This window comes from Candidatus Endolissoclinum faulkneri L2 (genome assembly GCF_000319385.1).
Classification (GTDB): Bacteria; Pseudomonadota; Alphaproteobacteria; order Thalassobaculales; family Thalassobaculaceae; genus Thalassobaculum; species Thalassobaculum faulkneri.
In genome coordinates this window covers 576713-807398 of record NC_019566.1, presented here as the reverse complement: position 1 = coordinate 807398, position 230686 = coordinate 576713, and the positions used below count along the sequence as shown (strand labels likewise).

The 230686-nt window shown below is 34.5% G+C and carries 139 protein-coding genes, 2 tRNA genes, 2 other RNA genes and 1 pseudogene (2 of these 144 cut by a window edge); 62 read left to right on the top strand and 82 right to left on the bottom strand.

The genetic code is table 11. The annotated features are described in order from the left end of the window. The 4 genes from A1OE_RS02465 to rfbB all read right to left on the bottom strand — a co-directional run. Positions 1-649 carry the 5' portion of an AAA family ATPase gene (locus A1OE_RS02465; RefSeq protein WP_015088549.1) on the bottom strand. Its footprint begins 356 nt before the window's first position, so the window shows 649 of its 1005 coding nt (coding positions 1-649); its start codon is at positions 647-649; the stop codon falls past the left edge of the window. A 733-nt stretch (positions 650-1382) separates the two neighbouring features. Continuing rightward, the gene (rfbA, locus tag A1OE_RS02460; RefSeq protein WP_015088545.1) at positions 1383-2261 is read right to left on the bottom strand and encodes a glucose-1-phosphate thymidylyltransferase RfbA; all 879 of its coding nucleotides are present in this window, start codon (positions 2259-2261) and stop codon (positions 1383-1385) included. Continuing rightward, a complete protein-coding gene (gene rfbD / locus A1OE_RS02455; protein ID WP_015088544.1) occupies positions 2262-3164 on the bottom strand; it encodes a dTDP-4-dehydrorhamnose reductase in 903 nt (300 codons plus the stop codon). A 54-nt stretch (positions 3165-3218) separates the two neighbouring features. Next, positions 3219-4274, bottom strand: coding sequence for a dTDP-glucose 4,6-dehydratase (gene rfbB / locus A1OE_RS02450; RefSeq protein WP_015088543.1), 1056 nt, complete (start codon positions 4272-4274; stop codon positions 3219-3221). 1483 nt (positions 4275-5757) lie between these two features. Here rfbB and A1OE_RS02445 point away from each other — a divergent pair. Next, on the top strand, positions 5758-7665 hold the full coding sequence (locus A1OE_RS02445) for a peptidyl-prolyl cis-trans isomerase (protein WP_420885809.1): 1908 nt from the start codon (positions 5758-5760) through the stop codon (positions 7663-7665). 1367 nt (positions 7666-9032) lie between these two features. On the opposite strand, the gene A1OE_RS02440 is transcribed toward A1OE_RS02445, so the two are convergent. From A1OE_RS02440 to plsX, 4 genes are all read right to left on the bottom strand, one after another. Next, positions 9033-9106: transfer RNA gene (locus A1OE_RS02440), tRNA-Pro, on the bottom strand. 486 nt (positions 9107-9592) lie between these two features. Continuing rightward, on the bottom strand, positions 9593-9907 hold the full coding sequence (locus A1OE_RS02435) for an integration host factor subunit alpha (protein ID WP_015088539.1): 315 nt from the start codon (positions 9905-9907) through the stop codon (positions 9593-9595). Positions 9908-10010: 103 nt separating this feature from the next. Then, positions 10011-11015 (bottom strand): beta-ketoacyl-ACP synthase III, encoded by a 1005-nt coding sequence (locus A1OE_RS02430; protein ID WP_015088538.1) that lies wholly within the window; start codon positions 11013-11015, stop codon positions 10011-10013. After that, positions 11012-12073, bottom strand: a complete 1062-nt coding sequence (gene plsX / locus A1OE_RS02425; RefSeq protein ID WP_044283252.1) for a phosphate acyltransferase PlsX — start codon at positions 12071-12073, stop codon at positions 11012-11014. The genes A1OE_RS02430 and plsX overlap by 4 nt, the downstream gene beginning before the upstream one ends. A 49-nt stretch (positions 12074-12122) precedes the next feature. Between plsX and A1OE_RS02420 the strand changes: the two genes are divergently transcribed. After that, complete coding sequence (locus tag A1OE_RS02420; RefSeq protein ID WP_044283251.1) at positions 12123-12449, top strand: hypothetical protein; 327 nt, start codon at positions 12123-12125, stop codon at positions 12447-12449. Between the two features lie 24 nt (positions 12450-12473). On the opposite strand, the gene A1OE_RS04485 is transcribed toward A1OE_RS02420, so the two are convergent. After that, positions 12474-12632 carry a hypothetical protein gene (locus tag A1OE_RS04485; RefSeq protein WP_015088536.1) on the bottom strand — a complete coding sequence of 53 codons (159 nt, stop codon included), beginning with the start codon at positions 12630-12632 and terminating at the stop codon, positions 12474-12476. Between the two features lie 801 nt (positions 12633-13433). On the opposite strand from A1OE_RS04485, the gene A1OE_RS02415 reads away from it, so the two are divergent. Continuing rightward, the gene (locus A1OE_RS02415; RefSeq protein WP_158512540.1) at positions 13434-13964 is read left to right on the top strand and encodes an outer membrane protein assembly factor BamE; all 531 of its coding nucleotides are present in this window, start codon (positions 13434-13436) and stop codon (positions 13962-13964) included. Positions 13965-15304: 1340 nt separating this feature from the next. Here A1OE_RS02415 and A1OE_RS02410 read toward each other — a convergent pair. The 9 genes from A1OE_RS02410 to rpiB form a co-directional block, all read right to left on the bottom strand. Continuing rightward, a complete protein-coding gene (locus tag A1OE_RS02410; protein WP_044283250.1) occupies positions 15305-16486 on the bottom strand; it encodes an MFS transporter in 1182 nt (393 codons plus the stop codon). A gap of 590 nt (positions 16487-17076) precedes the next feature. Further along, positions 17077-18069 (bottom strand): thiamine-phosphate kinase, encoded by a 993-nt coding sequence (gene thiL, locus A1OE_RS02405; RefSeq protein WP_015088530.1) that lies wholly within the window; start codon positions 18067-18069, stop codon positions 17077-17079. Between the two features lie 39 nt (positions 18070-18108). Beyond that, entirely contained in the window at positions 18109-18603 is a 495-nt protein-coding gene (gene nusB / locus A1OE_RS02400) for a transcription antitermination factor NusB (RefSeq protein ID WP_044283248.1), read from the bottom strand. Then, positions 18600-19046 (bottom strand): 6,7-dimethyl-8-ribityllumazine synthase, encoded by a 447-nt coding sequence (ribH, locus tag A1OE_RS02395; RefSeq protein WP_015088528.1) that lies wholly within the window; start codon positions 19044-19046, stop codon positions 18600-18602. Before ribH ends, nusB begins: the two co-directional genes overlap by 4 nt. 14 nt (positions 19047-19060) lie before the next feature. Continuing rightward, positions 19061-20215, bottom strand: coding sequence for a 3,4-dihydroxy-2-butanone-4-phosphate synthase (ribB, locus tag A1OE_RS02390; protein WP_015088527.1), 1155 nt, complete (start codon positions 20213-20215; stop codon positions 19061-19063). Then, positions 20215-20844, bottom strand: coding sequence for a riboflavin synthase (locus tag A1OE_RS02385; protein WP_015088526.1), 630 nt, complete (start codon positions 20842-20844; stop codon positions 20215-20217). The genes ribB and A1OE_RS02385 overlap by 1 nt, the downstream gene beginning before the upstream one ends. Before the next feature lie 9 nt (positions 20845-20853). Next, positions 20854-22065, bottom strand: coding sequence for a bifunctional diaminohydroxyphosphoribosylaminopyrimidine deaminase/5-amino-6-(5-phosphoribosylamino)uracil reductase RibD (gene ribD / locus A1OE_RS02380; protein WP_015088525.1), 1212 nt, complete (start codon positions 22063-22065; stop codon positions 20854-20856). A 379-nt stretch (positions 22066-22444) separates the two neighbouring features. Then, a complete protein-coding gene (gene glyA / locus A1OE_RS02375; protein WP_015088524.1) occupies positions 22445-23743 on the bottom strand; it encodes a serine hydroxymethyltransferase in 1299 nt (432 codons plus the stop codon). A 47-nt stretch (positions 23744-23790) separates the two neighbouring features. Next, positions 23791-24285 carry a ribose 5-phosphate isomerase B gene (gene rpiB, locus A1OE_RS02370; protein ID WP_015088523.1) on the bottom strand — a complete coding sequence of 165 codons (495 nt, stop codon included), beginning with the start codon at positions 24283-24285 and terminating at the stop codon, positions 23791-23793. Positions 24286-24715: 430 nt separating this feature from the next. On the opposite strand from rpiB, the gene A1OE_RS02365 reads away from it, so the two are divergent. The 3 genes from A1OE_RS02365 (at position 24716) to A1OE_RS02355 (ending at position 30257) form a co-directional block, all read left to right on the top strand. Further along, positions 24716-25165 (top strand): Ros/MucR family transcriptional regulator, encoded by a 450-nt coding sequence (locus tag A1OE_RS02365; protein ID WP_015088520.1) that lies wholly within the window; start codon positions 24716-24718, stop codon positions 25163-25165. Positions 25166-26092: 927 nt separating this feature from the next. Next, positions 26093-27202, top strand: coding sequence for an efflux RND transporter periplasmic adaptor subunit (locus A1OE_RS02360; protein ID WP_015088518.1), 1110 nt, complete (start codon positions 26093-26095; stop codon positions 27200-27202). After that, on the top strand, positions 27171-30257 hold the full coding sequence (locus tag A1OE_RS02355; RefSeq protein WP_015088517.1) for an efflux RND transporter permease subunit: 3087 nt from the start codon (positions 27171-27173) through the stop codon (positions 30255-30257). Before A1OE_RS02360 ends, A1OE_RS02355 begins: the two co-directional genes overlap by 32 nt. Positions 30258-32595: 2338 nt before the next feature. On the opposite strand, the gene A1OE_RS02350 is transcribed toward A1OE_RS02355, so the two are convergent. From A1OE_RS02350 to rpsB, 16 genes are all read right to left on the bottom strand, one after another. Then, positions 32596-33903 (bottom strand): citrate synthase, encoded by a 1308-nt coding sequence (locus tag A1OE_RS02350; RefSeq protein ID WP_015088513.1) that lies wholly within the window; start codon positions 33901-33903, stop codon positions 32596-32598. Positions 33904-33973: 70 nt separating this feature from the next. Then, a complete protein-coding gene (gene gltX, locus A1OE_RS02345; protein WP_015088512.1) occupies positions 33974-35407 on the bottom strand; it encodes a glutamate--tRNA ligase in 1434 nt (477 codons plus the stop codon). 1390 nt (positions 35408-36797) lie between these two features. Then, complete coding sequence (gene lpxB / locus A1OE_RS02340) at positions 36798-38006, bottom strand: lipid-A-disaccharide synthase (protein ID WP_202802542.1); 1209 nt, start codon at positions 38004-38006, stop codon at positions 36798-36800. Continuing rightward, complete coding sequence (locus A1OE_RS02335; protein ID WP_015088508.1) at positions 37984-38847, bottom strand: LpxI family protein; 864 nt, start codon at positions 38845-38847, stop codon at positions 37984-37986. The genes lpxB and A1OE_RS02335 overlap by 23 nt, the downstream gene beginning before the upstream one ends. A 7-nt stretch (positions 38848-38854) precedes the next feature. Further along, the gene (gene lpxA, locus A1OE_RS02330; protein ID WP_148276839.1) at positions 38855-39658 is read right to left on the bottom strand and encodes an acyl-ACP--UDP-N-acetylglucosamine O-acyltransferase; all 804 of its coding nucleotides are present in this window, start codon (positions 39656-39658) and stop codon (positions 38855-38857) included. Positions 39659-39668: 10 nt separating this feature from the next. Next, positions 39669-40142 (bottom strand): 3-hydroxyacyl-ACP dehydratase FabZ, encoded by a 474-nt coding sequence (gene fabZ, locus A1OE_RS02325; protein ID WP_015088506.1) that lies wholly within the window; start codon positions 40140-40142, stop codon positions 39669-39671. Positions 40143-40171: 29 nt separating this feature from the next. Continuing rightward, positions 40172-41197: a UDP-3-O-(3-hydroxymyristoyl)glucosamine N-acyltransferase gene (gene lpxD, locus A1OE_RS02320; RefSeq protein WP_015088505.1), complete on the bottom strand. Its 1026-nt coding sequence runs from the start codon at positions 41195-41197 to the stop codon at positions 40172-40174. Between the two features lie 661 nt (positions 41198-41858). Further along, on the bottom strand, positions 41859-44150 hold the full coding sequence (gene bamA / locus A1OE_RS02315) for an outer membrane protein assembly factor BamA (RefSeq protein WP_015088502.1): 2292 nt from the start codon (positions 44148-44150) through the stop codon (positions 41859-41861). A 146-nt stretch (positions 44151-44296) separates the two neighbouring features. Then, entirely contained in the window at positions 44297-45409 is a 1113-nt protein-coding gene (gene rseP / locus A1OE_RS02310) for an RIP metalloprotease RseP (protein WP_015088501.1), read from the bottom strand. 84 nt (positions 45410-45493) lie between these two features. Beyond that, complete coding sequence (dxr, locus tag A1OE_RS02305) at positions 45494-46678, bottom strand: 1-deoxy-D-xylulose-5-phosphate reductoisomerase (RefSeq protein ID WP_044283245.1); 1185 nt, start codon at positions 46676-46678, stop codon at positions 45494-45496. After that, positions 46672-47529 (bottom strand): phosphatidate cytidylyltransferase, encoded by an 858-nt coding sequence (locus A1OE_RS02300; protein WP_015088499.1) that lies wholly within the window; start codon positions 47527-47529, stop codon positions 46672-46674. The genes dxr and A1OE_RS02300 overlap by 7 nt, the downstream gene beginning before the upstream one ends. Before the next feature lie 12 nt (positions 47530-47541). Further along, a complete protein-coding gene (locus A1OE_RS02295; RefSeq protein ID WP_015088498.1) occupies positions 47542-48282 on the bottom strand; it encodes an isoprenyl transferase in 741 nt (246 codons plus the stop codon). Between the two features lies 1 nt (position 48283). Continuing rightward, on the bottom strand, positions 48284-48841 hold the full coding sequence (gene frr, locus A1OE_RS02290; RefSeq protein WP_015088497.1) for a ribosome recycling factor: 558 nt from the start codon (positions 48839-48841) through the stop codon (positions 48284-48286). 7 nt (positions 48842-48848) lie between these two features. Continuing rightward, a complete protein-coding gene (gene pyrH, locus A1OE_RS02285) occupies positions 48849-49610 on the bottom strand; it encodes a UMP kinase (protein WP_015088496.1) in 762 nt (253 codons plus the stop codon). Positions 49611-49655: 45 nt separating this feature from the next. Then, positions 49656-50582, bottom strand: coding sequence for a translation elongation factor Ts (gene tsf, locus A1OE_RS02280; protein ID WP_148276838.1), 927 nt, complete (start codon positions 50580-50582; stop codon positions 49656-49658). Positions 50583-50680: 98 nt separating this feature from the next. Then, entirely contained in the window at positions 50681-51451 is a 771-nt protein-coding gene (rpsB, locus tag A1OE_RS02275; protein ID WP_015088494.1) for a 30S ribosomal protein S2, read from the bottom strand. Positions 51452-52373: 922 nt separating this feature from the next. Here rpsB and A1OE_RS02270 point away from each other — a divergent pair. The 3 genes from A1OE_RS02270 to A1OE_RS02260 all read left to right on the top strand — a co-directional run bounded on the left by A1OE_RS02270 (position 52374) and on the right by A1OE_RS02260 (position 55916). Further along, complete coding sequence (locus A1OE_RS02270) at positions 52374-53396, top strand: glycosyltransferase (protein ID WP_015088491.1); 1023 nt, start codon at positions 52374-52376, stop codon at positions 53394-53396. Between the two features lie 67 nt (positions 53397-53463). Further along, complete coding sequence (locus A1OE_RS02265) at positions 53464-54228, top strand: glycosyltransferase (protein WP_148276837.1); 765 nt, start codon at positions 53464-53466, stop codon at positions 54226-54228. A 38-nt stretch (positions 54229-54266) separates the two neighbouring features. Further along, the gene (locus A1OE_RS02260) at positions 54267-55916 is read left to right on the top strand and encodes an ArnT family glycosyltransferase (protein ID WP_015088489.1); all 1650 of its coding nucleotides are present in this window, start codon (positions 54267-54269) and stop codon (positions 55914-55916) included. 1590 nt (positions 55917-57506) lie between these two features. On the opposite strand, the gene A1OE_RS02255 is transcribed toward A1OE_RS02260, so the two are convergent. Beyond that, positions 57507-59765 carry a heavy metal translocating P-type ATPase gene (locus A1OE_RS02255; RefSeq protein WP_015088488.1) on the bottom strand — a complete coding sequence of 753 codons (2259 nt, stop codon included), beginning with the start codon at positions 59763-59765 and terminating at the stop codon, positions 57507-57509. Between the two features lie 999 nt (positions 59766-60764). Beyond that, complete coding sequence (locus tag A1OE_RS02250) at positions 60765-60962, bottom strand: cbb3-type cytochrome c oxidase subunit 3 (RefSeq protein WP_015088485.1); 198 nt, start codon at positions 60960-60962, stop codon at positions 60765-60767. A 1502-nt stretch (positions 60963-62464) separates the two neighbouring features. Between A1OE_RS02250 and A1OE_RS02245 the strand changes: the two genes are divergently transcribed. From A1OE_RS02245 to apaG, 5 genes are all read left to right on the top strand, one after another. After that, positions 62465-63247, top strand: a complete 783-nt coding sequence (locus tag A1OE_RS02245) for an ABC transporter ATP-binding protein (RefSeq protein WP_015088482.1) — start codon at positions 62465-62467, stop codon at positions 63245-63247. Next, positions 63244-63948: an ABC transporter ATP-binding protein gene (locus tag A1OE_RS02240; protein WP_015088481.1), complete on the top strand. Its 705-nt coding sequence runs from the start codon at positions 63244-63246 to the stop codon at positions 63946-63948. The genes A1OE_RS02245 and A1OE_RS02240 overlap by 4 nt, the downstream gene beginning before the upstream one ends. A gap of 1 nt (position 63949) precedes the next feature. Further along, positions 63950-64960, top strand: a complete 1011-nt coding sequence (locus A1OE_RS02235) for a branched-chain amino acid ABC transporter permease (protein ID WP_015088480.1) — start codon at positions 63950-63952, stop codon at positions 64958-64960. After that, positions 64957-66261 carry a branched-chain amino acid ABC transporter permease gene (locus A1OE_RS02230; RefSeq protein ID WP_015088479.1) on the top strand — a complete coding sequence of 435 codons (1305 nt, stop codon included), beginning with the start codon at positions 64957-64959 and terminating at the stop codon, positions 66259-66261. The genes A1OE_RS02235 and A1OE_RS02230 overlap by 4 nt, the downstream gene beginning before the upstream one ends. Positions 66262-68668: 2407 nt before the next feature. Next, positions 68669-69061 carry a Co2+/Mg2+ efflux protein ApaG gene (apaG, locus tag A1OE_RS02225; protein ID WP_044283240.1) on the top strand — a complete coding sequence of 131 codons (393 nt, stop codon included), beginning with the start codon at positions 68669-68671 and terminating at the stop codon, positions 69059-69061. A gap of 314 nt (positions 69062-69375) precedes the next feature. Here the strand turns inward: apaG and A1OE_RS02220 are convergent, their stop codons facing one another. The 6 genes from A1OE_RS02220 to dnaN all read right to left on the bottom strand — a co-directional run bounded on the left by A1OE_RS02220 (position 69376) and on the right by dnaN (position 83216). After that, on the bottom strand, positions 69376-70050 hold the full coding sequence (locus A1OE_RS02220; protein ID WP_052312389.1) for a lysophospholipid acyltransferase family protein: 675 nt from the start codon (positions 70048-70050) through the stop codon (positions 69376-69378). Between the two features lie 1467 nt (positions 70051-71517). Further along, positions 71518-73500, bottom strand: coding sequence for a DNA topoisomerase IV subunit B (gene parE, locus A1OE_RS02215; RefSeq protein WP_015088472.1), 1983 nt, complete (start codon positions 73498-73500; stop codon positions 71518-71520). Between the two features lie 677 nt (positions 73501-74177). Beyond that, positions 74178-75590 (bottom strand): type I glutamate--ammonia ligase, encoded by a 1413-nt coding sequence (glnA, locus tag A1OE_RS02210; RefSeq protein ID WP_015088471.1) that lies wholly within the window; start codon positions 75588-75590, stop codon positions 74178-74180. A 567-nt stretch (positions 75591-76157) separates the two neighbouring features. Further along, positions 76158-77216, bottom strand: a complete 1059-nt coding sequence (gene tsaD / locus A1OE_RS02205) for a tRNA (adenosine(37)-N6)-threonylcarbamoyltransferase complex transferase subunit TsaD (protein WP_015088469.1) — start codon at positions 77214-77216, stop codon at positions 76158-76160. A 1311-nt stretch (positions 77217-78527) separates the two neighbouring features. Continuing rightward, complete coding sequence (gyrB, locus tag A1OE_RS02200; protein WP_044283238.1) at positions 78528-80984, bottom strand: DNA topoisomerase (ATP-hydrolyzing) subunit B; 2457 nt, start codon at positions 80982-80984, stop codon at positions 78528-78530. Between the two features lie 1110 nt (positions 80985-82094). Then, the gene (gene dnaN / locus A1OE_RS02195; protein WP_015088464.1) at positions 82095-83216 is read right to left on the bottom strand and encodes a DNA polymerase III subunit beta; all 1122 of its coding nucleotides are present in this window, start codon (positions 83214-83216) and stop codon (positions 82095-82097) included. Between the two features lie 215 nt (positions 83217-83431). Between dnaN and A1OE_RS04480 the strand changes: the two genes are divergently transcribed. Continuing rightward, positions 83432-83632, top strand: a complete 201-nt coding sequence (locus A1OE_RS04480; RefSeq protein WP_158512539.1) for a hypothetical protein — start codon at positions 83432-83434, stop codon at positions 83630-83632. 325 nt (positions 83633-83957) lie between these two features. Here A1OE_RS04480 and A1OE_RS04210 read toward each other — a convergent pair whose 3' ends face one another. Together A1OE_RS04210 and A1OE_RS04570 are read right to left on the bottom strand one after the other, a co-directional pair. After that, complete coding sequence (locus A1OE_RS04210) at positions 83958-84116, bottom strand: DnaA ATPase domain-containing protein (RefSeq protein WP_272942675.1); 159 nt, start codon at positions 84114-84116, stop codon at positions 83958-83960. Between the two features lie 134 nt (positions 84117-84250). Then, the gene (locus A1OE_RS04570; protein ID WP_081581168.1) at positions 84251-84376 is read right to left on the bottom strand and encodes a DnaA ATPase domain-containing protein; all 126 of its coding nucleotides are present in this window, start codon (positions 84374-84376) and stop codon (positions 84251-84253) included. Between the two features lie 327 nt (positions 84377-84703). On the opposite strand from A1OE_RS04570, the gene A1OE_RS04540 reads away from it, so the two are divergent. After that, positions 84704-84826: a hypothetical protein gene (locus tag A1OE_RS04540; protein WP_272942672.1), complete on the top strand. Its 123-nt coding sequence runs from the start codon at positions 84704-84706 to the stop codon at positions 84824-84826. 1418 nt (positions 84827-86244) lie between these two features. Here the strand turns inward: A1OE_RS04540 and rpsT are convergent. Both rpsT and mutM read right to left on the bottom strand, forming a co-directional pair. Next, positions 86245-86511: a 30S ribosomal protein S20 gene (gene rpsT / locus A1OE_RS02190; RefSeq protein ID WP_015088461.1), complete on the bottom strand. Its 267-nt coding sequence runs from the start codon at positions 86509-86511 to the stop codon at positions 86245-86247. Between the two features lie 875 nt (positions 86512-87386). Beyond that, positions 87387-88295, bottom strand: coding sequence for a bifunctional DNA-formamidopyrimidine glycosylase/DNA-(apurinic or apyrimidinic site) lyase (gene mutM, locus A1OE_RS02185; RefSeq protein WP_015088459.1), 909 nt, complete (start codon positions 88293-88295; stop codon positions 87387-87389). A gap of 45 nt (positions 88296-88340) precedes the next feature. Here mutM and ubiE point away from each other — a divergent pair, with 45 nt between their 5' ends. From ubiE to A1OE_RS02170, 3 genes are all read left to right on the top strand, one after another. Further along, positions 88341-89165: a bifunctional demethylmenaquinone methyltransferase/2-methoxy-6-polyprenyl-1,4-benzoquinol methylase UbiE gene (gene ubiE, locus A1OE_RS02180; protein ID WP_015088458.1), complete on the top strand. Its 825-nt coding sequence runs from the start codon at positions 88341-88343 to the stop codon at positions 89163-89165. An 18-nt stretch (positions 89166-89183) separates the two neighbouring features. Continuing rightward, on the top strand, positions 89184-90743 hold the full coding sequence (gene ubiB, locus A1OE_RS02175; RefSeq protein ID WP_015088457.1) for a 2-polyprenylphenol 6-hydroxylase: 1560 nt from the start codon (positions 89184-89186) through the stop codon (positions 90741-90743). Between the two features lie 683 nt (positions 90744-91426). After that, positions 91427-92092, top strand: a complete 666-nt coding sequence (locus A1OE_RS02170) for an alpha/beta hydrolase (RefSeq protein ID WP_015088456.1) — start codon at positions 91427-91429, stop codon at positions 92090-92092. Positions 92093-93282: 1190 nt separating this feature from the next. On the opposite strand, the gene cysQ is transcribed toward A1OE_RS02170, so the two are convergent. From cysQ to hflK, 3 genes are all read right to left on the bottom strand, one after another. Next, the gene (gene cysQ, locus A1OE_RS02165) at positions 93283-94071 is read right to left on the bottom strand and encodes a 3'(2'),5'-bisphosphate nucleotidase CysQ (RefSeq protein ID WP_015088454.1); all 789 of its coding nucleotides are present in this window, start codon (positions 94069-94071) and stop codon (positions 93283-93285) included. Between the two features lie 1965 nt (positions 94072-96036). Then, on the bottom strand, positions 96037-96924 hold the full coding sequence (gene hflC / locus A1OE_RS02155; RefSeq protein ID WP_015088451.1) for a protease modulator HflC: 888 nt from the start codon (positions 96922-96924) through the stop codon (positions 96037-96039). After that, positions 96925-98103: an FtsH protease activity modulator HflK gene (gene hflK / locus A1OE_RS02150; protein ID WP_015088450.1), complete on the bottom strand. Its 1179-nt coding sequence runs from the start codon at positions 98101-98103 to the stop codon at positions 96925-96927. It abuts the gene before it with no gap. Positions 98104-98265: 162 nt separating this feature from the next. On the opposite strand from hflK, the gene A1OE_RS02145 reads away from it, so the two are divergent. Next, the gene (locus A1OE_RS02145) at positions 98266-99324 is read left to right on the top strand and encodes an Mrp/NBP35 family ATP-binding protein (protein ID WP_015088449.1); all 1059 of its coding nucleotides are present in this window, start codon (positions 98266-98268) and stop codon (positions 99322-99324) included. 193 nt (positions 99325-99517) lie between these two features. Here A1OE_RS02145 and A1OE_RS02140 read toward each other — a convergent pair whose 3' ends face one another. Beyond that, a complete protein-coding gene (locus A1OE_RS02140) occupies positions 99518-99988 on the bottom strand; it encodes a dihydrofolate reductase (RefSeq protein ID WP_272942674.1) in 471 nt (156 codons plus the stop codon). A 946-nt stretch (positions 99989-100934) separates the two neighbouring features. On the opposite strand from A1OE_RS02140, the gene ssrA reads away from it, so the two are divergent. Together ssrA and A1OE_RS02135 are read left to right on the top strand one after the other, a co-directional pair. Then, positions 100935-101310: a transfer-messenger RNA gene (gene ssrA / locus A1OE_RS04200) on the top strand. 104 nt (positions 101311-101414) lie between these two features. Then, complete coding sequence (locus A1OE_RS02135; protein WP_015088446.1) at positions 101415-101873, top strand: SspB family protein; 459 nt, start codon at positions 101415-101417, stop codon at positions 101871-101873. Positions 101874-103212: 1339 nt separating this feature from the next. Here the strand turns inward: A1OE_RS02135 and A1OE_RS02130 are convergent. The 3 genes from A1OE_RS02130 to A1OE_RS02120 all read right to left on the bottom strand — a co-directional run bounded on the left by A1OE_RS02130 (position 103213) and on the right by A1OE_RS02120 (position 107441). Beyond that, positions 103213-103641 (bottom strand): universal stress protein, encoded by a 429-nt coding sequence (locus A1OE_RS02130; protein ID WP_015088442.1) that lies wholly within the window; start codon positions 103639-103641, stop codon positions 103213-103215. Between the two features lie 13 nt (positions 103642-103654). Next, the gene (locus tag A1OE_RS02125) at positions 103655-106291 is read right to left on the bottom strand and encodes a TRAP transporter permease (protein WP_015088441.1); all 2637 of its coding nucleotides are present in this window, start codon (positions 106289-106291) and stop codon (positions 103655-103657) included. A gap of 166 nt (positions 106292-106457) precedes the next feature. Beyond that, positions 106458-107441, bottom strand: a complete 984-nt coding sequence (locus tag A1OE_RS02120) for a TAXI family TRAP transporter solute-binding subunit (RefSeq protein WP_044283379.1) — start codon at positions 107439-107441, stop codon at positions 106458-106460. Positions 107442-108100: 659 nt separating this feature from the next. Here A1OE_RS02120 and A1OE_RS02115 point away from each other — a divergent pair. The 6 genes from A1OE_RS02115 to argC all read left to right on the top strand — a co-directional run bounded on the left by A1OE_RS02115 (position 108101) and on the right by argC (position 117930). Continuing rightward, a complete protein-coding gene (locus A1OE_RS02115; RefSeq protein WP_015088439.1) occupies positions 108101-109177 on the top strand; it encodes an extracellular solute-binding protein in 1077 nt (358 codons plus the stop codon). A 738-nt stretch (positions 109178-109915) separates the two neighbouring features. Then, the gene (gene ykgO / locus A1OE_RS04195) at positions 109916-110041 is read left to right on the top strand and encodes a type B 50S ribosomal protein L36 (protein ID WP_081581159.1); all 126 of its coding nucleotides are present in this window, start codon (positions 109916-109918) and stop codon (positions 110039-110041) included. Between the two features lie 1985 nt (positions 110042-112026). Beyond that, a complete protein-coding gene (locus A1OE_RS02110; protein ID WP_015088434.1) occupies positions 112027-112785 on the top strand; it encodes an MlaA family lipoprotein in 759 nt (252 codons plus the stop codon). A gap of 188 nt (positions 112786-112973) precedes the next feature. Beyond that, the gene (locus tag A1OE_RS02105; protein ID WP_015088433.1) at positions 112974-113567 is read left to right on the top strand and encodes an MlaC/ttg2D family ABC transporter substrate-binding protein; all 594 of its coding nucleotides are present in this window, start codon (positions 112974-112976) and stop codon (positions 113565-113567) included. A gap of 1707 nt (positions 113568-115274) precedes the next feature. Continuing rightward, the gene (locus tag A1OE_RS02100; protein ID WP_015088429.1) at positions 115275-116039 is read left to right on the top strand and encodes an SDR family NAD(P)-dependent oxidoreductase; all 765 of its coding nucleotides are present in this window, start codon (positions 115275-115277) and stop codon (positions 116037-116039) included. A 934-nt stretch (positions 116040-116973) separates the two neighbouring features. Continuing rightward, positions 116974-117930 carry an N-acetyl-gamma-glutamyl-phosphate reductase gene (gene argC / locus A1OE_RS02095; protein WP_015088427.1) on the top strand — a complete coding sequence of 319 codons (957 nt, stop codon included), beginning with the start codon at positions 116974-116976 and terminating at the stop codon, positions 117928-117930. A 1105-nt stretch (positions 117931-119035) separates the two neighbouring features. Here argC and A1OE_RS02090 read toward each other — a convergent pair. Continuing rightward, positions 119036-120052 carry a pyridoxal phosphate-dependent aminotransferase gene (locus tag A1OE_RS02090; RefSeq protein ID WP_272942673.1) on the bottom strand — a complete coding sequence of 339 codons (1017 nt, stop codon included), beginning with the start codon at positions 120050-120052 and terminating at the stop codon, positions 119036-119038. Positions 120053-121397: 1345 nt separating this feature from the next. On the opposite strand from A1OE_RS02090, the gene sdhC reads away from it, so the two are divergent. The 8 genes from sdhC to A1OE_RS02055 all read left to right on the top strand — a co-directional run bounded on the left by sdhC (position 121398) and on the right by A1OE_RS02055 (position 137290). Next, positions 121398-121781 (top strand): succinate dehydrogenase, cytochrome b556 subunit, encoded by a 384-nt coding sequence (gene sdhC, locus A1OE_RS02085; protein ID WP_015088423.1) that lies wholly within the window; start codon positions 121398-121400, stop codon positions 121779-121781. An 89-nt stretch (positions 121782-121870) separates the two neighbouring features. Then, a complete protein-coding gene (gene sdhD, locus A1OE_RS02080; RefSeq protein ID WP_015088422.1) occupies positions 121871-122215 on the top strand; it encodes a succinate dehydrogenase, hydrophobic membrane anchor protein in 345 nt (114 codons plus the stop codon). A 5-nt stretch (positions 122216-122220) separates the two neighbouring features. Then, on the top strand, positions 122221-124011 hold the full coding sequence (gene sdhA, locus A1OE_RS02075; RefSeq protein WP_015088421.1) for a succinate dehydrogenase flavoprotein subunit: 1791 nt from the start codon (positions 122221-122223) through the stop codon (positions 124009-124011). 48 nt (positions 124012-124059) lie between these two features. Beyond that, a complete protein-coding gene (locus A1OE_RS02070; RefSeq protein WP_015088420.1) occupies positions 124060-124839 on the top strand; it encodes a succinate dehydrogenase iron-sulfur subunit in 780 nt (259 codons plus the stop codon). Positions 124840-125725: 886 nt separating this feature from the next. Then, positions 125726-125823: signal recognition particle sRNA small type (gene ffs, locus A1OE_RS04190), an RNA gene on the top strand. Positions 125824-125898: 75 nt separating this feature from the next. After that, positions 125899-127752, top strand: a complete 1854-nt coding sequence (locus tag A1OE_RS02065; RefSeq protein ID WP_015088418.1) for a DNA polymerase III subunit gamma/tau — start codon at positions 125899-125901, stop codon at positions 127750-127752. A 2346-nt stretch (positions 127753-130098) separates the two neighbouring features. Continuing rightward, positions 130099-135021 carry an NAD-glutamate dehydrogenase gene (locus A1OE_RS02060; protein ID WP_015088415.1) on the top strand — a complete coding sequence of 1641 codons (4923 nt, stop codon included), beginning with the start codon at positions 130099-130101 and terminating at the stop codon, positions 135019-135021. Between the two features lie 1663 nt (positions 135022-136684). After that, positions 136685-137290 (top strand): BON domain-containing protein, encoded by a 606-nt coding sequence (locus A1OE_RS02055; protein ID WP_015088414.1) that lies wholly within the window; start codon positions 136685-136687, stop codon positions 137288-137290. Positions 137291-138450: 1160 nt separating this feature from the next. Here A1OE_RS02055 and A1OE_RS04150 read toward each other — a convergent pair. The 8 genes and pseudogenes from A1OE_RS04150 to pdhA all read right to left on the bottom strand — a co-directional run bounded on the left by A1OE_RS04150 (position 138451) and on the right by pdhA (position 147647). After that, a complete protein-coding gene (locus A1OE_RS04150) occupies positions 138451-139197 on the bottom strand; it encodes a biotin--[acetyl-CoA-carboxylase] ligase (protein ID WP_015088411.1) in 747 nt (248 codons plus the stop codon). An 874-nt stretch (positions 139198-140071) separates the two neighbouring features. Beyond that, positions 140072-140159: transfer RNA gene (locus A1OE_RS02045), tRNA-Ser, on the bottom strand. Positions 140160-140914: 755 nt separating this feature from the next. After that, positions 140915-141361, bottom strand: a complete 447-nt coding sequence (locus A1OE_RS02040) for a type II toxin-antitoxin system RatA family toxin (RefSeq protein WP_015088410.1) — start codon at positions 141359-141361, stop codon at positions 140915-140917. Between the two features lie 56 nt (positions 141362-141417). Further along, positions 141418-142395 (bottom strand): lipoyl synthase, encoded by a 978-nt coding sequence (gene lipA / locus A1OE_RS02035; protein WP_044283375.1) that lies wholly within the window; start codon positions 142393-142395, stop codon positions 141418-141420. Between the two features lie 46 nt (positions 142396-142441). Then, positions 142442-143854, bottom strand: coding sequence for a dihydrolipoyl dehydrogenase (lpdA, locus tag A1OE_RS02030; RefSeq protein WP_015088408.1), 1413 nt, complete (start codon positions 143852-143854; stop codon positions 142442-142444). 12 nt (positions 143855-143866) lie between these two features. After that, positions 143867-145129, bottom strand: coding sequence for a pyruvate dehydrogenase complex dihydrolipoamide acetyltransferase (locus A1OE_RS02025; RefSeq protein ID WP_044283233.1), 1263 nt, complete (start codon positions 145127-145129; stop codon positions 143867-143869). A gap of 16 nt (positions 145130-145145) precedes the next feature. Further along, positions 145146-146132, bottom strand: a pseudogene (locus A1OE_RS02020) (pyruvate dehydrogenase complex E1 component subunit beta); the annotation flags it as partial. 558 nt (positions 146133-146690) lie between these two features. Then, on the bottom strand, positions 146691-147647 hold the full coding sequence (gene pdhA / locus A1OE_RS02015) for a pyruvate dehydrogenase (acetyl-transferring) E1 component subunit alpha (protein WP_044283232.1): 957 nt from the start codon (positions 147645-147647) through the stop codon (positions 146691-146693). A gap of 875 nt (positions 147648-148522) precedes the next feature. Between pdhA and A1OE_RS02010 the strand changes: the two genes are divergently transcribed. From A1OE_RS02010 to A1OE_RS02000, 3 genes are all read left to right on the top strand, one after another. Further along, entirely contained in the window at positions 148523-149386 is an 864-nt protein-coding gene (locus tag A1OE_RS02010) for a D-amino-acid transaminase (protein ID WP_044283373.1), read from the top strand. A 2195-nt stretch (positions 149387-151581) separates the two neighbouring features. Beyond that, positions 151582-152421, top strand: coding sequence for an inositol monophosphatase family protein (locus A1OE_RS02005; RefSeq protein WP_015088401.1), 840 nt, complete (start codon positions 151582-151584; stop codon positions 152419-152421). 2205 nt (positions 152422-154626) lie between these two features. Further along, positions 154627-156162, top strand: a complete 1536-nt coding sequence (locus A1OE_RS02000; RefSeq protein WP_015088397.1) for a replicative DNA helicase — start codon at positions 154627-154629, stop codon at positions 156160-156162. A 1963-nt stretch (positions 156163-158125) separates the two neighbouring features. On the opposite strand, the gene gpmI is transcribed toward A1OE_RS02000, so the two are convergent. Then, on the bottom strand, positions 158126-159676 hold the full coding sequence (gene gpmI, locus A1OE_RS01995; RefSeq protein WP_015088394.1) for a 2,3-bisphosphoglycerate-independent phosphoglycerate mutase: 1551 nt from the start codon (positions 159674-159676) through the stop codon (positions 158126-158128). Positions 159677-160618: 942 nt separating this feature from the next. On the opposite strand from gpmI, the gene rsfS reads away from it, so the two are divergent. From rsfS to A1OE_RS01965, 6 genes are all read left to right on the top strand, one after another. Beyond that, on the top strand, positions 160619-160972 hold the full coding sequence (rsfS, locus tag A1OE_RS01990; protein ID WP_015088392.1) for a ribosome silencing factor: 354 nt from the start codon (positions 160619-160621) through the stop codon (positions 160970-160972). Positions 160973-162300: 1328 nt separating this feature from the next. Beyond that, entirely contained in the window at positions 162301-163440 is a 1140-nt protein-coding gene (gene ispG, locus A1OE_RS01985; protein WP_015088388.1) for a flavodoxin-dependent (E)-4-hydroxy-3-methylbut-2-enyl-diphosphate synthase, read from the top strand. Between the two features lie 1253 nt (positions 163441-164693). Next, positions 164694-165764, top strand: coding sequence for a peptide chain release factor 1 (gene prfA, locus A1OE_RS01980; protein ID WP_015088387.1), 1071 nt, complete (start codon positions 164694-164696; stop codon positions 165762-165764). Positions 165765-165778: 14 nt separating this feature from the next. Further along, the gene (gene prmC / locus A1OE_RS01975) at positions 165779-166612 is read left to right on the top strand and encodes a peptide chain release factor N(5)-glutamine methyltransferase (protein ID WP_015088386.1); all 834 of its coding nucleotides are present in this window, start codon (positions 165779-165781) and stop codon (positions 166610-166612) included. 1086 nt (positions 166613-167698) lie between these two features. Further along, positions 167699-170269 (top strand): ATP-dependent chaperone ClpB, encoded by a 2571-nt coding sequence (gene clpB, locus A1OE_RS01970; RefSeq protein ID WP_015088385.1) that lies wholly within the window; start codon positions 167699-167701, stop codon positions 170267-170269. Positions 170270-171674: 1405 nt separating this feature from the next. Next, positions 171675-171854: a zinc-finger domain-containing protein gene (locus tag A1OE_RS01965; protein ID WP_015088383.1), complete on the top strand. Its 180-nt coding sequence runs from the start codon at positions 171675-171677 to the stop codon at positions 171852-171854. A gap of 1025 nt (positions 171855-172879) precedes the next feature. On the opposite strand, the gene gmk is transcribed toward A1OE_RS01965, so the two are convergent. From gmk to fabG, 5 genes are all read right to left on the bottom strand, one after another. After that, the gene (gene gmk / locus A1OE_RS01960) at positions 172880-173524 is read right to left on the bottom strand and encodes a guanylate kinase (protein WP_015088380.1); all 645 of its coding nucleotides are present in this window, start codon (positions 173522-173524) and stop codon (positions 172880-172882) included. Positions 173525-174296: 772 nt separating this feature from the next. After that, entirely contained in the window at positions 174297-175289 is a 993-nt protein-coding gene (gene mltG / locus A1OE_RS01955; protein WP_015088376.1) for an endolytic transglycosylase MltG, read from the bottom strand. Further along, entirely contained in the window at positions 175286-176551 is a 1266-nt protein-coding gene (fabF, locus tag A1OE_RS01950; RefSeq protein ID WP_015088375.1) for a beta-ketoacyl-ACP synthase II, read from the bottom strand. The genes mltG and fabF overlap by 4 nt, the downstream gene beginning before the upstream one ends. A 65-nt stretch (positions 176552-176616) precedes the next feature. Continuing rightward, on the bottom strand, positions 176617-176853 hold the full coding sequence (locus A1OE_RS01945) for an acyl carrier protein (RefSeq protein ID WP_015088374.1): 237 nt from the start codon (positions 176851-176853) through the stop codon (positions 176617-176619). Positions 176854-177021: 168 nt separating this feature from the next. Continuing rightward, positions 177022-177762, bottom strand: a complete 741-nt coding sequence (gene fabG, locus A1OE_RS01940; RefSeq protein WP_015088373.1) for a 3-oxoacyl-[acyl-carrier-protein] reductase — start codon at positions 177760-177762, stop codon at positions 177022-177024. A 4124-nt stretch (positions 177763-181886) separates the two neighbouring features. Here fabG and A1OE_RS01935 point away from each other — a divergent pair. Beyond that, entirely contained in the window at positions 181887-182369 is a 483-nt protein-coding gene (locus A1OE_RS01935; RefSeq protein ID WP_015088366.1) for an RNA pyrophosphohydrolase, read from the top strand. Between the two features lie 1700 nt (positions 182370-184069). Here A1OE_RS01935 and atpC read toward each other — a convergent pair. The 6 genes from atpC to A1OE_RS01905 form a co-directional block, all read right to left on the bottom strand. Then, positions 184070-184360, bottom strand: coding sequence for an ATP synthase F1 subunit epsilon (gene atpC / locus A1OE_RS01930; RefSeq protein ID WP_015088363.1), 291 nt, complete (start codon positions 184358-184360; stop codon positions 184070-184072). Between the two features lie 69 nt (positions 184361-184429). Next, positions 184430-185845: a F0F1 ATP synthase subunit beta gene (gene atpD / locus A1OE_RS01925; protein ID WP_015088362.1), complete on the bottom strand. Its 1416-nt coding sequence runs from the start codon at positions 185843-185845 to the stop codon at positions 184430-184432. A gap of 47 nt (positions 185846-185892) precedes the next feature. Continuing rightward, positions 185893-186777, bottom strand: coding sequence for a F0F1 ATP synthase subunit gamma (locus tag A1OE_RS01920; protein WP_015088361.1), 885 nt, complete (start codon positions 186775-186777; stop codon positions 185893-185895). A 49-nt stretch (positions 186778-186826) separates the two neighbouring features. Continuing rightward, entirely contained in the window at positions 186827-188362 is a 1536-nt protein-coding gene (gene atpA / locus A1OE_RS01915; protein WP_015088360.1) for a F0F1 ATP synthase subunit alpha, read from the bottom strand. Continuing rightward, positions 188362-188913 (bottom strand): F0F1 ATP synthase subunit delta, encoded by a 552-nt coding sequence (locus A1OE_RS01910; RefSeq protein WP_015088359.1) that lies wholly within the window; start codon positions 188911-188913, stop codon positions 188362-188364. Before A1OE_RS01910 ends, atpA begins: the two co-directional genes overlap by 1 nt. A 917-nt stretch (positions 188914-189830) precedes the next feature. Then, positions 189831-191051, bottom strand: a complete 1221-nt coding sequence (locus A1OE_RS01905) for an argininosuccinate synthase (RefSeq protein WP_044283231.1) — start codon at positions 191049-191051, stop codon at positions 189831-189833. Between the two features lie 623 nt (positions 191052-191674). On the opposite strand from A1OE_RS01905, the gene rnpA reads away from it, so the two are divergent. The 5 genes from rnpA (at position 191675) to A1OE_RS01880 (ending at position 197526) form a co-directional block, all read left to right on the top strand. Continuing rightward, complete coding sequence (gene rnpA, locus A1OE_RS01900; protein WP_237737664.1) at positions 191675-192004, top strand: ribonuclease P protein component; 330 nt, start codon at positions 191675-191677, stop codon at positions 192002-192004. 194 nt (positions 192005-192198) lie between these two features. After that, entirely contained in the window at positions 192199-193908 is a 1710-nt protein-coding gene (gene yidC / locus A1OE_RS01895; RefSeq protein WP_015088353.1) for a membrane protein insertase YidC, read from the top strand. Between the two features lie 1025 nt (positions 193909-194933). Further along, complete coding sequence (petA, locus tag A1OE_RS01890; RefSeq protein ID WP_015088350.1) at positions 194934-195464, top strand: ubiquinol-cytochrome c reductase iron-sulfur subunit; 531 nt, start codon at positions 194934-194936, stop codon at positions 195462-195464. Positions 195465-195485: 21 nt separating this feature from the next. Beyond that, positions 195486-196760: a cytochrome b gene (locus A1OE_RS01885; protein ID WP_015088349.1), complete on the top strand. Its 1275-nt coding sequence runs from the start codon at positions 195486-195488 to the stop codon at positions 196758-196760. Further along, positions 196717-197526 (top strand): cytochrome c1, encoded by an 810-nt coding sequence (locus A1OE_RS01880; RefSeq protein ID WP_015088348.1) that lies wholly within the window; start codon positions 196717-196719, stop codon positions 197524-197526. The genes A1OE_RS01885 and A1OE_RS01880 overlap by 44 nt, the downstream gene beginning before the upstream one ends. Positions 197527-198208: 682 nt before the next feature. Here the strand turns inward: A1OE_RS01880 and A1OE_RS01875 are convergent. Both A1OE_RS01875 and A1OE_RS01870 read right to left on the bottom strand, forming a co-directional pair. Next, positions 198209-198853 (bottom strand): DNA-3-methyladenine glycosylase I, encoded by a 645-nt coding sequence (locus tag A1OE_RS01875; RefSeq protein WP_015088347.1) that lies wholly within the window; start codon positions 198851-198853, stop codon positions 198209-198211. Positions 198854-199651: 798 nt separating this feature from the next. Then, entirely contained in the window at positions 199652-200218 is a 567-nt protein-coding gene (locus tag A1OE_RS01870) for a DUF1013 domain-containing protein (RefSeq protein WP_015088345.1), read from the bottom strand. A gap of 2343 nt (positions 200219-202561) precedes the next feature. On the opposite strand from A1OE_RS01870, the gene A1OE_RS01865 reads away from it, so the two are divergent. The 10 genes from A1OE_RS01865 (at position 202562) to rpsI (ending at position 216425) form a co-directional block, all read left to right on the top strand. Beyond that, positions 202562-203548: an acyltransferase domain-containing protein gene (locus A1OE_RS01865; protein WP_015088343.1), complete on the top strand. Its 987-nt coding sequence runs from the start codon at positions 202562-202564 to the stop codon at positions 203546-203548. Beyond that, positions 203545-204420, top strand: coding sequence for an ACP S-malonyltransferase (gene fabD, locus A1OE_RS01860; RefSeq protein WP_015088342.1), 876 nt, complete (start codon positions 203545-203547; stop codon positions 204418-204420). Before A1OE_RS01865 ends, fabD begins: the two co-directional genes overlap by 4 nt. A gap of 1544 nt (positions 204421-205964) precedes the next feature. Further along, positions 205965-206912, top strand: coding sequence for a calcium/sodium antiporter (locus tag A1OE_RS01855; RefSeq protein WP_015088338.1), 948 nt, complete (start codon positions 205965-205967; stop codon positions 206910-206912). Between the two features lie 30 nt (positions 206913-206942). Beyond that, positions 206943-207695, top strand: a complete 753-nt coding sequence (locus A1OE_RS01850; protein ID WP_015088337.1) for an SDR family oxidoreductase — start codon at positions 206943-206945, stop codon at positions 207693-207695. A gap of 235 nt (positions 207696-207930) precedes the next feature. Further along, positions 207931-209898, top strand: coding sequence for an excinuclease ABC subunit UvrC (gene uvrC / locus A1OE_RS01845; protein WP_015088336.1), 1968 nt, complete (start codon positions 207931-207933; stop codon positions 209896-209898). Positions 209899-211187: 1289 nt separating this feature from the next. Next, positions 211188-212327 (top strand): Re/Si-specific NAD(P)(+) transhydrogenase subunit alpha, encoded by a 1140-nt coding sequence (locus A1OE_RS01840; RefSeq protein WP_015088335.1) that lies wholly within the window; start codon positions 211188-211190, stop codon positions 212325-212327. Between the two features lie 78 nt (positions 212328-212405). Further along, on the top strand, positions 212406-212852 hold the full coding sequence (locus A1OE_RS01835; RefSeq protein WP_015088334.1) for an NAD(P) transhydrogenase subunit alpha part 2: 447 nt from the start codon (positions 212406-212408) through the stop codon (positions 212850-212852). Positions 212853-212868: 16 nt separating this feature from the next. Further along, positions 212869-214266: an NAD(P)(+) transhydrogenase (Re/Si-specific) subunit beta gene (locus A1OE_RS01830; RefSeq protein WP_015088333.1), complete on the top strand. Its 1398-nt coding sequence runs from the start codon at positions 212869-212871 to the stop codon at positions 214264-214266. A gap of 1174 nt (positions 214267-215440) precedes the next feature. After that, a complete protein-coding gene (gene rplM / locus A1OE_RS01825; protein WP_044283230.1) occupies positions 215441-215914 on the top strand; it encodes a 50S ribosomal protein L13 in 474 nt (157 codons plus the stop codon). A gap of 13 nt (positions 215915-215927) precedes the next feature. After that, a complete protein-coding gene (gene rpsI, locus A1OE_RS01820) occupies positions 215928-216425 on the top strand; it encodes a 30S ribosomal protein S9 (protein WP_420885808.1) in 498 nt (165 codons plus the stop codon). Positions 216426-218053: 1628 nt separating this feature from the next. On the opposite strand, the gene fdxA is transcribed toward rpsI, so the two are convergent. The 6 genes from fdxA to secG all read right to left on the bottom strand — a co-directional run bounded on the left by fdxA (position 218054) and on the right by secG (position 229345). Further along, the gene (gene fdxA / locus A1OE_RS01815) at positions 218054-218392 is read right to left on the bottom strand and encodes a ferredoxin FdxA (protein WP_015088328.1); all 339 of its coding nucleotides are present in this window, start codon (positions 218390-218392) and stop codon (positions 218054-218056) included. A gap of 3213 nt (positions 218393-221605) precedes the next feature. Further along, positions 221606-223021: an argininosuccinate lyase gene (argH, locus tag A1OE_RS01810; protein ID WP_015088322.1), complete on the bottom strand. Its 1416-nt coding sequence runs from the start codon at positions 223019-223021 to the stop codon at positions 221606-221608. A gap of 1104 nt (positions 223022-224125) precedes the next feature. After that, on the bottom strand, positions 224126-225412 hold the full coding sequence (gene eno, locus A1OE_RS01805) for a phosphopyruvate hydratase (protein WP_015088320.1): 1287 nt from the start codon (positions 225410-225412) through the stop codon (positions 224126-224128). Between the two features lie 1033 nt (positions 225413-226445). Next, positions 226446-227294, bottom strand: a complete 849-nt coding sequence (gene kdsA / locus A1OE_RS01800) for a 3-deoxy-8-phosphooctulonate synthase (RefSeq protein ID WP_015088318.1) — start codon at positions 227292-227294, stop codon at positions 226446-226448. A 30-nt stretch (positions 227295-227324) separates the two neighbouring features. Continuing rightward, positions 227325-228959, bottom strand: coding sequence for a CTP synthase (locus A1OE_RS01795; protein WP_015088317.1), 1635 nt, complete (start codon positions 228957-228959; stop codon positions 227325-227327). 74 nt (positions 228960-229033) lie between these two features. Further along, on the bottom strand, positions 229034-229345 hold the full coding sequence (gene secG, locus A1OE_RS01790; RefSeq protein WP_015088316.1) for a preprotein translocase subunit SecG: 312 nt from the start codon (positions 229343-229345) through the stop codon (positions 229034-229036). Between the two features lie 1237 nt (positions 229346-230582). Here secG and tpiA point away from each other — a divergent pair. Continuing rightward, positions 230583-230686 carry the 5' portion of a triose-phosphate isomerase gene (tpiA, locus tag A1OE_RS01785; RefSeq protein WP_015088313.1) on the top strand. Its footprint extends 640 nt past the window's final position, so 104 of the gene's 744 nt are visible here — the first part of the coding sequence; the start codon lies at positions 230583-230585; its stop codon lies beyond the right edge, outside the window.

Below are 230686 nucleotides of genomic sequence, written 5' to 3'. Positions count from 1 at the left end.
AACGATCCATTTGACCCTGATTAATTTGCTGCGTACCATGATATAATCCAGTATTATCACCAAATCCGACAGTATTAGTAGTTGAAAATAAACGAAAATAGGGATTAGGAATAATTACCTCATTGGTATCAAGTAGAGTCATACAACCATTAATTTCTAGTATGCGTTGAATAACAAACATAACGTCGGCACGGCCGGCATCATATTCGTCAAACACTAAGGCTAACGGATTATTTAAAGCCCACGGAAGAATGCCATCTTGAAATTCTGTTACTTGCTTGCCGTCACGCAGAACTATCGCGTATTTACCAATTAAATCTATACGACTAACATGACTATCTAAGTTAATTCGCATACATGGCCAGTTAAGACGCGATGCCACTTGTTCAATATGCGTTGATTTACCTGTACCGTGATAGCCTTGGATCATGACTCGTCGATTACGCGCGAAACCAGCTAGAATTGCTAAGGTAGTATCATAGTTAAACAGATAAGATTCGTTTTTAACTGGTACATATTCGCTCGGTTTACTAAATGCTGGCAATTCTAAGTCTATATCGAGCTTAAAAAGATCTCTTGCTTGGACTTTTATGTCAGGAACGAGAAGTGGATGGGCAAGCTTATGCTTAATAACGTTATCATTGCTCATGCACGAACTCCTGTCTATCAGTAGATCTGATTTTATTAGTTTACAAAGAGAAATAGAGTAACTTTATTACAAGTTGATTAAAAATCAATCTAGAAACGTAGGATATAGCGATAAGATTAATTAATTTTTCTTGATTGCTTATTTGTACTATTCTTATATGAGTAGTTTTTCTAATGAACTGCTTATTACTTGGATTTTAGTTATTACATTATTAATTTATTTTAGATTAACTCTAAGAGAGTAGCTGGTATATGTTCTAAATTACAATCAAGAAAACGATCAGCTAGATGAATTTCTTATTGTTATTGCGTACTCTTGTAAAGTCAAATAAATCATAATATTGAAGATAAATATTTTGCATTTTTATTACTTTATAGGATGATAAAGAGTTTCTTATTGAAGAATAGTAGAAATTATATTTTATTAAAAATTTTCTTGGCATATCCTTACTCTTTGTAAAATATTTTTTTGTTAATTAATGTAATTGAGAAATTACTTTACCTGATGAATATATCAATAAAAAGTAATTGATTATTTTTATATTTATTCAGCAAACTACTGAGTGGATGTCTGCTGAATAAAAAATACATTAAGTATTTAGCTAGAATGATAATATATTTTAGGTTTATACAAAGGGATAGTTATTATCTAAATAACTATAAACAGTACAATGAATTGTTGACTCAATTACTAAGAATATATATTGATGGTAGTGCTCAATTTAGCTAGTTGATTATTTTGAGCAAACTATTTGTTGCAAGTATTTGCCATACCCTGATTGCGCCAGAGGCGCAGCTAGTCTTAAAACCTGCTCGATATCGATATAACCCATGCGATAGGCTATCTCTTCAATGCAGGCGATTTTAAGTCCTTGGCGTTCTTCTATTGTACGTACAAACTCTGAAGCCTGTAACAGGCTACTATGGGTACCTGTATCAAACCAAGCATACCCACGTCCCATTTGTTTAACTCTGAGTGTACCATTATTTAGATAAATTTTATTTAAGTCGGTAATTTCTAATTCGCCACGGGGTGAAGGCTTGATGATGCCTGCTATATCAAGTACTTTATTGTCATAGAAATATAATCCAGTTACAACCCAGTTAGACATTGGGTTCGCTGGTTTCTCAACAAGAGATTTGGCTTGACCATTATTGTCAAAATCAACAACGCCGTAGTGTTTTGGGTCGCTGACATAATAGGCGAATATTGTTGCTCCTGGGTTTGTTACTGCTTCTTCTCGTGAATGTTGCAGGATGGCAGTTAATCTATGGCCATAGAATATGTTATCTCCGAGCACTAGTGCGACCGGATCATTAGAGACAAATTCACGTCCAATAATAAATGCTTCGACTAAGCCTTTCTGCTGTGATTGAATTGCGTAGGTAATTTCGATTCCCCACTTATTGCCATCGCCAATCAGGCGTTGAAATGCTTCCTGGTTTTGTAGTGTGCTAATCAGCATAATTTCGCGTATACCAGCTAACATTAGAGTGGTTAATGGATAATAGATCATTGGTTTATCATAAACTGGCAAAATCTGCTTGCTAGTTACCAAAGTTAAAGGATAAAGCCTAGTGCCTGATCCTCCAGCTAAAATAATCCCTTTCATTTAAACGTCTCCTTTGTAAGTCATGCGTTCAGCAAAAACTTCATCCAAGCCTAACTGCCAGCTCCTATGAGGCACGTTTGGCAACGCATCTATTTGTGACGAAGTTTTAAGGACTGAATAAAGCGGACGTTTTGCTGGTTTGGGATAATCAAATGTACTAATTGCCTGAATCTTTGGTCGTTGCCAGCAACATTTTTCCGCTCGATCAAAAATTGCTTGAGCAAAGCCGTACCATGTGGTTTTACCTTCGTTTGTGTAATGATAGGTTCCAGGTACTAAATGAATAGCATTCATTTGAGCCCGAATTATAGCCATGATGGTAAAAGCTACATCAATTGCTGTCGTTGGAGTACCATATTGATCTGCTACTACACGCGCTTCTGTTCTTTCTTTGCTAATACGTAACATGGTATTCATAAAATTATCGCTATAGGCGTCATAGACCCATGCAGTACGTAGGATTATGTGGTTAACCAATATGTTGCGAACCGCATTCTCACCAGCCTCCTTGGAAGCACCGTATACATTTAGTGGTGATACGGCATTGCTTGGAAGATAAGGTTGTGTTGCTTTACCGCTAAACACGTAATTAGTGGAGATATGAATTAGCTGAATACATCGCTGATCACATGCAGCTGCTAAATAAGCAGGTCCTTGCCTGTTGACTAGGAAAGCTTGCTCTGGCGCTTGTTCAGCGGCATCTACCGATGTATAGGCAGCGGCATTGACTATTAAGTCAGGGCGGATCAAATCCAACGCATGATCAATCATTTCGATTCGAGTAATGTCAAGTCTATTCTTGTTAAGACCAATAATTTTAATTCCTTCAGAAACTTTCTTGTTATCTAAACGAAGGAGCGCTCCGCCAACCTGGCCGGCTGCCCCAGTAATTAGAATGCGCATGATTAAACCTTTTTAGGGCTAATAGATTTATCAGCATTAGGGGGAATTTATAATCTAGTTTGGTATTAGCATTTTGCGATCCAACAATGGCCGCCACCATGCTTCATTATCTATATACCATCTTACAGTTTTTTCAATTCCGCTAGAAAAAGTTTCCTCTGGCCTCCACCCCAGATCGTGTTTAATTTTGGCTGCATTAAGTGCATAGCGGAAATCGTGGCCTAAACGGTCGGTAACAAATGTAATCAGTTCACGTCTAGATTTGCAACAAGCAAGTGGCGGTGCATATAAATCCAACAGGTCGCAGATCTTTTCAACTACCTCTAGATTAGAAATTTCATTATAACCGCTAATGTTATAGCTATTACCCACTGCGCCTTTGGATAAAACTTTCCAAAGAGCCTTAGCATGATCTTCTACAAAGAGCCAATCACGAATATTGCTACCGTCGCCATAAATTGGCATTGATTCTCCACGAATTCCTTTGATTATCATTAACGGTATAAGCTTCTCGGGAAAATGAAACTGCCCGTAATTATTAGAGCAGCTTGATACCACTATAGGTAAACCATAAGTTGTACCCCAAGCTCTTACTAGATGGTCAGACGATGCCTTGGACGCAGAATAGGGTGATCTTGGATTGTAACAGCTCTCCTCAGAGGACATGCCATTCATTCCAAGTGATCCAAATACCTCATCAGTAGAGATATGATGAAATCGAAAATTATCTTTTCTGTCTTCTTTTAAAATTGCAAAGTGCTGGTACGCTGCTTGCAACAAACGAAATGTTCCAATTACATTGGTTTGAATAAATGATTCAGGCATGCTAATAGAGCGATCTACATGAGATTCTGCTGCTAAATGCATTACTGCATCTGGATCGTAACTATTAAACACTTGCTTTAAGGATGCAAGGTCTGTAATATCAACCTGTTCAAAATTGTAACGATCACTGTTTTCTACCCCGCGTAGAGCAGTTCCACTAGCTGCGTAGGTTAGCTTATCTAAATTAACCACCCTAACATCCGTTTCTGCGATCAGCAGTCTAATAACCGCAGAACCAATGAATCCATCCCCCCCAGTGACAACAATCGTTTGCGGTTTTATCATGATTTTCTCTAGCGGTATGCTTAAATTTAAAGAATATTTTCCTAATGGAGAAGTTATTAATAGATTTTTAGATGTTTGTATTTGAAAACGCTAGTTAGTTCATCTTCCAGTGCCAGATTTGATATGGAATTTCATGTCATCTCTAGAAGAGATCGTCATAGAGATAAGGTAATACTGCTATGTAAGCTAAATCGCAATATACAATATTGTTTTTATCTGTTATAAATTTACTTTGCTATAAAGCAAATGAGAGATTTTTGTCAATTCATTAAGCAATTAAATGTTTTGATAATTTAATCCGGAATAAGATTTTTTTTGCTAATGGTAAATCTTAAAATATATGAAAATAGCTATTGTAAATAGAGATGTGCTTTTTTAATAAACTTTAAATTTAGCTATTCGTTTATTCATTAACTATGGCTGCTTTATGTTCTTGAAAAGAAATCGCTAGCAACTTTACTCCAAGTAAGCATTAAACATTAATTTACAGTATTACCCATAAGATCTTACTTTCTGTGCACCGTATGCTGTCTTTCTTTGCAATAATATTAAGAGTAATTTATCGTATAAAAATACGTTACTAATATATTTGGTAATCTAAAAATTAATAGTTTAAGCACGCTATTTCATGATAGCGAAAATTAAATTATTTTGGCATTAATCTAGTTTTTGTATTTAATAGCAATCATGTAATGGTTGAAAAAATATTTGATTTGGCCAGTAATTGATTGTGCTATTTTACTAGAACAATAAAGAGCAATTAGTTTGCCTCTTTTAGAGTATCTGCATTAAAAGAAAAAAAAGATCGTTGTATTTTTACTCAAAACCTCTTGTAACTAATAATTTGATTATGTTTTGCCATAAAAATTAATAATCTTTTAAGACAAGATAACAATCAGAATTTTTGCTAGTAAAATTTTGTTTAAGTGTTAGAGTGTGTAGATAACTTGCTATTTTAAATCGCAAGTTATCAGTAATGTAATTAAAATTAGGAGTAATTTATCTATTAGGGTTTAATGCAGAATTGCGGAAAGAATAATTTAACTTTTAACTAATATACTAATTTTTGCGCTTAACTTATGGGCAAAAATCACTAAGACTTTTATGCCGTTAAGGAGCAACGTACGAAAATTATTTTTATACTTGACTTTTCGTATTCTCATCGGAATCTCAATTAAATTAAGAATTAGGACATTTATAATTTTTGATTGATAGTATTGTAAAGATTTATAAAGTATTTATCGCTGTAGTTATAATTATTTTTTTTTGCATAACTCACAATCCAGTTGAGAAAAATATATTATAGTTTGCACTTCCTCGAATAATATATTTTCGTCATTTAATTCGATATTTTTCCCTTAAAATATGCTATTGACAGCAGTTATTTTTGCTGCGTATCAGTTTATAAGTTAAACTATATCTAGGGAAATTTATTGGAGATCTCATATATGACCTTATACACCATATCCTTAACACACTATAAATATCCTTAACGAACTATTATCTTCAGCGTATCTTCGCTATGGTTAGATCATTATTCCTTAAGATCTTGTTTGTACTTCTGATTATTAGTTTTCTGATTTGGAGTACGGGTGATGTCATTTTCAGTAGCTTTAATAATCACGACGATGCTATTAGTGTTAATGGCGAAGTACTAGTTACTGCGGTCGATGTAAAAAAAGAATTTGAGCGCATACGTCAACAATTTGGCGTTCCAATTACAGCAGAGCAAGCAATGAAAATCGGTCTGCTAAAGCAAACTATGCGCAAACTCAGCGAGCAAAGTCTCATTTTAACAACTGCCAATCGTTTAGGTATATCGATCAGTAATAGAGAAATTGTACGTATGATTCATAAGCAATTCTGCGATAGCTTAGGTCAGTTTGATCGTGTGGCTTATAAAAGCTTTTTGTCCAACAATGGCTGGGAAGAAGTAAATTTTATACGAAGTATACGACAAGACATGCTTCGCGATCAACTACTTACAGCTATAATCAATGACGATTCAAGTATTGTCCCAGAAGTCTTTGTAAAAGCCTTGAATGAATATCGAAAAGAACGCCGGATTGCAGACGCTGTGCGCATTAACGCTGCTCGCTTACCTTGCCCTAAGTTACCCAACGACTCGGTAATTTTAGCTTATTACGATAAACATAAAAATAAATACAAGACTCCAGAATACCGTAAGATAAGTTGGATCGCTTTATCGGTAGATAATATAGCACAAAACATTAAAATATCTGATGATGAACTTATTGATATTTTTGAAGAACGCAAAAATTTATTCAATACAAAAGATTCTCGCAGGATTAATCAGGCAATTTTTCAGACTAAAGAAAATGCTCGTATTGCTTATAATCGAATTCAGGCCGGTGAATCTTTTTCTGCTGTAGTTAAGGAAATGACAGGCCGGAACGCTGATAATCTTAATGTTAGCAAAGTCACTCGTAATAAAATTATTGATGATCTTGTTGCTAATGCTGTGTTTAATATCAGCAAACCAGGCACTGTGAGTAAGCCGATAAAGACTGAATTTGGTTGGACATTATTGAGTATAAGTGATCTCGAAGTTGGGGCTTCGGTCAATTTTGAAGACGTACGAGATGATTTAAAGCACGATGTTTTATCAGAGCGAGCCTATGAACAATTGTTAAAATGCTCTTCTTCCATGGAAGACGCACTGGCCAGTGGTTTGACCATTGAAGAGGTTTCGCAATTAATGAAGATTCCTTTGCATCAGATTTCATTTTTATCGCGTGTTGGTAGCCTAGTGGAAAGTATGCAGGTTAACAAGTTACCTGACGATCCGTTTTTAGATATTGCCTTAAAAACTGAAAACGGTGCTTATAGTGGGGTAACTAAAACTAATGACGGCAATACATTCTTTATTTTGCAGGTGAATGGTGTTACTCCTTCTCAAATTCCACAGCTAAAGGATATACGAGAGAAAGTAGTTTTAGATTGGATGAGAGAGGAACGTTTAGAGAAAAGCAAGAAGATTGCGAATGCTATTATTCATGACGTGACTAATGGTACGTCGTTATTGCATTCAGCGACTAAGCACGGACTACAAATCGAGAGACTGTCAGCAATTACCCGAAAGGGTGATTTCCTTCCTTCTGGTTGGCCTATCGCAACAGTGGAAGCCTTGTTTGAGCAAAAAGTTGGTGACGCTAAAGCACTTAGCAGTAAAGAGGGAAGCGCGATAATTTCTTTGAAAAAAATCATCAAAAACATACCTAATACTGCTTCCGTAGAGAAGCAGCTCAATCGTGAGTTTGCTAGCGGTAGGGCTAAAGATTTGTTTGATCTGTTAGTAGCTGATCTTAAATCAAAGAACAAAGTTGTTGTAAATTCTAGCAATGTCTATCAATTATTAGCACTTAACTAAAGCTAAGTCACTAAAATAGTCATATTTTGGCTTTTGACTAATTTCGACCATTTATATGGTAGGCTTAAATTTATGAAACGACAGTGATGCAGAGATAGATACTTTATCCTTAATTACTATAGGGAAGTTTTTGATTTTATATTTAACTTTAAGTAATGGACTTATTTTTCTCTCTGAAATTTTATAGTCAATAATTAATATATAATTGCATGATATTATAATTAATCTGTTGATTTATTTAGCAAATTTACTATAGTTGATAAATGATATTTGCTAATTATACTTCTTTACGCGTCAAAATTTATAGCAATTAATACTAAGTCTATTTTTTTTATTACTAAGATAATTTTAATTGCTAAATATTTAGATATATTATGCAGGTCATTCCTAATAATTTCAGTGTATGATTAGTTCAATACTTAGACTAATAAACTGCTAGACGATTTACAATTAATTAAGAATACTGTAAAAGAAAGTAGACGTAGTTCATTAAACTTAATTCAGGTAATTATATTACTTAAGCTTATTTTCATAAATCAATGACGAATAATTTAGTTTATATTCTACGCATAAAAATTAGCTTATACTATACCCTATAGTATTAAAATAATTTAACTATTTATAAATAACAAGTTTTACCAAATATTTTAGCAAAAATAATATTCTATCTTGTTAATTAACGATAAAATAAAATTTATTTTTAATAAAAAACATTATATAATATTTTAATTAAACTAAATGTTAGCGTTATTCATTATGTAATGTTTGTTAACATCACTCCAATAACTTAAAGAAATCAACTTAATTTTTTTATATTTCTTGCTAATTACGTAGCTACTTAGATTATAAAAATAACAGCGAATGTTGGCAATTGCCGGGAATATCCTAAATAACAGATAGACTTTTGATCTACTAACTGCTATCTGTAATTATAGAAAAAAAATTATACGTAATAATAATTTATTGTGTTTAAGAAAAAAATTTTCTCTTGTTTGATTCAATAAAAATCTAATCATACTTAATATTTAATCTGTAGATTAAATATTAAGTATGATTAGATTTGACATACCTTTTACTAATTTTCTAACTAACACTTATTGTGGATTTAAGTTAGATTAATTTTGACTTATTAATCAACGATAAAATCATAGTGGGAATATATAAAGTAGGATTTGCTGCAATATAACGGCATTAAATCAATAAATAATTAAAGCACTTGATAAAATCAATTTAATTATTAGAGCTTAAAAATTTTAATTCTGAATATTCTGAGCTAGTAAACATATAATAACATAGAATTAAATTATTACAGTATTATTTATAATAATAAATTGAATAAAACTATAATCAAATCAAAATTAAAATAATCGGAGCGGTGGGATTCGAACCCACGACCACCACACCCCCAGCGTGGTGCGCTACCGAGCTGCGCTACGCTCCGAACTACTGCAATATAGGTAATCTGAATTGGCTAAAACACTAATAATTATTTTTTAATTTTACTGCTACCTGAAGTAATTATTATTAAGCATATTTTAGCGCCAAGAATTACTTCTAGCTTGATATCGCTCTAATGCTCTTTCTTCAGAGAAGTGTGTTTTATTTTTGTAAATATTTACTAATCACCTCAATACTTGCTTATATCAGCTAAGAGTACTCAATATTGAGTACTCTTAGCTTCTTTTAATAGTACGCAATATAATCTCAATTCATAATTAGGCTTGCTATAGTAGCCTACACAATACAACAGCAACCTACTAATTTTTACTTAGTAAACAAGGTTAATATTTGACTTTAAAAATTAATAGCATAAATGGGATAAGCTCCACATACTACTGCTCAATCAGCTTGATTGTAAACAATACAAAATTTATCTGTTATCTATGGCTTTGTAGATAAATCCTTATGCTTGAGGTATTGTTTTATATTAATTTGAATTTTTTTCTTCTAAATCTTGGTTAATTCTATTTCTTAAGACATGAGATGGACGAAATACTAGAACTCGGCGAGGAAGTATTGTAACTTCCTCGCCTGTTTTCGGATTTCTGCCTATTCTTTTTCTTTTTTGGCGAACTGAGAAACTGCCAAAAGAAGATATTTTAACTATTTCTCCACGAAGCAAAGCTTCAATAATTTCCTCAAGAACTGATTCGACGAGATCTGCCGATTCATTACGGGAAAGGTCCACTTCTTGATAAATGGCCTCGCTCAGATGAGCTCTAGTGAGAGTTTCGCCTGTCATTTATATCCTCATTTTTAGTAAAAAATATTACCGCAAAGAAAATCAAGCGTCAATTAATTCGGTGATTTCAAGAGAGTGATAGCAAGTTAGCTGTTTGCTTGTCCTATTTCCTATAGTACCAAGAATGTACTGGAAGACCAAAACGAACAACTCCTGCACCCCAGGCAAGTCCTCCGCCGATAGCACTTAGGAGTAGCAAATGTCCAGCGCAAACCCGACCATCACGTACAGCTTCATCTAGCGCTAATGGGACCGAGGCTGCTGAGGTATTAGCGTGACGTTCAATGGAAACCAGTACTTTCTCAGTTGGTATTTTCATGCGGTTGATTATGGAATCAATGATGCGTCGATTAGCTTGGTGGGGTATCAGCCAATCAACATCGTTAGGAGATAAACCGTTATCTTCCAACGATTCATCTATTACGCTAGATAGCTTAGATACTGCATGGCGAAAAACTTCTTTTCCGTTCATGCGTACATGACCAACGGTCTTGGTCGCTGAAGGACCACCATCGACATAAAGAATATCTCGTTCAGATCCATCAGTATGCAGATGGGTAGAAAGCACTCCCCAGTTTTCGTTGTTATTAGCATCTATGACGCGTAAAAGTACCGCTCCTGCCCCGTCGCCAAACAGTACACAGGTAGTTCGATCTTTCCAGTCAAGTAGGCGTGAAAAAGTTTCTGCACCGATTACTAAGGCTGTGCTGGCCTGGCCTGACTTCAAGAAGTTGTCTGCTACCGCAATAGCATAAATAAATCCTGCACATACTGCTTGTATGTCAAAAGCAGCACCATTAAAAGCGCCAAGTTCTTTTTGTACCTTGGTTGCTGTCGCTGGAAAAGTATCATCTGGAGTTGTTGTAGCCACAACTATTAAATCGATAACCTCAGCATCAAGTTTAGCCATCTCAAGAGCATGGCGGGCTGCTTTAATGGCGAGGTGACTAGTAAGTTCTGTGTGATCAGCAAAATGGCGTTGTCGAATGCCAGTACGTTGACGAATCCATTTATCGGATGTATCCACCCATGCGGAGATTTCCTCATTACTGACCACGCGCTCTGGAAGATAAGATCCGGTCGCGATCATTATGGACCGTTTTATCATGCTGTTGCCACCACTTTTGATTGCTCTGCCGGGAGATCAAGACCGTTATTAGTTAATTCTTCACGAACTTTCTCAAGAAATCTATAACGTTTCATATCAGCTGCTACACCGATAGCATTAGCAAATCCAAGAGCATCAGTGCTACCATGACTTTTTACAGCAATGCCGTTAAGGCCTAATACCATTGCTCCGTTATATCTTCTTGGATCTATACGTTGACGTAGTTGGCCAACAGCGCTGCGTGCCAAGAGGTAGCCAATTTTTGACAATAAAGAATTATGAAATGCGTCGCGCAGAAACTGACTAATTAGTTCTGAGGTGCCTTCTGCTGTCTTTAAAGCAATATTACCGGAAAATCCATCAGTGACAACCACATCCACCGTGCCAGCTGGTATGTCATCTCCTTCCACGAATCCATAGAATTCGAATGGCATGTTAGTCATTCTTTGTAATGTAGCTGCTGCCTCACGAACGCAAGTGTTGCCCTTTTGACCCTCAATACCTACATTTAGAATGCCCACGACTGGTCGTTTAAGTCCTAAAACTGTTCGTACAAATATTTGCCCCATAATAGAAAATTGTACTAGATTCTTCGCATCACAGGCAATATTGGCTCCGAGATCTAACATTACACTCTCACCGCGTTTAGTGGGAAAAAATCCTGCGATCGCGGGTCGATCGATTCCAGGCATTAGCCGTAGCACTTTCTTGGAAAGTGCCATCAAAGCGCCGGTGTTTCCAGCTGATACAACGCAATCTGCCTTATCATTTCCCACCAAGTCAATCGCTAGACGCATGCTAGAACCTTGTCCTTGACGCAGAGCTACTGATGGTTTGTCTTCATCGGCAATAGCTTTTTTTGTGTGTATAATCTCTGGCAAATGTTTTTTGAGACGTTTGGTTGTTTTTAACAAAGACAATATCAGTGCTTTATCTCCTACTAAAATGATTTTAAGATCTGGGCTTCGTTCCAGCGCTATATCAACACCCTGAATAATCATTTCAGGTGCTTGGTCACCGCCCATAGCGTCCAATGCAATTCTTAGGTCTTTTGACACTAGTCAATCCTCATTGTCAATTTTTAAAAGGTACTAGCATTACAAACCTATGAACATCGATCGAAGAAACTTTGGCGTTTTTATCAATGCTGCGCATCGATTTTTATTGGCAAAACGCCTATCCTACCTACCGATTGGCGCCCAGGCGGGTTTTACGTCACATGGAATTAGTCAGTTGACAAGTAAGCTATGCTATTTTGATATCGCAGTTTTTAACAAAGCTCGCGCTGCGAAGAGCGAGTCTACGCAAATATCTATCTTTTATTTCCTTATTTGTACACTGCTATTCTCAACGTTAATCTTCCATGCACTAACAATTGTGCGAGTATATGGATTAATCAAAATGCATAAAATTGCGGCTATAATTTTGCCCTAACGTCGGAAATTTTCCTTTCAGAGCTTAGAGATCTTTAACGATTAGGTCAAGTTTAACTTCTAACTTATAGATTTGTTGATTGTGATTAAACAACTCATCTATCTCATCTGTTACTTCATTGGCGATTGATTTTAAGATAATCGTACACTGCAGCACAAAGCTGGCAGCTAACGTGCTATTCATTATCGATCCAATCTGTATACTTGCGCTGGTGTATTGTCGACATCGTCCTGAGTGATAAAAGATTTAGTAATCCGAAACGCTCCGATAGCACAACAAGCTACGATTGATTTGCTTCGAAAGTGATATTTTATACGTTGAGTTATACTAATAAATGAAATAAGCGGCAATAACAGTGTGTTGACAGAGTATATAATTAGATTTTTTTATTTTATACTATATACATACATGGTTCAAGTGTACTAAGCATACCGAAAGAGCATATATATCATTTTAGCAAGCATCTATGATTCCGAATACCTATTATTTAGTGGCTAGCTTTTTAATATAATTTTTGTAAATGTCGTTCTTTGTACTGGTTGGAATAATAGTTAGATGACTATACTAACTAAAAAAACATAACATCGTAACTAAGCTAATTTTATAATTCTAAGGTTACATTTCTTCTTTACTTAAAGACTACATAATCACAATTATTACTAATTGATATGTGAAGTAATTGGAATATAAATAGGCTACTTTCTGTAAACTTTCCGCTTAATGCCCTTGCATTAGGGACTCTGTAAGTAGTCAGATAGAGTGAGATTGAATGTACAAAGTTTGAGCAAATTGCAATAGTTGTTTGAGAAAATTGCTGAGCTAGATTGCATCAAACAAACTTGATACTATTTGGCAGCTTTTCAAGCTTTTGCTTGATTACTTGACTTGTTTCTCAAGAAAGAAATTACGAGCATAATGACCAGAATTTTTGATATTAATAGCACTTATAACGATTCTTCTTTTAAAAAAATTAACGGTTTTTTCATGCGACACTCGATTTGTAGTTTATTAATTTCTATCGAAACTATACAAGTAATATTTACGAAGTTAAACAACTCAATCAATTTATCTATTATGCACATGCATCGCATCGTTGCTCTTTTTATTGGTGTTTTAGTTGTTATCGTTGCTGCTTGTAGCCCGCAAATTAAAGATCACGGTAACACAGTAGACATGAAAAGTCTAGCTAACATTAAGTTAGGTCGTACGGAACAATCGGAAGTCCTTGACTTATTAGGCTCACCTTCCAGCTATGCTAATTTTGGTGAAGATCAATGGTATTATATTAGCCAACGCATTAAAAGTCAGGCTTTTTATAAACCGAAGACAATCGAGCGACGAATAGTTTGCATTAATTTTGAATCTAGTGGTTTAGTTAAGTCTGTTAAGGTACTAAACCTGAATGATGGTAAAAAAATTACTCCTCTCAGAGACGAAACTCCAACTGCTGGTCAAAACATTACTTTGCTTAAGCAGCTTATCGGCAATATAGGACGCTTTAGCCCTGATGAATAAAGTCAATTTAACTTTTATAAGATATAATTTAATCTAGTTAATATCTATCTTTATACTTTTAGTGAGTTTTTGCTCAAACGCCCAAAAACTTATGAGACGCTAATTTCAATTCAAAATAATAAATTTCATTAAACTAATAAAGAAAATTTCAGCAATTCTAGGGAATACAAAACTTAAAAAAATTCTTTGTTAGAAGATATAATTCGACCTTATCTATTATATTAAAAGTAATTTTTGTTATTAAATATAGATTCCAGAGTTAATTGCAAGATAAACAAAATGAAATCTTCTTCAAGATACGAATGAAGCCAATATGCACACAATAATTAACAAATTGTCAGTAATTAGATTATTTGTTGCTCAATTAACGATACTAATATGATCTAGGTTTACAAACATTTACAGGGAATTACCATCTATGCGTTTGGAAATGTATTGCCATTTGAGGCAAAAAGCTAAATGCAAAGTATAATCGTGATAATAAATTGACGAAGATATTAAATTTTATGCGCAACAATCCTACCTCTTACACTTTTTTTCTTCAACATGACATAATACTTGTTGTATTGTTTTTTAACAAGCTTTTAACACTATGAGGTTTAGGACTTCCACCTAAAAAATCAATAATTACTAACACAATATCATTATATATAAGCGACTAAAATTTATTTTCTAATCTATTATTATGAATTACTAATTGTATATTGTAGAATGTCGTTTATTCAGAAGATGGCAATAAAAATATCTAGGGTAAATTAGTTTATTTTCACTTTATTTGATCTTACCAGCCAAACAAATATGCGGTAGAAAATCATTGATTTTTGTTTCGCTCATCGTTAATTCATTGATCTCTATTAAATATCCTGGCCATATACCGATGTCAAAACACAGCTATATTAACTCGTTAGATAGTACTAATGCAAAGATATTATTTAACATTAACAATAATTATATGCAATAAAAAGTCTCTTTGAGACTATGAAGGGAAAATAAGATTATGAATTGCTTGTTAATCAAACAAACAAAAATCAAAAATATTTCTTTTGCTATTAGCCATATTTTTTAAATAGCACTAATCAAAGATTTTTATAAAAAATATTTTACATAACATAACAAATTTTACTACACGAATATAACCCAACGGATGGGATAATTTATCATTACAAAATATTTTAATACCTTCTTATGCAAATGCTTAAGTTAGTATTAAAGCAGCTTGTTAATTTTAATTAAACTATCAATTAATAAAATTGAATGACAACAAATATAATTATTATTTAAACATACATAGTTAAATATGATGAAAATATTATTCACCAGTAGCAGATATATCTATCTTATTAATTTGATGACACAGATTTATTATACCATAGAATAATTATTCCTGCAAAAACTACAAATGGCAGAATGCAAATATTAACTGCCTGCCACCCAAAAGTATGGCTAATATAACCTGAGAATAATGTAGCAAATGTAGAAGCTGAAAATACCAAAAAATCACCAAAACCTTGAATCTTCTCACGTTCATTGATGCTACATGACTCTGTAAGAAGAGTACTACCACCTATAAATAAGAAGTTCCAAGCGATACCTAACAAGATCATTGAGGAAAAAAATTGAAGTAATTCAACTCCTGAAAAATTAATAGCAATACAAATAAGGTAGGTAATTACTCCGGCCAGCATTATGCGAATTACCCCTAACGTATTTATTAGTGATCCAGTAAACAATGATGGCAAGAACATACCAATTGAGTGCCATTGGATTACAGATGTTGATTGACGAAAGGAAAATCCACATTTTTCCATCACTAATGGTGTCGCAGTCATAATAAAAGTCATACTACTATATCCTACCATAGCACTAATAACAGCTACAAAAAATTTAGGTTGACGGGCAATCTCCAGTAAAGGACGGCAATACTGAGAATTAATTATGACATTAGGCCGTGGTATGCGTAAAAAGGCAAGAAAGACAAGAGTTATTGCTTGCAAAGCTGCGATAGCTAAAAAGTTTCCAGCAAACATAATCGGAGCAAACCAGTCGTATGAAGCTTTCGCAATTTCTGGACCTATTATGGCAGCTAACACTCCTCCAGTCAAAACTAATGAAATTGCCTGTGATCGAAAATTATTGGGACTAGTATCAGCAGCAGCGTATCGGTACAGCACGGCAAAGCCGTGAAATGACCCAATTAGAGTAGAAGCTATGCAGAATAATAAAAAATTTATTGAAAATATAGCCGAAATCCCGATAAATGCTCCAGTCATACCAATAAAAACGCCAGTAATAAAACCCAAACGTCGGCCAACATAACGCATATATAAAGCTGCTGGCATAGTTGTCAGCATTGTTGCAGCAGACTGAAAGGTGAGTGGAAGTGTAGCATATGATGGGTCAGGGGCTATGTTTTTCCCAGATAGCCCTGTAACTGCAATGCTTATAGTCATTGCAGACATCGACAACGCTTGGGAAATTGCTAACAATGCTATATTTTTAGTAAATGGATTACTGAATAACATTAAGTATTTTATGCGCAACCAAGATTTTCTTCAAGTATTAAAGAATTGTAATAATAAGATAAATTTTTTGCCAATTAAAATTACCTTCATGCATCATAATTTAGTGTTGTGACGATAGTCAGATTGTAATTATGATATAAAATATATTATCATAGATATTGACCTTTTTAGATCATCCTAGGATGGTATATTTATACGAAGTAGATTAGTTATTGACTAATGATTAAGTTTAATTTTCAAAAGTTTGAATGATTTAAAAATTATTTGTCAAAAAAATAATCTGCTATATAGAAGAATATTATATTCTTGTTTAGATTTAGCTGGAATATTAATTCGATAAGAATTACTAATTTTATTAGCTATAAATTAATTGTAGTATTGTTATTCAGAAAGAGATTTTTGATCAAAAAAGCTAGCAATATAACTATACAAGTATTTTGTTTATAAAAATGTGTATTATGCTTGTACTCACTAAAAAATTTATACTTTTTATACAATAAACGTTACCTTTTTAAGGTCGAAAACGACATTCTGACAATAAACTAACATCTTTTTAGGATAAGTAAAATTTTCTAGACGTTAAATCTCAATTAAAAATGACTCCATCCTGATTCTGCCAACAAATTAAGTTTAGTACCGTTATAATCTAAAACATCAACACCCTTACCTGAATCTACCCAACCTATACGAGTGATGGGTATTTCTAATTCGTAGCTTGCCTGCTGAATTTGTGTGATAGCATCAGGTGCCGCGGTGAATAACAATTCGTAATCATCACCACCCGTTAGAATTAACTTAAGCATTTCTGAACGATCTGCGATTATGCAAGAAACTGATTCGGAAATTGGTAAAGCACTCCCATCAATGACTAATCGGCAGTTGGACTGATTCGCTATATGTTGAGCATCTCGAATCAAACCGTCTGAAACGTCAATAACAGCAGCTGCAATTCCTGACAACCGACAACCAAGCGATATACGCGGTTGAGGTAAGCGATAACGATCTACAAGTTCCAAGTATTGTTTAGATAGCATTCCCTTTGCTACTTTTAGGCCAAATGCACCATCACCAATCGTGCCACTGATCCAAAGATCTTGACCTGGCATAGCCGCAGAGCGACGTAGCAACTTACCTTTATGGACGATTCCAAAAGCAGTGATTGCCAAAGTCATAGGCCCATTCGTAGATACAGTATCTCCACCAATAAGATGTATACCGAATTCTGCTTGATCAATTGTTAGTCCATTGGATACTTTTTTTAGCAAACACTGCGAATCCGGCAAATTTTTGCGCAGTGCTATGGTAAGTGTATAGCCGTATGGCGTAGCTCCCATAGCGGCCAAATCTGATAAATTTACTCGTAACGCTTTACGAGCGATCAATTCAATTGGATCATTCGGCAAAAAATGTACGTTGCAAATTATGGCATCAACTGTAACCACCCATTCTTGTTGCGGGCTAATCGGAGGTAGTACAGCAGCGTCCTCTAGTAATCCGAATGTGCCTGACGCATTCTTGGTAAGAGGCGTAAAGAATTTAGCGATTATATTAAACTCATCTATTAGATCATTTTCTTTACTCACAATAACCCATTCAGACCTCCTACTTTATTATGGTTAGTTTTATATTTCACTTTTGCGCAGTAATCGTGCAATTTGGTCTAGTACAGCATTCACTAGCGCTGGTTCGCGAGCTAAGAAAAAATCACGGCTTATTTCTACATATTCGGTGATAATAACCTTTGCTGGAACCTCGCTAAATGACAGCAGTTCACAACTACCTAGTCGAAGAATAGAGCGTAACAATACTTCCAAACGATGAAGAGTAAAATCAGGTTCTAATGCTGCTATTAGCATAGAATCGAGGTTTGGCGTGTCATGAACCGTATTGATCACTAAATTTTTAAAAAATAAAGCATCAACTTGAGATGAAGTAGCATAATCACTAATGCTACTAAAGTCGAATGAAAAAAAAGCTTGCACTACTTCATGCGGAGATGCCTGAGATATTTCTATTTCATACAGGGCTTGAGTAGCAGCTAGACGCGATAATCTACGAGCCAAAGTTTTATTACTATCACTACGTTTATGATTTAAACATTGGATACTGGTGTTCATGTTAGGGAAAACTGATAGCGCAAGGATATCATTGTTATACAAGCTTCTGCAAATTCCTTGCCTTTATTTTTGCCATTTTCTATTTTGGCACGTTCCCAGGCCTGCTGAATGTTTTCCACAGTCAATATGCCGTAAGTAATCGCTAAGTTGTTGCGTAAAGAAAGATGCATAATGCCACGCGCACTCTCTTTACAAACATAGTCGTAATGATTTGTTTCACCACGGATGACACAACCCAAGGCTAAATAACCATCATATGATATTCCTCCTTTTAAAGAGCTTTGAAAGGCCATAGAAATCGCACCTGGGATTTCAAAAGCGCCAGGTACGGTTATTTGATTATATTTAACGCTGACCATTTGCAGATGCTGAACTGCGCCACGTAATAGCTCATCAACTATTTCTTCATAAAATTTAGCTTTAACTATTAATATCTTATACATACTTTATATTCTTTTTACTTATCTATAGTTATCGAACGTTGTTCGACAACTTTAAGGCCGTAGCCATCTAAACCAATAATTGTTCGTTTAGTATTGGACAATAGAATCATATAATTTATGTCTAAATCTAGAAGTATTTGCGCACCAACACCATAATCACGAAGTTCTTCGTTAGCTGTACGGCCTTCTGCTTCTGCACGCAGTTTGTCATGTACTAGGTCTGACAATGAGGTAGCACTTGGTTCGCGAATCAATACGACAACACCACGCCCAACATCACCAATTATTGTCATTGCAGACCCCAATATACCGCCGCGATTACCAGAATCATGGCCTAATACGTCTTCCAGGACGTTAAGTGCATGCATACGTACCAACACAGGGGCTTTAGTAGTTATGTCACCCTTAACAAGAACAACATGCTCAGCATAACTAACCTTGTTAGTGTAAACTATCATACGCCAATCACCTCCAAACTTGCTGTGCAATGAGGTTTCTACTGCACGATCAACAATACTTTCAGTTCGCCGGCGATAAGCAATAAGATCAGCAATCGTAGCAATCTTCATGTTGTGAAATTGGGCAAATCTCATAAGATCTGGTAGCCTAGCCATAGTGCCATCATCATTCATAATTTCACAAATAACACCTGAAGGATTTAGTCCAGCCATACGGGCAATATCCACTACAGCTTCAGTATGCCCGGCGCGTACCAAAGTACCTCCTTCACGAGCCATAAGCGGTAAAACGTGACCTGGAGTGACTATGTCTTCACGTCCTAACTTTACATCGATGGCAACTCTGATAGTATGAGCACGATCATGGGCTGAAATACCTGTAGTAACTCCGTTTCTTGCTTCAATTGAGACTGTGAAAGCAGTTTCATGCCTTGTTTCATTACGTGAGGACATTAGAGGCAAACCAAGCTTATCGATCCGCTCTCGTGTTAAAGAGAGGCAAATTAGCCCGCGTGCATACTTTGCCATAAAGTTGATAGTTTCTGGAGTAGCCATTTCGGCCATTATGCAGAGGTCACCTTCATTTTCTCGATTTTCGTCATCTACTAGTATAAACATTCGCCCGGAGCGAGCCTCTTCTACTACTTCATCTATAGTGGACAACACGCCTGGATAAACTTTTAATGGGTATAATATTCGCTGATTGGACATCACGATTCAATTGTTGGGCCGATTAGAGGAGATGTTAGCAGTGTTCCTGATTCACCTAAGCGAGCAACGTATCGCGCAATCAAATCCACTTCCATGTTCAAATCATCACCTACTGATCTCTCGCAAAAAGTTGTATTGTTCCAAGTATAATTGACCAAGTTTAGTGAGAATTTTCTTCCATGAATTGAATTTACTGTTAGAGACACGCCATCGAGACATACTGAACCATTCGCAGCGATAAAACTATTCAAGTATTCCGGCGCTTCGATAGAGAGTCGATAGCTATTATCTTTTCGCTCGATTGAGAGAATTTTGGCTAATCCATCTACATGGCCAGTAACCAAATGCCCGCCTAGTTTAGAATTTAAAGTTATAGAGCGTTCTAAATTAATCGGCATGCCTTGAATCCAAGTCCCGATCGTAGTTTTAGATAAAGTTTCGGCAGATACATCGACAGTAAAACTGTCTTGACTATTTGCAATTATTGTAAGACAGACTCCACTACAGGCAACTGAATCGCCAATAGTCATACAATCCATGTTATCCTTGGTATCTATCACCAAGCGTATACCTCCGTGTTTTTCAAGTGAACTTAAACGGCCGACATTAGTAATTATTCCTGTAAACATAAAATCAGATTAGAGGCTCGGTCGACGCAGAGTTTCTAAAGTATCTGTGCCAAGCTTTTCTATCCCTTCTGAAATAAAGCGTGGCCCCTCTTGTAAATTCATAACAGAAAGACCTCTTAAAGATGCTTTTCCGTCACCTATGGCTATAGGTGATCGAAATAATGCTATGATATCAATTATTTTATGCCGAATAAATGCACCAGCAACAGTAGCCCCACCCTCCACAAGGAGATTATTGATGCCGCGTTGTGCCAATATCGACATAACCACATCAATTGCTGGCCAACCATTTGTATCAGTCACATCAGGTAGTACAGTCACTCCATAAGCTTCCAGCCTCTCGCGTTTTTTAGGATTCGTTTTCGTACCGCAAATCACCCAAGTTGGAACTTGTTCAGCAGTAGTGACAAGCTTAGCACAATGAGAAATAGTTAAATTGCTATCAAGCACTACACGGACGGGCGATTGTGCTTCAAGCCCAGGCAAACGACAAGTGAGTTCCGGATCATCAGCTGCAGCAGTTCCTGAACCGATAAGAATAGCATCATGCTTGGCACGAAGCAAATGTCCTCTTGCACGCGCTTTTGGGCCACTAATCCAGCGGCATGAACCTGTAGATGTGGCAATACAACCATCCAAGCTGGTAGCAAGTTTTAAGGTTACAAGAGGTCGGCCGATTTTTTTACGATAAGTATATCCACTGATAACATTTTCGGCCTCCACCGAGCAGACCCCAGTTGTCACTTCAATTCCAGCTGATCGAAGCATGGTAAGCCCGCCCCCATTGACTCGATGGTCTGGGTCTTTTATGGCTAAAACAACACGAGCTACCCCAGCTTTGATTAAGGCCTGAGAACAAGGCGGGGTTTTGCCCCAATGAATACAAGGCTCTAAAGTTATATAAGCGGTTGCCCCTAGAGCTGCCTGCCCTACCTTTACTAAGGCATTAGCTTCTGCATGCGGTTGACCACCATCGGAAGTACGAGCCATTGCTAATATCTTGTCGTCACGAACCAATACGCAACCAACAGAGGGATTATGTCCTGTACGTCCCAATCCTCTTCGAGCAAGACGCAAAGCTATCATCATAAAAGATCTATCAGCTAGTGCAATGTAGGAAGCTAATGTCATAGCATCCCAGGATAAACTAGGTAGGCCGCCATTAACTGATGGATTCGTTCTCGAAATGAATTTTTCAATGAAGTTTTTAAAGTTTTGCACATCATCAAAATTATTGTAAAATCTACTAATTAAAAGTAAGCAATTAAATAAACATTGACAATAGCACCGATTTATTCACAAGAAATTCGATACGCTTTGGAACTACTTAAGGCACTGGTGCAAATAAAATAGTTCGTATCAATTGAGTTAACTTGTTAGATCTAATTTTCTACACTTGTTATTTTTTCCTTAATGAAACATTATTTCATGAATTTTACTCAGCTAAAGCTGCTTAATTCAGCGCAGAATCTTAGACCAGATCGGCGATGATATATTTATGTTTTGTATATTTGAGAGGAAAATAACTGCATTTTTTACCTTAACTATTCTAAATGAAATGAACAGTTCACGCCTATACTCCATCATTAGGCAATTATGCTCATGCATAGATTGGAAATCTATCGCACAATGCTTTGACTTTAGCTAGAATTCTTACCTCTACTTCGCTATTTCCATGTGAGTTGTTTGCTAAACCGTTCATTACTTGGCTGATAATACTACCAACTTGACGAAATTCTTCTATGCCAAAGCCGCGAGTTGTAGCTGCTTGAGTACCAAGACGCACACCAGAGGTAACCATTGGTTTATGATGATCAAATGGTACACCGTTTTTGTTGCAAGTAATGCCAACACGTTCCAAGGCGTGTTCTGCATCAAGGCCGGTTAGATTTTTTGATCGCAAATCAACTAAAATTAAGTGAGTATCTGTTCCTCCTGACACGAGGTTTAGTCCGCGATCCTTTAATACTTCGGCTAGTGCTGTAGCGTTATCAATCACAGCTTGAGCATACATTCTAAACTCAGGTTGAAGCGCTTCTCCAAAAGCCACAGCTTTAGCGGCGATGACATGCATCAGTGGGCCACCCTGTAAACCAGGAAAAACAGCAGAGTTGATCTTTTTGCCAATGTTTTTATCGCGAGATAGTATCATGCCACCACGCGGTCCACGGAGGGTCTTATGAGTAGTTGTAGTTACAACATCTGCATAGGGCACGGGGCTAGGTATAATGCCAGCAGCAACTAAACCAGCAAAATGAGCCATGTCAACCATAAAATAAGCGCCTATACTATCGGCAATCTGGCGGAAACGTACGAATTCAATTTTGCGTGAATATGCCGAACCACCAGCAATTATCATAGCAGGCTTATGGGCTTTAGACAAAGCCTCGACCTGATCGTAATCGATCCGCTCATCTTTCTTAGATAAACCATAACCTATAGCATTAAACCATTTACCTGATAAGTTTACTTTTGCGCCATGTGTCAAATGACCACCAGCATCTAGCGACATTCCCAGAACTGTATCTCCAGGTTGAAGTAAAGCTAAAAATACAGCTTGATTAGCCGCAGCACCGCAATGAGGCTGTACATTTACGAAAGAACAATTAAAAAGTTCTTGAGCTCTATCAATTGCTATTTGCTCAGCTATGTCGACAAACTCACAGCCACCATAATAACGCTGATGTGGATAGCCTTCGGCATACTTATTAGTTAGAACGGATCCCTGAGCTTCCAATACAGCGCGAGATACAATGTTTTCCGAGGCAATGAGCTCAATACGTGATTGCTGACGGAATAATTCCTTAGAGATTACGCTACTGAGTTTAATATCTTTTTCGGCTAAACTAGTACGAAAAAAGTTCTCTGTATCTATGCGAAGATTTGTTGTCAGAGTCATGAAGAGAGCGGCCTCCTTAGAACCTCAAAATAATTAGGCGTTATTTTTTAGGAAGAATCGAAGATATTATAATTAAAGCTATTTTTTACATTATTGAGGTCTGGTGGGTTAGTCATTTTTATTAACCGCCTGGTATGACGGTGGTCGCAAAAATAAGTAGTAAGAAAAGCTTCAAGACAATCCCGCGCAACCTCTAGACCAAGTAGTCGACCACCTAGAGCAATCACATTCGCGTCGTTATGTTCTCTACAAAGTCTTGCAGTTGTTACGTCGTGACACAAAGCAGCCCGTACCCAGGGGTAACGGTTTGCAGCAATACTGATTCCCAACCCAGTGCCACACACAAGTACCCCGCGTGAAGCTTTTCCATCTAACAGTGCTCGCGCTACAGCCACGGCAAAATCTGGATAATCTACGGTAGTTGTCCCATTGATTCCAAGATCCAGTACTTCAAATTCTTTTCCGCGCAAAAAGTTTGCTAGATCTGACTTTAATGGAAAACCAGCATGATCAGAAGCAATGGCAATCGCGGCAGATTTCATCGTGCAATGACCTTGATTAAGGATCAGTTTACCACTAAAAAAGCGTTATATTTAACCCAATACCTTAATATTTCTTAAATATTTTTAGTTAGCGAGATTAAAGAGTAAATTAGTAAAATTCTATGGTTGAATTTTACTACTTTACTTACCACAATTCGCCAATGATACAAGTTTACTTAGGAAAATTATTTTCTATAATGCTTGCTAGAATACATAAAGTACAATTATTAAAAGATTATTGTAAGGAATTTTTTTTAGATTAACTGAGTGCACTATAAAAAATGTTAAGATTTTTCCCGCGTAGTATGTTGACTTTCTCTTCTGCCTATATCAGCTATGTGTTTATATCTTTGTCTTTGAGTCAGACGTTAGTTAATATCTTGAGTCAAACTGTAGTATATACGGCAAGCATACTATTGATTTTATTTTAATGAGTGATGAGGCTGGAACTGAAGCAGCCAATGGTAAATCAATGATCAAAATGACAACGCAAGTTGTAGCGGCGTATCTGAGCAACAATTCAGTCGCCCCTAATCAAATTACTGAAGTGATCAATACAGTGCACGATGCACTTAACAATCTCAATGAGGTAGGTATAGAGCCGGAGTCTGAGCCGACAAAGCCTGCAGTTCCGGTGAAGAAGTCGGTTACTCCTGATCATATAATCTGCTTAGAAGATGGCAAACAACTAAAAATGCTTAAGCGCCACTTGCGGACTACTTATAATATGACTCCCGAAGATTATCGGGCTAAGTGGGGTCTACCCGCTTATTATCCAATGGTAGCCCCGAATTATGCAACTCAGCGTTCTGAATTTGCAAAGAAAATTGGCTTAGGTCGCCAGACTTCACGACGTGGAGGGCGTCGCAAAGGTGTTTAGTTGTTTTAGTTTTAATATTTATCCTTTTTTGTAATATCTTTAATTACTCTTGTAATTTATACTTTTTGAAGAAATGTATTCTTCTTATTGATATGTTGTTTTTGCTATAAATGATGTTTTCACATTCCTGGCTTTTGTTTTCAACTTTATTTTGATATTTTTATTTTTGTACCTAAATACTTTATTTAGGTGTTACTTCGATTATTGATTAAACACAATCTTATTATGATTTTTGAAAAATTTATTTTGTCGTTAAATACATAATGGCATTAGTTTGCTTGGTTTGTTGAGTCGTTAGGTTAAATGAAAATTTATAGTTAAAATTAGTTAAATGAAAACTTTTTGGGTATGCATTTAATGATCTGTTAGTCTCTTAGTCTATTGATATAAAGTTGCTTTTGTTAAATATAAATTTTTTATAACTGCATATTTTTAGTGTTTATAACTGCATATTTTTAGTGTTTATAACTGCATATTTTTAGTGTTATTGTTATATTTACTTGCTGTTAAATGGCATAATCCTTAATAGCTGAGAAAATTTCTATGTTGACCTTAATAGCAAGTAAATATAAATTTACAACATGCAATCGCATAAGTAAATTACCTGATTGGTTTTTAAATTTTTTATCTGAAACTTAAATTAATTTACAGATAGGTTTGAGGCAATTTGATAGATTGTGATGTAAGTAAAATTTATAGCATAAAATATTAATTTTTTATAGAGTTTTGGTAAATTTTTTAAGATCAAGCATGCAAAAGTTATTTACTGCTGTAGTTGGTTATTTTAATTTTTTGCAAACTATTTTATTCCCTTGTTTACCTTTTGCACAGGCAATTAATAAGTTTTATTAATTTATTCGCGAATTTAGGGCAATTTCCACCAATATTAATTATTTTTTAGGGGCAAGTCACAATAGGCCAGCACAGATGGTTGGAAAAATTCGTATAAATTTTATTTTATGGAGTTTCCTTATAGTTTTAGCTTTAGTTAGTTTTTTAACTGCGCTTAATTGGGAGCTGATCCAAGATCAAATTACCAAAGTGGATGTAAAAACTAACAGCTCGAAGATGTCTAGTAGTATCAGTGGTGAAATCTCAAGAATACCGGTGCGCACAGCAACAGTTAAGACTGGTTATATAGCGGAAAGGTTAAGGGCAGTTGGTAATCTCTATTCGGAACGAAAAATTGACGTTAGGTCTCCTAATAGTGGATTTTTGGTTGCACTGCCTGTTGCAGATGGATCTCATGTGAGGATGGGTGATGTGCTGATGGAGCTTGACTCAGAGATGGCTGCTGCCATGCTACTCGCTTCAAGAACTCAGTTGCAATTTGATCAACAAAATTACAATCGGCTTAAAGCTTTAGTTGAAAAAGGTTACGGTGCACGTAAGTCTCTTCAAACTGCTGAAGCTAAGCTAGCTGCTTCGCATGCTGAAGTTATCCGCAATGAACGATTATTAAATGATCGTAAAGTTGTTGCACCGTTTGATGGTGTCATTGGCCAGATATACTACTCAGTCGGGGCTTTTGTCACTTCGGGAGAAGTAATTACCAAGTTATGGAATGATTCTTACTTGTATGTTGATGTAAGAATCTCAGAAAGTTATGCTAAACGTATTCACATGGGTATGGAATTTGATGTAGAGAATGGTATTACTAATGAGGTACTTAACAATGGGGTGGTTAAGTTTATTTCTTCCGATATAGACCCAGTTACCCGGAGTGTTCTCGTTCGTGGCTTGATTCCCAACTATGACCGAACATTACGCGCTGGGTTATTTATAGCTATGTCACTGACTATGAAGCAAAAATCAGAAGCTATTATTATACCGAGAGATGCTTTGGTTTTTGCTTTGGGTGGTACCTTTGTATTTAAGGTAGTCGATGGCACTGCTCAGCGCGTGCAGGTTAATGTTGGAATTGAACAAGATAATATGGTCGAAATCGTTCAAGGTCTAGCACCCGACGACTTAGTAATTACTGATGGTCGTTTCAGCGTTCTTCATGGCGCGCCTGTTAGTTTGGTTAAGTCATGATTGCGATGGAAACGCCGGCGTGATTCTCTCCGATATATTTATTCGTCGTCCGGTTTTTGCTATAGTTGTTAACACTTTAGTTGTCGCTATTTCTTTGTACGGGCTACTTAAGTTATCTGTTGGCGAGCTTCCTTCTTTCAATGTGCCTGTAGTTACTGTTACAACAGCGCTACCTGGAGCTTCCTCTGAACAGATCGAAACCCAAATTACTTCTCTGATCGAAGAACGTATCGGAGCTATTGCAGGAATCGACTACATTACATCAACTAGCAGTCCTGGAATAAGTTCGATCGTTGTCACTTTTCGAGATAAGGAAAATGTTGATAATCCACTAGAGAAAATTCGTGCTAAGCTTGATTTAGCGATGGCAGAGTTGCCTATTGATGCTGATGCTCCGATATTACAGCAACACAACACTGATGAAATCCCAGTTATATATCTATCACTATCAAGTAATACACGCTCAGCGATGGAACTTACTGAGCTTGTTCAAAATGTGATTCGCACACCAATTACTACAGTATCAGGGGTTGGTGAAATCAAATTATTGGGAGAACGTAAATATGCCATCCGTATTCATATATATCCATCAAAGCTTGCTGCTTATGGTTTAACTACTTTAGACATAAAAGCTGCTGTGCAAAGCAGCACAGTTAATATGCCGATGGGTAACATCGAGCTATCGGGGCGAAAAATTAATATTACAGCTGATACAGCACTCGCTACTGTTAGAGAATTTGAAAATATCTCAGTATTAAACAACGATCGTTTTTCTGTGCGATTGAAAGATGTTGCTGACGTGATCGTTGCGGCCGATAGAACTGAGACAGGTGTTTTGATAAATGGACATAATGGGCTGGCTATTAGTGTGCTGCGGGCAAGCGATGCTAATTCTGTCTCTGTAGCTGAAGGTGTTAAGTCACTGATTCCGCAACTTCGTACCATGCTACCAAGAGACGTTAATATAGAAATAGCGTTTGACAGCACTGTATTTATCCAGGATTCGATTACAGAGGTTTTTAACAGTTTAATGATTGCCGTGGTACTGGTGGTGATAGTTGTTTTGTTGTTTCTCGGTTCTCCCAATGCGGCATTTATTATTTTAATTACTATCCCAATATCTTTGATCGGCACTTTTTCCTTTATGAAATTTATGAACTATAGCTTAAACACCTTTTCATTACTAGCTATGGTTCTTGCAGTAGGTTTGGTAGTAGACGATGCTATCGTTGACGTTGAAAACGTTCAAAGATTAATTTCGCGAGGCCTTAGTCCTCTAAGAGCCGCTTTCATCGGCAGTCGAGAAATTGGCTTTGCTATTGTAGCAACAACTCTTACTTTGGCATCAGTCTATTTACCGATCGGCTTTTTGCCTGGAATGATGGGTAAACTATTTTCTGAATTTGCCTTCACCTTGGTTGCTGCAGTTATAATTTCTGGTTTTACCTCACGTACCTTATCACCTATGATGTGTGCCTACCTACTGCGTGCACGTGATAATCCTTATCTGATTGAAAAGGCAATGGGTTATATAGAAGGTATCTACCGTAGATCACTGAATTGGGTGCTACATCACCGCGGGTTTATTTATATTGTTAGTTTACTAGTTGGTGGTGTTTGTACAATATTTACTATGTCTCTGCCGAGCGAGGTGGCTCCTTCTGAGGACCGCAATTACATTTATGTACAGTTTTCTTTTGAGTCATCAATCTCTTATAATCGTCTTCATGAGATAGGTCAAACTTTGTCTACTCTAATGAGTAAAATGCCTGAAAGAAAAAGCTCTTTGGTGTTACTGGGTACTCCAGATCCTAGTTCTGGTATTGGCATACTTATGCTTACTCCGTCTAACGAGCGTAAACGCTCTGCACTTCAGGTAGGTAAGATATTGGAGACAAAGCTATTGGAGATTCCTGGCTTGGATGCTAGCGTACTTGATCCTGGTTCACTTTCTGGCGGCGGTCAGCAACCAGTACAGATGGTGGTGCGTACAATTACTAATTATGAATCGTTAGCAAAAACCATCAATATCTTACTAAAAAAAGCTAGCGCTACTAATTCGCTTAGCAATCCAATCTCCAGCCTGGAGATGAATAGTTCTTATCTGAAATTTGATGTTGATCGTTCAATAGCTGACATTATTGGTGTCAAAGTAGTTGATATTGCTAGCACAATTGCTACTGCAACGGGTAATTTTCAAATTAAGACTTTTACTTATGGAGGGAAAAACTACAGTGTTCTATTAGAACTTGATATGGATTCTAATATTCTTCGAGATATTGGCCTGCTTGAAGTACCTAACAACAAAGGTAAATTAATCCCGCTAAACAACTTAGTTAGTATACAATCTACTGTAGGAGCAACCAGTTTAGAACATTTTAATGGACAGCGTTCTGCTACTATTAAAATCGGGTTAAGAAGTGGAGCTGCTATTGGTACAGCGCTTAATGAGTTGCAGGCTATAGCTCAAGAAAGTTTACCACCTGATGCCTCTATAGATTGGCTTGGAGCGACACGTCAGCTTAAGGAAGCTAATGCTTCATTGGGTTTGGTATTTTTACTTGCTCTTCTTTTTATTTATGGTTTTTTGGCAACTCAATTTGAAAGTTTTCGAGATCCTTTCGTAGTGTTGCTAGTAGTACCGTTTTCTGTTCTTGGGGGTACTGTTGCTTTATCGATTATTGGCGGAAGCATAAATCTTTATAGTGGGGTTGGAATGATTACTTTGGTCGGATTGATCGCAAAGCAGGGTATTTTGGTTACTGAATTCGCAAATCAACTTCGTGAAGGAGGGCTTGATCTTCGTACTGCTGCAGTAGATGCTGCAGTTACTCGTCTTCGACCAATTCTTATGACTTCCATCTCAATGATATCTGGCGCATTGCCGATGCTTTTTTATTCTACTGGCTCTGGCGCCAATGGACGCGAACATATCGCTGCAGTTATCGTTGGTGGTATGGTAATAGGTACCATTTTAGCGCTTTACTTAGTGCCAGTAACTTATACATTGTTGAGCCGACGTCATAGGCCTGCTTTGCCTACACCTCCGCATTGATAGTTTCTTGTTATTAATAATTCAGATAAGTAAAGTTAATTTAAGAATTTTTGTCGTCAGTAGTAAAATACACCAATAACAAATTTAATTATAGATAAAATAATTAGCAATAACTTAATATAACAAGTATATTTTCTTCTCTATAGAATTTAGACTATAGAGCAACTTACGGATGGAAGGTTATTTAATTATTTTTTTCTTTCACTAACCAATGAATTTTATTAATTCAAATTATGATTGTCAATTCATTTAATAAATACGAACAATACACATTGGTATGCAGTGGTTTACTTAGAGTAAAGTTACTTAGTAGTCAGCTACTCTTATCGTTATAAAACAATCATCGTAACCTACAATAAACAACTATATATTGAGTTAATTTTTACCTTTTGTGAGATTACTATTGTATCTATTAAAAATTAATTGATAATTATAGTAAATTATTAGGAAATAATACAAACATTCTTAAATAATAATGTTTGTATTATTTTAAGAAATTATTCGTTGTTCAGATTATAAATTACTATTAGAGTTAAGTATTTGTTATTTCTGAGATTATTAAACAAAGGCAGCATAATTCAGCTAATTGTACCCTTCAATACAATGGTTCTATCCTTTGTAAACACTTTATCGTTATCGTATAATAATCAGGGTTACTATCTGTAATCCTTAACATATTTAATCTATCGTACTACTATGTGCATTAAAAAATATTTTAATTTAATGAATAAATATTTGATATTATATAAATAATAGGTAAAATATAGATGCAATGCAATTATTCATTGTTAAAAATATTTAATATATCGCAAAAAAAAATACAAACTAACTATGATAAATCATCTATTTGCCATAATTCTTAAGAATTAAACAAGTTATATTTAACTATTTTGTTTAAAATAATGTATTATTGTAATTAATTTATGGGTAATGTGATTTTTTTGCTTTTTAAAGAGCATGAGCTAACACCTTTATTAGAAATAATTGTATAAATTAATTATTGTGTATAACTACATATCGCATGTGATATGTACTATTCTATGCATTACCAAATAATAGTTTTTATGAGAAAAATTATTACTCAATACTCGAGTAACTATATAATATCTTGATACAAAGCTTAAGCTAATTAAGCATAAAAATATATCTTTAAAAACACATTTTATAATAAATAGATAAACATTATCAGCAATAATGCTAGTAAGATTTACAAAATTATTTATTAATGAAGCATCCTTATGCTGGCTTTTTTATTTGAAACTCTGCTAAGATAGGCAAGTGGGATGGTTGGGTGTTTCAATTTTTTATTTATTTATTCATTCTAACGCGAATAGATAACTATTTATACTCTACACAAAAGTAGTAATATACAATTATAGTGTACTATATTATCTGTTCAATTATATATTTCTCTTGCTAAGACTTAGGAATACAACTGTAAGTTTTACATATTTTTACGATTATTGACTTAAAATGCTATTAAGATTAAGTAAAAGTTTAATATTATCGTTCTTATTTAAGATTTTTTTTGATTACTAACTGAATGCGAAATTTTTATGCTTGTTAGCATGAAAAATATATTATTTTACTTATTAACTCCGTGTTAAACTGCTAGTTTAAATATTATCCTTATATAACACCATTGTATATTATGTGTAATAAGTTATTCGTTTTTTAAAACTTGGATTAGGTTTTATTAGTAAACAAGAGAAATTTTCAGTTTATGAAAAAAATCATTTTTTCTAATGTATAAAATACTAATTGGAATTACTATAAGCTTTTCTTCTGGAAAAGAAAGAAGATTATAAAACAACAAAATTTAATTAACAATTACAGTTTAATCGTTCAATGTAAAAAATCGACAATCAACACTTGATAATAAATTCTTTGCGTAACAATTTTAGCTTAGTAGTCCACAATTAAAGCAGGTCATTAATAGTTTAGTCATATAAGTAATACTATATAATTGGATTATTGTTGCAATATAAACATAAGATAATCAAACTAATACAGAACATTATATAAGAATTAGTTCATAGCTATAGTAAGATAGATTTTATTATGGGTGTAATAATAAATATGGACGTAATAAAATTATAATGTTCGAAAAGATAAGTAGGAAATCAGGCATTAAATATTAGCCTTATATCAAGGGGTATAGTATTCAGTAGCAAAAGTTATTTTTTTATTTATTCATTAACCTATCGAAATAGATAGCGATTAGTACCGTTCCATACAATATTATAATTTAACAATCGCATTTTCTTATAAGAAAGAAACGAACATCTTAGTACATTTAAGCGGTATTTTCTAGTATTTGCAGTAATTACTAAGTGCATTATTTGCAGCGCTTTTCCAACGGAATATAGTCTCTTTCACGAGGACCAGTATAAAGTTGACGAGGGCGGCTAATTCGTTGACCAGGATCTTCAATCATCTCTTTCCATTGTGCAACCCAACCAACTGTACGTGCAACGGCGAACAATACAGTAAACATAGAAGTGGGAAATCCTAGTGCCTTTAATAAAATACCTGAATAAAAATCAACATTTGGAAATAATTTCTTCTCTATAAAATATGGGTCGGATAAAGCAATTTCCTCCATTTCCATAGCAATTTCAAGTAGGGGATCATTTAGATTAAGTTTTTGCAGAACTTCGTGGCATGTCGTTTGCATAACCTTGGCACGTGGGTCGTAATTTTTGTACACTCGGTGACCAAAGCCCATAAGTCGGAAAGGATTGTTCTTGTCCTTAGCGTATTTAATAAATTTTGGTATATTCTCTTTCCGACCAATCTCTTCAAGCATCTTTAGCACAGCCTCATTCGCTCCACCGTGTGCCGGACCCCACAAAGAAGCAACGCCGGCAGCGATACAGGCGAATGGGTTGGCACCGGATGAACCGGCCAAACGAACCGTAGATGTGGAAGCGTTTTGTTCATGATCGGCGTGTAAAATTAATATTCGATCTATAGCGCGAGCCATAACCGGGTTAATAATATATTTCTCTGCTGGAACTGCAAACATCATATATAAAAAATTTTCAGCGTAGGAAAGGTCATTACGTGGGTAGTTAAAAGGTTGGCCCATTGAATATTTGTAAGTCATAGCTGCAATAGTAGGCATCTTAGCAATAAGACGAAAAGATGCTACCATACGTTGATGTGCGTCATATATATCTGTACTATCGTGGTAGAATGCTGATAGACCACCTACAACTCCGCACATAATCGCCATAGGGTGAGCATCTCTACGAAAACCGTGATAGAAATTAGCAAGCTGTTCGTGCAACATGGTGTGATAAGTTACGTCATGAACAAAACTCTTTTTCTGTTTAGGTGTTGGTAATTCACCGTTTAGTAAAATATGAGCTACATCCATGAAATCAGATTTTTCGGCTAAATCTTCTATGGAATATCCACGGTGTAGTAGTTTACCAAGATCACCGTCAATATAGGTTAGATTAGATTCACAAGATCCAGTAGAATTAAAGCCAGGGTCATAGGTAAAGTGCCCTGTTTGTGCATAAAGTTTGCGCACATCTATCACTCCTGGCCCTAGGGAACCTCTAATCACGGGAAGTTCAAAGCTTTTCCCAGTCGAATTGTCTGTTATGGTAAACGTTCCTATATTTTTTTGGCTCATTTTTGATTATCCTATTTCGAATTCACAGTTGCAATTAGTTAAGATAAATCATCAACAATGACCGTGGATACTACTTTGGGAGTCTTGTTCTTTTAATACTAAAAACAGCATCTATGCGTCTAATTGATTCTTTTTTGCCAAGAATTGACAATATCTCAAAAATACTAGGTGAATTAACCGACCCAGTAACGGCAGCGCGTAGAGGCTGTGTTACTTGATTAAGTTTTAATGCATTGTTTTTAGCAAAAATACAGATTGCATCTTTAATATCACTTTCCTGAAAAGAGCTAAGCTCAGTTAGTTTTTGAGCAAGCCTAGAAAATATGTCCGCCTCGCAATTGTCCAGTAGATGCCTAGCTTTTTCATCAAAGCTAAGTGGAAGATTAGCAGCGTAAAATCGCGCGTTGTTTGACAATTCATTAATTGTGCGAGCACGTGTTTTTAGTCCATTCATTCCCAAATAAATACGAAGTTTGATTGAATCTTTTAGATCTAGGTTATTTGCATCAGAACGTAAATTGGCTAAAACCATATCGGTTAGTTGATTATTGTCTCCTTTGCGGATATAATGGCCGTTTATATTTTCTAACTTAGCAAAATCAAACCGAGAGGGAGAACGACCGATGCCGCTAAGGTTAAAAAGTTCAATAGCTTTATCATGTGATATGATCTCTTCGTTGCCATAAGACCAACCTAAGCGAAGTAAATAATTATTCAACGCTTCAGGTAGATAACCCATCTTACGATAAATACTTATATCAAGTGCTCCGTGGCGCTTGGACAATTTTGAACCATCTGAACCGTAAATTAGCGGAATATGCGCAAAAGTAGGCAATTTCCACCCCATAGCTTGGTAAATAATCGCTTGACGAAAGGTATTGTTTAAGTGATCTTCACCACGAATTACGTGCGTAACGCCTATATCGTGATCATCTACTACTACCGAATGCATGTAAGTTGGTGTACCGTCAGCACGGAGTATAATCATGTCGTCGAGTTGCGAATTCATTACGGTTACTGCGCCCCGTACAGCATCAACTATAGTAGTTTCACCGCTTAGAGGTGCCTTGATCCGGATCACTGGTTTAATTCCAACTTGTGGAGCATTTAATGACAATTTTCGATTACGCCAACTGCTATCATATCTTGGCTGACGTCCTTCAGCACGAGCATTTTCCCGCATTAACTTCAGCTCATTTGGCGAACAGTAACAATAATACGCTTTGTCTTTTTGCAATAATTGATGAGCAACCTCAACGTGACGGTTGATTTGCTTATGTTGGAATATTGGATCAGCATCACCTTTCAAACCAAGCCAATCCAACCCATTTAAAATATCATCTACAATTTTCATGTTAGAACGCTTTTTATCTGTATCTTCGATACGCAACAAGTAACGTCCACCATGATGGCGTGCGAACATAAAGTTAAATAGTGCTGTTCGCGCACCGCCGATATGTAGAGACCCCGTGGGTGAAGGAGCAAAACGAGTAACGACTGACATACAATACCTTCCAAAATCAAAGCCATTATTGTATTGGTTATTATCCAGTAAGATACCACAAATAACTATTAGTAAAATTTGCTTTAATATTTCCAATGATTAGTCTAATTGTCATAAAAACTAAAATTGACTGTAATTTTCCGATTTTTAGTATAGCTATTCTGGATATATTAATCAACAATGCTTCATGAAAATTTTTTATATCTATAATACAACTATATCAGTAAAATAGTTTTTTAATAAACATATAATAAACTATAATTGTTTTACTGATAAATGATTAATTTTAATCAAAACGATTGTATTCTTTTTTTTTTGATATTTTTGCGATGAAAGCATTAGCTTATTGAAGAAATAGTTATCAAGGTTACCGTAACAGTAAATCAAAAATTATTATTTTCCAATTAATTATTTCATAATTAAGTTACCAAACAAATAAGCGATATAATTATTGAAACTACAGCTTTAGTTATTGCAATAAAAATTTTTTGTCTTATGGAATTTACCAGTATTATAATAGCAAATTCTGGCTTTCTGGTTTTCTTTTAAGAAGAATTGTATTAATTAGAGCAAATATCAAGAATGCGAAAAGAACAGTTATATTCATTTGCACTAATACTAGATAAACAAAGCATAATTAATTCTTACATTTACCTTCTTCTTAAGAGATACGTTAATCCAAGTAAAATTTACTCTGCTGCACTATCTAATCATTATCTCCATCTCTTATTACCACTAATTGCTTAGTAAGTGTTAAATAAACAAATAAGGCAATAAAATTATAATATTTCTTAGCAAAATTAAAAGCTTTATATGTAAATTATATTTTAGATTTTATTCTTGATTTTTCTTTTAGCAGGTAAGGCTGTAGCAAAATACTCTTATTAATGAAAATTAATTAATCAGTTTATTAATATATGTAAATATGTAGATAAGTAAAAAATAGAAATATTAAATTTTTAGAAGAAAGAAATTTTAATATTTTTCGCTTAGCTATACTAAGCAATTATACTATAATGTATTTTTTCCATTGTATTGCCTTTGATGCTTAAAACCTAGAAAGGTAGAGCATTAATGATGACGATTCCTTCACATTGTAAACTAGAATTAATTGCATTAATTAATCTTTAAAGTATATTTGAAAGATCTGATGTAATGATCGATAAACAAGATAAACTTCAATTCTCCTCTTGATTAAAATTCAATCTTAATATGAAGATTTTAATTCAATAAATTTACTTTTAATTAATTTTTAACAAAAGTAGTTATCTATAGTATGATTTTGGGCAACTTTATCATTCAATTGGCACAAATAGAAACTAACTTAACGGTAATTTTATTCTATCATAGCAAATGCCGATTGTTGATCTAATTAAAGTAAGCAAAGACACTAATTTGCTGTTAAGTTATTATTTCCTCGAAGGAGTGTTAATATCGTGCGTGCTGCTCGGAAGGAAGGGTCTTCACCATCGACGATAAGCATCTGACGAATTGACTCGCTGGCTATTTCTTGTTTTGCTCTAGCACGGCGATCGTCAAATAACTGCTCAATTGCTACGGTTATTCGGTCGGCAGTGCAATCCTCTTGCAGAAATTGCGGAATAACACGTTTGCCCATTAGTTTGTTAGTTAATACTACTGACTCTGGATCTATTAAACGTCGAGCAATAGTTGCAGACAAGGCATTAACACGATATGCTGCTACTGTTGGCACACCTGCCAAACTTAACTCCAGTGTTACTGTACCAGAAGCTGCTAATGCCGCTGTGCAAGCAGAAAATGCTCCAGTTCTATGACTATGCTCGGTTATAATACTAACTGGTGGACGCCAATTGGCTGTTGCTTCGCGAACTGCATCGGCAACCAAAGATACCGTTGGCAATACAACTCGCAAACCCTGGTAGCGTATAGCTAAACGATCGGCTACATCGCCAAAAACTGGTAATAGACGTTTTACCTCACCTAGTCGACTACCTGGAAACACTCCTAGTACCGGAGATTCTAATGGCAAACCATAAATACTTTTAAAGCATTTACTGTTGACATCCGGTGTTAATGCAGCTGGATGACCAACAAAAGTTGTTGGCAAACCGTGTGCCACAAAATAAGGTGGCTCAAATGGATAAAGTGCTAAAAGATGATCAAGGTACTTGGCGATAACTTCTGCACGGCCTGGACGCCATGCCCAGACAGTTGGTGGCACCCAATGAATCAGTTTTGGCCCCTTGCCCGTTTTAGCACGTAGCGTATGCAGCCTTTTATTTACTCGCATGTTAAAAGCTTTACTGTCGATGGTCACAACAGCTGCTGGCTGACGAGATTGCACATCAGCTACAGTTTGGCTAATGCGCTCTAGTATCTTAGGTACTTTAGGTAATACTTCAATTATACCCATAACAGCTATTTCACTGATAGGAAATATTGTTTGCAATCCTTCAGCAGTCATGAGATCACCCCCGATACCTGCTACTTCCACATTATCTCCAGTCTCAGCTCGCAATGCCCTAATCAGTCCAGCACCAAGCACATCTCCTGAGGACTCTCCGGCAATGATATAAATCAAAGGTACTTTTAGCTCAGCACTTGATTTGGTGTTCACGATTACTTCCATCAAAAGACATAGCATGAATAAATAGACCTGCAGCGTCGGCAGCAGCTATTGTTGCGTAACGATCTATGATTAAGGTTTTTAGTGTTTCCACAAAAATTCCAGCAAATCCAGAAGATGCGGCGCAGGAGATGGTCCCTGGGCCGATTGTAGCCCTATCAACGCAGGTGTTTTGCCCTGTTTTACAGCCCTTTATTAGAATCGGCCCTATAATAGCTTTGCGACGCAAAGTAGCAGCACGCGTAATCATTGAATCAGTTCCTTCTATCGCCTCTATGGCTAATACAAGTCCTTCCTGTACTACAACAGCTTGACCAATATCTGCGCAGGCAGTAATTTTTAGCACAGTGATTCCTCTAGCAGCATCCTGCATGGCAAACGCATTTGGCTTGATTTTCGTATGGGTACCGGCAGTTACAAGATAACCGCCCAATATATCCTCAATGCTAACTACTTGTATGCCATCATTTTTTATCTCTTCAACGATCAAGGATAGCAAACCATCATCACCAAATGCTCGCGTTCCTGCTCTAGCAATAGAGGCAGTGGAACGTAAATCTAGTTTTATAGAAGATAAAGCTGGACGGTGTATTGATCCAGCCATAACCACTTCAGTGCAGTCAGCTGCATGAAGAGTTTTAAGAGTCTTAGTTGTTGCACCGAGGGGTAGCCAGGCATGTGGTAAACCATCAACAGTTGCTAGATCGGTTTGTCCATCAAAGGCTACTATAAATATTGTACGTCCCTCGTTTAATACAATATCGGCAATACGTCGCGGCAGTACACCTCTGCCGGCTAAGATTCCTAGACTACCTTTAGGATGAACAGTCATTACTTCCTTAAAGATCGTTAACGTCTTCCGGTTGACAAATTTTACGCGAAGAATCGGCTCTAATAAAATTTATAATTTCTATAACTGGTGCCGATGAGGGAAATTCTAAAGCGACTTCCTCTAGTCTCTCGTGGTACTTACCCTCACCTGCAAATAGTAATCGATACGCTTTACGGACATCATGAATTTCTTCACGAGACAAGCCACGGCGCTTCATGCCAATTATATTAATACCTGATAAACGTGCCCGATCGCCAATGACCGAGCCAAAAGGAATTACATCGCGTTCAACTCCTGTAACACCACCCACCATAGCGTAACGGCCAATACGTGCAAACTGGTGTACCGCCGATAACCCACCAAGCACTGCAAAATCTTGTACAGTTACATGACCAGCTAAAGTAGCGTTGTTTGCCATAATTACCTGATTACCTACTTGGCAATCGTGTCCTATATGAACACCGACCATAAACAAGCAACCGTTACCGATTTTGGTTACCATTCCACCACCTTCAGTTCCTGGATTCATGGTTACATGCTCACGTATTACATTATCAGCACCAATTTCTAAAGTTGATAACTCACCATTGTATTTAAGATCCTGCGGCTGTAGCCCAATGCTAGCAAAGGGAAAAATCTGAGTACGTGGACCAACACTGGTATGGCCATCGATTACTACATGACTATGTAACACGCACCCATTGCGCAGCAAAACATCCGTACCAACGAGACAATAGGCGCCAATCTGGACACCATCATCAAGCTGGGCTCCAGGCTCAACCATTGCCGTGGGGTGGATTTGCGTGGCCACTGCCAGCTCCTCAATGGTCTAGAATCATTGCTGAATAAGTTGCTTCAGCCACCAGAAGTCCTTCCACTTTAGCTTGACCCTCAAACTTCCAGACATTTCCTCGATTGCGCAGCTTTTTTACATGAACTTCCATACATTCACCGGGTACTACTGGACGACGAAAGCGTGCATTATCGACTGTCATGAAATAAACCAGCTTCCCTTCAGATTTTGGACCCAATGTTGTTACAACCAAACAACCGGCTGTTTGAGCCATAGATTCTATGATCAGCACTCCTGGCATGACAGGGCGCTGTGGGAAGTGTCCAGCAAAAAATGGTTCATTAATCGTGACGTTCTTGATACCAATACAGGCAACATTAGGATCTATTTTGACGACTTTATCTATTAAGAGGAACGGATATCGGTGCGGAATTAGATCCATTATCCGCATTATATCAATATCAGGATAGCCGCTGCTTGGCTCATTCACCGCATCATTCATAATATTCCGCCTTACCTCTCGCTCGTTGATTAAGCAGTCGGTTTGTTTTGCCCTAACTTCTTTAATCTCGAGATTTGTCGCCGCCACTTGCGCACCGGAATAGCTGGTACTCCGCCATAGGAACCTCCTCCAGGCAGACTACGGTTAACACCAGACATGGCGGCAACTTGTACGTCACTACCAATTTCCAGATGGCCAGCAATTCCAACTTTTCCAGCAATCACCACACGGTCACCAAGCCTGGTGCTACCAGAAATTCCGACCTGTGAAACTACTATGCAACCTCTTCCTAGCACAACATTATGACCTATTTGCACAAGGTTATCAATCATCGACCCTTGTCCTATAACTGTATCTGCATTGCTGCCTCGGTCGATTGCAGTATTAGCACCAACCTCTACATCGTCCTCGATAATTGCCCGTCCTAGTTGTGGTATTAGAAACGTACCTCCTGCATCCATTTCAAAACCAAATCCAGGCTGGCCAATTCGTGCTCCAGGATAGATAAAACATCTAGCGCCTATCAAAGCATGGGAAACTACTGCGCCAACACCAATACGTGTTCCTTCACCAATCCTCACTGCTTCACCAATTACCGCATTAGCCTCAATCCAAGCTGAATCACCTAACACTGCTTCCGCACCAATGACAGCACCTGGCCCGATGGCAACCTGATTGCCTAACCTGGCAGTAGGATCAACAACAGCTGTCGGATGCACTCCTATCGGCGCAATCTCTGCAGGGTGAAATAGTCGCGCTAATTTAGCATAACTGCGACGAGGAATAGCGGTAATAAGTACTGCCATACCATCTGGTGCTTGATTCGCGAAAGCTGGAGGAACTAAACAAGCTCCTGCCTTGGAAGTGCGAAAATCTTTCAAGTAGCGACGGTTTTCTAGGAATGTTACTTCCTTTTCACCTCCATTATTTAGTGTGCTGACACCATAAAATAAACGCGCTAGATCCCCACTTCCATGCAATTTAGCTCCTGTCATTTCAAGTATTTGCTCCAGGGTAAATTGCCCAGCTTCGCTGTGGAACCGGCTATCGACCATGCTTTGTCATCCTCCGTACATAATCGTTCGTCAATTTAGTAGTGGCAATTCGATCCTAATTAATGGCAGCGCTTATTTATTCTAGACAAAGCAGCCTCGCTACAATTCATTGATTTCTTTTGAAAAAAAATGAACTTCCTTAAGAGGAAATACTATATCGTCTATTGAATCATTAATTACATTAATGAACGAAATTAAGATGTTAATTACTTTTTTCGTTGCCTTAATGAAAGGCTGAACAAGGACTTTTCTTTGCTACTGCATTTTATACCTTCATAAGTTGCTCTCAAAATAACAGTTGCAGGCAAGATTAAGCACTAATGTTGTAAATCTTCTTCGTTCGCAAGCAATAACTTTTTACCTTTTGGATGATACGAGTTTAAAAGATTTGCTATATATAATTATATTTTTCCTGTATTTATTTAGGAGTATTCATATTGTGAAATGATTTCCTAAAAAAAAACAAATGAGGCAATTGTTTTTTTTATACTCTAGGGCTGATTCTATCACAGCTAATGATTTGCAATTGATCATCGTTTTTAATAAAAAAATTATTATCATTTTTTATCGGATCTAAACCATTATGATCCCATTTAAGGGGTAATTATTTATTTAAGAAGCTTTTTTTAAAAGCACAGTTTGATCTACAGACAAAGAATATTCAAAACTGCGTACCAAAGCTTAAGCGAAATACTTCAGGAACGTCGAAATCTTCTTTTGCTAATACTTCAGCTACATCTACTCGTATTGTACCAAGTGCAGTGGCAAAAGATAAACCAAGTCCTACAGTTGCGCGTATTGAACTCTCATCCGCTATTTTACTATCGCTTTCGTCAACCCCCCATACACTACCAAAATCGGTAAAGATAAATGTGCGCATACCAAGGTCTTTTGGCATGCCGTTTGGAAAAGAAAGCTCAATCGATCCTACATAGTAATTGTTAGCACCTAAGGCGTCTTTGCTAACACTATCGCGTGGACCAATACCACCACGCGCAAAGCCTCGGAAGGAACTAGCACCAACAAAAAATCGTTCTAATATGGAAACTTCTTCACCGATACCTACAATTAATCCACTATTAATAAGCAATGACAATCCCCAAACATCATCTAGTGGATAATAGTAACCAGCCTTTACACTGGTACGAAAAAACCTTTCATCACCACCAGCACCTGCCACTTCATTCGTTATCTGGGTGATGTACCCATCGCGCGGATCTAGGCGGTTATCGCGTTTATCATAAGTTAAAGTTTGCCCAAACTGAGAAACTATCCTTGTTCCTTCCTGAGCTTTGATGTAGCGGGAAGTATTTTCGTCGACTTCTTTAATTTCTATTTGCTCAAGTCTATATCTAATTTGTTGGGTTAGATATGGCTGTAGAGTGTAGTAGGAATGCAGCATTCCGCCAAAGCGAAACTCATCATAGGAACTTTCTTTCTTTTCTCTTGCAGTACGAAAAATATTAAAACCGGCGGCTATATCACGATTAAATAAATAAGGTTGGGTAAAGGCTATATCGAATTCGGTCGCAACATTGGATGTCGTTACTTTAAAAAGTAAATCTTGCCCTCGCCCAAGTAAATTTCTCTCACGAATAGCAACATCACCGATTATTGATTCTGCTGTAGAAAAGCCAATGCCGAAAGATATTTCACCAGTAGATTTTTCCTCAACATCAACATTAACTACGATACGATCTGGCCGACTACCCTCAGTATTTTTTACATCAACGCTTTTAAAAAATCCTAAATTGCGAATGCGTTGCTCAGATATTACCATCTGGTTGATGCTAAAAGCATCACCTTCTACAAAGCTTATTTCTCGCCGAATTATTCGATCTAGCGTTCGCACATTACCTCTTATATTGATTCGTTCAATAAAAACCTTACGCGCTTTACCAATTCGGTAGGTAATATAAATTATTCGCTTTTTAACATCGGTATTCACTTTAGGACTTAAGTCCACGAAGGCATATCCTAAAGTGCCAAGGTAGTTATTGAAGGCGTAGATTGTATCGTCGATTAAATCAGCATCGTAAGTTTGTCCTTCCTTAGTAAGGACAAACTTACGCAAAGCTTTAGAATCAACTTGTGGTAAAAATATCTCAAAGTCACTTGATCCAAAAGTGTAGATGCACCCCTCCTCTACGGTAAAAGTTATAACAAAGGACTTACTATCTGGCGCAAACTCAGCTACGACTGAAAGCACGCGAAAATCTGCATAGCCATTTTTTAAGTAAAATCGACGCAATAGCTCTCTATCGTAACTTAAACGGTCAGTGTTATAAGTGTCATCGAAAGTGAAAAATTTGTAAAATGCATATTCCTTAGTTGTAATGACTCCGCGCAAAGCAGTATCAGTAAATGCCCGATTACCTAAAAAATTGATAGTTCTTACCCGAGTCAGTTCCCCATCGTTGATCTCAAATATCAAATCGACACGATTTTGATCTTGTTGTATGATTTTTGGTTCAACGTTTACAGCATAATATCCAGAACGCTGATAGGTCTTGATTATACTTTGCACATCCTGTTGTACTTGAGTGCGGGAATATACTAAGCGGGGGCGAAGCTGAATTTCGCGCTTTAACTCTTCATCATCGATTCGCTTGTTTCCTTCAAATGCAACGCGATTAATAACAGGGTTTTCTACCACCTTAATCACCATGTTAATAGAATCACGATACATAGTTATATCTGCAAACAGGCCAGTACTATATAAAGCTTTTAGCGATTGGTCGAGTCTTTCCGAATCAAATGTATCACCAGGATGAATCAGTAAGTAGGAACGAACTGTAGCTGGATCGATACGTTTTGTCCCCTCAATCACAATATTTTTAATTACATTCTTATTTATTTCCGCGAACTTTGCCTTCGCTATTGGACCAACTCCAATAGCTACCGTGAAGGTAAGCGCTATCACCTGACAAAAACGGATCAGTTTTATGCGCAAGATTCAAGTCCCCAGTGCTCTAAACTAACTTAATTATCCTGCGCCAACTATACCGGCATAAAAAATCATTTTTGTCAATCGCTAGAAAGTATAGGCATAGGAGGTTACTTATCTGTATATTTCGAATACTGCGATAATGTAAGCAGCTATTTAATCAATGAGCTTAAATAGCTGCTTACATTAAGCCTTATCAGGTCCTTCCATGTTACGAATAGCATGAGTATTACTATAATACTCATGCCAATAACAGAAGCCCATTCATAAACTTGTGGACTAAGAGGTCTTCCACGGATGCTTTCAAGTGCATAAAATATTAAATGACTGCCATCAAGGATTGGTATTGGAAGCATATTGATTAGCCCAAGATTAATTGACAACACAGCTGTAAACCACATCGTAGTTATCAAACCATTATGTGTGACTGTACCGGACAATTCAGCTATGCGCAACGGGCCCCCAAGCTCATCGGTGCTGCGCATACCAATGAGCATTTCCCCAATCGCTTCAAATGTTTGTACAATGATCGAAAAAGTTGTTGTAATGGCTAACATAACTGCTTTTAATGGATTAAGCTTATCAAAAAGCATATGATTAGATTGAATACCGATGCGACCCAAGGATTTTTTATTTCCTGATGAGTCTAAATCTACGACAATCTCTGTAGTAACTGGAACATTGTAAGTCGCTCCATTTCGCTTAATTACCAGCATAACAAGTTTTCCTGGTTGCTCAATGATGATGCGTCTAAGATCAGAAAAGTTAATTATTTTTTTACCATTCACACTAAGTATTGTATCGCCTGACATTATACCTGCACGATCGGCAGGAGAGTTTTTGATCACATTAGCGACGACTGCAGGAGCAAATGATTGACCAACCCACATGTACAGAAAGGATAGAACTAAGATAGCAAATATAAGGTTTGCGACTGGTCCTGCAATAACTATTCCTGCACGAGCATTCGGACTTTTGTAGTAAAAAGCCTCGCGTCGATCTTCCTCAGTATAGGATATACCATCAATGCTTTTATCATCACCAAACATCTTTACATATCCACCAAGCGGAATAGCACATATCTTCCATCGAGTGCCGTTTTTTGCGCTCCAGCCAAACAACTCTAGTCCAAAGCCGATAGAAAAAACCTCAACTCGTACACCATTACGTCGAGCTACAAAGTAGTGACCTAATTCATGAACAAAAACCAATAAGCTCATAATCACTAGAAACGGCAATATGTAGTCGGTGATAATATCGATCATTACAATATTTTGTCCTTAAGCGTCTTGTTATGCATTACACTTATACTTTTGATGAAATACTTGGGCAAAAGTAAATATCCTTCCCTATCTTCGCAATTGAACACCTGTAAAAGCTGATATTATATCGTTTGCAATACGACACCCTTTAGCATTTGCCCTAAAGACTGAGTCAAGGTTATCGATATCTTCTGTAGGACAACGCTGCATTGTTTCATACACTACCGAGATAATCTCGTTAAAACCAATCCGTCCTGCCACAAACGCCTCAACGGCTACTTCGTTAGCTGCATTCATTACACAGGGTGCATCTCCCTTTGTTCGTAAAGCTTCTCGTGCAATATTTATGGCTGGAAATCTATCATTATCAAGGGTAAAGAAGTTAAGCTGACCAATCGACACTAAATCTAAATTTTTCGTTATTGTTTTCATTCTTTGCGGCCAAGCTAAGCAATACGCAATAGGTATACGCATATCTGGAGAGCTAAGTTGTGCGATGACTGATCCATCAATGTAGGAAACTATTGAGTGCACCACAGATTCAGGATGAATTAACACGTCTATTTGCACTTCTGGCATAGCAAATAAATAATGCGCCTCAATAATCTCCAAGCCTTTATTCATAATCGTAGCACTGTCGATAGAAACCTTCTTTCCCATAGACCAAATAGGATGTGCTGCTGCTTGTTTTGGAGTTTTGTAAGCCATTTCTTTACGAGAAAGTGTACGAAACGGGCCACCTGAGGCTGTAAGAGTGATCTTTTCGATTTTATCGCGTTTTTGAGTATCGAATAGTTGAAAAATGGCGTTGTGCTCGCTATCAACCGGTAGGATTTGACATCCTGTACGCATTGCCTCTCTAATAAACAGCGAACCAGCACAAACTAATGCTTCTTTATTAGCTAGTGCTACTGTACAGCCGCGACGTATTGCTTCTAAAGTTGGAGCTAAGCCTGCTGCGCCGACGATAGAGCACATAATCCATTCCGCTGGACGTCTTGCAGCTTCCAGCACTGCTTCGCTACCAGCTGCAGCCTCAATTCCTGTTCCTGCTAGCGAGTCACGCAAAACTGGCCAGGCATTCTTGTCTGCGATAGCTACAAAGGCAGCTTGCAACATCTTTGCTTGTTTTGCTAATAATCTAGCATTGCACTTACAAGCTAAGGCAGATACGATAAATTGCTCAGGCATACGACTAATCAAATCGATTGTATTGGTGCCAATCGACCCAGTAGACCCAAGTATACTGATCGAGCGTGCTTTATCTACCACTTTAGAACGCTCCTTCCGCTTATCCAAATCGCAAACGTAACCATTGGTAAAACAGTCATCATACCATCAACCCTATCAAGAACGCCGCCATGGCCTGGAATAAGAGTACCAGAATCTTTCACATTAAAGTGGCGTTTGATGGCAGATTCTAATAAATCACCAATTTGTGCGACTAAGGTAATGCAAATCGCTATCGGCACTAGTGCAGGTATGCGAGCCTCTTCAAGCACTATAGTAAATATAGTTGCAATCAGCATTGAAGACGCGATACCTCCGCCTAATCCAGCCCAGGTTTTAGATGGGCTTACTTTAGGCAATAACTTCGGGCCGCCAATAATGCTACCGCTAACATATGCGCCAATGTCTGTAGCTACCACACTGGTAATTACATAGATTACTGTTTCTAAACCAAATTCTATGTATGACCGCATCCAAACGATTCCCAAGGTGGGGATTATTGTCATGATTATTGCTACGCCAAGCCAAATTTGTTCTACTATTCGAAGGTGTTTGGCGAATAGTGTAAGAATTGAGGCAAATAATAGTGCACAAACCATTCCTGCTGGAAAGCAGAAAGCAAGCGCCATCAAGAAGCATACTAGCATGACAACTGCTAAAATTAGTCTAGTGCGGTAACGATCGAAAGGAGAAGCAATCAACCCACCCCATTCCCATAACATGCAACTGGCGACTATCAGTATACCGATATCAAATGCTAAGCCACCTATCCATATTAGTAAGCCAGTCGCAGGAAGTAATACCAAAGAGGAAATAACTCGTTTACATAGATCACCAAATCGTTCATTTAATGCCGATAAATACTCAATCCTACCATCCTTGAAGATCTTCATGTGCCTACCTCATTAAACGGTCGTCTGACCATAACGCCGGCAGCGACGAGAAAATTCTTCTAGCGCTTTTACTAGATGGGTTTTACCAAAATCAGGCCAAAGAACGTCGGTAAAAACAAGCTCAGCATAGGCAATTTGCCAAAGTAGAAAATTAGAAATTCGGTATTCACCGCTGGTACGAATTAATAAATCAGGATCGGGAATGCCTTTAGTATCCAAGCTAGAATTTACTATCTCGTTATTGATTGCAGAGGGAGAGAGTTTACCATCTGCTACAGCATTGGCGATGCGACGTACCGCTTTAGTAATTTCACAGCGACCACCGTAGCTTAGCGCTATATTTAAACTAAGACCAGTATTCCTAGCAGTTAGCTGCTCAGCTTTATTAATAAGCGCTACGATATCACCTGTCATTCTATCTCGATCTCCAAGCATTCTAATGCAGACATTATTTTTATGCAACCCAATTACTTCGCGTTGTAAATAGTAACGAAGGATATTCATCAATTCAGAAATTTCCTCTTGAGGCCGGCTCCAATTTTCTGAGGAAAAACCAAACATAGTTAGGTGGGTAATACCGAGTTGCGGAGCGCAATCTACTACTCGATTAACTGCTTTCATCCCTTCTCGATGTCCAAAAGTGCGCGGCATCCCCCGAGAACGAGCCCAACGTCCGTTACCATCCATGATAACTGCCACATGGAGGAGAGAAGCTGGAGAAAGAGAACTAATGAACGGTGTTGCATTCACCATTTCAAACCTGCATGATGTCTTTGTCTTTATCCTCTAAAGCCTCATCAATTTTTTTAACGTATATATTGGTAAGCTCCTGAATATCTTGTTCGTATAAACGACGTTCGTCTCGGCTTAGACAACCATCCTTTTCCAGCTTCTTCAATATATCCATACCGTCTCTGCGTACGTTACGCACGGCAATTTTTGCGTTTTCAGCATATTTTGCCGCAATTCTTCTCACTTGCTTGCTTCGCTCCTCAGATAAATCTGGCAAAGATATATGTATTGTCTTACCGTATGATTGCGGATTCAAACCTAGATCGCTATCGCGAATTGCTTTTTCTACTACTTTGTTCATACCTCCATCCCACACTTGTACCGATAGCATTCGGTGTTCAAGAACGCTAACTGTACTAATCTGGTTTAAGGAAATTTTCGTACCGTATGCGTTTACCATAACTGAATCTAGCATATTAGCTGAAGCTCTTCCGGTCCGCAAACTACAGAAATCGCTTTTTAGATTAGCTACGGCCCCATCCATGCGTCGTTGAATGTCATCGAGATCTAGTTTTGCCATACTTAAGCTACTCCGTAATAATCGTGTAACGACCTTTAGCTTGAACTACATCGGCAAATGCTCCGCTGTTGTTTATGGAAAATACGAGAATTGGGATATCGTTTTCGCGAGCAAGTGAGATCGCAGAGGCATCCATTACTTTTAAGTCACGTGTAAGTACTTCCATGTAGCTCAAACGGTCATAGCGTTTTGCGGTTGATACCTTCATCGGGTCAGCGTCGTACACACCATCAACCTTGGTTGCTTTTAATAAGGCCTGACAACCCATCTCGGAAGCACGCAGAGCGGCAGCGGTATCAGTAGTAAAGAACGGATTTCCTGTGCCGGCAGCGAAGATAACTACTCTTCCCTTATCCATATGCCGCATGGCACGCCGACGTATGTAAGGCTCGCAAACTGCTGCGATTGGCAAGGCAGACATAACTCTGGTTTGAATATTGTGGCGTTCTAGGGCACTTTGCATGGCCAATGAATTAATTATTGTAGCTAACATACCCATATAGTCTCCGGTTACTCGTTCTATTCCGGCAACTTTTGCAGAGATTCCACGGAAAATGTTTCCACCGCCAATAACTAGACAGATTTCAGCGCCGGATTTAGAAACCAAATAAATCTCGCGAGCTACCCAATCAACCATCTTCGGGTCGATTCCATAGGCAAAGTCACCCATTATAAATTCGCCGGAGATTTTTAGAAGGACACGTCTGTAGGATGTAGTTGATTTTTTAGCTTCATTTTTTGCTGTTTCTTGGCAGCTGTTTTTTGCCATGCGCCTCTCTCCTTGTCGCTATGGCTTTTATTTTTTATAGCCAGCTTAAGAAGCCAGGGATGCAGCAACTTGAGTTGCGAAATTAGCCTCCTTGCGTTCTATGCCTTCACCAAGCTGAATACGAGCAAAACCACTCAGGTTAACTGGTGCGCCAACACTGTTACTTGCGTTCTCAACAAACTCTGAAATTTGGATTTCTCCATTTATAACAAATTTTTGTTCTAAAAGAACGACATCTTGATAAAACTTTTGCATACGGCCTTCGATTATCTTGGCAGTAATATCATCTCTATTTTTGATAGAATCAATCTGCTCTGTAAGAATGCTACGCTCTCGCTTAGTAGCTTCCTTGTCCAAATCCTCGATAGAAAGACACCTCGGAGCTGCAGCGGCAACATGCATAGCAATTTGTTTGCCGATATCATAGAGCTTAGCTTTGTCCCCTGTAGAATCTAGAGCAACCAAGACGCCGATCTTACCTAATCCAGGTTGCACAGCGTTGTGAACATAAGGCACTACAACCCCATCGGATACTGATAATATTTTTGCTCGACGTAAGGAGATTTTTTCTCCTATGATTGCGACATTGCTAGCCAGTTGTTCGGCAACAGTACGGCAAGTTGCTGGATATGTTATATTGTTTAAGTTTTCTATATCTTCCCCATGTCGAACTACCAAATTGGTTACTGTTGAAACAAAGTTTTTGAAAACTTCGTTCCTTGCCAAAAAATCAGTTTCAGAGTTGACCTCTAATATGGCACCCTTATTGTCATTTACCACAACACCAACTAGACCATCTGCGGCTATGCGGCTTGATTTTTTTGCTGCTGCAACTAATCCTTTTTTGCGTAGCCAGTCTACAGCAGCATCGAGATAACCTCCGGTCTCAATCAAAGCTTTTTTGCAATCCATCATTCCTGCGCCGGACTTCTCGCGCAATTCTTTCACCAAAGAAGCAGTAACAGTCATGATTTAATCCTCTTGCGCTAGTAATGTTTTATTAATTTGACCATAATTATAGCCTAATTTTTAAGTAGTTACAGTTTGGTTGACCAAACTGTAAAGACAAATTATAAAGAAGCGTTCTCATTAGCGAGTTTTGATTCAGTTGAAGTACCGTTACACTCGCTAACACCAATACCGGAAGCAGCTGCTTCAGCTTTAATACCACCAATGACAGCTTGTCCCATTAATTCTGTATACAGTGCAATAGCACGTATAGCATCGTCATTACCAGGAATTGGATAAGTCAAGCCATCTGGATCACAGTTGCTATCTAAGATAGCCACGACAGGTATATCAAGCGTGTTTGCTTCCTGAATTGCGAGAGACTCTTTGTTAGTATCGATTACGACCATAATATTAGGTAACCCACCCATCTCTTTAATTCCGTCCAGTGCGCGTCCAAGTTTATCGCGTTCACGAGATAAGCCGAGCGTTTCTTTTTTAGTTAAGCCATCTATCCCTGCTTCCATACGTTCCTCTAACTCCCGTAAACGTTTAATCGAATTAGATATAGTCTTCCAGTTTGTTAGCATGCCGCCAAGCCATCGGTGATTAACATAATACTGGCCGGATTCTTGTGCAGCTTTAGCAATCATGTCAGCAGCTTGGCGTTTAGTACCAACGAATAATACTCGTCCATTGTTAGCGACAATATCACGCACTGCCTCAAGAGCCTGATGCAATAGCGGAACGGTTTGACGCAGATCTAGGATATGGACGTTATTGCGAACGCCGAAGATATATGGTTCCATTTTTGGGTTCCAGCGTCGGGTATGATGCCCAAAATGGACACCGGCTTCGAGCAGTTGGTGCATGGTAAAATTAGGAACAGTCATGTTTTTTCCTTAAAGGATTTGTTTTTTCTGGTTCAACCTTAACGAGCAACAGCTTAAGGTACGGTTTGAACACCTGAGGAATCCATAACCAATTACAAGAAACTGAGTTCGGAAAAAGCTTGTTAGTGTGCAGACTATTGTAAGTTAGCATCTAATCATAAAATTATTGCCCATAAACCCATTTTCCAGAAAGCAAAACTAGTTATTCCATAAGAAATCTTTGACGTTTTATAACGCTGCTGCGGACATATATGCAAGCATATAGAAAAATATTGTTTTACTAGTTAAATATAGTGATTAGTTCAAAGGAGATTTGTTAGTTAAAGCTTGTTATCATAGTTTACGAATTGTCATTTGACAATATCAATATTGTATTGATTATATTAAAGTAGTTTAAAAACTTTTTATTGCTTAGGTAGCAAATATTTAATGATAAAATTTCAACTTTTATGAAATTTCAGATGATAAATTGTCGCCAATGCGTAAAAGTATTTGCCTTACTTTGATAATCTACTAAATATTTGTTAAATTCATGAGCGTTTAAGTGCACTGAATTACTTACTACAATGCATTTGATAATCATTACTTAAGCATATTGCAAATCAACTTAAATTTCCACACTTAAAGTCCAACTAACCGATACCAGACGCTGTGTTAGTTATTTATTTTTAATGCAAATATCGCTTTATTGTATCTATAAAATAGATTCAATTTTAAGTTGACTAGTCAGTTACTATAATCAAATCAATAGCAAAAAATTTTGCTAGAAAAATTTATAAAATTTCATGCAGCTTGTAGAAGCATTTTGACGCTGCTTTCTTTAAAAGATTTTTGCGTCAGCTTATCTAAATTTGTGATAACTTGTTTTATGACTTAAACTTCAACTGATTAACCTAAACATCTATGCTGACTTAAAAATATCATGCGAATACTTTCGATCATAGCGGGTGCCGTTAACGGTGGAGCAGAGACATTTTTTGTTAACATAACTAGTGCACTTGCCGAAGCAGGTGAACAATGCAGGGCAGTAATTCGCCCTAATCAGCACCGTCGTGCTGCTTTAGAAGCTGCTGGGGTATGGGTTTCAGAAGCACCTTTTTGCTCTTGTATGGATTTTTATACTAAAAAATCTCTTCATAATGTGATAACAAAATTTCAACCTGATATTGTGCTGTCTTACATGAAGCGTGCTAGCGCGTTTATGCCAGAAGGAACGCATGCTAAAGTTGCTCGATTGGGCGGGTTGTACAACTTAAATTATTTTCTTAATTGCGACCATCTGGTTTGCATAACAGAGGGAATTCGCCGCTATGTCATCGATCAAGGCTGGCCCAATGATCAATGCAGTGTGATCTATAATTTTGCTGAATGCGACAAAACCCCAGCACTTGATCGCGCATCTCTAGGGGTGCCTGAGGAAGCGACAATAATTTTTACTCCGTCTCGTCTCCATAGAGTGAAGGGTTTAGATTTGCTTATGCGCGCTATAGAAGATCAAACTCAGATTTATCTATGGATAGCCGGTAGTGGTCCAGAAAAAAAATTGTTAAAAAGATTATCATTGGAGCTAGGTATAAACGATAGGGTAAGTTTTTTCGGATGGAGACGCGATACTGGAGCTTTCTTTCGAAGTTGTGATATAGTAGTTTTACCCTCACGGTACGAGCCTTTTGGGACAGTTATGCTTGAAGCATGGGCTTATGGTAAACCTCTAATCGCGACCAATACTGATGGACCTGTAGAATTTATATGTAATGGGAGCGATGGTTTGTTAGTTACAAAGGATGAGGTAAACTCACTGCGTGATGCTTTGCTTTTGATGATACAAAATAACGAGCTAGCGCATCGGTTAAGTAACGCTGGTAGCGCTCGACATGCTGCCGAGTTTAGCAAGGTTGCCTGTATCGCTAATTACAGGGCGCTCTTTCGAAGACTGTTAAGGTGAAGTATTTAAGATTATAGGTTTTATTTTCGCATTATTCACCAGTATGTTTATAGAAAAGATGCTATAAATTATTCGTTTAGCCAATCAAATTCATCCATCTTCGATTAGTGTCATTATCCCCGTGCGGGATGAAGCAGGAGCCATAGCAACTTTATTGCACGAGGTGCTTGATAAGATTGGAGCATTCTATCACGTACAAGTTGTAGTTGTTGATGACGGCAGTTGCGATGAAACTTATGAGATTGTGCAGCAACTAGCAACTAATGATTCACGCATAATATTGGCTCGTCACTCTAAAAGATCGAATAAAAGTGCAGCATTGCGCACTGGGGCAATGCTAGCAACTGCTCTTTGGATAGCAACAATAGACGGCGATGGCGAAAATGATCCAGCGGACGTGCTAGCGATGGCTGCTCAAATAGATCTGACAAAAGTTGGTAAAGTCGGTCTTGTGGCTGGCATACGTCGACACCGCACTGCGGGAATTAGACGTTTAGTAGCATCACGTATTGCGAATTTCTTGAGGCAAATTTTATTGCGTGATAACTGCCCCGATGCGGCTTGCGGACTCAAAGTAATCCTGAGGCCATTATTTTTAGCTTTTCCTTATTTTGATAGCCTGCATCGTTATATGCCTGCGCTAACTAAACGCTACGGCTATGAAACGCTGCATGTTTCAGTTAACGATCGGCCTCGTAGAGTAGGAAGATCTAAATATAATAATATTAGCCGTGCCTTAGTAGGAATCATCGATTTGCTTGGTGTATTTTGGTTATTACGTCGCACTACTTTAGGTAGTACTCTGATCACAGAGCACAAAAAGATACAATAAATTGTAATGTGTCTCAAAAATTTTAGGTAGTAAATATCTTGTTAATTCGACATTGGATTATAGTACTATCAATCGCTTTAATCGCTTTAATGCCTGGTATTTTTCAAATACCAGTCATGGACCGTGATGAAGCACGTTATGCTCAAGCATCACGTCAAATGTTAGAAACTGGTGATCTAGTAGATATAAGATTCCAGAATTTGCCGCGCTATGTGAAACCGATTGGTATTTATTGGTTGCAGGCAGCCAGTGCAAAAATTCTTGCTGGTGGTCCGCAAGTTGGCATTTGGGCTTATCGCTTTCCATCTCTCTTGGCAGCTATCAGTATAGTTGCAATGACTACATGGCTATCTGCTCAATTAGGATCGGCGGAATCGGGAGTTGTTTCAGGTATTGTTATAGCTCTGGCATTGATTACAAGCGTAGAAGCACGTACTGCTAAAACAGACGCGCTTCTAGTCGCTACTATTCTGGCAGCACAAATTGCTCTGCACCGAATTGCTACTCGTCCCAAAAAACCTGAAAGATTTTTTACTGGTAGGTTACGCTCGCCTTTAGCTTTTTGGATGTTTCATGGGATCGGTTTGTTGATCAAAGGGCCGATAATTACTCTTGTACTTGGAACTACCATTACTTTTTGGTGCTTGTGGAACAATAATCGTGAGTTGCTACAACGTCTTTACTGGATTTCTGGTATTGTCCTAAATGTTGTTATAGTAGCTCCTTGGATTATAGCGATTAGCATGAATTCTGGGACTAGCTTTCTAGAGGAATCCATTGGTCATGCGCTCTTGGGGAAGATTACGAGAGGGGATGACCACCATGGTGCACCGCCTGGATATCACATGCTATTATTCTTTTTAGTATTCTGGCCATGTAGTGCTTTGGGTGCAGGCACCGCGATTTTCGCGTGGACTCGTCGAATATCTCCAGATATACGATTCTTGATATGTTGGATTGGACCTACCTTTGTAGTATTTGAATTGGTTGTAACTAAATTACCGCACTACACTTTTCCTACATATCCAGCTATTGCAATTCTTACAGGTCTATTTTTGACAACTGGTACTAATTTAGTATCTGTAGGAAAAGGCTTTATAGTTCAGAAACTGTTTAATTTTATTGTGATTTTAGTAAGCATTTTGTTGGCTATTTTCCCAATTATTGCTGAGATTTATCTTGCAGGCGGAGTAACTTTTTTAAGCATCAGCGCTTTTAGCGCTGGCATTATTTTAGTCATATTAATGGTTCGTTTTTTAATTGAATTATCTTTGCAGCGGTTGATTCATTTAGCTGTTAGTGTTTGTATTTTTTACACTTTAATTTTTGCATTGGTGATTCCGTCACTTAATCGACTTTGGATTGCTCAATCGCTCTATAAGCTTGTTTTTAAAGAAAGAAATTGTAAGAATAGACAATTAGTTATCGCTGGATTTTCAGAACCAAGCATAGTTTTTGTCCATGGCACTAATACCAAATTGAGCAATGCCGAGGGAGCAGCAGATTTATTATACAATAAGCAATCGACTTGTATCATAGCTGCGATCGAACATAATCAGCAGGAAGAATTTCTTGCTGCTACCGCAGCTCGCTTTATGCAAGTAAAGTCGATTGGAGAAGTGTGTGGATTAAATTACTCGCATGGCGATAAGGTAAATATCACGGTTTATCGATTAGCTGAGCAATAATTCTTTATCAAAAATGTTCCATTGTGTTGCTGGTTAGTTAGGCAAAAATCGAGCAAATGCTATAGTAGCCTATTTTAGTATTGCTTTACTTTTTATCCCTACTGCAATTAGGTTTAAGCTAAAAATCAGAAGTATGGTTTACAATAGCGATCGTAATCAATATTTATTAGCTACCGTTTAAAAAAAAACTAATTACGATTGTAGCTATTTTATTTAAAGTATGGATAGATTTGTTTGTGGTTAATTAAAGTACTTTATGATACTCATGACTAGTTAGTATTTGATACGAATAAACCTATTAGTGGTTTAACAAATTACTTATGTAAAGTGTTATAAATCTTTCCAAGTGTATTTAAGATAAAACAATATTAAGTGATTGTACAATTATTATTGAAACTAATCAATATAACCTATTGCGCACTAAAACTTTTATATAAATGCTAAATTTTTCATATAAAGACTTATGAAAAAATTATTTAAGTAGTATTTTTACTTTCTTTTTGTTAAAGAAGTTAATACTAATTTTAAGTATATATTGATACTTTGCATGATATAATCAATTGATGTTTAAATGACTGGATATTCGGCAATATGTTAATTTTTTTTTTCTAAAAAATGGAATATTTTCCGTGTTCTAGTGGAAAATAAGTTTCTGATAAATGATAAGAAATAGTATCCATTCAATAATGGCTTGCTATCTTTATAAGATAGATTAATTTTTAGGATTAAAAAATAAATAAAGATCTGTTGCGATAAGTTTTTGGTTTAAAGCAGGTAAAATTTATCTTCCTTTTCTTCAACCGTTTTGCAATTATCATACTAAAAAGTTAACAATGGCTGCACACATGAGCTAATATTGTCTAGGTGTTAGAATTTTTCTAGTTTAGTGTGCAGAAATTTAATATCCAAGTCATGCAATCAAGTATAGTAACTTCGACATAAATTATCGATTATTCTTTAAGATAATATTAGTTAAATTTATTTAGCCTTATTTATATAAAAAATGTCTTAAGAAGTAACTGGATTTGCTATTTTTATTCAAATGCCTAAAACTATTTAATAAGTTTGAACTCTAGGAGATACGAGTAAACTTTACTTAAAAAGCGAATCTTTGGATGAATTGGAAGCGGTATAAATAATATTCTCTTGTTTTAAGCAAAATCTCTAACGCTCTTCTTGCCGTTAAGGAGCTTAGCTAAAAAATAAATAATATCAATTCTATTAATAATTATGCTGAATTTTATTAAAGATTATCGTATTTTTAATAGAAATTTAGTACCTGCTTAGATGATTATTGATATCTCTAATTTGATACTAATACTCATGCTGTGGAACATGGTGCATTCTCTTGCCTTAATTTAAATTATTATTAACTAGAATAATTTAAATTAAATTTAATTATGTAAAATTTAAGCCTTAGTTTTACAGCGGCAATAGGAATTTTCTCAAAATTAACAACAAGAAATTATATTTATAAAACAAAAGGGAAAATAGTATTTATTTAAAATAAACGCTGGAATAATAAATTTTTGATAAAAATTTTAATGTAAGAAAAATGTTTAATAAATATTTAAGATAACTTAATTGAGATTATTTATTGGCATAGGTTGAAGCGATCATACGGTTTGACATTATGATTAAGCGTAATGCATTAACAATCACAATAATCGAAGAACTAGACATAGCAATTGCCGCAATAAGCGGAGTTGCGTAACAAGCAATTGCCAAGGGAATAGCAATGCCGTTGTAGCAAAAAGCGAATATGAGATTTTGTAACATTATTTGCTTGGCTTTGTAGGCAATTATAATAGCAATAACAACAGCATTCATATCTTTGCCAAGAAAAATTACTTTAGCGACTGTGCGGCTTACGTCAGAAGCATTGCCAGGCGCAATAGATACATCAGCTGCAGCCATTGCTGGAGCGTCATTTAATCCGTCACCAATCATTAGAACACGATGCCCTTTTGCCTGTAGCGTTTTTATAGCATTAACCTTCTTATCTGGGGTAGCTCTTGAACTCCAAGTTGTAATTCCAACACGACGCGCAACGTCTGCTACTCTATCTTCACTATCTCCAGAAAGCAAAATTGGAGATAGCCCCAAGGAAATCATCTTTGCTATTGCAGCGTCAGTACCTGGACGAGGCAGGTCAACCATGTTGAATACGCCTATCAAATTACCGTTACAAGATAACACTGAAGCATTTAGATAATCCATGGACAAGTATTTTAAAAAAGCCTCATTAGAAAGGGCCCAATTAGGTCTGCCAAGACGCCATATCTCGCTGTCTATCAAACCCTCTAAGCCTTTACCAATATGCTCGTTAACGTTCTCGATGCCGACAACAGATGTTGTTGAACCAATTGAATCTGCTATGGCTTTAGATATTGGATGACGGCTATGTCTTGTTAACGTAGCGGCAATATTTAAAGCACTTTTAGAAAAATTTTTCACGCAGCAATCGTCTATCGTCGGGATAGTAATTGTACCAGTCTTATCTATGATAACTTGATCAATCTTAGCTAGAATTTCTAATGCATTACTTTCACGCAACAATATGCGATATTTCATCAGTATCTCTGCGGCGATTACCTGTACTATTGGAGTCGCTAATCCCAGGGCGCATGGACAAGTAATTATCAAAACAGTGATTGCTGTACTTAAAGACTGACGAAATTCTTTTCCAATTATCCACCAACCGATGAAGGTTGCTATAGCGATCAAATGCACTGCAGGAGCATATAATACTGCAGCTTTGTCCGCTAAATTGCTAATCATCGGTCGGTTATTTTCTGCTGACTCTAGCATTGAGCGCATTTCGCCAAGAAAAGATGCTTGGCCAACTCTAGTAGCGCTTAGGGTTAACGAGGCATCGAGCACTATCGCACCGGCTGCTATAGTATCGCCGATTGCTATATTGACCGCTTCGCTTTCTCCGGTAACAATTGTTAAATCAACCCGCGAAAAACCGTTGATAACTATACCATCTACTGGTACTCGATCCCCAGAAGATACTAATACTTTGTTACCGGGCACAATTTGAGATATTGGGATCCAGTTTATTGTTCCATCAGAAGATATGACTGAAGCTCCACTTGGAGTCGTACGATCCAATGTACGAAGAGCTGATCCAGCGCGCGAGCGCAACATATGGTTAAGGGTTTGACCGATTAGCAAAAAAAATAATAAAGTAACTGAAGCATCAAAATAGGTATGTACTCCACCTATCAAAGTTTCATGTAGAGACAATCCAGCTGCTAGAATGACAGCCAATGAAATTGGTACGTCCATATTCAAGTGCTTGGCTATAATTGCCTTCAAAGCTGATGCAAAAAACGGTCGCCCTGAAATAGCAATCGTAGGAACAGCGATGCAGGCTGAGATCCAATGAAATAAGTCACGTGTAGCATCATCTGCACCAGACCAAATAGATACAGAAAGCAACATAATATTACCGGAACCAAAACCTGCTACTGCGAGTGCAAAGAGTAAGCGACGCAAAATCGCATCGGGCGCTATTTCAATCTCTTCAAGAAGATTTGCGCGATAGCCAGCATGGTCTAGTGCATTAAAAATTTCATCTGAGTCAACTAATGCACTTGGCCACTTCACACTAACGAAGCGCTCAGTAAGATTTACTCGTACGTCAATAACTCCTTCAATCTTACTTATTGCCTTTTCGATGGTAGTTATGCAAGCTGCGCAATGAGCGTCTGGTATAGCTAAACGAGTAACAACAAGCCCGTTGCCAATATCTTGCGACGCGTTAAGCAATTCACACTTGCTTGGCCTTTGTTGAGTGTTATTAGGCAAAAAAATTGGGTTGTAGGAGGTGCAGCAGGACATGTAAGTCTTTTTTTTGTTTAACGGACTTGACTCATCATTGATAAGCCTTACTCATAACATTATTTAGTTAAGTGTAAATAATAAAACTATTTTGAGCGAGAAATATCTTTAAGGTTAGCAATAGTTAATGATATTTAACTATTAATTTTAAACTGAATCAATAACCAAACATTGTAAATGACTTGTCATTTTACTTTTATATTAATAACATTAAAGATTTTTAAATAGATTCAATAATCGCAATAATAAAATAAGTTGGTGATTTGTAACCGATCACTAGTTAACAGATTATAATAGAATTATAAAATGAAAAATATTTAATTTTATTACTCTTAATTCAAACTTATCTACAGTAACTGTAGCAGCAAGATTAAATCAATCATAACTAAAAAAATACTGCGCTTTATTAATTATCAATTAATAAGACAAGAAAAATCAACTAAAAAATAAAACAGCATATTATAGTTGAGATAAAAACAAATTTAATTTACAATATAAATAGCCTATGTTTATTAAATGCTTTTGATTAATATTATTTATTTTAATAAATAAAACTCAATATGAATAACTAAGGCTTTATTGCTCTTCATAATTTATTGACTATAAACCTGAGGATTTTACGAACTAATTGATATAGTTAATTTCATTAAACTTCTTTCTAAAAGAAAAGCGCAATTATTAAATAAACAAACCAATTAAAAATATTATTGGGCGAATAATAAACCCATTATGCGTGATTGATAAAGCCCAGGTCAATTTATTGATAATAAAATGCCTAATTTTGTTTGTAAGCATACTCACTACAATAATCGTAATTAGAACCAGTTAAGATTGTAGATATTATCGGCAAAAGTAAACTATCTATTTAGATCTTCAGAAGAAATAGAATGATTAAATGCATGCTTAAGATATGCTCCGCCTTTTATATAATTTAGCACAACAAGCAAGGCTAAATACAATGAATGGTTCATCTTATCAATTCAGTATTACTCAAACAATTCAGTGCTTTATATCGCTGAGTTTTTTTGTTTTTTCTTGGTTGTTAGCTAAATTCTCGTTTAGGGGTATAAACGCTGCGTCATTTGCTCGTTCGCGTCCTGAAGGACGAAAAGTATAAGCGATGACTAAAAGAAATACCGCTCCGATATAAATTATCCCCCAACTATCTGCAACCTGTCTAAGATAATCATATGTCATAGCTTTTCTTCATTGCCATTGCTAGTATTTTTTCTACGTATGTGGAAAATTTATTAGCATAATTAGTTGATATGTCTAAGAAGTCAACCATGATTTTCAATCATCAACTTAGCTTTAAATAATGTATTGTTTAATTGGGATAGTTCTCGGCATGCTTGCGAGAAAAAGATTTTTAATAAAATGTGTTAAATGTAAAAATAAACAAAGGCGCAATGCTTGTTGTTGTATTATTTTATCATAGTTTTTCGTATTAAAATTCTTAATTTAAATTTTGAATAAAAGAAAAATAGTAAATTTACTTGTTCGCTAAAAGCAAAATCATTAGTATAAAATAAAATTTACAGTTGAGTTAAGAAATTAATAAACAATTGTGGTTGATTATAGCATAGCTTAATTTATTTTTAATCATGTAGCTATTTAGCGATAATTTTAATTATTAATTTTTTTTACTAATTAGTAAGTAGATTGCTGAGATTTTTTGTAAAAATAATTTGCTTCTGCAGTTAAATTTAAAAATGGAAGCATAATTTAAAACATTTAAGAATTATTGACTAATATTTATTTATACTAGAGGGTTATTAAATTTATTTAATATGGAAAATATGATTTTTATTCAATCAAGTATACATAAATTACAATTATGCTTGAAATGTATTAATACTCTAAAGTATAATACAGCTTAATCAATGAAAGTATTGATTAAGCGAATGTAACTTTATTATGGAGTATTTTCAACAAATTACTATCATTAACTTATTAACGAATTTTTTCTAAGTAAATTTAGTATTTCGAGAAGTTTTATATTTTTTCTACATAGGAGAAATATTAATTTTATAATAATTAAAGTTTGATTTCAAATATCTCATTATCTATAGCTTAGCTAATACTTTTAAAGATGTTATGATTCTCGTTAGCCATGCTATTTTTTTACACAGTAAAGCGGCAAAGATTATGGTACACACTTAATTGCATATTATTAACTTTGATAGATTCATGCTGGCTATTTTTTCTGCTAGAAAATTTCCTACAAAATTTTACATTTCTTGTCAAGAAGTTAATCAAACAATCGAAAGAAGCAATATTTTACTCTTTGACGCTGGAGCAAGTAGTAACAAAGTTTTACTGGAGTAATTTATATTAGTCTAATTGATGTATAATACGCAGTATACTTTTAGTATAGATGTTTTATTTGATGAAGGTAATATCCCAAAAATTTTATTAATTCTACCAATGAAAAATCAATATGTTTATTTTATTACACTTAATGATACAAACTCCAGAATGAGTATGATTTATTACTTAATAAGTCAACAATGTTAACTGCTTTGATCTGTAAAGCACGTTGCTGATTATTCTATCTTGTATAAGATTAAAATAAGGATAATTATTGAATTCTAAAATATTATTGGCAGTACTCGTGAATTAATTTGCTGATTAATCAAAGATACTAACGATTAAAGGCTATTTTATAACCAGATTGTTTTTAGGTTTGGATTTGTTGAATGATTAAAGTTAATAATATTAGTAAGAATTTTGTGGGTATCAAAGCAATTGATGGAGTATCTTTTGAAATAGGTCAAGGATCAATTATTGGCTTGATTGGTCCTAACGGTGCTGGCAAAACCACGCTGTTTAACATTATTGCTGGACATTTATCACCGTCATCAGGAGAGGTATATCTCGATGGCGAAAATATTACTTTTCTTAAGCCGCACGAATTGTTTCACAAGGGATTGCTTCGCACTTTCCAGATTGCTCATGAATTTTCTAATCTAACAGTACTTGAAAATCTGATGGTGGTGCCTGGTGACCAGCTTGGTGAGCAATTGAGTCAAGCATGGTTTAATTTCGCTAAAGTCCGTAAGGCGGATGCATTAGTACTTAAGCAGGCTAAAGAAGTGATCAATTTTTTGGAGATCCATCAATTGGAAAACGAGTTAGCAGGCAATCTATCGGGCGGACAGAAGAAGTTGCTAGAACTTGGTCGCACAATGATGGCTAAGCCAAAAATTATTTTTTTAGATGAGGTTGCTGCAGGTGTAAACCGTAGATTGGTGCAAATTATTGAGCGCTCTATTCTGCGTTTAAACCACGAATTTGGTTATACTTTTTGTTTGATAGAACACGATATGAATTTTATCAATCGTCTCTGTGATATGGTCTTAGTCATGGCAGAAGGGCGTATTTTGACTCAGGGTAAGCCAAATGAAGTAATGAATAATGAGAATGTGATAGAAGCGTATTTAGGTAATGGGCGTAAGTATAAGCAGGTGTCAGAGATATGAGTCTCCTTATGGCAACTGGCATGACATGCGGCTACGGCGGTGCTTACATCATCAATGATTGCGCGTTGTGGGTGAATAAGGGGGAGATTGCCGTAATTGTTGGACCTAATGGTGCCGGAAAGTCAACGGCAATGAAAGCAGTGTTTGGAATGCTAAATCTTTGTAAGGGGAATGTAGTTTTTAATGGCGAGGATATTACTCACCTTGCACCTCAAGATCGAGTGCGCGTTGGTATGGGATTTGTGCCACAGAATCGCAATGTCTTTGTGTCATTAAGTGTAGAAGAAAATCTAGAAATGGGAGCATTTATTAATGATAGCGATGTTTCCAAAATGAAGGAGCAAATCTTTGAATTATTTCCCATATTAGCTGAGAAACGCAATCAACCTGCAGGCAATTTGTCCGGAGGACAACGTCAACAAGTAGCGGTCGGAAGAGCCATGATGACCCAGCCGCGATTGCTAATGCTAGACGAGCCTACTGCTGGTGTATCACCAATAGTTATGGATGAACTGTTTGAGCGCATAGTCGATATTGCACTTACCGGAGTCGCCGTCATTATGGTAGAGCAGAATGCAAGTCAAGCACTAGAGATTGCTGATCAAGGGTTTGTCCTAGTTCAGGGAAGCAACCGCTTTGTCGATACTGGTAAAGTGCTATTAGCTAACGAAGAAGTTCGCCGTTCGTTTCTTGGAGGTTAGAATGGAAATAGCCAACGCTTTTGCTTTACTCACAAATTTTGTTATCTTGCCGGCTATTACCTACGGCGCTCAGCTGTCTCTTGGCGCACTTGGTGTAACTATTGTCTTTGGTATTTTGCGCTTTGCTAATTTCTCCCACGGAGAGTTAATGTCTTTCGGAGCTATGGTCACTATTCTAACCACTCACCTGTTACAAACGAAAGGAGTTAGTATCTCACCTATGCCAACAGCTTTGCTAGCACTGCCTGCAGGAATTCTTGCAACTATAGTGATAGCTTTGTTAGAAGACCAAATCATATTTCGATTTTATCGAAAAAATCGTTCAACGCCAATAACTTTTACTATAGTTTCGGTTGGATTAATGTTCTTTATGGCTGGCTTAATTCGAATAATTATTGGCCCTAATGAGCATAATTTTGCTGACGGTGCTCGATTTTTAATTAGTTTTCGCGATTTCAAGGCGATTACAGGATTGGATCAGGGAATAGCTATTAGACAAACCCAGCTAATCACTTTACTGGTAACTCTAATAGTGGTTATTAGTTTATTCTGGTTTATTTATAAAACCCGCTGGGGTAAAGCGATGCGCGCCTATTCTGACAACGAGGATTTAGCCTTGCTTTCCGGAATTAACCCAGAGCGTGTAGTGTTAATTGCTTGGATAATTGCTGGTACACTTGCGTGTATTGCGGGTACACTATATAGCCTAGATAAGATTTACAAGCCTTTTATATTTATGCAGATTATGTTACCCGTCTTTGCTGCAACAATTATCGGAGGCATTGGACAGCCTCTTGGTGCAGTATTTGGAGGGTTTGTCGTTGCTTTTTCGGAAGTAACAGTGACTTATTCTTTTAAAAAATTTTTAGCATATCTTGGCCCAACAAACTGGGAGCCAGAAGGTTTAGTACAGCTTCTATCTACTGATTACAAGTATGCAGTTTCTTTTCTCGTATTGATCTTGGTATTGTTAGTGAGACCTACTGGTCTTATTCCCGGTAAAACAATATGACTAAACATGTGACAATCGTTTATTGCATAACTGCTATCGCTCTACTTGCGGTAGGTTTATTTCAGGGTTGGAGTATCGCTTTAAACATCTTTAATTTATGCATTATTTCTGCCATTACGGCATTAGGTGTAAATATTCAGTGGGGATATGCAGGATTGTTTAATGTCGGCGTCATGGGTTTTACTGCTTTGGGAGCGTTAACTGTTGTATTGGTATCAATGCCTAAAGTACAGCAGGCTTGGTTGGTTGCTGGCAATGGACTTGCATTATCTTTTCTCAGTCTTATAGCTATCGTGTTTTTTATTATTTTGGTACGTAGTTTACTACCGCTTACTTCAAGATTTCGTTTACCCGCTACGATCGCTTTGTTGGTTATTGGGTATTTATTAATCGGTCATTTTTTCTTACCGACTACTAAAAAAATTGAATCAATTAATCCGATACTATCTGGTTATCTTGGTGGTATGGGGCTACCAGTCCTTTTGTCATGGCCTATAGCTGGTATGGTTGCCGGATTAGCAGCTTGGTTGATTGGTAAAGTATCACTTGGATTGCGTGCAGACTATCTAGCTATAGCAACCCTTGGTATTTCTGACATCATTATTGCAATAGTCAAATATGAGGAATGGTTGTCCCGCGGAGTAAGAAATGTCACAGGCATACCACGTCCAGTACCTTACGAGGTTAATTTAGTAGATCTTTCTTGGTTTATTAGTTTGACACATTTTTTAGGCATTATTGATATTAATAATGCTGCTAGCTTATTTGTAAAGTTGTGTTACAGTATTTTATTTGTTACTGTGTTAGCTATTATCTTGTGGTTTTCTGAGATGGCATTGAAATCCCCTTGGGGAAGAATGATGCGAGCTATTCGTGATAATCGTGATGCGGCAGAGGCTATGGGAAAAGATGTTAACGCACGATATTTACAAGTATTTATTTTAGGTTGCGCCATTTGTGGTGTGGCTGGCGCTATGCTTGCAACTTTCGAAGGTCAGCTTACCCCTGCTAGTTACATCCCTTTACGTTTCACATTCTTGATTTGGGTTATGGTTATATTAGGTGGTTCAGGGAATAATTGGGGAGCGATTTTGGGTGGGGTTATAATTTGGTTTTTGTGGGTTGAGGTTGAGCCAATGGGAAATTGGTTTATGAGTATAATCACCATTAATCTATCCAAAAATTCTGCTATTGCTACTCACTTAATAGCAGGCGCGTCCTATACTCGTTATTTATTGATGGGAATTATCTTATTATTAGTGATGCGATTCGCCCCAAAGGGGATTATACCGGCACGTTAGTCTTTTCTAGGTTAATTGCGAGGACCGTTATAAAAAAAATTTTAAGGGTGTGAATATTAAATTCATGCGGTGATTACTTAGTTTACTTAATAAGTAAGAAACTTAATTTTTGGCGCGGAGTTTAAAATAATACTTTGCTCATTACAATGATTAGTCATTGAGCAAATATAGTAATGGCATGTTACTATACTATGCTTAATGACTAAGCAATATATTAAATTAATCTATAGTATTTTATTTAGCGTTCACAACAACACATTCATTTTCTTTGTTAAAAACCAATGCTTGGTCTAATAAACTAGGAAGCTTTTTATCTCACGTAAAGTTATTTTTTTTTACATAATAGAGAGATTTATTATTATATGCTAATTGACAGTTAAAGTAATATTAATGAATAATATTTATATATTGGCGTCAGCATTGTTAATAATATAACAAAAAAATAATTTTTATTATATTATTATTTGGCATTACTGTTAATTTTAAAAATTAACTTTATAATATACTTTTTCTTCTGTACAACACTAATAAATAACGCTTGATGTTTATTATTGATATGAACTTTTCATATGAAATCTTATCATAAAGATTTATTATAATCTATTTTTTAGCTAAACTTATTCAAGCTATTTAGTATAATTGCATTACAATTATCCATATAAAATTTTTGCTACAATAATCCAGGCAATTTTACTATTGCCGACAACCAAATTCGATTACTTATATTTCCAATGCAAAGAATAATATAGATAATTTATTTGTATTGGAACGCTTTCTTGCTTTTTAATAAAGGTCATAATTTAGAGATAAAATCTTTACTTTTCTCTTTTATGTGAAGATCTGTATAAAATATATTTTTTTATAAACAGCACAAAGCAGTTTCCCTTAAAAATAATTATTAGTGATAGTGTGTAAAGTTTAATTTTATTATCTTAAAAAAAACTATTAATTAATTTTTAACTCCAATAAATTGAATTTATTCAAATAAGCGAATAAAGTATTTTACACAGTGAGTGCCGTTTGTTTAGCAATTTAACTTTTGTAGCAATATACGCTATGTTAACTGAATTGTTAAAGTATTGATGTAATTAAATTATTGGGTAAGTTAAATATGTTAATAATTTAACAGATTTAATATAGCGTGAATTTTTAACTAAAAAACGTCTATATAATATCGAAATTATTCAAGACAAAACGTTATGCTTACATTTCTAAGATTAAATTAGATTTTTTTAATGTTTTTAACTTAAATTAAAGCAAACCACATTATAATACATTTTTATCTATTATACGTTTATCTTGCAAAGATTTTTACTGACTTAGGTATTTAACCTAAAATTTAAGATAACAGAATAAACTATTCTATTAATTATAAAAACGATATTAATATTATAATCTGCTCTATTCTTAATAAAGAGCAGAAGTCTTTCTAGGATTTCATAATTTTCTATGTTATAGATATTATCTATATATAAGAATTACCATTAAGCAATGAATATTAATAGTATACCGTTGCTGTTATTCTTTTAAAAAATACCTATTTAGGTTAGATTTATTAGAGAATAAAATTCCGTAATATTAAGTGAAATAAATGCTATAGTTTGAGGAATAATCTAAAATACACCTAAACTGACTTAATTTTGCTAAATATAATGACAAAAGTCTACTCAAATTACTTTTTAAAAAAGTAATTTTTTTTATTTAAACGAATAATTAAGAAATTAATTGTCTTTTTTGTGTAAATAAGCAAATTATATTTTAACTTGATTATAAACATTAGTTTAGCAAATTTGTTACTTATCAATCTAACAATTAATTGCTTAAAAAAACAAGCTTGGTTAATTCTATTAGTTTAGATAACATATTTTCTAAACAACTATTAAACATTTAGTACAATTATTTTAATGAATCTAATAAAATTTAAAGCATTTGATATTAATTATTATTCTGTTTTTGTTTACCAGGAAATGCTTTACAAGCTTTTTATATACTAATAAATACTATTTAATTACTAAAGAAAATGATTGATCGTAATTACAATTATTTATATTTGTTGATATAAATAGAATCAATTTTCCTTACTAACGCTTAATTATCACTTTTCAAAGAAATTCTGATGGAACTAATTAAAAAATTATACTTATTGCTAACAATAAAATGAAACATCATTTAATTAATCTAAATAATTTCTGTTTAATTAAATTTATAAAATTAACAAGCAAAAAAAGAAAATTCTTTAAATCGAAACCTTTAGTTGGCTTAATTAAGTTTGAGGAAAATTTACAATTTTATTAAATTGTGTAATAAGGTAAATGTATTAAATAAATATATAAAAATTTACAATTTTTATATATTTAAGTGCCAACTTAATCTATTAAATACTTTTAATAAAAATACAGGGTTGGCGATGTACAGCAAGACTACACGCAACATCCATGTGACAGTAATTTCGGTATATCTTGATGGATACTCCAGCCCGTCGAATAATCACTATGTTTGGGCTTATAGAGTAAAAATCAAAAATAGCAGCAAAGAAATCGTTCGCATAACAAAACGTCATTGGCAAATCATAGATTCTACTGGAATTATCCGAGAAATAAGTGGTATAGGGGTTGTAGGAAATCAGCCTATACTTAAGCCAGAAGAGCATTTTGAGTATACTAGCGCCTGTCCATTAACTACTCCATCAGGAATAATGGTAGGTAGCTACACCATGGAAACCAATGAAGGGATAATATTTAAAGTATCTATTCCAGCCTTTTCTCTCGACAGTCCACACGATACAATCCAAATCAACTAAGTGGTTAGTAAATTATTAACTCTAACCACTTTTCTTTATCTAAAAATCTTTTACTTCTGGATCTTACATTAATTACTAAAATATTTTATTAATTTTGTTACAAGTAAAGATTAAATATATTAATAGTATAATTAGTATAATCATAGGTAAAATTTAAATATAGTAAGCAAAAATAAGCTTTTCGCTCTAATGTTTAACTATTATTTTTAACTTAATTCAGTAAACAAATATCAAATTACTATAAATGAACAAGTTGCTTACATAAGCAACTCATATAGTCAGATGTCCTGAAGTTTATGTCATTGTTATTGCTTCTAATTATGTTTAATGGAACATAGCCTATATGACTCATATCCTATTGTTTCTACTAAATCTTCTAGGTCTTTTTTACCGAATTTATCAACGTATGCGATAACCGGCATAAACCTAATTATGATCTCACCTGGATAACGTAATAGCGATTTTCTTGGCCAATAAAGTCCGGAATTGAGACTGACGGGAACGATAGGTAGTTTTAAATCACGCACCATAGCAACAAGCCCAACATGAGCGTTACCGCACTCACCAACTGCAACTCTAGTACCCTCAGGGAAGATAAGTACGCATCTACCTTTGTTAGACTCTTTTCTTGCTTGCGTCATCATATCGCGTAATGCTGAAGCGCCGCCATTGCGATTAACTGACATCATTTTAGAATGTCGTAGAAACCAACCAAAAATGGGCACGGAGTTTAGCTCACTTTTGTAAACAATACATAAATCTGGAACGATTACATTCATCACGAATGTTTCAAAAGCTGACTGGTGTTTACAAGCTAAAAATGCTGGTCCATTTGGTAAGTGCTCAACCCCCTCTACACGATATCGTAATCCACAAATAATTGCTAATAGCCAAGTAGTACCTCGAGACCACACTCGACTTACCTGACGAGCGTAACGGCCATCATCCCCGCTGTAGAACAGCAAGCTAATTGGTATTGTAAATACCATCAAAAGCGACCAAAGTATCCAAATCAAATTGAAGAAAGATGATCTTAAATAAATCATGGAATCACTAAGTCTTTAAAGATTAAAGTTATATTTAACATCTATAGACGACCGCAATACAGGAAAATCAGAATAACCTTAAGGAGGTAAATCATATTTTATGATATGAAATGTTAGATCGATTAAATTAAAACATAGTATTTTAGATTATTTTATTAGAAGCTAGCAAAGATCTATGTACAAAATTCACATTCATTAAATAATGGATGTATAGTTGCGCTTTTTTAATATATAGATATTTTATTTCTGTAGTGCTGGAATTAACCATAGCTAGCTATCTTAGTATAATTTTTAGTGCTAATTGAATAACTTTGATTATCAATCATTTCTCCAGGCTATGGATTGATTCATAACTTATAGGTAGTTTATTGATAAATCAGTTTGTTGCAATAATTATAGTTAAATAATATTACTAATTCGACATATTTGGATTAACATAGCTATTTTAGTTTATAGTTGATTCATCAAAACAAGAATTGTTTATAGATAACCATACTATAAAAAAGTAGCTGCGTTTTATGAAAAGTATAACTAGGTATTAATTAACTGATTGATAGTTTATAATATCATTGCTATTTATTAAAATAAAGGATCAAGCATATGTACATTCTATAATTATTCACTCAGTTTGTTCAAATAAATGATAAGTAGTACGATACGTTATTATCTAGGTAACTATTATCTAGTCGCTTATCTATATAGCGAATTATTTGGAGTAACGTATCATAAAATAATTACCTATTATATTTTAAGCATCCTATTTATAGTCATATTTTAATAGTAATCAAGAACATAAATTTAGTTACCTAGCCAAAGGATCCTCTAACAATAAATTAATCGTCTGAGTAACGTCAATCTTAATTTCTACTCCTTCAAAACTCAATTATCTCTACCCTACCTAATTCACTGAAAGTTTTTTCAACAGATCTTTGGTACTTTCCTGTATTCCAAATACGATACTCAATTTTTATAATATACTTTATGTAAATAAATCAGTAGTTTTCAATCAAACTATTGAATAATAATCAGATATTAAAAAATGTATGATTTACTATGATAGATAACAATAAATAAAAATTTTTAATTTAATTAAAGATAAGATTTGAAGAATTTTATCTAAATAAAAGTACATGATTAGATATTAAAGATCTTTTCTATAGATTAAATATTTAGCGCAGAATAGGTGATTATTTGCTCATAAGTGTAAATATTTATTTAAAAAAATAATTATAATGTTGATTATCTTATAAAAGTTTTTTGAAAATAGCTTTCCTCCCAAGAAAGCAATTAAACTTTTAATACAAAATAATAAATTTATTATTGTGAATAACCTAAATTAAATCTAAGATTTAAAAGTAATAATTAACTTAAAAACACATTAACTACTAAAAATCAATGTTAACAAAATATTTAAATATCTATATTCAATACAAATTGAGCATTTGACTGTATGAATTCCAGACGCTTATCAGCTTTCTTACCCATAAGAGTGTCAACTAGATCACGGGTACGTACATTTTCACTTTCTAGTTCTGGCTCTACCATCAGCTTTGAATCATAGTTTGGAGGAATCCTTATACGCATAAGCTGGCGTGATCTGGGATCCATAGTCGTCTCTCTAAGCTGTGCTGGCGGCATTTCTCCTAAACCTTTAAAGCGACTTATTTCTATTTTACCTCTAGAACTACAATAGTTATGCACAAGTTCTGCACGGTGTGCATCGTCACGAGCATAAATAGTCTTACCATTATGAACCAGTTTATAAAGAGGTGGCATAGCTAGGTAAAGATTGCCATCAGCAATCAACTTATGCAATTCTCTATAAAAAAAAGTCATTAACAACGATGCTATATGAGCACCGTCTACGTCAGCATCAGTCATAATAATAACTTTCTCATAGCGCAAAGCATCTTGCTGATAAGAAGACCCAGAACCACAACCAAGTGCCAGAAGTAAGTCACTAAGCTCTTGGTTAGCTCGTAGCTTTTCTGTTGTAGCACTAGCTACATTCAGTATCTTACCACGCAATGGTAAAATAGCTTGAGTTTCTCGATTGCGAGCTTGTTTTGCCGATCCACCAGCGCTATCACCCTCAACTAAGAAGATCTCAGTGCCTTCGTTGTCAGAGCGCGAGCAGTCTGCAAGCTTACCTGGTAGTCGTAACCTACGAGTAGCGGTTTTCCGACTCACTTCCTTCTGCTGGCGGCGCCGTAGGCGATCCTCAGCTCGCTCGATTAGTAGATTTAAAAGCTGATTAGCAGTATCTGGATCGCCAGATAACCAGTGATCAAAATGATCTTTTACAGCTTGATCTACCATCCTAGTTGCACTTGCACTAGCAAGCTTATCTTTTGTTTGACCATGAAAAGCTGGATCAGAAATAAAAATGCTTAGCATAACACAAGCGCCAGCCATTACATCTTCTGATGTAATTTGCGCTGCTTTTTTGTTATTAATTAATTCTCCATAAGCTCTAATGCCACGCGCCAAAGCGTTGCGTAGACCAGACTCGTGAGTACCGCCTTGTGGTGTAGGAATTGCGTTACAATAAGCATGTAGAAAACCATTGTCTTGATCATCAGGCCAAGTCACAGCCCATTCTACACGACCTCTATCAGTAGAAAATTCTACATCACCTATAAACGGCTGAGCAGCAACGGTGCGACGACCCTTTATAGCACTAGCTAGAAAATCAGATAGCCCACCGGGATAATGTAAATTACTTTCTTGCGGTGTAGCATGATCGTCATGTAATAAAACAGAGTCGCATTTCCAATAAATTTCTACACCGTTAAATAAATAAGCTTTGGAACGTGCCATGCGAAATAAAATAGATGGGCGGAATTTCAGCGTGGCGCCAAATATTTCAGGATCTGGATGAAATCGCACGGTAGTACCTTGGCCGCCCAATCTATCAGCGACCTTTTCCAAGGCTCCAGTGGGAACACCACGCGAAAAATGTTGCCTGTAGAGTTGCTGTTCACGAGAAACTTCAACTTCTAGTTTATCTGACAGGGCGTTGACTACTGAAATACCAACTCCATGCAATCCCCCGGCAGTTGAATAAACTTTTTCGGAAAACTTGCTGCCGGTATGTAATGTCGTAAGAATTATCTCTAAGGCTGATTTATCGGAAAATTTTGGATGGTGATCAATAGGAATGCCACGGCCGTTATCGTAAATCGTTACAGTTTGGTCAGCAGAGAGCTCTATTCCAATTCGTGAGGCAAAACCAGCAATTGCTTCATCCATAGAATTATCTAGTACTTCTGCGACGAGGTGATGCATAGCACGCTCATCGGTCCCACCAATGTACATGCCAGGTCGACGACGCACAGGCTCCAAGCCATCAAGTACTTCAATATCTTTAGCAGAATAGCTCGATATATTCAAGGAAATATTACTCGCAAAAAATTTGACATTAAGTTTTCTACAAAAAACTTATTAGGGTTGCAGGATATAATTATAATAGAATATTATTTTTAAACAATAGTATTCGATAAATAAAAAGCTCATTAGTAATTGACATCTGTTAAATCTTAAAATAGCAAGACAATGTAGATTAAATAATAGCTTAAGTATTTAAGCTGATTAAAATTCCTTCCATTTACACTAATCTCATGAACTTGTTAAACATTAAGCAAATAATAATTTCACCTATACAGCTTCTATTATGCAGGTATTTTACATTTAAATTTACAAAACCTCTACCATAGTTTTTCTTAAAAAAGTATTAATTCAAATAACAAGTGCAAAATTGCACGGTGCAATTTATATCATACAAAGATTAATTAACATTTGAATATCTTAAGTAATAATTAAAATTTAACAATCAAACAAATGACTTCATGCAAAATTAACGTTAAAGTAAACGACAAAGTGAAGGTGTTTATAGTTTATAAATAACTTATCTTTATAGACAGTAAAAAAACAATCGAAGCAAGTCTTATACTATAAGATGCATAATTAAAACAAATAAAGAAAATAAAGGCAATATTTATGATTAGATTAGCAAAAATTATTAGCTAAGCTTGGTGTCTATTGCGTGTTTGGTATCACAGCTAGCTAAATTAATTAGAGTAATACATATCGAATTCAATTGGATGCGGCGCATGTTCGAATGCGTATACTTCTTCCATCTTTAGTGCAATATAGCCATCAATCTGATCATCAGTAAATACTCCACCTTGAGTTAGAAAATTTCGATCTTTATCCAAATTATTTAGCGCTTCACGTAAAGAACCGCATACCTTTGGTATCGCTGATATCTCTTTAAAAGGAAGGTCGTATAGGTTTTTATCTATTGGATTGCCAGGATGTATTTTGTTCCTTATACCATGTAATCCAGCCATCAACATGGCTGCAAATGACAAATATGGATTTCCAGCTGGATCAGGAAATCTAACCTCTACTCTTTTACCCTTAGGACTACTTGAGTGTGGTATACGGCAAGAAGCGGACCTGTTACGAGCAGAATAAGCTAATAACACGGGAGCTTCAAATCCTGGAATTAAACGCTTGTAACTATTCGTCGTAGAGTTGGTAAAGGCATTGATGGCACAAGCGTGCCTAATAATGCCACCGATATAGTATAGTGCCATATCAGATAGGTCAGCATATTTCGAACCAGAAAACATTGGTTTGCCGTCTTTCCAAATCGACTGGTGCACGTGCATACCTGAACCGTTATCACCAGAGATTGGTTTTGGCATAAAGGTAGCAGTTTTTCCGTAAGAAGCTGCAACTTGTTTTACCACATACTTATAAAGTTGTAGGTGATCTGCAACTTGAATCAAAGTTCCAAACTCTATACCTAATTCATGCTGAGAAGGTGCGACTTCGTGATGATGCTTCTCAACTTTAATACCCATCTCAAGCATTACGGATAACATTTCGGAGCGAATGTCTTGACTGCTATCAACTGGAGGGACTGGAAAGTGACCACCTTGAACACCTGGACGATGCGCTAAATTGCCTTCCTCATATTCGCGCCCAGAATTGTACGCTCCTTCTTCATTGTCCACTTCATAATACCCCTTATTCATGCTAATTGCAATTTTTACATTATCAAACAGAAAAAACTCAGCTTCTGGACCAAAAAATGCTGTATCGCCAATACCTAGTTTCTCCATATAGTTGATTGCAGCTTTAGCCGTTGAACGTGGGTCTCTTTCATACGCTTTACCGGTAGAAGGATCAAATGTATCGCAAATAATAGCAAGAGTAGGTTGTGCAAAAAAAGGATCCATGACAGCGGTAGATAAATCTAGATTTAGACCCATGTCAGACTCATCAACAGCCTTCCAACCTGCGATAGATGAAGCATCAAACATAAATCCTTCGATTATGCTTTCCTCATCAATCGTGCGCACGTGCTGCGTAAGGTGCTGGAGTGTACCTCGCGGATCTGTAAATCGGAGATCAACGTATTTAACGTTACGTTCCTGGATTAATTTCATAACCCTCTTTACGTCGTTACACATGTCTGTTCTTCCTAAGTTTAGCCGTAGCTTTTGGGATTCATTAATCTAGTCCGCACTATAATATTCTATTCCGAGACCATTTAGTATCTCAGCACAATGGGTTGCCTCTTTACATTAGTCTCCCATAAATAGTTTAATGTTATTAAAAATTGCTGTCTTCTATTAGAACTCGAAATATTTATTTTCACGCAAAAATTTATAATATAAAAAAGGTTACTTCTAGTATTGTTGATTATTTTAATCAAAAAAATTTTGTTAATTTCTACGATTTTGTTAATCTCAATGTTTAATGCAATATAAAATGCCAGATTAGTTATTATTAATTATGTTTATACATTAGGTAATTTACATAAAGGTATACTAATATTTAATTTATAATTAAAACTAATTAACGCTAAAGTTATCTTTTTGCTAATAATTAAATTAGTTTAACCTATTAATTAGCATTTTTTAAATTTTATTATCGCATTTTGCTGTTATCATACATAAGATTGTTTTCTATTTAGATAGAACATTTCGATAGTTCAGCTAAGTTATCATTTAAGCTATTTTTAAAAGTTGTTTAATTCACAGTTTGCCAGTTTTACTAGATAAATTAGCATACGGATCAAGTGGCCAACGAGAGCGTGGGCGAAAACTCATACCATCGATTAGTCCTAATCTTAAACGCTCTAGTCCAACCCAAGCAATCATTGCACCGTTATCGCCACATAAAGTCATCGAAGGTGCAACGAACTGCAACCCACGGACTTTGGCTAGATCTGCAATAGCAGAGCGGATCGTCTGATTAGCTGCTACGCCACCAGACATTACTAGAAGCTGATTATTAATTTTTTCTATCTCTAGTATATCTATTGCTTGTTTAGTACGGTCGACTAGAGATTCAGACACTGCTTGTTGAAAAGCGGCTGCTATGTCTGCGACCATCTGTGCATTAAGGATGTCTTTTAACCGATTAACGTGCCTACGCACGGCAGTTTTTAAGCCGGAAAAGGAAAAATCGCATCCTGGTTTACCTAACATGGGTCTAGGTAGCTTAACGTTAGAACAATCGCCAAAGGCTGCTGCATATTCCACTGCAGGCCCACCAGGATATTCCAGACCTAGGAGTTTTGCTGTTTTATCAAAAGCCTCACCTACTGCGTCATCTATAGTTGTGCCAAGCCTACGATACAAACCTACCCCTTTTACAAACAAAAGTTGACAATGACCACCAGAAACTAGCAGCAATAAATAAGGAAAATCAATAGCATCAGTTAATCTGGCTGTAAGTGCATGTCCTTCCAGATGATTAACCGCAATAAAAGGTTTACAGTGAGCAGTGGCAATTGCTTTTCCGAATGTGCTACCGACTAGTACACCCCCGATCAATCCAGGACCTCCCGTTGCTGCTACGCCCGCGAGATCACCGAATTTAATTCCAGATTCAATCATAGCCCTAGTTACTATGGCATCTAGGTGATTGATATGAGCGCGAGCAGCAACCTCTGGTACTACACCACCATATAATCGATGCTCATTAAGCTGACTTAGAACGACATTCGATAAAATTTTTCTATCGTTTGCGACTACCGAGGCTGAAGTTTCGTCACAACTTGTCTCTATGCCAAGAACAGCATGTGTCATCAACAATGTTATGCATCCCCGTTTTTATAATATTTTTTTTATAAAAAAGTATTTATAAGGTATTTTTTAACGTTTAAATGAGTATATGAATAACAATACTATTCATAATCATCTTATCATTTTGACAAAATTGGAAACACAAAATATTAAGTGGCGCTATTGTAGCTATTTTATTTATCATTTGCGAATTAGTAGTTAATTTAAAAGTAAAAATCCATGCTAATAAAACCCTGTTTATATACAGATAGTTTTCTATTTTAAGAGTTCAGTGTCAGAAAAAAACTTTTAAGTATTTAAAAAAAAACAAATATTCATTGATCGCTGTATAGCATGCGCAATAGCTTTTGCGAAACTAATTTCGATTAGCATTTTGCATTGAATTTTATCAACAACAAATTTGTACTTTATATTTATAAATATAGATGTCTGTTATTTCCTGCCGAACATAAAATTTATAATTTTTTATTTCAGTTAATTGATTTATCAAAAAGTAATTATTTTTGGCTTTTTATTTCGCATAATGCTTCTTTATGAACTTAAATAAGCGATGTCTAAAAAAATAACTGATCTTTTTAAAGAATACATAACTAGAGATGAACGTAAACCTATTTTAACAATAGAATATCTTAGTTTGGATAAATCGCCTTAATTAAGCAGTTAATTTATATGTTTAAAAAAACAAATAATATAATTATTTTTACTAATTCTAAAGCATATTACAACCTAACGCTAAAGCTATTTTTTATATTAAGTTATATATCAGATAACGATATAATTGCAGATTTTTATACTATTATCAGTCAATATTTTTATAAATAAATCATAAATAAGATCCTGTTTTACAGATAACCAAATATACTACATAACTTACGATTCATTTAGCTATCACAATTTATTTTATTAACGTAACGATTTGTTAAGTAGTAATAATTAATCTCATAATACAGCCAAATACGCAAGAATGCTATTGACTACTAAATTTTCTTATAGAAAACACAGTGCAAAATCAACTTATTTTAATCAATAAAACAATATGCTGTACATTCGCATATGCGAAAAGACATTCATTAAGTTAAAATTAACGGTTTATTTAATAAAATAAACAAAAAATCACCTTATTCACAACGAATAACAATATATCATCGAATTTGTAAAGAGAATATTTTACCAAAGAAATGGAGCAAGAATTACTGTGTAGCCTGCTCAACTAACTACAAGTATCATTGATCTGATATATCGTAAAAATAGATCAACAATCAATTTAGCAGTGTTTTGTCTTGCTTACATGGTTATTAAAAAATAATCACTTAATTATACGTCTAAATTTATTACTTTAAGCGCGTTAGACTGGATGAATTCGCGGCGCGGTTCAACAATATCACCCATCAAAGTGCTAAAGACTTCATGAGCTACTTCTAAATGGTCTATCTTAACTTGTAAAAGGTTTCGACGATTTGGATCCATAGTAGTTTCCCAAAGCTGGTCTGGGTTCATCTCACCGAGACCCTTGTAGCGATTGATTATCAGTCCCTTGCGTCCAATTTCTAATATTGCTTCAATTAATCCAACTGGGCCGTAAAGAGTGCGCTTAGTTCCATCTTTATATACTAAGGTTGCGGGGTTGATAAATAGTTGACGCAACTCAGCTGCGCGCTTCCTAATTGCTTCAACCTCGGCAGTTTTTACTAAAACGCTATCTATATAGTATGTTTCAGTTACACCTCGCAAGGTGCGAGTAACTATGATTGCTGGCCCAGTATCAATCTGCTTTTTATATATAGCTGACCATCCACGCTCATGTGCGTCTGATAAGGTATTCATTCTTTTAGCAAAATCTTTTGCTGCTATCGTTGCTGCTGCTGGGTTGGCTAGAAGATCTGGATGCAATAAATCAACTATCATAGCTTGCTCAGTCACTATCAAAGCACCTAGCTTACGCACTATAGGTTCTAGTAATTGACGAGCCTGACGAGCAAGCTCGCCATGATTTATGAGATCATTCTCGCTAATTTGGGTATCTGAATCAGTGTGTAGGAAAGCAAGCTTGCTGCCTTCATTGATCAGAAAACGCTCAAGTGCTTTTTCGTCTTTTAGATAAGTTTCTTTATTGCCTTTCTTCACTCGATAAAGGGGAGGACGAGCAATATAGAGATATCCACGTTCCACCAGCTTTGGCATCTGTCGAAAGAAAAAAGTTAGCACGAGAGTACGAATATGCGAACCATCAACATCTGCGTCAGTCATTATAATAATCCTGTGGTATCTAGTTTTTTCTATATTAAAATCTTCTGGCCCAATACCGGTCCCTAGTGCTGATATGAGTGTGCCAATTTCTGTACTGGATAATATCTTATCAAAACGAGCGCGCTCTACGTTCAGAATCTTGCCACGCAATGGCAAAATTGCTTGGTTCTTACGATCACGACCTTGTTTAGCAGAACCTCCAGCACTATCGCCCTCAACTAAAAATAATTCAGCTTTTGATGGATCGCTCTCCTGACAGTCAGCCAATTTACCAGGAAGAGTAGCAATATCAAGTGCGTTCTTGCGGCGGGTTAGTTCGCGAACTCGTCGAGCAGCATTCCGAGCAACAGCAGCTTCATATACTTTAGTAAGTATGCGTTTAGCCTCACTAGGATGTTCTTCAAGCCAACTACCTAGCAGTTCGCTAATAATGTTTTCCACTACCGGTTTAACTTCTGACGACACTAATTTAACCTTAGTTTGGGAGGAAAATTTTGGATCCGTCATTTTGATTGATAGTACACAAGTGAGGCCTTCGCGAGTGTCTTCGCCGGAAAGTACCATTTTATCCTTTTTAATAATATTCGATTGACTAGCATAATTATTTATCTGCCTAGTTAATGCAGCACGAACACCAGCTAAATGTGCGCCACCGTCTTGCTGTAAAATATTATTAGTAAAACAGAAAATTGTCTCACGGTAAGATTCCGTCCATTCCATCGCCACCTCAACAGTAATCCCGCCTTTTTGGCTAAAGGCTGAAATGGTGGAGTGCATAGCAATAAGCGAACGGTCTAAATATTGAACAAAAGCTTTCAGTCCACCTTCGTAAAACAGGTCTACGTTCTTAAACTTATCGCTGCGCTGATCAATGAGAATAATACGCACGCCAGAATTTAATAACGCTAACTCACGCAATCGATGCTCCAGCATCGAGAAATCAAAATCAATCATAGTAAAAGTATCAGTCGAAGGCTTGAAGGTGATTTTAGTCCCAATTTTGCCAAACGATGGGCCAACTTCTACTAGATCTGCTTCTGCATATCCGTGATAAAATCGCATCATATGCTCTTTACCTGCGCGCCAAATTATTAGTTCCAGCCATTCAGATAAAGCGTTTACTACCGAAACTCCCACTCCATGTAAACCACCAGAAACTTTGTACGAATTTTGGTCAAACTTACCGCCAGCATGAAGTTGAGTCATGATAACCTGCGCAGCCGAGACGCCCTCTTCTGTATGAATATCAACAGGAATGCCACGGCCGTTATCTTGTACTGTTATTGAACCATCGACGTTCATAATAACTCGCACTGTGTCACAATAGCCGGCCATAGCTTCATCGATGGCATTATCAACCAACTCATATACCATATGATGCAAACCTGAACCATCATCTGTATCACCGATATACATACCTGGACGCTTACGTACAGCATCAAGTCCACGCAAAATCTTAATTGATTCAGCAGAATACTGATTATTTTCAAGGTTTTCTCTGCACTTGGTGGTTATTTCAAGCATCGTGGAACTCCGGTTAAATGATGACTTCAGCCAGCCAGACTTTGCTATCTGCAAAGTCAAACAATCTTGCTATAAGCGATTAACGTGAGATCTTAAAAAGATATTTTTAATTCCACCCGTTATATTGATCAAGGTATAAAATTTATAGAACAATATTAGGTTCAGCTCCGAACTGGTTTAAGATAACAGAGAATTCATCTACGAAATGTACGATATATGATATTAACTTAATTAAGTATTAGCACCAAAACACAATCCTCACAATATATCAGGTAAGTAAAGGTGTTACAGTCAACTATGACGCATCAAGCAATTAGCATGACATTACTAAAGCATTAACCATTAAACTTGTGCTTAAAATGATAAATTAGCCTATTGCTATTTGATCAGCTGTTTGTAACTATTAAAGGTATAATTCAGTTATTCAGCTTCAAATTCGATATACCCAATAGCTAGGCATTAAATTTCTTATTATTTGCTATTTGCCGAGAAAACAAACATATAGACGCATAAAGCTAATTATTTTTACCAAAAATTAGCTTTACCTTGTAGATTTCTGCTAAGATAATGATTGCATGTATATTCAATAACACTCTTAAGCATTTTAATACTCTTGTTATCATTAATTAGCCAATAAGGCTTGGAATGTTCGCTTGAGAGGTAAATAATGTCTTTTTTTAGAATACCTTGCCAAACAGATAATTAGTCACCAAGTTAAATTAACAAACATATCGTTTGATCTTTGAGTAAAGCTTGTTATCTGCTAGTTAGCAGATATGTACAACTTAATCATTTTTACTTCATTTTGTTACGAATGCTAAGTGCTTTTGTTTAAATTAACAATTTAAACAAAAGCACAAAAAACCAAATTAATATAGTGCGTAACTTTGTCTTAAAAATATATTATTTTTGTTGATTATTCTTGCCTAAAATAGATACTCTGCATTATATGTCTTAGCTACTAAGCTGTTCAAATTTTTCTTCATGCCATTTACTAAAAGATTAATGAATTATAATAATCCATCTCATTGCTAAATAAAACAGCATCAGAGATGTGCAGATTACTGTTTTGCTCGCGTAAAAATATAAAGCTAATAAACATTTGAATAGCTAAATTCTCATAGGCATAATTACATAAAGTGCACCGTCATTTTTCTCGTTGGTGACTATAGCGGGAGAAGTTTTGTCTGCTATATGAAATAGCACCGTAGCGCTATCGTTAAATTGATTAGCTATTTCTAACAAATACCGAGAATTAAACCCTATTTCTATAGGATCAGAATCATAGTCCACATTCATGTCTTCAGTTGCCCAAGCATTATCAGGATTTTTAGCTGATAATATCAAATTTCCTTTGTTAATCTCTAGTTTAACTGAACGAGATTTTGCTGTAGAAATAATTGCGATACGCTCGACAGCTTTTTTTAAAGATCTACACTCGAGTCGCATAATCTTATCGTTAGAAGTCGGGATTACCCGTTCGTAATCTGGAAAATTGCCATCGATCAACTTAGTTGTTATCGCAGTATCAACGAAGTTAAAACGAAGCTTATTTTTACTAAAAGCTACATGTACCGAGCCTTCGCTTTCATCAATCAGCTTGCGTATTTCAATTATAGCTTTGCGTGGTACTATCACCGGTGGTATGCCGGATGCTGATTCAGGCAGCGGAATTTCCATTAGAGCTAGTCGATGCCCGTCAGTGGTTACAGCACGCAGAACAGATATGTTATTAACCTGGGTTTCGTGCAGGTACATACCGTTCAAGTAATATCGACTCTCTTCTGTGGAAATAGCAAAACGAGTGCGATCGATTAGTGATTTTGCATTAACCGCAGAAAGCATAAAATTAATAGTTATTTGATCGTTAGGTAGACTAGGAAACTCATCTGCTTTTAGGGTTGGTAGCAAAAATTTAGAACGTCCAGCACTAATTGATAGACTTACACTATCTTTATCCATATTTAGCTTAACCTCTGATCCGTTTGGCAGTTTTCGGATGATATCATAAAGAGTAAAAGCCGATACAGTAATAGAGCCAGGTTGATCAACTATACAGACGGTGCTATTAACTAAATCCATATCCATGTCAGTAGCAGTCATTGATAGACGTCCTGCTTTAGCTTGTAAGAGCACATTAGCTAAGATTGGGATAGTATTTCGTCGCTCAACAACGCTTTGAATGTGGGCCATTGGTTTAAGAAAAGATGATCGATCAATCGTAATTTTCATCTGATTGCTATAACTTAATTTGATAAGTAGAAAAAAGTTGTATTATAAAAAGCTTAGTAATGCTAGTTGCCACGGCTCATAACAGCTCTATACTTAATAAAATGTCATAATTATTTATTACATAATAATAATCTTAAACGAGGAAATTTATCTTTTGATAACTATAGTAAAAAGAAAATTATTTCTCAAGCATTCTACATAGAATTGCAACATCAGTGTCGAAACTACGATTTGTTGAACGTAATTTATCAACTTTTTCTTGCATGTATAACGATAGTATGGTAACGGCCACCAAATTTATAAACAATTTCTGGAAGAGAATGTTGAGTGAGGTTTTTTTGCTAAGTACATTGCTATTTGTCGCTGACGGGCGATTGCTTTTGGGATCGGCGAGCCGCGTACATGTTGTAGTGTGATGCAACCTGCAGTTGGATCATCTCAATTGTCAATTATTCGCCTTGAACATGTCCAACAACCTCTCATTGCACCATTTCTATGTTATAGTAGCTAAACCCACTAAGGTGGATTGTGCTATGACGCGTTTTAATGCCCCTTTCAAGTTTACGCACATTGCGTGCTGATTGTATATAATGAAAATTCTATAACTTTGTTCGGAATATCTACTTTAATTCTTTTACTTTACACTGCAAAATACCCAAGCAAAGTTCGTATTCTGTGTAAGGTGAGTTCGCTACAAGAGGCTCCATTCTAAACGTGAGCGCAGCCTTGCCTGCAGCCGCTCTAAATTCGTTGGGGCTTTTGTCGGCGGAAATTACGAACTTGGCGATTATTGCCCGCTAGTGCATTAAAAGTATGAAAAATTCCTCCTTTACTGCTGATAAACGGCACGTCATCAATCATTAGCGCCTCTATGGAGCGAAATAGATCTTTAAAAGATATCGTATCTCATTAGAGTAGAGCACGAATAAATTAATATATAAACCTTTCGGATGAAACACATATCACTCTTCGCTGCAGATATTTCTTGCGGATCTCTCAAGCGATAGCGCAGATCAAATGCATTTTGCCTAGACCTATTTCGCTATATAAAATGGATTAAAGAGTGCTGTATCATTCTCCCCTACGCGCTGAGCTGCAGCGAAGGCAAATTCATTTGGTTTATCAACAACGAAATTATTAAAAGTGAAACGAGCGTCCAGCTACGCTGAATTTAAGTCACCTAGTGGATCCGAGACGATCTTTTTTTTGTGTCAACAGAATATTTTGCAATTAGCTTCTCTGGCACGTTTTGCTCTGGTAATTTAGCCAATGGGTATAGTCCATTTTTGAGTCTAGCATTGGCAATCACTTTACGACTGTAATAGCTGGATCTTCACCCTGCCAAAAAACTCGTAGTCTTTCACCGTATTGTGTGAATACCCGATCCTGTTTTAACTTTGGAGGAATTATCAAATAGACAATTTAATCGTTGCGCTAAGCTGAACTCAGAGACTTCAACCAACCATGATACACTGTTTCAGCACATTATGAGTGCAAACGCATCTTCACTCGCACCGAATGAGCAATCAATTCATTGCAATCTGGCAATTCAGACAACGCTAACTCTAGAAAGATTGCTTGCTGACCAATCGGCGATTGATTTAGAATAATGCTACAATATTTTCATTTTAGCTACGCATGTTGTGCTTGGCTTATCGCGCGGATCTGTATCAACAGTCTTTTCATACTTTCCTAACTAAGAAATTCTATTAATTATTTTAACTTAACAATTAAGGATAGCATTTCTAATATTCTATCAAAATAATAGTTTTTATTATTTAAAGATTATTATGAATAATTATTCAATTATGCTTTTAATATTTATTTAAAATTTGATAATTTAGCTAGTAATTAATCTTGAAAAATTCATTACATAGAATAAAAATATACTCTGTACTAGACAAATAATTAAAATTACTGTTTTAATAACAAATTAAAACTAATTTATTTAGATTCTAAAGGTAAAAATATACTTAGCAATTAGATCAGCTCACAATCTACTAGGATACTTTGTGGCAATTCTTGCGTAATCATATAAACGTTTTTAATATACAAGGTAAAACTTTTAAACTTTATGAGACTAACTGCTTCATTATTTACAATATGTGATGGAAATTTAAATTTATATCTACTGTCTTTAAATAAGCGTTATACACAATTTATAAGAATTATAGTTAGCTATTCAAAAAATTCCATAACGGCTTTATGCATGAAGATAAATTTGCAAGCTTTTGTTAGATTATTCTATAATGGATTACTTTTATTTGTAAGTGTAATAGTTATATTGAGAAGGGCTATGAATATACTAATATTTTAGTAAGCATTAGTCATAAGTAATCGACTGTTTAACAACTAATTTGTTTAGTCTAATACATAAACAAATTATTAAAGAACTAACAAATTGATATCACTTAAAATTTGTATTATCTTAGTAGACTGAAACTATACACTATACCTAGTATAGTGTAAGGATTATGCTCAATTACTACATTACATTATAACGTAATTATTCAAGATATCTTTATAAAAAGTATAAAATCTGATGAATTTAGCGATCAGCAATATTATTATCTTTTTATCTAATGTTATAACATTAACAGCGATAACCAGATTGTATAATAGATAATCCAATTTTAAATTAGAGCTGTTCACATTTATTAAGCAATCTGAACACTACTGCTTAGTCTCGTTAAATTTTTCTGTATTTTTGCTTCACGGTAATAAGTAGCAATATTAAAATTCATAATTTACACCATAATCTACAAAATACCTAATTACCCTTTATCAGCAAATATGCCTAATTTACTCGAAAGGCTTAAATACACTACAACAAAATTATGTTTAAGTTAGAAGATTGACTGTACCAACAAAAATACCAAACAGGTAATGTTTTGGATAAATCAATTGCATAAAATATAAAAAATATAATTTTTTGCCTGGTAATTGCAAAGCTTAGAATTAAACTTAAGCTAAAATATTAGTGAGATTAATTGAAATTTGTTCTAAACAATAGACGAACAATACAACACTAATTACTAATAGCTTTAATTTTACTATTTAGTCGAGATAAATTACGAGCGACTTTATTACGATGCATAACTCCCTTTGATACTCCACGATGCATCTCTTTCTGAAGTACTTTAAAAACTTCCATTGCACCAGCATGATTGCCATCAGCGATTACTTTTTTTACGTGTTTGATCTGAGTCCGAATACGCGAGATACGCGAGTGATTTATCGCATAACGCCTTGTATTGTGTCTTATGCGTTTCTCCGCCGAAATGTGGTTAGCCAATATTTTTTTCCTCCCTCTCTGCAGAGCAAATTCTTATTACTATAGTAGACAGTAACATTCATGATGCACTAAGTAAACAAAGATTATTTTTTCCTAAAAAATAATTATCTTCCTTTAAGGTATTATTTAGCTTTTATAGTATCATGTTGTGGGGTTTTTAAACGATTTAATTAATCCTCTAGAAGACATTAAAACTATTGACTTATCGAGCAAAGCTTCGCTACTATGACCCAATAGGGCAATTAAGTTTAGTACTACTAGTTAAACAGTCGTACAATTAAACAATTTAAATTAAAGCTTGATAGCTCAGTTATTGTTTCGCAGGCTGGAAATATCATTTTTATGATAAAAAAAAAAATAAAACTGTACTTTTGTTTATATTATACAAAACAAGTTATTCTCACGGCTATTCTCGCATAAAGCAGCTAACAGCTGCTCAGATTTACTCGATAATAGTAGAACGATCTTCAGTGGTTCCTATTGTTAAATACAATAAATTATGAGTGTTAGCATGACATAATCAATCAAGTAGATTGTAATGATACTATATTTACTTATTCGGTCAATCTTTACAGCGAGCCAATAATCAAGTGTAAAAAAATCGCCAGTTTGCTAGATAGCATTTTCTAGAGAAATATATCAACAATACGGTTCCTAAGCGAAAATTATATTGTAATCTAATAATCGCAGTTTGTAGGTTTGTGTCATCTCCAGTAAAAGCCTCTTAATCGACTAACCTCTTTTGATACAAAGGTTTGGTATTTTTAGCTTAGATTGAAAAGTAAAGCATTTGATCTTGATATTTTATGGATTCTATATCATCTTTTACGATAGAAGTTGTCAAATCTGATATTTTATGAGAACAAGTTTCAAACTTAGCTTTGGCATTGAGGACAATAAAAAGTCGATCTTCCGTATTGAACTACGCGTTTCACCGTTCCATAACATCCATCAGATAAACATCTTTCTCCTTCACGATTATAAACCCGGAGAGCATTTTGGAAAAATCCAGGTTCATTATTGACTTGACGGTGATCTCGTATACTTGTTCCGCCTGCGGCTATCGCTTCGGTAAGTACTGATTTTATCTCGAAAACCAATTTTTTTGCTCGTTTTTTGGTAATATTCATAGCAAAATGGGAAGGTAAGATACCGGAACGATGCAAGGCTTCACATGCATAAATATTGCCGATTCCGGCTACTAATTTTTGATTAAGCAGAGCCGCTTTAATCGGTACATGTTTGCCGGATAATACAGATTCTAGTGTTCTACTAGAAAATCCTTTATCCAAAGGTTCTGGCCCGATATTTTTAAGCAATTTGTGCTGATAAATTTCATTTGTTGGCGACAGATCCATCATACCAAAGCGACGATAATCATTAAATTTTATCCAAAGCGAGCTATCTGTATAGCATACTACGTGATCATGAATGTCAATCAAAGGCTTTGAACCATTGAATACCAGCATCCGGCCAGAAATGCCTAGATGAATTATCCAGCTTATATTATTGCTAAAATTGATAATGATGTATTTAGCGCGACGGCGAAAGCCAGTGATACGTTTACCAGTTAGCTGTTCAACTATCTCCTTTGGTATTGGCCAACGTAGTGCTGACCGACGTAGTTCAATCCCAACCAATCTTTGCCCTGTTAATCTCTGGGCAAGTCCACGCATTACATTTTCTACTTCAGGCAATTCAGGCATAATAATTAACAGTCCTAAGCAACATTCACCACCAACTATTAGATCAGCTGATCTAATAGTTGGTACCCTTGATTTCAAATTCCTACAGACCTACTACACTAGACTAGTTAGATATGGATAATTATGGAATATTATAAAGTGATTGACGATAATGGTGATGTTCGCAAGTTAATTTGCTCAAAAGATGAAAAATTTGCTTCCGATCCTAAAATTCATAAAGATATGACCAATTTCGGGTTTACTTATGTTGCTGCAAATAAAAAAAGCCTAATGATTCGCGAGTTGTTTGATGACGTAGCACCAAACTATGACTTAATGAATGATCTGATGAGCTTTGGAATTCACCGAATATGGAAGCAAGCATTTGTCGACTTATTAGCACCGCGACAGGCACACTGGCTGCTAGATGTTGCAGGCGGCACAGGAGATATTGCAAATCTTTGGCAAAAGCGCGGGGGTGGAAGAGTCACGGTTTGTGATATCAACGCTAAAATGATTGCTGTTGGACAAAATCGTATGAAAAAAAATAATAGCAATATAATGGATTGGATAGTTGGCAACGCTGAGCACCTTCCATTAGGTGAAGGTTTAGTTGATCGGGTTACTATTGCATTTGGTTTACGCAATGTAACCGACATTGACTCAGCATTGGCAGAAATGACTAGAGTATTACGTCGTGGAGGTCGTTTTATGTGCTTAGAATTTTCTCAACCAAGTCAGAAATTATTTAATTCTATTTACGATATTTATTCTTTTAGAGTACTACCTTGGCTAGGCGAGCAGATAGCACATAATCGAGCAGCTTACAATTATCTTATTGAAAGTATTCGACAATTTCCTAACCAACATGATCTAGCAACACGTATGAGCCGGGTTGGACTCGAGCATGTTCAGTGGCGTAACTTATCTGGCGGTATTGTCGCAATTCATTCTGGTTGGCGATTCTAAAGTGATGCGCTAATTCCTATGATACGTTCTTTGCGAAATCTAATTTTTCTGTTACGTATATTTTGGGTTCTGTCCAAGAATGGTGTTTTTGAACCACTGGAAACAGCAAACGCAGCACCCGCCATTTCTAATCTAGCCAAGATCGCTCGGCACTTACGTAATGATTCAATTACCGGCCGTTGGGGTCAAAGACTTGCTGGCGCACTAACCCAGCTTGGCCCAACATTTATCAAACTTGGTCAGTCTTTAGCGACTCGTGGCGATTTGATTGGTGAACAGGCCTCCGAAGATCTTACGCACCTTCAGGATCGTCTACCTCCATTCGACTATGCGATTGCTCGCAGTATACTAGAGCATGAACTAGGTGCACCTATTGAGACTTTGTTCTCGGAATTTAATGCAACTCCGGTTGCCGCCGCTTCTATAGCTCAAGTGCATCGTGCAATTACCTCAGATGGACGCAAAGTTGCGGTAAAAATTTTACGACCTTACATTGAAACGGCCATTGCTCGCGATCTTAGTTTGCTTTCTTGGATTGCTAGAATATTACAGCGTAACTTAGCTAAATCTCATCGATTTAAACCAGTTGATATTATAAATGTTTTTCGCGATACGCTTAAGATTGAAATAGATCTCCGCCTAGAAGCGGCAGCCTCTATTGAGCTTGCGGAAAACTTTATTGGCGATAAGAGTTTTGCCGTTGCTGAGGTTGATTGGGATCGAACCACCAGTCGAGTATTCACTAATGCATGGATTGATGGATTTCGCATAGACGATACTAAAGCACTCGCTAAGGCTAATTTGGAGGCAACAATGTTACTAACTCGTGCTGCGGCTGTGTTTTTTAATCAAGTATTCCGTGACGGATTTTTCCACGCCGACATGCATCCCGGTAACATGTTAGTATCGTCAGAAGGTGTACTAATGCCTGTAGATTTCGGAATTATGGGTCGACTTGATTTAGAAACACGATACTATCTGGCTGACATACTCGCTAGTTTTTTGCTAGGTAATTGGCGTAAGGTAGCAGAAGTTCATTTTCGAATGGGTATGGTCCCAGCCAATAAGTCTATCGATCTATTCACTCAAGCTGTTCGATCAGTTGGCGAGCCAATGATTAACAAATCTATGAAAGAAATATCTATAGCTAAATTATTCGGTCAAGTTTTACGCATTGCAGAGAATTTTGATATGGTAGCCCAGCCTCAGCTCTTATTGTTGCATAAAACTATGGTAATGTCGGAGGGGGTAGGTAGAAGTTTGAATTCAAACATTAACATGTGGGATCTAGCTAAACCGCTAATCGAGGAATGGATGCGTGAAAACAGAGGGCCGGAAGCTCGTATAGCACTAGTCACTGCGAAGATTATCCGAAGTATTGAGCAAATGCCTTCGCTGATTCTTCAGGGCGATAAGGCGCTCGGTTATATAAAAGATGGTGGCATCAAACTGCACCCAGATACTATGCGACTGATTTTACAAGCACGTACTCAGCTAAGTTATTGGCCCGTCTTAATTGCATTTGCTGCTGGCTGGGCCTTTGGTCGATACACTGTTTTTTTTGATTTGATGTACTAAGCTAATTTTAATTTAACCGGTTCATATTTGTGTTTAAAATTTCCACCCCATGACAAAATTAAAACTCATTTTAAACATGTGATGATACGATTGAACATGTAGTTCGATAAGTAAGTTTTTGTTAAGATTATTTTTTGTGTTTTAGGTATTTTTATTCATAGAGAATTTTTACCTACGATTAAGTGCAATTAGATGTTAACTGATAATGCCTATGCGCCTGGATGCGGTTAATTAACTAATAACGAACTTACTTCAAATTATTTACTAATATAAAAACAGCACAGCTAAAATACTTAAAAAAATCTTAGTCTTAGTAACTATGCAAAAAAATATTGGATTAATCATCTTCTTTATTGGTATTTTAATGTATAATCTACAAAAAGTGATTGCATAGGCATTGGGTATATCAGATTAAAAATACGTTGCTTTTAATTAAAGTGTGATTATATCAACGCAATGTATGAATACCAAAATCAAATTTTAATTTGATTTAATTTATGAACTAATTGAATAGCCATAATTTAAATAGGCGATCAAACATAGCTTAATAATTAAGCTCATATTTTCGATGAAGTAGCGTGTATTGTGAATTTTATGTCAAGCTATAGTAGTTTAGCTTCTAAATGACAATCGATAGACAGTATTGATTAACTAAATTGATTAACATGACAGATTAAGCAATCATGACACAAATTAAGCAAATTTATGGTCCACGATTAGAACCATCGAGCGGAAAGAAAGCAGAAGCTTTAGTAGTAATGTTACACGGATTAGGGGCTGATGGAAATGACCTTATAGAAGTTGCTCGGATTTGGGCACCACAAATGGCTTCAGTAGCCTTTGTTGCACCACACGCTCCTTTTCCTTGCGACATGACTCCTTCTGGTCGCCAATGGTTTGATTTTATGCATGATGGCGATTATACTAACATGCATGCTAGTATGCGTAGCACAGCAGAAATGCTGAATGAGTTTCTTAATACTGAGTTAGATCGCTTGTCTATTACTGCTAACAAACTTGCTTTAGTAGGTTTTAGCCAAGGTACGATGATAGCATTGTATGCTGCTTTACGTAGGCTTCCGCCTATCGCAGGTATTGTTGGTTATTCCGGTGCATTAATCGTTGAAGACATACCTGAAGATCCTATCACTTCAAAGCCACAAGTTTTACTAATTCATGGTACTTTAGACAATATCGTGCCATTTAGTGCCATGGAAGCAGCACAAAGTTGCCTCATATCTGCGGGCATAGCAGTAACATCTATTTCACGGCCTGGTCTTGGCCATAGCATCGATGAGGATGGTTTGAAATCAGGAGGGGCTTTTTTGAGTAAAGTTCTTGTAACGTAAAGCAAATCTTGCATAATTTTGTTAAAATAGAGGAAATCGGATAATACGCTATTTTTTAGCCTTATAAGGGTTAATTTCCATTAAATGAATATTGGTTATTGTACATAGTTGACGCCAAATCTATTTGGTTAGGATAAAATAATAATTTTAAACGGCACATGCTGTTCGGTTGTATCAATAATTAAATGGGACTAACATTATGCTATAATAGGAATAACGGTTAGAATTTATGCTAATGATAAATTAGTGCCATTGATTATAGCAATGTAGATTAGCTATCGTTAATTCATTAAAGCGATTATATATCAAGCAAAAAATAAATACACCGTTTAAAAAACAACATAATTGTGCAAGTAAGTATTCAAAATTTGATTACTAGTGACACTGAGCACTGCTTACCTCCCGTCTTTTAGGTATATATTTTCATATTTTAAAGTTTTTAACAAATTTTTTGCCAATACCAGTGCGAAATGTTCTGTACGAAACGTTTTATTTTTAATTTACTTAATAGGATAAAAGTAAGATATTTTAATAAATGAGAAAACTTACGCTTCTTGTCTATGCATGGATTATCTAATTAAGATTGGACTATATTAATAATTGATACTATTATGTTCTCGTTGGTTGTATTCAATAAGCCATCAACTGAGATGAATAGAATTATATCAATTATCATTTTCTTATAAACTATTCTTATTATAAATTAGCGAGGTTGCGCTTCGTTAGATTTTAATTTAAAGTATAAAAATTTTCCTGGTAAGTTTCATAGAATTTACGATGATCAAATCAATTATTTATCTGTATCCTTACGATTTACTTGTCATATCTTGTTTTTTATTCTGATATTAATTATTCTGATAATTTGAAAGATGAGAAGTATTTATATTAAAAAAGCTTTAATTAGGTAGCATCTAATTAAAGCTTTTTTAATATAAGAGTAAATGTATAATTTAATAAATTAAATGCTTTGCGGAATAAAAATATTTTATTTTTGTTAGTTCTTACGCATTGAGTCTAACAATTTTTAGTTAAATTAATTTATCACGTTTATTTAAACGAAGCTCTCTCTAACTAATCTATTGCAAATAGTAAACTAAAAATTAGTCTTTTGTTTGTTTTTAGATCTACGAACGGTTAAATTATTTTAAAAATAGTACTATAGTTAAAATAGCATAATGGTTTAAATTTGCTTAACGACCTCGAGCGATAAAATGATCATTGAGGAATTTTGGCTTGCCGTAATCCAATTGAGAACCGTCAAACTTTGTCATTGTTCCCCCAGCTGCTAACAGTAAAGCATGACCCGCAGCCGTATCCCATTCCATTGTCGGACTAGTTCTAAGATAAATATCGGCGTCGCCTCTAGCAAGAAGAGCAAATTTTAAAGCAGAACCACGTAACAGAATTTTTTTCACATGCATATTCCTGATATAACCATCTAGCTCTAGACTATAATGATTGCGACTAGCAACTATGGTTAGTTTATCTGGATGAGATTTACGAACGGTAATAATTTTGCGGGTACCGTCTTTGCTTTCTTCCCATGCACCTTCACCCAGTATGCCGCCCCAAACTATACCATTTTCAGGTGTATGCAAGGCACCAAGTATAGGAATGCCATCCCAGATCAATCCAATATTAACTGTGAAATCAATACTATTATTGACAAATTCCTTAGTACCATCAAGTGAGTCAACTAACCAAAATCTCCCACAAGAAATATCAGGTATATTACCAGCCTCAAAACTTTCCTCAGCTACCACCGGTATATTTGGTGTAAGTAAATTAAGATTCTGTACTATATAATTATCAGCTGCTTGATCCGCAGAAGTGACAATGCTTCCATCCATTTTAGTAAAAGTTACAGTATCAGTACGATAATAAAACAACTCAATTTCTCCAGCTGCTCTAGCTATGACTGCTACAGAGTTTAACAAAGCTACCTTATCTGCCGGATTAACTGTTGCAAATAAGGGCATAAATTACTCCTTTGCTGTTACATAATATTATTACTAATAAGTTAGCAATTAAGTTTAATTTTTTTTAATGATCGTAATACATTCTACGCGGCATCTAACGATGACTTATATTGGAAGATTGCCTTGTAAAAGTGCCATCGTCTACAATACAGATTTCATTATGGCTCTGTGTTACGCAAATTCAGGAAAAATTGTTAGAGCAGCTCAATAATATCACTATAAAGATAAATAAAATAGCTTCACTTGATTGTCCTTTTGAAGGCATAATTCTTGAATCTCTAATTTATCAACAGTGTATTCTAGGTAGAAAATATATGGTAGAAATGAACTTAAGCAGAGATCATCTTAATAAATGATTGTATTCAATAGAGTGCATAAGCTGCTTCAAAATAGTTTAAATAATGTGATCAAATTTTATTTCTTTGTTTATAGTGCCCATTAGGAATGGATTCTCTTATTTATCACTGCGTCAAATAATATTTTTAATACTAACAAGCGATTCTATAATAATGTATAGTAAATTGCAATGTTTAAAGTTTATCCTATTAAATAGGAATATGAAATAAATGCTTGCTAAAAATTTGTATGTTGGTCTTTTTAATTTCCTTGAAGGAAACTTAGATTAATATATACGCTAGCTGTGTAGTCGGATATATTATCCACTCATTTTGATTAGATAACTTTATCTCATCATGTAGAAATATACGCCACTATAGATTAATCGTTCTCGATACAAGAATTAATCTTACTTTTTTAGATCTATTAGAGGATTATATGAAAAAAAAATTATGATTTGATCAAATATACTTCAAGTATATCATGCTTCAGGTTTAATTGTCCTAAAAAAGTCTAGCGATATAACTTAGCGATTTTTTACAGATGATAACTTTGATGATCGTCGATCAGTAAACAACTTGATAAAAATTATTTTTTTTTTAAGTTTACTGCCATTCTTTCATAGAAAGCTCAATGAGTCTTGCTTATCCTCCAGTACGAAATACTACTTCGCAATGAAACTAAACCAAGAATGGCATCAATGAAGTGTACTAAAATCACTTACCAAATTAACTTTATTTTTAGTCACAATGATTAATTTCTGACTATAGTAAAGAGATCTTATTCAATTTTTATAAAAGATGAATTATCACTTCAGCAATATCAATTCCACTGAATAACAATTGTATTCTTTATTGAATTATCTTTCTTATAATAAGTTATAATGTATAACAAAATAAGTGCAAAGACTATAGTTGATCATATTCCTCACTCTCTTATAATTAAGAAACTTTCATTAATTTAAAGTAAATAGTTATTAAAATGTTTGATTCAGATGCGGTCAGTAATTGATCAATTACAATTCACAACGGTTTTATATAACCAGAAGATTAGCATCAAGTTAAAACTTGAGTAAATTTAAAAAAAGCAAAGGCTTTTATTAAGTTATAATAAATTCATTCATATATATGAATCATAGCGCTATAATTATTAGTTATGTCTATAATTTTTTTGCATATAACGCAGTACTAAGCAAAAAACTACATATTTAAGTTATAAAACAGTAATCTATTATTCCTATTTTATCGAATTAAATTCAAATCTTACTTTGAATAAAGTTTTTATCGTACGACGATAGTAGTCAGCAAAGCTGGTTTTTCCATATAAATAAATTTAATCATAAACACATATTGTATATGTAGACTATATATAAATAATTATCGATATATAGTACAGTTTTTAATAAGCTAATTTTTATATAAAATTAAACTTATCATACTAAATTAACATTTTTAAGTCAAAGCTTAACTATTGCCTAAGTGATGACATCAATTTTACTAGCAAAGTACATCTTTTCATTTCAAGACAATACCATAAAGCGGTTCATTTAATTAACAACAACAAGCAATTATCATAGAATAAAATGATATATGTATTTCATTATACCCACTAAGTCTAATAATTATACAATCACCGAGCATCCACGGGATGCCTAGTGGCTATGGAGTTAAAATACTTGAAAAACTCGCTGTTTAGAGAAAGCAACATAGTGGTATCAGCACTTCCATTATTCACCATCTTCTTATATACTTGCATAGACCAGTAAAAATCAAAAAATGCAAGATCACGACTGAAAGCATCTGTGTAAACTTTGATCGCCTGACCATCGCCTTGACCGCGCAAAGTTTCTGCGTTCTTTTGAGATTCCGCAACAATCACTGTGCGTTGTTTATCGGCATCTGCCCTAATTTTTTGCGCTTGCTCATTTCCTTGAGCACGGAACTCTCTTGCTTCACGCTCTCGCTCAGAAGTCATACGATCGAAGATGTTTTGCTTAGTCGCATCTGGATAGTCAGCTCTACGAATGCGTACTTCAATTATCTCCATACCGAATCGATGTGCGCTATCGTTTACCTCTGTTCTGATATTGGTCATAATTCTAGCACGCTTCTTCGACAAGACATCAGCTAACGTTTGATTACCTAAAACACGTCTTAGCGAAGAGTTGATAATTATTGACAGTCGGGAAGCTGCCTCACGTTCAGCACGCACTGCTCGAAAAAATTGTAGCGGATCAATGATTTTATACCGAGCGTAGCTATCGACATCAAGTCTTTTCTGGTCAGCTAAAATGACTTGCTGGCGCGGTGGATCGACATCAAGTGCACGGCGCTCATAATAAGTTGTGTTCTCCGCCAAAGGAATTTTGAAATTAATACCTGGTGTTCGAATCTCGCGAACCGGTTCACCAAACAGAACTACCAATGCTTGCTCAGTTTCATTAACAATAAATAAGGCTTGTGAAAGAATGACTCCCATGGCGAATACGATGCAAACACCGGCAACTGCCCAGTTCATTTAGTTATTCTCCCCTTTAGTGCTAGTATTTTTTATTAAGCGATTATTGCTGAATAATTCATGAACTTCCGGCAAAGGTAGTAAGTAAGGTATAACGCCACTATTCTTAACGTCATCGTCAATGATCACCTTATTTACATTTGATAGAATCTCTTCTAACGTGTCTAAGTAGATACGTCTAGTTGTTAAGTTCTTAGCTTGTTTATAAGCTTCGTAAACTGAGTTAAACCGGTTAGCATCCCCTTGAGCTCGGTTGACCACTTCCTGGCGATATGCATCGGCGTTTTCAATTATTTGGGCAGCCTCTCCTCGAGCTCTAGGCACCACATCATTTCGATAACCTTCTGCCTCATTTTTAAGTCGCTCTCGGTCCTGTCTTGCGCGCGTGACTTCGTTGAAGGCATCGATTACTTGAGCAGGGGGATCAACCTCGTTGAGTTGAACAGAACGGATCTCTATGCCAGCTTGATACTCATTAACTAGCAACTGAAGTTGTTCGTGCGCAGCAGTTTCAATCGCACCACGACATTCGGTTAAGGCATCCTGAATCCTTGTATTGCCAACAATATCACGCATTACTGCCTCAGCAGAAACCTTCACAGTTTGTTCAGGATTATGCAAGTTAAACAAAAAATTACCGGCATTGCGAATACGCCAAAATACAACAAAATCAATATCAATAATATTTTCATCGCCAGTGATCATTTGGCTTTCCTCTGGCACATCGCGCCTAGTGCTTGTGCGTGCATCAACTCCGGAACGAAAACCAATCTCGATCCTATTTTCGCGTGTAACATCAGGAAGGAATATTTCACCAATCGGAGCTGGCCAATTCCATTGCAGGCCAGGTTCTTTTGGTGTACCTGCATATTTCCCAAGAACTAGTTCAATACCTTGTTGGTTTGGCTGCACTCTATAAAAGCCAGACGACAGCCAAATAAAAGTAGCAATAACAATTGCTAAAATAATAAATTTGGGACCGAGAAATCCACTTGGCATCATACCGCGAAATTTTTGCTGCTGACGGCGCAAAATATCTTCGATGTCATTTTGGTTTGGTCCTTGATTACCGCTATCATTTCCTGGAGAACGCCCCCAGGGTGAATTGATACGCCCCTGCCCTTCGCTGCTACCACCCCAAGGACCTCGCCTGCGGCCTCCTTGATCACTCCAAGGCATAGCTCTATATCCTCTCTCTACATATAATATTTTAAACGCGGGGAAAGTAGTATATTGCCGGCGTATTATAAGGCACAGCTTAATAATCTAATATCCCAAATACTGCGGGTGTAGTATGTTACGATTTCCAGTATGTTGGCGAAATGGCAGGGATTTCAACCTATGACAATGGTTTCCAAAGAATCTATTCAAAATGCTTTAACAAAAGTAATTGATCCTACTTCCGGAGCTACATTACTTACAGTTGCTAAGGTAGCAGGATTAGTAATCAACGAAGGTAATGTTAGCTTCTCGCTAGAGGTTGATCCAATCAAGGGCCATACCATGGAAGGTTTGCGAAAGGCTGCGGAAGCTGCTGTTTTACTGATATCTGGCGTATCCTCAGTAAACGCTGTGCTTACAGCTCATCGCAGTGCTGTGCGCCCTCAGCAAAGTCGTATACCCGCACGCCAATCGATACCGAAGATTAAATCCATTATCGCTATTGCTTCTGGCAAGGGTGGAGTAGGCAAATCAACCGTTGCCACTAATGTGGCAGTAGCTCTTTCGAACAATGGTTTGAAAGTAGGTATGCTAGATGCTGATGTTTATGGTCCTTCATTAGCGCGTATGATGGGCATTAAACATAAATCAGAGATTTTTAAAGGGACTAAAATGCTTCCGCTTGAAAGTCACAATATTAAATGCATGTCAATGGGCTTTTTGGCAGCAGAAGATACGCCAACTATTTGGCGTGGACCAATGGTAATGGGAGCTCTAGAGCAGATGCTTCGTGACGTTGAATGGGGTGAGTTGGATCTTCTTGTAGTTGATATGCCGCCTGGCACTGGAGATGCCCAGATTACTATGGCTCAACGAGTACCTATGGCTGGAGCAGTAATTGTCTCTACACCGCAAGACATTGCTTTGCTTGATGCGCGCAAAGGCCTTAATATGTTTCGGCGATTAGCTGTTCCAATTTTAGGAATTGTAGAAAATATGAGCTATTTTATATGCCCGTGTTGTGGTGAGCGTAGCGATATTTTTGGTCACGAAGGAGCACGTATGGAAGCGAAAAAACTCAACGTACCGTTCTTGGGCGAGGTTCCTCTACACCTGGACATTCGAGTTGCTAGCGACAATGGCATTCCGATCATCGCTAGCGAACCTTTATCTCCACATGGAATCGCATTTACTAATATTGCTACTAAACTAGAATTAACTATCTCTAGTTCTTGTTAATACAAAACAAACGACAATTTAGAAGGTTTTTATCAAAAAATAGTCTTGTATGATTATTTAGCTACTTCGCAAATTAATTTTTACAGCAGGGATGATCTATTAATTGAGAAGAATTTTGCTCAGATATTTCATGAGCTAATTTAACTAAATTTTAATAATTGATAAAATCTTTATAACAATTATAAAAACCTATCTAGGTACGCAAGTAATTAGTAAAAGTAAAAGCAGGTCGATTACCATCAGGTGGATGATTTTCTCTCCAGATTTCGCGCCAGGCAGACCAGTTAATATTTGGAAATTGAACGTCACCGCGAGCCTGTGTATGTACAAAAGTAAGAAATAAAGCATCAGCTAATGGTATCGTTAAGGCGAAGATATCCCTTCCGCCAACGACAAATACTTCCTTTTCTTTAACACAGACAGCGAGGGCGGCATCTAGATTCTTTACCGGATATGCTCCTTTTGCAGCCCAGTGCACATTACGAGTAAAGACTATTGATCGACGAAACGGCAGAGGATGACCGATTGTGTCCCATGTACGTCGCCCCATCAATATGCTGTGACCTAGTGTACAATGTTTAAAACGAGCAAGGTCCTTAGGTATTAACCAAGGTAAACTACCATTATTGCGACCGATTACCATGTTGTCAGCCATTGCTGCAATGATTGTAATTTTAGTGATTTTATCCTCATAAATTTAATCAAAATGATTATGATATCAACTATGCTAATTAGCCATAAAAAGAATACTATAATAATTTTTATACTCGCTATTAGTCAAAATTGAATTAAGCATTATAACTTATCTAAATTGAAAATAATTATCTAATTGTATAGCTTGTATAACAATTGCTACTTCTGGTATTATTCCACTAACCAAATTACTTATAAGTTCTTAAATATTATATTTAATAGCTAAGATCTACTCATTTTTAACTTTAATTACTTCTTAATCTTTGCTTTCAAGAAAATGCTAATTATTATATTAATATAATGGTACGATTTAAAATCAAGCAATAAAATTGTGTTATTGTAACTTCATTATCTTTAAAAGAATAATCATTTGAATTAAAAAACAAAAGTTTATATTGGTTTGATAGACAAATTTTATTATACAATCAAGACGTAGAAATTTTATATAAACTGAAAATAGTTTTTTAAGTAGTTAACAAGAACATGATAAAATTATCTTTGCTATTTTAGGTCAAAAAATAATTACAGAGATGTTTTTGTAGGCCAAGCTATATTCAATCGTGAAAATATATTAGTTAATAGCGGGAATTTTATTTATTAATTCTGACTAATACTGGCTGTTTTTTTAACCAAGAATAAAAAATCATTTTTTACATTAAATTGACCAGTCTCAATTATAATCTTAATAAGCATATTGCCGACAATTTTTTAAGATTATTTCCCTGATTTTTCATCTTTATTAACAAGCTTATTAAGGGGAGCATTGATTAATTATATATCAAATATAACCTTAACAATAACCAAAAAGTGTGCTTTTATCGTTCTACGGTTTAATTAATATTAAATTTTTTTGAGATTATAATAAAATTTCTTAAATTAAAATTTAATATAACATTCGCATATTTACTTTCTCTTATCCCCTTTAATAATTGTTAACAAACGCCTACATCAACTAGCGTCGGCTTTCCGGTCGACTATGGCGATAAATGGTGTTCGGAATAAGCGAAGCGGAACCGGGGGCGGTACCCGGCGCCTCCACCATGAATTAATACTTATGTTAAGAAACAGTAAGGTTTTAAATGGGGGCGAAACAGGGTCGACGTGCGTAATAAAGGATCACTTTTTGCTCGGCATTGTTCCACCGTTATCGGGCTTTTATATTAGTTGCGAACGACAACTATTTTGAGGCTCGCTTGGCTGCGTGATACAGCTCAGCTTCCTCTGACTAATTCGTTTCGGCTTTGGACCTAAACGTGGGGCCTGCGAGCCGCCTAGCAACAGAAGGCTCGTATTGTTATTTTAGATTAATGTATGAATTTAACTGAGATCTTTCTTTAAGGAAGAACAAATTTTCTGTTAATCTACTAGGACTAAGCATTACAAATGTACTAAAGCATATGGTTGAAGATATTTTTCGATACGACTTAATGGTCGAAACGGCCTTGCGTAGTGTAGTTAAGGAAACCCTTAAGCTAGTATCTCAGCGTGGTCTTTCTGATAATAGAAGTTTGTATATCACATTTAAAACGCGTGCTAATGGAGTAAAAATTCCGGAGTATTTAGTTAAGCGTTATCCAGATAAGATGACAATCATTCTACAGTTTCAGTTTTGGAAACTGGAAGTAATGGAGGATAAGTTTTCAATAATGTTAAGTTTCAACGATGTGCTTGAGTCACTAGAAGTTCCTTTTGAGGCTATTACTGGTTTTACGGATCCTTCCGTTAAATTTGGCTTACAATTTGAGCACGTTGTTAATCGTAATATTACTCTTCAGGAGGAATTTCCTGCAGAAAAAAATAGCTCTACTGTATCGGCCGATGTAGTTTCTTTAGATCAATTCCGAAATAAGAAATAAAAATTATTTATCATTGACGATGAATTTAATTGTTTTTATTCACGAAATTTTAAATTTAATTAAGATAATAATCCTCTATTTTTGAGAAATAATTCTTTGAATGATTCTTTTTCACTGAAAAATTATATTTAATTATAAACACTATCTTAGTCATTGGTAATACAATGACTAAGATAGTGTTTATTGTGATAATTGATTTCGTATAAACCATGAGACTTTTAAAAAATAGAACGATGTAAGGAATTATAGCTGAGTTATTTTGTTGAGGATGCAAACAAAACGTAAAATATTTTTTAACTTCTTTATTGTTGTGCAGTCAGTGCAATGTTAGTTATTGTTATAAGTGACGATTTGACCTAATATATTTAAAATGAAACAAATTAAGTATAATTTACGCTAAATCAAATCAGCAATGTATTGTTTTTTAGAAAGAATTTGCTTTGCTTTTATAGAGCAATTTTTTATTGTGAATAAAATAACATATTGATACTCTTAATATTATAGTTAGTTGAGATTAGTTAAAAAGGATACAGTCATCGATTATATTCAGGCAAGCTAATTAACTCGATAATTTAATGTTTATTATTTTGCTAAAAAACTAATATATAAAATTATAATTTTCTTTTAGCAAAATACACTGATATACTGCTTAAAACTATATGTTAATTTTTGTTAGGCATTGAACAAAAAAAATATTATTTGATTGATTACACAAAAATATAACCTATAGTTTACTTATCGTTAAGTCATTTGTTTTTTTATCTTTGCCTGAGTATTTTATTCTTTATCTTTTAATATTATTAATAAAGCGATGGTATGTCTGCTCAGTGCTTGAACTTTGAAATACAATTCTGTCGACAAAAATTATCTAGCGCCAAGCTATTATTGATAGCTAAAATAGTAATAGTTAGTAAACTACAGAAGTCAGGTATTAACTACATACTTATTAAAAAATAAGTAGAAATCTATTAAAGTTAGTTGTAAAATTAATTTATTTGATTAAATTTAATGGTATATAGTAAATTGGCCTATTAAATTCCTTTGGGGTTTAATAGCTTTAAAGCTTAACTAACGAATAGTCGAATTAATAGACAATTATATAAAAACATTAAAAATAATTTTGCTCGATATTATGTTAATATGTTTGGTTTTTATACTAACCAAACATATTCAAGTTTATGTTTGCAATAAAGGTATTTTGTATTCTATGTTAAATTTTAACTTCATTTTATCAGTGCGATTAATAAAAAATCTTCATATTTATCAATAATTAATAGATTATCGGTATGAGATAAATCTCAATAAACTAAAAATCGCAGATTTACAATGCCCCTCATTTTTAATCGCGAATAATCATTACCGAGCATGAGGCATGACGCACAACTCTTGCTGCATTTGGCCCCAATAAAAAGTCCGATAGTTCTGGACGATGTGAAGCCATCACTATAAGATTACACGCAGTTTGTCGAGCAGCCTTAACGATTTCCTGATAAATAGTGCCATGAGCGACTACATGCTGCAGCTTTAGATTAGCTGGTATTCTTTTCTCACAAAAATCATGTAGCTGTTGACGAGCAGCCTCTATTGCTTCACTCTCAAAGTTTTTAGGGAAAAAACCAGCTACTATACCTGAATGAACCTCTGGCACTACGGTTAAGACATGTAATCGACTATTAAATAGTTTGGCTTGCTCAACAGCAATCGCAACAGCTTTTTCTTGAGTTTGTGGAGCTATCAAATCTATAGCTAGCAAAATATCTGAAAACATATCGCTGGCCTTTTCAAAATGCTAATAGTTTAGTACGTCTACGTTGTAGTGAGATAACTAACCAAAGGAGCAAGAGTGCAGGAATATAAAATATCTCTTTTGGTATGCGACTTGCCTTAACATGAATTTCGCAGATATGTACTGGGTTGTCTTTGTCATAAAAGTCAAAATCTGATAGATTTCGACTAGTAATATTACTAGAATTACCAAATTGGAGTGGTTCATCCAACTTAACAATACCATCTTCTATCCTTACTAGAATACCTGCGTTCTTTAACCTATCTTCTCCACCAGCATCCGCCCCAAGAGGTACTACGATAGTAGTGTAAGCTGCTGAATCTGATCCATCTAATTTCGGCCCCTTTATGACCAAACGCAAATCACTATTTTCAGGTATTTTATTTGCTATTTCAACAATATGTACCGGTTCAATTTTCTCAAATGGATCTTCAATTAGGTCAAGCCAAAATCCCGGACGAAATAAGGTGAAGGCTACCAGAAGCAATGCTATCGCTTCCCAGAGACGATTCTTAGCAAAGAAATAGCCCTGAGTTCCCGCAGCAAACAGTAACATTGCGCCAGTAGCAACTATAAAGACAAATACCGCTTCTACTGAAGTGACATCAATTAGTAACAAATCCGTATTAAAAATAAATAAGAAAGGAAGTGCTACTGTGCGTAAAGAATAGTAGAAGGCAGTAAAACCAGTGTTGATCGGGTTAGAACCTGAAATCGCAGCTGCAGCAAAGGAAGCAAGACCTACAGGTGGAGTAACATCCGCCATTATGCCGAAATAAAAAATGAACAAATGTACTGCTATTGGAGGTACAATCAAACCGTTTTGCGCAGCAACTTTAAGTAAAACGCTAGACATTAAAGAAGATACAACTATGTAATTAGCTGTGGTTGGTAAACCCATTCCTAGGACTAAAGAAAAAATTGCTACTAAGACTAACATAGCCATCAGATTGCCTCCAGAAAGAAACTCGATAAAGTCACCAACTACCTGGTGAGCACCAGTAAGCGAGATTGTACCGACGATGATTCCAGCGGCACCAGTAGCAATCGCAATACCGATCATGTTTCGAGCACCAGCGATTAATCCTTCTAAAATCTCTGATAAACCACGTGTTAATCCTGTAGATAAGCCTCCAGATTTACGAAATATCGCTTTAAGAGGATGCTGAGTAATTAAAATAAACAACATTGCAATGGTCGCCCAATAAGCGCTAAGTCCGGGAGATAATCGCTCAACCATTAGACACCAAACCAGAACTATAATAGGCAACAAAAAATAAAGGCCGGATAGAATTGTCGGCCTTATTTCGGGTAAGCTAGTAACTGGAGAGTTAGGATCGTCCATTTCCAGTTCTGGCAATCGAGCGGCCACTATTAACAATACAATATAGGCCACCAAAAACAAAATGCACACGGCATAAAAAGTGAATTCACCAAATACTCTCTTAGTCCAGCCAAGCGAATAATAAACCATCGCTGCCGGAATAGCTATAGAAAGAAAGCCAGTCAGCAAGCCTATAACAGTTTCTAACATTGAGCGTGGGCCACCTGGTTTTGGCAAAGCAGTCATATCAGCTTTCAGCGCTTCTAGATGGACTATGTATAGCAATGCTATATATGAAATTAAAGCTGGTAAAATTGCGTGACGTACTACTTCAAGATAAGTCACGCCAACATATTCTACCATAAGGAAAGCTGCAGCCCCCATAACTGGAGGCATAATCTGACCGTTTACTGAAGAAGCAACTTCTACGGCTCCAGCTTTGTTTCCAGAAAAACCCACACGCTTCATTAATGGTATGGTAAAAGTTCCTGTAGTAACCACATTAGCTATGGATGATCCAGAGATTAGTCCAGTCATTGCTGAAGAAATTACCGCTGCTTTTGCTGGGCCACCTCGCAGGTGGCCCAGCAAAGCAAAAGAAACCTTAATGAGGTAGTTGCCTGCGCCGGCCTTATCAAGCAACGAACCAAATAACACAAACAGGAATACCATTGACGTTGATACGCTGAGAGCAACTCCAAAAACACCTTCTGTTTGCATCCAAAAGTGCCACATGGCCTTCCCATAAGAACCACCCTTCCACTGAATAACTTCCGGGATAAAGGCTTGGTGGCCGAAAAAAACATAAGTGAGAAATACCAAAGCGATTATTACCAATGGTAAGCCGAGAGCCCGGTAGGTACAGATTAAAACCGAAAAGATACCTAATGTGGAAATCAATAAATCCACCTCAGTAGGCAATCCAGCTCGCTGCGCTATTTCATACTCAAACAGTATCAAATAGCAACAGGATATTACTCCAAGAAATGCCAAAATCCAATCGTACCATGGTACCCGATCACGTGGGGAGGATTTAAATAGAGGATAAGACAAAGCGGCAAGGACAAAAGCGAAAGCTAAATGTACGGCCCTGGCATTGTCGGAGTTAAAAACCACCTGAAGGCCCGTGATATTACTAATAGTGAATGGCAAATTAGATGCATAGTAGAGCTGAAATAGAGACCAAGCCAGTGCTAACCCGGCTAATAATTTGGCCACAAACCCTACAAGTACCCTGTTGCCAGTATCAGTAGAAGCGACGAGATCTTCAAGATCGACAGCGTTGGATGTGCCGTTCTGATTATTCATAATCTACGGATCCTTATAAATCTTAGGAACGCGTGGCAGATAATATGGCGATATCAAAGCATTACTATGGCAGGAAAATACTTAATTTTAGTCAGCACCGAAACTTTCGGTGGGGCTGCAAACAAACAGAGTCGAATATAGTAAAGAAGCAAAGCTGCCACTGAAATTACATCAAACCAAGTTCTTTATAAGCTTTAATTGCTCCTGGATGTAGCGGAGCAGATAAAGCTTCTTTAATCATTTCTTCAGCCTTGAGGTTGGCAAAAGCTGGATGCAGTTTCTTAAAATCTTCCAAATTGCCAAAAACAGCTTTAGTAAGTGTATAAACCACCTCATCAGATACTTTAGATGAAGTCATTAAGGTAGCTCCTACGCCGAAAGTATCGATATCATTGGAGCTACCTGGATAAAGACCGCCTGGAATCGTAGCCTTGCGATAATAAGGATGATCAGCAACCAGCTTGTCAAAAGCAGGACCCGTGATACTTACCAGATTAGCTTCACAGGTTGACATCGTCTCGGAGATTATAGCTGCTGGATGACCGACCATCGAGAAATTTGCATCGATTTTATTATCACACAAAGCTTCAGCAGTCTCAGAAGCTTTAAGTTCGGCAGCAAGTTTCAAATTATTGCGCTTCCAGCCTAGTGCCTGTTCTATGATTTCCCAAGTATTGCGTGTACCAGAGCCGGCATTGCCAATATTAACTCTAGTGCCTTTCAAATCATCAAAGGTCCTGATGTTTGCGTTTTTACGAGCTACTATAGTTACCGGTTCAGCATGAAGAGAAAATACGCTGCGTAGTTCCCTAAATGGGCCGACGTTCCCAAAGGTACCTGTACCATTGTAAGCATCGTATTGTACATCCGATTGCACTATGCCGAATTCGAGTTCATCTGAATGGATGGTATTTGCGTTGTATATCGAACCACCAGTAGATTCCACAGAGCAACGTATACCATGCTTTTTCCGATCCCGATTAATTAAACGGCAAATTGCTCCTCCAGTTGGATAATATACGCCGGTGACTCCACCGGTACCTATAGAAATAAATTGTTGTTTTTGTGCTGATGCTGAAGAAAAGTTGATAGTAAGAATCGTGCTTGCTTCCAACAATACAGCAAATAACGCAATAACAAGCTGCCTCATATGAATTTTCCGCAAAGAACGATAACTTTTGCGCTGAGAAAGTATCCACAAATATCTAGTTGCAGTACAAAGCTTGGGCAAAATAACAACCTCCGCTATATCAACAGAACTTTGCTGTTGCTAAAACATACTTTAGAAGTATACTACTCAGTAAGTATCTTTAGATAGTATCTAAAGGATGACAAGGCCAACGTACTCTTAACAAAGAATAACTTCATACTCGCCAACCTAAAAAGTTTCTTAATTAACTAATGAACGCTCAAGATACACGAAGAATAATTCTTAATGCTCATTAAAAGTAAGTTTTATTACACTTCAATGAGCTAGCATGCAAAATTAAACTAAATCATTTGGATCCAAATGATTTACGAAGTGTATTCCAGCTAATTAAAAAAAACAATGCTTAATGTTAGGCTAAGTTATTTTTTAGATAGCTAGTCCAGTACATTGTATAAAATATCAACATTACAGTTGAACCAACGCATCTAACACAGAAGACTTTAAGGTTAAAATTATTTTGAATTTTTATGTGATTTCGGAAGATACTATAAAATCTATATCTTACAAAAATGTATAGTTTATTGAGGTGGCTAGTTTAAATTATCTTTATATCTTAAGCTTCTTAAGTTTACTGGTGAATTTTTTATTGAGGAATAAAAATGCAAAGCGCATTAGGGAAATGGCACCTTAAGAGCTTGATTATGTCGCTAAAGGGTGTAATTATACTCCTGCTTGTATGCGGTATTAGCAGCCTTCTAGCTGAGGAGGTGTTCGCTACAACAGAAGAAATTAACCTCTATTCTTCCAGGCATTATGATCAAGATGAACGATTGTATTCTGAGTTTGAAAAACAAACTGGCATAACCATTAATCGAATTGAAGGTGATGCTGATGAATTGATTCAGCGTATCAGTAGCGAGGGTCATAACAGCCCGGCTGACGTTCTCTTAACCGTTGATGCTGGAAGACTTTGGCGAGCTACTAATCTGGGCATTTTTCAATCAGTACACTCTACTTTTCTCGATTCTCGAATACCAGTCTACTTGAGACATCCGGATGGCTTATGGTATGGTTTTTCTCAGCGTGCGAGAATCATCTTTTATGATAAGTCTCGTGTTTCACCATTGCAGGTTCAAAACTATAACTCATTGACTATGCCTTCTTTGAAGGGTATGGTTTGCACACGATCGAGTTCGAATGTTTACATGCTGTCTCTTATGTCCGCGCAAATCGAGCACGCTGGCGTGGATGGAGCTAGGAATTGGGCTTCTGGAGTTTATAAAAATCTAGCTCGTAGTCCGCAAGGGTCAGATACAGACCAACTTCGCGCCGTTGCTTCTGGTGAGTGTGGAGTTACATTAGCCAACACGTACTATTTTGCTCGTGCTTTGCGTGGCGAAGTAGAAGGGATAAATAAAACTAGTATTGCTAAAATTGGCTGGGTATTTCCCAATCAAGATACAACCGGTGCTCATGTAAACATCTCTGGCGCTGGTATCGTTGCCACAGCTCCTAACAGAAAAAATGCTATTAAGTTCCTAGAGTATCTAGCTTCTGATAGTGCCCAAGAATATTTTTCATCAGGCAATGATGAATATCCAGTAGTGCCAGGTGTAGCAATTAGCTGTGCTCTCGCAAAACTTGGTATATTTCGTCAAGACACCATGAATTTGTCCAAGCTTGGAGAGCATCAGCCATTAGCTCAGCAAATTTATGATGCAGTCGGATATAATTAGCTTTACGATATTTCAAAAAAAAATTCTGGCACATATTCTTAACTTCGATGTGCTTCTTGAACTATCTTTTTACTTATTCAGGCAGAAATTAAATGCTTAGACTAAATTACAATATGTAAAAGATAAATCAGAATTGTAAAATAAAAAATTTTACCTAGAGCATCTTTATTTTATAAAGTTTAGTTTGGTATTAAGGTGTAAATTAGCTATTACTAAAGCTATTTAATATTGTTATGTTGGTTGGATTAATTAGAATTTTTTGTAATTTATTGTTTAAGCTAACTATAAAAAATTAATTGAATCATTCCTCCATTATATGGTGGATTGATAATAATCTTGTGTTTTTTTTGAAAAAAAGAGCAATAATTACACTACTTTGGCTTATAAACTAAATAATTTCTGTTATTATGTGAGCGATTAATTGATAATATTTTCTTAATTCGTTAAAGATTCATTGATTTTTGCAATCATCTACTAAATTGTTTAGTAATAATAAAATTATTTCGTTGTGTAGTAAAATCATGTTAAATGGTTATTAGTTTATATAATATGATTTTTGAGCAAAAAACTTTAATTTACATAAAAAATAACACCAAAGCATAGTTTGTGATTATATTGTTAATCATTAATAATAGTTAAAAATAATAAAAGATGATTGATTTATTATTAATAGTTTTTGTTAATCGTCGGAAAATTTATGTTTTATGCAGTCTCTGCTAGACTTTGAAAGGCAATCTGATGCGTGTTGTAAGTTCACTTAAAACTTTAAAAAGTCGTCACAAAGCTTGTCGAATTGTCAGGCGTAAGAGGAGGTTATATGTAATAAATAAATCTAAGCCACGCTTTAAGGCAAGACAAGGTTAGACTAAGACCAAAATAGTTTTGGCTAAAACTAATATATTGCTAAGTATACAAAATAATTATTGTAGTTTTATTAGGTATTTAAGGTTAAAATTWAAAATTTTTATAGTTAACTTTAACATATTTTATTTTGAAAATAGAAGAATTTATACACAGCGAAATTAGAAAATTTTTACGTTATATTTTTTGAAGCATTTCAGTATGAAAAAGTATATTTAAGAAAGTTTTTAAGTATAGTTTTGTTGTATTACTTGCTTAAATATGTCATAAATAATCGTATATCATCCAATGATAGGTAGAAATGCTTTTTGATAAATGTTATTAACAATTTATCATATTTGTGCTTCATCATAAAAATTAATTTTTCCGATTAGCTAGCGAAGTTAGTGATTAATATTTTAGTATCGAATACTGGAAAATTTTTTAATCCGAAATATCTTTCTGCTTTATTTAGCTATATAAAATAGCACCATAATTAAACTAATCTACATCGTAAAATAACAATACGAAATATTAATTATATATTACGATAATCATCGATTGATTTTGTTTTTTGTAGTTAGAGTTTGAAATAACTTTGACGAAGTTTCTTTCATTAAGTTTCTAACCAATATGAAAAATTCATCGATTTCTTAACAATATGCAGTATCATCTATACGTAGCCCAAAATTAAAAGAACAAAGAGAATTAAGAGTTATTTTTTAAATTTATACCGAATATACCGAAAGTATTCAACTCAATAGAAGTTGATTAAAAAAATCAAGTAAAGAATTGCGAACACATGTCTTGAACTTCATCAAGTTTGATGAAAAGTAAAATTTACCACCATTCATATTACTATAATGAATAGTTTTAGTAATTTTTTATGTGCAGAGATTACTTTGATAATGATCAAATAAATAGCAGATTTTCTGCACTATCACTAACGATTAGTATTTAAATTAAATCTTATCTACAATTAGTTAAGAGAAAACTTACGAAAAAAACATTTCTTGTTCATGTCCGCATTTGTAGATAAAGCCATCTTTTGTTCTGTGTGTTTATTAAATCATAAAGAAATCTGGAAAATTATTTAATAGATAGCCGCAAAGTATCATATTCTACAATGATCGAAACTATTTGGATTTAATAATATTTTAAGGAAATCAAGACAATCCTAAACTAAATGCTTAAATATGGGAAATTAACCTCTATGCTTTGTACAGATAACAAATAAGGTTAGTATTTCATATTCTTACTGATAGTATAGTAAAATCTTTAAAACAATCTAAATAATATGACAATTTATAAATGTATAATTTGGTGATATATATGAGTTCTAAAGAATAATTAAGAACATCATCAATGTATAGATTAATGATCGAAAATTTAAATAAATAACAGAATTTGCGATTAAATTTTTTTTAAATGTATTCCATACTCTTGGTATGTAATACATAATCGAATAGTTACTATTAATTAAGTATATTAAATTACACATTTATATATTAGATTATTATAGGTATAAATTTATTATAATCTTTTAAGGATTTGAACTTGTTACAGTATTCAAATAAAAACTGTAATTGCAAAAAGATAAGTGCGTATAGATGCAATACATCTAGTCATGTTAGTCGTACTTAAGTTATCAAAAATGCGATTACAAAATAACAAAATGCGTTCTGTCCAATGATATATTCATAAATACTTTTTTGTAAGCGGCAAATTGTCAATTTGATTAAGCTAAATAAAAAGTTAAATGCTTTTATCAAAACAGCAAAAAAACAATGGATAAAATTTGCTAATAATTTGAGTACAGGCGATATAATTATAATACTAACTTATTTAGTAAATGCAAAATACTGACTTTTTGTAAAAAAAAAAGGTTTTCCGCAATAGACTTAATTTTTTTATTAAGCTTTAACATCTGAGAATCCTAAATAATTCACTTTTCTGATAAATTAAAAATTACAGTATTAATTTATTTTTAGTTAATTAGAAGAAAGTAAATGAGGATTGTCTGTTTCTCAGTTTTAGTTTTCTGGTGGAAAGAGATGCGCTTTATGCTGCGATTGAATATAGGAAAAGCATTGGTATTAATTTTACTTTCCAGCTGTGTATCTCAAGAAGGCTTGAATGACCAGTTTGCTGACGATCCAATTGAGCCGGTCAATCGGTTAGTATTCTCTGTAAACGATGTTATCGATACCGTGCTTTTGCAGCCAACGGCATATGCATATAAGAAAGTAATTCCTGCGCCAATACGCGAGGTTGTTTACAATTTTCTCGACTGGTTAAGTTCTCCTGTATATATTGTAAACAGTGCTCTGCAAGGAGATTTTAAGGGTTTAAAACATAACACAGCTCGTTTCGTCGCTAATGCTCCAATGTTTGGTCTAGTAGATAATGCTACTGGCCTTGGTCTAAAGCGTAGGCCAGAAGATTTCGGTCAAACCTTAGCAGTTTGGGGTGTATACGATGGTCCATATCTAGTTCTGCCTCTTCTTGGACCATCAAATCTGCGTGATACAAGTGGTTTATTAGCTGACTATTTCATGGACCCAACTAAGCATATTAGAATTTATGATGGCAAGCAAATTCGATTTCAAGTTGCACGGCATGTTGGCGAAGCCATTGATTTTCGTGCTCGCAATTATCAACAGATAAAAAACATTAAAGATACTTCGATAGATTACTATGCTAGAGTTCGTACTATATACAAACAGCGTCGTAATTTTTTAATAAAAAATAACCCTTCCTCTTTTTAGAAAAAAAAGATATTTTATAAATCTTCAATTTTAAGAAAATTCATCAGTCTTAATGATTAATTAATTATACTATAATGAGAATGATAAAATTAATAATTAAGCTCTATTACATAAAATTTATCTTGTATTATAACAAATCATTATAGACAATATATCTTTTTATAATTTACAACGGTAACGATTAGTAAATGAGCCAAATCATTCGATTATTTGTCTTATTTTTTTGCATTTTTTGCTCAGCTTCCCTAGCTAAGGCTGCATCTGATGCAAGCTCTCTGGTTGATGAATTTGCTGATAAAGCAATTACTCTGATGTCTTATTCCAGCGTAAGCGAAAACGAGCGTCGCGAGAAATTTGATCAGCTTGTGCAGAAGTATTTTGACATACCTGTAATTGGACAGTTTTTGTTAGGAAAATATTGGCAAACCGCCACTCAAGCCGAGCGCGAAGCTTATCTTAAAGTTTTTACCAAAAATATTGTTTATACATACGCTCGTCAATTTGACGAATACTTCGGTCAGAGACTAGTGATCGATGGTACTCGTAAAAATGGTCGGTTCGATGTTGTTTCCAGTCGGATTGTTTTACCGAACAACAGTGAAGGATTTCATTTGGAATGGCTAGTAACTGAATCCAATTCTACTTTCAAGATTGTTGATGTTATTGTTGAAGGCGTTAGCATGAGCGTTACTCAACGCCAAGAATATACTTCGTTAATCCAAAACAATGCAGGTAATATTCAAGCGTTAGTGACCGCACTAAATCGCCAAATAACAAGATGAGAATTATCTTAATAAAAATAACACATATAACTTCAATGACAGATATATTATATATCTGTCATAACTAATATAATTATTTTGAAATTTACTTACTATTTTATTAATTAAAATTACTAACTTAAAATTAGCCAGAATACAATAAAATGTATTACTCTATATTATATCTAACATCCTTGAATTAATTTAGCTAATTAACTTAATATTTAATTTTTACTTATTAAGTATTTCCATGCCTCTTATATTACAAAGCGATCTAAATATTGTAATAATTTTTAACATAAAAATCTAACTTCATAAGCGTGTTTATAGATATCAAACGATTTTTATTTAGTTGCTTTCTAGGCATTAGTTCCTCTTATGAAAATAATGAAAATCAAATATTTTATTAATAGTATATATTAGCAAATTTCTTATAGCAATTAAGCTTAAAATTAGTAAAAGGCAATTTCCGCATTGTGGAATTAATAAATTCCTCTATTAATACGAATATTTTAACATTCGCCCAATACTCATTAAAAAAAACAAATGATATGTATGAAATAATATCTTGATTAGTAGTCGATAGCTTATAATTACCGTCATTTTAGTTATCAAAAGCTAATTTTGCTTTTTAAGAAAATTAAAATGATTTTTATTTTATATAAAAAGTTAAAATCTAACTCAAAAGTATAAAATCGAAAATACACTTTAAAAATCTAACGAGCAATAATTAGCTCGGATATTTAATTCGATAATTAATAAAAAATGACAATCGAATTAAATTAACAGTAATAATTAAAATTATATGTATTGTAACAAAAATTAACTTAGTAAAAAATATTAACAATTAAAAATTAATTGAAACAATAATCATAAGATATAGTCAATTATTATTATAATCCTTAATATTTTACTCTAGATAGTTAGTGTGGTATACAAAATATAAATTTTTGTGTAGATATAATAGAATAACCTTTATTTTAATAGTAATTAAGATTAATAATAACATTAATACGGTAAATAGAAGAAGATTGTTTCTGTGTAATAATTAATAAATCTTATATTTTAATTATTATAAAAGTATATTTATACTTGAAGGAATATTACTTTTATATTTTAGGTTTACATTATTCTAATGGTTTAAGTATAATTAATATCAGAGAAATTACTTAATTTATTAAAAATTTGACGTATTATTTGGTATAGGCAATCGTTTATATCAGATATTGCTTTGAAATTTAGTCATAGATCGTAAAAAACAGGATAATTTTAGATTACTAGACGATTTAAAGCTATATTTAGTAGAATACATTTACTGCAAGTAATTTTCATCGATCCAGTAATAATTATTATTACAATAATAAATAAATTATATGAAATATCGACATAGTAGAAAAATAATATTATAGAGACTATAACCGTATCATTTATGGATAATACTTAAGAAAAGCTAATTCAGTTAAATTAAAATAGCCTATAATGATATGTAAAAAAAAGATAGCTCTCTAAGAGCTTGCTTGCTTTTCTTATGAGAGATCTATGTGATTATCTTTTAAATAGATTAACAAATTACCATAAGGTATTCGTCGTAAACATGCTTCTGCGTTATGAATAATAAATTGCTAACTAATAAACTGTTTTTAACAACGCCTAACTAAAAACTTTGCTGGTTTTTTTAAATTAGATTAATACAAATACGCGAAAGCATAATTAGTTAAGGATACAAATATGATTTGTAAAGCGAATAAAGTATTTATAACGGGAGCAACTAGTGGATTTGGCAAGGCAATTGCTCAACGCTTTGATGCAGAAGGTTGGCATACAGTTATCTCAGGTAGGCGAAGTCAGCGCTTAAATGCATTAAAGCAAAATTTATTAAACCCATGCCATAGTATCGTTCTAGATGTGCGTGATCGTAATGCGGTAGAGAAAGCGGTTCGAGATTTACCAGATTCATTTAATCCGGTTAACGTTTTAGTCAATAATGCCGGCTTAGCTCTCGGAATGATGGATGCCGATGAAGTTTATATTGACGATTGGGAACTTATGGTTGATACTAATATCAAGGGTCTTCTGTATTGTACCCGCACTATATTACCTCAAATGGTAAAAAATGGTACGGGGCATGTGATAAATATTGGTTCGATTGCTGGATATTGGCCATATCCGGGCAGTAATGTTTATGGTGCTACCAAGGCCTTTGTTCGCCAGTTTTCTCTAAATTTACGCGCCGATCTGGTTAGCAAAAACATTCATGTTACTGATATAGAGCCTGGTTTAGCAGAAACAGAGTTTTCTGAAGTGCGATTCAAGGGCGATAAAAAAAAGGCAGCGGCCATCTATAAAAATGTTGATTCCATCAAGCCTAATGATATTGCAGATGCAGTATTTTGGACAGCTTCCCGTCCACGCAATATCAACGTAAATAGGATTGAGATTATGGCGGGAGCTCAGGCTTTCTCACCGTTCAATATAGTTCGTGGGCTAAAATAATCAGTTACTTAGAATAACAACTTTTACTTAATGATTTTTAACCAACAATAAGCGTGACGTTAGGCACCTATGTAGGTGCTAAGTTTTTGCAATGATCAATAATATTAATGAACATAGTTTTATAGATTTTGTCTTTGGATCAAGAATCTATTTCACATAGCTAGTTAATGACATAATAGTTTTATAATTAACTCGTTAGCTTATTTACAAGGTAGTATGTATTGTACGGTAAATATTTTTAGCAATTTTCTTGCTTATTTAGTTATATTAAGTAATAGAATAGCTAATTTTAATTAGTTATTGGCAATAAATATATCCTATAGTCAAAAACTTTTATTCATAAACCAGATCAAACTGAATCAAATTATTCTATAGCGAGCTGGCAAAAGTAATTTTTATTATGTTTTACCTTGGAAAGAGTCCTTAAAGAAACTAAACATATCAAGTTAAAAACATATAAGCAATATACGATCATTTGTTATTTAATACAGCTGACTAAAAGCCAGTTATTATTTAATTAATTAAATAATAACCAACCGCTTTAGCTAATGAACAAATTCAAAATAAATTACCTAAGAATATTACATTTATCACTAATATCAACTATTAATATTTGTAATTTAGCTACGAATACAAATTCAATTTTGACTCTTGACACAATGATATAAACTATACTTTTGGCAAAAATATTCTCGCTTGTTATGCAAGCTTAGCATTTTATATTAAATGCTAATGGAATTATTTTTCATTATACTTGTCTAAATGGCTTGTGGAGAATACGCAAGCTGCATAATTAGTCGTTATTTCTACCTAGCTAGGATAAAAATTTTTACTTATGTAATTTACAGTTAACTAATTTGACAGATAACAACATTATTGATGCATTAATTGAAAAGCAAGTTAATATTCAATTATTTTTTAATTGGATTTGGTTATGAGCATTCCACAGATATTTATCGATGGCAATACTGGTACAACTGGTATGCTAATTCGTGAGCGATTGCTTACTCGTCGTGATATAGAACTTATATCTTTGGACGATCAGCAGCGTAAAGATCTTAAGTATCGGCGTGACGCGCTATATGCGTCCGATGTTGCTTTTCTATGTTTACCGGATGAAATTGCCAAACAAGCAGCATCAATTGCCGAAAAATCAAATACTAAGTTAATTGATGCTTCTACAGCACATAGGACAGATGACCGTTGGGTCTACGGTTTTGCGGAGTTTAAGGCAGGTCAGCGTGAAGCTATAATGAGCGCAAAACGTATTTCTAATCCTGGATGCTATGCCACAGGGGTCATAGGCATACTTGCACCATTAATAAAAGCTGGCTTATTACCAGTTGACTACCCTTTTACAATTAATGCTATATCCGGCTATAGTGGAGGAGGTAAATCTCTTATCGCTCGATACGAATCAGAAGATGCAGAAAACTATAAGCCTGACCCATTCTGGCAATACGGTTTAAGCCTAAATCACAAGCACTTGGCAGAAATTACTTGCCAACTTGGTCTAGTTCATCCGCCAATTTTTCAGCCGTCAGTTGCCAATTACGCACAGGGTATGCTAGTTAACGTACCGCTAGTTTTGTGGCAGATAGATGGAAAACCTACTGCACGATCGCTTCATGAAATCTTATTAGCACATTATAGCAATAGTTGCTTTGTACGAGTCGCCTCATTTAATGAGACAGAAAATTTGCAAGAGCTAAATCCACAAGCGCTAAACGGCACTAATATGATGGAAATATTTGTATTATCCGATGATAATACTAGACGCACCGTCATTACCGCGCGTCTAGATAATCTTGGCAAAGGCTCCTCCGGAGCTGCTATACAAAACATGAATTTACTACTTGGAATGCCAGAAAACACCAGTATCGTGATCTAAGCTTGTACATAAAAGAAGTAAAAATGTCCATTAGCTTGTTTATTATTATCTTTTAACATTTGCTCTTACTATATTTAGAGTTTGTAAGTCCTATATTCTATCAAGCGTTAGGCTATCAGCTTTGCTTCGCTAACACTGAAAAGCACTATTAATTGTATAATTGTAAAGTATTTTAGGGGATCAAGATTTGCATATCTGTGTCTCTTGCGACGGTTATTAATAATTAACCTTCTTTACCTGTCATGTTGACTAATCAAATAAAAAACTAACGTTATAATAAGCTTTATTAATAACTTGCTTAGTGAAATTTTTCATACAATTTTAACTTTGTGTAGTATAGTATTGTATATAAGTAGGTAATAGCTAAATATCTATGATTGTATGATTATAATAAGTGTTTATTAAATGCAAAATTTCATAAATTTTTAGCTTTTTTGCGGAAAGCAATGGTCAATTTAAATAAATTTTTGTGTTATATTTACTTATTTCAATCAAACTGCTAAATTTTATTTAGCACAATAGTATTTTTCGAGAACGCTAATTACTCTTTTAAACCGCTAAGTTTCCGCGCAAAATAAGCAATAATTTTGTAAGTAATTTTAACCTTTCCTGTATATAAAACTATAGCGATTAGTATAAAAATTGACTAAGATACAACAATCAAATAAAATTAAGCATACAAAAGTAAATTGAGTTAGTAAGTATTTAGCTTAAAAAATTATTACTAATGCTAATCTGATATTCTTTTTAGTAAGAAATTTCTTATACATTACCTTCATGTACTAGATTCAGTCAGTACTGATGTTAGTATTTTACATGCATTCATATCGTGAGTAAAAATCGCAAATTACTTCTAGTAAATACCCATATCATACCTTACTAGAGTCCAGTAAGGCAGTCAGTTTTTATATCAAAGTAATTTGCTAAATTGTACCAACCAAGTATAATAAATTTATGAGGGAAATAGACTTTGAGAAGCTTTAAATGGTAAATTTACTATTATGCTTATTACAAAATAAATGACAATTCAATACCTTAAACAGGATGTGTATTTATAGATTAAAAAATTGATCTTGGTAATACCAACATTTTAAAACATAAGAATTTATAATGAAAGATCTTGTGTTCGCACTTCTATTTGATTAAAGAAATCAACCATAGCTGCAATTACAGCGCGATTATCATCTTCTAGTCCAACGGATATGCGAATAAATTCTTTTTTACCGTAGTCAGACATACTTCGTACTATGATTCCACGTTTAACTAAATATTCCCTTGCTTGTTTAGGCAGACGAATGATAAAAAAATTGGTAACAGATGAATAAGGTTTCATACCTAATTTTTTAAATTCATTCTGTAGCCAAGGTAGCCATATTGCGTTGTGGGATAATGATTTTTTCTGAAATTTTAAATCATTTACAGCAGCAACACCTGCTGGCAATGATAAAGCATTTACACTGTATGGGGGCTTTACCGCATAAAGGGTAGCAGCGATATCATCTGAGCAATATGCCCAACCAAGACGTAGTCCTGCCATAGCGTACATCTTAGAGAAAGTACGCAACATAACTGTATTATCGGTCTGTTCTACCAGATCAATCCCAGCAGTGTAGTCATGCATCTGAACATATTCAGCATAAGCTGCGTCCAACACAAGCAACACGCGGGAAGGTAATTCAACGCGTAGACGTCTTAATTCATTGTTCGAAAGATAAGTACCTGTCGGATTGTTAGGATTTGCTAAAAACACAATTTTGGTACGACTACTAATACACTCTAAAATCGCATCTACGCTTGCGGTATAGTGATTGTCTGGAGCTGATACCGGGACGCCACCCGCAATTTTAGTAGCTATGGGAAACTGCAAAAAGCCATATTGAGTATGAATTGCTTCGTCACCTGGTTCTAAATATGCTTGAGTTAGCATACGAATCAGTTCATCTGAGCCACATCCTAGGACGATTCGTGAAGGATCATTAATGCCGTAACGCACTCCGATTGCTTCAACAAGTCCCGATGTCGATTCAGTGGGATAAGTATGAATTTTTGAGGACATGCTAGACAGAGCTTTTATAGCTTTTGGCGATGGGCCAAGTGCACCTTCATTAAGATCTAGCCGGATAATTCGATGCTGACTTTTGGAACAAATAATTGGCCTACGAGCTGCTAGTTTTGAAAGAACTTCTTTTGGGGTTACGCTAGAAATGAAAAACTCCCAATTATCTAATTTAAGAAAATAACATTATATTGAAAAAAAAGAGTAACAAGTCACTTAATTTTTTTAAAAATGCTGAATGTTATTTTAAATAATAATATAAAACAAAGAAGATTTATAGCGTGTAGGTAACACAAAAAGCTAAGATTTCGTAGTGAAGAAGTTTAATCGATAAACAAACCAATTTGCTAAACTTAAATTCAAAATACACTATCCTAATCTAGGCTAACTCGACCTTTAAAACAAAAGCAATAAAAATTAAAGATACGTTCTCCTAGGCAGAGGACCATATCTTATAGGTTATTGATAAATAAAGTAATGTGGTATTTTATAGACATTATAAAATAGAAATTCCTTGGCTTACGCAGCTATTGAACAATTCAATTTAATAGATTTTAGTATCTAAAAGCATTGTATTAATTTGGCTACATTCGCGATAATAACTTATCAAAAATAGATAAAATCACCCAATCATTGATTAAGGATAATTAATCAAATAATAAATTTATTCTTAAATAAGCCGAATATTCTATAACTTTAATGTATAATTGCACTTAAAACCTCCATTGAATCATTGTACAATTTATTATACCTAGAATTATGCTAAGAAGTATAAGTTAATAATTTGTTTTAAATTCGTGTGTTTAATACTAACAATGCCTCAGATAAAAAAGAAAATTAAATTTTGATAAAGATCAAGCATTACAACAAAATATTCCATTAGAATAAAAATACAACCGTACTTCTATGACGAAGACGCTTTATTCTTGTCGGCTTAAATAGATTAAGCCATTTTAGTGATTAATATTCTAATACATAAATTAGCTTGATATTAGCTATGCACCATATATTAATACTTCAACTCTTAATATTCCTAAAATTTACTATAGAGTTCTATAAAATAATCTCAAACCTAAATATTTAGACAATAAACTAATTTATAACTAATCAATACAACAAAGCATGAAAATTAATTATAAAAAAAAAAATATTTACCCGTAATTGTTTAAATTTTTTACAACAATTGCAAACTTAAGGTGCTATTTTAGCGAGAAAAAATGTCTAGAACAAGATGAAAAAACTACTATATTGAATGGATGTTTGGCTCATCAAGGGTAATTTAATTATGCTTATTTGAAGATTTTTTACGACTTAGCTTATCGATGCGATAAGCGAAAGTGCAGTTTAAACATTCTCTGAGTATTAATGTAAAAGCATTCACATAGTAAGCTATTTACTAAAGATTTTTAAAATGATGAAAACTCACAATCGTCCACTTTCACCGCATTTACAAATCTACAAGCCTCAGCTTACTAGTGTTATGTCTATTTGTCATCGAGCTACAGGAATTGCACTAGTGGCAGGTACTTTGTTGCTGGTTTGGTGGATAATCGCCGCTGCTGCAGGGCCAGAAGTGTTCTATGCCAATCAAAAGTTCTTAACTTCTTGGTTAGGAATATTAATTTTGTTTGGTTTTACTTGTACACTCATGTATCACCTATGTAATGGAATCAGACACTTAATATGGGATGCTGGTTATGGGTTCAAGCTAGATAATGTATATAAATCAGGATGGATTACTTTGAGTACAGCTGTACTCCTAACTGCCATTACTTGGATCCTTGTCATGATCTAACATTAATAATTATTCAGACACATTAACTACGTGCCTGCGATCTTTAACAGTTCATCTAGATTGTAGATTTTGGGAGCAGATAAAACATTATGGAGTATGTTAAAGGTGGCGCGCATCACTGGTTAGTGCAACGAATTACAGCCATAATCCTAGTCCCATTTGTCCTATGGTTAGTGATTTCTGTGATAAGTTTGACTAAAATGGACTACGCTACCGCCAGGGAATGGATAGGTTCTACTTCAGTATCTATAACTTTAATATCTTTGATCATTGCATCATTTTATCATGCTCAACTTGGTCTGCAAGTGATTGTTGAGGATTATGTACACAGTAAGAGTTTAAGGCTTGCCATACTGCTCTTGATAAAGTTTGCTATACTTGTTGTAGTGATTTCTGTAATATTTGCTGTATTAAAAATTGCTTTAGGGTGTTAGTTATTATGAACTCCTATACAATTATTGATCATCAGTATGACGTGGTTGTCGTTGGTGCAGGAGGTGCTGGTCTTCGAGCAACCTTAGGAATTTCTATAAAAGGGTTAAAGACTGCCTGTATAACTAAAGTTTTTCCTACCCGCAGCCACACAGTGGCTGCTCAGGGTGGCATTGGTGCAGCACTTGATAACATGGGTGAAGGGGATGACTGGAAATTTCATATGTACGATACAGTCAAAGGATCTGATTGGCTTGGTGACCAAGATGCTATTGAGTACATGTGTCGTAATGCTATCCCGGCTGTTATCGAGCTAGAGCATCTTGGTGTACCATTCTCGCGTACCGAGAGTGGTAAAATATATCAACGCCCGTTTGGCGGTCATACTTTGAATCAAGGTAAATCAATAGCTAGAAGAGCTTGTGCCGCTGCAGATCGCACCGGCCACGCAATTTTACACACTTTATATCAACAATCACTACGCAATAAAGCAGATTTTTTCATCGAATATTTTGCTCTTGATCTTATTATGAGCGAAAAAAATGAGTGCGTTGGTGTTATGGCTTTGTGCTTAGAGGATAGTACCATCCATCGCTTTCGCGCACATCGGACAGTATTAGCTACTGGTGGTTATGGTCGTGCTTATTTTTCCTGCACTTCAGCTCATACATGCACTGGTGATGGTAATGCAATGGTATTACGCGCTGGCCTGCCACTGCAAGACATGGAATTTGTGCAATTTCATCCAACTGGGATATATGGCTCTGGTTGTTTGATCACAGAAGGTGCTCGCGGTGAGGGTGGATACCTGACAAATTCTGATGGTGAGCGTTTTATGGAGCGTTATGCACCAAAAGCTAATGACTTAGCTTCCCGCGACGTAGTTAGTAGAGCAATGACTATTGAAATTAATGAAGGTCGTGGCTTTGGTCCAAGTGGCGATCATATTATGCTACACTTAGAGCATATTAGTCCTGATATTTTGCAACAGCGGCTGCCAGGCATATCAGAAACAGCTAGAATTTTTGCTGGCTCCGATATCACTAAAGAGCCGATACCAGTACTACCAACGGTTCATTACAATATGGGAGGGATCCCAACCAACTGTCAGGGAGAAGTGATTTGTCCAAACGCAGAAAATTCTGACTGGATAGTTAATGGTCTTATGGCAATTGGCGAGGCAGCTTGCGTATCAGTGCATGGAGCAAACCGATTAGGTACAAACTCCCTGCTCGACATTGTAGTCTTTGGGCGTGCTGTTTCCCACCGTATTGCTGAAACTTTGCAACCTGGTAAAGTTCATAAATCAATCAATAAAGATGCTTCTGATAAGGCAATTGCACGTCTTGATCGTATTCGTAATGCCAAAGGAGATTTGCGTACTGGCGAGGTACGGCTTAGTATGCAGCGCACAATGCAAGAACATGCGGCAGTGTTTCGCTCAACAGAGATTATGAACAAAGGTAGGGAGAAATTGAAGGGAATAGCTAGTCTGATACCTAACGTCATTGTTAACGATAAATCGTTAGTCTGGAACACTGATCTTATTGATATGATGGAGTTAGATAACTTAATGAGTCAAGCGATTGTTACTCTCAACTCTGCATCTTTGCGTAAAGAAAGCCGTGGCGCCCATGCTCATGAGGAATTTCCTAATCGTGACGACAAAAGCTGGATGAAGCATACGGTTATGTGGCTGAACGCTAATAATGAAACGACTGTTGCCTATCGCGAAGTTCGCATGAATACATTTTCGGATGATGTAGAAGTAATACCACCTGTTAATCGCGTTTATTAACTGATTTTTTTGGAAACTAATATACTAATAAATGAAGGAAATGTGCTGATGGGTTGGTTAAGTTCTTCCAATAATGCAAAAATTAGTGTTGGTAATACTTATAAAGCGCAAAAAGGTGCAAGTCGAATTAAGAATTTTAAAGTTTATCGTTATGACCCAGATAAAGCATCTAACCCCAAGTTGGATACTTATGAAATCGATCTTGATAATTGCCAGCCAATGGTACTAGATGCACTGATCAAAATTAAAAACGAGATTGACACTACTTTAACTTTTCGCCGTTCTTGTCGCGAAGGGATCTGTGGATCTTGCTCAATGAATATCGATGGAACTAATACCCTTGCCTGCTTAAAGTCAATCTCTGATATAAAAGGTGACGTCTATATTTACCCTTTGCCTCACATGCCAGTTATTAGAGATCTAGTTCCTGATCTGTCATTATCTTACGCACAACTTACTTCTATAAAGCCTTGGTTACAAGCTGATACACCGCATTCAATAGATAAGGAGCGTGAACAGTCTCCACAGGAACGTCGTAAACTTGATGGATTGTGGGAGTGTGTATTGTGCTTTTGCTGCTCTACTGGATGCCCAAGTTACTGGTGGAATAGTGAAAGCTATCTCGGCCCGGCAGTTTTACTACAGGCTTACCGTTGGATTGTGGACAGTCGCGATAAGCAAACTGAGGATCGGTTGAATATGCTTGATGACCCTTTTCGCTTGTATCGATGTCATACAATTATGAATTGTACTAATACATGTCCTAAGGGTTTAAATCCAGCCAAGGCGATTGCGGAGGTGAAGAAGCTTTTGGTACTATCGAAGTAGCTAAGCTAGGAGATTAGTTGTTGCTTGGCTTGGAAACAAACTCATGGATAAGTGAATAGTATACAAATTGCATCTTCAAATTACATAAGTTTTGGCTAATTATCATTGTATAATTTTTCTTAATTTGTAGAAGAGCTAATTTTAGACGATAAAGTAATTTGTAATACTCTTAATCGCTTTGGATTGTTTACAAATAAAACTTAGCTTGTTTTTTTAAGTAAGTAGCATTTCTCTTAATGGATTCTTGTTTAATTATTATGAAAAATTTAATAGAAATTACGTTATTTCGAATCATAAATGACAAAAATTAATGAACAAAATCTAAAAGCTTGTGGCATTTTCATCTACATTCATTTTACTTTAAATAGCTTTGTTCAGTGATGAGTCTAACAAATTATTTATAACTAAACTCAAGATAAATGTTAAAGTTAGTAAATTACTTTAAATAATAGTTATACAAATTATTTCCCAAGAGCAATATTTAATATTTTAACCTTTAGACTAATGTTGAGAAAATAATAAAGCTAGCGATTTTACTAAACATTATGTTTGATAGTATGAAGTAGTCATATTGATCAATCATGGTAGCTATAGCACTTAAAATATTCTATATTGATTTTTCAATGAAATCTGTTATTTTTGCCTATAATTTCTTGTCTTGAACTATCAGTTCTGATAGTTTTGCATAACTGATAGTTCAAGTATAGATAGCACAATTTATAGTTAGAATATTAGTTACAACTAATATAATTATAGTAATTTTGTAAATTACAAATTTTATTAACGTTTGATTTTAAAAATACTTGATCAACTTTCCATTTTATGGAATTGTAATTATTAAAATTAATCCTTGATTATACCAGAATAATAATGTAGCATCAAACTCGGAAGGTTAGAGTGGGCACGCTGATCGCTAACTCGGTCAGATCCGGAAGGAAGCAGCCGTAACGATTATTAGTGTGGGTTGCTGCTAATCTTCCACATATTTCATTGAAAAATTTGCTTTTTTATATTTAGTTATATAAAACAAGTCTTTTTATTTACCGTATTTGTTGAGTTATGGACAACTCCTCGTCAATCGGATTAAATCCTGTATTGAGTGAATACCTGATTTTAGCACGTAAGTACAGACCTCAAACGTTTGATGACCTTATAGGTCAAGATCTGTTAGTGCGTACTTTACGCAATGCGTGCAAACATAATCGCATACACCATGCCTTTATGTTATTTGGTGTGCGTGGAGTTGGTAAAACTACAACTGCTAGAATTATCGCTAAAAGCTTAAATTGTATAGGTCAGAATATCCATGATCGGCTAGGAATGCAGCCTTGTATTATTTGCCATAATTGCCGCGCTATTGCTGAAGGCAGACATGTAGACGTGTTAGAAATGGACGCAGCATCTCATACTGGTGTAGAGGATATACGCCAGCTGATAGAAAATGCAAGGTATCGTCCTGTAGTAGGTCGTTATAAAGTTTATATCATAGACGAAGTTCATATGCTGTCCAAAAATGCTTTTAACGCGTTGTTAAAAACATTGGAAGAGCCACCTCAACACGTAAAATTTATCTTTGCTACTACGGAAATTCGTAAGGTTCCAACTACGATTTTATCACGCTGTCAGCAATTTAATTTACGCAGGATAAGCATTAATCTGTTAATAAAATTATTTGAAAAGATTTGCTATAATGAAAAAGTTGAGGCAGAATTGGATGCGTTAAAATTAATAGCTCATGCTGCCGACGGATCGGCTCGTGACGGTATATCGCTCCTAGATCAGGCTATCGCACTCAACGCTAATTTAATCACGGTTGATGAGATCCGTTATATGCTTGGTTTAGTTGACCGTATACAAATTTATGAAATGTATCGAGCAATTATGGGTGGTAAAACTTTAAATGCCCTTAATATTTTATCCGAGTTGTATGACAAAGGAACTGACCCGGTTATAATAATTCAGGAACTAATGGAGGTGACCCATATTATTACTTGCATGAAAATTGCTCCTAAGGGAGCGATGAATAGCAATCTAAGTGAAGTGGATAGAGAAGAAGGTATGGCTTTAGCAAAGGTGATGAAGATGTCGTCACTGACTCTGGCTTGGCAAATGTTTGCAAAGGGAATTAGCGAGGTTCAAGCATCCCCTCTGGCAATTGCCGCAGCAGAGATGCTTATTATTCGTATTGCTTATAGTGCTGAATTACCTGATCCAATTGATCTGATACGGGCGATACGCGATAGAAAAATCTTGCCTGCAGATACTTCATGCGGAACTACAAAAACACACACTACTTTATCACCAGCCGCTTTACCATCTATACCTATTGAAACAGTCGATGTGTTAGATCAAATGCCTAGCAGCATTGCTGCTGGGTGCAACAGAAGTAATTTTGATAACTTAAATTGCGAAATGACACAATATGTCGAAAATTTTATGTCAGATTCTAGCTTAGCTGATTTACATTCTGACAAAAAAATACTAACTTACAATTCAAATAAACTGTTTGACCCAATGCCTGTCGACTTTGCTGGAGTGGCGAAATTAGTATTTCAAAAAGGTGAGGCGGTTTTGGGAAATACATTAGTTACTAATGTGCATCCGGTTGTTGTTGAGCCAGGTCGCTTAAAGCTTCGTCCACAGGGAAGTATCGACCATCATCATATTTTTAAATTGCTTACTCAACATTTGCAAGGTTGGACTGGGCAGAAGTGGGTGATCGAAATTTCTAACGAAAAAGGTAACCCTACAATAATGGAGCAGAATTCAGCACAGGTAACTGCTATACAGACTGAACTTATAGGTTACCCACTAATTGCTAAGGTATTAGAATTGTTCCCCGGTGCGAAAATAGACAATATGATAGATTTTATTGCACCGGCAATAGTAGGAAGAGATGCTTTTGTAAATTGATATAATAAATAATAGTATTCATATTACACTAGAATAATTTTGTTGTATTTATTTACCTACAATATAATGTCATTATTCAATGATAAGCTGAACTGGAAATTATAAATAGATTAAGAGCATTACGAATGCTAAAGCCTTGGTTGAGTGTACGATGCAGTCAAAAATGGGCTAACAATTAAGAATTAGCTTGATCTGAGAGATAATCGTTTCTTAGTTGTATAAAATAAATTATCGCGATAAGATTTAATCATTATTGAATCGTCAGCTACATAACACTACAGCATAAAAACTTGTTAGCGTAATACTTTAGAATTTGAATAATAGCCAGTCATAAAATATAAGCTAATAAGGCTATGGCTATGCCATGAAACAAAATTTCAAACGGTCTTGTTTATGTATTGAGTTAATTTATCATAATTAACTGATGATTTTATTTGCTTAATTTAAATAAATTCTAAGCCATTAGATAATATTGCAGTGAATTATCGTAGGGAGAAAATAATATGACAAAATTTCATCGATTATTTAGTCTGTATAACTTGATGTGGTAAGCAAAATAATGAATCACAAAGCTTATTAATAGTGTTTCAGCATACTACAAGGATAGTAATCGATCCTTATCTTTATTAAAGTATAGTGCGCAAGTTGATTTTCAAAAGGAAATATTTTGAATTTATTTTTCTTGTCGTGTTTTGCACAATATGAAATTGCTAAGTTCAATAACAACAGCCAATTAACATATATGTTATAGGAGATCAAAAAAAACAGCTAGTGTTAATACAATAACCTAGATTTCGTCTAACAATGCAAGGCAGTTAATTTGCCTGTATACAAAATAATATAATAGTCATTAATTAAAAATATAAAAATAATTTAAGATGGATTATAGTAGACATTATACTTTAGTTATATCCTCGTACTTCAATAGTAATATAAAGTAAGTATATTACAAATATTATCCAAAAAGGAGTACACTGCAATGTAATTGCACACCTAAATTATACTAGCTAATAGTAGATTAAATTTAATCTTCCAACATAAGCTAATCAAAACTAAATGCTCTGGTAACGTACTAGTAGTAAAATTACTCTTGTCCAAAAAATAGTATATTATTAACTTTTCTTATGTCGCGATTAATTATTATACAATTATCATTCGAACAAATGATAGTCTTGTTTGTAACCTACTTGTTATCAAGGGCAGAACATTAAGTAACATTCCATCTTACTTAATGTTCTGCTAGTTGCCATAGGCATTTTATCAATTAAGCTTTCTTTATCATATAAAGATTATCTAATAAGAAAGATTCTTCTGGCCTTTATTTAGCTTTTAGGCGATAGCTTAAAAATTATCCGTTTAATATCTTAAAATTAACTTATTGCAAAATTTAAGATAATTTACTGCTGAGGTATAACATACTGACATTGAACAATAAATTATACCATTATCTTTGATGTCATAAATGGCAAATACAGCAACTTTGATTCTTTAGCGTAAACTTAAGTGTCTTAATCTACAAAAAGATAGCACTGTCGCAGTAAACTAGATCTTTTATAGGGCAATCAACCATTATACGGCAAAAGAAAAACATTAGAATTTCAAGCAATAAAGTTAATAAAAATTCTTTTTTAAGCAGTCGCAATAAGCTTATTGTTTGGCAATTAATTTATATTAAAATACTGGCTTTATCTCAGTCTTTCTACTTGAAAGCCTTTATTACGAATTTCCATATCGATTTTTTGCATAGAGCTTTTTATATAGTCATATTATTGCAAGTCTTTACTAAGACCATACATACAATTTAATTTTAAAGTTAAAATTTGCTTATAATCACTTTATACTAAAAACAATTTTGCATATTGTGTAGTTTACGTTTTAATTTTCATTAAAAAATTTTGTAAATAAAGGCAGCAATTTCTTAACTAATCTTTGCTAGTGTTAAAAATTAATTAGTGGACTATGGAATATGTTTAACAAACCAAGTGGAAAAATTTCTACTTTTATAGATCACATGATACTCAAATTTTTCTGCTGATGCTTGATGTAATTAACTTTTAAGCTAATTAATGGCTGATTATTAACTTTAGATTACTCAAAATTTGTCGAGACTAATACAGTATATAATTTCTGATTATACGTTTTATTTAGGTTGCTTAAGCAAGCAAAAATCCATAAATAAAACTCGTGACTGTTAGTTACTATAGATCAGTTAATTGAGAATACTAGCACTTAATATTGTTTATAGTTACTTTAAGATATTTGGATATCGAATTTAGTTTTTTACTGAATGGAATAATACTACCTTATTTATTAGCAACTTTAGAAAATTTTTGTTGAGGAATAGACATGCGCAATCGCACTGAAGCTCTTAAAGTGGAGAAGATCGATGCTATTTGCGCTATGGTTATCGATCGATTTAATGGTGTAAAAGCAGAAATGGTGGAAAATTTTTTGCGCCAATTTTTTACTAATGTTGCGCCGCAAGATTTGATCGATGAAGAAGTCGAAAATATTTTTGGGGCTGCGATCTCTATATGGAATTACGGTCGAGAGCGTAAACCAAATCAGCCACGTATTCGAGCCTACAATCCTCGTTTTGAAGAAGTTGGTTGGCAATCTTCTCACACTATTATCGAGATAATAAATGATGATATGCCATTTTTAGTAGATTCTGTAACTGCTGCCATTAACCGTCGCGAGATGACTGTACACCTTATTATCCACCCTATTATTCGTGTCATACGTGATCAGAGTGGCGTAGTGCAGACTTTATTAGATAAAAACAGCAACGCTGAATTTGCAGTTGGTGAATCTTATATGCATCTGCAGGTTTCAGAACAAACATCCAGCGATGATTTAGCAAGTATCGAAGCAGAATTAGCTCATGTGCTGCAAGACGTACGCTCAGCAGTCGAAGATTGGCAAGCTATGCGTAACACTATGATAAACGTAATTATTGAACTAGAAAAATTATCATCTAAAAATGAGAACAAGGATGATCTACAGGAAATTTGCGCATTCTTACGCTGGATTGAAGATAATCATTTTACTTTTCTTGGTTATCGTCAATACGATTACGTAGGAAATGGTAATAATTTGCGCATGGAAGTTGTGAATAATAGCGGACTTGGTATCATTCGTGCACCTGAGGTTAGCGTATTTGATGGATTGAGGAAGATTGGATCTTTACCATCGAAAGTCAGGGGTTTTTTACTTGATTCTACTCCTCTCCTAGTTATGAAGGCTAATAAAGTTTCTACTGTACATCGCTCTGTTCCTCTTGAATCTATTAGTGTTAAAAAAATGGATAAATTTGGAAAAGTGATAGGAGAGCATCGATTTATTGGCTTGTTTACGTCTGTCGCTTACAATGAAAGTCCAAAAGGAATACCTCTACTACGTCAGCGAGTACAAAATATCGTAAGGCGTGCTGGGCTCCGCCCAGCAAGTCATGATGAAAAAGCTTTGATTAATATCTTGGAGACTTACCCTCGCGATGAGCTATTTCATGCCAACGAGGAAGATTTATTTGAGATCTCAATTGGTATACTGCATCTACAAGAACGGCAAAAAATTGCACTATTTGTGTATCGCGATGCATTCGAGCGATTCGTAACTGCTTTCGTTTTCGTACCGCGAGACCACTATAATACTCAGCTTCGCCAAAACTTTCAAGCGATTTTATCTACAGCTTTTAATGGTGAGATAACTGCATTCAATACTATGATATCAGATAGTGTACTAGCGCGTTTGCACTTTATAATTGCTACTACACGCGGGGAAATTCCTGAAGTTAACATTGATGATCTGGAGCAGCGATTAATTGATGCTGGCCGAAGCTGGGCTGATAAATTGCATAACGTCATGGTTGCAGATATGGGAGAAGAAGCCTCTGCAAAACTTCGCTATCGCTACATTTCAGCTTTTCCGACTGCTTATCGGGAATCATATCTTCCTCATGCTGCGATCTTAGATATAGAAAGAATGGAAGAGATAGAAGAAGAAACACTAGGTATTAATCTATTTCGGCCTATTGGAGTAGATGATGATGTGCTACACTTAAAATTATTTCATAGCAATAAGCCAGTGCCGCTTAGTGACGTTATGCCAATGTTGGAGAACATGGGTGTGCGCGTACTCTCAGAAGTACCATTTGAAATAGAAGGCAGCGGCATGAAATATCCAATTTGGCTGCATGATTTTGAGATGCGTTTACGAGGAGATAATGAATGCGAACTTGCAAATATAAAAAAGCCATTTGAGGAGGCTTTCGCTGCTGTATGGAATAACCGTATGGAAAATGATGGATTTAATGGTTTAGTGTTGAATGCCGGTATTACATGGCGTGAAATTACCGTCATTCGCGCTTATGCTAAGTATTTACGCCAAGCAGCTTTTACATTTTCTCAGGATTATATGGAAGAGACATTGCTAGTATATGCACCGATTGCACTACTACTAGTAAAACTGTTTGCTGCTCGCTTCAATCCAATTACAGCTAGCCACGATAGAAAAAAAATTATTGCTGATTTAACAGCTAAAATTCATTCAGCTTTAGATGGTGTAACTAACCTAGATCAGGACAAGATCATGCGGCGATTCCTGAATCTAATTTGCAGTACTTTGCGCACTAATTTTTACCAAATAGGCGATGACGGTAAGCCAAAGAGCTATATTAGCTTTAAGCTTGATAGCCAATCTATACAAGATCTCCCTCTTCCGCGGCCGCTCGTAGAAATATGGATTTATAGTCCACGTGTAGAAGCCATTCATCTACGTGGTGGTAAAGTAGCTCGCGGTGGCGTCCGTTGGTCTGATCGACGCGAAGATTTTCGTACCGAGATTCTTAGCTTAATGAAAGCTCAGCAAGTTAAAAATGCGGTAATAGTACCAGTTGGTTCTAAGGGAGGATTTGTTGTTAAAAGATCTCTGTTAGGTTGTAGCAGAGAAGAAATACAAGCTGAGGGAATTGAATGCTATAAGACAATGATAAGCGGAATGTTAGATATTACTGATAATATTTCTAGTACAGATATAATAACACCTCAAGATGTCGTCCGTTATGATGGCAATGATCCATATCTAGTAGTAGCTGCAGACAAAGGTACAGCTACATTTTCCGATATTGCCAACGAAGTATCTCAGAAATATGGTTTTTGGCTAGATGACGCTTTCGCTTCTGGAGGTTCAGCAGGCTATGATCATAAAAAAATGGGAATTACAGCTCGTGGTGCTTGGGAAAGCGTAAAACGCCATTTTCGCGAACTTGGGCATAATATTCAAAGCAAAGAATTTACCGTAGTGGGGTGCGGTGATATGTCTGGTGATGTTTTTGGTAATGCAATGCTGTTGTCAAAGCATGTTCGTCTGTTAGGTGCTTTTAACCATTTGCATATATTCGTCGACCCAAATCCTGATACCTCTAAGAGTTTTAAAGAACATCAAAGAATGTTTAATTTGCCACGATCAAGCTGGTCTGATTATAATACTCAATTAATATCCAATGGTGGCGGCATTTTTGATCGTGCGGCCAAGTTTGTTAAACTCACACCAGAGATCAAAACAACTTTTGGTATAAGTGAAGATATAGTATCCCCCAATGAACTAATCTGTATGATGTTAAAGGTAAAAACTGACTTACTGTGGTTTGGAGGAATTGGGACATACATTAAGTCTGAACGCGAAAACAGTGCTGATGTATACGATAGAGCTAACGATCAGGTACGTATAAATGCCAAGGAAATTAGAGCTAAGGTGATCGGTGAAGGTGCTAATTTAGCAATTACCCAGCTTGGGCGAATCGAAGCAGCTTTAAGTGGTATTAAGCTAAACACGGATGCGATCGATAATTCTGCTGGAGTAGATTGTTCGGATCATGAGGTAAATATTAAAATTTTACTAGGCGCTATAATAGCTGATGGCGATATGACCTTAAAACAGCGCGATAAACTGCTTGAGACAATGACAAATGATATTGCTGAGCTCGTCTTAGCTGATAATTACGACCAAACTCAAGCGCTCTCTGTTGCTTCATATAAAGGCCTTTCGCTAATAGATTCTCAGAGCCGATTGATGCGCAAACTAGAACGTGGTCATTTAAAATTAAACCGCCAAATAGAATTTTTGCCTGATGATGAAGCAATTATAAATCGAATTTCGGAAGGTAGAGGATTAACTCGTCCAGAATTAGCTATTTTGCTTGCCTATGCTAAAATGGAATTATACGATGATTTATTAGATAGTGACTTACCGGACGACCCAGCGCTAGCTAATGATTTAGCACTATATTTTCCAGAAATACTTCGCAAAAAGTATAGCAAAGCAATTATTGAGCATCGTCTAAGAAGGGAGATTATAGCTACCTCTGTCACAAACTCCATGATTAACAAGGTTGGAGCTACGTTTCTCGATATTATTCATGAACAAACCGCCACTAATTCAGTGGATATCGCTCGTGCTTTTATCATTGTGCGTGAAGTATTCGACATGCAAAAACTTTGGAGTGCAATTAATAATCTAGACAACAAAGTTCCCGCAGTGATGCAAACTAAAATGCTAATCAATATACAGCAAATAGTGGAACATAAAACTATATGGTTTTTACGCAATGGTCGTCGACCGCTTGATATTGCTAGCTATGTCAATGATTTTTACCCAGGCGTTAGTAATCTAAAAAGCTGTTTAATAGAAGTGATTGGTGATATGGAGCGCGATAATCTGAGAAAGGTGCGCAGCCAGCTAGAAGATAATGGTGTCCCAAAAACTCTCTCTCATGAGATTGCTTCTTTAGAAGCATTATTTTCCGCCTGCGATATAGTCCGACTAGCATCATTAATAAAATTAGATGTACGCACAGTTGCGGTTGTTTATTTTAAAGTTGGAACTAAATTCTCTTTAGATTGGTTGCGAGACAAAGCATTGGAAATGGTAGCAGAAACTTATTGGCAAAAACAGGCTGTTAATGCTTTAGTAGATGATTTTTATCGACACCAAAGCCACCTTGCTCGTAAGGTATTGGATCACATAAAAAGAGTAGTTATAGATTCAAAGGAAAAATCTCAACAGACAAATGAGCACAGCAAGGAATTGATAAGTCATAATGGCGATATCATATCTACAGATGATGCTATTTCTTGTTGGAGTGCAGATTGTTTGCATGATGTGGAACGAACTGATCGATTGCTCTTTGAGATTCGCTCAAATGACCATGTCGATTTGGCTATGTTAGCTGTAGCTAATGGGCAGATGCGTTCTCTTTTATCGCGATAAGTAAACAATAAAAATTATTTGCTTATGTCTTATGTAGTAGCAAATCTTTATATGTTTCCATATTAATATTCGTGAAATTTGATTTCATAATAGTTGTGCGTTTTTATAAACGCTTTATAAAACGTTTCTTATAATTATCTAGTCAACTAATTTATTTAGCTAAACTTAAAGTTCACTAATTTGTATAGCGCACTATAAAGCTTCAAATTAAAATTTGACGTATTTTATTTTGTTATGCATATTCTAAAATATCGGACAAATACAATGTTTTATAATTAGATTATTGTTAATAATATCGACTAGATAAATTTAATTCCTCGTTTATTAAAATATTTTTATTTAATCATATAAACAAAGAGTGGTATCTAAAATAAGAAGGATTTATAGTATACTAAGTATATTTGTCTATTGCTTAAATTTAACTTGACTTATCTTACAAAAAGTATTTACGCAAGCCACGAGCTAAACTAATATTTGTTGAATAAATCATTGTATATAGGAATAGAATTGCCATCGTATGTGGTACTTTGATATTTAATGATTAATAATAATTAATTGTTGTTATTACGAATAATAATAACGCCATTGACTAATGGTGATTCTCCATTATTGGGAAAAAAGATAAGTAATACAAGCTAATGATTTTAAGATTTAGTTAAAATACTTTAACGTATTAATACTACAATGAATTCTATAAACAACAGGATAAATTATCAAGCCAATCACAAAATTCAACTAGGAAGTTGAAAAAGGCAATAATTAAATTGATAATTTTATTTCATTAGTAAAAAAAGTTTCTTCGGTAAGTAATAGCTAGTGTATAGCTTGAGCATTATCACACAATTAAGTTGATTATATGAGTAAAACTAGAAGCCATCATATAAATAAATATCTTGTAAGTGAATGGGTATTCATTGTTTAAATTTAATTTTTAAACTAATTAATGTCAGAGTGTTTTAAGATGGAACCGCAGCATTATGTCATAATGCTTAAAAGCATTAATTGATTAAACCAGACAATTGACAAACAAATCAATTTAATTGAAAAATTAATTTCATAAATAATAGATGATACAATTAGTTAATCTTTCTACTTCTCTAGAAGAGAAAAATATTAAATAGTAATACTAAAATAAATTTCAGAATGATAACTTTACTTGCCAATTAAAATTAATGATTGAATCTATTGCTTTATTTATTTTTCAAATAACAGCCTGTGATATGCTGTTATTTGAAATAAAGATAGTCTATAATTCTAACTTATTGTCTGCATAATTAAAATAATATGCTAAACTTTCTTATCTAATACTTATTATATAATAAGTCAGAATATTTTTCTGAGCTTTACTAAGCAATATTTTAAGCAAAACAAACGAATTGGCGTAATAATTTAATTTTAAAATGTTTAATCATACGACTAATAGTCTATTAACAGCAGTTAATGATTAAATTCTTTTTATACATGCAATATGCTCGTTATCTTTAGCTTTGCTAAAGGTTAAAAAAACAATTAATAAAGTGATCAATCTGATCATGAGTTTATAATGAATATAACAAATTTAAAATTCAAATATTATTTTTATTATACCATCATTGGATGAATAAATCTATATTTTATAGCGCAAAATAATGGTAAAAAAAGAAATAAACAAAGGTAGGAATTGATGAATCAAGGCAACTACAAGTATCAATCTTGTGTAGTTATATCTCTTATTACCATAATCGTTCTTTCGATTTTTTTGGCAGGTTGCTCACCTGCAGGAATTATTATTGGTACTAGCGTAGCCGGATTCACTGCAGTACAAACTAAAAATGGTTTTTACCGAACTATCGATGATAGATTAATTTATCTACAACTTAATAGCAAATTATTTCAAACTAATTATAATTTATTTCCCCAGGTTTCTTTTAGTGTTGACCGTGGAAAAGTATTATTAACAGGCAATGTAGAGAATGCAAAAGATCGAATAATTGCAACACGTTTAGCTTGGAGCGTTGACGGTGTAGTGCAGGTTATCAATGAACTGCAAGTCAATAATCGATTTAGTATAATTAATTTTACTCTTGATACACAAATTGGCACTGATCTTCGTTTTCGAATGTTAGCTGACAAAAAAATCGCAGTTATTAACTACTCAATCGATGTAGTGAATCAAATTGTTTACATAATGGGAATTGCTCGTACTCAGAATGAACTTAACCGTGTTATTGCATACGCCCAAGATATACCTTTTGTGAAGGGTGTTGTGAATTATGTAATAGTTCAATAGCAATAGTTTCTAGTTTGGATGCTGATACCGGTCAATAAGTTGAATAAATTAATACTATTTTCTGCTAAATATTATACCTGCACATATCAATCATTTATACTTCATAATTAGATTTTATTAGCCGATATTTGATTTTTGTTAGCTAAAACAACAAAGCCATAAAATTAATAGACATATAGCTATGTCTTCATTCTGACGAAACTAAGAGATAAGCCTTACATTATTATAAGGAATGTACCATTTTTAGATTCTTTAGTATCCACTAAACTAATTTACTGTTAATGACGGTTAAAACTACTAGTTAATAGTGTTGCTATGCTAGCTATTTTTAATACTTGGTTAGCAATTACTAAATGCAACAGTTATGAATTTTGGATAATGTAAGGTAAGATGTATTTGTTAAATACAAAAATTATTTTAGCTATGCTAATAAAGCGTAAAGATTGAATTTTAATCTATAAACTGCTATAAATACAGCATCTATTAGTAGTTTAATTATAATTATAAATTTAATTTTTAATTGTTTTATACTTTTTTGAAGCAATGGTTAACTTAAATTACTACATTGAGTATAAAAATACTAAGTTTATTACCATTAAATGCATTTAAGTATTAACGCAATAATCTAATATCAAATGTTATTTTTTTTTTAATTTATTACGAATATCCTTTTATGCAAGGATTAGTATTAATTGATACTAACTAATATAAAGTGCTCGCATGATCTACATACTTGATTAAAACTAATCGCTTAATAATAAACTAAATTATCCTCGATTACTGCTGACTGATAATATTAACAGTGCGTTAACTATCTTATCATCAAACAACTATAGCAATAATATTTATGACACCAGTGATTAATAACATTATGTTTATCAAATAATTCACTGGTAACTAGAATTTGCAATATTCTTAACAGTGCGCGTAACAATATTAACAAAAAATATTTAGCAACTTATTACTAAGCACTATTCTATCATACTGAATTATAAAGTCATCCTAAGATAATATAAAAATAATCTTAAAATAACTACTTCTTATAATCATAACGATAATAACGATAAAATTTTACTATTTTATAATCAGTACTGACATTATATTTAAATAAATATTATTAAAAAGTACATTGCTATACTTCTAAACATAAATTTTATTTACTAAGCAGTAGATTGCAAAAACAAGTCACCAGCTGAAATTATTCGTTTCTTGCCATCGATTGTAAGAATTTCTGCTCTACATAAATCATCTAAACCACAAAATCTACCAGTCACATCATCAGCGCGTCTATTGTTGATGCAGATAGTGACGAAATTACCTATACCCACTAAATTTTTTAGCACTGCAGTGTGAATAGCAACCATACCCTTTTCCAAATAATCAGTTAACCTACGATTGAAATGTCTTGCCAAATCATATGCCAAATATTGTCGATCAGTCTTCACTGCTCCACAGTGTTGCAAATTGGTAACAGCATATGGCTTCTTGATGCACAAAGAAGATACTAAATTTATTCCAATACCGCAAATTACCCAGGGAGTGCCATTCTTCTCACCGCTCTCTAGTAAAATACCTGCTACTTTACTACCTGCGATTAATATGTCGTTTGGCCATTTAATACAGACTAATACATTTGATGGCAAAACTAAGCGTACTAGATCAAGTACAGCCAATACAGAAATCATGGAAAAAATGGATGGAACTGGCGAACCTAATTGTGGAAAAGCCACTCGACTCCAATAAAGATTGCCAGGAGGACTATCCCATCTTCGCCCTCGTCGAGCTTGACCATTAGTTTGTTTGTAGGCCGTAATAATAATTTCGTCGCTTAGACCTTCTTCGATTCGGCGACGTGCTTCCCAGTTGGTACTATCGACAGAATCAAGATCAATAATTACACAAGACATCACAATAATATTAGCATACACTTCATGATTTTGAATATTCGAATTTGTATTGCAAATAATACAGAAAATAAATTAATTTTTTTTATTTATCTTCAATTATTAGCAGTAGTACATTGATTTTTAACTAACATGAATACCAATAATAATCAAGTATATTATGATTTTCTGTTTAATAATTTATGAAAATTAGATCAGTTTGTGTATAAACTAATTTATTATTGATATAGAACATTTCATATTCTATATGTGAAATGTTCTATGCATTAATAGCTCATGCAATATTAATAACATAATTTCTCTTAAGCATCTTAGTTGTCGGTAGATTAAAAAAAATGAATACCTAGTGAATTTTTTAGTTAAAGATTAAGCTATTTTTTAGTTAATTGCTGATATCTACTAACTTTAACGTAAGATAAAAATAATCAGAGCATCGATATATATCTTCCCCTAAATTCATCTAATAAAGCGATCAATTGGATACTAGTAATAATTAAAAATAGCATTGTGCTGTAATGTTGTGAAGAATTAATTGCTTACTAAATTGTACAATTAGTAGTTTTATGCAGCATTTTCTATTTTACTGAGTAGCTTTACAATTAGCTCTAAAATAATAGTTATGTTCTTGTCAAGAATTTACAAATAGGATATTCAATTGTATTATTAATAATTAATCGAATATTACTTTATCATTCACATTTTCTATAGATTTTATACTACAAAAATATTCTATAGCTAATTACAATTTAGAACTATTCTTAATACTAAGATTAAAACAAAAAATAAAAATATTCTATGCTAACCTCATTAAATTTTTGACAGAATAGGTTAAAATAATTTTTAGATTTTGCAGTAAAATAGCATTTTAAATACAGTGTGGCGGAGGGAGCGGGATTCGAACCCGCGAGAGTTTTCTCTCTACACGCTTTCCAAGCGTGCGCCTTAAACCGCTCGGCCATCCCTCCAACAAAAAAAATAATAGAATTCAATGTGTATTGTGCTAATTTCTTAATAACTTATTTTATTATAAGTTATTATTTATTGCTATTTTTCTTTTTTATTATATGGAAATTATTCCATTACAAATAGTATTTGTAAACATCATCGGTAATAAAATATATTAATTATTTAGTTGTCATTTTTATCTTTATAGCTTGTATCTAGACTTGCAATATCTTATGCAAATAAGATATTAATGAGATTATTTAAAATACATAGTCACATAAAATTACAATAGAAAAATTTAATTGTTTATGTATTTATTTATACGATACTCACGAATATCATATTGGATTTATACAACTTAGCTTTTTATGATTGTTGGTATTTAATGATGTAATATCCATAACAAACAATGTATTTTTAATACACTTATTCTTATTCTAAGAAGATTTTACCAATCAAGCTTGATATTAAAAATTTTTAATCAGTTTCTTAGATATAACCTCTATTGCTACTATAACGCATTTCATTCATATGAATTTTAAGATGTACATATAATTAGCAGACCATTGCTATTCGTTATATTTCAATATTCTATAGCAATTAGCTTAATCTGTAATAATAATTAATTTCGTCAATTTGCATTAAATAATTTAGTGTTCTTAATTGTACCTTATCATATCAATCAAAGCACAATGTACACATTATTATTTAGTTAAGCAAAAAATAAAGCAAATTTATTTATTCTGAAAAATGTTTCGCATAATAGCTAATAGGCTTAGCAATTTTTCGATGTGCCGTATAATGACTTTGCTCGATCTTCAAAAGCCTGTACCATACGACAAACAACCTCATTAAAAAACAATCTCATCATACGCTGTATGATAATATTCTTAAATTCGAAATCTAAATAAAAATCAATTAAGCAGTGATCTTCATATTTAAGAAAAGCCCAGTGATTTTTAAGATAAAGAAAAGGACCGTCTGTATAAGTCACCTCAATTCGGTTTACCTGCGGGTATATCTTAACCTTAGATGTAAATTTCTCGCGAAATAACTTATATCCAACCATCAAATCAGCAAAGAAAATATTTTCATACCGCTTATTAATTCGTGCATCGACACACCAAGGTAAAAAATCTGGATAAGCTTCGACGTCGGCGACAAGAAGATACATCTGTTCCGGTAAATAATAAACTATGCGCTTTTCTGTGTGTACTGGCATTTAATGCAAAAATTATTTTTTATGTAATAAAAACATAAATTCAGCTGATAGCAGCATTATATAGGACTAATTTTATCCGCTAAATGTGCGTTACGGGCAGCTCGTAGTTTAGCAAAATCCTCTCCTGCAAAATAAGACGAGCGAGTAAGTGGCGAAGAAGAAACAATGAGAAAACCTTTACTAAAAGCACGAATCTTGTAAGTTTCAAATTCTTCTGGGGATACAAATCTATCAACCGCATGATGTTTAGGCGTCGGCTGCATGTATTGACCAATAGTGATACAGTCTACTTTAGCCGAACGCATGTCATCCATTACTTGGTTAACTTCTTCAGCTGTCTCTCCTAAACCAACCATAATGCCAGATTTAGTTGATATATAAGGGTCCATTTCCTTAGCACTATATAGTAAATGCAACGAATTAAAATAGCGAGCACCAGGACGAATAGTAGTATATAACCGTGGTACTGTCTCTAGATTATGATTAAAAACGTCTGGTTTAGCTCCTACTACTATGGCTAAAGCATCTGTTTTACGCCTGAAATCAGGAGTTAAAACCTCTACAGTAGTACTAGGAGAATACTTTCTAATTTGCAAAATGGTCTCTGCAAAATGCCCTGCACCACCATCCGGCAAATCATCGCGATCCACTGAAGTAATTACTACGTGATTTAATCCAAGCTTTATAACTGATTTTGCTACATTTTCTGGTTCGTTAGGATCAACCTGGTCTGGCTTACCAGTAGCAACATTACAGAACGCACACGCTCTAGTGCAAATTGAACCCAGTATCATCATCGTTGCATGGCGTTTAGACCAACACTCAGCTATATTTGGACAAGCGGCTTCTTCACAAACAGTGTGAAGATTAAAATCACGTATTATAGCACGAGTTTCTTGGTAAGTTTCTGAGGAAGCCGCTCTTACTCGTAGCCAGTTAGGTTTACGCTTTTTTACCAAATTATCTGGTTTATGTGCTTTCTCAGGATGGCGAACACGCACTTTATCTTTAGATATTGACGCCAACCCTTTCATTTCTTGACCCTTTATTCCGTTAACTCTATGTTTAAAAATAAAAATTTTAAAAATGAATAGCTCGGCCATATGCATGAAGAACAGACTCGTGTATCATTTCGCTAAGAGTAGGATGTGGAAAGATAGTATGCATTAACTCTGCCTCAGTAGTCTCCAAATTCATCGCAACTCCATAGCTATGAATTAGTTCAGTTACCTCGGCACCAATCATGTGCGCTCCCAATAATTCACCGGTCTTGGCACTAAATATAGTCTTTACTATACCTTCTTGCTGACCCAATATTATAGCTTTACCATTACCGACGCAAGGAAAACGGCCAATATTAAGCTTGCTTCTTGTTTCCTTAGCTTCTGCTTCAGTCAAACCAATACTAGCTATCTGTGGTCGAGTGTAGGTACAGTTAGGGATCATTCTAGTATTAATAGGACACAAACCACCCAAGCCAGCGATTTTTTCCACGCAAAGCACTGCCTCATGACTTGCCTTATGGGCAAGCCAAGGTGGGCCGACTAAATCACCAATTGCATAGACCCCAGGTTCCCCTGTATCCAGCCATTCGTTAGTAACTACATGACTTTTCTCTACTTTTACCTTGGTGCTTTCCAAGCCTATATTTTCCACGTTACCTATTATACCAACTGCCAGAAGAACGCGATCAACTTCTAAAATTTTCTTGTTACCGCTTAATTCAATTTCAGCATTATAGCCGCTTCCGCTAACCATCAATTGATGTAAATTCACTGAAGTATATATCTTGATTCCTTGTTTAATAAATTGTTGCATAGCAAAAGCAGATATCTCTGTATCTTCGGCATGTAGGATACGATCTATGCTTTCGATGACTGTAACTTCTACACCCATATCGTTATAAAAGCTAGCAAATTCCATGCCGATAGCACCTGAGCCAATAATTAACAGCTTCTTTGGCATAGTATCAGGCGACATAGCTTCTTTATAGGTCAGGATATTTTTACCGTTTGGTGTAACACCTGGCAATGTGTTTGCACGCGCGCCAGTAGCCAAAATGACATGCTTAGCACAGTAATCTTTGACTAACTTGCCATTTTTGCTTACCGAAATCTTACGTAAGTTCTGGGAAATGCCTGCCAGTTTACCATGGCCATCAATTACAGTAATATTATTCTTATTTAGTAAATGGGTAATACCCGTAGAAAGCTGCTTAGCAATATCACGCGAACGTGTGACTATTCCCTTAAGATCGAAAGATATATCTTTAGCAGTAAAACAATAAAGATCTAAGTTATGTAAAATGTGTGCGATCTCTGAGCAACGTAGCAGCGACTTGGTCGGAATACATCCCCAGTTCAAACAAATACCGCCAAGATGCTCCCGCTCAACCAACGCTGTCCTCATACCTAGCTGAGCAGCACGTATCGCAGCAACGTAACCACCTGGCCCGCCGCCAATCACGATAAGATCAAATTGATCATTAGGCATACACATCCTCCCTCACAGAAGCATAGTAAGAGGATTTTCGATTAACCTCCTAAAGGTATTTAGAAAATCTGCAGCAACTGCACCATCTATAACACGATGATCAGCAGACAAAGTACAACTCATAACTGTAGCAATACCAAGCTTACCATCTTTAACTACTGGACGCTCCTCGGCGGTACCAACAGCCATTATCGCAGCCTGAGGCGGATTAATGACTGCAGCAAAATCTTTTATACCAAACATACCTAGATTAGAAATAGAAAATGTTCCGCCTTGATACTCTTCCGGCAACAACTTATTGTCACGAGCACGGGTGATTAAGTCTTTCATCAAGGATGATATCTCAACTAACCCCTTCGAACCTACGTCACGAATCACTGGCGTAATCAGACCACCTTTTATAGCTACTGCAACAGCAATATCGATTTGGCGATAAACTCGAATAGCGTCGTCAGTCCAGACAGAATTAGCATTTGGAGTATGTCTTAAAGCAATGGCAACAGCTCGAATTAATAGATCATTTAATGATATTTTATAATCATTTGACTTAGCATTTAATTCCTTGCGCACCCTAAGAAGTTCGTCGATTTCACAATCGATAGTTAGATAAAAATGCGGAGCGCAGCGCTTGGATTCTACTAAGCGTTTGGCAATAACCTTACGCATAGTAGTATTCGTAATCTCATTGTAATCTGGAACATTAGGTTGAATAAACGAAGATGACTGCTTTGTAGATGACTCACATAAAATATCCTTAGGTGGCAATATAGCTATCACATTTTCCACATCATTTTTGACAATCCGCCCTTTTGGGCCAGTACCGATGATGTTACTCAGGTTAACTTCAGTCTGTTTAGCTAAACGCCTAGCAAGTGGGCTAGCAAAGACCCGTTTGTCATTGTTAGTGATCGGATTAAAAGCATCTTGTGCAGTACTACAAGCATTGGATAAAAGTAAGTGTTCTTTAAAATCCTTTTCATCGTCCAATATAGGCGACAATTGCTTTTCAGTAGGAATATTTGCTATACTCTCTCCTTCCTCCAAAAGATAGGCAATGACCGCATTAACAGCAACTCCACTAGTACCACTATCGACTACGATCTTGCCTAATATACCATCATCAACTGCCTCCACTTCCATAGTAGCCTTATCAGTTTCAATCTCAACTATCACTTCACCTGCAGATACAGTATCACCTTCCTTTACCATCCATTTAGCGAGATTGCCCTCGGTCATGGTCGGAGAAAGGGCTGGCATTGTAATTGGTATAGGCATCGCTTGATTTTTTCCGTTATGTACGATAGCAGGCGTTCTTAACTGCAGTAACAATATTCTCAACCTGGGGCACTGCAAGTTTTTCTAGATTGGCGGCATATGGCATTGGTACATCAGCACCAGCAACGCGACCCACAGGTGCATCTAGATAGTCAAAAGCAAACTCCATAACCTGAGCTGCAATTTCCGAACCGACACCGTAATAAGCCCAGCCTTCTTCTACTGTAACCAAACGATTTGTTTTTTGCACAGAAGTCACTATAGTTTGTATATCGAGTGGGCGAATAGTGCGCAAATTGATAACTTCAGCATCAACCCCATCCTTTGCTAACTTTTCAGCTGCCTCAAGAGCTTTACCCACCATAATAGAAAAGGCCGTGATGGTAATATCTTTGCCAACCCGTTCAATACCTGCTTTGCCAATTGGCAAAACAAAATCTGGATCTATTGGCACGTCAAAAGACTGGCCATACATTACTTCATTTTCAAGGAAAATAACAGGGTTAGGATCGCGAATTGCAGCCTTCAATAAACCTTTGGCATCTGCTGCAGACCAAGGAGAGATAACCTTTAGACCTGGACAATGAGCATACCAACTTGCATAACACTGAGAGTGCTGAGCAGCGACACGAGAAGCAACTCCATTTGGACCACGAAATACAATTGAACAGCTAATTTGTCCTCCGGACATATAAAGAGTCTTAGCAGCAGAATTAATTATCTGGTCAATTGCTTGCATAGCAAAATTAAAAGTCATAAATTCTACAATAGGCTTCAAATTGCCAAAAGCAGCACCGATGGCGAGTCCAGTAAAACCATGTTCTGTAATCGGGGTATCGATGACTCGTTCATCTCCAAATTCATCAAGCAATCCCTGTGTAACCTTATAAGCTCCCTGATACTCAGCAACTTCTTCACCAAGAAGAAAAACCTCGTTATCATTGCGCATTTCTTCAGCCATTGCATCACGCAAAGCTTCGCGCACAGTCTCCTTAAAAAATTTTTCTTTGCCCGGAAGCTGAGAATCAGTCACAAAAGGTAACCCCCAATACTAGGTAAGCCAATACTAGGTAAGGAAGTATAAGCCGTAGCTTTAGTGATTCTAAATACATAACTTGCTATTTGACCTCTTTCAGTAAGCTTATAGTTTGATAGCTTCCTTATTCTTTAAGACATAAGTGATAATGCATTCACCCAAAAGTCTCTGCTTAATTCAAAAAAAAACAACCTCATCAACTATATACAATTATGATCATTTTTTTTGCTTTTACTAGCAGATTGATTACCCCTCTTCCGCGAGAACACTTCTTACAGAGCCTGTATCACAATACTTTAATTATCTACATTTGCTAGATTGCAATCAAATCCATAGTCAGACACGACGCAAGTAGAAAACGGGATGTAGGCATTTTTTTTGGAGTCTTCTCCCTCATTAACAGTGATTAAACTTAAAAAACCAAATTAATTATGTTATAGTATGTGTAGAATTAAATATACTCAAATTACAGTATTTTATTAAATTTTTATTCGCTTTACCTTGATATAGCAAGCTCACCTTACCCTAGATCACCACGTCAGTCCACAACTCATCGATATTAGGACTAGGGCTTTGTTGAGAGAATTCGGCAGCCTCGGCAATCAGATCTTTTACCTCACGGTCAATGTTTTTTAGGGTACCTTCGCATACACCCTGCTTCAACAGTAGTCGGCGAATATAATCAATTGGGTCACGATTTTGACGCACATTATTGACCTCATCCTTGGTGCGATACTTAGCTGGATCAGACATAGAGTGACCGCGATAACGGTATGTTTTCATTTCTAGGATGCAAGGACCATGACCATCCCGACAATGTTTGACTGATGTATCGCCAGCTGCTTTAACCGCCAAAACATCCATACCATCAACCTCTTCACCGGGAATGCCGTAAGGATATCCACGCTGCGCCATAGATAAACCAGCAGTAGAGCGCTGCTGTGATGTACCCATGGCATATTCATTGTTTTCGATAATAAATATAACCGGTAACTTCCAAAGCGCTGCCATGTTAAAGCTCTCATAAACTTGACCCTGATTTACTGCTCCGTCCCCAAGATAAGTAAGTGAAACTCGATTGGTTTTTCTATAACGGTGGTTAAAGCCAAGGCCAGTGCCGATTGGCACTTGAGCGCCAACAATTCCATGACCACCAAAGAAATTTTTCTCACGACTAAACATATGCATTGAGCCACCCTTACCTTTAGAGTAGCCACCGATACGACCGGTTAATTCAGCCATAACACCCCTCGCCTCCATTCCAGAGGCTAGCATGTGACCATGATCACGATAGGAAGTCACAATAGTATCGCCATCTTCAATTGACGCTTGCATACCTACAACTACCGCTTCCTGGCCGATATACAAATGACAAAAGCCTCCAATGAGGCCCATGCCATAGAGTTGACTAGCCTTTTCCTCAAATCGTCGAATTACTAACATGTTACGATAAAAAACAATTAATTCTTCGTTAGAAGGCATAGATGAACTCGTAAGATATAGATAAACTTGATAAGTGCCAGCTTAAATTCTAGTGACTAAGCCTCGACAGCAATTGATTTTTTCAGAATATATAAAAACTTAAGAAGACTTTTGCTGAATGCACGGGCCATTTGTTATTAAAAACCCATATTTAACGTGTTAGCAGCTTCATAATTATTTCACTACCAACCTCATAATCCGAACAAATATAGGAAAGCCTCTACATTTTCAAGATATCTTAAAAGCCTTGCGTTGCAATACAAAAAGCAAACAAGATTTTAGATTATAAGCAATTGCTATACTAAGATCACTAAAGATAAATACTAAATAATAAAATTACAAAATCAAACAAATAATGTTAAAGCAAACTAGTCCCTAAGATATTAGAAAGTAAATTTACCGATAATTAGATCTAAAAAAAACAACCACTAACAATAAAAACTATCATTTTAGTTTGCTTAATAAATATTAAATTAGCATAACATATGAATATTCGTTATCTAAAAAATTTTTATCAGCATAAGATTACAATAATTTTTTGTTCTTTATGAAATTAAAGAAACAATATTGTAAAAGCAAATTCAGTAATATGCTTTTACAATGTTAGCAAAACTTTTATTATCTTGCAATTTATTTGTAATTCAGGTATGATAACAGCATACTTTGCCTAATCGCAAATAAAATATTTACATATTAAGCAATTTAAGTTATTAATATTAGTAATGCCTGATTATTTCGCTTAGGAAATTAAGCAAAAATTTTGCAAAACTTACTATTAAGACTTTACTCTTTTCCTGTAAATTGCTATTATACTAAATACAATTCGCAGTGTATGCATGATTTTTTATGTTTTTCTATTAGATTATAGATTTATTATGGCACGAATTGCATATGTAAATGGTCGTTTCTTGCAGCATTCTTATGCTACGGTTCACATCGACGATCGTGGTTATCAATTTGCTGATGGCGTCTATGAAGTTATTGTCATGTATAATGGTATGATGATCGATGAGCTTATTCATCTGGACCGACTAGACCGTTCGCTAAAGGAGTTACAGATAAGAAAACCTGTTAGTCGTGCTGCTCTTCGCTCTATAATACGCGAAATAGTACGCCTGAACAAAATTAAATATGGCCTGATTTATTTACAAGTAACTCGAGGTATTGCCAAGCGCGAGCATCAATTCCCCAATAAATCCCAGCCAAGCATTATACTGACTGCTAAATCCATTACTATGCCCAGTCGAAAAACTATAGAGGATGGTATCAAAGTGATAACCATTAAAGATATTCGTTGGAAACGTCGTGATATTAAGTCATTATCGCTGCTGGCTAATATTATAGGTAAACAAAAAGCTATAGAAAAAGGTGCTTTCGAGGCTTGGCAAGTCGACGATAACGGTAAAATTACTGAAGGAACGTCAAGTAATGCTTGGATAGTTACTCAGAATGGTGTTCTAATAACTAGAACAGCCGATCATGATATTTTAAACGGCGTTACTAGAGTATCAATCTTAAAGCTAGCTGATCGCTTGGGCGTTCAGTATAAAGAACAGTCTTTCTCCGTACAAGAGGCTAAGGCAGCACGAGAAGCATTTATATCTTCTGCTACTACTTTCGTTACTCCGGTGACCCAAATTGATGATGTTTTGATCGGTAACGGTAAGGCTGGCGCTTTATCTCTTAGTTTGAGAAATGGCTATATAGAATATGCCAACAATGAGGGAGCTACCTGCTAAAAGTGAAAGCAGTGCGCTGGGAAGGTTTATTCACAGCAGGTGTTCTTGTAATCAGGCCTGCCAACTCTCAGCCTAACTTGCATTCATTCATTAAAAATTTGAAAGCAGCATAGCTATTACAATGGTTTACAAAACACCTAAAACTTAATCTCAAAGCTTTGATTTGCAATAACTATAATACCTTTTCAGGTGAATCAAACAAAATTTGTATGTTGCTCTGGCTGTTGTGAGTTATCTGCTTGACAAGAGATTGTATTAGGTAGATTTAAAAGAAATTAAGTGAAATTTCTATCAAGCTTTTTTCTTCATAGTTAAGCTTGTTTACAGATTAGGACATAGTTGAGTTACTGTAGCTGTTTTGTTTGACAAAGAACAATTTAACTTTAGAATTCATTAGCTGGTTTATCGGAGATAAAGCTTTTAAGTATGATAAACATCCATTTCATCATGTAATAATTTAATACACAATCATGCATGTTAAATATTGGGATTAGCTAAAATACATATTGAATTCTAAGCTTGGATAATGGGAAATATAGAATTTTTATAAATACCTTAAATTAATTATTCAGCTTAGCGACATATGGTGCGTATATGATTAGCACTTTTTTACAATCCTTCTAAGCCTTTATGGCTTGTTCTTGCCAAAATGTAATGGCGAAATAACTTTCATACATGAAAAGATACAGTATTTAATTGTCAAACGACCATTGAAATAAATAGCATTGCATCGAGCTACTGACGTAGCAAAGTTTCTAAAACAAAAGAATTTTATAATAAACTTTCTAATTAGCTACTTAAATTTTTCAGGAATTTGTATTGCTCACCAGTAAAACCTACAGCTTTTTCGGCATTATCACTTATTTCAGAGAATCATGTACATTTCCATATATCCCATTTAGTAATGATAATCGATTATTAATATCCATTTACGAAAGTAATGATATTAATAATCGATTAAATTTAATTAAAAGAAATTTAGTACACATAAAAATCATAATTCACAATACACCATATGATCATAACTTAAATAATACCATTTGTAGCAAGTCAACTCGCCAGAAAGTTGAATATGCATCATGTTTGGATTAGTATAATGTAAATTTTGGTTATTGATCTCAAATTGCATTTGGTGGTTGTTAGTTAAAATAAGCTTAATATTAAAGCTAACATTATGTCTTTTGCTTAGTAGTCAGTTTTTAGCCGATAGCGAACTATTATTACCAAAGCAGTAGAACTACTTTTGCTAAAGTAAGCGCTTTCTTTAATCAATCTTTCTCTCGAAAGAAGAAAATTCTACCAGATTGGAAATCTGGTGATGTTAAGCGATTAGCTTATTTATCAATATCAATTTTTGTTAGCGGACTACCTAACATATTTTTGTTAGGTACAATAAACAGTAGCCTTAGCTGGATTGCCAGCATTATAAAGAAACAAACAAAAAACTATTTTGCTATGAAATAGTGTTATTCGTTAAAGTTTATAATCAAAGCATTTAAGCTGCCATTCACTATTTGGAAATGTGGATTAGATAATACCTTAAAATTGAACTTTAAGCTTTATCGTCAAGATAAATCAAATTTTAAGAAAGCAAAAACACACACTAATTTGGCATTCAATCGAATTGAATTATCTAAAAAAAATAATCTAATGCTAAAATTGATCTTACCAAGTATAATAATATTAGGATCTAATTATGTAATTACGTTAGTGTTATAAATTAATCGACTAAATATTATATTGGTTTAATTCAATAATTAATTTTAATACTAGCTAATTATCTTGAATACTTCAAGTATATTGATATAAATTTTTAAACTAAAAACATTAAATTCTCAATTCACAGCAGAAGTTCTTCAAAGAAGAATTGTTAAAAGATACAGAAATAAACACTTTATTAATTTTAAAAAAATAACTAGTATTATCTAGTTAATCGCTAATGATATGATTCACACTAACTTTATTAAATGTAATTTAGTATAAAATACTGTGGAATATTTTTAGTTGATTTTGCCAGTTAAATAACATAAAAACTTAACTATTCAGTTAATAACTATATTTAATTTTAATAAACTGCTAATTTTGCATATACTCTACTATAACTATTAGGTATAACCATATGCTAGTCGTATCTAATAACAGCACAGCGCGAGTTTATATCCAGAAGATTATTTTCCACGGAGCCACTTAATCAAATGACTACTGTTGATCTTGACCAGCTTGCTACAATCTTAACAGAGGTATCAAATTTAGAGATTGTGCCTCGATGGGGTAACTTAAAGGAAGGTGATATTCGCGAAAAAACAGGACCAAGTGATTTAGTAACTATAGCTGACGAAGCTGCTGAACATAGGTTGGGTGAATTATTGCCATCACTCTATCCTGGATCTTTAGTAATAGGAGAGGAATTGATTGAAAATAACCCCTCATTAATAAAGTTAATCGATGGAGATAATCCTGTATGGATTGTTGATCCCATCGACGGCACGAATAATTTCGTTGAGGGCAAGGATAGATTTTGTTTGATGGTAGCATTGATCTGTCATGGCAAAACTATCGCTTCCGCAATTCATCAACCTATTGAGAAACGTACAGCTTTAGCTAGCTTAAATGAAGGAGCGTGGATGTTAAACAATAAAGGTCGCGAGCGTCTCCAGGTGGCATCAGCCGTTGGTATTGAAACAATGGAGGGGTCGCTTAACTTTCGCTTTATTCCAGAACAATTACGCTCCAGTATACGTGGAAGAGCTAACGCTTTGTTGTCTAATCGATATTACAGCCAAGGTTGCGCAGGTTATGACTACATCCAAATTGCCACTGGGCAATGGCATTATGGAATTTACTGGAAAAAAATGCCTTGGGATCATCTACCAGGTTTGCTTATTCATCATGAAGCTGGAGGATATTCCGCATGTATGGACGGCACACCTTACTGTCCAACAAAACTTAATGGCGGAATCATTACCACCGTTGATAAACGATCTTGGCATGAGTTGCATTGCCAGATCATTGATTCTTTAGAATCAAAAATTTAGGTCTACAGTAAACAACTCTATTGCAAAATAGACAAAATAATTTGCTATCTTTGGAGGAAATTATTTTATGAGTATAATTGTAGTTATAAATTAAAGTCGACATTAGAGATAAAGCCTGGGAGTTATCTCATAGATTTAATAGTGTCAATATAAAATATGTCGTCTACAAAGCAAACATCAATACAGCGCGTAAATTGCATACCGATAATAATATACAATACTATTGCTGATATGGTTGTTAATTTTAACTTAAAGTTAATCTGCCATAAGTAGATGGAAGATAAACTGAAGAGTAAATAATAGCATAAAATCTTAATACTAAAATTTATATATATTTTCAATCGATATTTTAAATTTATTTGATCTTTATATTATACCATTGATCAATAATTAATTATACTACTATATTTGCCTAATAAATACAGAAATTTACTTTTCAGTGTAGTGCATTTATATAAAAAAATTTAGCGTAATAATTTCTGATGAAAATATAAAATATGTTTCTAAAAAGGCTTTTAACTAATATCCGTAGTATAAAATACCTCTCTTTCTTAGAGAGTATTGATTTTTTATTGATGCCAGTTTTTAACTTAAAAATTAAGATAATTTATGTTTTAAATCATTTAAGGCGACATGAATTTTACCATTTATATAGTTATACATAAACTATACTATATATTATCAACTATCAAATCAGATCTAAAAATAGTATAAACAACAAAGTTAAAAATTCTTTATTGTAAGCAGTATCAGTAATTTTACTGATACTGAATGAGTTAGTTTTCAATACTTTTATTCAAAATAAACTAAGTAAAAATATAGAAAATTTCTCTCGAGATTAAATTTTATATTAATTCTGAGTAAGATGCAGCATGCAAGTTACATGATTAATAATTTTGCATAAATGATGATCTATATATTTAAAATATTGCGTAATACGTTATTAAATACTTCCTAATTTAAATTGTTTAAACTTTAAATGAAATAATAGAAATATATTATATTTGAGTATAGTTTCATTTAATGAAAATATACTCAAATGCCTATTTTAAATTTTTTATTGAAATAATAATATGAGCTTAAAAGCTAAAATTAAAAAATTATCTGTCTATACATTAAAGCGCTTCTTCAGCTAATGTTTAAACAAACATAAAGCTATAAAGCTTCACCTGTTACACTAGTAATACTATTGCTTAACTGCATGAGTAATTATCTAGCAGTGCTTATTCTTAGAATATCGTGTAAAAAATTAATTTTTACTACAGTTAGTAGTTAAATTAGCTTATTTAATTATATAAAGTAAAATAATAACTGAATTTATGTAACTATAAACTTAATAAGTAAGTTAATTAATAAAAGCGCAAAATAATCTTTTGCTATTGATATATTATTGCAATTTTACTCTTAATAAAAATCAAGCATTATACTTTTTTGAAGTAACAAGATAAATATAATAGTATTATAGCAAAGTATCTATAATATTAGATGTTAATAAGCACTTTTTTGTATAGTCTTTAGTTATAAATTAACCATTAAGCACGATATTTACTTTTATTCAGAAATAATAATAGCTAAAATAAAATATTTAGCTTGCTTTTTTTTATATCAAATCAATCCTATTAACTATGTTTATTTTAATTGCCTAAACAATCAATTTTTAGTTGATAGGAAACCAATTCAGGTATACAAACGTAATTTATTACATTGTATTGATAGTAATTAAAATTATGATCTAAGTGGAATTTGAAAAGACTAAACGAAAGATATTAATTTTTCTTAATATTAAAACAGTAAAACCTTGCCATGATAAGCATTTTAGTCGTTAGTCTTCTGCTATAGAAAAATTTTAACAAATGGAATAAACAAAACAACTGAATGCTTTTCAGCTAATCTAAAACAAAATATATATAACCAGCTTATTACTTAATTAGCTGAAAGCTAATGCACAATTAAATATGTTACTCATAATGCTTTATTATTATATAAGCAAAAAGGTTTTTTATTTTAAATGCACAATACAAAATATGCTTTCTTGTGCATATTGTTTGAATTATTAAAACTAATGATTAATTTTCTTTCTAAGAAAAATATTAAAAATAATAGTCAAGATTGACTTCTGTGATTAATAAAACTTACAATAAGTATTATCTGTAGAAATTAACTTAATTTAAAAAATTATTGTCAGCTAATCTCGGTATATTAAGTATGTCAAATTACGAATCTAGCATGTCTTTATTTCCTAATACTGCTACTTTATTTACAAATAAGTCTTCCAAAAACAAATCATCCTATCGAGAGCCACCGCATAATTTAGAAGCAGAACAGGCATTGCTTGGAGCAATCCTAGTGAATAATCGGTCATATGATAAGGTCAGTGAATTTTTAAATACAGAGCATTTCGCAGATCCGGTACACGGACGCATTTTTGACGCTTGTGCTAAACTAATCAATCGAGGACAAATAGCCACGCCAATCACGCTGAAAGGTATGTTTGACCAAGACGAGGCTTTGTCTACGGTTGGTGGTACTCAATACTTGGTAAAACTTGCTGCGTCTGTAGTTACTGTAATTAATGCTTCAGACTACGGACGGGAGATCCGCGAATGTTATTTGCGACGCGAGCTCATCGATATTGGTGAGATAATGATTAACGAAGCATTTGATCGTGGTATCGATATTTCTGCGCACGAACTAATAGAAAATATTGAGAATCAATTATTTACCCTAGCTGAGACTGGTGAAACCAGAAATCGTTTAAAAGAATTAAAGTTGGCTTTGTTAGAATCCGTTTCTCAAGCTGAGGCGGCATATAGACGAGAAGGAGGACTTGCTGGATACTCTACTGGTTTAATTGATATTGATAATTTGCTTGGTGGCCTTCATGCATCTGACTTGCTAATTCTAGCAGCTCGTCCTGCGATGGGCAAATCAACTCTAGCTTCTAATATAGCCTTTCACATTTCTACCAGTTTAATGGATGTTCCGGATATGCCAGCACAACCTGTAGCTTTTTTTTCTCTAGAAATGTCCGCTGAACAGCTTGCTACGCGTATTTTATCTGAACGTACCGGCATTGCTTCAGAAAAGTTGCGACGCGGCCAGCTTAGTAACGAAGATTTTCAAAAAATAGTAACAGAAAGTCAGTATTTAGAAAAGGCACCGATGTTCATCGATGACACCCCAGCTATTCCTATTCATACAATGCGCACTCGTGCTCGACGTTTAAAGCGCCAGTTTGGCTTAGCACTGATAGTGGTAGACTATCTACAGCTTATGCGTCCTGCTCAAGCTAAAAGTGGACGTATAGATAATCGAGTGCAGGAAATATCATCCATTTCTCAAGGACTAAAAGCAATCGCTAAGGAGCTTGATGTACCAGTACTTGCAATATCACAGCTATCTCGTGCAGTGGAGCAACGCGAAGACAAGCGACCAGTTTTAGCTGATCTACGCGAATCTGGCTCGATTGAGCAGGATGCAGATATAGTTATGTTTATCTATCGTGAGGAATATTATCTACAAAAATCTGAACCAATGCAACGCATAGAAGAAGATGCTAAACAATTTCATGAACGTTACGATCAGTGGAAAGAACGCTGTAAGCATGCTCATGGACGGGCTGAGGTAATCATTTCTAAGCATCGTCATGGCCCAACTGGAGTGGTAAGATTGAATTTTGATGGCTCTACGACAAAATTTACAAACTACGCAGCTGACAATCATGTACCAGATTACTATTAAGTCCTTTAACTTATTAATATCGAATATATCATTATTTCATATGATCTTTAACTAAAGTTAAACCAAGGGCTATGTGATAAAATGATTAATATCGCAAAAGATGCATTAAATTTAACAATCTTAACAATTTAGAAATAATTTTTATCTATTGTTTCGTATAATAAATAATCTTTTAAACCTTTAAACAATATAGTTAATGAACAACACAATATAAATTTTATCAAGCTAAATATCTTAACTGGCTTTTGTTATTGCTTAATATATATTAAGCAATAACAGCTTTTAATTAACAACTTAATTTAAATACTATTTTGCTAGATAAATTTACCACCAATTATTTTAGTCACGGTAGCTAGACATTGATGGCTAAAAAAAAACTTTTTTAGAATTAAAAGTAATAATTGATAATTATACAATAAGTTTTGAGTTTTATTGACTTATTTAAGTCAGATAAATTATCCATATTTATACTAAATATCCCGATCGTATAGTATATTAATATACTATACGATCGGGTAGAGTGAATAATCTATTATCAATATAACTAATATTTTTAAGAATTAATCTATATACAATAGAAACGAATCTATATCACTTAATAACTTAAAGTAATGTTAAAATTAAAATTGTGCTATCGTACTAGTTCAATAGTACATTTTCTGATATAATTGAGGTTTTTTGAAAAAAAAAATAAAAGATCAATTTTATTAACAATAAGTAAAAATAATGCAATACATCTCAGCTTGCAAAATAATTCACAAAGGTAAAATAAAATTAAATGATAAAAGTATCTACTAAAAATAAATTATTAAAATAATTATCGTTTGTATTTGAAAAATGCAATTAGAAAATTGTTTGTTTAGCAAATTGGCTAACGGTTTACTAATAAATCATATTCGTTTTTATTAAGCCATAGACAAGTCACGTCTAATTAAAGTTCAGTCATCGTTTGCAATAAGTAAAAACTAGGGTGTATGTAAATAACCGCTGCGGTCTAATTAGGGTAAAGCATCAGATCATAGATTCATGAATCTATGATCACAGCTAGATCTAAGCGACTTTAAGCTTAATAATAAATTTCTATAGTCTTAAACCATCGTGTGTGGCATTTATGTATAAAATATGCTTGGTTTGCCAAACCTATTTTCTTATTATTTTTAGCTAGTAGTAAAAGTTTAAATAAATTTGCTGCTAAAAATCCTAGAAAAGGCTATAAAACACATCTTAAATAAAAGTAAAAACAACTATGTATTTAGTACATTTAAAAATTTCTTAAAAAGAAGTAACAAATAAAATATGAAGTAGCTTGCAAAGGTACTGACTAGTGTATAAGCAGAATTCTTTGCTTAATATATGAGAAAAAAATACTAGATAAAAAAGTAATCAACAAACTGCTTGCTATTAAAGCTGTAACTGCGTTTTGTAAAAAATCTACTTAAAAATAATCTTTAGCGTATTAAAATCAATGGATAATTAAATAAAGCAACAATATTACTGACATTTACATGAAAATACTAAAACTTAGTTTCTGACTCTAGCTAATTAAAAATAATTCAAACGGGTCTTAAGAAAAACTTAATTGCTTAAATCTACTTTAATTATGCTAATATCTTTACCAAAGAAAAGCAAATATTGCTTTTCTTGTGAGAAAATAAATCAAGTAATTTGTCTATTCTGCTTTTTAAGATCATTCTTAATTTGAGCGAGCTCACCTAGTATTCTATTTAATAAATAAATAAAAAAGTAATTATCTAATATTAATTAGCTATAATTTATAGTTATTAAGTACAAATTAAAATATTTGTTCTGATCTACTTATTATAATCAATTTATTAAAATAATGCAAGAATACGATCAATTATCCCACACACGCAAACCTTAAGCAAAACAATTAAATATCTTTGATTCTTAAGATTACTAACAGCTATATCCATAATGACTTATTAGATGGTAAATTTACCATCTAATGTTTATACAAAAGCATTGATTTACCAGTCATCGCTGCTGGATGTTCTATGCCAATTAGAGCAAGCAAAGTAGGCGCCACATCAGCAAGAATGCCATTATTTAGATACGCTATATTTTCTGGCGCACCAACTAAAATAGCAGGGACTAGATTGTTGGTATGTGTCGTATGATTTATTCCGGTTTCCGGATCAACCATGATCTCGCAATTTCCATGATCAGCAGTCAAAAACATCACTCCAGCAACTTTTAATACTACCTCTGCAACTCGACCAATACAAGTGTCTACTGTTTCCACTGCCTTGATAGCAGCATTTAAACAACCTGTATGTCCAACCATATCTGGATTAGCGAAATTAGCAACAATAAGGTCATATGTATTGGCATCAATCGCTGAAACAAGTTTATTACATAATTCTAATGCTGACATCTCAGGCTGTAAATCGTAGGTTTTTACCTTGGGTGAGGGAACGATGATTCGTTTCTCTCCATCAAATATCTCTTCGCGACCACCATTCAGAAAAAAAGTAACGTGAGGGTACTTTTCAGTTTCAGCGATGCGCAGTTGGGTTTTACCTGCGTTTGCTACAACCTCGCCAAGTGTATTAGGGATATTAGTTGGCGGAAATATGGTCACCATTTTTGAAGCTAAGGTAGAAGAATATTGCACCATGCCGACAACAATACAGAGCTTAGGAATACGAGAACGGGAAAATCCGTCAAAGTTCTCGTCTACAAAAGGAGCTAGAATTTCTCTAGATCGGTCAGCTCGAAAATTTAACATGACTAAAGCATCACCATTCTGCACTGGTATACCACCATCTATTACAGTTGGAGTAATAAACTCATCACTTTCCTCTTGATCATATGCTTGCTGCAGCGCAGAGACAGCGTCATCTGCACTTCTTTTAGCGTCTGCTAGGCAAACAGCTTTCCATGACTGTTCAATTCTATCCCAATGATTGTCTCTATCCATAGCGAAAAATCTGCCGCTAACAGAAGCAATATTAGCTACCCCGTCCAGATCATTAATAAATGTGCGAAGCTGATTCAACGCACTCTTGGGAAAGCAATCTCGACCATCTGTAAAAACATGAATCACGACCTTGGCACCTGTAGCAGAGATGATCTTAGCTAAAGCCACTACATGACTATAGTGGCTATGCACACCACCATTAGATACCAAACCCATCAGATGACATGTACCACCTGAATTTTTTAGTGCATCACACAACCGGCTAATAGCAGGCTGTTTAACAAGACTACCATCTTTGATCGCTAAATTAATCTTTGGTAAATCTTGCATAACTATGCGGCCAGCACCTATGTTAATATGCCCAACTTCTGAATTACCTATTTGTCCGTCTGGCAAACCAACAAATTTGCCGGCTGCATTTATCAAACTACTTGGCCAGCGGGAAAGAAGAGCGTTCACACTTGGTGTGTCAGCAAGCGCTATGGCGTTATTGGTACAATCTGTACGATAGCCCCAACCATCCATGATACAAAGAACAACCGGCCGCCGCTCAGTGTGGTACTTATGACTCATAACAATGGTTAATTCAGCTTTTTGCCATGATAAAATTATATAGGTGCTGCGCTTACAAACATGCAGTTTATCTACCTTTTATACAAAAATACCTATTGCAAGCAATTAAATAGAATTTAACTATAATAATTTGCAGCGCACACTATAATACTAAAGATAGCAAAATCAATATTTTCTAAAAGTTTCTAATCAATAGGTCGATTAATATACATTAATATCATGCATATGTTTTATATCCTAATTCTTAAATAGCTAATTTTTAGCTATTTAAATTATTAAGTATAATTATAAAATCAAGGATTTATTTACTACTTCTTATAAGTATCTTAGCAAGAGATTGACATAAAAGTATCATTTAAATACCTGGTTAAGTAGCGAACATAGTATTAATATTATCACGATATTAATATATTACAAAAACATTAATCAACTTGCTTTTACATACACTATTGTGATTGTAGATATTAGCAAGTCCGCAATAGTAGATTAGTTATAATTCAATTAAAATATTTATTTGCGTGTTGCCACACAATTGTACTCAAACGCATTAAAAATATTCTTGTGTTTTGATAATAAATAACATATTTTTCCAGGTCATTTGTCTAGTAAAAGGTATTATGTACATTTCCTAGCTTATAGCTACATGAATCTTAATAAGATTAACATTTATCTGCGAGTGCTTTATAAGCTAGTTAGTGGATTATTAACTGTATAAATGTAAATAATCCAGATCATTTAGATCCTATTAAATAGTAAAGTTTAATGACTATTTAGATAAAAACTTATAATGTGCATAATCGTTTAGCAATAGCAGCGGTAAGTAGCTAAGATGAAAAATTTATAATTCTAGAACTATCGGTTATTCTGAATTCACTTTGACAATAAGGAGGGTTATCCATAAGTAATAAAATTACTCATAGCCAAAGCAAAAATCTCAAGAAGATGGTGCTAAAATTACTAGAAGACGATAAAGCCGACTGCTTGGTGGTTATCGATCTAGTGAATAAACCTGCGATCGGTGATCATATGATAATCGCTAATGGCCGGTCTTCACGCCATGTTTTATCTATGGCTGATCATGTTCATAGGATGCTCAAAAGTCATGGGATTAATAACGTATCTGTAGAAGGGAGTTACAGTGGAAATTGGGTAATACTGGATGCTGGTGATATAATAATTCACTTATTTTGTCCAGAAGTAAGAAATTTCTATAAGCTAGATGAGTTGTGGAGCATTAAATCAACAACTAGCGAAACATTAAACACAGATAATATTTCACAAGCAACGAATGTATAAATACACTACAGAAGATATTTGATTATCTTTAAGTTGCATTTTAGGATTATTTAATAGCTTTGTTAAAGATTGACCAAACATTAATTTATAATTGATGTAAGTAAGAATATAGAATTGTTTAGCAATAATAGCTAGCACTTGTAAGCTAGCCATCCATAGAGCAGCATTAGATATCAGGCAATGAGCTCAAAAATTGATTTAGCAGACATTAATTCACAATAATTTCTACATTAATTGGTGATCTATGTAGGGCAATGTGCTTTACTTAAATTCGAATCTCCTAAGCTATTAGGAGAAAATTAAGAAAGAACTTACCGAGTATGATTTAAACTATTGCCACTAGTAAGGCTCTATTAAGCTATTAATTCAAATTTAGTTGAATAGTTTACTAGGAAATATATAATAAAAGTTAATTTTAATCAAAAGCTTGATTCGTTGATATAATGCATTTCCTGTTTTTAATTATTTCAAATAATTTTTCGCCAAAATACTAAGTCTTATATCTATAAGGATTAGATGAATTTGGCGCAAAACAAACAATTTTTAGCAATAACAAAAAAACAACTTTTGTTATGTATAAAAAAAACAGCTTCCCTTAGCTTCAGTTTGTTACCTAGCTTATGACCACACAGCGAATATTGGCAGAATATAGTAAAACTAACAATCTTCCAATAGTTTTATTGATATTTAATTTAATTAAGTATTACACAGCTTGTTATTATACAAGTCATTATATTGGAACAATATAAATTATCTAATCTTGTACCCGCAACCGCTAAGCAATTTATAAAAATTTGTCAAGCACAATTAAACATAAAGTTAATCATTTTAATTTACTAATAACAATTGATTCTAAGATATGAAATATGCATTTGAAAACTTATGATTTATTCGATAATAAAAGCTGTATAAGTATATTTCGAACTATAATTTTCTCATGATCATCAGTATTTAACTTTATCTGTGCGAGCAACTAACAATTAAACTAGCTGATTACCTTAGTGCTAGTCTTGGTAAAACTATTATAAAGTATACCGTTCAAAATTATCTTTAACTACAGAAATAATACTAGTTTATTCCATGCCTAGTAGCAATAACAAGCTTAATTGTCGATACAAAAGTAAAATAACAACTTTGTTATCTGACCTCTATGCTTTGTTTTTTTTTAGGTTGTTTGATACACTCCAATTGCCTACTATAAATAAAATAAGAATTTAAGGATAAGATCGACAACCAAATTGCATGACTGGCTTTTTGCTATACAAAGTATGTGTAATATATTACGAAAACAAAAGCTAGACTATAACTAGCCGATAGCTGAGGTTAACATGAGCGCTCGATCTTATCGCGACATTCGGCGAGGTTTTTCCCGTCGTATTTATGTAGGAAGGGTTCCAATAGGCGATGGAGCTCCAATAGCCGTCCAAACCATGACTAACACCCTAACAACTAACATTAAAGCAACAATCGAACAAATTCAACGATGCGAAGCTAGTGGAGCTGATATAGTTCGAGTAAGTTGCCCCAACGAAGAATCTTCAAAAGCGTTAAAAAAAATCACCGCTCAAGTAAACGTTCCGATTGTTGCTGATATTCATTTTCATTATAAACTCGCAATCGAAGCAGCTAAAAATGGGGCAGCTTGCCTGCGAATTAACCCAGGCAACATAGGCTCTGTCTCTCGCGTACGCGAGGTGGTGAAAGCAGCAAAAGACAATGATTGCTCAATGCGTATTGGGGTCAATGCTGGCAGTTTGGAAAAGAAAATCTTGGAGAAATACGGAGAACCTTGTCCAAGGGCAATGGTGGAAAGTGCGCTTAATCAATTGCGCATTCTCGAAGATAATGACTTTCAAAATGTCAAAATAAGTGTAAAGTCGTCTGACATTTTCTTCACCACATCTGCTTATAAGGATTTGGCTGAAGTTTGTGACTATCCATTACATATTGGTGTGACTGAGTCAGGATCTCAGCGAATCGGTACTGTAAAATCTTCCATAGGTATTGGTGCACTTTTATGGAGTGGTATCGGTGATACGATTCGTGTATCTCTCTCGGCTTCACCTGAGGAAGAGGTAAAAGTTGGTTTTGATATCCTGAGATCTCTTAACCTCCGCCACCGTGGCGTTAATGTGATATCTTGTCCGTCTTGCGCTCGTCAGCAATTTGATGTAATAGAAAACGTTCGATTACTTGAGGATCGCTTAAAACATATAACTACACCGATGACTGTTGCGGTAATCGGTTGCGTAGTAAACGGCCCGGGTGAAGCAAGCTATACTGATGTAGGTATTATTGGTGGCGGAAGGGGCACTCATATGGTGTATACCGCTGGACAACCAAAGCATCGCTTAAAAAGAAAAGATATAGTCGACTATATGGTAAAACTTATTGAACAAAAAGCCGCCGAGATTGAATCAGAAATTAAAGCAAAAAACATGGTATATTCTACTGATACGACAGAATAGACTTAGATTACAATCATATTGAAAATAATAAAACTTAAGCACATTACCTAATAATGATAATATTCTAGATTGAGCAGAAGATTTCTTTAGCTATTTATAGTTAAATATACCTAATCTTAATAGATCTCACTTGACCTTATTGATTATGTTTTTGCTTAATTTTCATTAGAACTAATGAATATACTTTGTCCCAAAAAAACGTACGGCAGCATCTTCTAGTAGCTAAGAATGCTATTTAGCATAAATATATTAATTAATGTTTTGAGCTTAAATTAATTAAGCTTCTGCCTTGTGACAAGGATGTGGATGATATACTAACTTAAGTATCATAAATTTGAAATTGAGATTTTGTAGGGTAGTTTCCGAGAGAGAGATTATCATTTTGGCTGCTTTTATTTTATCCACAATATTCTTTATCGTATTTTATACGTTTAGTTTTTCCCCAAAAAAGTGATTTAAGTAAGATTAGAACTTTCTTAGTTAGGCTAAGATTAAGATAGCTTACTTGTTATACTTAATACTCGGGCACATATGCAAATCTGGTAGGGTCAATTGCAAAGCATATTATAAATTATGCAAAGCCTAATCTAGTTGAAATAAGGCGCTCAAATGAGCAAAATAGACAACTATTGTTAATTAAAATCTGCTTTAAAAAAAGCATTTAGCAATCAGAAGATCTCTCGCCAATAATTGGCATAATCAAAAAATTTTTATTAATTAGTATAATTTACTAGCACATATTTATTTTAATAGCTACGTTAAGCGGATAGTTAATTGTACTATAAATGCTTTAAATATTTACATTAATTAATTTTTTTATCCAAAAGAATAGCTTTTAGCTAAACGTTAGATCATTCCAAAACTTATACTAAAAATTAGTAAAGTGAAAATAAAACACTATTAAAGCTAGAAATGATTAAAAATCTTCTGAACTATTCTCGGGTATTACTTTTCTATTTATATTAGATCTTAATTGCTCATATTTATTAGCACCAATGATAAAATATTTAATATATGAGATTAATTTAGATATATTTAGCCAGTAACATCTTAGCAGATATCCAAAATGCTTATACTAACTAAGGCATTGATTAGAGGATAATATAGTTTTATTGATGCAACTCATATTACCAAGTAAATTGAGCTACTGATTATGTTTTACCGATAATCTAAAGATTTATTGTCTTAATCGAGCAAAAGTTTAATATTTCTATATTTTCATTACATAGCTTCGTAAGTCAAGGAGAGGAAAAGTGAGCGTAAAATCAACATTTGAGCATGTGGTAGAGCGCGCGCGCGAACTGGAAATGCTAATTTCTAAGCCATCCTCATTAGATTCCCACGCATTCCAAAAGATAGCTCTTGAGCTGTCGGAAATAACCCCAGTGGTTACTAAGATTGAGAATCTTAAGCGCGCTTGGGCAGAACTCGCTGATACTGTCGCTTTAGTCGATAGCAAAGACGCAGAAATGAACAAACTAGTCGAATCAGAAATTGAAAGGATCAAATCACGCTTGCCTGAATTAGAGCGCGATGTACAGATCTTGTTGCTACCAAAAGATGAGGCAGATAAGAAAAACGTGATCTTGGAAGTACGTGCTGGTATCGGAGGCAACGAAGCTGCACTATTTGCCGCTGACTTGTTTAGCATGTATCAACGTTATTCTCAAAAACGCGGCTGGCGATTTGAGATTATGAATGTATCTGAAAATGAACTGGATGGTTATAAAGAAGCAATCGCTTCCATCACTGGAGTAGGAGTGTATGCTTGCCTAAAATTTGAAAGTGGCACGCACCGAGTACAGAGAGTGCCTGTTACCGAAAACCAAGGACGTATACATACTTCTGCTGCTACCGTCGCGGTGCTGCCGGAGGCAAAAGAAATCGATGTTCATATTGAGGAAAAAGATATAAGGATAGATGTTTATCGCTCTAGGGGTGCCGGAGGCCAGCATGTGAATACTACCGATAGTGCAGTGCGAATCACCCATATTCCTACTGGGGTTGTTGTCACTCAACAAGATGAAAAATCTCAACATAAAAACCGGGCTAAAGCCATGCGTATTATGCGCTCTAGGCTTTATAATATGCAACGCCAAGCCTCTGACGAGGCCCGTGCTGCCCATCGCAAAAGCCAGGTTGGCTCTGGTAACCGTTCAGAACGCATACGTACTTATAATTTTCCCCAAGGTCGAGTAACTGATCATCGTATCAATTTAACCATCTACAAGCTAGATCAGGTGATTAATGGCGAAGCGCTTAATGAATTAATAGAACCACTAATCTCTGATGATGAGGCAGAACGTTTGGCAAAGATAAACTAAGAGCGAGACAAGAATTGAATAGTATTCGCAACGTTATCAGATTTGCTGCTGCTGATTTTGCTTGTGCTGGTATCAATAATGCTAGACTTAATGCACGATTATTACTTAGTCATCTGTTGAATAGGACAGTGTGGCCGCACGAAGAAGAAGTACTGGATAGTAAGAATTTGGAACAATTCCAAGCATTAATTTCTCGTCACATTGCTGGAGAGCCAGTCAATAAAATTACCGGCCAATGCTCCTTCTGGACATTGGAGTTGATGGTAACAGCAGATACCCTAGACCCTAGGCCCGATAGCGAAACTCTCATTGAAGCTACTCTCGAAATATTTATAAATCGTAAACCACCCAGTCGTGTTCTTGATCTTGGTACCGGCACCGGTTGTTTACTATTGGCTGCTCTTTCAGAGTTTCCTACAGCAACTGGTCTTGGGATTGACAGCTCGCTAGCCGCTTCTGAAGTGGCTCGTCACAATGCGAAGATGACAGGACTGTCTGATCGAGCTGAAATTCGTTGTCAGAACTGGAACAGTTTACAAGATAATCAATTTGATTTAATCTTATCAAATCCGCCCTATGTCGCCGAAGATGAAATTTTATCTTTGGAAGATGGAGTACGTAATTACGATCCGCTTAATGCTCTTGTCGGTGGAGTTGATGGTCTGGATGCTTACCGCGTACTTGCACCTTTACTGCGTCGTGTTTTATCATATAATGGGGTAACGATCTTAGAATTGGGCATTGGTCAAGCCAACGCTGTTGCGGCTATCATGCTTCAAGCTGGTTTGCGAGAAATCAGTCGCAAAGCTGATTTATCTAATATACCCCGAGCGCTTGTTTTAAAATGAGTTGATAGTAGTTTTAAAATTAATTGATTTATAGTAGGAAATTTGCTTTAGTAACATTAGATAATGTCAGAATCTTAATTAATTATTTATTTTAGTAAGTAAATAATAATAAAAAAATACATAAAGTAAAGTTAATATAAAATTTAAGTATAAAATAATTTCCATTATGCTAATAGACTTTTATCTAGGATAAAATCGTTAGATAAAATATACGAATGCAATTAGGTTTTTACATTTATAATATTTATTACATTTTCATAAATAAGCTAATTTATTTTATAAACAATATATCTTCTGGTTAGTTCAATATTAAAGGTAACTGTTATATACAAACTATAAATAAAAACAATGATTTAAACAATATGCCAAATACAAATAAACCTTTGCTGAAAAAGCTTGTGTATATAAAATGTTAAACTGTTATTGATAACCTATGGCGTAATACAATAGCCTCCGCGTCTAACTATAGAGCAAATTTGCCTTATATTAACAGTTTGCTAAAATGCGTATTACTTTATTCGGTGATGTTTTTTTGCGATGAACTACTTGCCACATAAATATCTAAATCGATAATAATAAATTCTATTGATTAATTAATCAGTTTATTAAATTTATGGCGTAAAACAATTATTTGCCTATCGGCTGTCGCATCAGGTTAACTTTTTTTCTAGTAAGGTTTATAGCTAACCTCAGTTAGTAAATAACATGCATAAGTAATTTTTAAATTCACGTATGAAATATATTCTTTATTAATATAGCAATACTGCAAAGCAAATTAAATTATGCTTAAATTATACTAATTTTCCTTTCAATAAACAATTTCCTTGAAATATAACTTTCAAAGTATTTTACGTAAAAAACATTAGATTAAATCGACAATTATCACTTATGATTTGATTAAAATTGCATAATATTTTTGATAAAAGAATGGACTTGGCAGGCAAATCCTTCTATCTTATTACTGGTTTCGCCACAGTACGCATATTAACAATCTAAAGTAATGATAACAGATAGCTTATTAAGGCATTTAAGATTATACAAGATGATTTTTGTTAGCCTAGACTAAATTTTAGCGGAAATTTAAATATGAATTTTGAAAAATTTTCTAATCGCTCTAATAGCTTTCTACATGCCGCTCAAACATTAGCACTCTATCGTGGTCATCAGCTACTGATGCCAGCACATCTTCTTAAGGTGTTAATTGAGAATGATGAAGGGTTAGCTAACCTAATTAAATGCGTCGGTGCTGACCCTAATGTTCTGCTAGATCAAGCGGAAGAGACGCTTAATAAAATACCTCGAGTAGAAGGCGATATTACAAATGAAGTCTACATGTCACCGGAAGTCGTAAATGTCTTAACTAAATCAGAAGAGATTGCGAATAAATCAGGCGATAGATACGTTACTGTTGAGCGTCTACTACAAGCGATTATCATTGTTTCGCAAGATGAATCATCACAGGCATTAATCAACAAAGTTTTATCGCCAAAAAAACTAGAAAAGGTAATACAAGATATGCGTAAAAACCAAACTGCAGATAGCGCTAATGCAGAAAGCAATTTTGACGCCTTAACAAAATACACCCGTGACCTCACCAAATTAGCTCAGAATGGAAATATAGATCCAATAATTGGACGTGATGAAGAAATTCGTCGCACCATACAGGTTTTATCTCGTCGAACCAAAAATAATCCAGTAATGATCGGAGAGGCTGGTGTTGGTAAAACTGCTATAGTTGAAGGTTTAGCTCAACGCATTATTAACGGTGACGTGCCAGAGGGTTTAAAAAAAAGAAAATTGCTAGTGCTTGATCTAGCTGCTTTAATAGCCGGAGCAAAATTTCGTGGTGAGTTCGAGGAGCGTTTAAAAGCAGTGTTGAATGAACTAAGCACAATACAAGATGATATTATTTTGTTCATAGACGAGCTTCACACTCTAGTTGGTGCTGGTGCAGCTGAAGGTTCTATCGATGCTTCAAATATGTTAAAACCATCCTTAGCACGTGGCGAGCTGCACTGTGTCGGCGCTACTACGATTGACGAATACCGCAAGCACATCGAAAAGGACGCTGCCTTAGCTAGACGTTTCCAGCCAATAATGATAGATGAACCTAGCGTACTTGATACGCTGTGTATATTGCGTGGTTTAAAAGAAAAGTATGAGCTACATCACGGAGTACGAATCACTGATAGCGCATTAATCTCAGCTGCCAATTTGTCTAGTCGATATATAACAGATCGTTTTCTTCCAGATAAGGCAATTGATTTGGTGGATGAAGCTGCAAGTCGACGGCGTATGGAGATCGATAGTAAGCCAGATCAAATTGACGAACTAGATCGTAGGATTATACAACTTAAAATTGAACGCGAGGCTTTGAAGAAAGAGAACGATAAGGCTAGTTGCAGCCGTCTAAAGATTTTGGTAAATGAATTAGGAGATTTGGAAAAAAGTTTATCCGAGCTAACTGCAAGTTGGCAAGGAGAGAAGGAGATGTTAACACGTTCTCAAAAAATAAAAGAAAAGCTTGAAGTTGCTCGTAATGATTTAGAAATAGCCAAACGTGCTGGTGATTTAACAAAAGCGGGAGAATTGACATATTCAATTATTCCACAATTAGAGCAAAAGATGGCTCAGAGCGAGAACATACCCTCCACACGTATGCTAAAAGAAGAAGTATCAGATGAAGATATCGCTTTGGTAGTATCACGCTGGACTGGCATTCCTGTAGATAAGATGCTTAAAAACGAGCGAGAGAAGCTGCTGGCAATGGAATTTAACCTACATAAGCGTGTTGCAGGGCAAGAAGAAGCAATATCGGCAGTATCCAATGCAGTACGTCGTTCACGTACTGGATTACAAGATCCAAATAGACCAATTGGATCTTTCCTATTTCTAGGACCCACTGGGGTAGGAAAAACTGAGTTAACCAAAGCGCTAGCAGAATTCTTATTCGACGAAGAGCACGCTATGGTTCGTCTTGACATGTCTGAGTATATGGAAAAACATTCCGTAGCCCGTCTAATTGGTGCACCTCCAGGTTATGTAGGTTATTTGGAAGGAGGTAATCTAACCGAAGCTATACGGCGGCGCCCCTACCAAGTAGTACTATTTGACGAAATAGAAAAAGCTCATCCTGAAGTATTTAACATCCTATTACAAGTACTAGACGATGGCCGTTTAACTGATGGTCAAGGCCGTACAGTTGATTTTCGCAATACTATTATAACCATGACTTCCAATTTAGGTGCATATATTCTTGCAAAAATTCCTGATGGAGCTCCGGTGGGTTCTGTACAAAATGAGGTTATGAAAGTCGTGCAAAAGTCATTTCGTCCTGAGTTCCTAAATAGGATTGATGAGGTGATAATATTTACCCGATTAGAACGAGATAATATGAAGAGTGTCGTTAATATTCAGCTTGCTCGACTGCAAAATATGCTTGCTAACTCCAATATTCAGCTCGAAATAGATGATAATGCACTGGTATGGCTAGCCGAGGCAGGCTATGATTTAGTTTACGGCGCTCGTCCATTAAAGCGAGTTATTCAGCGTTCTCTGCAAAATCCGCTTGCAAACTATATACTTAATGGTGCTATCAAGCATGGTGATGTAGTGAATGTCTCTGCTAACAATGACTCACTCACCATTAATGAATAACAAGCTAATACTAATAAATCGATAAATAATACAGTATAGTAATGGATGTTTCTATTGTTTATTGTATGATTGTGCTTTTTGTTGTTTGATATCTCAATTTTCTTTGCTATTATGATTATTTTCTTTTAAATGACTTCATTTAGAACGTAAAAATAGCTAATCTCTGCCTTTATATGTTCTATGAAGGCAGAGAAATACCTTTGTATTATCTTAAATATACTGCAGTTTTATTTGCATACACATTCAATATTATTTTGTTAATCTTAGCATGAATTTATACCATGTATAAATCAAAATAATACAATCGATGTTATAAATAAAATTTATATCCCACAATCTAAATTAATAATACTAGGATATTTATTGATCTCCTGTTTATCTAGCGATTATATCAATGGCTTAATAGATAAAAATTAACTAGTATAATATGCTATTCCTTAAAGCTAAGGATACATTTTACAACTTCTTTAGTTATAACAATTAGTTTAGACTGAAATTAATCATATATATAATACTAATACCCCATATTTATGTACATTATCTTATAATGATAATCTAATTTAGATTTATTAGACTATTTAGAAAAATATTTTATATTTTGTTTTTAACCATAGCAATTTTTCAAAAAAAATTTCTATGGTCTCTATTCTATATTGAGATTTAATTTAAAATTAGCAAAACAGAATTATTTTACTTATCCAATAGTCGATTCAATAATGAAATGCTCCAGAACTAAATAAAAAAGCAATGGCATGAAATAGCCAACTTCGTACATTATTAAGTCGATAATTTTTGATATGATAAGATTTAAGCACTTAAAGTAAATTCATTTACACTAGAGCACTAATTTCACAACTTGATTTGAAAACTATATCAGAAAAATGATAGTAATTCATAGGATAAATAAAATTGTGATGTTAACTCACAATTTTTTTTGAATTATATTCATCCTAGTGCTTGAAGCACTAAGGGAAGACAGTGAAAGTATTATACTTTTATGATATATAACTTTAATTAAAATTATAATTAAATATTATTATCAAATAGTAATTACTTTTTAATCAAAATGTTATTTATAATAATTGGCTGTTTCTTTATATAGAAAATCTATAATTTATATTGCTTGTGAATTCGCACAAGGAAATTGCTACCAATTGCAGCTTTGCTTTTTTAATGCTAGGATTTATATTTATAGTTTGATTTCAATGTGCATAACAATTCTTTAAGCTTTACTAAACATTATTAAGTTAAAAATACGGTAAGCAAGATGCAAAATATATATCCAATTCTCAATAAAAAAACTTATTAACTTTTACTTAATTAACAGTATAGCAGTAAAATCTTACACGATCAGTGACCGTAAGTAAGATTAATTATTTTCTACTTAAAAGGTAAAGGATGAGCAATGATAGAAATAAACAATTGTGCGTTTGAAACTATCGAAGTAACCGGATACTCGGTAACATGCGATGGAGGTGACGAGCTAATGGGTCATCCTCGTATATTTCTGGAAATTGCTAAAGAAAAACATAAAGTGATCTGTCCTTACTGTTCTAAAACATATGTAACAAAAAAACGAGTCTAGTAGATTTATGTTTCATGCGAATTTCTTTAATTTATTCAACAACTTGTTACGTTAAAATCTATCCTCTAACATATAATCAGTTGTAATTTAAGTATAACTTAAATTCGATTTAACGGACTATATCTGCGTATTTTCTCTAATCAATCGCGAATTGGTATTAATAATATTCGAATAATTATCATTACAACAAAAGAACATTATTATTACCGATCTTTATAATAAAGATACTTAGGAGATAAATTTTGATTATACAAAATACCAGCATTTAGCTAGAAAAAATATGTTTAAACATTTTAACTTAAATACTCTATCTTGATTTTCTAGTTTTTTTAGGACAATTTAACATTTAATTTTTAAAAAAAACTTAAAAATACTGAATTTAATCATGATTAAATTCAGTGCATCTTAATTTATCTAGCAAATTAAGTATATTTTAATTCAATTTATCTTCTCTGTATTTTATTTTTATTATTAATTAGTGATTAGATAATATTTACTAATAATCATATATTAAACGCGTTAAATTATGCTCTGTAATATAAATACTAAAAATACAGTTTTATGCAACAATTAATAAATTAATGTTTATTTAATATTTGGCATGCTGAATATTTTGTTAAATTAGGCTTAGCCTTAATTTACTAATGTATTTAGTTTATCTCAGCAATTACTTGATTTATTTTATAATCGCTGTGAATTAAAAAATAACCAATCAGCAACTTGTACAGTAAATGAAGAAATGTTATGTATGTTGCACATAATTGTTGTTATTATTGAAGGCAGATACTTATAATTAGTAAATACTATATTATTCCTTGTCACAAAAAAGAATTTCTAGATCTCCTTCTAACCAGCGTAAAATTAATATTTGAGTAAAAATTGAACTACATAAAATATTAAGTATTAAATAATTATTTGTAATTAATAGTTTATTAAAAAACATGAATTTTTATTCAAAAAAACAAAAGTATTAATCTTCTAATAGAAAACGCTTTGAGCTTAATTATAATATCTCATATTAATATTTACACAGTTTGAGATAATTCCTTCTCTTCACTTAGGATCTTAACAAATTCTTTCAGTCCTACCGATCGTTCTCGCTTTAAGCGTTCAGCACTAAGAATCATATGAATATTATTCACACTGACATCAATATCGTCATTGATAATTACGTATTCGTATTTTTGATAATGGCTAAGCTCATTAACTGCATTAGCCATCCGCTGAGTAACAACAGCTTTGCTATCTTGAGCACGAGTAAGAAGACGGCCTTCCAACTCACTACTAGAAGGTGGTAAAATAAAAATACTTACCAAGTCCGCTGTTGTATTAGCTTCAAGTTGTTGCACTCCTTGCCAGTCAATATCAAATAAAATATCCTTACCGCTTTCAAGTGTTGCTTCTACTGCCTTGCGTGGAGTGCCGTAGTAATTGCCGAAAACCTTAGCATGCTCTAACAAATCATTACGACTAACCATAACTTGAAATTCTGTAAGACTAATAAAAAAATAATCAAGACCGTGCACTTCACCAGGCCGTGGTGATCGGGTGGTTACAGAAATCGACATAGAGATGTCATATTCACTCTCCATAAGTTTGCGAGCAATAGAAGTTTTACCGGCGCCAGAAGGGGAAGAAAGAACAAGCATTAGCCCGCGTCTAGTAATCATTGAATAAAAATCTCCCAATTAATAATATTAAATATTGCATTAATTGCATTAACTACAGATTAATCCTCCAAAAAAGTACAACAAAACTATTTACTTATTAAAAGTAACAAGATTTATGAATAATTATAAAGAAATTAACTGTATTGCTTTATATGATCAGTTCATCAATGCATGCTTATTGCCTTAAATCATTGCTTATCCAATAAACCAACTATACTTTGTAAAACAGTAAAGCGATATTTTATACTTGGTGCAATTACGTAAAAAATATTGATGATAGTACATCAATACTTTTTTGTTAACATTACTTCTAGCGATAATAATCATATAATCGTTAATTGTTAAATTATAGTTGCTAGAAAATCTCAAAGACATTAAAAATATAACAAATTATCTTAAAAAGGCTAAATTAATTTAGCATAATATTAAGAATATTAATTATTTACACAATAACATGGTTAATAAAACTTCAATAATGAATTGCGCTGCTTTTGTTGTAGACTTGCTTGTAAAAATGTAATAATAACAGCTCAGCAAAAATTGTTATCAATTAATGATAAGATCTTGTTAAGATCAGCAAAGCATAATGGTAAACAAGGAAATCTTCGCACATTACAAGCAAGATTTAGCCTTTTAGTTTACTGAAGTATAACCCTAAACATTATATATTGATTAATAAATTTAGTATGTATTATTTCTCTCCAAAAAGAGGCAAGCATTTGATGGTCAATCCAAGATAATTTCGCATTATAATAATTATATAAGCCGTATGCTAAATGTTTTTCTTTTGCTGTTTTCGCCAATCACGAACATTACGGTTGTGCCCAACTAAAGTATTGGAGAATGCATGTCCACCAGTACCATCTGCAACGAAATAAAGATAATCTGTTTTTGCAGGCTGTAGCACAGCTACTATAGAAGCTACTCCTGGATTAGCTATAGGCCCAGGTGGTAAGCCAGCGATGATATAAGTATTATATGGAGTCTGTTCTCTTAAATCGCTTTTATTGAGCGGGCGACTGAAATATTTACCCCTTGAAATGCCATAAACTACAGTAGTATCTGCCTGTAACCGCATGCCAAATTTTAAACGATTAACAAAGACGCTTGCTACCAGCGGTCGCTCAGCCTCTACCTTTGTCTCCTTTTCTACAATAGAAGCCAGTATTAAAGCTTCCTTAGGATTGGCTATTGGTAAATTTTGGTCACGTTTTTTCCACAAGTCATGGACCTTCTTATCCATCGCAATACGCATGCGATTAACAGTATCGGCTCTTTTATCGCCATAAGCGTAATAATAAGTTTCAGGTAATAGTGTTCCTTCCAATGGAATATCATGAATTTCGCCATTCAACCCTTCAGTTGCGTTTATTATGGCTACTACCTGAATACTAGAAAGCCCCTCTGCCACAGTTAGATGATGAACGACCGCTATTCCTCTTTCTAAAATTTCAAATACACTTTGTTGGCTAACGGCGGCGGGAAAAGCAAATTCACCAGCTTTTAAGATTCCAGCCTTACCAGTTACTTCAGCTACTAACGCAAATACACTAATATGACTAATCACCCCCGCTTCCATGAGTCTGCAAGCAATTGCCTTAATGCTTGAACCAACAGGAATAACGACATTAGTTTTAGCAATAAGAGGGCCAGGTTGAGTAAATTCAGTCCAAAACCAGAAAGCGACTCTAGTAAAAAATGCCAACGAGAACAAAATCCATGCTAAAAAAAATAGCCTGCTATCATTTTTTGCTCGCTTAATCACAACACTTTAGAAAAAATAAGAGAAGCATTAGTACCACCAAAACCAAAGGAATTTGATAAAGCAGTACGGACTGGACGTTCGCGTGCCTCATTCGGTACTAAATCCATACCATAAATTCCCTTAGAAGGATTATTCATGTTTAATGTAGGAGGTACAACTTGATCACGAATCGACAATACTGAGTAAATTGCCTCCACTGCGCCGGCAGCACCTAGCAAGTGCCCAATTGCTGATTTGGTAGATGACATGGAAACGGTAGCAGCGGCATCACCAAATAGACGCTTCACTGCTCTAAATTCGGTAGCATCACCCAAAGGCGTAGAGGTGCCGTGAGCATTAATATAATCAATCTGATACGGTGATATCTTCGCTCGCTTCAATGCAGCCTTCATAGCTCTAAATCCTCCATCCCCAGCATAAGATGGAGCGGTTATGTGATAAGCATCAGCAGATAATCCATAACCAATCAATTCAGCATAAATAGTCGCATCACGCTTTTTAGCGTGCTCGTACTCTTCAAGCAAAACCACTCCAGACCCTTCCCCCATCACAAAACCATCACGCCCCTCATCCCAAGGACGTGATGCCTCTTCAGGTGTATCATTATAACCAGTAGACAAGGAACGAGCAGCTGCAAAGCCAGCCAAACCAAGTCGACCAATCGCAGCTTCTGCTCCGCCCGCAACCATAACGTCAGCATCATCCAAAGCAATTATCCGTGCCGCATCGCCGATAGCATGAGCCCCTGTGGCGCAAGCAGTCACCACTGAATGGTTTGGCCCTTTAAAACCGTACTTAATGGAGACATGACCAGAGACCAAGTTGATCAGTGCAGCCGGAATAAAAAATGGGCTAATCCGCCGCGGGCCGCGCTCCTGTAACAGGACAGCAGCATCAGCGATGGTTGTTAATCCTCCAATGCCGGAACCGATCATTACCCCTGTTCGTTCCTGACTCTTGGCATCTGTTGGTTGCCATCCAGAATCTTCAATGGCCTGTTGTGCAGCCACTAAACCAAATAAAATAAAACGATCAATCTTGCGCTGCTCTTTAAGTTCCACCCAATCCAATGGATCAAAACCACCCTCATCCTTAGTTCCTGCGGGGACCATACCGGCAATTTTTGCTGACAAATCAGAAACGTCAAAACTACTGATTGCCTTGATGCCGGATTTACCGGCCATCAGACGATCCCAGTTGGTTTCAACACCGCACCCCAACGGACTAACTATCCCGAGACCGGTGATGACGACGCGTCGCATTACATCATTCATTTACAACTTCATGAAGCGAGTAGACGATAAAGCTCTAGGCTTTAACAGTCGAATCAACCTTCCTGACTTTTAATGAAGTCGATTGCGTCTTTGACATTTAAAATTTTTTCAGCAGCATCGTCTGGAATTTCGCAAGAAAACTCTTCCTCAAAGGCCATGACTAGCTCAACGGTATCCAAACTATCGGCGCCTAGATCATCAATAAAACTGGCATCTTCTGTTACCTTTGTCTCGTCAACACCTAAATGTTCAACGACGATCTTTTTAACTCTCTCAGAAACGTCAATCATAACCTAAACCTCTGATTTATCTATATTACTAGAGCTTTTACCACTTAGTTATCCGCCCCAGCGTAAAATTCGAACAACTAGCGATATTTGGATCAGCGGGCTGTAAGATAAGTTTTTTTTGCTAAAGACCAGAAAACTCAATTTTTTTACAAGCCAATTGCAATTACTTTACAACATCGCCATTCCACCATTAACATGAATGGTAGCACCAGTGACATAACCAGCTTCTTCACTAGCTAAATAAAGCACAGAAGCCGCAATGTCATCCGTTGTACCTAATCGGCCAGCAGGAATGCTTTCCAAAAGTTTCTCCTTTTGCTCATATGGAAGCGCATCAGTCATCGCAGTAGCAATAAGTCCTGGGGCTACGACGTTTACAGTTACACCTCGACTTGCCACTTCTGCGGCCAGTGCTTTAGAAAAACCAACCACGCCCGCCTTAGCAGCAGCGTAATTTGCCTGACCAGGATTTCCTGTTGCACCGACAATTGACGAAATGCTGATAATCCGACCCCAACGCTTTCTTATCATACTGCGGATTAAATTTCTGGATAAACGAAAGCCCGAAGTTAAATTGATAGCAATTACTTGGTCCCAATCTTCATCCTTCATACGTATCAGCATTTGATCGCGAGTAATGCCAGCGTTATTTATCAAAATATCTACGGGTGCACCGACAGTTGCTTCAGCTGCCTTTGGTAACCCATCCACAGCATCAGAGTCACCCAAATTACAGAAGACTATAGATACACGATTACCTAGCGCGGCTGCTTTTTCCTCTAATACTATCTGACGAGTCCCAGACAGTACCACATGAGCACCTTGTCTATGCAGATTTTCGGCGATAGCAAAACCAATACCGCCGGTCGCTCCAGTCACCAAAGCGATCTTGTCGCTTAAATCAAACATAAATTTCTCCAGTTACATTAGCTATCAGAGCACAAAAAAGCAGACGACATGCCAATAGCAAGATTATCAACTAATTTATCAATACATTTCATTGTATATAACAGCCTTCTATTAAATAATAGTTCATCAATAAGCGGCTAATGTTATAGTTGTTAAAGCCATCTATCGTCTTGCGATACCCTACATTAGGCAACCAATTACTCGATTAAATGAATACTGATCTACAATATTGTTTTAATTAAGAATTGATCGCACTAGTAATTAGCTGATGTTGCTGAAATTTGATACGAAAATCATAATTTATTAAAACCAAATAGTAAAAATTAGTGGCCTAAAAGTTTTTTTTGCATATACTATAACAGCTGTCCTCTAGATAGATATATGTCAATTACATTGGCATGGTGGGAAAACAATATCTAGCTAGCGATATTGTTTTAGTGTTGCAAATTGATTGCAGTGCGACAACTAATAGTTAATTGCAATCTCCTAAATGAGATTTAAGTTATTGTCGATTGTAGATTAAGCATAGACCCCCTCAGCGCGAGGATTAATATTTGTTACTAAATCACAATAATCTTATGACAATCATCAAGATAACTGTATACAAAAATATCTAGCATTTAACTAACTGTTGTCCTTTATGTAATTATCCATTTAGTATAGAGCATTGCTCCATATAAATTACTAAAGTAAAATATAACTATATGTATTATTTTTATATTTATAAATATAATTTAAGTAAATTTTACGTAGAACGTAAGATAATAACGTATTGATCTTTTTTATTTGATAAGCCGGAATTTTTAAAATTCTTTAGTAAAAGCAACCGTAATTCTTTTTTTATATATATAAAACCAGTAATTCAAGCCATACTTTCTAAACGCATAAATCAAGAATAATAAACCTAGTATATTTAGTACTAAGTAAATCATCAAACTTAATTTATCCTTACAAGATAAAAATAACAGTTTAGTCTAAAGAGAAAAACCAATAATATTTTCTATCTCGCCATGAATCTTATGCAATTCTCAATCTCAGATTGAGATCAATTATCTCATCCTAACAGTTAAAAACTGATAAACTAAGTAATTTTATTATTAAAATTAAATTACTTAGTTTATCTTGATTATCAAAATAATACATTAATGTATATTGTAAAATAATTTATATACTAGATAAAATGTAATTAATACTAATTAATTTCCAATTAGCTTTAATTACAGATTAGATTGAATAGCAAAAATATTCTCTAAGGTCTAGAAAATCATTATACTTAGAGAAGTAATTGATTAAATAAAGTTAGGTAATCAGCGTTCTATCTTTATAACCTAGCATTAATATTAGAATATTTAATAAGTGCAGATTTTAATAGGTTTTGTTCGTTAGCAAAGAGGGTAAATGGAGATTTAAAACAATGCATTATTAGATTTAGCTTCTATTTATTTAGATACAAAAGCAATATATGGAATAATCAATTTAAATTATACATAAAGATTAATGTACTTATTAAGTATAGGTTTAATTGTCAATCTGCCAATAGCATTAACTAGCTTGTTTAAAGCTATAGACGATTAAAAATTAAATTATTTTATGAATATTGCTGATAACCATACTGAATTATTAACCTAAGACATAAAGTTTAAATACTTTCTTATAGAATACTAAAGTACTCTAATGATTAAGTATTCGTTAGTATCAAAATTAAGCATATTAAAAAATGCAGCTTACTGTCCTAATAGGACAGTACACCAAAGTATAAACAACACTTTATCGATAATCGGTGCATATAACAATATGCGATCAATATAATTGAATAAAGATTAAGAATCTAATTATTATTTGCTTAAATTAATAATTATATTAGAATTATTCTATATAATTGTGAATTTTATTTCATAGATATTAAAAATCTTTTTCTATATAAAAATTCTGCTAAATATTATTTTATAGATATTTAACTATAACTTGCTAACTAAAAGCAACCCATTATTTTTTTGTACATTGAGTTAATTGTTTTAAAAAAAAAAGATATTCTAGTTTAGAGATAGAGTGTGAGCAATATCATCAATCGCAAATGGACTATAATTTAAATCTATGCGCTAGAAACTAATACCTAATAGACGCTCATTGTTTTTATGATGTTTATGTCAGATAATTAACTATAAATAGAAATCTGTAAAAAGAGCTTTGCTGTAAAAAATTAATTAACATTCTTTTGTACAGACATTGAAATTATTTAATCATTATTGTATAATTTATCAATTATCGTATTAGTAGTATTGGCTGCTTTTAATAATTAATCTAAGTTTAAAGAGCGCTATGAGAAATACCATATTAATTTGAATAAAAATTGAGTACTTATTTTTATTTGCAGAATTGTTTAAGATAAAATTTATCAAATAATTCAACACATTCGTGATATAACACTAATCAAATGACTAATCAACGCAAGTTTTAACTACTGCATCCCCATTAAAGCACCTCTAGCATACATAATTATCAAGATAATATTGTTTTTTTTCATAGCAACAATAAATTTTAAAAGCATCTTAGTCCAAAAAGTATAAATAGCTCTATAAAAGTCTTTTCATCAAAAATATCAATCAAGCAGCCAGCAACTCTTTTGATGACGAAGAAACCATATTTAATGCCCTGCACAGAAGGTATGGTGTGTTATGATAGATTTCTCTTCGTTGTTACAAATAAAAATACAAAACGAGGTCAACATGCACAATACAATTGTGTATAGATCGATCCGATATACACCATTTTAATAATCAAATTAATCAGCAACAATAATTATGCCATAAATAGCAATAAAGTATAATTCTTACTATGAGGCATAGTATAGAAAAATTTGAGGTCATATGACCACAAGATTAATATTTAACTTAAAAAACATAAGACTATTTTATAGTCAATATTGTTTTTGGTAGAATGTTTTGCTGTTAATGAGGAGAATACTCCAGTACACTTAATTGCAGCATGTAATCTAATACGATATCAAATTCCATTGAAAATGATGGCGTTACACCAAAGAAGCAATCAAGTTTGAAAAATTACGAAAAATTAACCCAAGACGGGCTATGACTTCTCAGTATAGCAAGTTATATTTATAGAATGATTTAACGAAAAAAATAGATCTTAGTTTATTACTAAGAATATTTAATATTATTAATACAAACATTGTAGAGTATCGTGATTTATCTGACCTGCATCATTCAACTGATTAGGGAAGATGATCAGCTTATAGTTTAATTTATATAAATTAGCACTTATTATAAAAACAAAAAATTAACCTAGAACTGCTAAGATATTGCATAACAGGTTGAAATATTAAGAATACATTGGATGCTTTTATCATTATTTAAGAGAATTAAACTAGCTATTATTAATAAAAAGCAATTAGGCTACCCATTTGCAGAGCAACATAGGAAACTTAATAAAGATTAACTAAATCCCTACCTTAGGTCCCTCTGTATTGAGCAAAAATCTCGCGATAGTTTCGAGTTAATTTAAAAAATTATAGTTAAATTATACTCAGATTGAAAAAAAACACACAAGAAATCACTTGCTTATGCTCCGTAAGTTTTAACCTAACATTAGCTGTCTCGCTTGACGGATATAAAGCCACTTTGATTCCATCCTCTCATCAACAAGAGCAAAAAAAAACATGCGATGATTGAACATCTTAGGGCATTGAAAGCAATGTTAAATCAAGCAAAAATAAGCATAATATCTATATTACAAACCAAATATCTTTCTAAATCACTAATATTGTTAAATATCTTCTCATAGTTAGATGATAAAGCGTTAGATCACCAAGAATTATTAACATTTATAAATTATTGCGCACAACACAAGCAATATACTGGCTATATCAAAGGTACACTGATCTAATTATTAGTAAAAATCATTTCTGAAAATTACGAAGTAATATGAAATAAATATTCTCTAAATGCATGAAATGTTATTTTAAATGTAGCAGATGTTCACATCATTGTCATAAAATGTACTCCATACTACTAAATCATGTACTATTAGTGATATATATAGATACAACAATCCTTAGTTTAGCTTTTTTTAGCATCTTTTGCCCAACCTCAGACTAAATTAGGTATTTTATGATAGAGCACACAGATTTTCGTTTATCTATTGGTATTGTACTATTTAATGATCAAAAAAAAATTTTTCTTGGCAAGCGCATCGACATTGACAACGCTTGGCAAATGCCTCAAGGTGGAATAGATAAAGGTGAAACTCCATACCAGGCAGGTCTACGTGAACTTGAAGAGGAAATAGGTACCAAGCAGGTTGAGATTGTTGCTGAAACCAGGGACTGGATAGCCTATGAATTTCCAACTAACTTAGCAGGTACAGTCCACAAAAAATGGCGAGGTCAAATACAAAAATGGTTAGCTTGTAAGTTTACTGGTACGACAATTGATATCAACCTTCAAACTGAATATCCAGAGTTTGACGATTGGCAATGGGTCGACATCAACTGCGTTACTGAATTGATTGTGCCATTTAAGCGTGCAGCTTACCGAAGAGTTATGAGTGAGCTTACTCCAGTAATTTATTGTACAAGTTTCAAAGAAGAATGATTAAACCTTTTGGCTAGATATACTATTTTGTATATAATGGAATATTGGTCTCAGAAAAATATAATTAATCCATTAAATGGTATCTTTGCTGGTAAAGCGCTATTTTGGAATTATGAAATTTACTGAAAAAATGTACCTTAATTGTCAGATAATATCAGTATACTTTGTAAGGTGCTTGATTCTGCTAAGGAATTACAAAATAGTAAATTATTTATAAATAAAATAGAAAAGAGTATTTAGTATTTGCCAAATAGTATGTTTTATGCAGGTGATCTTGATCAAACACAAGTTGATCATTTTTATCCCAACTCTGCGGCTAAATAATTGGTTATTTAAGCAAGAAGCAATATGATTCTTTTGTTTAAAGATTTTTATTTTATTCTTGAAAAATCAAACTAATTGATTTTTCATTAATTAACTAAAATATGGCATTGATTAAGTTGACTAATTTAAATTAGTTTGCTTGTCTTTCTTTTTACCTCTAGTTAAAGAAATAGTAATTTTTATTATTAAATTCTTCTGATGTTATTTATATCATAATTCAGTATTGTTTTTTTTCATAATCTCTTCTCCTGGTATAGCTTGTGAAGTAGTTAGTTTTTTGATAAAGCAAATTACAATACAGCAATATTTTATTAAAAGTGCTTGTATGAAAAAAATTAATAAATAAATAATCGCTTATCAACAAACCTTAGCCTATATCTCTCTTTTTTTGATGCTTTAGCCTGAGAGATATTGCTTTAATGTTATACTTTTCATCGTTATAAACAATACTTTATAGTCGTTCAGCAACTAAGATTAGAGTAAAGCAAATAGTCAAAAATTAGCAATAATTAAACAAGAATTGTTCTCTATATTTATTAATCAAAGTAATCATATAATAAAAATATATTCTTAATGTTATAAAAGAAATACCCATAATATATAATTTAAAGCGATAGATTAGACTTTATTTACAAAAATAATTAAGTTAGTTTGTCGTTAAAGATTATATTATTTTAATACGCTTAGCAGGAATAATATTTTAACTAAATCATATTAGCAAAACTGCTTTTCTTAAAGTTTGAGGTAACAGCTTCACTTAGAAGGGATTAATAAATCTAAACTTTTGTAGTGTAATAAGCATTAAAGTTATATCTTCCAGGTAAAGAAATAGATATCGAGTGGTCAATTAGTAATTATAATTACTAATTGACCAGATTAATCAAAGCCGGCGCATTTTGTAATGCGTGTATTATAAATAAAGAACAAGTAAAATTTTTGAGCTTAAAATGAGTTACAGAAAAAGTCATACGATATCAGGATAAAATGTTAGCATTCTGTAGCGTAAGATGCATTTTATCAATGCTAAAAATCAACAATAATTATATTCTAAAATATTGTTGATTTAAAATTGCTTTTTTGAGCAAAGATAAAGATCTAGCGTCTCGACCACAAGACTAATTGATGAACTGCAGTTCGCAATCAACATCACTTCAGTCATGCCAGCCTAGTGATCAAATTTTTGCTTTTGATTTATTAATCTCAAAAATCTCAGCATAATAGATTTAAAGAACTAAAAACTAGCCGTAAAAATTTTACTACTGCTTATTGTTAAATAAATTTATGTTATCTACCTTTATTAGGCAAACTTGCTTACTAAACTAATTGAGTTTTCATTATCTTTTTTTACTGAAAGATGTAACAGATTATACAATAAATTAATCTAAATTAACAGAATTATTGTCATTAAATGATATATCACCTTCTGTTAATACTGTACAGCGTTTTGGTGTTACCTCTACTAGACCACCAGTGATAAAGATGCGTTTAACCACAGAACCATGTTTATGTACATCAATCATACCAGCACTCAGAGTAGAAATTATTGGTATGTGGCGTGGTAAAACACCAAAATAACCAGCTGTTCCAGGAACGACTATCATCTCTGCTGAACAGCTAAGAATTATTCGCTCAGGGGAAATAAGTTCGAATTGCGTAGTATCAGACATACCAAGTATCCTTTTATCGTATCAAAAATCATACTTGTGCTTAATAAATTAGCATCTTATTGAGCATATCTAGCTACCATTTTTTTTAGACTTTTCGATTACCTCTTCTATATTTCCTACCATATAGAAAGCTGACTCCGGTAAGCTATCATACTTACCTTCAACTATTGCTTTAAAGCTACTAATAGTATCGTTTATATTAACTAACTTTCCCTTTGACCCAGTAAAAGCCTCTGCAACATAAAATGGTTGGCTAAAAAAACGTTGAATCTTACGGGCTCTTGTAACAATAAGTTTATCTTCTTCAGATAGCTCGTCTATACCCAAAATAGCAATAATATCTTGCAGCGATTTGTATTGCTGTAGTACTTCTTGCACACGCCGTGCGACATTATAGTGCTCATCACCGACTATTCTTGGATTCAGCATCTGAGAGGTAGAATCAAGCGGATCAACCGCCGGGTATATACCGAGCTCGGCAAGCGAACGGTTTAACACTGTAGTTGCGTCGAGGTGTGTAAAAGATGTAGCTGGTGCTGGATCGGTTAAGTCATCGGCAGGCACGTAAATAGCTTGTACAGAAGTTATCGAGCCTTTCTTTGTTGTAGTAATCCTCTCTTGCAACTGACCCATATCAGTAGATAACGTAGGTTGATAGCCAACTGCGGATGGGATACGACCGAGCAACGCTGATACCTCTGAACCTGCCTGAGTAAAGCGAAAAATATTATCTACAAAAAATAAAACATCTTGACCTTCCTCATCGCGAAAGTATTCTGCTATAGTTAAACCAGTGAGTCCAACACGAGCACGGGCACCAGGCGGCTCATTCATTTGCCCATAAACTAGAGCTGCTTTAGATTTCAAACTATTTTTCACGATAACACCAGACTCAACCATCTCGTGATAAAGATCATTACCTTCACGAGTACGCTCGCCAACACCTGCGAATACCGAATAACCTCCATGAGTCTTAGCTACATTATTAATAAGTTCCATGATAAGTACAGTCTTACCAACGCCAGCACCACCAAATAGGCCAATTTTACCGCCTTTAGCGTAAGGAGCAAGTAGGTCAATAACCTTGATACCAGTAACCAATATCTCTGCTTCAGTAGATTGATCGATGTATTCTGGAGCATGACGATGAATTGGATAACGTATCTTAGACTTAATTGCAGGACCGCCATCAACAGTATCACCAACAACATTCATAATACGACCCAGGGTTTCTTGACCTACTGGGACGGTAATCGGAGCACCTGTATCTTTTACAAGGGATCCGCGAACCAAGCCTTCTGTTTCATCCATAGCTATAGTTCTAACAGCATTTTCTCCCAAATGTTGGGTAACTTCAAGAACTAATGTATTACTACCATTTTTAGTTTGTAAAGCATTCATTATCGCAGGTAAGGTACCATCGAATTGCACATCAACCACAGCACCTATTACTTGTTGAATTCGACCGATAGCATTGTTTGTCATGCTTGTAGCTCCTTAGCTTAAAATGCGGGTGCAAGCTTTCAAAATCACTAAAGCGCCTCAGCTCCCGAAATAATCTCGATCAATTCGTTAGTTATATAGGTCTGACGTGTACGATTGTATTTAAGTGTCAACTTACTAAGCATATCTTCGGCATTGCTAGCAGCCTCATCCATCGCTGTCATCCGCGCACCATACTCACTAGTAGTATTTTCAAGTAAACAATTAAATATTTGAGCGGTTAAATTGCGCGGAAAAATAGCTGACATAATTGATTCTTCATTCATCTCAAACTTATAAATAGCCTTCAGTGAATTAATTTCTTTTTGATTATTGCAGTCCGACAAGCTAATTGGGATTATTTTTTGCTCAGTAACTATTTGGGTTATAACTGAATGGAATTTATTGAAAAATAACGTCGCTACATCAAAATCATCTTCTTCGTAACGTCTAATTAACTCGTGACAAATATTTTCTGCTAGTTTAAAATTAGATACAGGACTAGCAAGATTTTCATTAAATGAGATAATTTTATCGCCATGAGTTCGACAAAGTTGCTCATGTCCCTTTCGACCTATAGTTAGAACCTTAACGGTGTTGCCCTTCGCGACTAACGCATCAATCTTGCATCTTGCCGCACGCGTAATTGACGAATTAAACCCACCGCATAAACCATGATCAGCGGTGAAAACAACAACAAGATGAACTTCTTCACGACCATTGCCAATTAATAACTTAGGAGCATAATCATTAGACAAACTAGATCTCACGACAGCAAACATGCGATCCATACGCTTAATATAAGGGCGTGCAGCCTCAGCAGCCTTTTGGGCATGCTTCAGTTTTGATGCCGCAACAAGCTTCATAGCAGAGGTAATCTTTTGTGTTGATTTAACGCTGTTGATCCTAACTTTTAGCTCTTTAAGATTAGGCATAATCCTCTTCCAGATATATTAGACAACTTAGATCAAAGCAAATGCTCAATTAAACAAAATTATTAGCAAATTTACCTATAAAAGAAACAAGTTTAGCTGATGTATCATCAGACAATCCGTTCTCAATGCGTATAGTTTCTAGAATGCTTGGCATTTTGCTATTTATCTCAAACAAAAGTAATTGCTCAAATCGGCTAATATCAGCAATATGAATATTATCAAGAAAGCCTTTAACACCAGCAAAAATCGATATTATTTGTTTCTCTACCGGCATCGGATTAAACTGTGCTTGTTTCAATATTTCAGTCAAACGAGCTCCACGAGCAAGAAGACGCTGAGTGGAAGCATCTAGATCAGAAGCAAACTGTGCAAATGCAGCCATCTCGCGATATTGGGCTAGTTCCAACCTAACAGATCCAGCAATTTGCCGCATTGCTTTGATTTGAGCGGAAGAACCGACACGCGAAACCGATAGACCGACATTAACCGCAGGTCGTATTCCTTTATAAAACAAATCAGTCTCAAGAAAGATTTGACCATCAGTTATTGATATAACATTAGTTGGGATATAAGCTGATACATCACCTGACTGAGTTTCAATAATGGGCAAAGCAGTTAATGAGCCAGCTCCGTTAGCATCATTTAATTTTGCTGCACGCTCAAGCAGCCTAGAATGAAGATAAAACACGTCTCCCGGATAAGCTTCGCGTCCAGGTGGGCGCCGTAACAACAAAGACATCTGCCGATAAGCAACCGCTTGTTTAGATAGATCATCATACACAATTAGAGCATGCATGCCATGATCGCGAAAAAACTCTCCCATAGCACAACCTGCATAAGGGGCCAAGAACTGTAGTGGCGCTGGCTCTGAAGCGGTAGCAGCGACAATGATAGAATAGTCCATTGCACCATGATCCTTCAGAGTTTTTACAATATGAGCTACCGTAGAGCGTTTCTGACCAATCGCTACATAGATACAGAACATTTTTTTGCTCTGACACTCACCTGCTGCATCATTGATGCTTTTTTGATTGATGAAAGTATCGATGGCGATAGCGGTTTTTCCAGTCTGTCTATCTCCTATAATCAATTCACGCTGGCCACGACCAATTGGAACCATAATATCGATCGCCTTCAATCCAGTTTGCATCGGCTCATGTACAGATTTACGTGACATAATTCCAGGCGCTTTCACCTCAACACGCTTACGTTTAACATCCACCAATGGACCATTTCCATCAATTGGATTACCTAAGCCATCAACAACACGACCAATTAAGCCCATGCCAACCGGCACATCCACTATAGCGCCGGTACGTTTTACAGTATCACCTTCTTTGATTTCACGGTCATCACTAAAAATCACGACACCGACATTATCTGACTCAAGACTTAAAGCCATACCTTTAACGCCATTTGGGAACTCAACCATTTCACCTGCTTGAACCTGATCAAGACCGTATATGCGCGCAATTCCACTGCCAACAGACAAAACTCTACCTACTTCCGCTACTTCAGCACTCATATCAAAGTTTGCGATCTGATCCTTTAAGATAGAAGAAATCTCGGAAGCACGAATTCCCATCAGCTAAACCCTTTCATAGCAAAACGCAAACGACGCAGTTTAGTGCGAAGTGAAGTATCAATCATACGTGACCCTACACGCACTATCAAACCACCTATCAGTGATGGATCAACCTTAAGATCAAATAATGCCTTTTGTCCAACTCTTTTGTACAAAGCATTAGCCAATGTCTTGATATCATTTTCGGATAAAGGCACGGCAGAAATAACCTCTGCGGCTACTTCACCGCGCTGCTGTGCTAGCTTTTCAAGATAAGCGTTTATAATTTCTGGTAAAACGGATAATCTACGGTTATAGGTTAATGTTTGCAAAAAATTTGATGTTAATTGTTTGGCGCAAAATTTTTCACAAATCGCAAGCACCCCTTTAGTCTGATCTTTACAAGATAAAATTGGCGAATAAATCAAGTAAACAAAGGCCTGACTCTCGGCAATTACGTGACGCAAAGAAGTAAAATCTTCGGCTAAGCCATCTAAAGATTTTTGTTCGTCAGCCAACTCATACAGCGCCAAAGCGTAGCGAGCAGCAATATTCTTTAATTGTGAAACCACTGTAAAATGCCCATTCGTCTTATTTTGCTATCGCAACAGGATACGTTAAAATTACTTAAACTACCAAAAAGCAGTTTGCTCGAACAAAAAAATCTACCTAACAAATGGTATGATCTTTAGCGTAAAAAACCCTTACCACTACAGATCTATTGATCCTATGGCAGAGTAAAGCGTGAAAAAGCGTGATTTTAAACTCATCTCGAATTAGTTCTATTTTATAGTCCTAATTTCTGATTGAATTAATAAACCTAATAAAACAGGTTAATTATTGTACCAACGAATAAAATTTCAGGCAATTCGCTATTTAGCCTAACCATAGATCAAGTAATATGCCATTTTCAAAATGGCTTAATTTAAAATATATAATACTAAGTCACGTTAACAGTGCAAAAAATATTAATGACAGGCAATTTATTTTTCATTTTTTGTGTAGAGCTCATAAGGCGATTACACGTTAAGTGTAATACATTTAGGCTTGAGGTTGTTAGTTTTATTGTATGCAAAACGCGTAAAAACCCTTTGTGTATAAGAGTACATAGCGTATAGTGCGCTTTTTAACAAAAAAATGATTGTAACTTTTAGTAACCAAGCCATGCTAATAATAGCATTAGTTGTATCGAATAAATAAATGATTTTACTATAAATTTATAAGTGAAACATTAGAAATTATAAACTTTCTTGAAAAGCTAATGGAAGCAGCACAATCATCAATTGAATTATAATTATGTAAAATAGGCATCGACAATTGTTAAACTGTAATAATTCCTCTTTCTAAAAGAAGCAATATTATTAAGCAATAAAAACATCTAAAAATTAAACTCTTGTCAAAAGACAACAAAAAAATCTAAATGCGCTTTTTTACATTAAAATAAAAATCGAAATAAGTAAAAATACCAGTCATTTTGTGAATAGTTGAATCATGATTGCAGCATCTTTTTTAAGCGCAGACGCAAAGCATTTAGTTTTATAAATCCGGTTGCATCTTTATCATTATAATCAATCAAATTACTCTCTTCAAAGGTTACCCAATTAGCAGAGAATAGGCTATTGGCTGATTTGCGGGCAATAACCACTGCGTTGCCTTTGTAAAGCTTCATTGTGACCGTGCCAGTCACTGCATACTGACTAAAATCAATGGCAGACTGTAGCATCTCCCGTTCCGGAGCAAACCAAAATCCATTGTAAATAAGCTTAGCGTAACGAGGCATAAGCTCATCTTTCAAATGTCCCATTTCACGATCCAGGGTAATGCTCTCAATGGCTCGATGTGCAACATGTAGAATTGTACCACCTGGAGTTTCATAAAGTCCGCGATTCTTTAGTCCAACAAAACGGTTTTCTACAAGATCAAGACGTCCAATGCCATTCGCGCTACCTAATTCATTAAGTTTTAGCAATATGCTCGCTGGACTTAATCGTTTGCTGTCTATAGATACGGGATCTCCATTTTCGAAGCCAATATCCAGTATAGTCGGCTTATCCGGTGCATCTTCCGGTGAAGTAGTATTAGACCAAATATAGTCTGCGGCTTGTATCTCAGGATACTCTAACACTTTTCCCTCGGAAGAAACGTGTAACATGTTAGCGTCTAAAGAAAATGGCGTTGCACCGCGCTTATCCGTTTGTACTGTAATATGGTATTTTTCCGCATAATTCATCAATGAAGTTCGTGATCTTAAATTCCATTCGCGCCAGGGAGCAATAATTTTAATGTCCGGTTTTAATGCATAATAACTCAGCTCGAAGCGCAACTGATCGTTACCCTTGCTGGTAGCTCCATGAGCTACAGCATCCGCGCCAGTTTCGTTAGCAATCTCAATTTGACGTTTAGCGATAAGCGGACGAGCAATTGGTGTACCTAACATATAATTCCCTTCGTAAAGCGTGTTAGCACGTAACATTGGAAATACAAAATCACGTACAAACTCTTCGCATAAATTTTCTACATATACCTCCTTAACGCCCATAAGTTCAGCTTTTTCTCGAGCCAATTCGATATCTTTTCCCTGGCCGATGTTAGCAGTAAAAGTCACAATTTCGCACTGGTAAGTATCCTGCAACCAGCGTAGAACAATGGAAGTGTCTAGCCCGCCAGAGTAGGCAAGAACAATTTTTTTAACAGACTTCTCATAAGACATTGATTGCTAAATAATTCCTTATTTTCATATAGATTAAACTTGATGCAGCAAACATTAGAAGTATAAATTCGCTGTGAACTATTTACTTCCGCAACAGCTAAACAAATTAGTTTATTTAGTACTAAAAACTTGCTTGCTACATAAAAATATGCAATTTTATTCTTCAATAGATCAAACATAAAAGCTATAGCTTAACAGCTAACATAACTTAAAAGCTAAAAGCAATATTTATTATTGATAACTATTAGTTAGTACGATTGACATAGCTTAAAGTATTTATTTTTTTTTTTTTTTGAGGTTTTGGCTTTGTTTAGAACTATCGTCACAAATATTATCGATTTATCTTTAAATAAAACTTAAAAAATTAGCGAAGAATTAACGTTAAGCTAATTTGTGTCTTTAACGTATTAACTTAAAAAAAAAATAAAATCTCTAAGATTTATCGCTTGTAAAATACGCTTGTGATGTGTGATAATTTTAATTGCTAATCTAAATAGCTTGTTTTAAAATTAAAAAACTGCAATAATTGCGACTATGGTAAGTAAGGTTACAAATGCTTCTTATACTCCAGCTAATCAGCTAGTGATAGCATGAGATTTTCGTGTTTAATTAATCTGAAAAAATTGCCGAAACGCTCTGATTTTCTTGCTGTTGCGCGTGCTTATAAAGTTGTAGCGGTTGGCTTAGTGCTACAAATGAGAATACGTAAAGGAGCTTGGGCTTCATCTCGTGTAGGGTACACAGCTAGTTGTAAAGTTGGTCATGCAGTAAAGCGCAATCGCTCGCGCCGTCTTCTCAGGGCAATAGTTAACGATGTGCTTGCCCGTCGCGCGCAACCAGGATGCGACTATGTCCTAATAGCTCGTGCTGCAACTGCAGAACGTTCATACAGTAATCTGCTTAATGACCTAGAAAATGCTCTAGATCGAATGGAAAAAATAGCGATGAAATGAGGAAGGAACAGTATATTCCTAAATTAATTGCATATGGAAATGTAATGATTTAACGAAACGAGGAACTTTACTCTCTCAATTGCACGAGGAACATTGTTTAGTAGATCTAACCACTAGACGTTGATAGTCATCAATCTTCACAGCATGATTACCTGCATTTTCATGCGATACAGACAGCTTTATAGAAGCGTTCAATGAACGACCAAAAGAGAATAATGATTGCGATCGCCCTTTCTTTGGCGATCTTATTTGGTTTTCAGTTGCTTGTTGCACATTTCTGGCCGTCCGCGATCACCCCTCAGCAGCAATCAATTAAAGATAGTTTAGGTAATGCTTCGGATTATAAGGCCGAGAGTATAAATCCGTCATTTGGCCAAGCAGTCAATTCATTTGATAACAGGGCGGTGGCATTGGCTACCACTAAACGGATTAAGATTAATACTCCGACTATTAAAGGTTCAATTTCTTTGATAGGTGCTCGTATTGACGATATAGTTCTGGATGATTACCATGTTACGCTTGATCCAGCTAGCGGCCCTATTCATTTATTAGAACCTACAAACTATGTGCGACCTTATTATGCTGAGTTTGGGTGGGTATCCAAAACAATCAATGATATAGATCTGCCTAACTCAAAAACCAAGTGGGAGTCTAGCGCAGCAGAACTAACCCCAAACTCATCAGTTACTTTAACCTGGAAAAGTCAACATTGCCTTACATTCAAACGCACAATAGAAGTCGATGACAATTACATGTTCAATATAACTGATAGCGTAAGTAACGAAGGAAACATAACTCGAGAGCTTTTTCCTTATGCTTTAATAAGTCGCAGTAGTTTACCAAAGAACACAGGATTTTACATTCTTCACGAAGGTCCGCTCGGAGTATTCGATGATACCCTGATGGAAATTGATTATAATGATCTTCATGAGCAAGATGACAAGGAAGTGCATTCTAAGAGCGGCTGGATAGGTTTTACTGATAAATATTGGCTGGTAGCCTTAATTTCAGATCAAAGTACTGAATTGAATTACAAGTTTCGCCACTCCATAATAAATCATAACGAACGGTTTCAAGTGGATTATATGGGAACTGCCAAAAGATTACGTATTGGTGATAAAATCACCAATAAACTACACTTATTTGCCGGAGCCAAGAGGCTTGATTTGCTAGATAAATACGAAGAGCAAATAGGCGTACCTAAATTTGACTTGGCCATAGATTTTGGTTGGTTCTATTTCCTAACCAAGCCTTTCTTTATCTTGTTAACCTGGTTTCATAGCATTCTAGGCAATTTTGGACTGGCCATCCTTGCTCTAACAGTTTGCATAAAATTGCTGTTCTTTCCGCTGGCTAACAAATCTTACCGATCAATGGCTAAATTGAAGGAATTAGCTCCAAGAATACAAGAAATGAGGAAGAAACATGGGGCAAATCTTCAGCTTATAAATAAAGATATTATGGAGATGTATAAATTAGAGAAAGTTAATCCCGCAGCGGGCTGCTTGCCGATAATTGTACAAATTCCAGTATTTTTCTCATTATATAAAGTTTTATTTGTTAATATTGAGATGCGCCATGCGCCATTTTTTGGTTGGATCCATGACCTATCAGCTCCCGACCCAACTACGATATTTAATATATTTGGCTTGCTTCCATGGAGTCCGCCATCCATTCTTATGATAGGAGTTTGGCCTTTGCTAATGGGTGTAACCATGTTTCTACAACAGCAAATGAATCCTCGGCCAAATGATCCAGTGCAAGCAAAAATTTTTATGTTTCTTCCGCTAATTTTTACTTTTTTATTATCAAATTTTGCTGCTGGGCTAGTTATTTACTGGACTTGGAATAACTTATTGTCGATTATACAGCAGCGGGTAATAATGCGTCGCATATCAGTATAAATACACTACACTACACTACACTACATTTGAATATGGTAAGCACTCTAGTCCACGATTCCAATCCCGAGACGTACACCTAGCGTTGGAATTACAATCGCGTCGAATAAATGTGAGTATTGTTAGCTTTTTAAAGTACTTAACTTCTTTCAAGTACGATTATGCTGCAAAACTCTCCTGATCCACTTAAAGTGTTGTACTTTATGATAAAACTTTTGTTTGAAGATTTGAGTAAAGCATGCCTATTTTCTAATAGGCTTGAGTATAACAAATACAATTTTTAATGAAAATGCCTTGATAAGACATCATAAAGCTTAATGTGACTTTCCACAATATCAAATTGTGCTTTAACTAAAGCGATAGTCAACTTTATACTACATAAATAACGCTTATTGATTTGATATTTTATTATATTTACTATATTATTAACTAATAATGAATAATTATTCACATACTTCTAAAGTAGATATCAATAACATCTTCAAAAAGAAGAACCCGTAATGTACTTTGAATCCAATTATAAACGCTCATTACTGAATATTTTAATTTAACCAACTAAATTAATTGTATTGCAGAAACAGTGTACTTTAATTTTACTAAATGAGTACAGTATTATTTTTTATGAAAACATAACAATATTTAAAACAGTTTCTTTATAAAACATTTTTCTTTCTAGAATATTGTAGAAATTAACTTTTGTTTACATTCAATTCATTTCGTCCTGCTTAGCGTACACGGCACTTTATTAGATCGTTAACCTACAATCCTTTATTGCCTTAAAAAAACAAACAAATTTTCTCGTTTAGATTTGCTCAAAATCTAAATAATATCCCTTGACATGTGATAAAAACATCGTACAATAGCTGTAAATTGGTTTACAATAATATATTATGCTATAAATTTTAGGACTTTAGTTAATTTTGCAACGTTTGAATATTTAGCACATTTCCACAACTGCTTGCATATAATTCTATTGATCAAAGATTTTTAATTAGCTGTTTTTTTTCTTTTACAGATTGTTGTGCGCTATGAGCCTAACTAACAAGAATACTTCTCGTCGTGAATTTTTAATAACAACTACAAATATTTTTGCTGCAGTGGGAGCGGCTTGTTTTGCTTGGCCGTTTATTGATCAAATGAATCCATCTGCCGACATGCTAGCTTTAGCAAAAGTTGACTTTGATTTGTCAAAGATTGCAGAAGGTCAATCTATGACAGTAATTTGGAGAGGCAAACCAATTTTTGTACGGCATCGAACAGCACAAGAAATTGAAAAAGCTAATTTAGTAAAGTTGACCGAATTGCCAGATCCTGAAGATGATTCTACTCGAGCACAGAAGCCTGAGTATTTAATTGTTGTGGGTATATGCACACATCTTGGTTGTGTGCCTCTTGGCCAAAACCCAAATGAACCAAAAGGTGAATATGAAGGTTGGTTTTGCCCTTGCCACGGATCACAATACGATACTTCTGGACGCATTCGTAAAGGACCAGCACCAACCAACCTACCAGTGCCAAAATATCAGTATATTTCCGATACTGTAGTACGTATCGGTTAGGTTAGGTAGCATATTAAAGCAATGGCTTATAATTTTTCTAATTCATTAGTAAAATGGATTGATCATCGTTTACCAGTTTTTAGTTATTTACGCCACGCAGCATATGATTATCCAACGCCAAAAAATCTGAATTATTGGTGGAATTTTGGTTCCTTGGCTGGAATATCGTTAGTAATTATGATTGTTAGCGGTATAGCTTTAGCGATGAGCTATACACCACATGTGGATCATGCCTTTGATAGTGTTGAACGCATAATGCGTGATGTCAATTACGGCTGGCTGATACGCTATATTCATATGAACGGGGCAAGTTTCTTTTTTATAGTAGTTTATATACATATTTTTCGTGGACTTTATTTTGGATCATACAAAGCACCACGCGAACTGCTTTGGATTATTGGTGTATTTATTTTATTGCTTATGATGGCAACCGCTTTCATGGGTTATGTTTTACCCTGGGGACAAATGAGTTTTTGGGGAGCAACCGTTATTACTAATTTATTCTCTGCTATTCCAATTATCGGCGAATCGCTTGTTAATTGGCTATGGGGTGGATTTTCTATCGATAATCCGACGCTTAACCGGTTTTTTGTTTTACACTACTTATTCCCATTTATTATCGTAAGCATTGTGTTGCTACACATTATAGCTTTGCACCGCTTTGGCTCAAATAACCCGCTTGGAATTGAGATAAAATATCCGAATGAAACTATACCATTTCATCCATACTACACTATTAAGGATGCATATGGTATGGGTATATTCCTAATCTTGTTCGCAGGAGTTGTGTTTTTTGCACCAAATTTTTTTGGTGAACCTGATAATTATATTCCTTCAAACCCATTGTCTACGCCAGCACATATAGTGCCTGAGTGGTATTTCCTTCCATTTTATGCGATCCTCCGTTCTATACCAGACAAACTCGCTGGTGTGCTTAGTATGTTTAGCTCTATTTTTGTTCTTTTCCTATTACCTTGGCTAGATCGTTCTCCAGTACGTAGCGGTCAATTTCGTGGGGTATTCAAAATATTTTTTTGGATTTTGCTGATAGATGTAATATCCTTAGGTTATCTTGGTGGTAAGCCTGCTACAGGAATGTATGTTATTTTTTCTCGTCTTGCTACTGCTTATTATTTTGCTTACTTTTTGCTCGTTTTACCGATCATAAATAAATTTGATTCATCTGAATTACTTCCTAACTCAATCAGCGCGCAGATAGCAGGATTAGAAGTAGAATCATCTAAAGCTTTCAATGATAGTGCGTATAAGGAGCAATCTGATCACATCTCAACTTAAAATCACCATTGCAGCTAGCGCATCTTTTTTTATATTGATCGTCGTTTTATCTACAGCTGTAAAAGCTACTGTTAGTGAAGATATAGGTATACCAGCTCATTCTTGGTCACATACTGGACCTTTTGGTAGATTTAATAAGGCTGCTTTGCGTCGGGGTTTTCATGTATTTCGCAATGTCTGTTCTACTTGCCATGGTATCCAGCGTGTAGCTTACCGTAATCTTACATACCTTGGCTATAGCGAGGATGAGATTAAATCAATCGCATCTGAAGTTAAAGTGCTATATAATAAGGACGGAGGAGCCGGGTTATATGAGCGACCTGGATTACCGTCTGATAAATTTACCTCGCCTTTTCCTAATGAGCAAGCAGCTCGTGATGCTAATGGAGGTTCTTTACCACCAGATCTTTCTTTGATTACTAAAGCTAGACCAAATGGTTTAGATTATGTTAGGGCCATCCTTCTTGGCTACGAACCAACCCCTAGTAAATTTCATTTAATGTCTGGTTTAAACTATAACGCCTACTTTCCTGGTCACCAAATCGCTATGCCACAGCCACTTTATGGAGATGATGTTACTTTTGAAGACGGCACAGCAACCTCACTTGAGCAAGAAGCTGAAGATGTTGTTACTTTTCTCGCCTGGACTGCTATGCCGGAAATGGAAGAGCGGAAACGTATGGGCATAATAACTATGATTTTTCTTGTAATTTTTACATTGTTAATGTATGCCTGTAAGAGGGCAATCTGGAAGGATCTAGAATAATTCTTTTATAAAAGAATTAGTTTTATATTTTTGATGAATTAATAAGTAAAAATTTAGGCTATTGCCCTCTATTATTCATTATGATGATAGATAATTGTGTTTTACACTTGCCAGTTGCTTATAATATCGTTTTTAACTAAAATTATTATATTTCATTACGTCAAATCTTTATTGTAACTTTCATCTATAATTGCTAGTGCAGTTATGCTGCATTACAACAAAAAGCAAAAGTGCATCTTTAGTAATAACTAATTAATAATCTATGATCACTGTTAATTAAACAAGAAATTATTATTCCAGATTATAAATTGCCCATTACCTATAGAACTATCCATATTATATATGGATATTGGTTTTTTATTTAGTATGCTACGTTAAGAAAGACAAAAAGAGATTTATTTAAATAACTGGATCATTTAAATAAGATTATACAATCAAGAAAAATGATATTACATTAATGTATATAATGTTTATCACTAAAATTAATTTTTGATAAACAAACACCTATCTTAAAGATAGTATCTAGCGCGATAATAAAATACCATATCTATCAGATTTATCTTAAATTAACACATCGCTGACCTGATCTGAAATTATAAAACTAACAATGAGAAAATTCTACTTGCTTCTAATCTATTTTTATAAAAAATAATGAGCAAATAACATTTTATCCTATAATAATTTATTCCATAGGTTTACACGCTAAAGGTACTCTAAATAGAGCTTTCTCTTGCTGACAAACAGTCCAGAATGCGCATTTTTTCAAGTGATCATTAATGATACCTACTGATTGCATGAAAGAATATACGGTCCTTGGGCCAAGAAATTTCCATCCGCGTTTTTTTAACGCTTGTGATAAGGATATAGATGCTTTCCACCTATTATCAGGTTTATTAAAGATTAGCATTTCATCCTCATCCAATTGCTTTTGCTCTAGATTTCTATTCGGCTCGAAACTCCATACAAAAGCAGCAAGTGAACCAGCTTCTTCCACAAGTTGTACAGCACGCTGAGCATTGTTAATAGTAGAGCGAATTTTGCCCTGATGTCTTATGATTTTCTTATCGTTTAAGATCTTCTTTACTTCCGCATCGCCAAATTTTGCTACATTATAAAAATCAAAACCAGCAAAACTTAAACGCAAGGCATCGCGTTTCCGCAAGACAGTCAACCAAGATAATCCTGATTGAAAACTCTCTAAGCATATGGCTTCAAAAAGCAGATTGTCTGCGAATACTGGACGACCCCACTCATTGTTATGATAAGTTACGTAATCATAAGGCATACCAAGTAAAGAACAGCATGAAGTTATACCATCAATCATCATTATTTAACTCTATTTAAGTAAGCAAATATCAACTAAGCTGTAATATTTAATAACTATAAACTATCACAGTAGATATGATACTGTGCTCTTCATATTTTACAAAATTCTCCATATTATAATGCATACTAATAATTTTTATTGGATAAAGTTACATTGAAATAACTAATAATTTTGGCTTATGTTTAGCGTAATTTTACATGATATGCTTTAATTAATTCTATAGTATAAAAAAATATTTGTCATTTACTACTTTTTTCATAAACAATCTCTCAATCTAGCAAAAAACTTATTAACAACGTTTTATAAAAAATTGGCAACTATTTTTTATAAAACGGCAGCTAATTACTATATTTCGTAAAAATGTCTAATCAACTAGCAGCAAAAAATTTTAGCGTTCTTAAAATAAAAATTTCCATATATGGCTATAAAATAAGATATATGCATCATTAGCTAAACTAATTCTTTCTCCGTACTAAAGAAAATATAGCTTAATAATCAAAATTTGTCAATCAGCAGATTCATTCCCTGTACAGACTTAATTTAAATATTTTTCAGTAATTTTACTTTTAAAAAATCTTACAAATATTAGTCAGCAAGTACTTAATATTAAGCATAGTTAATTCGTCAATAATTCACAATAGCAGCATAAAGCAACTACAGTCCAAAACAAAATTTTTGCATCCCAAAAAATCACGTATAAGATCAAAAAAAAAATAACACAATCAAACAACTACAAAATAACTGAAGTTGTTAATTTTGCCTTAAATTCATCAAATTTTATAACAGCTACTTTATTACTTAAGGCAATTCACTAATAGATTCAAGCTGCTGTTCTGGTGGAATCTTAGTGCCACCAGCTTTTTCAAAAGCAGCGTCAAGATCACGCTGAGTACAAAGACCTAAAAACACAGGGTGACGAGCTTGAATATTATGAGCATTCCAATGAGTACGATCACGCACTTTATTAATTGTATCCTTTGTGGTCCCAACTAGCTTAGCAATCTGCGCATCCTTTAGATGTTCCCCATGCTTCAGAAGCCAAGCAATGGCATCCGGCTTATCACCCCGCTTAGCGCGTGGTACATATTTTGGTCGGTGAATAGGATCAAAAGACTTAGCTAAGCCAGATCGGCTGGGCGCCAATCTAGTCTTTGGATCCTTTTCGCAGCGTTCAATTTCTACGCGCGTGAGTTGACCATTCAAAACTGGATCAAAACCATTAATCCCAATACCCACTTCTCCATCAGCAATCGCTTGAACCTCCAGTCTATGTAGTTCGCAAAAGGTAGCAATTTGCTCAAAAGTAAGCACAGTGTTGTCAATCAGCCAGACAGCGGTAGCCTTAGGCATCAGTGGCTGAATCATTAATACTTTCTCCCTACTCTCTTGGGTTTCTTTTCCATTTGAGCTGGCTGCAGTAAAGTAGTCTGTTGCAGTTTGCTGTGCAATATATAGCTTGATATTTTAGATAAAAGTAGATTTGTTAAAAGTGCATGTCTTTTATATCTATTCAAGCACGGTATATACCGTCGTACTTACAGATAATAAAATCAAGATTAAATCGTTAAAAGTATTACTCATACTATATAATGCTAAAAATATTTAAATTTTAGAACAGCATAGCTAAATAATACCTCTTCTTGGCATTTATCTAAAATAAAAATAGCGTAAAACATAATTGATTAAATATGTTTTACGCTATTTTAGCCTAGTATTAGGAATACATTAATTCAATTAAAGAAAGTCAAACACTTATTATCAAATATCTAGATTAGAAATGTACTATTAAGTATTCTTAGTAGAAAGGAATAAAAGTAATAAATTATTTTGGAAAAATTTTGTAAATTCACAAAACTGTTGAAATAGTAATTATAAAATATTATACAATAATAAGTAAGATTATTTTATTATGTTAACGAAATAATTATCCACAAAGATTTTATCGTGCAGGATTTATATAATTTATAATTATTAATTAATCTATGATTTTTTTTAAAATTGTAAATTAACTATAGATATTAATCGGAAAAATTCCTTTAAATTTAATCACTTGTTTCTTGAAATAATTTCCTTTGATTTGGAAATAATCAACTCTAATTTTCATAAAATAGAGGATAAGATATTAAAAAATCATTGAAAAGTTTAGGTGTAGGAAGATAATTTAGAAAGAATTCTTAGTAATAACTGAATAACAAGACAATATTCGTTAATATTTTCGGATTAAGGAATGTTTATGCTCTTGTATTTTATCGACTTAAAGGTATTTACTAGATATGTTAGAGCACTAAAGCTTAACACTTGATCATATGGTAACTCTTGTACAGATAGCATCGTGCTGAATTTTGGGTTTGTATAAAAAATTTGTATATTTTTGGCGTGTATACTTCTTCCTTATACCTCAAGCAAAATGAATCACTGATTAAATTACATCTTTAAACTAAAAAGTAGCTTGGTGCAGATAATCTTAACTCACAGTTTATTTAAACACTAATCGTTTAATATTTGACATTATAATTATGGATCAGAATTGTAATAGTTTAACAATCTAAGGATTTAAAATATCTAAAGCGTCGAATAAGAGAAAAGACGTAATTACTAGACAAAAAATCAGCGTAATCGATAATTGATTGAATTAGAAAGATTTAATGCAATTTTATTATTATTGCATTAAGAGGCAATTATAGAAGAGAAATCAACTTCTAGCATAAATTAATTTTCCGGCACTAAATTAGTGACTCAATAATTATAAAAACAAAGTGGCTGATAATTAAATTATATACCAAAATTAATGATTACTTTTATCTAGAACAACAATAATCTGTTTACATACTGCGATCATCATTCGCTACTTAGCTCAACAACAATATTCAAACAAGCCTAGCTTATTCAAATATAATCTAGGCTTGTTATCAATTTAGCTAATGACAAAGAAATTAAGATGGTAACAAACAATATTAAACATAAATTTGCTGCTAATCCTACTGCTATGCTGTGTATTTGCTAAAAGTGCGTAAAGTACTCATAATGCTTTTCAAAAAAATACTTATTGAATAAGCCTACAAGTTAGAAGTTAATTTTAATTATCATCGATACAATGAATTTTCTATTAGCATTCAATTGGAACCAAGACCATTATATACTTTTGAAGTATGGAATACTAATATTTGATGCTTGATATTGTTAATAATGAAAATTTGATTCTACAATTCTTCAATTTTCTAAATTATAGTTATAAAATACCAACTTTCTCTCTTTACTGCAGCTTAGGCAACAAAATCATATTGATTGGAATACTATCTTGCAATAAACCTTAAGGTTTATTGCAAGATAGTATTGTATTTGCGAGGCAACCCCTCAGCTTCTATCTGGCATATCAGAAAACTTAGCTTGTAGATAAAGAATAGCTATAACTAAGATATGATTGACGTGCTTAAATAAATAGCTCTCACATCGCCAAGAATATACAATAAATGAATTTTATTTGGATAATAAATTAAACTTAATACATAATGGTATTATTAAACTAACGTCTTCCTAAATTTAGCGTGAATAGGCAGTTTTCTATTGAGTTGTGTTAAGGAGTACTTAAATCGAAAAATCAATGCTAAGCCAGCAAAAAATTTTAGCTTACATTTAAAATACTATGAGTACTAAGATATTGCAAAGTTTAATTTTTAGTACTCTGCCTAGTCGTACTGGAGAAGGACCATGAGCAGCAAAGAAATCATTTTCATGTATTCCGGACAGGGTGCGCAATATTACCAAATGAGTCGAGAGCTATGGGAACATGATCCAATATATCGTGCCGCACTTAAACGTTATAGCAGCTTAGTAGGAATGATTAATGGACGCGAACTGACAGAAATTATATTTTCTCGGCCGCTTTCTGAGAGCATGTATTTTGACAACTTGATAGAAACCCATCCTTTGATTGTCGCAGTTTCTCTGGCACTAACCGATACTTTGGCAGCACGAGGCATCTTTCCTAATAGAGTACTAGGTTATAGTTTAGGTGAAACCATTAGTGCGGTGGTCTCAGGTGCTTTGACTCCTGAAGAAGCTATGTGGGCAGTACAGACCCAAGCAGCAGTATTTGAGAAGTTGGTTAATCCAGGATGCTTAGTTGCTGTACTTTCGTTGACTGAAATGGTAACAGAAGCAATGCCATTATATCTACGCAAGCGAGTACATTTAGCAGCGGTAAACGCACCTGCTCATTACGTTTACGGTATGGCCAAAACTGACTGCAGTGCATTTATACAAGCACTCAACTCTCATGGTCTTAGCCATGCTGTACTACCAATTCGCTTTGCCTTTCATACGCCATTAATAGATAGTGCCCAAGAAAGTTTTTCCGAGATAACGGAACAACTTTCTTTTTCTTCACCAAACATTCCCGTGCATTCATGCGCCTTAAGCAGCGAAATTCATGAATTCAAACCTTATCATTTCTGGCAAGTAGCTCGTAACGTAGTGCGGTTTTACGATACCATTGTTCCATTGGCCGATAATTATACCACGCGATTTGTGGATGTAGGGCCATCAGGCACATTGGCTGGCTTTCTTAGGATCTCAAATCGCCATACCGACTCTTCAGAGCAGAGCAAAAAAGTAGCTCGGCCAGCGATTATTATTATGAATCAGTTCGGACATGACATTCGTACTTTTAACCAAGCAGTAGAGAGGCTAGTATGACTAAAATTTTTGTCTTTCCTGGACAAGGTTCCCAAGCAAAAGGGATGGGAAAAAATTTATTTGATCGCTATCCGGATCTTGTAGCGGAAGCGAATGATATTCTTGGATATTCCATCAAAACTCTTTGCCTAGAAAACCCAAATGGTGATTTAATACGTACTCAATTTACTCAACCAGCGCTTTTTATTGTTAATGCACTATCATATTTAGCTCGACTTGAAGAGTTAGGAGAAAAGCCTGCATTTGTTACTGGCCATAGTCTTGGAGAGTACAATGCGCTATTTGTTGCTGAAGTATTTTCCTTTGCAGATGGAATACGTTTGGTACAGCGTCGCGGTAAGTTGATGAGTGAAGTTTCAGATGGTGCTATGATAGCAGTTATCGGATTAAACATTGAAGCAATCCACGACATTCTAGCAGAGAATGAGAATAAAGAAATAGATGTAGCTAATCACAATGCGCCTAAACAAATAGTGTTGGCCGGACCAACCGAAGATTTAAAAGCCATTGCCTTGACTTGCGAAAAAAGGAGTAATGTAAGAGTAGTGTCGCTAAACGTTGGCGCAGCTTTCCATTCGCGTTACATGCAACCTATTAAAAATGCTTTTGGTGCCTTTATTGCTGGTTTTTCCTTTAAAGCACCCATGTTACCGGTAATTGCTAACTTAACCGCATTACCTTATCGTGATGATGAAATTTCTCATAATTTAGTGCAGCAAATCGATCACACAGTACGCTGGGTTGAAAGCATTCAGTACCTGATGCAAGAAACCAATGCAAATTTCGAGGAAATTGGTTATGGTAATATTTTAAGCAAGTTAATTAATGAGATTAGTATGGTTACCTTGCCAAACAAGGCCGTAGGAAGATAGTAAAACATTGTTTTACTATCTCTTAAATTACTTGCTTAGGGCTTATCTGTAGAAATTTGCTTTTTCTATTTTAGCTTAAATAATTACGATGTTGTGTGGTTTATTATGGTATAATTATTTAGTCAATCCATACTTAAAATGGATAATGTATCTTTCGATACTAAACGCTAATGAATTTAGATTGCCTGAGTAACAAAGTTAAGCAGGCAATCATTATTACTGAATATTATAAGTTTAATAATATTAAATTAAATGATTAGTTTTATTTTGTAACAAATTTACAAAATAAAACTAACTAAAAGCTTTTTGTAGCCATTTAATAAAGTTAATATAGTATATTGATATACAGTATATTTTATTTATGAAGCGTTTAGAATTGTAATTCTATTATTTAATACTTCTATTTATGCAAATGGTTATTTCTATTAGGTGAAAACTTTAGAGGTGAAATGAGATAATAATTGCTTGCCTGCCAATACAAAGGAGAACAATAAATTATTAGTTTCCTTCCTATTTATACGTCATTCGGAATAATAAAAACAAGTACTAAACTCTATCTATATAGAATGTTAGTTTAAGAGTAAAAAAATTTTTAATACAATTCACAGATAAAGAGTAGTAATTATATAAAGAATATCAATTCATTAGATTAAAACAGATTTGCTTATTAAGCAGAATACAGGGAGAATATCGACAATGTACCGTTAAAGATAAGATCAAAAAATTAGATCATACTGCCAATCGTTATAAAACATTCAAGTATAATGAATAAAAAGCTTGTTTTCTTTTAAATTGATATGTTTTTTGGAATACACAAAGTAACATGTACTAAATTGCTTAATTACCGAAAAGGACTGATATTCTTTTATTGATTGAATCATGCTAAATTTCTATACATTATAGTTAAGAGTGAATAACTTGAAATGTTTTAGAGAAAAATTACTAAGTAAAATTATATTTAGTTGTATCTGTTCTCAGCATAAGTAGTGACTTTACTCACAACAACATTAAAATTAAAAAAGACAAAAAGCAATGTATTGTGGTGAAAATCGATAAATCATAAATAATTTTTACAAAAATCGCGTAAATATTCCAATACTGGAATAGCAATCAAACATAATGAAAAGCTAAATTCCTATAGTCAACGCTTTTGATATCTTAAACCTTAATGAATATCAATTGATACATGTAAACTTTTGGATAATAAAAATAACAACCTGAAACTGTATAACAGCTAGCATAAATCTGCCTGATCATCTATTATAGATATGCAATTTATGATTGCCTTGTCAATTATCGATCTATCTTATAAAATCGAAAATTCAATCATGCCCAATAATCCTAATAAATAACGATTTACATTTATCTAGTATATTGCTCAATAAACTATTTATAATAGCCTTTTAGGACAAACTATTTATTAATGGTTTTATAAAATACTAATTAACAATACCATTCATATATTTGGCTGAACTACGATTAATAGCATAAATGTTCTCAAATACCTTCAGTACGTGACTAGCTATTAAGTCTGAGAGAAAGATATGATATCGTTAGGCTTTATCTTCGTAGGGCTAGTCTTGCTTCTCGTTGGCGCAGAAATAATGATCAAGGGCGCAGTTGCATTTGCTCAACGGATAAACATTAGCTCTCATATAGTAGGCCTTACCGTAATTGGCTTCGGTACTTCAACACCTGAATTATTTGTCAGTTTCAAGGCAGCAATAAACTGTTTACCTGGAATCGCTATTGGTAATGTAATCGGATCTAATATCGCTAACATTTTGCTGCTGATTGGAATTGTTGGCATGATCTCTCCATTCCTCTGTAACAGCGTCAACATCCGACGAGATGGAATAATTCTAATAATTGGAACTATGATTTTTGTTGGCATAAGCATAAACAACAGCATCATTGAGCGTTGGCATGGTGCGATTATGGTTACAATACTCCTCGTTTATCTATTCTACTGCTATCGAGAAGAACAACGACAGAATAATGATTTAAGTACCGAGAAAGTTGAAAAAAGTGACTTCTTAATAACAAAAGGATGGTGTATCTTTTTGTACATGTCAGGAGGTTTAATTGCTGTGCTTGCTGGAGCTCGTTTTTTACTAGATGGAGCGGTGAGCATAGCAAATCATATCGGTATTTCAGAAACAGTTATTGGAATTACTATCGTTGCCGTAGGTACTTCACTGCCTGAGCTTGCCACTACAATCGTTGCTGCATTACACCGACACAACAACTTGGCGCTGGGTAATATAATAGGATCCAATATTTTTAACACGATGGGTATTATAGGAATAACTGCCTTAGTCAACCCTTTGCCTGTACCCCAAGACGTAACAATACTAAATTTATGGTTTATGTTGAGTGTTACTATCCTGTTTATCGCAATGGCCATTGTTTTACCAAAGTTTAATAGAACTTGGGCCATGGTATTTTTAACGACTTACGTAATTTTTATTATTTATCAATTTTTCATTTGACCATTTAATTTTTTCTAACTGAGTTTTTTTATGGCAAACTACATCGATCAGTTACTTCCCAAAACGGCGCTCGTGACTGGTTCATCTCGTCGTGTAGGAAAAGCTATTGCTATGGCTTTGGCCTCCAAAGGATGGAATATCGCTGTCCATTATGATAATTCAGCTGATGAAGCAGAAGCTACAGTGCGCAATTTACGTAATTTGGGAGTAAACGCCGAACCTATCCGTGCTAATCTCGCTGATACATCTCAATTGAAAGCCCTCATTCTCCAGTGCGAAATTGCTCTCGGTCCTATTGGATTATTAGTTAATAATGCTTCTATCTTCGAACAAGATAGTCTAGTAACCGTTACTCGAGCCTCTTGGGATCGACACATGATTCCAAACCTATGGGCACCTATATTTCTTATGCAAGATTTTGCTACCCGCTTACCCAAAAAAAACGAAGGAGTCATAATAAACATTATTGATCAAAAAGTATGGAATTTAAACGATAAATTTTTGTCTTATACGCTGTCTAAGGTTGGCTTATGGGCTGCAACTCGTATCCTCGCCTTAGAGCTTGCGCCACGAATTCGGGTAAACGGAATCGGCCCAGGTCCCATCTTACCGAATATTCACCAAGATAAAGAAGAGTTTGATCGTCAATCTCAAGCAACACCACTTCAACACAATCCTACCCCAGATGAAGTGGCTGACGCAGTAATTTTTCTAGTTAGCGCACATTCAGTAACAGGCCAGATGATCGCAGTAGATAGCGGTCAGCACCTTGTATGCTATTAGCAGGATTAAGTTTGTTGAAACACCAAAGAGCTATAAAGTACAATCATGCAAAAACAGAAAATATTAAAATTTATGTAGTCTATTAGCTTTTAATTTATTTTTTATCTTAAATTTAACTTAACTATAAATGTCTCACTTTTAGTGTAATTATGAGATTTTCTTTTAAAATTTCATAGGGTATTATTATCCTAATAATTTTAGAAAATAAATGACATAAAATTTCGTTAAACGAATAATGAATAGGTTATTAAAAAATAATAAGTACAGTAGATTTTGCTTACAAAATAAGCATACTAGGGATAGTGGCACGCGTGTTGCTGATATTAAACGCGGTGTAGATGTGATCAAAGCCCAAGTACATACTTTACCAAATGCTCCCGGGGTATATCGCATGTTAGATGCAGATGGTAACGTACTCTACGTTGGTAAAGCTTGCAACTTAAAAAAGAGGGTAATGTACTATACCAAACCAGCCAAGTTAGAATACCGAATCTTCTGTATGGTAAGCGAAACTGCATCTATGGAAATCATACGTACTCATACGGACATAGAAGCCCTTTTGCTTGAAAATAACATAATTAAGCATTTGCAACCACGCTTTAACATATTACTCCGCGACGATAAATCTTTCCCATACATTTTACTTACTAAAAACCACCAGTATCCACATATAATGAAACATCGCGGAATACAGCGAATAAAAGGATATTATTTTGGCCCATTCGCATCAGCTAGCTCAGTCACTAGTACTATAACTGCTCTACAGCGTGCATTTTTATTACGCAACTGCAACGATACCATGTTCAGCAATCGTCAACGGCCGTGTATACAATATCAAATCAAACGCTGCTCAGCCCCCTGCGTCGGCTATGTGAACGAGGAGCAATATGCCAAACAAGTAGAAGATGTGAAAAGATTCTTAACTGGCCAAAGCAACCAGATACAGCAAGAATTTGCTAATAAAATGCAGAAAGCAGCCGAAGCTTTGGACTTCGAAACCGCAGCCATATACCGCAACCGCATACGCGCAATGACAATTATCCAGGCTGATCAACAGATCAACCTAAAAGAATCGGAGAATGCAGACGTAATCGCTATGTACGGAGAAAACGGACTAACTTGTATTCAGGTCTTTTTCTTCCGATCTGGCAATAATTTTGGTAACCGAGCTTATTTTCTTGACCATGATAAGCAGGCTAGATCAGAAGACTTGCTAGCAGCATTTATTGGCCAATTCTATGACAACAAGGTTCCTCCACAGTTAGTGCTCACCAGTCATAATGTTTCCGGAAGCGAATTGATAGCTGAAGACCTTTCCAGAAGAGCTAAACGTAAAGTTGAACTATTGCACCCACAGCGTAGTAAGCGTCGTAAATTAATAGACTATGCTCTAACTAACGCTCATCAAGCCTTTGCTCGCCGAATTGTTGAAAGTGAAAATCAATGTAAATTACTAGAAGGAGTTGCTATCGCCTTCGGCATTAATACTACGCTCAAACGCATTGAAGTATACGATAACTCTCATATACAAGGATGTAACGCAGTCGGTGCTATGATAGTAGCAGGGCCAAATGGATTAATTAAAAATGCCTATCGTAAGTTTAACATAAGCAATATTAGCAAAAAAAAAGCTACTGAAGATGAAGGAAATTACAAAGTGCCAGCTGGCGATGATTATGCAATGCTCCGACAAGTATTAACAAGAAGGTTTAGTCAAGTTGCGAAAGAAAATCAAGGTTGCATATCAGAAGGTTGGCCAGATTTAATATTAATCGATGGCGGCCAGGGTCAATTAAATGTAGCTTGCGAAGTATTACACAAGCTTATGATCAACAATATTGCAGTAGTAGCTCTCGCTAAGGGTCAAGATCGTAATGCTGGTCGAGAGCGCTTTTTTCTACCTGGTCGCAAACCATTTATCATGAAAGCATCCGAACCAGTGCTGCACTTCTTACAGAGGTTACGTGATGAGGCCCACCGTTTTGCTATAGCTAACCATAGGGTGCAACGCATTAAACGCATTAACACCAATCGGTTGGATGAAATTATGGGTATTGGAAAAAATCGCAAAAAGGCTCTTATTCACCATTTTGGTTCAGTTCGAGATGTTCACCGGGCAAGCTTTAACGATCTAAAAGCAGTAAAAGGTATCAGTGCAACGTTAGCAAAAAAAGTTTATAGTTATTTTCACAATGATGAATGAAAAATCATTTAAATTTATTAGAAAATTTCCGACATTTACTGATACAAATTTATTAAGTGTCGAACTTTTAACTTAATTGACAGCAGATAATCTATAAAACTTGATTTAGCGTGTAACTATAGTAAATTTAACAAGACAATAAATATTTAATATTCATATTTTGATTCGAAATAAATTTGCTATTATGGGGATTAAATGTTTGGTGCAGGCAGTAAGTTAAAATATTGAGATATGATTATTCGTTAGTATTTTAATTATACACATAGATACTATAATGTAGTACTGACAAAAATTCATAATATCTTCCAGAGAAGACTAATCTATTTATCAAATAAATTAATGAAAAAAATGCTGAGATGATTTTATCAAATTTCTCGCTTAACTAGCAAATCAAACCTATATGCTATGGTCAATTAATACGCAAAAACTGTGACCTAAGGGAAAGTTAATGAAAAAATTACGATTTTTGTATTAAAATTAAAACTATTAATTAGCATGATAAACCAAAATAGGATACGATTTATGATATTTTTATCTACAGAACAAATTTATAATTTAAGAATTTTCTACGGTTATCTTTCTTCATGTCGACAAGTATCTGTGTAATATAATGGATTACGTACTGAATAACGATAATATATTTTTTATATTAAACAGTAATATTTTAAATTAGTTGTATTTTTATAGCATGTTGCTTGCCTTATTAAGAAACTAAGGAATTTCACGTTAGTTGTATTCATAAAAATAAACTATTTATGCTGCAATCGCACTTGCTATAATGCTCTATAAGTCATTTGGACTTTAAAAAAGTAAATAGCGTTATTAACTTTGCCATAACATTGAATACTTAAGAACTAGAAAGTCATTGTAGGATCATTCTATACACTGAGATTTTACATGAAATGAAGCTTTATTATTATCGATTCTTATTCGAGTAGAATAAAATTTTCTAAAATTATTCTAACTAAATGTCAAACATAGAACAATTTACACTTAAATTTACTGTAAGCAAAAAAAACATTTGCCTTTAAGAAATCTTGATCTAGCCATTAAATCAAATGCTTTTGTTAACAACAGCAACAAGATGGATAATGTATTTTCGAGTTAATCCCTAATTAATTTTATAGCTAATTGGATTTTCAAAAAGATCTATAATTCGGTGAATAATTATAAACTTTTAATTTTATTATCTTATTAAGGGTATCATCAGATTGTGTTATTGGTTTGCATACCATGTGCACTCAATGGCATAATTGATTGGTATAAAGTAATTTAATCGAGGTCTTAAGATGAAAATTGGTATCGTCAAGGAACGTCGAGATGGCGAAAAACGTGTCGCAGTATCTACAGAAACGGTGCGTAAATACATCAACCTCGGTGCAAACGTAGCAATTGAGTGCGATGCGGGATTATCAGCTGGAATAACCAATGAAGCGTATACTATTGCTGGAGCAAATATCGTCAACAACGCAAGAGAAGCGATTGGCGATGCTGATATAGTACTGAAGGTTAGAAAACCTACATTTGAAGAGATTACACTTTTTAAACATGGTGCATTGCTGATTTCCTTAATGGAGCCTTACAAGGATAAAGACATAATAAACACCCTTGCTAAACAAGGTGTGCGCACCTTTGCTCTAGAATTAGTTCCTAGAATTACCCGTGCTCAGTCGATGGACGTACTATCCTCCCAGTCTAATTTAGTCGGCTACAAATCCGTACTTGACGCTGCCAACTTATTTGGTCGTTCTTTTCCAATGATGACAACGGCCGCCGGCACTATCCCACCAGCTCGTGTTTTAGTAATAGGTGCCGGCGTTGCTGGTTTGCAAGCAATCGCTACCGCTCGTCGGCTGGGTGCTATAGTATCTGCTATGGACGTTCGGGTAGATACAAAAGAGCAAATTGAAAGCCTAGGAGCAACTTTCTTAGGTGTCAAAAGTATGGATTATAAACAATCTAAGATAGATGACGGTTATGCTAATGAGATGAGTGATGAGTATAAAAATAAACAATTTGCTCTGATTGGAGAAACAATAGTTAATCAGGATATTGTGATCACTACGGCTTTAATACCCGGCAAATCAGCCCCAGTCTTGATTACTGAGAGTATGGTAAAATCAATGAAACCAGGATCAATTATAGTCGATATAGCAGTTGAGCAAGGCGGTAACTGCCGATTATCCAAGATAGGAGCAGTAGTAAAAGCCTATGGAATCACTATAGTTGGGTACAATGACGCTCCAAGCCGCATAGCAATTGACGCCAGTGCACTTTACGCTAGAAATCTACTAAATTTTCTGACACTTATCATCGATAAAGATAGCCAAAATATTAACATAAACGAAAATGATGAGATAATTAAGTCATCCAGCATAATTAACAACGGTATGATTACTAACGAGTTAGTTTTATCTATAAATGAATAAAAATGAACGATAATCATTACCTAAGAAAAACTTATAAAATCAAACGTGCTAACATCTTTTTTTAGCTGCAGATAGGTCATGTTAATGTCAAATATTTCTTTTGCGGATAAACTAAATAACCTTGCAGAGGAGGCCAGTAATCTTGCTTTGAAGGCCGCTAATTTATCTGCCCAGGCTAACACAGCTACGATAGACTATTATAGCCAAGCAAAATCGATGCCAATCTTGCATGATAGTGGATTTAACCCGACGGTAGTTGGGCTAACAATATTTGCACTAGCTTGTTTTGTCGGCTATTATGTTGTTTGGCGTGTGACTCCAGCTCTGCATTCACCGCTAATGGCTATCACTAATGCCATCTCGTCCGTAATTATCGTTGGAGCTCTGATTGCAGCAAGTCCTAATAGTATGAATTTTTCTTCAATCATTGGCTTTTTTGCTGTGATCTTAGCAAGTGTGAACATCGCTGGTGGTTTTTTAGTAACTGAGCGTATGCTTACCATGTTCAATAAAAATTTAAAGTGAGAGAAGGACTCATAGCATGAGTAGCACTATCTCTTCGTTTCTATATTTAATATCAGGTATTTGTTTTATCATAGCGCTACGAGGTTTATCTCATCCATCTACTTCACGAGCAGGAAATTATTGTGGTGTAGTTGGAATGCTAATCTCTATCTTTACTACCTTAACGCTAGACGTAGTTCAGAATTATGCAATGATTACCATAGGACTCCTCATTGGTGGAGTAATTGGAGCAATTATTGCCCGCAAAATACAAATGACCGCCCTGCCCCAGCTTGTTGCAGCTTTTCACAGTCTTGTCGGTCTATCCGCTTGTTTTGTAGCAATTGCTGCATTTTACCAGCCAGAAGCTTACGGCATAGGTAAACTTGGATTAATGAAACCGGGAGCGCTTCTTGAAGTTGCTTTGGGTTTAGCTATTGGCGGTATCACCTTTACTGGCTCGATTGTTGCCTTTGGCAAGCTACAAGGCACTATTACCAGCAATCCGCTTGTTTTTTCTGGACAACATGCGATTAATGCACTCATGTGCGGTATAGTAATAACTCTAGTTATCTTATTATGCTTTAGCCAGAGTCCAGTAGCTTTTTGGCTAATATTTTTTGTTGCGCTTACACTCGGTTTCTGTCTTGTTTTGCCAATTGGCGGTGCTGATATGCCAATTGTAGTCTCAATGCTCAACTCATACTCCGGATGGGCTGCAGCAGGAATCGGCTTTACACTTAGTAATCACCTAATGATCATAACCGGCGCATTAGTAGGATCTTCTGGAGCTATATTGTGTTATATTATGTGTAAAGGAATGAATCGATCGTTTTTTAGTGTCATTATAGGTGGTTTTGGAAATAAGAGCAAAGATTTTCAAAAAAGTGAACCAGCAAGCAATCAAATTTCAGTAAGGGAGGGTGATGCAGGAGAGGCAGCCTTAATATTAAAGAAGGCATCTTCAATCGTTATAGTTCCTGGATATGGTATGGCTGTTGCACAAGCGCAGCATGCATTACGTGAAATGGCAAATTTGTTAAAGGATAGAGGTGTGGTTGTGCGTTATGCAATTCATCCAGTTGCTGGCCGAATGCCTGGACATATGAACGTGCTACTAGCTGAAGCAAATGTACCGTATGAAGAAGTACTCGAGCTAGAAGAAGTTAATAGTCAATTTGAACAAACTGATGTAGCCTTTGTGATAGGCGCTAATGACGTGACTAATCCTGCAGCTAAAAACGATCCTTCAAGTCCAATTTACGGTATGCCTATACTGGATGTGGAAAATGCTAAGTCGGTGTTATTTACGAAACGCTCTATGGCGTTTGGATATGCTGGTGTGGAAAACGATTTATTCTTTCGAAAAAATACACTGATGTTATTCGGCGATGCTAAAAAAATGTGCGAGAAAATAATTCAATCTCTCAACTAAAATCTTTAATTTCTATCAATAATAAACTATTAAAAATGCAAAAAATAATCTTAGTAAATTTGTTATTTTAGCTAATAGTAATTTATAATGCTTTGTTATTCGCTTAATTATTGCTGATATCTAAATATTAATTTAGGTTAAATAGTTTAACCAGTTATTTAGCCATAAATTAAAATCAGTAGAAGCATTATTGTCGATTAAAATATGATGCTTGCAATATGCTCATATTCTTTTTTTTTTTGATAAACGTCAAATTTAATAATTTTTAAAAAAATGTTTGATTGAATAATTACAATAATCAATATTAATTTTTAATTACATAAAAATTTATGAACAAACTAGATAGTTTTAGTGAAGATAGTTAATTTATTGCACTACTATGTTAAATTTACAAAGAATAAAAAAAACTTTAGCTAATAACTGCAGTTCTAAAAAAAATTTTACCTACATAAAATGGTATCGACTATAATACTAAAAATGTTTAATATAATTAAGTTTTGCTTAAAAATACCAATACATGTTATTTGTATATAATAAATATCATGATTCTTAAATGTTTTGAGGAATATACTAAATTAACAGAAGATCATCATGATACCATAAGAGAATACTTATTTCATATAACAATAATAAAGTAACGTAAAAATTGATCGAATAATTTTTTAATCTATCAGTATGCTTTATGATCTTATAGTCTATTTAATTTATCGTAAAAAATAATTTATGTTCTTCTTTTAGGAACCCTTAACTCTTAATAAATTAGTTTAAAAACTATTGCACGACAATATAATGGATAAGGTAATTAAGACTAAGCACTTATAAAGTATTGATGGAATTTTAGAAGATTATCAAGTTAACTAAAGTATAAAGGCTATTTTAATTAAAAAATTATAACTTCATTGCTGACCATAATTTAAATTATTAGTTAATTAGTGTTTTTATTGTTATACTTCACTAAGTGTTTGACTATTATACAAATATGTCAGGACCATGTTCTAATACCATGGCAATAGCTAGCACTATTATTTTAGTCGTTAAAAACTTTATTCTGGAATTTATTTAACAAAATAATCGCGTGCAATTGCTATATTGTTCAGTTTACGTTATAATTACAATTCAATAAGGGTTAGCCCATTTATTTTTTTTTTAAATGCTATATTAAGTGGAGGTGATCGTGCGGACTTATTTTGCCAAGCAAAGTGAAATAGAGAGTAATTGGATTCTCATTAATGCTCGCGAGTTAGTTCTTGGTCGACTTGCTTCTATCATAGCTAGATATCTTCGTGGAAAACACAAAACTACCTTCACACCTCACATGGATTGCGGTGATAACATCATAGTTATTAATGCCGAAAAGGTTAAACTTACAGGCAATAAAATGAACCAAAAGTGCTACTATTGGCACACAGGTTATCCTGGTGGAATTAAGTCACGCCGTGCAGCACAGATTCTTAATGGTGATCATCCCGAACGGCTAATCACCAAAGTAGTGCGAGGGATGATTAAACGAAGTCCTCTTGGAAGAAAACAAATGTCCAAATTAAAAGTTTATGTAGGTGAGAACCATCCTCATAGGGCACAAAAACCAAATCTTCTTGATATAAATGCCATAAATCGAAAAAATAGGAAATATAGTGATGTCGATTGAAAGTGAAACTATTATTCCCGATAAACCTAAATCTTTTGAGCATTTAGCTGTTTTAAAGTCGAAATCATATGATAGTTCAGCAAAAGAGCCCGTACTATTAGTTAATAAGCAGGTGGTTGACAGTTTTGGTCGCTCCTATGCTACTGGGCGTCGTAAAAAAGCAATCGCTCGCGTCTGGCTAAAGCATGGCAGGGGCAATGTTATTGTTAATGGTAAACCATACGATAGATATTTTGCTCGCTCAGTACTGCAAATGATTATTGGACAACCCTTTGAGCTAACTGAGCGATCCAGTCAATTTGACGTTTTATGCACAGTTAGTGGTGGTGGCCTTTCCGGTCAAGCTGGTGCAGTGCGTCATGGAATATCTCAAGCTCTAGTATTGTTTGAACCAAATTTGCTTACTGCTCTAAAAAAGAGTGGTTTTTTAACCCGCGATCCACGCATGGTAGAGCGTAAAAAATACGGGAAAGCAAAATCTCGACGCAGTTTTCAATTCTCTAAACGCTAGTTAACCTAATGATCTTAGTATAACTATTTTATAATTAGCAACTTACCAATGTTCGCATAACGTACTAAAGCAATATTGTTAAATACGTAAAATAACTAATTTGTAGCCATTAAAATTTTATATAAAAATACATTAGCCTATGCCTTGATAGATAATATATCAATATATTATCTTAACCATAGAAATAATTATTTTTAGTAATGGTTACTTTGTGACAACTTTATTTAGATATTATTACTAATTATCTAAGATAGTTATTTTTATATTAAGCAAAAATTATTGTTGGTTACAAGATTAACGATTGGAATACTGTAAATCACGTATAACTTTTGCAATAAATATTGTATCGCTATAATTAATCTTTTTTATATTCTTGAGCACTGCTAGTACGCATAATAGCACAAACTACTTTGTAGAACCATTAAGCTTAGTGGTCACTGCATCCTTCTGTTTGCGGCTACTGTAAAGCAACTTAAATCACTTATTTTTGCTTTGGTTAAAGGAATACGCAAATTTATCTTTTTCTGTTTGAAATTAACAAATAAAAGTTAAAATTTAGTTTTCGGGATGTTTTGAGTCTTTGTTACCTTAATCAAACGAATAACCATGTCTTGAATAGAATAGAAAATCACTAGCATTAAATTCATGCTTTTATGAGTAATTTTCCTATATCTTTAGATACTCCAACATTTTATAAATAAAAATTAATCCTATCCAACATAGGGAGTAACGAATTTGCCACAATCTAAAGGATTGCTTTTAAAACAAAGCTATCAACGTGAGAAAGCCAAAGATCAAATATTTTGTGTATAATACGCTATTCCTAAGTTATTTCTTTTCAGTAAGAATGATAACAGAAATTATAGCATAAAATTGTAGAAATTAATATTTTATGGGTACAAGCAAATACCTCATTATTTTATACTGAGGTATTTGCTTGTATAAAAGTTCATAATCACTATTATGTGTTATAGACGACATTATGATTTAACATTTTGTAACCTAAAAAGCAAATGCTTAAATAGTGGAAGTACCTATCAAAAATTTTCCAATGAAATCGGAAAATTTTTTTAAAAACTTATTCAAGATTAAGTTATTAGATTTTTTTTAACGCATTGATTAATTTATTTTATCTACAAATAATTTCAAGAAAAAATTTTAAACAAAGCAGGAGAATCATACAATCGAAGTTATATACTACTATTAACAAAGCAAAGTTGCAATATTGTACTATTGCATATCACTAAATAAATACTAGCAGGGGTAGTATTATTAATGATACTATTAATACGATGTTATTTATCCATTCAATTATAAAAGAATAGTTAACTAAAATGCCTGTTATAAGTCAGCAAAATTAATCAAATTTAGTGATAAAAAATAAAGCAAAATATAAGAATAACTTTACACGTTGCTAAAAATTCCCAATTAATTCATAATTCCGTACCGGAAAAGCACAATATAAAACATTACTAGATAATTATTGATATTGATCCAATCTATCTTAATAAAGCAAACTAGATTCTTTTTAATGTAGACGCTGTATAATAAGAAGGTTAATCTATATCAAATATTTAATAACCAATATTTGTAAAATTAAGCTAAGATCATTTTCTAAAATGCTAGGGTTACCTGCCATCACCTGGACGAATAGAAAAATACTTATCGTATTTATCGCTTTCCTCTTGCAATTCATCGGCATTATGCATCGGTGATATTTTACGCGTTATGTTTGGCCAAATCTCCGCATATTCTGCGTTAAGTGATATCCACTTCTCGGCTGCTGGTTCAGTATCTGGCATAATAGCCTCTGGGGGGCATTCTGGCTCACATACACCACAATCAATGCATTCATCAGGATGAATGACTAACATATTTTCACCTTCATAAAAACAGTCTACTGGACAGACCTCCACACAGTCAGTATACTTACAATTAATGCATTTTTCGTTAACAATGTAGGTCATTTTCTAACTCCGTTAAACTACATTACTTTATTTTCTAACTTATCAGTAATTCATTTGCAAGTAATAACCCAATATTATATTAATCAGCGTTAGTAATTTAAGCATAAGTTACTTAATTATAGTTCTATAAGATTACTTTTATCTACTACTGCTTAGCCACACATACTTCATTAATTCTTTCCATAGCTATTTGCTATTCGAGGCAATAATGAAAAAATGATCAGCCAATAAGCAGGTTTGTCTTAGTATAAAATAACGTGTAGTATCAAATACTTACTAAGTAATATCCTACCTCATCTTTTTCTTTATCTCAGTATAACATACTTAAATTAAACAGTTTGCTCAGTAGCAAATATTAGCAACATATTTTTTATTATTACTATAAAATTTCGAATAAACTAGGTAAAATAGATTAAGTTCATCGCTTAAAAGAAAAAACAAAAAATGATTAAGTTTCTATAAATTTATTTAAAAATTGTTTTTTATAGAATATTATATATTCTATAAATCAGTAGCATTCGATAAAAGCGATAAATTTACTAAATAATAAAATAAATTCTATTTCTTCTTATAGCAGAGATTAGTTGTTTAGTAAGAGTAATTTATAATAGTACTATTTGATAGTGTTGTTAATTATTTTATAAAATGCAAATATTATTACTTTACTTTAGATACCTGTCGACTAGTTTAATAGCATTTGTACAATTCATGGTAGGCAAATAGTAGAAAATACTCAAGTTTAATTATATAACTACAACCAACTAAGTAAGTAGTATGCTAATTTATAAAGAAATATATCTTATCATTCTCATCCAATAAACAAATCAAAAAATAACACTTATGCTTATTAGAAATAAGCCCAACCACCCTAAACTGCTTTCTAAGCAATTTATCTTCCTAAGAAGGACATTACAGTCTTTTAATAATATGAAGAATATTATTCATTCTGTATAATTTACAATCGATAAATAAGCATATCTCTGCAAATTAATTTTTACAGAAAAACTTTATTATAAAGTATATATCAAACTATTTACCCCGTAAGCAATACCTATTGAATGTAAGCCGTAAGAAGCAAACCTTGCATTTTAAATTATCCCTACATTTAGAAAAAATGTTATAATCCTTTGATTAATACTATTTTGGTTAACAATAAAGTTAATAATTTTAAAATTAGCATAAAATCAAAAGCACTTTTTATTCTCTCGCATTTATTTAGTATTGCACAAAGGTATTTACCAAATTATATTTTATATATCCTTTAGTTTACAAACTTATAATTTATAAAATCTTGATTTGCATTTTTACCGCTTTATAGATATTTTTCTTCATCAGAGCATTAGGCAAAAATACAATCCTATTGTAAGCACTCACATTGTTTTGTTTAATATAATATCATCACAGCTAGCTCTCACTTTTAAGTCTTATTCTGGTAAACGGTTTGATTATATATCATGATTAAATCCATTCAGACGATTCTATTGACTAATGCGATTATGAAGTTAAAATAAACTCGCTAACTCAATAGAATGTTCAGCGTTTGGTATAAAAAATAGAATCTTCGTCTCGAAGCGCTAATCTTCAACCATTCAAAAACTAATAAACAATTGATCAGAATATTATTGATGGTTGTTTATAAACTATTCTGGTAACGATCAGCATAAATAACGCTTTATGCACAAGCACCACTAATCGGATATTTTGTACAAGCCAAGTATTAGTTAGTTTATGCAAAAAAATTGTGTGAGCAATAAGCAGCATGAAACGCATCAAGAAAACTAAAACAGCAAACTATTAAAAAAGAAGAGAGTACCTTGGTTAATAAATTCATTGTTCTAACACTATCTAGCCATGTCAAACTAATAGTTAATACATCTTACTCATACTCTTCTTTTCGAAAGAAATCTTGATAAGGTCGATAGAGTATAAAAACAACTATTATGCCATTAATAATTAAGATTAGCTCTGTAAGTAGATGCTAAGTGATTAAAAAACCTTTAAACTAGATTAGTTACTACATTATATCCAGATATAATGGAAATAAATTACCCGACATTTAAAATTATAATAAAAAATATTCAAGGCTTATGGATTCTCAGATATTTAATGCATTTGTTTAAAAGATAGTTTTAGTTAATTTTACAATAGCTAAAAAGTTGCTATCTCAATAAAGCATATTAAAACAACTTGTTTATTACAATCTAGCATAGATTTACTTGGTTTAATCGTTATAAGAACAAAATAATCTATTTACCAATCCGTAGCCTAAATGCATAGAAGGTCATTAAAGATTAATGAAATCCACAAGGCAAGAATATCCAATCACCGATAACTAAATCTTAATTCTTGTAACTAAAAATTTGCATTACAATCATATCATAGATAGCAGCAAATAAAGCCAAATTATCACTTAATCAGTATGACATTGAAAACAAAATTTGAATAAATAGACTAAGAAATAAAATAATTTTACTGGCTAAAGAAAAATGAAATATATTATTCAGAATAAAGCATCAATAGCTTAAGTACAAAATTGTATTTTAGGATTCAAACTTCTATCGTAAGCAAAAATTATATTATAAGTTTTGATAAATTCTCATCGGGATGCTGTAAACAATACAATTTATTCTTTATTAAAAGAAATTAATAAAAATCTAACAGTCCATTAATAATACTCAGTACAACTGATATCTTCTCTGTTATTTGGATAATAGAAAACCAAGATTTAGTGAAACAAATGTCTTACCAATAAAATACAAGCACTGCCAATGACTATATATTAAATCATAAAGAAAACAGTAAATTAACGATCTCAAAACATAATGCAAATTACAAATTTAATTCAAAGTATATCAAATTTTAACAAATACAAATAATAATTGCATTTTGGTACTATATTTAACTGTATTGTGTATTTTTCTATAATTAACCAATTAGCATAACAATACATTTAATTTTGATAGTGCAGCTTAACAAGAGATCAATAAACAACAAAAAAGTATTAATAATTATCTAGAACATTTCATATAGTTATTTATTTTTTGTAATTGAAGTAATTATTCTTTATCCCTATGCTTCTATAACCAAAAAGATAATATAGTTTTTGGCTTAATTGGTTCTCCTCTTCTTCCACACGAAGACAAAATCTCAACTGTTAAAACTAAAAATATGGTATATATCAATTTTCGGCGTATATTATTCATAAGCTAACATTTAAAATTTTAAGCAATCTTCATTTAAAAATCTCTTGCGAGCTTCAACAATCTGCTCACGCACCCGAACCGGAGCAGTACCGCCATAGCTGGTACGAGCGTTGAGTGAAACATCTACCGATAATATTTTATATATCTGCTCATCGAAAGCATGATGGATTTTGCGTAACAAATCAAGCGGTAAATCTGCAAGTCCACAACATCTTTCCTCAGCGGCACGCACGACTTGGCCAACTATATAATGAGCATTACGAAACGGCATTTTAGTCTCGCGCACCAGCCAGTCAGCTAGATCGGTAGCAGTGATAAAGCTAGTAAATACAGCCTTACGCATAGACTCCTGATTTGCCTGCAAAGTACGTACTATGCTAGTAATACAAGTAATACAAAGCCTGAGATTGTCAATTGCATCAAAGCATGGCTCCTTATCTTCTTGCATATCTTTGCCGTATGATAACGGCATTCCTTTTAACACAATCGCGATTATTGTAAAGGCTGAAACTATACGGCCCGTCTTTCCCTTGACCAGTTCAGCACCGTCAGGATTTTTTTTCTGTGGCATGATTGAACTACCAGTAGTTAAACTATCAGACAGATGCACAAAGCTAAACTGGGATGTAGTCCAGATAATTAATTCTTCGGCAAGACGTGATAAATGCACCGCACATATACCAGCACATGCCAGCACTTCCATAACAAAATCGCGGTCAGATACCGCGTCTATCGAGTTAGCTGACGGCCGATCAAAACCAAGTATAGCAGAAGTCATATGACGATCGATTGGAAATTGTGTACCAGCCAATGCTGCAGCGCCAAGCGGATTCTCATTCATTCGACGACGGGCATCAGCCAGCCGTGTACGATCACGTCCAAACATTTCCACATAAGCCATAAGATGATGGCCAAAAGTAATTGGTTGTGCTGGTTGCAGATGAGTAAAACCTGGCATAATAGTTTCAGCGTACTGATCAGCACGCTCAATTAACACAATCTGCAACTCCTTAAGTTCATCATCCAGCAAGTCTACTACACCACGAATCCAAAGTTTCATATCAAGTGCTATCTGGTCGTTACGTGAACGGGCAGTATGAAGCCGACCTGCAGCATCACCAATTTTTTCATGCAACCGATGCTCGATATTAAGATGTATGTCTTCTAGCGAATGTAAAAATTTAAAAGCTCCTGAGTCAATTTCCATCGCAATCTCCTCTAGAGCCTTTGCAATTAAATATCCATCTTCTTCAGTGATAATCCTTTGAGCAACAAGCATTTCTACATGTGCTTTGGAGCCAATAATATCTTCGCGCCAAAGACGACGATCAAAATCGATTGATGAATTGATTCGTCCAACAGCTTCTTCAATCACATCAACAAAACGTCCGCCCCAGATAGGACTAATTGTAGTAGCCTGTTTCATAGACAATATCGTAAATCAATTTCTGTCGAAGTATTCGTATGACTTAAATAAGTTAGAACGCTCATCTATAATCATTTGTATATTTGCTCTAACGTAATGCTGTTAGAATTTTCCAAAAACTAAGTACTAAATCAACTAGCTTTGATTATTATCATATGCAGTTAAAATAATATACACTGCTAAACTAAAATGATAAGTAAATCAAGATCAAATCACATAAATAAACAAAAGTACTTTCCGAGCGCACATAATCCCCTCCAATTCAATTGGTTTGAGTGATTTGATCATCTTTCTTGGATATATGGTACATTATCGTAATTAAGGCGGCAAAAAAATAACTTATCTCAGTTAGTCTAATTTCTAGATTAATAAATTAACTAATAGCGATAATTTTTATCCTTAACCATAATATCATACTAATCTTTATTCTTCTTAATTCTAATATCGAATAATAGCATAAAGCATAAAAAGAGTAGAAAATAAATATTAAATACAACTATTATCGCTTTTATTCAGCTCAGCAATTTATTAAGAAAGAGACGATCAATATTAATTTGATAATACAATTAGTGCAAAAATTACAACAGTGCAGACATTATTTTATACTTAAATTAAGTAAATTATTTATCGTTGCTATATTAAGCAATAGTTCCATTAAATAGTAAACAAAATTTTTATTTACATATAAATTATGCTTTTAATTATAATTAACTATTTATTCAATGTGAATCTATTTTTTACGCATCTTAAAAATTTTTTATAAAAGTAAAAATAATATATAAGGATATTAGCATTGTAATTATCTAACAATTTGCCCTATACTGTACTTAGTATTTTTCTTCTACGCTTGTTATACGGTTACTCAACTAGTAATATTTGGCGATAAATGCAGTTGGAAAATTTATACTCTACAATAAGTATCTAAGGTATATTCGAATAATTTTAGGTGTTTAGATGTTAAGTTTATTTGTTTGAATAAAGCTTGATAAATAATACAATGCATACTGATTATAAAGTTACACCAATCATAGAAATAATAATAAACAACCAGTGAAATAAAAGTACAAGTATCTATAGTAAAGAAAACCCTTTTTTTACAGTTTGTTAAATTGCTAGCGAAGCTAAAAAATTACGCCCCGCATAGCTAGCGGCCGGACCAAGTGATTCCTCTATGCGAATAAGTTGGTTGTACTTAGCGGTTCGCTCAGAACGAGATAGCGAACCGGCTTTAATTTGACCTGCATTAGTAGCCACGGCTATATCAGCAATTGTAGTATCTTCTGTCTCCCCGGAACGATGCGAAATCACTGTGCCAAATTTCGCAGCTTGCGCAATAGAAATGGTCTCCAATGTTTCCGACATTGTGCCTATTTGGTTGATCTTAATTAAGATGGCATTAGCGCTTTTCTCTTTTAGACCGCGTTTTAATAGCTTAGGGTTAGTAACAAATAAGTCATCACCAACAAGCTGTACTTTTTTACCAATTTCAGCTGTTAGTGCTTTAAAGCCATCCCAATCATCCTCTGATAAAGCATCCTCGATTGAAGCGATAGGGTAGTTATCGCATAACTCAGCATAAAACCTAATCATGCAATCGGTGTCCAGGGTCTTTTGTTCACCTTTTAAAACATATTTATCGTGATGAAAAAACTGAGTTGATGCAGGATCGAGAGCTATCATAACGTCCTTACCAGGAATATAACCAGCGTCTTCAATTGCTTTCATGATGGCATTCAGCGCCTCATTAACATTATGTAAATTTGGTGCGAATCCGCCTTCATCGCCCAAATTAGTATTGTGTCCAGCAGCAATTAGCTGTTTCTTTAAAGCATAGAATATCTCCGCACTATAGGCAAGCGCTTCGGAAAAAGACGGTGCACCTACCGGCATGATCATGAATTCCTGAAAATCTATCGCGTTATCAGCATGAGCTCCACCATTGATTACATTGATCATTGGAGTTGGTAATACATGAGCATAGATGCCGCCCAAATATCGCCACAAAGGCTGTTTTATTTCTTTTGCTTGTGCTTTAGCAACTGCCAGCGATACACCAAGTAACGCATTGGCGCCGAGACGGCCCTTATTTTCGCTACCATCCAAATCAATCATCGCTTGATCTATAAGAATTTGCTCTGAAGCTTCACGACCAGACAAGGTATCAAAAATATCGCTATTTACTACGTCAATAACAGACTGTACGCCCTTGCCAGCATAGCGCTTAACATTATTATCGCGCTTGTCCACTACCTCATAAGATCCGATAGAAACACCCGATGGAACCGCCGCCCTACCAGAAGCACCTGTCTCAAGTTCTACATCCACCTCAACGGTTGGATTACCTCTACTATCCAATATTTCACGAGCAGTAATATTTATGATAGCGCTCATAATCATCCTTACAGTTAATGGAAAAGCATAAATAGCATTTTTTAATTAACGCGATACGTGTGATTTTAGAATCATAAACAAGTTTGTTTATGGTAAGCTATTTGATACAAAATATAGCAAAAACAAGTATGCTTTGGTATTCCGGATAAAAATCAATATAAACTTGATAACATTAATAAATACATCTTGTTTTTATCCTAGTAATCTGTTTACTTAACTAACGTCGAATTTTCTTTACTCCTAAAAACTACAACAAAATTCAAATGATTTACAGTTGTGAAATTCGCCCACATATTGCCCGCAACTACAACTCTTATTATTATTTCAATAAATAAGTTAATTTAAAAACTGATATAAATATTACAATAAAAATTATACATTGAATTTCCAAAAATCATAAAGATTGGCTGCTTTAAGTTGTATTACTACAAAATTTTTATTTACACTCGTTGGCTAGAAAATGATAGAAAACAATATCTTAATCACCACCCAATCTGCTTTTCCAGTTTTATACCACAAGTGAATGAAAATTCAGTAAAAATATTACAGCTCTTTAGCTTGTTCACAACACTGTGTGCTATAAGCTATCAGAATTATTCAACCCAATCGAAATACTTTCATATCTCATTTTAAAAGGCTGTTATTCTCAATAAAGAGATTATTAGCAATATTCATTAGTTTAATCATTTATATGTTGTGCATGGTACAATAAATATTTCTTAAAGAAACAATCCTATAATTACCCTGACTAGCATAATCATTAATTTGTTCCTTTTTACCTAGTAATAATCAGTTGATTATTATTTCATCTAACAATCATTTTTTAAGTTAGTCAGCAAACTATATTTATATATTGTTATATGAAATATAACTTACCTATTTACTATCGATCTTCCAGGGTGCGTGAAAAGCAATAAATAATCAATTATTCTAGTATTAATAAGATAATAACTCCTTATCGTTAGGATATTCTAATTCTATACTACATCTTAGCTACTCTGACTGAAAATAATATAAAAACTCTTGTTTATCATCAGCATAAAGGAATAATAGGGTTTGCTTTAGCAAAGCTATCGCAAGCCTTGAATGTCCTCAACAAGTTAGCAACTTGTTTTAGTCCAATCATAATGGTCCCATCAGAGGGAGCAACATCAGGATCTGGATGACATTCCATAAACACAGCGGCGACACCAACAGCAAGGGCAGCTCTGGCTATAACTGGGACAAACTCTCGCTTGCCGCTTGACGAATCACCCATACCACCCGGTTGCTGCACTGAATGGGTGGCGTCGATTACTACTGGATATCCGTTACGAGCCATTTCTGATATGCCACATATGTCAAAAATAAGGGTATTGTAACCAAAACTTGTACCTCTATCGGTCAGGAGAATATTACTATTACCTGTCGCAAGCACTTTTGCGACAATATTAACTACATCCCAAGGAGCAAGAAACTGCCCCTTTTTTATGTTAACTACCTTGCCAGTTTCGCCAGCTGCAACTACTAGATCTGTTTGTCGACAAAGAAAGGCTGGAATTTGAATTACGTCAACGTATTCAGCAGCAATATGACATTGCTTTTTTTCGTGCACATCAGTCAATACGGGGCAGCCAAAAGTCTCTCTTACCTCAGCCATAATTTTGAGTCCATTATCTATACCAACTCCACGCCTTGCATTCAATCTAGTTCTATTTGCCTTATCGAAAGAAGATTTAAATACCAGGGATACACCAACTTCACTAGTCAATTTAACCAATTCACTAGCTACCTCTAGTGCATGCTCGCGACTTTCGATTTGGCAAGGACCAGCGATCAAGGTAAAAGGACGGTCATTAGCAACCAACAATTCACCAATTTGTACAGTATGCGAGGCAGTCATAATAAAATTAAAAAAACCTTACTTTAAATATTATACTAAACGTGCTTGCTCTAACGCCGCAGCAATGAATCCGGTAAATAGTGGATGTGGGTCAAAGGGTTTAGATTTTAATTCTGGGTGAAACTGAACTCCAACGAACCAAGGATGATCTGTCCGCTCAATTATTTCAGTTAGTAATCCGTCAGGCGACATACCAGCAAAACGCAACCCGGCTTTTTCTAACAAGGATTTATAGTTGATATTAACTTCGTAACGATGGCGATGACGTTCATCAATCAAAGTATTACCGTAGATATTATACACTAGGCTATTCTCATCCAATTGACACTTATATGAGCCAAGACGCATTGTACCGCCATAGTCATTATCAAAATTGCGAATCTCTGTTGCACTAGCATTCATCCATTCAGTGATTAGGGCAACGACTGGCTCTTCACAAGGGCCAAACTCGCTTGAGCTAGCATTTAGCACTCCACCGCCTGAACGCGCCGCTTCAATGCAGGCCATCTGCATACCAAAGCAGATTCCAAAATATGGAATTTTCCGTTCGCGAGCAAAGGTTACTGCCGCAATCTTTCCCTCAGAACCACGTTCACCAAAACCACCAGGAACCAAGATACCATGAACATCATTCAGTCGAATAAGAGATTTGCTTTCTTTTTCAAAAATCTCACTATTAACCCAATCAAGCTCAACTTTTACCTTGTTAGCTATTCCACCATGAATTAGTGCTTCGGCTAGCGATTTATAGCTATCTAATAAACTAGTGTATTTACCTACTACAGCGATTTTAACCCAACCTTCCGGATTGGAAACTCGCTCCATAATACCAGTCCAACGTACCAAATTAGGCTTAGCATCTTCTCGCAGAATGTCAAAATGGCGCAGGACTTCTGTATCAAGACCCTCGTCATGATAGCGCAATGGCACTTCATAGATCGAAAATGCGTCTAGCGCCGTAATGACAGCTTCAGTGCGAATATTGCAAAATTGCCCGATTTTACAGCGTTGATCGATCGGAATATATTGATTGCATCGACAAAGCAAAATATCTGGTTGAATACCCATACTCTGTAATTCCTTAACAGAGTGTTGAGTTGGCTTGGTTTTTAATTCACCAGTCGAAGAGATATAAGGAAGTAAGGTCAAGTGTAAGCGTAAAGAATTATCATGTCCTAACTCATTACCTAGTTGGCGAATAGCTTCCAAAAAAGGCAAACCTTCGATATCTCCTACTGTACCGCCAATCTCACAAAGAACAAAGTCATCGTCAGCAATATCACATTTTATAAATTCTTTGATAGCATCAGTAACGTGTGGGATGATTTGGATGGTAGCACCAAGATAATCACCGCGACGCTCCCTTGTAATCACGTCCATATAAATTTGACCAGTCGTGATACTATCGCTCTTACGAGAGGAAACGCCAGTAAAACGCTCATAATGACCAAGATCTAGATCGGTTTCTACCCCATCATCAGTCACGTAGACTTCACCATGTTGATACGGACTCATAGTTCCTGGATCAACGTTTAAATAAGGATCCAGCTTACGTAGCCTAACCGTATATCCCCGTGCTTGCAACAAAGCGCCTAGAGAAGCAGTGGCGAGTCCCTTTCCAAGAGAGGAAACCACGCCACCGGTGATAAAGATAAACCGTGTCATCTTAATTTCATCATACACTAATCCAGCGCTACAACAAAACTTGATTTATGGCAAAATACTACAATTATTCATAATTACTGAGAAAATGGTGCAGCTGGAGATGAAGAGTTCATAAATGCTTTATTATCTATAATCTGATCCACTATATATGATTTTTTAGCCTGGAAAGCTATGATTGCCAACGTTAAGCTAGTTGCCATAAAGCAGGCAGCTAAAATTGTCGTGATTTTGGTTAGCACGTTCGCACTGCTTCGCGCAGACATAAAAGAATCGATGCGACTACCAGCTCCTACTCCCATACCGCCATGCTCACTGCGCTGAATTAGTACAGTAAAGATCAAGGCGAGTGTAATCATTAGGTGAATAAATAAAATAATTATCTGCATGTTATACTAAAGTTTTTATTGAAAAAATTATTGCAATAAATTTTGTAAAAATTTAACCATTTCAATGACAATAGAAGTCAGCAAAATACAATTTGCTGACTTCTATTGTCATGTCAAAAAAAACCACGTTTATTAACAGTTTTTATGATGATAAAACATAACCATAATATAACGCTTAAATTTTACACTACCTAATAGAACAACCGTAAATAATGTTTGATCACTATTTGCTAAATCAAAAATAAAATATCACAAAACATCACATTAATAAATACTTTAATTAACATTTTAAACCAAAACTTTGATGAGGCTTGGTTTAATAAACTATAACTTTTATAATTAAATAAATAGAACATCGTATTCTATATATTGAAAATGTCAGTACATTGAATTTGATTTTCTGAAATCATTGCTTGATACACTTTCGACTGCGATAAAAGCGATTTTAATATTTTAAACATTCTAGACACAGAAATTATATAGTTCATTGTCTATTCCATTGTCAGCAGCGTTATAAGTTGACTATAAATGTTAGCAATATTTCAAATGGATGGTTATCGATACTGCCATTATCTCATTGCGCATACTAAAGTCTCAACAATAGAATTAGGATTAGCATGACTGTCTTGAGTAAAACATATATTTAACCTAGGTTAAATATATCATAATTAACCTAGGTTAAGGCTGTAGGTTTGGATTAAAATGCTATAGATCAATCATGTGTGTTGTTCTTTCCCTGATCACAAAGTACTTTTAAGCAAAATGCTATTTGAAACATTTTATAATAAACATCGACTAACAAATTAAATAAAAGATTTTTATTATAAAAAATTTATAGCGAATAATCTAATAAGATTATGTTTGTGTATCTGTGATAGTTGCTGAATACAATTAGTCTTTCTGCAATAATACAGAGAGTTTTCTTACGCATTACTACCTCTTTGACAGTAGTGGTTATATTTTCACACTAAAGAGATCAGCTTGGATCATGTCTATTAAGTCTGTCAAATATCGATCGTTAATTTTTTATAATACTCAATGTTTTATTATCGAACGTACTCAACTTTAAAGATAACTCTTGACTATGGTTTTTAGTATTGCCAACGTTATGTAGTCGAGCTATATAATGAACTTATTGCACTTACTGTTTAAATTAGCGACTTTACTTTTGTAAAACATCTATCTTAAAATAGAGTAGACTTTTTAAAAAAAATTAAACAATATTAGGGTACTGTTATTGGCTCCTCGCTCTTTGATTGTTGGCAATTGGAAAATGAATATGAATTGCCTTTCCAGCAAGGCATTAGTGGTAAATATTACACGAAATGTTCGTTCAATAGC

Coding starts and splice junctions, on each gene's coding strand:
- atpA (WP_015088360.1), bottom strand. CDS start 188,362: ATGGGAATTCGTGCTTCCGAGATTTCTTCTATCTTAAAGGATCAGATC.
- fabF (WP_015088375.1), bottom strand. CDS start 176,551: ATGCGACGCGTCGTCATCACCGGTCTCGGGATAGTTAGTCCGTTGGGG.
- A1OE_RS02240 (WP_015088481.1), top strand. CDS start 63,244: ATGAGTCTCCTTATGGCAACTGGCATGACATGCGGCTACGGCGGTGCT.
- A1OE_RS02130 (WP_015088442.1), bottom strand. CDS start 103,641: ATGTTTTCAGATATTTTGCTAGCTATAGATTTGATAGCTCCACAAACT.
- A1OE_RS02005 (WP_015088401.1), top strand. CDS start 151,582: ATGACTACTGTTGATCTTGACCAGCTTGCTACAATCTTAACAGAGGTA.
- ubiE (WP_015088458.1), top strand. CDS start 88,341: ATGGAATATTATAAAGTGATTGACGATAATGGTGATGTTCGCAAGTTA.
- rpiB (WP_015088523.1), bottom strand. CDS start 24,285: ATGAAATCTGCCGCGATTGCCATTGCTTCTGATCATGCTGGTTTTCCA.
- A1OE_RS02435 (WP_015088539.1), bottom strand. CDS start 9,907: ATGACAGGCGAAACTCTCACTAGAGCTCATCTGAGCGAGGCCATTTAT.
- A1OE_RS01850 (WP_015088337.1), top strand. CDS start 206,943: ATGGCAAACTACATCGATCAGTTACTTCCCAAAACGGCGCTCGTGACT.
- A1OE_RS02070 (WP_015088420.1), top strand. CDS start 124,060: ATGGGTTGGTTAAGTTCTTCCAATAATGCAAAAATTAGTGTTGGTAAT.
- pyrH (WP_015088496.1), bottom strand. CDS start 49,610: ATGGCAAAAAACAGCTGCCAAGAAACAGCAAAAAATGAAGCTAAAAAA.
- A1OE_RS02100 (WP_015088429.1), top strand. CDS start 115,275: ATGATTTGTAAAGCGAATAAAGTATTTATAACGGGAGCAACTAGTGGA.
- A1OE_RS02365 (WP_015088520.1), top strand. CDS start 24,716: ATGAGTGATGAGGCTGGAACTGAAGCAGCCAATGGTAAATCAATGATC.
- ribH (WP_015088528.1), bottom strand. CDS start 19,046: ATGTATAAGATATTAATAGTTAAAGCTAAATTTTATGAAGAAATAGTT.
- A1OE_RS02385 (WP_015088526.1), bottom strand. CDS start 20,844: ATGTTTACAGGAATAATTACTAATGTCGGCCGTTTAAGTTCACTTGAA.
- A1OE_RS01945 (WP_015088374.1), bottom strand. CDS start 176,853: ATGATTGACGTTTCTGAGAGAGTTAAAAAGATCGTCGTTGAACATTTA.
- A1OE_RS02335 (WP_015088508.1), bottom strand. CDS start 38,847: ATGACTGTTCATCCTAAAGGTAGTCTAGGAATCTTAGCCGGCAGAGGT.
- A1OE_RS02360 (WP_015088518.1), top strand. CDS start 26,093: ATGGTTGGAAAAATTCGTATAAATTTTATTTTATGGAGTTTCCTTATA.
- A1OE_RS02170 (WP_015088456.1), top strand. CDS start 91,427: ATGACACAAATTAAGCAAATTTATGGTCCACGATTAGAACCATCGAGC.
- fabD (WP_015088342.1), top strand. CDS start 203,545: ATGACTAAAATTTTTGTCTTTCCTGGACAAGGTTCCCAAGCAAAAGGG.
- A1OE_RS02010 (WP_044283373.1), top strand. CDS start 148,523: ATGGCACGAATTGCATATGTAAATGGTCGTTTCTTGCAGCATTCTTAT.
- gmk (WP_015088380.1), bottom strand. CDS start 173,524: ATGATTACTAGACGCGGGCTAATGCTTGTTCTTTCTTCCCCTTCTGGC.
- yidC (WP_015088353.1), top strand. CDS start 192,199: ATGAACGACCAAAAGAGAATAATGATTGCGATCGCCCTTTCTTTGGCG.
- A1OE_RS02120 (WP_044283379.1), bottom strand. CDS start 107,441: ATGAGGCAGCTTGTTATTGCGTTATTTGCTGTATTGTTGGAAGCAAGC.
- ispG (WP_015088388.1), top strand. CDS start 162,301: ATGAGCGCTCGATCTTATCGCGACATTCGGCGAGGTTTTTCCCGTCGT.
- A1OE_RS02135 (WP_015088446.1), top strand. CDS start 101,415: ATGGTTGAAGATATTTTTCGATACGACTTAATGGTCGAAACGGCCTTG.
- A1OE_RS02415 (WP_158512540.1), top strand. CDS start 13,434: ATGCGACACTCGATTTGTAGTTTATTAATTTCTATCGAAACTATACAA.
- A1OE_RS02255 (WP_015088488.1), bottom strand. CDS start 59,765: ATGTCCTGCTGCACCTCCTACAACCCAATTTTTTTGCCTAATAACACT.
- ribB (WP_015088527.1), bottom strand. CDS start 20,215: ATGTCCAATCAGCGAATATTATACCCATTAAAAGTTTATCCAGGCGTG.
- A1OE_RS01795 (WP_015088317.1), bottom strand. CDS start 228,959: ATGACACGGTTTATCTTTATCACCGGTGGCGTGGTTTCCTCTCTTGGA.
- A1OE_RS02230 (WP_015088479.1), top strand. CDS start 64,957: ATGACTAAACATGTGACAATCGTTTATTGCATAACTGCTATCGCTCTA.
- sdhC (WP_015088423.1), top strand. CDS start 121,398: ATGATGAAAACTCACAATCGTCCACTTTCACCGCATTTACAAATCTAC.
- cysQ (WP_015088454.1), bottom strand. CDS start 94,071: ATGCCCTTATTTGCAACAGTTAATCCGGCAGATAAGGTAGCTTTGTTA.
- tsaD (WP_015088469.1), bottom strand. CDS start 77,216: ATGACACATGCTGTTCTTGGCATAGAGACAAGTTGTGACGAAACTTCA.
- A1OE_RS02235 (WP_015088480.1), top strand. CDS start 63,950: ATGGAAATAGCCAACGCTTTTGCTTTACTCACAAATTTTGTTATCTTG.
- A1OE_RS01830 (WP_015088333.1), top strand. CDS start 212,869: ATGAGTAGCACTATCTCTTCGTTTCTATATTTAATATCAGGTATTTGT.
- A1OE_RS02420 (WP_044283251.1), top strand. CDS start 12,123: ATGAACATCGATCGAAGAAACTTTGGCGTTTTTATCAATGCTGCGCAT.
- A1OE_RS02055 (WP_015088414.1), top strand. CDS start 136,685: ATGAATCAAGGCAACTACAAGTATCAATCTTGTGTAGTTATATCTCTT.
- A1OE_RS02065 (WP_015088418.1), top strand. CDS start 125,899: ATGGACAACTCCTCGTCAATCGGATTAAATCCTGTATTGAGTGAATAC.
- gltX (WP_015088512.1), bottom strand. CDS start 35,407: ATGTCAGTCGTTACTCGTTTTGCTCCTTCACCCACGGGGTCTCTACAT.
- A1OE_RS01920 (WP_015088361.1), bottom strand. CDS start 186,777: ATGCCTAATCTTAAAGAGCTAAAAGTTAGGATCAACAGCGTTAAATCA.
- A1OE_RS01905 (WP_044283231.1), bottom strand. CDS start 191,051: ATGTCTTATGAGAAGTCTGTTAAAAAAATTGTTCTTGCCTACTCTGGC.
- nusB (WP_044283248.1), bottom strand. CDS start 18,603: ATGAACACCAGTATCCAATGTTTAAATCATAAACGTAGTGATAGTAAT.
- fabG (WP_015088373.1), bottom strand. CDS start 177,762: ATGTTTGATTTAAGCGACAAGATCGCTTTGGTGACTGGAGCGACCGGC.
- gpmI (WP_015088394.1), bottom strand. CDS start 159,676: ATGAGTCATAAGTACCACACTGAGCGGCGGCCGGTTGTTCTTTGTATC.
- A1OE_RS02410 (WP_044283250.1), bottom strand. CDS start 16,486: ATGTTATTCAGTAATCCATTTACTAAAAATATAGCATTGTTAGCAATT.
- A1OE_RS02295 (WP_015088498.1), bottom strand. CDS start 48,282: ATGGTGAATGCAACACCGTTCATTAGTTCTCTTTCTCCAGCTTCTCTC.
- A1OE_RS01870 (WP_015088345.1), bottom strand. CDS start 200,218: ATGATTCAGCCACTGATGCCTAAGGCTACCGCTGTCTGGCTGATTGAC.
- A1OE_RS02110 (WP_015088434.1), top strand. CDS start 112,027: ATGAGGATTGTCTGTTTCTCAGTTTTAGTTTTCTGGTGGAAAGAGATG.
- rsfS (WP_015088392.1), top strand. CDS start 160,619: ATGGTGCTAAAATTACTAGAAGACGATAAAGCCGACTGCTTGGTGGTT.
- lpdA (WP_015088408.1), bottom strand. CDS start 143,854: ATGCCTAATGATCAATTTGATCTTATCGTGATTGGCGGCGGGCCAGGT.
- A1OE_RS01875 (WP_015088347.1), bottom strand. CDS start 198,853: ATGATGATTGATGGTATAACTTCATGCTGTTCTTTACTTGGTATGCCT.
- A1OE_RS02105 (WP_015088433.1), top strand. CDS start 112,974: ATGAGCCAAATCATTCGATTATTTGTCTTATTTTTTTGCATTTTTTGC.
- ykgO (WP_081581159.1), top strand. CDS start 109,916: ATGCGTGTTGTAAGTTCACTTAAAACTTTAAAAAGTCGTCACAAAGCT.
- kdsA (WP_015088318.1), bottom strand. CDS start 227,294: ATGACTGCCTCGCATACTGTACAAATTGGTGAATTGTTGGTTGCTAAT.
- A1OE_RS02060 (WP_015088415.1), top strand. CDS start 130,099: ATGCGCAATCGCACTGAAGCTCTTAAAGTGGAGAAGATCGATGCTATT.
- A1OE_RS01880 (WP_015088348.1), top strand. CDS start 196,717: ATGATAGTGCGTATAAGGAGCAATCTGATCACATCTCAACTTAAAATC.
- atpD (WP_015088362.1), bottom strand. CDS start 185,845: ATGACAAACAATGCTATCGGTCGAATTCAACAAGTAATAGGTGCTGTG.
- rfbB (WP_015088543.1), bottom strand. CDS start 4,274: ATGATAAAACCGCAAACGATTGTTGTCACTGGGGGGGATGGATTCATT.
- secG (WP_015088316.1), bottom strand. CDS start 229,345: ATGCAGATAATTATTTTATTTATTCACCTAATGATTACACTCGCCTTG.
- fabZ (WP_015088506.1), bottom strand. CDS start 40,142: ATGAATGATGCGGTGAATGAGCCAAGCAGCGGCTATCCTGATATTGAT.
- argH (WP_015088322.1), bottom strand. CDS start 223,021: ATGAAACAGGCTACTACAATTAGTCCTATCTGGGGCGGACGTTTTGTT.
- A1OE_RS02125 (WP_015088441.1), bottom strand. CDS start 106,291: ATGAATAATCAGAACGGCACATCCAACGCTGTCGATCTTGAAGATCTC.
- uvrC (WP_015088336.1), top strand. CDS start 207,931: ATGAATAGGTTATTAAAAAATAATAAGTACAGTAGATTTTGCTTACAA.
- ubiB (WP_015088457.1), top strand. CDS start 89,184: ATGATACGTTCTTTGCGAAATCTAATTTTTCTGTTACGTATATTTTGG.
- lipA (WP_044283375.1), bottom strand. CDS start 142,395: ATGAAAGGGTTGGCGTCAATATCTAAAGATAAAGTGCGTGTTCGCCAT.
- glyA (WP_015088524.1), bottom strand. CDS start 23,743: ATGACTCTGACAACAAATCTTCGCATAGATACAGAGAACTTTTTTCGT.
- A1OE_RS02220 (WP_052312389.1), bottom strand. CDS start 70,050: ATGGTATTTACAATACCAATTAGCTTGCTGTTCTACAGCGGGGATGAT.
- rfbD (WP_015088544.1), bottom strand. CDS start 3,164: ATGCGCATTCTAATTACTGGGGCAGCCGGCCAGGTTGGCGGAGCGCTC.
- eno (WP_015088320.1), bottom strand. CDS start 225,412: ATGAGCGCTATCATAAATATTACTGCTCGTGAAATATTGGATAGTAGA.
- rseP (WP_015088501.1), bottom strand. CDS start 45,409: ATGATCGATATTATCACCGACTACATATTGCCGTTTCTAGTGATTATG.
- fdxA (WP_015088328.1), bottom strand. CDS start 218,392: ATGACCTACATTGTTAACGAAAAATGCATTAATTGTAAGTATACTGAC.
- A1OE_RS02300 (WP_015088499.1), bottom strand. CDS start 47,529: ATGAAGATCTTCAAGGATGGTAGGATTGAGTATTTATCGGCATTAAAT.
- pdhA (WP_044283232.1), bottom strand. CDS start 147,647: ATGCCTTCTAACGAAGAATTAATTGTTTTTTATCGTAACATGTTAGTA.
- A1OE_RS02245 (WP_015088482.1), top strand. CDS start 62,465: ATGATTAAAGTTAATAATATTAGTAAGAATTTTGTGGGTATCAAAGCA.
- A1OE_RS01855 (WP_015088338.1), top strand. CDS start 205,965: ATGATATCGTTAGGCTTTATCTTCGTAGGGCTAGTCTTGCTTCTCGTT.
- A1OE_RS01885 (WP_015088349.1), top strand. CDS start 195,486: ATGGCTTATAATTTTTCTAATTCATTAGTAAAATGGATTGATCATCGT.
- A1OE_RS01840 (WP_015088335.1), top strand. CDS start 211,188: ATGAAAATTGGTATCGTCAAGGAACGTCGAGATGGCGAAAAACGTGTC.
- A1OE_RS02250 (WP_015088485.1), bottom strand. CDS start 60,962: ATGACATATGATTATCTTAGACAGGTTGCAGATAGTTGGGGGATAATT.
- A1OE_RS02430 (WP_015088538.1), bottom strand. CDS start 11,015: ATGATAAAACGGTCCATAATGATCGCGACCGGATCTTATCTTCCAGAG.
- rpsB (WP_015088494.1), bottom strand. CDS start 51,451: ATGACTGTTCCTAATTTTACCATGCACCAACTGCTCGAAGCCGGTGTC.
- apaG (WP_044283240.1), top strand. CDS start 68,669: ATGTACAGCAAGACTACACGCAACATCCATGTGACAGTAATTTCGGTA.
- A1OE_RS04540 (WP_272942672.1), top strand. CDS start 84,704: ATGAGTGCAAACGCATCTTCACTCGCACCGAATGAGCAATCAATTCAT.
- rfbA (WP_015088545.1), bottom strand. CDS start 2,261: ATGAAAGGGATTATTTTAGCTGGAGGATCAGGCACTAGGCTTTATCCT.
- hflK (WP_015088450.1), bottom strand. CDS start 98,103: ATGCCTTGGAGTGATCAAGGAGGCCGCAGGCGAGGTCCTTGGGGTGGT.
- A1OE_RS02145 (WP_015088449.1), top strand. CDS start 98,266: ATGACAATGGTTTCCAAAGAATCTATTCAAAATGCTTTAACAAAAGTA.
- clpB (WP_015088385.1), top strand. CDS start 167,699: ATGAATTTTGAAAAATTTTCTAATCGCTCTAATAGCTTTCTACATGCC.
- A1OE_RS02025 (WP_044283233.1), bottom strand. CDS start 145,129: ATGCCTATACCAATTACAATGCCAGCCCTTTCTCCGACCATGACCGAG.
- A1OE_RS02000 (WP_015088397.1), top strand. CDS start 154,627: ATGTCAAATTACGAATCTAGCATGTCTTTATTTCCTAATACTGCTACT.
- argC (WP_015088427.1), top strand. CDS start 116,974: ATGAGCATTCCACAGATATTTATCGATGGCAATACTGGTACAACTGGT.
- A1OE_RS01865 (WP_015088343.1), top strand. CDS start 202,562: ATGAGCAGCAAAGAAATCATTTTCATGTATTCCGGACAGGGTGCGCAA.
- sdhD (WP_015088422.1), top strand. CDS start 121,871: ATGGAGTATGTTAAAGGTGGCGCGCATCACTGGTTAGTGCAACGAATT.
- dnaN (WP_015088464.1), bottom strand. CDS start 83,216: ATGAAAATTACGATTGATCGATCATCTTTTCTTAAACCAATGGCCCAC.
- A1OE_RS02270 (WP_015088491.1), top strand. CDS start 52,374: ATGCGAATACTTTCGATCATAGCGGGTGCCGTTAACGGTGGAGCAGAG.
- A1OE_RS01935 (WP_015088366.1), top strand. CDS start 181,887: ATGATAGAGCACACAGATTTTCGTTTATCTATTGGTATTGTACTATTT.
- A1OE_RS02350 (WP_015088513.1), bottom strand. CDS start 33,903: ATGAGCCAAAAAAATATAGGAACGTTTACCATAACAGACAATTCGACT.
- sdhA (WP_015088421.1), top strand. CDS start 122,221: ATGAACTCCTATACAATTATTGATCATCAGTATGACGTGGTTGTCGTT.
- A1OE_RS04485 (WP_015088536.1), bottom strand. CDS start 12,632: ATGAATAGCACGTTAGCTGCCAGCTTTGTGCTGCAGTGTACGATTATC.
- A1OE_RS02355 (WP_015088517.1), top strand. CDS start 27,171: ATGGCGCGCCTGTTAGTTTGGTTAAGTCATGATTGCGATGGAAACGCC.
- A1OE_RS04150 (WP_015088411.1), bottom strand. CDS start 139,197: ATGTCTTGTGTAATTATTGATCTTGATTCTGTCGATAGTACCAACTGG.
- gyrB (WP_044283238.1), bottom strand. CDS start 80,984: ATGCTTGAAATAACCACCAAGTGCAGAGAAAACCTTGAAAATAATCAG.
- A1OE_RS01835 (WP_015088334.1), top strand. CDS start 212,406: ATGTTAATGTCAAATATTTCTTTTGCGGATAAACTAAATAACCTTGCA.
- A1OE_RS02115 (WP_015088439.1), top strand. CDS start 108,101: ATGCAAAGCGCATTAGGGAAATGGCACCTTAAGAGCTTGATTATGTCG.
- atpC (WP_015088363.1), bottom strand. CDS start 184,360: ATGTCTGATACTACGCAATTCGAACTTATTTCCCCTGAGCGAATAATT.
- A1OE_RS01965 (WP_015088383.1), top strand. CDS start 171,675: ATGATAGAAATAAACAATTGTGCGTTTGAAACTATCGAAGTAACCGGA.
- frr (WP_015088497.1), bottom strand. CDS start 48,841: ATGGCAAAACTAGATCTCGATGACATTCAACGACGCATGGATGGGGCC.
- glnA (WP_015088471.1), bottom strand. CDS start 75,590: ATGTGTAACGACGTAAAGAGGGTTATGAAATTAATCCAGGAACGTAAC.
- hflC (WP_015088451.1), bottom strand. CDS start 96,924: ATGAACTGGGCAGTTGCCGGTGTTTGCATCGTATTCGCCATGGGAGTC.
- A1OE_RS02040 (WP_015088410.1), bottom strand. CDS start 141,361: ATGCCAGTACACACAGAAAAGCGCATAGTTTATTATTTACCGGAACAG.
- lpxD (WP_015088505.1), bottom strand. CDS start 41,197: ATGGTCGATAGCCGGTTCCACAGCGAAGCTGGGCAATTTACCCTGGAG.
- petA (WP_015088350.1), top strand. CDS start 194,934: ATGAGCCTAACTAACAAGAATACTTCTCGTCGTGAATTTTTAATAACA.